The organism is Thalassolituus sp., from assembly GCF_984348125.1.
The window spans coordinates 1-230,686 of sequence record NZ_CFHJLR010000001.1; the positions used below are offsets into that span (position 1 = coordinate 1).

General features: G+C 51.6%; 200 protein-coding genes, 2 tRNA genes, 2 other RNA genes and 1 pseudogene (1 of these 205 cut by a window edge). 116 read left to right on the forward strand and 89 right to left on the reverse strand.

What is annotated here, in order from left to right; genetic code table 11:
• From AC5E51_RS00005 to AC5E51_RS00040, 8 genes are all read right to left on the reverse strand, one after another.
• On the reverse strand, nucleotides 1–3,444 hold a 3,444-nt coding region (locus tag AC5E51_RS00005; RefSeq protein ID WP_303910774.1), incomplete at its 3' end, for a pilus assembly protein.
• 10 nt (nucleotides 3,445–3,454) lie between these two features.
• Entirely contained in the window at nucleotides 3,455–3,946 is a 492-nt protein-coding gene (locus AC5E51_RS00010; protein WP_301377165.1) for a pilus assembly PilX family protein, read from the reverse strand.
• Between the two features lie 15 nt (nucleotides 3,947–3,961).
• Nucleotides 3,962–4,777, reverse strand: coding sequence for a PilW family protein (locus AC5E51_RS00015; RefSeq protein ID WP_301377164.1), 816 nt, complete (start codon nucleotides 4,775–4,777; stop codon nucleotides 3,962–3,964).
• Nucleotides 4,774–5,358, reverse strand: coding sequence for a type IV pilus modification protein PilV (gene pilV, locus AC5E51_RS00020; RefSeq protein ID WP_301377162.1), 585 nt, complete (start codon nucleotides 5,356–5,358; stop codon nucleotides 4,774–4,776). Before pilV ends, AC5E51_RS00015 begins: the two co-directional genes overlap by 4 nt.
• Complete coding sequence (locus AC5E51_RS00025) at nucleotides 5,346–5,834, reverse strand: GspH/FimT family pseudopilin (RefSeq protein ID WP_301377160.1); 489 nt, start codon at nucleotides 5,832–5,834, stop codon at nucleotides 5,346–5,348. The genes pilV and AC5E51_RS00025 overlap by 13 nt, the downstream gene beginning before the upstream one ends.
• Nucleotides 5,835–6,019: 185 nt before the next feature.
• Nucleotides 6,020–6,649 (reverse strand): GspH/FimT family pseudopilin, encoded by a 630-nt coding sequence (locus AC5E51_RS00030; RefSeq protein WP_301377158.1) that lies wholly within the window; start codon nucleotides 6,647–6,649, stop codon nucleotides 6,020–6,022.
• A gap of 100 nt (nucleotides 6,650–6,749) precedes the next feature.
• The gene (locus tag AC5E51_RS00035) at nucleotides 6,750–8,078 is read right to left on the reverse strand and encodes a sigma-54-dependent transcriptional regulator (RefSeq protein ID WP_301377156.1); all 1,329 of its coding nucleotides are present in this window, start codon (nucleotides 8,076–8,078) and stop codon (nucleotides 6,750–6,752) included.
• 81 nt (nucleotides 8,079–8,159) lie between these two features.
• Nucleotides 8,160–9,671, reverse strand: a complete 1,512-nt coding sequence (locus tag AC5E51_RS00040; RefSeq protein WP_301377154.1) for a sensor histidine kinase — start codon at nucleotides 9,669–9,671, stop codon at nucleotides 8,160–8,162.
• Between the two features lie 73 nt (nucleotides 9,672–9,744).
• On the opposite strand from AC5E51_RS00040, the gene AC5E51_RS00045 reads away from it, so the two are divergent.
• Nucleotides 9,745–11,379 carry an NAD+ synthase gene (locus tag AC5E51_RS00045; protein WP_491777891.1) on the forward strand — a complete coding sequence of 545 codons (1,635 nt, stop codon included), beginning with the start codon at nucleotides 9,745–9,747 and terminating at the stop codon, nucleotides 11,377–11,379.
• A gap of 115 nt (nucleotides 11,380–11,494) precedes the next feature.
• Here the strand turns inward: AC5E51_RS00045 and AC5E51_RS00050 are convergent, their stop codons facing one another.
• Nucleotides 11,495–12,580 carry a fatty acid desaturase gene (locus AC5E51_RS00050; protein WP_488046789.1) on the reverse strand — a complete coding sequence of 362 codons (1,086 nt, stop codon included), beginning with the start codon at nucleotides 12,578–12,580 and terminating at the stop codon, nucleotides 11,495–11,497.
• 115 nt (nucleotides 12,581–12,695) lie between these two features.
• On the opposite strand from AC5E51_RS00050, the gene AC5E51_RS00055 reads away from it, so the two are divergent.
• The 6 genes from AC5E51_RS00055 to AC5E51_RS00080 all read left to right on the forward strand — a co-directional run bounded on the left by AC5E51_RS00055 (nucleotide 12,696) and on the right by AC5E51_RS00080 (nucleotide 19,752).
• A complete protein-coding gene (locus tag AC5E51_RS00055; protein WP_491777892.1) occupies nucleotides 12,696–13,709 on the forward strand; it encodes a helix-turn-helix domain-containing protein in 1,014 nt (337 codons plus the stop codon).
• Between the two features lie 171 nt (nucleotides 13,710–13,880).
• Nucleotides 13,881–16,238 carry a TonB-dependent receptor domain-containing protein gene (locus tag AC5E51_RS00060; protein ID WP_491777893.1) on the forward strand — a complete coding sequence of 786 codons (2,358 nt, stop codon included), beginning with the start codon at nucleotides 13,881–13,883 and terminating at the stop codon, nucleotides 16,236–16,238.
• Between the two features lie 170 nt (nucleotides 16,239–16,408).
• On the forward strand, nucleotides 16,409–17,005 hold the full coding sequence (locus AC5E51_RS00065) for a PepSY-associated TM helix domain-containing protein (protein ID WP_301179255.1): 597 nt from the start codon (nucleotides 16,409–16,411) through the stop codon (nucleotides 17,003–17,005).
• 10 nt (nucleotides 17,006–17,015) lie between these two features.
• The gene (locus AC5E51_RS00070; RefSeq protein ID WP_491777894.1) at nucleotides 17,016–17,537 is read left to right on the forward strand and encodes a DUF2271 domain-containing protein; all 522 of its coding nucleotides are present in this window, start codon (nucleotides 17,016–17,018) and stop codon (nucleotides 17,535–17,537) included.
• Between the two features lie 10 nt (nucleotides 17,538–17,547).
• Nucleotides 17,548–18,372, forward strand: coding sequence for a DUF4198 domain-containing protein (locus AC5E51_RS00075; protein ID WP_491777895.1), 825 nt, complete (start codon nucleotides 17,548–17,550; stop codon nucleotides 18,370–18,372).
• Between the two features lie 3 nt (nucleotides 18,373–18,375).
• A complete protein-coding gene (locus tag AC5E51_RS00080; protein WP_491777896.1) occupies nucleotides 18,376–19,752 on the forward strand; it encodes a sulfite reductase subunit alpha in 1,377 nt (458 codons plus the stop codon).
• Nucleotides 19,753–19,761: 9 nt separating this feature from the next.
• On the opposite strand, the gene AC5E51_RS00085 is transcribed toward AC5E51_RS00080, so the two are convergent.
• The 6 genes from AC5E51_RS00085 to AC5E51_RS00110 all read right to left on the reverse strand — a co-directional run bounded on the left by AC5E51_RS00085 (nucleotide 19,762) and on the right by AC5E51_RS00110 (nucleotide 27,937).
• Nucleotides 19,762–21,636 (reverse strand): sensor domain-containing diguanylate cyclase, encoded by a 1,875-nt coding sequence (locus AC5E51_RS00085; protein WP_491777897.1) that lies wholly within the window; start codon nucleotides 21,634–21,636, stop codon nucleotides 19,762–19,764.
• A 67-nt stretch (nucleotides 21,637–21,703) separates the two neighbouring features.
• Complete coding sequence (locus AC5E51_RS00090) at nucleotides 21,704–23,530, reverse strand: sensor domain-containing diguanylate cyclase (RefSeq protein WP_491777898.1); 1,827 nt, start codon at nucleotides 23,528–23,530, stop codon at nucleotides 21,704–21,706.
• A gap of 402 nt (nucleotides 23,531–23,932) precedes the next feature.
• Nucleotides 23,933–24,763, reverse strand: coding sequence for a sulfite exporter TauE/SafE family protein (locus AC5E51_RS00095; RefSeq protein WP_491777899.1), 831 nt, complete (start codon nucleotides 24,761–24,763; stop codon nucleotides 23,933–23,935).
• Nucleotides 24,764–24,765: 2 nt separating this feature from the next.
• On the reverse strand, nucleotides 24,766–25,794 hold the full coding sequence (locus AC5E51_RS00100) for a methionine synthase (protein ID WP_491777900.1): 1,029 nt from the start codon (nucleotides 25,792–25,794) through the stop codon (nucleotides 24,766–24,768).
• A 30-nt stretch (nucleotides 25,795–25,824) separates the two neighbouring features.
• Nucleotides 25,825–26,799, reverse strand: coding sequence for a DUF1852 domain-containing protein (locus AC5E51_RS00105; protein WP_301377133.1), 975 nt, complete (start codon nucleotides 26,797–26,799; stop codon nucleotides 25,825–25,827).
• Between the two features lie 238 nt (nucleotides 26,800–27,037).
• On the reverse strand, nucleotides 27,038–27,937 hold the full coding sequence (locus tag AC5E51_RS00110; RefSeq protein ID WP_491777901.1) for a LysR family transcriptional regulator: 900 nt from the start codon (nucleotides 27,935–27,937) through the stop codon (nucleotides 27,038–27,040).
• A 172-nt stretch (nucleotides 27,938–28,109) separates the two neighbouring features.
• Between AC5E51_RS00110 and AC5E51_RS00115 the strand changes: the two genes are divergently transcribed.
• Nucleotides 28,110–28,892, forward strand: a complete 783-nt coding sequence (locus AC5E51_RS00115) for a ferredoxin reductase domain-containing protein (protein ID WP_297530444.1) — start codon at nucleotides 28,110–28,112, stop codon at nucleotides 28,890–28,892.
• 380 nt (nucleotides 28,893–29,272) lie between these two features.
• Nucleotides 29,273–30,607, forward strand: a complete 1,335-nt coding sequence (locus AC5E51_RS00120) for a tyrosine-type recombinase/integrase (RefSeq protein WP_491777902.1) — start codon at nucleotides 29,273–29,275, stop codon at nucleotides 30,605–30,607.
• Nucleotides 30,608–31,036: 429 nt separating this feature from the next.
• Here AC5E51_RS00120 and AC5E51_RS00125 read toward each other — a convergent pair whose 3' ends face one another.
• Both AC5E51_RS00125 and AC5E51_RS00130 read right to left on the reverse strand, forming a co-directional pair.
• Nucleotides 31,037–31,426 carry a hypothetical protein gene (locus tag AC5E51_RS00125; protein WP_491777903.1) on the reverse strand — a complete coding sequence of 130 codons (390 nt, stop codon included), beginning with the start codon at nucleotides 31,424–31,426 and terminating at the stop codon, nucleotides 31,037–31,039.
• A 41-nt stretch (nucleotides 31,427–31,467) separates the two neighbouring features.
• A complete protein-coding gene (locus AC5E51_RS00130) occupies nucleotides 31,468–32,130 on the reverse strand; it encodes a hypothetical protein (protein ID WP_491777904.1) in 663 nt (220 codons plus the stop codon).
• A 254-nt stretch (nucleotides 32,131–32,384) separates the two neighbouring features.
• Here AC5E51_RS00130 and AC5E51_RS00135 point away from each other — a divergent pair, with 254 nt between their 5' ends.
• Nucleotides 32,385–32,945 (forward strand): recombinase family protein, encoded by a 561-nt coding sequence (locus AC5E51_RS00135; RefSeq protein WP_491226220.1) that lies wholly within the window; start codon nucleotides 32,385–32,387, stop codon nucleotides 32,943–32,945.
• A 1,397-nt stretch (nucleotides 32,946–34,342) separates the two neighbouring features.
• On the opposite strand, the gene ssrA is transcribed toward AC5E51_RS00135, so the two are convergent.
• Together ssrA and smpB are read right to left on the reverse strand one after the other, a co-directional pair.
• Nucleotides 34,343–34,701, reverse strand: a transfer-messenger RNA (tmRNA) gene (ssrA, locus tag AC5E51_RS00140).
• Between the two features lie 122 nt (nucleotides 34,702–34,823).
• Complete coding sequence (gene smpB / locus AC5E51_RS00145) at nucleotides 34,824–35,306, reverse strand: SsrA-binding protein SmpB (protein ID WP_068435346.1); 483 nt, start codon at nucleotides 35,304–35,306, stop codon at nucleotides 34,824–34,826.
• A 104-nt stretch (nucleotides 35,307–35,410) separates the two neighbouring features.
• Here smpB and AC5E51_RS00150 point away from each other — a divergent pair, with 104 nt between their 5' ends.
• The 3 genes from AC5E51_RS00150 to AC5E51_RS00160 are packed head-to-tail and all read left to right on the forward strand — an operon-like array spanning nucleotide 35,411 to nucleotide 37,661.
• Entirely contained in the window at nucleotides 35,411–36,886 is a 1,476-nt protein-coding gene (locus AC5E51_RS00150) for a sodium-dependent transporter (protein ID WP_068435348.1), read from the forward strand.
• Nucleotides 36,887–36,931: 45 nt separating this feature from the next.
• Nucleotides 36,932–37,363, forward strand: coding sequence for a type II toxin-antitoxin system RatA family toxin (locus AC5E51_RS00155; protein WP_068435363.1), 432 nt, complete (start codon nucleotides 36,932–36,934; stop codon nucleotides 37,361–37,363).
• Nucleotides 37,356–37,661 carry an RnfH family protein gene (locus AC5E51_RS00160; RefSeq protein ID WP_068435350.1) on the forward strand — a complete coding sequence of 102 codons (306 nt, stop codon included), beginning with the start codon at nucleotides 37,356–37,358 and terminating at the stop codon, nucleotides 37,659–37,661. Before AC5E51_RS00155 ends, AC5E51_RS00160 begins: the two co-directional genes overlap by 8 nt.
• Here AC5E51_RS00160 and AC5E51_RS00165 read toward each other — a convergent pair whose 3' ends face one another.
• On the reverse strand, nucleotides 37,662–38,060 hold the full coding sequence (locus AC5E51_RS00165; RefSeq protein WP_068435352.1) for an outer membrane protein assembly factor BamE: 399 nt from the start codon (nucleotides 38,058–38,060) through the stop codon (nucleotides 37,662–37,664).
• 89 nt (nucleotides 38,061–38,149) lie between these two features.
• Here AC5E51_RS00165 and fur point away from each other — a divergent pair, with 89 nt between their 5' ends.
• The gene (gene fur, locus AC5E51_RS00170; protein ID WP_297530436.1) at nucleotides 38,150–38,554 is read left to right on the forward strand and encodes a ferric iron uptake transcriptional regulator; all 405 of its coding nucleotides are present in this window, start codon (nucleotides 38,150–38,152) and stop codon (nucleotides 38,552–38,554) included.
• Between the two features lie 98 nt (nucleotides 38,555–38,652).
• Here the strand turns inward: fur and recN are convergent, their stop codons facing one another.
• Complete coding sequence (gene recN / locus AC5E51_RS00175; protein WP_068435356.1) at nucleotides 38,653–40,329, reverse strand: DNA repair protein RecN; 1,677 nt, start codon at nucleotides 40,327–40,329, stop codon at nucleotides 38,653–38,655.
• A gap of 166 nt (nucleotides 40,330–40,495) precedes the next feature.
• Here recN and grpE point away from each other — a divergent pair, with 166 nt between their 5' ends.
• The 4 genes from grpE (at nucleotide 40,496) to dapB (ending at nucleotide 45,751) form a co-directional block, all read left to right on the forward strand.
• Complete coding sequence (grpE, locus tag AC5E51_RS00180) at nucleotides 40,496–41,068, forward strand: nucleotide exchange factor GrpE (protein WP_068435357.1); 573 nt, start codon at nucleotides 40,496–40,498, stop codon at nucleotides 41,066–41,068.
• 124 nt (nucleotides 41,069–41,192) lie between these two features.
• Nucleotides 41,193–43,109: a molecular chaperone DnaK gene (gene dnaK / locus AC5E51_RS00185; RefSeq protein ID WP_068435358.1), complete on the forward strand. Its 1,917-nt coding sequence runs from the start codon at nucleotides 41,193–41,195 to the stop codon at nucleotides 43,107–43,109.
• Nucleotides 43,110–43,355: 246 nt separating this feature from the next.
• Nucleotides 43,356–44,480 (forward strand): molecular chaperone DnaJ, encoded by a 1,125-nt coding sequence (gene dnaJ, locus AC5E51_RS00190; RefSeq protein WP_076513440.1) that lies wholly within the window; start codon nucleotides 43,356–43,358, stop codon nucleotides 44,478–44,480.
• Nucleotides 44,481–44,947: 467 nt separating this feature from the next.
• The gene (gene dapB, locus AC5E51_RS00195) at nucleotides 44,948–45,751 is read left to right on the forward strand and encodes a 4-hydroxy-tetrahydrodipicolinate reductase (RefSeq protein WP_491777905.1); all 804 of its coding nucleotides are present in this window, start codon (nucleotides 44,948–44,950) and stop codon (nucleotides 45,749–45,751) included.
• 252 nt (nucleotides 45,752–46,003) lie between these two features.
• On the opposite strand, the gene AC5E51_RS00200 is transcribed toward dapB, so the two are convergent.
• Nucleotides 46,004–46,768: an SRPBCC family protein gene (locus AC5E51_RS00200; protein WP_139325707.1), complete on the reverse strand. Its 765-nt coding sequence runs from the start codon at nucleotides 46,766–46,768 to the stop codon at nucleotides 46,004–46,006.
• 123 nt (nucleotides 46,769–46,891) lie between these two features.
• The gene (locus tag AC5E51_RS00205) at nucleotides 46,892–47,506 is read right to left on the reverse strand and encodes a TetR/AcrR family transcriptional regulator (RefSeq protein ID WP_491777906.1); all 615 of its coding nucleotides are present in this window, start codon (nucleotides 47,504–47,506) and stop codon (nucleotides 46,892–46,894) included.
• A gap of 364 nt (nucleotides 47,507–47,870) precedes the next feature.
• Between AC5E51_RS00205 and carA the strand changes: the two genes are divergently transcribed.
• The 3 genes from carA (at nucleotide 47,871) to greA (ending at nucleotide 52,851) form a co-directional block, all read left to right on the forward strand.
• Nucleotides 47,871–49,019, forward strand: coding sequence for a glutamine-hydrolyzing carbamoyl-phosphate synthase small subunit (carA, locus tag AC5E51_RS00210; RefSeq protein WP_301387704.1), 1,149 nt, complete (start codon nucleotides 47,871–47,873; stop codon nucleotides 49,017–49,019).
• 22 nt (nucleotides 49,020–49,041) lie between these two features.
• Entirely contained in the window at nucleotides 49,042–52,257 is a 3,216-nt protein-coding gene (gene carB / locus AC5E51_RS00215; RefSeq protein WP_491222432.1) for a carbamoyl-phosphate synthase large subunit, read from the forward strand.
• A gap of 117 nt (nucleotides 52,258–52,374) precedes the next feature.
• Nucleotides 52,375–52,851 carry a transcription elongation factor GreA gene (greA, locus tag AC5E51_RS00220; protein WP_068437926.1) on the forward strand — a complete coding sequence of 159 codons (477 nt, stop codon included), beginning with the start codon at nucleotides 52,375–52,377 and terminating at the stop codon, nucleotides 52,849–52,851.
• 112 nt (nucleotides 52,852–52,963) lie between these two features.
• Here the strand turns inward: greA and AC5E51_RS00225 are convergent, their stop codons facing one another.
• Entirely contained in the window at nucleotides 52,964–53,983 is a 1,020-nt protein-coding gene (locus tag AC5E51_RS00225; protein WP_491777907.1) for a fatty acid desaturase family protein, read from the reverse strand.
• Nucleotides 53,984–54,108: 125 nt separating this feature from the next.
• On the opposite strand from AC5E51_RS00225, the gene AC5E51_RS00230 reads away from it, so the two are divergent.
• A complete protein-coding gene (locus AC5E51_RS00230; protein ID WP_491777908.1) occupies nucleotides 54,109–54,918 on the forward strand; it encodes a PaaX family transcriptional regulator in 810 nt (269 codons plus the stop codon).
• 34 nt (nucleotides 54,919–54,952) lie between these two features.
• Here the strand turns inward: AC5E51_RS00230 and AC5E51_RS00235 are convergent, their stop codons facing one another.
• The 3 genes from AC5E51_RS00235 to AC5E51_RS00245 all read right to left on the reverse strand — a co-directional run bounded on the left by AC5E51_RS00235 (nucleotide 54,953) and on the right by AC5E51_RS00245 (nucleotide 57,150).
• Nucleotides 54,953–55,471, reverse strand: a complete 519-nt coding sequence (locus AC5E51_RS00235; protein WP_068437929.1) for an acyl-CoA thioesterase — start codon at nucleotides 55,469–55,471, stop codon at nucleotides 54,953–54,955.
• Between the two features lie 153 nt (nucleotides 55,472–55,624).
• A complete protein-coding gene (locus AC5E51_RS00240) occupies nucleotides 55,625–56,749 on the reverse strand; it encodes a beta-ketoacyl-ACP synthase III (RefSeq protein ID WP_491777909.1) in 1,125 nt (374 codons plus the stop codon).
• A 98-nt stretch (nucleotides 56,750–56,847) separates the two neighbouring features.
• Nucleotides 56,848–57,150 (reverse strand): YhbY family RNA-binding protein, encoded by a 303-nt coding sequence (locus AC5E51_RS00245; protein WP_297530411.1) that lies wholly within the window; start codon nucleotides 57,148–57,150, stop codon nucleotides 56,848–56,850.
• 116 nt (nucleotides 57,151–57,266) lie between these two features.
• Between AC5E51_RS00245 and rlmE the strand changes: the two genes are divergently transcribed.
• The 14 genes from rlmE (at nucleotide 57,267) to pnp (ending at nucleotide 72,507) form a co-directional block, all read left to right on the forward strand.
• The gene (rlmE, locus tag AC5E51_RS00250) at nucleotides 57,267–57,887 is read left to right on the forward strand and encodes a 23S rRNA (uridine(2552)-2'-O)-methyltransferase RlmE (RefSeq protein WP_491777910.1); all 621 of its coding nucleotides are present in this window, start codon (nucleotides 57,267–57,269) and stop codon (nucleotides 57,885–57,887) included.
• 71 nt (nucleotides 57,888–57,958) lie between these two features.
• The gene (gene ftsH, locus AC5E51_RS00255; RefSeq protein WP_491777911.1) at nucleotides 57,959–59,896 is read left to right on the forward strand and encodes an ATP-dependent zinc metalloprotease FtsH; all 1,938 of its coding nucleotides are present in this window, start codon (nucleotides 57,959–57,961) and stop codon (nucleotides 59,894–59,896) included.
• A 93-nt stretch (nucleotides 59,897–59,989) separates the two neighbouring features.
• Nucleotides 59,990–60,832: a dihydropteroate synthase gene (gene folP, locus AC5E51_RS00260; RefSeq protein ID WP_491777912.1), complete on the forward strand. Its 843-nt coding sequence runs from the start codon at nucleotides 59,990–59,992 to the stop codon at nucleotides 60,830–60,832.
• Nucleotides 60,825–62,159 carry a phosphoglucosamine mutase gene (glmM, locus tag AC5E51_RS00265; protein ID WP_491777913.1) on the forward strand — a complete coding sequence of 445 codons (1,335 nt, stop codon included), beginning with the start codon at nucleotides 60,825–60,827 and terminating at the stop codon, nucleotides 62,157–62,159. The genes folP and glmM overlap by 8 nt, the downstream gene beginning before the upstream one ends.
• Before the next feature lie 82 nt (nucleotides 62,160–62,241).
• Nucleotides 62,242–62,982, forward strand: a complete 741-nt coding sequence (gene tpiA, locus AC5E51_RS00270; RefSeq protein WP_068443174.1) for a triose-phosphate isomerase — start codon at nucleotides 62,242–62,244, stop codon at nucleotides 62,980–62,982.
• Nucleotides 62,983–62,996: 14 nt separating this feature from the next.
• A complete protein-coding gene (secG, locus tag AC5E51_RS00275; protein ID WP_068438055.1) occupies nucleotides 62,997–63,401 on the forward strand; it encodes a preprotein translocase subunit SecG in 405 nt (134 codons plus the stop codon).
• Nucleotides 63,402–63,416: 15 nt separating this feature from the next.
• Nucleotides 63,417–63,502, forward strand: a tRNA-Leu gene (locus AC5E51_RS00280).
• Nucleotides 63,503–63,778: 276 nt separating this feature from the next.
• Nucleotides 63,779–64,237 (forward strand): ribosome maturation factor RimP, encoded by a 459-nt coding sequence (gene rimP, locus AC5E51_RS00285; RefSeq protein ID WP_297530396.1) that lies wholly within the window; start codon nucleotides 63,779–63,781, stop codon nucleotides 64,235–64,237.
• Nucleotides 64,238–64,259: 22 nt separating this feature from the next.
• On the forward strand, nucleotides 64,260–65,756 hold the full coding sequence (nusA, locus tag AC5E51_RS00290) for a transcription termination factor NusA (RefSeq protein WP_068443176.1): 1,497 nt from the start codon (nucleotides 64,260–64,262) through the stop codon (nucleotides 65,754–65,756).
• 26 nt (nucleotides 65,757–65,782) lie between these two features.
• Nucleotides 65,783–68,311 carry a translation initiation factor IF-2 gene (gene infB / locus AC5E51_RS00295; protein ID WP_491777914.1) on the forward strand — a complete coding sequence of 843 codons (2,529 nt, stop codon included), beginning with the start codon at nucleotides 65,783–65,785 and terminating at the stop codon, nucleotides 68,309–68,311.
• 114 nt (nucleotides 68,312–68,425) lie between these two features.
• Entirely contained in the window at nucleotides 68,426–68,845 is a 420-nt protein-coding gene (rbfA, locus tag AC5E51_RS00300; RefSeq protein ID WP_068443181.1) for a 30S ribosome-binding factor RbfA, read from the forward strand.
• A 1-nt stretch (nucleotide 68,846) separates the two neighbouring features.
• Nucleotides 68,847–69,812, forward strand: coding sequence for a tRNA pseudouridine(55) synthase TruB (truB, locus tag AC5E51_RS00305; protein ID WP_301377099.1), 966 nt, complete (start codon nucleotides 68,847–68,849; stop codon nucleotides 69,810–69,812).
• A gap of 93 nt (nucleotides 69,813–69,905) precedes the next feature.
• Nucleotides 69,906–70,175, forward strand: coding sequence for a 30S ribosomal protein S15 (gene rpsO, locus AC5E51_RS00310; protein ID WP_076513482.1), 270 nt, complete (start codon nucleotides 69,906–69,908; stop codon nucleotides 70,173–70,175).
• 229 nt (nucleotides 70,176–70,404) lie between these two features.
• Nucleotides 70,405–72,507 (forward strand): polyribonucleotide nucleotidyltransferase, encoded by a 2,103-nt coding sequence (gene pnp, locus AC5E51_RS00315; protein WP_297530386.1) that lies wholly within the window; start codon nucleotides 70,405–70,407, stop codon nucleotides 72,505–72,507.
• 65 nt (nucleotides 72,508–72,572) lie between these two features.
• Here the strand turns inward: pnp and AC5E51_RS00320 are convergent, their stop codons facing one another.
• A complete protein-coding gene (locus tag AC5E51_RS00320) occupies nucleotides 72,573–74,279 on the reverse strand; it encodes a S8 family serine peptidase (RefSeq protein WP_297530384.1) in 1,707 nt (568 codons plus the stop codon).
• Between the two features lie 285 nt (nucleotides 74,280–74,564).
• Here AC5E51_RS00320 and AC5E51_RS00325 point away from each other — a divergent pair, with 285 nt between their 5' ends.
• Nucleotides 74,565–75,473 (forward strand): hypothetical protein, encoded by a 909-nt coding sequence (locus tag AC5E51_RS00325; RefSeq protein ID WP_297530382.1) that lies wholly within the window; start codon nucleotides 74,565–74,567, stop codon nucleotides 75,471–75,473.
• A gap of 333 nt (nucleotides 75,474–75,806) precedes the next feature.
• On the opposite strand, the gene AC5E51_RS00330 is transcribed toward AC5E51_RS00325, so the two are convergent.
• From AC5E51_RS00330 to AC5E51_RS00345, 4 genes are all read right to left on the reverse strand, one after another.
• Nucleotides 75,807–76,631, reverse strand: a complete 825-nt coding sequence (locus AC5E51_RS00330; protein ID WP_491777915.1) for a PhzF family phenazine biosynthesis protein — start codon at nucleotides 76,629–76,631, stop codon at nucleotides 75,807–75,809.
• A 118-nt stretch (nucleotides 76,632–76,749) separates the two neighbouring features.
• The gene (locus AC5E51_RS00335; RefSeq protein WP_297530378.1) at nucleotides 76,750–77,487 is read right to left on the reverse strand and encodes an oxygen-binding di-iron domain-containing protein; all 738 of its coding nucleotides are present in this window, start codon (nucleotides 77,485–77,487) and stop codon (nucleotides 76,750–76,752) included.
• Nucleotides 77,481–78,089, reverse strand: coding sequence for a hypothetical protein (locus AC5E51_RS00340; RefSeq protein WP_297530376.1), 609 nt, complete (start codon nucleotides 78,087–78,089; stop codon nucleotides 77,481–77,483). Before AC5E51_RS00340 ends, AC5E51_RS00335 begins: the two co-directional genes overlap by 7 nt.
• Nucleotides 78,090–78,141: 52 nt before the next feature.
• Complete coding sequence (locus AC5E51_RS00345) at nucleotides 78,142–79,260, reverse strand: DUF3530 family protein (RefSeq protein ID WP_297530374.1); 1,119 nt, start codon at nucleotides 79,258–79,260, stop codon at nucleotides 78,142–78,144.
• Nucleotides 79,261–79,401: 141 nt separating this feature from the next.
• Here AC5E51_RS00345 and rpe point away from each other — a divergent pair, with 141 nt between their 5' ends.
• Genes rpe through cmoB form a run of 5 tightly spaced genes read left to right on the forward strand, consistent with a single transcriptional unit; the run spans nucleotide 79,402 to nucleotide 84,164 of the window.
• On the forward strand, nucleotides 79,402–80,076 hold the full coding sequence (gene rpe, locus AC5E51_RS00350; RefSeq protein WP_297530372.1) for a ribulose-phosphate 3-epimerase: 675 nt from the start codon (nucleotides 79,402–79,404) through the stop codon (nucleotides 80,074–80,076).
• A gap of 3 nt (nucleotides 80,077–80,079) precedes the next feature.
• Entirely contained in the window at nucleotides 80,080–80,769 is a 690-nt protein-coding gene (locus tag AC5E51_RS00355; RefSeq protein ID WP_297530370.1) for a phosphoglycolate phosphatase, read from the forward strand.
• Between the two features lie 7 nt (nucleotides 80,770–80,776).
• Nucleotides 80,777–82,414 carry a DNA recombination protein RmuC gene (locus AC5E51_RS00360; protein ID WP_491777916.1) on the forward strand — a complete coding sequence of 546 codons (1,638 nt, stop codon included), beginning with the start codon at nucleotides 80,777–80,779 and terminating at the stop codon, nucleotides 82,412–82,414.
• A complete protein-coding gene (gene cmoA, locus AC5E51_RS00365; RefSeq protein ID WP_491777917.1) occupies nucleotides 82,411–83,136 on the forward strand; it encodes a carboxy-S-adenosyl-L-methionine synthase CmoA in 726 nt (241 codons plus the stop codon). Before AC5E51_RS00360 ends, cmoA begins: the two co-directional genes overlap by 4 nt.
• A 23-nt stretch (nucleotides 83,137–83,159) precedes the next feature.
• Nucleotides 83,160–84,164, forward strand: a complete 1,005-nt coding sequence (gene cmoB / locus AC5E51_RS00370; protein WP_491777918.1) for a tRNA 5-methoxyuridine(34)/uridine 5-oxyacetic acid(34) synthase CmoB — start codon at nucleotides 83,160–83,162, stop codon at nucleotides 84,162–84,164.
• 15 nt (nucleotides 84,165–84,179) lie between these two features.
• Here cmoB and AC5E51_RS00375 read toward each other — a convergent pair whose 3' ends face one another.
• Complete coding sequence (locus AC5E51_RS00375; protein WP_491777919.1) at nucleotides 84,180–84,662, reverse strand: LabA-like NYN domain-containing protein; 483 nt, start codon at nucleotides 84,660–84,662, stop codon at nucleotides 84,180–84,182.
• A 38-nt stretch (nucleotides 84,663–84,700) separates the two neighbouring features.
• Nucleotides 84,701–84,985, reverse strand: a complete 285-nt coding sequence (locus AC5E51_RS00380; RefSeq protein WP_491777920.1) for a DUF2061 domain-containing protein — start codon at nucleotides 84,983–84,985, stop codon at nucleotides 84,701–84,703.
• A 118-nt stretch (nucleotides 84,986–85,103) separates the two neighbouring features.
• On the opposite strand from AC5E51_RS00380, the gene AC5E51_RS00385 reads away from it, so the two are divergent.
• Genes AC5E51_RS00385 through AC5E51_RS00400 form a run of 4 tightly spaced genes read left to right on the forward strand, consistent with a single transcriptional unit; the run spans nucleotide 85,104 to nucleotide 88,620 of the window.
• Nucleotides 85,104–85,568: a hypothetical protein gene (locus AC5E51_RS00385; protein WP_301388848.1), complete on the forward strand. Its 465-nt coding sequence runs from the start codon at nucleotides 85,104–85,106 to the stop codon at nucleotides 85,566–85,568.
• Between the two features lie 26 nt (nucleotides 85,569–85,594).
• Nucleotides 85,595–86,248 carry a PspA/IM30 family protein gene (locus AC5E51_RS00390; RefSeq protein ID WP_301388847.1) on the forward strand — a complete coding sequence of 218 codons (654 nt, stop codon included), beginning with the start codon at nucleotides 85,595–85,597 and terminating at the stop codon, nucleotides 86,246–86,248.
• Nucleotides 86,249–86,902 carry a YqiJ family protein gene (locus AC5E51_RS00395; RefSeq protein ID WP_301377078.1) on the forward strand — a complete coding sequence of 218 codons (654 nt, stop codon included), beginning with the start codon at nucleotides 86,249–86,251 and terminating at the stop codon, nucleotides 86,900–86,902.
• Nucleotides 86,903–86,937: 35 nt separating this feature from the next.
• A complete protein-coding gene (locus AC5E51_RS00400) occupies nucleotides 86,938–88,620 on the forward strand; it encodes a flotillin family protein (protein WP_491777921.1) in 1,683 nt (560 codons plus the stop codon).
• A 103-nt stretch (nucleotides 88,621–88,723) separates the two neighbouring features.
• Here AC5E51_RS00400 and AC5E51_RS00405 read toward each other — a convergent pair whose 3' ends face one another.
• Nucleotides 88,724–89,707 (reverse strand): tRNA dihydrouridine synthase, encoded by a 984-nt coding sequence (locus AC5E51_RS00405; protein ID WP_488046569.1) that lies wholly within the window; start codon nucleotides 89,705–89,707, stop codon nucleotides 88,724–88,726.
• Between the two features lie 230 nt (nucleotides 89,708–89,937).
• Between AC5E51_RS00405 and AC5E51_RS00410 the strand changes: the two genes are divergently transcribed.
• From AC5E51_RS00410 to AC5E51_RS00425, 4 genes are all read left to right on the forward strand, one after another.
• Entirely contained in the window at nucleotides 89,938–90,186 is a 249-nt protein-coding gene (locus tag AC5E51_RS00410) for an OadG family protein (protein ID WP_076513536.1), read from the forward strand.
• Nucleotides 90,187–90,249: 63 nt separating this feature from the next.
• Nucleotides 90,250–92,031, forward strand: coding sequence for a sodium-extruding oxaloacetate decarboxylase subunit alpha (oadA, locus tag AC5E51_RS00415; RefSeq protein ID WP_068443227.1), 1,782 nt, complete (start codon nucleotides 90,250–90,252; stop codon nucleotides 92,029–92,031).
• 13 nt (nucleotides 92,032–92,044) lie between these two features.
• The gene (locus tag AC5E51_RS00420) at nucleotides 92,045–93,346 is read left to right on the forward strand and encodes a sodium ion-translocating decarboxylase subunit beta (protein ID WP_491777922.1); all 1,302 of its coding nucleotides are present in this window, start codon (nucleotides 92,045–92,047) and stop codon (nucleotides 93,344–93,346) included.
• A 151-nt stretch (nucleotides 93,347–93,497) separates the two neighbouring features.
• Complete coding sequence (locus AC5E51_RS00425) at nucleotides 93,498–93,989, forward strand: MgtC/SapB family protein (protein WP_491777923.1); 492 nt, start codon at nucleotides 93,498–93,500, stop codon at nucleotides 93,987–93,989.
• Nucleotides 93,990–94,085: 96 nt separating this feature from the next.
• Here the strand turns inward: AC5E51_RS00425 and mqo are convergent, their stop codons facing one another.
• Nucleotides 94,086–95,567, reverse strand: coding sequence for a malate dehydrogenase (quinone) (mqo, locus tag AC5E51_RS00430; protein ID WP_488046567.1), 1,482 nt, complete (start codon nucleotides 95,565–95,567; stop codon nucleotides 94,086–94,088).
• Between the two features lie 451 nt (nucleotides 95,568–96,018).
• Here mqo and gtfA point away from each other — a divergent pair, with 451 nt between their 5' ends.
• From gtfA to ggpS, 3 genes are all read left to right on the forward strand, one after another.
• The gene (gtfA, locus tag AC5E51_RS00435; protein ID WP_301377068.1) at nucleotides 96,019–97,461 is read left to right on the forward strand and encodes a sucrose phosphorylase; all 1,443 of its coding nucleotides are present in this window, start codon (nucleotides 96,019–96,021) and stop codon (nucleotides 97,459–97,461) included.
• A gap of 36 nt (nucleotides 97,462–97,497) precedes the next feature.
• Complete coding sequence (locus tag AC5E51_RS00440; RefSeq protein WP_491777924.1) at nucleotides 97,498–98,829, forward strand: MFS transporter; 1,332 nt, start codon at nucleotides 97,498–97,500, stop codon at nucleotides 98,827–98,829.
• A 181-nt stretch (nucleotides 98,830–99,010) separates the two neighbouring features.
• Nucleotides 99,011–101,290 carry a glucosylglycerol-phosphate synthase gene (ggpS, locus tag AC5E51_RS00445; RefSeq protein WP_491777925.1) on the forward strand — a complete coding sequence of 760 codons (2,280 nt, stop codon included), beginning with the start codon at nucleotides 99,011–99,013 and terminating at the stop codon, nucleotides 101,288–101,290.
• 314 nt (nucleotides 101,291–101,604) lie between these two features.
• On the opposite strand, the gene AC5E51_RS00450 is transcribed toward ggpS, so the two are convergent.
• The 5 genes from AC5E51_RS00450 to doeB2 all read right to left on the reverse strand — a co-directional run bounded on the left by AC5E51_RS00450 (nucleotide 101,605) and on the right by doeB2 (nucleotide 107,091).
• Nucleotides 101,605–101,766, reverse strand: coding sequence for a hypothetical protein (locus AC5E51_RS00450; RefSeq protein ID WP_301377063.1), 162 nt, complete (start codon nucleotides 101,764–101,766; stop codon nucleotides 101,605–101,607).
• A 183-nt stretch (nucleotides 101,767–101,949) separates the two neighbouring features.
• Nucleotides 101,950–103,308, reverse strand: a complete 1,359-nt coding sequence (locus AC5E51_RS00455) for an NAD-dependent succinate-semialdehyde dehydrogenase (protein WP_491777926.1) — start codon at nucleotides 103,306–103,308, stop codon at nucleotides 101,950–101,952.
• A 16-nt stretch (nucleotides 103,309–103,324) separates the two neighbouring features.
• Nucleotides 103,325–104,611 (reverse strand): ectoine hydrolase, encoded by a 1,287-nt coding sequence (doeA, locus tag AC5E51_RS00460; protein WP_491777927.1) that lies wholly within the window; start codon nucleotides 104,609–104,611, stop codon nucleotides 103,325–103,327.
• Nucleotides 104,608–105,882, reverse strand: a complete 1,275-nt coding sequence (locus AC5E51_RS00465; RefSeq protein WP_491777928.1) for an aspartate aminotransferase family protein — start codon at nucleotides 105,880–105,882, stop codon at nucleotides 104,608–104,610. Before AC5E51_RS00465 ends, doeA begins: the two co-directional genes overlap by 4 nt.
• Nucleotides 105,883–105,930: 48 nt before the next feature.
• Complete coding sequence (gene doeB2, locus AC5E51_RS00470) at nucleotides 105,931–107,091, reverse strand: N(2)-acetyl-L-2,4-diaminobutanoate deacetylase DoeB2 (protein ID WP_491777929.1); 1,161 nt, start codon at nucleotides 107,089–107,091, stop codon at nucleotides 105,931–105,933.
• A gap of 487 nt (nucleotides 107,092–107,578) precedes the next feature.
• Between doeB2 and AC5E51_RS00475 the strand changes: the two genes are divergently transcribed.
• Complete coding sequence (locus AC5E51_RS00475; RefSeq protein ID WP_491777930.1) at nucleotides 107,579–108,877, forward strand: YncE family protein; 1,299 nt, start codon at nucleotides 107,579–107,581, stop codon at nucleotides 108,875–108,877.
• Nucleotides 108,878–108,971: 94 nt separating this feature from the next.
• Here the strand turns inward: AC5E51_RS00475 and bfr are convergent, their stop codons facing one another.
• Together bfr and AC5E51_RS00485 are read right to left on the reverse strand one after the other, a co-directional pair.
• Complete coding sequence (bfr, locus tag AC5E51_RS00480) at nucleotides 108,972–109,448, reverse strand: bacterioferritin (RefSeq protein ID WP_491777931.1); 477 nt, start codon at nucleotides 109,446–109,448, stop codon at nucleotides 108,972–108,974.
• 215 nt (nucleotides 109,449–109,663) lie between these two features.
• Nucleotides 109,664–109,864 carry a (2Fe-2S)-binding protein gene (locus AC5E51_RS00485; RefSeq protein ID WP_068435260.1) on the reverse strand — a complete coding sequence of 67 codons (201 nt, stop codon included), beginning with the start codon at nucleotides 109,862–109,864 and terminating at the stop codon, nucleotides 109,664–109,666.
• 430 nt (nucleotides 109,865–110,294) lie between these two features.
• On the opposite strand from AC5E51_RS00485, the gene AC5E51_RS00490 reads away from it, so the two are divergent.
• The gene (locus AC5E51_RS00490; protein ID WP_491777932.1) at nucleotides 110,295–112,889 is read left to right on the forward strand and encodes a putative bifunctional diguanylate cyclase/phosphodiesterase; all 2,595 of its coding nucleotides are present in this window, start codon (nucleotides 110,295–110,297) and stop codon (nucleotides 112,887–112,889) included.
• 52 nt (nucleotides 112,890–112,941) lie between these two features.
• On the opposite strand, the gene gcvP is transcribed toward AC5E51_RS00490, so the two are convergent.
• From gcvP to bioF, 11 genes are all read right to left on the reverse strand, one after another.
• A complete protein-coding gene (gcvP, locus tag AC5E51_RS00495) occupies nucleotides 112,942–115,857 on the reverse strand; it encodes an aminomethyl-transferring glycine dehydrogenase (protein ID WP_491777933.1) in 2,916 nt (971 codons plus the stop codon).
• Between the two features lie 119 nt (nucleotides 115,858–115,976).
• Nucleotides 115,977–116,360 carry a glycine cleavage system protein GcvH gene (gene gcvH / locus AC5E51_RS00500; protein WP_068435266.1) on the reverse strand — a complete coding sequence of 128 codons (384 nt, stop codon included), beginning with the start codon at nucleotides 116,358–116,360 and terminating at the stop codon, nucleotides 115,977–115,979.
• A 33-nt stretch (nucleotides 116,361–116,393) separates the two neighbouring features.
• On the reverse strand, nucleotides 116,394–117,473 hold the full coding sequence (gene gcvT, locus AC5E51_RS00505; RefSeq protein ID WP_068435268.1) for a glycine cleavage system aminomethyltransferase GcvT: 1,080 nt from the start codon (nucleotides 117,471–117,473) through the stop codon (nucleotides 116,394–116,396).
• Between the two features lie 148 nt (nucleotides 117,474–117,621).
• Nucleotides 117,622–118,686, reverse strand: coding sequence for a helix-turn-helix transcriptional regulator (locus AC5E51_RS00510; RefSeq protein WP_491777934.1), 1,065 nt, complete (start codon nucleotides 118,684–118,686; stop codon nucleotides 117,622–117,624).
• A gap of 195 nt (nucleotides 118,687–118,881) precedes the next feature.
• Entirely contained in the window at nucleotides 118,882–120,714 is a 1,833-nt protein-coding gene (locus AC5E51_RS00515; RefSeq protein ID WP_491777935.1) for a cation:proton antiporter, read from the reverse strand.
• A gap of 82 nt (nucleotides 120,715–120,796) precedes the next feature.
• Nucleotides 120,797–121,645: an energy transducer TonB family protein gene (locus AC5E51_RS00520; protein ID WP_491777936.1), complete on the reverse strand. Its 849-nt coding sequence runs from the start codon at nucleotides 121,643–121,645 to the stop codon at nucleotides 120,797–120,799.
• Nucleotides 121,642–122,646, reverse strand: a complete 1,005-nt coding sequence (locus tag AC5E51_RS00525) for a cyclic nucleotide-binding domain-containing protein (protein WP_491777937.1) — start codon at nucleotides 122,644–122,646, stop codon at nucleotides 121,642–121,644. The genes AC5E51_RS00520 and AC5E51_RS00525 overlap by 4 nt, the downstream gene beginning before the upstream one ends.
• A 73-nt stretch (nucleotides 122,647–122,719) precedes the next feature.
• Nucleotides 122,720–123,418 (reverse strand): dethiobiotin synthase, encoded by a 699-nt coding sequence (gene bioD, locus AC5E51_RS00530; protein WP_491777938.1) that lies wholly within the window; start codon nucleotides 123,416–123,418, stop codon nucleotides 122,720–122,722.
• Entirely contained in the window at nucleotides 123,415–124,221 is an 807-nt protein-coding gene (locus AC5E51_RS00535; RefSeq protein WP_491777939.1) for a methyltransferase domain-containing protein, read from the reverse strand. The genes bioD and AC5E51_RS00535 overlap by 4 nt, the downstream gene beginning before the upstream one ends.
• Nucleotides 124,218–124,973 carry an alpha/beta fold hydrolase gene (locus AC5E51_RS00540; RefSeq protein WP_491777940.1) on the reverse strand — a complete coding sequence of 252 codons (756 nt, stop codon included), beginning with the start codon at nucleotides 124,971–124,973 and terminating at the stop codon, nucleotides 124,218–124,220. The genes AC5E51_RS00535 and AC5E51_RS00540 overlap by 4 nt, the downstream gene beginning before the upstream one ends.
• A complete protein-coding gene (gene bioF / locus AC5E51_RS00545; protein WP_491777941.1) occupies nucleotides 124,970–126,130 on the reverse strand; it encodes an 8-amino-7-oxononanoate synthase in 1,161 nt (386 codons plus the stop codon). Before bioF ends, AC5E51_RS00540 begins: the two co-directional genes overlap by 4 nt.
• Nucleotides 126,131–126,273: 143 nt before the next feature.
• On the opposite strand from bioF, the gene bioA reads away from it, so the two are divergent.
• The gene (gene bioA / locus AC5E51_RS00550) at nucleotides 126,274–127,572 is read left to right on the forward strand and encodes an adenosylmethionine--8-amino-7-oxononanoate transaminase (RefSeq protein ID WP_491777942.1); all 1,299 of its coding nucleotides are present in this window, start codon (nucleotides 126,274–126,276) and stop codon (nucleotides 127,570–127,572) included.
• Between the two features lie 54 nt (nucleotides 127,573–127,626).
• Here the strand turns inward: bioA and AC5E51_RS00555 are convergent, their stop codons facing one another.
• A complete protein-coding gene (locus AC5E51_RS00555; protein WP_491777943.1) occupies nucleotides 127,627–128,319 on the reverse strand; it encodes a DUF502 domain-containing protein in 693 nt (230 codons plus the stop codon).
• Between the two features lie 466 nt (nucleotides 128,320–128,785).
• On the opposite strand from AC5E51_RS00555, the gene mraZ reads away from it, so the two are divergent.
• From mraZ to AC5E51_RS00680, 25 genes are all read left to right on the forward strand, one after another.
• Entirely contained in the window at nucleotides 128,786–129,241 is a 456-nt protein-coding gene (mraZ, locus tag AC5E51_RS00560) for a division/cell wall cluster transcriptional repressor MraZ (RefSeq protein ID WP_076513608.1), read from the forward strand.
• Between the two features lie 2 nt (nucleotides 129,242–129,243).
• Nucleotides 129,244–130,176 carry a 16S rRNA (cytosine(1402)-N(4))-methyltransferase RsmH gene (gene rsmH, locus AC5E51_RS00565; protein WP_488072825.1) on the forward strand — a complete coding sequence of 311 codons (933 nt, stop codon included), beginning with the start codon at nucleotides 129,244–129,246 and terminating at the stop codon, nucleotides 130,174–130,176.
• A complete protein-coding gene (ftsL, locus tag AC5E51_RS00570) occupies nucleotides 130,173–130,424 on the forward strand; it encodes a cell division protein FtsL (RefSeq protein WP_297532456.1) in 252 nt (83 codons plus the stop codon). Before rsmH ends, ftsL begins: the two co-directional genes overlap by 4 nt.
• Nucleotides 130,424–132,142: a peptidoglycan D,D-transpeptidase FtsI family protein gene (locus AC5E51_RS00575; protein ID WP_491777944.1), complete on the forward strand. Its 1,719-nt coding sequence runs from the start codon at nucleotides 130,424–130,426 to the stop codon at nucleotides 132,140–132,142. The genes ftsL and AC5E51_RS00575 overlap by 1 nt, the downstream gene beginning before the upstream one ends.
• Nucleotides 132,139–133,611 (forward strand): UDP-N-acetylmuramoyl-L-alanyl-D-glutamate--2,6-diaminopimelate ligase, encoded by a 1,473-nt coding sequence (locus AC5E51_RS00580; RefSeq protein ID WP_491777945.1) that lies wholly within the window; start codon nucleotides 132,139–132,141, stop codon nucleotides 133,609–133,611. Before AC5E51_RS00575 ends, AC5E51_RS00580 begins: the two co-directional genes overlap by 4 nt.
• Complete coding sequence (locus AC5E51_RS00585; protein WP_297532450.1) at nucleotides 133,601–134,962, forward strand: UDP-N-acetylmuramoyl-tripeptide--D-alanyl-D-alanine ligase; 1,362 nt, start codon at nucleotides 133,601–133,603, stop codon at nucleotides 134,960–134,962. Before AC5E51_RS00580 ends, AC5E51_RS00585 begins: the two co-directional genes overlap by 11 nt.
• Nucleotides 134,963–134,964: 2 nt before the next feature.
• On the forward strand, nucleotides 134,965–136,047 hold the full coding sequence (gene mraY, locus AC5E51_RS00590) for a phospho-N-acetylmuramoyl-pentapeptide-transferase (protein ID WP_297532448.1): 1,083 nt from the start codon (nucleotides 134,965–134,967) through the stop codon (nucleotides 136,045–136,047).
• Nucleotides 136,048–136,067: 20 nt separating this feature from the next.
• Nucleotides 136,068–137,435 carry a UDP-N-acetylmuramoyl-L-alanine--D-glutamate ligase gene (gene murD, locus AC5E51_RS00595; protein WP_491777946.1) on the forward strand — a complete coding sequence of 456 codons (1,368 nt, stop codon included), beginning with the start codon at nucleotides 136,068–136,070 and terminating at the stop codon, nucleotides 137,433–137,435.
• Nucleotides 137,432–138,595, forward strand: a complete 1,164-nt coding sequence (gene ftsW, locus AC5E51_RS00600) for a putative lipid II flippase FtsW (protein WP_068439673.1) — start codon at nucleotides 137,432–137,434, stop codon at nucleotides 138,593–138,595. Before murD ends, ftsW begins: the two co-directional genes overlap by 4 nt.
• Nucleotides 138,588–139,658, forward strand: a complete 1,071-nt coding sequence (gene murG, locus AC5E51_RS00605) for an undecaprenyldiphospho-muramoylpentapeptide beta-N-acetylglucosaminyltransferase (protein ID WP_301377037.1) — start codon at nucleotides 138,588–138,590, stop codon at nucleotides 139,656–139,658. Before ftsW ends, murG begins: the two co-directional genes overlap by 8 nt.
• 22 nt (nucleotides 139,659–139,680) lie before the next feature.
• On the forward strand, nucleotides 139,681–141,102 hold the full coding sequence (gene murC, locus AC5E51_RS00610; RefSeq protein WP_273092257.1) for a UDP-N-acetylmuramate--L-alanine ligase: 1,422 nt from the start codon (nucleotides 139,681–139,683) through the stop codon (nucleotides 141,100–141,102).
• On the forward strand, nucleotides 141,099–142,025 hold the full coding sequence (locus AC5E51_RS00615) for a D-alanine--D-alanine ligase (protein WP_076513636.1): 927 nt from the start codon (nucleotides 141,099–141,101) through the stop codon (nucleotides 142,023–142,025). Before murC ends, AC5E51_RS00615 begins: the two co-directional genes overlap by 4 nt.
• Nucleotides 142,026–142,107: 82 nt before the next feature.
• Nucleotides 142,108–142,794, forward strand: a complete 687-nt coding sequence (locus tag AC5E51_RS00620) for a cell division protein FtsQ/DivIB (RefSeq protein WP_301377036.1) — start codon at nucleotides 142,108–142,110, stop codon at nucleotides 142,792–142,794.
• A complete protein-coding gene (gene ftsA, locus AC5E51_RS00625; RefSeq protein WP_068439464.1) occupies nucleotides 142,794–144,029 on the forward strand; it encodes a cell division protein FtsA in 1,236 nt (411 codons plus the stop codon). Before AC5E51_RS00620 ends, ftsA begins: the two co-directional genes overlap by 1 nt.
• A 62-nt stretch (nucleotides 144,030–144,091) precedes the next feature.
• Nucleotides 144,092–145,255, forward strand: coding sequence for a cell division protein FtsZ (gene ftsZ, locus AC5E51_RS00630; RefSeq protein ID WP_068439466.1), 1,164 nt, complete (start codon nucleotides 144,092–144,094; stop codon nucleotides 145,253–145,255).
• An 85-nt stretch (nucleotides 145,256–145,340) separates the two neighbouring features.
• Nucleotides 145,341–146,249 carry a UDP-3-O-acyl-N-acetylglucosamine deacetylase gene (lpxC, locus tag AC5E51_RS00635; RefSeq protein ID WP_491777947.1) on the forward strand — a complete coding sequence of 303 codons (909 nt, stop codon included), beginning with the start codon at nucleotides 145,341–145,343 and terminating at the stop codon, nucleotides 146,247–146,249.
• A gap of 173 nt (nucleotides 146,250–146,422) precedes the next feature.
• Nucleotides 146,423–147,352: a peptidoglycan DD-metalloendopeptidase family protein gene (locus tag AC5E51_RS00640; RefSeq protein WP_273091612.1), complete on the forward strand. Its 930-nt coding sequence runs from the start codon at nucleotides 146,423–146,425 to the stop codon at nucleotides 147,350–147,352.
• 116 nt (nucleotides 147,353–147,468) lie between these two features.
• Nucleotides 147,469–150,207 carry a preprotein translocase subunit SecA gene (secA, locus tag AC5E51_RS00645; protein ID WP_491777948.1) on the forward strand — a complete coding sequence of 913 codons (2,739 nt, stop codon included), beginning with the start codon at nucleotides 147,469–147,471 and terminating at the stop codon, nucleotides 150,205–150,207.
• 17 nt (nucleotides 150,208–150,224) lie between these two features.
• Nucleotides 150,225–151,448: a bifunctional glutamate N-acetyltransferase/amino-acid acetyltransferase ArgJ gene (gene argJ / locus AC5E51_RS00650; RefSeq protein WP_491777949.1), complete on the forward strand. Its 1,224-nt coding sequence runs from the start codon at nucleotides 150,225–150,227 to the stop codon at nucleotides 151,446–151,448.
• Between the two features lie 16 nt (nucleotides 151,449–151,464).
• Complete coding sequence (mutT, locus tag AC5E51_RS00655; RefSeq protein ID WP_491777950.1) at nucleotides 151,465–151,872, forward strand: 8-oxo-dGTP diphosphatase MutT; 408 nt, start codon at nucleotides 151,465–151,467, stop codon at nucleotides 151,870–151,872.
• 141 nt (nucleotides 151,873–152,013) lie between these two features.
• Nucleotides 152,014–153,159 carry a hypothetical protein gene (locus tag AC5E51_RS00660; RefSeq protein WP_301377027.1) on the forward strand — a complete coding sequence of 382 codons (1,146 nt, stop codon included), beginning with the start codon at nucleotides 152,014–152,016 and terminating at the stop codon, nucleotides 153,157–153,159.
• Nucleotides 153,156–154,082 (forward strand): hypothetical protein, encoded by a 927-nt coding sequence (locus tag AC5E51_RS00665; RefSeq protein ID WP_297532435.1) that lies wholly within the window; start codon nucleotides 153,156–153,158, stop codon nucleotides 154,080–154,082. The genes AC5E51_RS00660 and AC5E51_RS00665 overlap by 4 nt, the downstream gene beginning before the upstream one ends.
• 58 nt (nucleotides 154,083–154,140) lie before the next feature.
• Nucleotides 154,141–154,479 carry a DUF2834 domain-containing protein gene (locus tag AC5E51_RS00670; RefSeq protein ID WP_068436523.1) on the forward strand — a complete coding sequence of 113 codons (339 nt, stop codon included), beginning with the start codon at nucleotides 154,141–154,143 and terminating at the stop codon, nucleotides 154,477–154,479.
• A 25-nt stretch (nucleotides 154,480–154,504) separates the two neighbouring features.
• Nucleotides 154,505–154,903 (forward strand): GNAT family N-acetyltransferase, encoded by a 399-nt coding sequence (locus AC5E51_RS00675; RefSeq protein WP_068436525.1) that lies wholly within the window; start codon nucleotides 154,505–154,507, stop codon nucleotides 154,901–154,903.
• 109 nt (nucleotides 154,904–155,012) lie between these two features.
• Nucleotides 155,013–156,635, forward strand: coding sequence for an acetolactate synthase large subunit (locus tag AC5E51_RS00680; protein ID WP_068436527.1), 1,623 nt, complete (start codon nucleotides 155,013–155,015; stop codon nucleotides 156,633–156,635).
• 16 nt (nucleotides 156,636–156,651) lie between these two features.
• Here the strand turns inward: AC5E51_RS00680 and AC5E51_RS00685 are convergent, their stop codons facing one another.
• The 7 genes from AC5E51_RS00685 to AC5E51_RS00715 all read right to left on the reverse strand — a co-directional run bounded on the left by AC5E51_RS00685 (nucleotide 156,652) and on the right by AC5E51_RS00715 (nucleotide 163,411).
• Nucleotides 156,652–156,996 carry a DUF6164 family protein gene (locus AC5E51_RS00685; protein WP_301377025.1) on the reverse strand — a complete coding sequence of 115 codons (345 nt, stop codon included), beginning with the start codon at nucleotides 156,994–156,996 and terminating at the stop codon, nucleotides 156,652–156,654.
• Entirely contained in the window at nucleotides 156,977–158,494 is a 1,518-nt protein-coding gene (gene lnt, locus AC5E51_RS00690) for an apolipoprotein N-acyltransferase (RefSeq protein WP_491777951.1), read from the reverse strand. Before lnt ends, AC5E51_RS00685 begins: the two co-directional genes overlap by 20 nt.
• An 8-nt stretch (nucleotides 158,495–158,502) precedes the next feature.
• On the reverse strand, nucleotides 158,503–159,339 hold the full coding sequence (locus AC5E51_RS00695; RefSeq protein WP_068436533.1) for a CorC family transporter: 837 nt from the start codon (nucleotides 159,337–159,339) through the stop codon (nucleotides 158,503–158,505).
• Between the two features lie 62 nt (nucleotides 159,340–159,401).
• Nucleotides 159,402–159,878 carry an rRNA maturation RNase YbeY gene (gene ybeY / locus AC5E51_RS00700; protein ID WP_491226286.1) on the reverse strand — a complete coding sequence of 159 codons (477 nt, stop codon included), beginning with the start codon at nucleotides 159,876–159,878 and terminating at the stop codon, nucleotides 159,402–159,404.
• Entirely contained in the window at nucleotides 159,875–160,975 is a 1,101-nt protein-coding gene (locus AC5E51_RS00705) for a PhoH family protein (RefSeq protein WP_491226287.1), read from the reverse strand. The genes ybeY and AC5E51_RS00705 overlap by 4 nt, the downstream gene beginning before the upstream one ends.
• A 23-nt stretch (nucleotides 160,976–160,998) precedes the next feature.
• A complete protein-coding gene (miaB, locus tag AC5E51_RS00710; protein WP_491777952.1) occupies nucleotides 160,999–162,357 on the reverse strand; it encodes a tRNA (N6-isopentenyl adenosine(37)-C2)-methylthiotransferase MiaB in 1,359 nt (452 codons plus the stop codon).
• A gap of 112 nt (nucleotides 162,358–162,469) precedes the next feature.
• Nucleotides 162,470–163,411 (reverse strand): hypothetical protein, encoded by a 942-nt coding sequence (locus AC5E51_RS00715; protein ID WP_068436542.1) that lies wholly within the window; start codon nucleotides 163,409–163,411, stop codon nucleotides 162,470–162,472.
• Between the two features lie 307 nt (nucleotides 163,412–163,718).
• On the opposite strand from AC5E51_RS00715, the gene AC5E51_RS00720 reads away from it, so the two are divergent.
• Nucleotides 163,719–164,321, forward strand: coding sequence for a hypothetical protein (locus AC5E51_RS00720; RefSeq protein ID WP_068436544.1), 603 nt, complete (start codon nucleotides 163,719–163,721; stop codon nucleotides 164,319–164,321).
• Nucleotides 164,322–164,358: 37 nt separating this feature from the next.
• Here the strand turns inward: AC5E51_RS00720 and AC5E51_RS00725 are convergent, their stop codons facing one another.
• The 11 genes and pseudogenes from AC5E51_RS00725 to AC5E51_RS00775 form a co-directional block, all read right to left on the reverse strand.
• On the reverse strand, nucleotides 164,359–164,535 hold the full coding sequence (locus AC5E51_RS00725) for a hypothetical protein (protein WP_301388049.1): 177 nt from the start codon (nucleotides 164,533–164,535) through the stop codon (nucleotides 164,359–164,361).
• Nucleotides 164,536–164,551: 16 nt separating this feature from the next.
• Nucleotides 164,552–165,121, reverse strand: coding sequence for a TetR/AcrR family transcriptional regulator (locus AC5E51_RS00730; RefSeq protein WP_301377019.1), 570 nt, complete (start codon nucleotides 165,119–165,121; stop codon nucleotides 164,552–164,554).
• A 79-nt stretch (nucleotides 165,122–165,200) separates the two neighbouring features.
• Nucleotides 165,201–166,421 (reverse strand): annotated as a pseudogene (locus AC5E51_RS00735) (multidrug effflux MFS transporter).
• 143 nt (nucleotides 166,422–166,564) lie between these two features.
• On the reverse strand, nucleotides 166,565–167,656 hold the full coding sequence (gene ychF / locus AC5E51_RS00740; RefSeq protein WP_297532411.1) for a redox-regulated ATPase YchF: 1,092 nt from the start codon (nucleotides 167,654–167,656) through the stop codon (nucleotides 166,565–166,567).
• A 56-nt stretch (nucleotides 167,657–167,712) separates the two neighbouring features.
• Nucleotides 167,713–168,300, reverse strand: a complete 588-nt coding sequence (gene pth / locus AC5E51_RS00745; RefSeq protein WP_297532408.1) for an aminoacyl-tRNA hydrolase — start codon at nucleotides 168,298–168,300, stop codon at nucleotides 167,713–167,715.
• Between the two features lie 83 nt (nucleotides 168,301–168,383).
• Nucleotides 168,384–169,028, reverse strand: a complete 645-nt coding sequence (locus AC5E51_RS00750; protein WP_297532407.1) for a 50S ribosomal protein L25/general stress protein Ctc — start codon at nucleotides 169,026–169,028, stop codon at nucleotides 168,384–168,386.
• Between the two features lie 119 nt (nucleotides 169,029–169,147).
• The gene (locus AC5E51_RS00755; protein ID WP_068442327.1) at nucleotides 169,148–170,089 is read right to left on the reverse strand and encodes a ribose-phosphate pyrophosphokinase; all 942 of its coding nucleotides are present in this window, start codon (nucleotides 170,087–170,089) and stop codon (nucleotides 169,148–169,150) included.
• A gap of 46 nt (nucleotides 170,090–170,135) precedes the next feature.
• Nucleotides 170,136–170,210 (reverse strand) — tRNA-Gln (locus tag AC5E51_RS00760).
• 4 nt (nucleotides 170,211–170,214) lie between these two features.
• Nucleotides 170,215–171,084 (reverse strand): 4-(cytidine 5'-diphospho)-2-C-methyl-D-erythritol kinase, encoded by an 870-nt coding sequence (ispE, locus tag AC5E51_RS00765; RefSeq protein WP_297532405.1) that lies wholly within the window; start codon nucleotides 171,082–171,084, stop codon nucleotides 170,215–170,217.
• Nucleotides 171,077–171,667, reverse strand: a complete 591-nt coding sequence (gene lolB / locus AC5E51_RS00770; RefSeq protein ID WP_076513701.1) for a lipoprotein insertase outer membrane protein LolB — start codon at nucleotides 171,665–171,667, stop codon at nucleotides 171,077–171,079. The genes ispE and lolB overlap by 8 nt, the downstream gene beginning before the upstream one ends.
• Before the next feature lies 1 nt (nucleotide 171,668).
• A complete protein-coding gene (locus AC5E51_RS00775) occupies nucleotides 171,669–173,411 on the reverse strand; it encodes a tetratricopeptide repeat protein (protein ID WP_301377016.1) in 1,743 nt (580 codons plus the stop codon).
• Between the two features lie 141 nt (nucleotides 173,412–173,552).
• Here AC5E51_RS00775 and hemA point away from each other — a divergent pair, with 141 nt between their 5' ends.
• The 5 genes from hemA to AC5E51_RS00800 all read left to right on the forward strand — a co-directional run bounded on the left by hemA (nucleotide 173,553) and on the right by AC5E51_RS00800 (nucleotide 178,925).
• Entirely contained in the window at nucleotides 173,553–174,815 is a 1,263-nt protein-coding gene (hemA, locus tag AC5E51_RS00780) for a glutamyl-tRNA reductase (protein WP_068439434.1), read from the forward strand.
• On the forward strand, nucleotides 174,812–175,897 hold the full coding sequence (gene prfA / locus AC5E51_RS00785; RefSeq protein ID WP_297532400.1) for a peptide chain release factor 1: 1,086 nt from the start codon (nucleotides 174,812–174,814) through the stop codon (nucleotides 175,895–175,897). The genes hemA and prfA overlap by 4 nt, the downstream gene beginning before the upstream one ends.
• Nucleotides 175,894–176,733 carry a peptide chain release factor N(5)-glutamine methyltransferase gene (prmC, locus tag AC5E51_RS00790; RefSeq protein ID WP_301377014.1) on the forward strand — a complete coding sequence of 280 codons (840 nt, stop codon included), beginning with the start codon at nucleotides 175,894–175,896 and terminating at the stop codon, nucleotides 176,731–176,733. Before prfA ends, prmC begins: the two co-directional genes overlap by 4 nt.
• On the forward strand, nucleotides 176,730–177,524 hold the full coding sequence (locus AC5E51_RS00795) for a HesA/MoeB/ThiF family protein (RefSeq protein ID WP_301377012.1): 795 nt from the start codon (nucleotides 176,730–176,732) through the stop codon (nucleotides 177,522–177,524). Before prmC ends, AC5E51_RS00795 begins: the two co-directional genes overlap by 4 nt.
• Nucleotides 177,525–177,650: 126 nt before the next feature.
• On the forward strand, nucleotides 177,651–178,925 hold the full coding sequence (locus AC5E51_RS00800; RefSeq protein ID WP_491221600.1) for an NAD(P)/FAD-dependent oxidoreductase: 1,275 nt from the start codon (nucleotides 177,651–177,653) through the stop codon (nucleotides 178,923–178,925).
• Between the two features lie 134 nt (nucleotides 178,926–179,059).
• Here AC5E51_RS00800 and AC5E51_RS00805 read toward each other — a convergent pair whose 3' ends face one another.
• Together AC5E51_RS00805 and AC5E51_RS00810 are read right to left on the reverse strand one after the other, a co-directional pair.
• On the reverse strand, nucleotides 179,060–180,949 hold the full coding sequence (locus tag AC5E51_RS00805; protein WP_491777953.1) for a phytase: 1,890 nt from the start codon (nucleotides 180,947–180,949) through the stop codon (nucleotides 179,060–179,062).
• A gap of 111 nt (nucleotides 180,950–181,060) precedes the next feature.
• Complete coding sequence (locus tag AC5E51_RS00810; protein ID WP_301377007.1) at nucleotides 181,061–183,568, reverse strand: TonB-dependent receptor; 2,508 nt, start codon at nucleotides 183,566–183,568, stop codon at nucleotides 181,061–181,063.
• Nucleotides 183,569–183,955: 387 nt separating this feature from the next.
• On the opposite strand from AC5E51_RS00810, the gene AC5E51_RS00815 reads away from it, so the two are divergent.
• Nucleotides 183,956–184,870 (forward strand): diguanylate cyclase domain-containing protein, encoded by a 915-nt coding sequence (locus AC5E51_RS00815; protein WP_491777954.1) that lies wholly within the window; start codon nucleotides 183,956–183,958, stop codon nucleotides 184,868–184,870.
• Nucleotides 184,867–186,072, forward strand: a complete 1,206-nt coding sequence (locus AC5E51_RS00820) for a helix-turn-helix domain-containing protein (protein WP_301377005.1) — start codon at nucleotides 184,867–184,869, stop codon at nucleotides 186,070–186,072. The genes AC5E51_RS00815 and AC5E51_RS00820 overlap by 4 nt, the downstream gene beginning before the upstream one ends.
• Here the strand turns inward: AC5E51_RS00820 and AC5E51_RS00825 are convergent.
• The 3 genes from AC5E51_RS00825 to AC5E51_RS00835 are packed head-to-tail and all read right to left on the reverse strand — an operon-like array spanning nucleotide 186,024 to nucleotide 188,898.
• Entirely contained in the window at nucleotides 186,024–186,608 is a 585-nt protein-coding gene (locus AC5E51_RS00825; protein WP_068438731.1) for a phosphoheptose isomerase, read from the reverse strand. The genes AC5E51_RS00820 and AC5E51_RS00825 overlap by 49 nt on opposite strands.
• Nucleotides 186,609–186,658: 50 nt before the next feature.
• The gene (locus AC5E51_RS00830) at nucleotides 186,659–187,030 is read right to left on the reverse strand and encodes a YraN family protein (RefSeq protein ID WP_068438733.1); all 372 of its coding nucleotides are present in this window, start codon (nucleotides 187,028–187,030) and stop codon (nucleotides 186,659–186,661) included.
• A gap of 26 nt (nucleotides 187,031–187,056) precedes the next feature.
• The gene (locus AC5E51_RS00835; RefSeq protein ID WP_491777955.1) at nucleotides 187,057–188,898 is read right to left on the reverse strand and encodes a penicillin-binding protein activator; all 1,842 of its coding nucleotides are present in this window, start codon (nucleotides 188,896–188,898) and stop codon (nucleotides 187,057–187,059) included.
• Between AC5E51_RS00835 and rsmI the strand changes: the two genes are divergently transcribed.
• The 10 genes from rsmI (at nucleotide 188,897) to AC5E51_RS00885 (ending at nucleotide 198,582) form a co-directional block, all read left to right on the forward strand.
• Nucleotides 188,897–189,760: a 16S rRNA (cytidine(1402)-2'-O)-methyltransferase gene (rsmI, locus tag AC5E51_RS00840; RefSeq protein WP_297532387.1), complete on the forward strand. Its 864-nt coding sequence runs from the start codon at nucleotides 188,897–188,899 to the stop codon at nucleotides 189,758–189,760. The genes AC5E51_RS00835 and rsmI overlap by 2 nt on opposite strands.
• 342 nt (nucleotides 189,761–190,102) lie before the next feature.
• Nucleotides 190,103–190,516 (forward strand): MarR family winged helix-turn-helix transcriptional regulator, encoded by a 414-nt coding sequence (locus AC5E51_RS00845; RefSeq protein ID WP_297532385.1) that lies wholly within the window; start codon nucleotides 190,103–190,105, stop codon nucleotides 190,514–190,516.
• An 11-nt stretch (nucleotides 190,517–190,527) separates the two neighbouring features.
• Nucleotides 190,528–191,427, forward strand: a complete 900-nt coding sequence (locus AC5E51_RS00850) for an alpha/beta hydrolase family protein (RefSeq protein ID WP_491777956.1) — start codon at nucleotides 190,528–190,530, stop codon at nucleotides 191,425–191,427.
• Nucleotides 191,428–191,489: 62 nt separating this feature from the next.
• Nucleotides 191,490–191,859: RNase P RNA component class A (rnpB, locus tag AC5E51_RS00855), an RNA gene on the forward strand.
• 78 nt (nucleotides 191,860–191,937) lie between these two features.
• Nucleotides 191,938–192,936 (forward strand): adenosylcobinamide-phosphate synthase CbiB, encoded by a 999-nt coding sequence (gene cbiB / locus AC5E51_RS00860; RefSeq protein WP_491777957.1) that lies wholly within the window; start codon nucleotides 191,938–191,940, stop codon nucleotides 192,934–192,936.
• Nucleotides 192,933–193,967, forward strand: a complete 1,035-nt coding sequence (locus AC5E51_RS00865; protein ID WP_491777958.1) for an aminotransferase class I/II-fold pyridoxal phosphate-dependent enzyme — start codon at nucleotides 192,933–192,935, stop codon at nucleotides 193,965–193,967. Before cbiB ends, AC5E51_RS00865 begins: the two co-directional genes overlap by 4 nt.
• 350 nt (nucleotides 193,968–194,317) lie before the next feature.
• On the forward strand, nucleotides 194,318–194,626 hold the full coding sequence (locus AC5E51_RS00870; protein WP_491777959.1) for a hypothetical protein: 309 nt from the start codon (nucleotides 194,318–194,320) through the stop codon (nucleotides 194,624–194,626).
• 225 nt (nucleotides 194,627–194,851) lie between these two features.
• Nucleotides 194,852–196,561, forward strand: a complete 1,710-nt coding sequence (locus tag AC5E51_RS00875) for a DUF3592 domain-containing protein (protein WP_491777960.1) — start codon at nucleotides 194,852–194,854, stop codon at nucleotides 196,559–196,561.
• A 107-nt stretch (nucleotides 196,562–196,668) separates the two neighbouring features.
• Nucleotides 196,669–197,658 carry a ferrochelatase gene (gene hemH, locus AC5E51_RS00880; protein WP_491777961.1) on the forward strand — a complete coding sequence of 330 codons (990 nt, stop codon included), beginning with the start codon at nucleotides 196,669–196,671 and terminating at the stop codon, nucleotides 197,656–197,658.
• A gap of 105 nt (nucleotides 197,659–197,763) precedes the next feature.
• Entirely contained in the window at nucleotides 197,764–198,582 is an 819-nt protein-coding gene (locus tag AC5E51_RS00885) for a crotonase/enoyl-CoA hydratase family protein (RefSeq protein WP_301388984.1), read from the forward strand.
• A gap of 143 nt (nucleotides 198,583–198,725) precedes the next feature.
• Here the strand turns inward: AC5E51_RS00885 and AC5E51_RS00890 are convergent, their stop codons facing one another.
• Nucleotides 198,726–200,567 carry an ABC transporter ATP-binding protein gene (locus tag AC5E51_RS00890; RefSeq protein ID WP_301388983.1) on the reverse strand — a complete coding sequence of 614 codons (1,842 nt, stop codon included), beginning with the start codon at nucleotides 200,565–200,567 and terminating at the stop codon, nucleotides 198,726–198,728.
• A 246-nt stretch (nucleotides 200,568–200,813) separates the two neighbouring features.
• On the opposite strand from AC5E51_RS00890, the gene AC5E51_RS00895 reads away from it, so the two are divergent.
• Complete coding sequence (locus AC5E51_RS00895) at nucleotides 200,814–201,977, forward strand: type III PLP-dependent enzyme (RefSeq protein WP_076513758.1); 1,164 nt, start codon at nucleotides 200,814–200,816, stop codon at nucleotides 201,975–201,977.
• Nucleotides 201,978–202,325: 348 nt separating this feature from the next.
• On the opposite strand, the gene AC5E51_RS00900 is transcribed toward AC5E51_RS00895, so the two are convergent.
• Nucleotides 202,326–203,636 (reverse strand): RsmB/NOP family class I SAM-dependent RNA methyltransferase, encoded by a 1,311-nt coding sequence (locus tag AC5E51_RS00900; protein WP_301388982.1) that lies wholly within the window; start codon nucleotides 203,634–203,636, stop codon nucleotides 202,326–202,328.
• A 48-nt stretch (nucleotides 203,637–203,684) separates the two neighbouring features.
• Nucleotides 203,685–204,710: an AraC family transcriptional regulator gene (locus tag AC5E51_RS00905; protein ID WP_297533252.1), complete on the reverse strand. Its 1,026-nt coding sequence runs from the start codon at nucleotides 204,708–204,710 to the stop codon at nucleotides 203,685–203,687.
• Nucleotides 204,711–204,868: 158 nt separating this feature from the next.
• Here AC5E51_RS00905 and AC5E51_RS00910 point away from each other — a divergent pair, with 158 nt between their 5' ends.
• Nucleotides 204,869–205,711, forward strand: a complete 843-nt coding sequence (locus AC5E51_RS00910; RefSeq protein WP_068442415.1) for a metal-dependent hydrolase — start codon at nucleotides 204,869–204,871, stop codon at nucleotides 205,709–205,711.
• A gap of 102 nt (nucleotides 205,712–205,813) precedes the next feature.
• Nucleotides 205,814–206,482, forward strand: a complete 669-nt coding sequence (tmpT, locus tag AC5E51_RS00915; protein WP_301388981.1) for a thiopurine S-methyltransferase — start codon at nucleotides 205,814–205,816, stop codon at nucleotides 206,480–206,482.
• Here the strand turns inward: tmpT and tsaA are convergent.
• Nucleotides 206,466–207,158 (reverse strand): tRNA (N6-threonylcarbamoyladenosine(37)-N6)-methyltransferase TrmO, encoded by a 693-nt coding sequence (tsaA, locus tag AC5E51_RS00920; protein WP_301388980.1) that lies wholly within the window; start codon nucleotides 207,156–207,158, stop codon nucleotides 206,466–206,468. The genes tmpT and tsaA overlap by 17 nt on opposite strands.
• A gap of 175 nt (nucleotides 207,159–207,333) precedes the next feature.
• Here tsaA and AC5E51_RS00925 point away from each other — a divergent pair, with 175 nt between their 5' ends.
• The 10 genes from AC5E51_RS00925 to AC5E51_RS00970 all read left to right on the forward strand — a co-directional run bounded on the left by AC5E51_RS00925 (nucleotide 207,334) and on the right by AC5E51_RS00970 (nucleotide 222,249).
• On the forward strand, nucleotides 207,334–208,374 hold the full coding sequence (locus AC5E51_RS00925) for a DUF2333 family protein (protein WP_491777962.1): 1,041 nt from the start codon (nucleotides 207,334–207,336) through the stop codon (nucleotides 208,372–208,374).
• A 212-nt stretch (nucleotides 208,375–208,586) separates the two neighbouring features.
• Complete coding sequence (locus tag AC5E51_RS00930; RefSeq protein ID WP_491777963.1) at nucleotides 208,587–212,375, forward strand: cytochrome c peroxidase; 3,789 nt, start codon at nucleotides 208,587–208,589, stop codon at nucleotides 212,373–212,375.
• Between the two features lie 88 nt (nucleotides 212,376–212,463).
• Nucleotides 212,464–215,454 carry a TonB-dependent receptor gene (locus AC5E51_RS00935; RefSeq protein ID WP_301376992.1) on the forward strand — a complete coding sequence of 997 codons (2,991 nt, stop codon included), beginning with the start codon at nucleotides 212,464–212,466 and terminating at the stop codon, nucleotides 215,452–215,454.
• Between the two features lie 126 nt (nucleotides 215,455–215,580).
• The gene (locus AC5E51_RS00940) at nucleotides 215,581–217,008 is read left to right on the forward strand and encodes a beta-helix domain-containing protein (protein ID WP_076513776.1); all 1,428 of its coding nucleotides are present in this window, start codon (nucleotides 215,581–215,583) and stop codon (nucleotides 217,006–217,008) included.
• A gap of 180 nt (nucleotides 217,009–217,188) precedes the next feature.
• Nucleotides 217,189–217,980 carry a DUF3450 domain-containing protein gene (locus AC5E51_RS00945; protein ID WP_491777964.1) on the forward strand — a complete coding sequence of 264 codons (792 nt, stop codon included), beginning with the start codon at nucleotides 217,189–217,191 and terminating at the stop codon, nucleotides 217,978–217,980.
• Nucleotides 217,980–219,350 (forward strand): MotA/TolQ/ExbB proton channel family protein, encoded by a 1,371-nt coding sequence (locus AC5E51_RS00950; RefSeq protein ID WP_297533247.1) that lies wholly within the window; start codon nucleotides 217,980–217,982, stop codon nucleotides 219,348–219,350. The genes AC5E51_RS00945 and AC5E51_RS00950 overlap by 1 nt, the downstream gene beginning before the upstream one ends.
• Before the next feature lie 2 nt (nucleotides 219,351–219,352).
• Entirely contained in the window at nucleotides 219,353–219,877 is a 525-nt protein-coding gene (locus tag AC5E51_RS00955; RefSeq protein WP_245820019.1) for a MotA/TolQ/ExbB proton channel family protein, read from the forward strand.
• Nucleotides 219,878–219,892: 15 nt separating this feature from the next.
• Entirely contained in the window at nucleotides 219,893–220,303 is a 411-nt protein-coding gene (locus AC5E51_RS00960; RefSeq protein ID WP_068435124.1) for an ExbD/TolR family protein, read from the forward strand.
• 1 nt (nucleotide 220,304) lies between these two features.
• Nucleotides 220,305–220,919 carry an energy transducer TonB gene (locus AC5E51_RS00965; protein WP_068440768.1) on the forward strand — a complete coding sequence of 205 codons (615 nt, stop codon included), beginning with the start codon at nucleotides 220,305–220,307 and terminating at the stop codon, nucleotides 220,917–220,919.
• Nucleotides 220,920–220,944: 25 nt separating this feature from the next.
• Nucleotides 220,945–222,249 carry a tetratricopeptide repeat protein gene (locus AC5E51_RS00970; protein WP_297533246.1) on the forward strand — a complete coding sequence of 435 codons (1,305 nt, stop codon included), beginning with the start codon at nucleotides 220,945–220,947 and terminating at the stop codon, nucleotides 222,247–222,249.
• A 73-nt stretch (nucleotides 222,250–222,322) separates the two neighbouring features.
• Here the strand turns inward: AC5E51_RS00970 and AC5E51_RS00975 are convergent, their stop codons facing one another.
• The 6 genes from AC5E51_RS00975 to ygfZ all read right to left on the reverse strand — a co-directional run bounded on the left by AC5E51_RS00975 (nucleotide 222,323) and on the right by ygfZ (nucleotide 226,711).
• Nucleotides 222,323–222,802: a DUF4442 domain-containing protein gene (locus tag AC5E51_RS00975; protein WP_491777965.1), complete on the reverse strand. Its 480-nt coding sequence runs from the start codon at nucleotides 222,800–222,802 to the stop codon at nucleotides 222,323–222,325.
• The gene (locus tag AC5E51_RS00980) at nucleotides 222,802–223,221 is read right to left on the reverse strand and encodes a GNAT family N-acetyltransferase (RefSeq protein ID WP_491777966.1); all 420 of its coding nucleotides are present in this window, start codon (nucleotides 223,219–223,221) and stop codon (nucleotides 222,802–222,804) included. Before AC5E51_RS00980 ends, AC5E51_RS00975 begins: the two co-directional genes overlap by 1 nt.
• Nucleotides 223,222–223,227: 6 nt before the next feature.
• The gene (locus AC5E51_RS00985) at nucleotides 223,228–224,169 is read right to left on the reverse strand and encodes an alpha/beta fold hydrolase (RefSeq protein ID WP_491777967.1); all 942 of its coding nucleotides are present in this window, start codon (nucleotides 224,167–224,169) and stop codon (nucleotides 223,228–223,230) included.
• 13 nt (nucleotides 224,170–224,182) lie between these two features.
• Nucleotides 224,183–224,821 (reverse strand): hypothetical protein, encoded by a 639-nt coding sequence (locus AC5E51_RS00990; protein WP_068440754.1) that lies wholly within the window; start codon nucleotides 224,819–224,821, stop codon nucleotides 224,183–224,185.
• Between the two features lie 37 nt (nucleotides 224,822–224,858).
• Complete coding sequence (locus tag AC5E51_RS00995; RefSeq protein ID WP_491777968.1) at nucleotides 224,859–225,707, reverse strand: HDOD domain-containing protein; 849 nt, start codon at nucleotides 225,705–225,707, stop codon at nucleotides 224,859–224,861.
• Nucleotides 225,708–225,778: 71 nt separating this feature from the next.
• A complete protein-coding gene (ygfZ, locus tag AC5E51_RS01000) occupies nucleotides 225,779–226,711 on the reverse strand; it encodes a CAF17-like 4Fe-4S cluster assembly/insertion protein YgfZ (RefSeq protein ID WP_488045856.1) in 933 nt (310 codons plus the stop codon).
• Between the two features lie 130 nt (nucleotides 226,712–226,841).
• On the opposite strand from ygfZ, the gene AC5E51_RS01005 reads away from it, so the two are divergent.
• Nucleotides 226,842–227,105, forward strand: a complete 264-nt coding sequence (locus AC5E51_RS01005) for an FAD assembly factor SdhE (RefSeq protein WP_491777969.1) — start codon at nucleotides 226,842–226,844, stop codon at nucleotides 227,103–227,105.
• Nucleotides 227,086–227,505, forward strand: a complete 420-nt coding sequence (locus tag AC5E51_RS01010; protein ID WP_068440740.1) for a hypothetical protein — start codon at nucleotides 227,086–227,088, stop codon at nucleotides 227,503–227,505. The genes AC5E51_RS01005 and AC5E51_RS01010 overlap by 20 nt, the downstream gene beginning before the upstream one ends.
• Before the next feature lie 16 nt (nucleotides 227,506–227,521).
• Here AC5E51_RS01010 and nadB read toward each other — a convergent pair whose 3' ends face one another.
• On the reverse strand, nucleotides 227,522–229,129 hold the full coding sequence (gene nadB / locus AC5E51_RS01015; RefSeq protein WP_068440736.1) for an L-aspartate oxidase: 1,608 nt from the start codon (nucleotides 229,127–229,129) through the stop codon (nucleotides 227,522–227,524).
• 280 nt (nucleotides 229,130–229,409) lie between these two features.
• Between nadB and rpoE the strand changes: the two genes are divergently transcribed.
• Both rpoE and AC5E51_RS01025 read left to right on the forward strand, forming a co-directional pair.
• On the forward strand, nucleotides 229,410–229,997 hold the full coding sequence (rpoE, locus tag AC5E51_RS01020; protein ID WP_068440813.1) for an RNA polymerase sigma factor RpoE: 588 nt from the start codon (nucleotides 229,410–229,412) through the stop codon (nucleotides 229,995–229,997).
• 20 nt (nucleotides 229,998–230,017) lie between these two features.
• Nucleotides 230,018–230,686, forward strand: the 5' portion of a protein-coding gene (locus AC5E51_RS01025; protein ID WP_491777970.1) for a sigma-E factor negative regulatory protein. 33 nt of this gene lie beyond the right edge of the window; the window shows 669 of its 702 coding nt (coding positions 1–669); its start codon is at nucleotides 230,018–230,020; its stop codon lies off the right edge, out of view.

Sequence of the window (230,686 nt, forward strand, 5' to 3'; positions counted from 1 at the left end):
GCCGCCGCCGCCGCCGCCGCCGCCGCCGCCGCCGCCGCCGCCGCCGCCGCCGCCGGGAACTATTGTTGGTGGGGTGGGCGGACGAGAGGGACCCTCAGTTCTCTCAAATACGCTTTCCCCCCCGCAGGATGTGGCTCCCGGTAGACATAGCTTGTAATTAATTGATTTGCCCAGGTTCCCGGTACATTCTGAAATCGCATCGTTACTATTTACTGCGAAGGTACTGAAGCGGACGATACCATCGAGGGTTAGCGAACGAGCAAAAGCTTTTTCTCCTGTGGCGGTGAAATTCACGAACCAGCCGGGAACATTTACAGCAAGATTTGCACTGGTCCATTCTTTCAGGTCGGAAAGATTAACTTCTGGATATACGGGTTTACCTGTGTTCGAGTCGAACTGTGTTGAATCTTTAATCACAAAGAAGCGGTCATCAACAGCAGTCTCAAGCGGATGTGCCCTATAGCCGGAACCTATGCTGATATACACAGTATCTTTAAGTTTAGTGACATCAGGGCTATAGAAGAAGCGTCTATTACCACTACGGCCCTCTACCTCGCTCGTGTTGATATCGAGAATCACCCCCCCGTAGATGTCCGCGGGCGAATTGCCTCTGAGGTCAAAGCGCCAGACCCGTCCTCCTACATCCGCTGCATAGATTCTGTCCACGTTTCCGTCAGTATCCGTGTCTACTAATACGGGGTTTGCTACAAAGCTGCTGGTCATATCTCCGTTAAGCGCTGAGAGGTCTGAATACGCGTCCCAGAGAATGGCCCCTGTTTCGGGGTCAAGGATATAGATTGTGTTACCTACATCGTGAGGAAAGCGTTTTTCAGTCCCCTCGCTGCTCGTACCATCTTCATCGGGGTCGTAACCCCCACTTGCAATCAGGACAACCTTGTTTTCCTCGGTTCCCCAGCGAATCATAGCTGGGCGTAAGGACGACCAGGTCTGACCAAGACGGTCAAAGCCAGATGAAACTGAAGGAGCATTTTTAGTAATGCTGTCGGAGTAGGGACCATTCTTCTGCCACGCGAGTGAGGGCGACGTAGGATTGGATACGTCGAATGCATAGTAACTGTGGCCGCCACGTCTCATGCCTACATACAGATATACTTTTTCGCCGGATTCAATGAGGCCATTTAAATTAGTGTCTTTATGCCAGTACGTGATCGGCCCATCAAAACCGTATGTCTTCTCAGCGTATGCAAAGTTTTCACTATCCAGGTAAAAGAGCGGATTATTTAGCAGCTCATGGGGTATGAGTGAGAAAAGCTCAGCGCCTGTTTCTGTGTTAAATGCATGTAGGTAACCACTGTTTGTGCCCACAAAGACCACTGGTCCACTGGCATAGTTTAAAACCAGGGGGCGGCTGTGAATGGGATCTTCCATTTCCTGGCGCGGGGTGTCGTCGTCATTTTTACCGACAATCCACTTAGCTAAACGCTGTCGCCCCGTGAGGCCAGTCTCCGGGCTGTCTAACAAGTCGTCAACTTGAAGCAAGTCTAATCCAAGAGTCTCATCACTGAGGGTTAATACCCGCGCCTCAGTCAAAGTTTCTACACTACCGTTAAGTACACCCAGAATATTACGCGAGCTGGTGAACAGGCTAGCGGCTCCACCTTTGGTAACGTCAGCGCCATCTGGCGCAGTGCTCCAAAAGCTTTGAGCTGTGTCCTTGAAGTAACCGGATGCAGAATCAACTGCAGATCTTCCATCGGCGCCAACGACACCCTCAGAGGTTACCTTGTACTTCTTCAGATTCCCTTTCCAGCCACCTTCGATCGCAGGTTCGAATACCGCGTAATACAGTTCGTCGCTGAGCTCAAGGCTATTAAATGAACTGACGGCAATAGCTGGAGACGTAAAGGTGGCAGGTTCTTCTAAGGGATTGCCGTTAATTGCTTTGGTGAATGACTCTACCAAAGCATCATAGTTATCGGCTAAATAGAGGTTGCCTCCTCCAGCCTCAGCAATGTTACGAAGTTTTTCTTCAGCGACTGTGGAGCCTGTTAGGAATCCACCGATGGTATCAATTGTGACCAATTGACTGCCCGCAACATCGAGTGGCCTGTGATCGACATTTTTGAGGTAATTGGCCATTTCTTCAGCACATTCACCCCCAATTCCGTCGGATGTTTCACAGTCTCTACTGATATAACTGGCGGAGTCTAGAGGGGCTGTCCGAATGAGGGGTTCAATGTACTCACTCGCATCATCCTGCAGCGAAGGCGCTCCATCACTAAATAAAACAATCTTCGTCGAAGGTTTACACCCGCCGAATTCGGGAGCGTTATATACCCAGCCAGTTCTTGACTCTTCGCTACTTGATTCATTGAATATGGTAAAATTGTTATACGCTTGAATAATACCGTTGCCGGATGTTGAATTATCTCTCCAGGCATCATCGATGGGTTTATCCCATACGCCTCGGTGGCCGTTGCGCCCATAGACTACACCATTGCCACTGAGATACCGGTAGGCCTCGTAGAGTGACTGCTCTATTGGAGTACCACCGAATGCATCGTAAGAGTCGATTTCGTTATTGAAGTTATCCCCTAGCTCTGTCACAGGGGTCATTGGGATATCTACATATCCCCCTTTGCCGAATCGTTCACTACCACCAGAATAGTAGGTGGAATTAAAACGCATTAAAGCAACAGATTTATTGGGGGATGACATTGCACCCACTACGTCTTTTGCTGCTTGTTTTACTATATCAATACGCATTACGGGAGTTGTACTACCGGCATCTGAACCTTTGTAATTAAGATAATTACCCTTCCATAATACGTCGTAGGTATCACGATCCCAATCATAGCTCAGATCAATATATTCCCACGTGAGACATATACCGAAGAATCCAAACAGACAGCGTCCTTGTTTTCTTTGTTCATTAGTATATGGAAAATCGAAGTCATTATACCCTTCTGTATTTACGAGATAACGATAGCTTTGAGAGTTGAATTCGTAACGATAGCTCTCCCGGCACTGGACGATAGAAGCATTGTTTGTACCTACAGTAGAGCCTTCCCAACCTACATTGTTTTCAAAGAAAGCATAGGTGTTTATGCTTAACCCTTGATTCTCAAGGTCGCTATTAATGGCATTCTTATAGGTGCAGTTGAGGTCATTGATGTCGACCTCGTGCTCTTTAATCGCTTGTACTTCATCCGTAGTGAGGTGCTCTATATCTCCGATGCTATCTATATTGAATAAGTAAACGGAATTGGGCTCAAATCCATAACCATCGTATACTTCGCTATTATCATATGGAGGTGTCTCAGTGTCATTTGCCCACTCTGACATACTTCGCGAGGTATCCATGATCAGAAGAATGTTCTCGCTACCTGCACTTCCGCCGCCAGTAAATATTTCAATATCGTCTGCCATCACCGGCTGGGTGAGGAGAGAAGTTGCTGCGATCAGAATACTTAATTTTTTCATTATTCTCTCCTTAGTTACGTTCAGGTGTTGGTACTGAGAACATAAACCCGAGAACCTGCTCAGACTTGAAACGGTCGCTTTTATCTACAGTGGTAGAGTGGATTTCGAATAGTAGGGGGGCAAAGTAACCAACACTGTTTCCTTCGCTCCAATTGTAATTCATTGAAGTCGCAATATCTGACTGAGATGTTACTTGAGATGATATAGACCGATAACTGCTGCTATCTATCACTACACCTGTATCTACTCGGTGGGCTGCCCCAGCAAGGCTCACAGCGGACAGTAGCTCATCCGAGTTGATCGCACTTTTGCGATAACTGTCATACTTTGTGGCTAGTTCCCGCTTAGATGTATGGAAAACATCTTCTTTGATCTGGAGGTTGCTTACGATGCGTATCTGCGTCGTAGAGCTCTGAAGGCTGAGAACGGCGAGAAAAGTTACGGAGGTTAGCATGATCAAACTGACGATCAGTGCGCTGCCTGTTTGTTGCAATTTTTTCATAGGGCTACCTCAAACTTAATTTAAACGCGTGACAGTGGTAGTAAAAACCTGTCTCGCTGTTTGATCATCAAATTGATAGTTCAGTGAATCGAGGACAATGTAATTCTGTTCCCAACTCTGTGCTTCCGTATTCGTTAACGCCTGAGTGAGAAAGCCAATGCGCATGGCGTATACATTTCCCCAGTCGGTTACTTGAGCAGCGTTAAAGTAGGTTGTCACATTTAAGGTGTCGTCAATAGGTGCTGAATTACTTTGACCATACAATACGTGCATTGCTAGAACTCCAGCCGCCAAAGCTTGTGAATTGCCGAAACTATCACCGGGGTTGGCACGAACGGTTCCGTCTTCATCGAAGGTTTGGCACCGTAAATTGCTCAATCCATTATCATCCACGGCTACCCAGTAGACGTCTGTCACCACCACATCGGTCGTAATATTTGCGTCCGCAGCATCCAGAAGTGCACTCCCATAACAAGTAACCGCGTTACTTTCTCCCGCTTCAGCCATACGTCGAACGGCCAATCGGTCGCCAGTGCCATTGGCTGATTCATTAATACAAACTATATCTCCGGCTGCGAGGCATAGATCTCCAAACGCTACGACACCTGCATCGTCCGGGTCGTATCCCGTACGCAGTAATTGGCGGTTGATGTAGTCTACAGCGAATCGTCCTGTTTCCTGCGAGTCGGCTAACGTATCGGAAACGGAGGCCGCCTGGTTGCTACTGATAAGGATACTGCCGACGGCAAAAATCACGATGAGGCTCAATGTCATCGAGATCATCAACTCGATAAGGGTTAAGCCGTGTTGTAATGAGATTCTGTTTTTCATGGTCTGAATACCAAGCTGTAATCTTCCCGTTGATCTTCTGCAAGAGTGCTTTGCTCTAATCGATAGACTTCGTTGCCCCGCGCATCTTTACCTGCAGTTCTTGAATTCCAGCTTACGGTTATGCGGTAGTCTCCGTTACCTTCATCGCTGATCGAAAGGCCGGGTGTATTGATAAACGACGCTGAGCTACTGAACCCATCCTCGCCTGTCAGCGTGTTGATGCCACATAGAGCTTCATACTGATCGAAGAGGGCTAAGTCCTGGTTGCTACAGTCTGCTGCAGGGGCTACCTGAGCACCGTTGGCAGAATAGGCTGCGCACATTTTCACTGCCCCCAGTGGATCATTACAGCTGATTTCCCTGTCAGTCACGTAACTGTCGACTGCAACTGCATTTGCTCTGATGCGATTAATCAAGTCATTTGCGACCCAGATCGCGTGAGTTCTGTTACCGGTATCAGAGACCGTTCTGATTGATTGCATCTGCATGGCACTCAACCCCAGAAGGCCGATGGTGGTAATCACAATGGTGACCAACACCTCAATAAGGCCGATGCCTGACTGATTCTTTATTGGATGCATGCGAGCTCCGTTACTGCAATTTGACCTGATATCAGGAGGGAAAATTGTTTATCTTCATTACCTGTACAGCCTGATGTGCGTACCGTGATCCTATCGGTAGCCTCTATTTGTCCTGTCGGCGTGAACGCGATTGTATTCAGTCCGTTTTCACTGGTAATGGTCACTCCGTCATCCAAAGGACCTCGCTGCCTGAGGATGTCTCCAGACCCTTCTGCAACAATTTGCCACCCGTTGGCTATGTCTCCGTTGCGAGGCGATATGCGAACGGTATCACCACGCGAGATGGCATGGCTCCGGGAGAACTGCAGGTCCAGTTCGAAAAGCTCGGTAATACGTTCGGCACGAGAGTTGTTCACCATGTCACTCATGGATGGAATGGCAATAGCTGCAACGATGCCGACAATAGTCAGTGTGACCATCAGCTCCAGGAGAGTAAAACCGTTCGAAAACGCCGATGCTTTCATATTCTCTGCCATCTTTATAATTGATTACCGTTGATGCTTTTGACGCTATTTTCACACAACTATAGTATTTTGAACGTGCGCTGGTTCCGACTTCCCTCTGACGAGCGGTTATTATCTGTTAGTAAGTGGGCTCTGATGGCGTTATTTGGCACATTTCTGTAGCGAATTTCTCTCTAGTAGCGGATACCTGGATCCGTTCATGAGCATGTGACTGCGTCGCCACTTGAGTCTTCAACGAGTCCATCGTTATTGCTATCTTCGCCCAGCCTGATTCTGCCCGCGCCCGATACTATGATGGTTGCTGACAGGTCTGTGCTTCCATCCATGCAGACTTTCAAGGTGCCGTTGTGGCCGAAGGCGCTGCCATTTGGTCGGAACATGATTGCACTGTCTCGGCTGTGATCTCTTTCTAGACGGTTTTCAGGTTTCTCCACTGCGGAGACAATACTTATTGTCGTCTCATCTGGGTCTAGAGCGCTGTTTTGATTAGAGTCGACAAAGATAGTGAGCCTATCTGCCCAGTCGTTGCCGCACGCATTACTACTGGTAAGGGGACACAGACTCACAGCCTCTCCTCGATACACCGCCATTGACCGACTGAGTGCGACGGCCCGGTGCAATGCTGATACCTCTGCCTTGAACTGGTTGCGCTCGATCAGTGCCCCCATCGCTGGTACCCCGACTCCAAGGAGTATTCCGCTGATCGCCACCACAACTAATAGCTCCAGCAGGGTAAAGCCATTGGCAGGCACAATTGGCGTTTGCTTTCTGATGTTCATCCCTGAACCCTCATTGATTGATAGGTAATCAGCTACGATATCAGGCATATGAGGGAGCGCACTCAGGCGCTTTTCGTATTTTTATACGGTCTTTCAAGGCTTGTTCGGGCAGGGTGACGGAGGGAGTCTAATCGCCAATTGATTTTACTTAGTCGATCGCCAGTTTTTTCAGGCGGTATCGAAGCGCCCGGAAGCTGATGCCGAGACGTTCTGCCGCTGCGGTTTTATTCCAGCGGGTCGCGTTCAAGGCCTCTTCAATTGCTTCCCGTTCCAGTCGTTCGAGGTACCCTTCCAGGTCGCCGACGGCCTCGTTGTTTGAATGGTAGCCACCCTGCGGCGTTTCCGGTTCGAAGCTGAGGTCACTCAGCTGGATTTCTTCGCCTTCCATCAGGGTAAAGGCACGCTGAAGTATGGCATCGAGTTCCCGCGTGTTCCCGGGGAAGTCGTATTCACAGATAGCCCGTAATGCCTCATCAGAGACTGATACTTCAGGCATATCCCATTGGCTGGCATAGGTCTGTAGCAGGTGGGTGGTGAGCTGCGGGATATCTTCACGGTGAGTGCGTAATGGTGGCACGCTCAGGTGTACTACGCGGATACGGAAGAGCAGGTCCTGACGGAAGTGACCCGAGCTTGCCAATGCTGGCAGATCCGCACTGCTGGCGCTGATGATACGGATATCCAGATCATGTTCGTGAGTGTCATGCAGCGCCCGGATCTTCTTATCGGTCAGAAGCTGCAGGAGCTGGGCCTGAAACTCCAGACCAAGGTGCTCGATATTGTTGAGAAACAATGTGCCCTGGTGAGCATTCTGGACGAGGCCATCATGAAGGGTGCCGTGATCGTCCATATAGCCGAACAGGGTCTCCGCTGCGTTCTCGTCCTGAAGCGCGTCACAGTTAACAGTAATAAAAGGGTGGGTAGTTCGTGAGCTAAGCAGGTGAATAGCGCGTGCAATACCTTCTTTGCCTGTGCCGTATTCGCCCTGAATAAATACCGGTGCCTGAGTGCGTCCGACTTTGCGCAGCGTGGTGCGCAGTTCCTGCATCGGGGGGGAGTCGCCAATAATAAGATTGGTGCATTGCTCCGGGAGTGTTCCCGTTACTTTCGACAGTCTTAGTGCAGCTGTTGCCAGATTTCGTAGTTGCTGAATATCAAGCGGTTTAGCAACAACATCGAAAGCGCCTGCTTTAAGGGCATTCACGCCGACTTCCATATTGCCAAACGCAGTGATCATAGCCACCGGCATGTCCGGGTAGTTGCGATTGCAGTGATGGATTAACTGAATGCCATCACCGTCGGGCAGTTTCATGTCGGTGATACAGAAATGGAAATTTCCCGACTCAAGTAATGCCATGGCTTCAGTGACATTGGCAGCCTGTTCGCATTTTATATCGATGCGTTCCAGGGCCATGCCTATCAGCTCGCGAATGTCCTGCTCGTCATCAACGATCAGTGCGCATAAGTCGGGCAGCATTGCCGGGGAGTTCCTGTTTGTCATCATGGCCTTATATTATTACTGAGTTGAGTTGACGCTGGTGTGACATATCCCGCAGTTTCATGCGCGTTTCATCCTGACAAGAAAACGTGCGCCCGGGTCGTTACCAGCAAACTCGATGCTTGCCTGGTTGGCCTGACACAGTTCGCGACATAAATAGAGTCCTAATCCTGTACCGTCGTGTTCGGTAGTATTGAAGGGCTCAAAGAGCCGCGATACCTGGTTATCAGCAATGCCAAAGCCGTTGTCTGTGATTTCAAGGGATGCACTACTATCGGATTCTGAAAGAATACGTAAGACGACTTCAGCCTCCTGTTTCCGTGCTTTCCGGGCATGCCGCAGACCATTCTGACACAGGTTGGTCAGGACCTGATTCAGATGATCCGGATCGAATAGTACGGTTAACTCGCTATCAGCATCATAGGAAAATATCAGACAATTCTCACCACTGACCTGACGGAAGTTCTGACAAAAGTTGTCGACGTAGCTATGGAGTTTCAGAGGTGTAGCTGTTGGCCGCTTGCCTCGTGAGAGCTGCAGGATGTCCCCAATAATACGATTAATTCGTTGGCTGTTGTTTTCAATAATGGCGGTCAGCTTTTTATCTTCAGCGGGCAGGTGCTCAGATTCGTCCAGCAGTTGTGCGGCCTGATTAAGAGCTGAAAGTGGATTACGGATTTCATGGGCAATACTGGCGGTGAGGCGACCTAACGATGCCAGCTTGGCTTGCTGAACTTCTGCTGAGAGACGCGCTTCGTCTTCAATAAGCAGTAGACAATCCTCATCGGGGCCTTCTGCCTCCAGACGGGTGACTGTCAGCCCCTGCAGTTTTCCCGCAAGGCTTTCCTGAGCCGGTGCCGTTATCAGCCACTCAGGTACCGCGGCGCCGGGTTCCAGCTTAAACCAGGATGCCGCAGTGTCATTAATAAACAGAATCCGTTTTTCTTTCGAACAGGCAATGATGCCATCCGGCAGTTTCATCAACGCCTGCTGGCTCAGGCGCTGTAAGCGCTGAACATCACGGGCGGTATCCTGAGCGAGATTCAGTGCGGCATCGATACGATGCGACAGCAGCTGAGTTAACCAGGCGAGAGCAAAGCAGATGCCCCCATACACACCGGTATTGGCCGTATCCCTGATGCCAAACTCGCCCGGTGCGATATGTTCGGTATAGATGACCGCAAGACTGAGCCAGGCAGCAACGCTGTACCCCAGTATGCCTGGGGCGAGTAGATTGGCCATGACGACCGGTATCAGCAACAGGCTAGAGAAACCGGCGGTGAGTCCGCCCGAAGCGAACATCATGCCGGTCAGCAGCGCTGTTTCCAGGAACAGGTAGGTGGTAGCTCCCTGCGAATCGGTTGTCCGGGTTATTAGCGCGACGAAGACCGCGGCTGCAAGTACATAAAGCGATGAAAGTACGAGAAAGAGGTGGGGAGCCTCTTTGCCAACGATGACGTCCATTGAATCGAGACCGTCGACGACGACGATCGACAGCGCAAGAATCAGCGAATAGTAGCTGTAGAGCGACAGCAGGCGGCTGCCCCGTCCGATGGAAATTGGATGATTCATTAGTCTTCCGGTTTGCGTCCTGATGCGTATTTCCAGACAATACGCGCATTACTGAAGAGAGTACCCCCAGACCATGTCCAAGTCACTGACTGCCACCCTGAAAATTGCGTTGGCGCAATGTAACTTTCACGTCGGCGATATCCCCGGCAATACGGCGAAAATTATAGAAGCAGCCAAGAAAGCTGCCGACGATGGTGCTCAGCTGATTGTATTCAGTGAACTCGCTCTGACGGGCTATCCGCCCGAAGACCTGCTGATGCGTCCAAGTCTTGAGCCCCGTATCAACGAGGCGTTGAGAGAAGTCGCGGCGGTCAGTCATGATATTGCCATCGCGATAGGTTACCCAGTTGCCAGGGATAATCGTCTCTATAACTGCGCAGGGGTCTGGTCTGAGGGTGTTTGTCTTGGAGAGTACGCCAAACAGGAGCTACCGAATTATCAGGTCTTCGATGAAAAACGCTACTTCTCAGCCGGTAAAGACGCGAAGGTGATAGAGCTACATGGCGTTAAACTGGGGCTTACCGTGTGCGAAGACGTCTGGTTTGATGCGCCGATAGCCATGGCTGCCGACGCCGGAGCCGATGTTATCCTGAACCTCAATGCCTCTCCGTTCCATAGCGGGAAGCAGCAGGAGCGTATAGACCTCATTAAGAAGCATACATCCCAGCACAAATTGCCGGTTCTTTATGTGAATCAGTCGGGTGGACAGGACGAGCTGGTGTTTGATGGCAGTTCATTTGCTGTGAATGCTGCGTCCGAATGCGTGTTGCAGATGGCCTCCTGGCGGGAAGATCAGGCGTATGTGGTGTTCGGGCAAGGCGAGTTACGTGCTGAGTCTGAATCGCGGGAAGCGCGGGAAGATGGTCTTGCCAGCCTGTATAACGCCCTGGTCGTTGGCGTTCGCGACTATGTGAATAAAAACCGCTTTCCGGGGGTTGTACTAGGCCTTTCTGGCGGAATCGATTCAGCTCTGACGTTGGCCGTTGCCGTTGATGCTCTGGGGCCAGAACGTGTGCGTGCTGTGATGATGCCATTTACCTATACCTCTGGTATGAGCAAAGAGGATGCAGCGTTGCAGGCTGAGGCCATGGGAGTTAAGTATCAATCCATTTCGATTGAACCTATGTATCGTGAATTTATGTCTGCACTTGCCCCCGACTTCGAGGGACTGAAGGTCGACACCACTGAAGAAAACCTGCAATCCCGTTGTCGCGGTGTGTTGTTAATGGCGCTATCGAATAAGACGGGCTACATGGTCCTGACAACCGGCAATAAAAGTGAAATGGCTGTCGGTTATGCGACGCTTTATGGTGATATGGCCGGTGGCTATGGTGCATTAAAAGACGTGTATAAAACCAAAGTCTTTGCCCTTGCCGAGTATCGGAATTCTATATCACCTGTTATCCCTCAGCGTGTGATTGACCGGCCCCCTTCCGCGGAGCTTGCTCCTGATCAGGTCGATGAAGACAGCCTGCCAGCGTACCCTGTGCTGGACGATATTCTGGAGCGTTACATCGAACACGATGAAAGTGCAGAGCAGATCATCACGGCCGGACATAATCGAGAAGACGTGATGCGGGTAGTGCGGCTGGTGGATATTAATGAATACAAGCGTCGTCAGGCGCCGATCGGGGTCAGGGTGACTCGCCGTGGCTTTGGTCGTGACCGTCGTTATCCTGTGACAAACGGCTGGAAGGCGGGCATCTGAATTTTTTCCGGCTGTCAGGATAACGCTACAGTCATTGGCTGCGTGTTAGGGGCGAGAAGAGCTGCATGTGCGCCATCTCTGGCGCACATGCAGCACTCACTGAGCTAATAACTCACTAAGCAGCACGCTCATTCAAACGATTCGCGCGCTTAAAGGTTCCCATATCGTTAAAGCGGATGCCATGACGGCGAAGCACTTCATGGGATTCTTTCTCGCTTAAATGGCGAATATAGAAGGGGTCACGCACTACAAAATGGTGGATCGCGTGAGTGCTGCCAAAGTTAAAGCAGAACAGTTGCAGTGGAATTAGATACCACTTATTCATCACCTGACATTGCTCATGAATAATCCCCGGCGTGTTGTCACCAAAGTAATGCATATTCGATGAAATAAAGTGCAGACAGAAAGTACGCAGCACGTTAGGTGCAATCAGGATAACAACGGTCGCAGTTACCCAGGCTTCCTGTGCCAGCAGCCATTGGGGCCAGTCAATTGTCGCTCCCAATGCCCAGGCAATGCCATTAGCCAGGTGAAATAGCACGAAGCCATGCCAGATGGTGTAACAGATATAACCGACAGGGTTAAAACTGAGTGCACCGATAATCCTTAAGTTTTTAATGTCTGTTTTATTGATTTTACCTTGCTTCAGTAACTTTTTCGGCACGACGAAGTATTTCCCAGCGCGCAGATAAAAAGCCAGCATGTTGTCGCCGACCATCAGGAAACGCTTCCAGTCCCATTTTTCGCCGTTGGTAATACCGCGTTCTTCCAGATCTGTTTCTGTGCCCGACACTTTGTGGTGATGCAGGTGTAGGTAGCGACGAATCCAGGGATTCTGGGTAAGGGGACGTGCGAGGTAGACACCTGCCATCATCAAGTGATGCCAGACAGGCTGCTTACGGAAGTACATGTAATGGATCAGGTCGTGCTCCAGCTCATGCAGCAGTGATGTCCAGAACGCACTTAATACGATGACCATCCAGGCTGGCATGATGCCTTCCATCCAGAGTACGCCGTTCAGAATCATCCCGGCAATACTGACCAGAAAAATGCCCATGCCGACGGCATTCTGGTGCTTAACCAGAAACGGGTGACGAGCTCGAACCTGGTCGCTCACCTGCATCAGTTCTTTCTGAATCTGACGATCCTTAGCGCGTAGTGCCTGAAAGCGTTCGCTGTTTTTATCCGTGGTATCAGTCATACTTGTACTCCAAACTCGTGGCCCGGCAGACGTACACAGGCCTTTAATTACATACTGGAGAGAAACCTGTTTCCATGCTTTGCACTCACCGCCAACCAGTTGACAGGAGACGCCAATGACTGAGCAACCCAAAGCGGTGGCCATGTTTCTGCGCCCGTTGGCGAACCTGTTGCAACAGCATGGTGATGAGCCCGCAGCCTTGTTTGCGGAGTATGGTGTCTCGGTAGAAGATACGTTTAACCCGGAGGTCTGGATCAGTGTGGATGCGACCTCTGCCTTATTGACCGCTGCTGAAAATCGTCTTCAGGACCCTTCTCTGGGCATCAATATGGCTCGTCGAAGCGAGTACTCTGCATTTGGTGGACTGGGGTTGGCACTGTCTGCCGGTGGCAGCATGCTGAGTGTCCTTCAGCGCCTCGCTCGCTACCAGAGGCTGATCAGTGACGCGGTTCGGGCTGAACTAGTGGTTGAAGATACGACCGTGTGCGTGCAGTTTCGCCCTTCAAGCGGGCACGTGCCTCACCCGCAGGGAATACAGTATGTGATGTCCAGTCTGATGCGATTAGTCAGACTCAGGGTAGATCCGGCGCTGAACCCTCTCGAAGTTCATGTGGCACATCATGACGACGATTATTGCGCCTCGATGGCCCGCTACTTTCGTGTGGCGCCAACCAGAAGCGATTACTACGGTCTGACCTTCGACCGGAAGCAGGCAGCTGCCGAGCTTCACTCCAGCGACAACCAGATGGTTGCCATGCTCGAAGCAACACTGAATGAGCGACTCGCTGAGCAGGAAAAAGGCTCACTCGTGATTCAGCTATCGTTATGGCTCGAAGGACAGCTTCCCGAAGGCGAGCCCAGCTTGTCCGATGCTGCTGAACGCTTTCACATGAGTGTACGTAGTTTGCAGCGGCGTCTGACTGACGAAGATTTGAGTTGGAAAGCCCTGCTCGAGAAAACGCGGCGGACGCTGGTGGAGAGACACCTGGCACTGCCCGGTACTACCATCACACAGCTGGCGTTTATGCTCGGCTTTTCAGACGTCAGTGCATTTTCCCGCGCTTTCAAAAAATGGTACGGCGTATCTCCGACTCAATTTCGCGCCAGCGAAACCTCTCAAAACCAGTAAGACTCCTGCAATACGCATCGGCCTCCGGTCCAGAGGCCTTTGTCCATACACGGTTTTATTAAAATTAATAAGTGTATTGTGAGTGAAGTTACAAATGAAAAACATTTGCATTTGCATTTGCAATTGAGTGAAAATAGTATACGCGCAAATTCCCCCGTATGGACCTTAAACATGAAGTTTCGAAATCAGCTTTTTCCTTTGAGTGCACTCGCTGCAGCGGTTGTTGCTTCTTTCTCTGCAACAGCAGAAGAGCAGCCGATCGAATTGGATAAGTTCGTTGTTACGGCGGCCGGTTATGAGCAGAAAGTGGTTGATGCTCCAGCCAGTATCTCTGTAATCACTCAGGAAGATCTCCGTTCACGCCCTTATGTCACGCTTCTGGATGCCGTCCGCGAACTGGAAGGTGTCGATATCGGTGAGACCCGAGATAAAACCGGGCAGGGTACTATCTCAATCCGTGGTATGGGGGCAGATTACACCCTGATCCTGATTGATGGTCGTCGCCAGAATAACCACGGTGACATCTACCCGAATAATTTCGGTGGTAATCAGTTTAACCACATTCCACCGATTGATGCGATTGAACGTATTGAGGTTATTCGCGGGCCAGCATCTACCCTTTACGGAGCGGATGCTCTGGGTGGCGTAATCAATATTATCACCAAGAAAGTGACCGATGACTGGACTGGTTCTGCAAGTATCAGTCGCACCTTTCAGGAGTACGATGAGTACGGTGCAGATACCACGGCTGATTTCAGTGTGGCAGGTCCGTTAATTGAAAACGTACTGGGTATGGAGCTGCGCGGCAGTATCTATAAGCGCGATGCATCAGAGCCAGAGTACGACTCAGTCATAGACCCGAACGGTGTTGAACAGACACGCTCTCTCGGTTTCGGCAGTGGCGGTAAAACCACAGATAATACCAATCACAATATGGGCGTAGGCCTGAACTGGAAGCTGGCCGATAACCAGAGTCTGACTTTCGACTACGATACATCCAAGCAGGTATACGATAACGAGCCACTGGAAGATGGCAGCTTCCCTCTCGGGACGGTCGACAGTATTGATACACTCTGGCAAGCAAGGGGCGGTGTGGTTAATCCTCGTGCAGGTTATGCACAGGATCAGGAGTTCACCCGCGACCAGTGGGCAATCGCTCACGAGGGCAGCTGGAGTTTTGGTAAGAGCCTGGTGTCTTTGCAGAATATCGAGACTAATAACAACGGCCGTACCGTACCTTTGTCAGTGTCTGAACGACAATTGCTGCAGGAAATGTACGACGGCACTGGCGACTACGCTGGCCTGAGTGAAGACGAGCGCCGTGCGATTGCTGAAGAGACGTTTCTGCCACGCCCAGACCGTACTATGGAAAGCAGCCAGTACACGCTGGATGCCAAGCTTGAAATTCCAGTCGAAGACCTGGCCGGTGATCACCTGTTTATCGTCGGTGGTCAGTACATTGATGCGGAGCTGACCGACGGTGTATTTGGACGCGAAGATGGTGAGTCGGGAGAGGTATCAGACTTTACGACATACGCGTTGTTCGCTGAAGACAGCTGGACCATGGTACCAGACTTTACGCTGACTGCGGGTCTGCGTTACGACGATCACGATGCTTTCGGTAGCAATGTCAGCCCTCGCTTGTACGCGGTATACAGCCTGACGCCAGAGTGGACGGTGAAAGGTGGTGTGAGCAGTGGTTATAAAACTCCAAAAACAACTGATCTTTACGACGGTGTAACCGGCTTTGGAGGCCAGGGTACCGTTCCTTTTGCGGGGAACCCGGATCTTGAGCCGGAGAAAAGCCGCAATACCGAAGCCGCGATCTATTGGGAGTCGATGGAGAATCGCCACAGCTTTAACGCGACCATTTTCCACAATCGCTTCGAAGATAAGATTGCCCGTGGTGACTCAGTACAGACTTGTACTCAGACGGGTGGCGAACGTCCTTGTGTGAATCTTGGTGAATATGAAGATCTGGGCTATGACTCCTGGGCGCAGGTGATTAATATCGATGATGCTCTGATTCGCGGCGCTGAAGTCGCTGGTCGTTTCCAGATCATTGATGCACTGGCAGTACGTGGTAACTACACCTACACCGACAGCCGTCAGCTCTCTGGTTCACAGGAAGGACAGCCTCTGACGAACACAGCTGAACACATGAGTAATATCACTCTCGACTGGGATGTGAATACTAAATTGAATGTGCAACTGACCAGTGAGACACGCTCGGCTCGCTTCCGTGGTGTAGATGATGACAACGATCCTCTCTACTACAAGGACTATCGCGTACTGCATCTCGGAGCAACCTATGCGGTAAATAGTTACTTCAGTGTATACGGCCGGATTAACAATCTGCTGGATCAGGATTTCACCACTTATAGCGTTGAGTACGACGATATTGATGGGGATGGAGAGTACGAATATGCCTCTGGTCGGGGTGCTGTCAGCGAGGTTGTATTCGAAGACGATTACAACAACAAAGACAAGCGTCGCAACCTCTGGGTTGGTCTGAACGTACGCTTCTGATTCAGGAAAGTGCGAATAAAGAAAGGGCCGCAAGGCCCTTTTTTACGGGCGTCTTTTACCTTTGCTAATGCATAGAAGTGTCATTATCAAATAAAAATACTTCTCATTAAGTTGTTGTTTGTTAGTATTCTGACCGATCGCTCAGCGGCTTCTTTTCTTTGGATGTAGTCATGTTTTCTCGATTTATCCCGGGCACATTACGTCAGTGGCACTGGGTCAGTTCGGCAGTATGCCTGGTAGGTATGATTCTGTTTGCATTCACCGGTATTACCCTAAATCACGCCGCCGATATCCCCGCAGATCCTGAACGCACAACAGTAGAATCAGAGCTACCACCGGGAGTGCTCAGTGCGGTTCAGAATCGCTCAGAAGGGCCGTTGCCTATGGCTGTTCGTCGTTGGTTGAACGATCAGCATGGTATCTCCACCCGAGATGTTGATGCTGAGTGGGATGAGTATGAAGTCTACCTCGGCATGCCCAAGCCCGGCGGTGATGCCTGGCTGAGTATTGATCTGGAAACCGGCAGTTTTATTTATGAAGACACAGATCGCGGAGTAATTTCCTACCTTAATGATCTTCACAAAGGTCGGAATACCAATACCGCATGGTCGTGGTTTATCGATATTTTTTCGGTGCTTTGTCTGGTTTTTTCCCTGAGCGGATTATGGCTTCTCGCCCGATATGCCAGACAACGTCCAAGTACCTGGCCACTGGTGGCATTCGGCGTTATTGCACCCATTATTTTACTTGTTCTCGCTGCGCACTAAGGAGTCGCTGATGAAATTAATTAAATCCGGACTGATGACTGCGGTCGCACTCGTTTCCTTTACACAGGTGCTGGCGGCTGATCTTTCGGTCTCTGTAGAGATTCCAGAGTTGGATGTCGCTGAATATCACAAGCCTTATGTTGCTATCTGGATTGAAGATGATCGCAATCAGGTCGTTAGTAATCTGGCCGTCTGGTACGACGTGGATATGCGTAATGCCGAAGGTGAAAAGTGGCTGAAAGACATGCGCCAGTGGTGGCGTCGCAGTGGCCGCTCACTGGATATGCCTGTCGATGGCGTCAGCGGTGCTACTTATGGTCCGGGCGCTTATGAGCTGGAGTTTACGTCTGGTAAGGCACCTCTCGCAGACCTCAAGCCTGGCGAATATCGCCTGCGTGTTGAAGCGGCGCGGGAAGTTGGTGGCCGCGAACTGATCAACATTCCTTTCAGCTGGCCTCAAAGCGGTGAGAAGACACTTGAAGAACAGGGTAGCTCTGAACTGGGCGCTATCGAACTGACCATCAAACCTTAAGGAAATGCAGATGAAAATGAACGTATTAAAGCCTATTTTATTGGGCGCTCTTGTTGCTGGCACTCTGTCCGCGGAAGCTCATCGCGCTTGGATTCTTCCACAGGAAACTCAGCTCTCGGGCGAAGATCGTTGGGGCGGTTTCGAAGCAGCAGTATCTAACGATATTTTTGTCGCCAACTATCACGCCGTTCGTTTTAATGATCTGATCGTCCTCCAGCCAGACGGCGATAAAAGCGAAGCAGAGAACCTGCATACCGGTAAGTACCGCACTGTCTTCGACGTAAAACTTGAAGACGAAGGTACCTACAAAATCTTTACGGCAAGTAATGGCATGCGTGCCATGTGGGAAGAAGACGGTAAGCGTCGTATGTATCCTGGCCGTGGCGAGCAATATACCGCAGAAGGTTTTGCTGAAAACGTACCTGAAAAAGCAGACAAGCTGCGTGTAATGCAGTCATCGCGTCGTATGGAAACCTTTGTCACACTCGGTGCGCCAACAAGCGACACACTTAAGCCAACGAACAAAGGACTCGAGCTGGTGCCAGTGACGCACCCGAATGATCTCTATTCCGGTGAGCAGGCGACTTTTAAGTTTCTGATTGATGGTGAACCTGCTGAAGGCGCTGAACTGACCGCCATTCGTGAAGGAACCCGCTATCGCAACAGTCAGGATGAAATTACTGCCGTTGCCAACAAAAAAGGCGAGGTTAAACTTAATTGGAAAGGCGCTGGCCGCTACTTTATTGAAGTTGAATATAAAGACGACAAAGCGAAGAAGCCGGCCACTGAGCGCACGGGCTCTTACGTGACTGTGCTTGAGGTCTTACCGGACTGATTTATGTTAACGGTGGCTCCTTATATTCAGGCTGGAGTGCTTTTTCTGGCCTGGGTCGCTTTCACATTCTGGTGCTATCGACGAGTGATAGCGAGAAGCATTGAGGTAAGGCAGCATACCGATGCCGATACTGTTGTCGCTTTTGCCAGTGAGAGTGGCTCCGCTGAGTCACTTTCGCGGCAACTGGTTGAAATGCTGAGAAGTCAGGGAGCTACAGTACTTCATCAGCCGCTTAATCAGGTGACGCCAGATCGCCTGAGTCAATGTCGCTCTCTTTTTGTAATTGCGAGTACCTACGGGGAAGGGGATGCGCCGGACAATGGTCGCTTCTTTATTCCTTCGTTGAAAAAAACACTGGCGAGATACCCTGAGCTTGGTTTCTCAATTCTCGGCTTGGGAGATACAAGCTATGAACACTTCTGTGGCTTCTCCTACGATATAAATACGGTTTTGCTTGAGAGTGACGCTCAGGTGCTGGCGCCTCTGGTGGCAGTAGATCGCAATGATCCCGAAACGATTGCATTCTGGTTTACTCAGCTCGCAGACGCTGGCGTGATTCATCCTGATCAACTTAATTCGATTGAATTTTCGGATAAAGCGCCAGTCAATCCTCAATATCCTTTGCGTTTTAAGGGACGTCGTCACCTTAACTCCGGAAGTCCCGGTGCGCCGATATACGAAGTCACACTGGATGTCAGAAATCAGTTCAGCTGGCAGGCGGGTGATATCATTCAGCTTCATTTGCAGGGGCAAATTCGCGAATACAGTATAGCCAGTATTCCGGAGGAATCTGAACTGACACTCTTGATCCGGGAGCAGAACCATCCTGATGGCTCGCCTGGGCTAGGGTCTGGCTGGTTGTGTCATCAGGCGATGGTGAATGACACTGTTGGCGCTTCTGTGCGTTGTAATCCGTCTTTTCACTGCTCGGCGGATGCAGAGAAACTGATATTAATTGGCAATGGTTCCGGGCTTGCCGGACTCAGGGCTCACTTGAAAGTCAGAGATATGTCTGGGCAGCATGATAACTGGTTAATCTTCGGAGAGCGCTCTCCACTGTTCGACCGCCACTGGGATAAACAACTGACAGAATGGTATGACTCAGAGCACCTGACGTATCTGAATCGCAGTTACTCCCGCGCTGACTCGCTGGAACTGGCCTCAGTAACCGGTGAAGCGAGCAGAGGATATGTTCAGGATGTTGTTTCCGAACACAGTGATCGCCTCAAACGTTGGATTAATGCCGGGGCGACGATCCTTGTATGCGGCAGTCGTGATGGCATGGCTCAGGATCTGGAGCACCAGCTTGGAAGTATTCTGGGTAGCGAAAAACTAGAAGCTTTGACGGCAGAGGGACGCTACCGTCGGGATGTCTATTAATATTGAGTGTCAGCCCGCCTCGTTCAGCTGCTCTGAGCGGGTGACCTGATTCCGACCGTTCTCTTTAGACTGATACAGACAGCTGTCCGCGACGCTCAACAATTTTTCTTCCAGTCCGGGTTGCGATGGAATCGTGCATGCAACGCCGATACTGATCGTCATATTCTTACTCTGATTACCTTGCGTCACGGTTGTTTTTTCAAATGCTGACCTGAGCATCTCGCCAACCTGTGCAGCGCGCTCTTCGGTTGTCTTAGGCAGGACGACAACGAACTCTTCACCGCCGTAGCGGGCTGCAAATGCTCCCGGCATAGTGACCACCTTGCGGATAAGTTGGGCCGCACGCACCAGACACAGGTCACCAAACGCGTGACCGTAGTTATCGTTCAGTTTTTTGAAGAAATCGATGTCGACCATCATGACACTGATCGGATGTTGATCTTTGTATGATTGCTCATAGTGGTCGCGGAAAACCTGATCGAAGTATCTGCGGTTAAAGAGTTTGGTCAGGCCATCGGTGACGCTCAACTCTTCAAGGCGGCGGTTGGCCTTTTCAAGGGCAGATGTTCTCTCTTTTACCTTGTTGTCTAACTCCTGATTCATCGCGACCTGCATATCGAGTAGCTTGGTCTGAGAGTTAATCCTCAGCTCTTTCTCCTGATTCATCTTATCGGCAAAGGCGATTGAGAGGAGTGACAGTTCCGCAATAAAGCCGATCGCAAAGGCATGGTTACCCAGCTCTGTTGCTGGAATCTTCCCGGTCATATCCAACAGGTACCAACCAATAAAGACCAGGTGTGCAAACCAGGCGATTGTGAACAGACGGGCCGACTTCATACCCATGATCCAACCTTTGATACCGATGTAGAATGCACAGACAACACCGAACAAGGCGATTGAGTGACCCAGCTTCACAATCAGGCTGTAGGGCACGGTGAAGCTCGCAATCGACATAACGATCAGAGTGAATAACATCAGGTAGGCGACGGAGCGATCCAGAACGGAACCGAAGTTCTTCAGATCAATAAACTTAAGAACAAAGGCCATCGCAGTAAGTTGAACAAACGGCGCGAGGAACGCGATCACTTGGTTATTGACGCCGGGTCTGTCCCCCCAGAAATACTGCTCACCAAAGCCAAACATGGTGGCCTGCATAACGCCGGCACTGAGGAGGTAAAGTACATAGAGGATGTACGAGCTTTCCGTCAGCGAGAAGTACAGAAACAGGTTATAGAGCGCCATGATGGCGATAATTCCGAGGAAGGCGCCTGCCCATAGGTACAGCAGTTTTTCTTCTTCAGCGGCTTCCTTGTAGTTCATCAGATCCAATGGCATCAGTAGTGGTCCGGGGGTTGAAATCCGGATATATATTTCCTGCTCATCGGCGCTGGCATCATCGAGTGGAAACCAGAAGGTTCGCTGGTCAATCGGTCGACTGTTAAAGGGGAGTTGGTCACCCGCAGAGAAGTGACGGATCATTTTCCCACGTTCGAAAAGATAGAAGTCGACATAGTCGTGGTGAGGGTAATTAAGACGGATAATCGGTTGTCCGAACGCTTCTGATACGCCCGCAAGACGCACACGTGCCCATACAGGCTGGCTGGTTTGCCCAAGGTTATTATTGATGCTCTGGCGGTGGTGCCAGTCCCCCTCAGGCCGGACGAGAATCTCGTCGAGACTCTCGCCGTCGCGTTCTGAAACAAACTCAAGCAGCGGCAGAAGACTGACCTTATCGCCTGTAAAGTGGACGGTCTTAATAGCATGAGCCCGGTGGGCGAGGAGAGCAGCGATCAGAATCGACAGAGAAAGCAATGCCTGGAGGCAGTGAATCAAAAGGCTGTGTCGCTGACCGTGCGACTCTGGATGTGTTTTTGGAATTGGCATTCCGGACCCTGTGCTTCCCCGAATATTATCTATTAAAGCTAGTTCAGATTGGGGCGGAGTCAACGACTCAGGAGCCAGTGTTTCGCAGGAATGCGACCTGGTTCCGACCGTTGCGTTTTGCCGTGTAAAGCAGGCTGTCTGCGGCTTGAAGAAGCTTTTCCCAGGCCGAGCGATCGACGGGTTGCTCGACAGTCAGGCCAACACTGATCGTCATCACTTTCTCATTGGCGCCATCTGTAACTTTATGGCGTGCAAAAGCCAGACGTAAGGCCTCAGCTTTCTCCTGAGCTTCCTCAGGACTGGCATCCGGCAGAATCACAACAAACTCTTCTCCGCCGTAGCGGGCACAGATAGCTTCCTGACCTGCGACTACATTACGGATGAGGCGACCGGCATCAATCAGGCAGAGGTCGCCGAATCGGTGGCCGAAGTTGTCGTTCAGCTGCTTGAAGTGATCAATATCGATCATCAGAACGGCAAGCGGCTTACCATCCCGGCAAGCTTGCAGATACGCTCTTTCGTAGAGTTCGTCGAAGTGGCGCCGGTTGAACAGACCCGTTAATCCGTCGGTGGTACTGAGGATCTCCAGACGTCGATTGGCCTCTTCCAGTTCACTGGTACGTAAACGTACTTTCTCTTCCAGCTCTGCATTCATGGCCACCTGAACATCCATCAGCTTACTCTGACTGCTCAGTCGTAACTCACGCTCGTAGTTAATACGGTCTGCGAATGCGATCGATAAGAGCGCCAGCTCTATGACAGAACCAAAGGCCAGAATATGCTCGCCAAACGGACTGGTCGGCAGAATTGAAGCCAGCTCGAGCAGGTACCAGGCGATAAATATCAGGTAGATAAACCAGGCCATGGCGAACAGGCGTGCATAAGGGACTTTCTTCTGCCAGCCGATAATGCCGATGTAGAGACCGCAGCAGACACTGACGGCACCGGTAATGTTCACCACTGTCAGGAAGCTTGCGTACTCCATAAACGGAGCACCGGTTACCAGCAACCAGGAATAGATAAGAAGCACCGTTCCGGCAACCCGTTCAAACCGTCCGAAGTTCTCGTACAGGCGTATGAAGCGAATAACAAAGGCAACAGCGGTGCCTTGCATCAGGGCACTGGTCAGGGCTACCGCAAAGTTATTGTCGAACAGAGAACTCTCAGGCCAGAAGTATTGATATCCGAGGCCCTGGAGCGTGAGTTGGTGCAAACCGACGCTAGCCATGTAGACCAGGTAGTAAATATAAGCCGTGTCGCGCAGCGAGCCTGAGATAAAGGCATTGTAGGCAAACATGATAAGCAGGATGCCAAAGTAAATACCAAGGGCCATCGATGTATTACGATCCTGGAGTCTGCTCTCAGCACCGGTCACCAGACTGAAAGGGATCAGTAGTGGACCTGGAGTGCTGATGCGGAAATACACCTTAGCGTCTGTCGACTGATTCAGCTTTTCAAGAGGAAACAGAAACGTTCGTTGGTCGACAGGGCGGGAGTGAAAGCCACGTTGGTCGCCGGTATAAAAGCTCTGTACCACACCCGATTCAGATACCAGAAAGACATCGATGAAATCATAGTGAGGGTAATCGAGTAGTAAGTAAGCGCTGTCTGCCTTCAGATTATTCGTGCCCGTAAGATCAACGCGGAACCAGGTGGTACCATAGTCGCGTCCCAGGCTTCGGCTGGTTTGAGGAACACCAGACCAGCGGTTGTCGGGTAAGGCCATGATGTCCGACAGGCTGTCTTCGCCAGCACCAGGCTGGACCTGAACGACATAACGGGAGAGCGAGATCTCATCGACCAGCTGCTGCAGGTCGAGGGTACGTATTTCACTGGCGTGCAACTGAACGCTGGACATCAGTATTAAGCAGGCGAAAACAAACCCAGCACTCATTTGCACTGCGCAGCGTAATCCCCTGATGATGTCCGGAAATGGCACTTAATCGTGCTCCTTATTGTTAGGTTCTGAACTGCTCTACAAGGTAAACAACTCAGCTGGAAGCCCAGAATAGCCCCAAGTGCCAGCAAAGTAGTGCATACAAGTCACAAACTATCTTATTGACCGGGAAATTTACCTTTCATTGACGGGTGTCTATCTGGTCGGGTGTTGATCATTGAAAAAAGTTTAGAGGATATATTGAATACAGGTGGGGCTGAATTGGAGGATTAAGAAGCGGTCATGAATATGCGAAGTGAGACGACTCTGAGTGGAGAGAAAGCCTGACCGCTCATACAGTCTCCTACAGAGAGTGTCCGCTAGAGTCTGGCCAGGCAGTCAGGCGATTTATGACGTGAACTACAGCGATAGCTGTAACAACATACGTAACCCGGTAAACAGCAGAACAATGGCAAAGATTTTTTTGAGCAATCCCGCATCAAGTGATGAGGCAAGCCGGGCGCCCACGGGTGCGAACAGTACCGTCAACGGCACTATGCAGATAAAGCCGATCAGGTTGACTAAACCAAAGGTGCCAACGGGTGCATCCTCTGGGGGCACACCTAATAAAAGCATCACCAGTGCGCCTGGCAGAGCAATAATAAGCCCGATTGCCGCTGCTGTTCCCACGGCTTTATGCGCAGGATAGTTAAACAGGGTAAGCAGTGGTACAGAAAGTGTTCCCCCGCCGATACCGACCATCGCACTGAGAAAACCGATCGAGGATCCCATGACGGCCTGGCCACCTGAGTGGGGTAATTTCGAAAACATTGCGGGCTTTCCAGTTCTGAATAGCATGTTCAGTGCCGCAAGTGTTGCAATGATACCGAACAGGAGGGTCAACCAGTCTCCGTCTGCGCGAGTCACCAGCCAGCTTCCCACCAGAACACCCGAGAAAATAAACAGGCTCCATCGTTTGAATAGCGCTATGTCCACATTTCCAAGCCGGTGATGTGAGCGGATTGAACTGATGGAGGTCGGAATGATCGTTGCGAGTGAAGTGGCTGTCGCGACTAACATAGCTGAATCGGCTGATACGCCAAAACCCTGAAACAGGAAATACAGCACAGGCACAATTACAATACCGCCGCCCACACCCAATAGCCCAGCAAGAATTCCAGCGAATACCCCTGTCACTACCAATGCCAGAATGGTCATCAGATGACCCGACATAAATTCAATAATATCCATGTTTAACCCGCCAGTTCTTTGCGAATGATCTCTGCGCCAGCCGCCAGAGCCTGCAACTTCTGACGCGCAACCTCCCGTGAAAGAGGGGCCATACCACAGTTAGTGCAAGGGTAGATCTTATCGGCGTCTGCGTATTTCAGTGCTTCACGAAGAGTCGACGCGACTTCTTCTGGCGTTTCAATCGTATCGGTTGCTACGTCAATGGCGCCCACCATAATCTTCTTACCCTTAAGTAGAGTCAGAACTTCCATCGGGACGCGGCCGTTGTGGCATTCAAGTGAAACAATATTAATGCTGGACTTCTGAATCGCAGGAAACGTTGCTTCGTAATGACGCCACTCAGCCCCGAGAGTCTTTTTCCAGTCGGTATTTGCTTTAATGCCGTAGCCATAACAGATATGCACAGCGGTCTCACAGGTCAGGCCTTGCGTCGCTCTTTCCAGAGCTTCGATACCCCAGTCATTAACCTCATCGAGGAATACATTGAAGGCCGGCTCGTCAAACTGAATAATATCAACGCCGGCCGCCTGTAACTCGCGAGCTTCCTCATTCAGAGCCTTGGCGAACTCGAATGCGAGTGTCTTACGATCCTGATAGTAATCATCGTAGAGGGTATCAACCATAGTCATAGGCCCGGGTAGAGCCCACTTAATCGGCTGGCTTGTCTGACCGCGCAGAAACTTAGCATCTTCAACAAACACCGATTTCTGACGACTCACCGGACCAATCACCCCAGGTACATTGGCGTCGTAACGGTCGCGGATACGCACGGTTTTCTTATTCTCAAAATCGACGCCGCTCAGATTTTCGATAAAGGTGGTCACAAAGTGTTGGCGGGTCTGTTCACCATCACTGACGATATCGATGCCTGCGGCCAGTTGTTCCTGAAGCGAGACGCGTAGGGCATCCTGCTTCCCATCGAGCAGCGCTTTACCTTCGAGTTTCCATGGCGACCAGAGTTTCTCGGGTTCTGCTAGCCATGTGGGTTTAGGCAGGCTGCCTGCCGTTGACGTTGGAAGTAGCTTTTTCATTGTTAGCTCTATCTGAATACAGTTAATAGTTCAGGCGAAATCGGCTGACCATTTTTCAAGAATTTTCTGGTACGGCTTAATGAAGTGTTCTTCGGCGAACTTGCCCTGTTTAACTGCCAGCTGGCTGCGTTCGTCGCGGTCATACACAACCTGAGTAAGTGAGTGATCACTGTGTGTCAGATCAGGTTGATACTCGTACCCGGCGGCGGAATTAGCATTGTAAATTTCAGGCCGATAAATCTTCTGAAAGGTTTCCATGGTGCTGATGGTGCTGATCAGTTCCAGATTCGTGTAGTCCGTAAGCAGGTCACCGATAAAGTAAAATGCCAGTGGAGCGACACTGTCTGGCGGCATAAAATAGCGGACGTCGAAGCCCATTTTTCGGAAGTACTGTTCTGTCAGCGAGGTCTCATTCGGAGTGTATTCCACCCCAAGAACCGGGTGCTGGTTTTCAGTGCGGTGATACGTTTTGGTGTCTGAAACACTGAGGCAGACAACGGGTAATTTGCTGAAGTTCTCTTTGTACGTGTCGGACTTAAGAAAGTCTTTAAATAGCTTGCCGTGCAGTTCGCCAAAGTCTTCGGGAATACTGAATTTTTTCTGGCCAGCATTGTATTCACGAAGCAGTACGCTGAAGTCATAGTCGCGCACGTACGACGAAAAGTTATTACCTACGATCCCTTCGATACGCTTATTGGTCTTATGATCGATAATATTGGTTTTGAGTATCTCAATAGAGGGGAAGCCGTGGCCATTGCCCTCGACATCAATATCGACAGAAATAATTTCAAGCTCAAGCGAGTAACGGTCGCCACGTGAGTTATCCCACGGAGCCAGAGCATTAAAGCGGCGGTCAATCATTCGCAAGGCGCTGCGCAGATTTGCTTCGCGTTGCTCACCCCGGGCAAGGTTGGCGAAGTTAGTGGTGACGCGCGTGGCATCGGAGGGCGTGTAATCTTCATCAAAGATCACACGCTTGATCGTGTATGAAAAACCGTTACTCATGACTGCGTATCTCCCGTTTCCCAGGTTCAGTGTTCGATGTCGTCGTTCCGAAACTGACTGATAACCGTCTCGGATACGATCTGAGAGCACGTTTTACGCTTTTTTATATATGAGTAAAATTGATTTTATATAATCAATGCATGAGGGATTGTAATGGGTTGGTGGGCGACGAGGGCTCCCCACCCAGCATGGCTCTGAAAATGGCCGTACACCTAAGTAGGGTAAATCCTCCACTGGCTCAGGCAGAAAAGGGGTGCTCGTAGTCTTTCGCGAGATCAATAAAGGCCTTCAGATAACCGATCTCCTCGTCGCCTTCCCGCGTCCCCAGGAAGATCTGCTTCGCAATACCCTGTTCTCCCAGGCGAACAACATCGAGTGGTAGTCGCTGGCAATATTCTTCTGCTAACCAGCGAGGCAAGGCAGCAACACCGCGCTGACAAGCGACCATTTGCAGCATGATCTCAGTGGTCTCACTGGTCTTATGTTGCTTGGGGACTACTCCCGCAGGTGTCAGAAACTGTGAGTAGATATCCAGACGGTCGGTGGCGACGGGGTAGGTCAGCAAGACCTCATTGCGCAAGTCTTCTGGCTCCGCGAATGGCTGATTCGTGAGAGCATGATCTTTGGGCACCACAAGTACCTGCTCGTAATCAAACACCGGAGTAAAGCTCAGGTTACTTTTGTAGAAGGGGTCAGGGGTGACCAGCAGATCAATTTCATAGTCGAGCAGGGCACCGACGCCGCCGAACTGGAATTTCTGTTTAACATCGACATCCACATCCGGCCATGCATCCAGAAACGGAGACACTACCTTCAGGAGCCACTGGTAGCATGGGTGACATTCCATCCCGATACGCAGAGTGCCACGCTCCCCCATAGCCATCTGCTTCAGTTTATCTTCGGCGTGAAAGAGCAGAGGCAGCACCCGGTTGGCGATGTTGAGCAAGTACCGGCCTGCCTGAGTGAGTCTGAGGCTGCGACCCTCGCGAAGCCAGACAGGCGTTCCCAGGTTGTCTTCGAGTTTGCGCACCGTATGACTGAGTGCGGACTGAGTGACGCACAGCTCTCTGGCAGCGGCCGTCAGTGAGCCATGCTCTTCGACGGCCTGAATGATTCTGAGATGACTACGTTCGATCATGGCTTATCCATCTAATAATGAGGAAAAGTAATTGAATGGTGAAAATATACCATTTTCATTCATCAAACGAGTTTTCTAAGCTTATCCCTATCAGAAGTCATAGCCCGGAAGTGGGCACCGAGGACCTGCTTAATTAGTGCTAACAGGCCCTAACAACGTGAGTGGATGAATAATGAGTGAAGTGGCCGCAGTAGACGTACCAGAACGATATTCCCTTGAGTGCCGGGTAGCGAGTGTACGCTTCCTTAACCGGGGGACATTCCAGGTGGAGCTGGAATCGTCGACAGGCGCTGCCCTACGCTATGTCGCTGGCCACTATTTAGAGTTGAATATCGATATTGATGGACAGGCTCACTCTTTGTGTTACTCAGTGGCTAACCGACCTGACAGTAAAGAGCCGGGGAGGCTGCAACTCTTCATACAGAACGGCAGTCTGTTCACCGAGAAGCTGTTGCGCCGCCTTGTGCAACTATGTGGCCGTCAGGAACATCTATCAGTGACATTGCCAATGGGGCGCGCTTTTTTACAAAGCAACCTGAAACAACCCCATCTGCTGGTTGCGGCAGGTTCAGGGGTATCAAAAATAAAATGTCTGGCCGAAGAAATAGTAGCAAGAGATCCGAGTGCAGACGTCAGACTGTATTGGTCAAATAAAAATATCGATGACTTCTACCTGCTCGAGGAATTCCGGGACTGGGAAATTCAGGGCGAAAAGCTCAGTTTTACACCCATACTCGAATCTGAACATCCAGAGTGGAACGGGCGCACGGGATTTATTTTCGAAGTCATCCAGGAAGATCAATACGTCTCAGATAATACAGTCGCTTACCTCTGTGGGTCGCCTCGAATGGTGTATGGCACTATTGATCAGCTGGCACCGTATGGGCTAACTGAAGCGAACTGCTACTCTGATGTTTTTGAGTATGCGCCGCGGGATAAGCGGGTTGCGGTGTGATTGCTTCGAGCAATTATGCGAGAAGAAATTGGGAATAGGATGAGTTTAGAATTGTGATCCTCAGACAAATAAAAAGGCCCGGCCGGAGACAGAGGCGGGATTGTACTCTGGGCCATCAATGGCCCAGCCCCTTCGGGCGCCTGCGGCGGTACTGATTGCTCCAGGCAATCAGAAGAACCCGGAACTATGATCGATTCAGAATCACAATCGTCAGACAAATAAAAAGGCCCCACCTGAAAAACAGGTGGGGCCTTTTTATTTGTTTGGTGGAGATGGCGGGACTCTCTGACTGTAGGGTGTAAGCCTTTGAAAGTATTGATTTATATAGGTTTTTATCAATAATGTGTGGTAAAGACGTGTGGTAAATCAGGTTTCAAGTTATGGCAAAACCTCCATACATGGAGCGTCGGAGAAACGTCTGGTACGCTCTTTTGACTATTCCCAGCGATGTTCGCCAACACTTCAACGGCAAACTCCGGTTCGTTCAAAGTACCAAACACTCTGACCAACATAAGGCTCAGGTCGTAGCCCTTGAGTTGGTTACGCAGTGGAAACGGCAGATAGCTGCTGCTCGGAATATTAAGATTGACTCTGGCGTGGAATTAGCTCTGGACTTCAAAAGACAGATCGAGCGGGACAGAGCTTCCTCTGATCCTGTTATTGAGGACGGTTATATCGAATATCCAGCGATTGAAGACGCTGTGTCAGACCATATCGACAAGCTCAGGGAAAAAGGCGAAGAGGAGCGAGCGGCTAAGATTGCCTCTATCGTTTATCAGAATCAGGTGGTTCTTCAGTTAGAGTTACCCGGTTGGGAAGCGACGGTAAAAGGTACTACCAGGTCTATCAGTCAGAAGATCAAAGCCGGTCGCGAAGTGGCAGAGAGATTCCCGACACTTACAGACATTACCCCCCAATCGGTGAAAGACTGGGCCAGACACCTTATAGCTCCAAAGTCTCAAGGGGGAATGGGGTTCGCAAAGCCAACCATTGAGAGGAGATTCAACGCTGGGCGCAGTATCTGGAGATACCTTCAGGACCACGGAAAGGCTCCTGATGATGTACAGCCCTTTACCCTGCCTTCGTTCGTGTCTGAAGCTGACAAAGCCAAGCGTAGACAGAGACAAAGAGAGACAGGATCACCAAAGGCAAGAGTTGGCTTCATGCCTTCTGACATCGTCCGCCTGAGAAGCATAGCGTCTAAGACGAAGTATAACCCCCACCAGTTAACGACGTTAATTACACTGGGTATGTATACCGGTGCCAGAATTGAAGAGATTTGCTCTCTGAAGTGTAGTGAGTGTTCAGAGACTGTATTCAATATCACCAAGAGTAAAACGGAGGCGGGCTACCGGGAGGTTCCAGTGCATCCTGAAATAGTTCCGTTTGTGAGAGAGCTACTTTCCAACTCCAAGGACGGTTACTTAATCTCTGGTTTGAAAATAAACCCAAGCACAGGTGAAAGGTCTGGTGCTATTGGAAAACGCTTCGGACGATTGAAGGAAAAAGAAGGGTTCTCGAAGTCAACAGGTTTCCACAGTATCCGACACACAGTCATAACCATGCTTGAAAATGCAGGAGTCGGGGAGAATACTACCGCTGATATTGTTGGTCAGGATAAGCCCCGTATTACCTATGGCCTTTACTCTGGTGGTTCAAGCTATGAGACAAAACTAGAGGCAATTAAGCTGCTGAAATATCCAGAGCCAGAATAAAAATTTGGAAGAAATCTGAGAGGGTATATACGATACGCCTCTGGGTTTATTCCCCCGTGGCCTCCCCCTTTAGTTCCGATGTATCAGGCCGGTGGGCGGGGGCCTACGCTTTTGCTTACGAAGGCAGCTCCAGATGCTCCAGCCCACATCATAATAACTTCCCAACTATATTCGCTGATCAAATCTAGGGGGAATACTCGTCCGGTAATGCTCTCATAGATTGCCATAGGGATTAAAACCAAGGGGAAGTAGAGGAGGAGTCCTCCCCACATTCCAAGCAATGCGTTTATTTGTACTGACTGTTGTTCCTTCAAGAACTCTTTGAGTTTGTTCATGTACCCTAGCTCCCTATGTCTATACGTTTATACATGAGTCAAAAGAGACTCAAGAAAGCATAGTGTCGTTGCTTAACGTAGTGAAGATTGTCTGTTAAATGTGTGATGCTAATGCTGCGATTCCAGCACCAATGGCTGCATTTAGGGCTTCCTTGGAACCTGATGATAACCCCTTTTTTATCTTTTCAATCACAGATTCTTTTCCACCCAGAGATGCCGGTGTTTCATTCAGGGCGGCCAATCCTTTAGCTGTAAGAAAGCACTGATGATAAGTACCTAGGTTGCCACCACTCGCGTTTATAAACTTTTCTCTGACTAACCAATCCACAACGTCACAAGCAAACTGTGATTTAGCACACATGGTTAATTCGTATTCGTCAACTGATCCACCCACTAGTAGGTGTGTATGAATTGCGGACGGGGTTGGAAATCTTTCGTATAAATACTGAAATATTTGAGCCGCTACTTCGTTAAATTGTTCCATCTTGCTTGTCATTCTATATCTGTATTAAATTTGTAGATGTTTTAAATGGGCCGATAATGACCTGTGAGTCTTCCCCATATTTGCTCAAATTCTGAGTACCCAAAGTCATTTGATATCGCGGGGAATAGGCTGATAATCTTATTCCAATCATCCATTTCACAGTACTCTGGAGTGTACCTCTTCACCTTCGGTGCTTTCACCGTGGATATTATACTAGGGTTCAGGAAGGCTACTATGTCGGCTAGTCGGAGGGCGGAGTAAAGCAGCTTATTCGTAGCGTTTTCGCTTTGAATCAAGAGCGCGTGAGTCTCCGGTCTAGTCTCCCATTCTTGCCATGCACACAGACTGATATTGAGTTCATCGCACAAATCAATGAGCTGAGGTAAATGTTCTCGGATGCGTTCAAGGTACTCCTCTGCCTCTATCCGTTTGAACTCATTACAAAACTCTTCAGGTTCTTGTTCTAGTTCATGAACGAAGTACTCTAAAGAATCATGTGCCCAGCTACGGTGTAGCTTCCTACTTATTCGCATTAGCTCTTTAGTTAGGCGTTCACTAACTTTCCAGTTTTCAAGAAGTAGTTTGTATCTCTCTTCTTCCTGCCATCTATTTGCAATCTGGGATGATGATCTTGCGGAAATAGCAGCAGCTATAGCAGCAGCCAATGTCCCCAGAGCTGAGAACGCTGTGAAGATCGCAATCATTGTGTCTGTCTTCAGGATAGACGACGCTAGTATGAGTCCGAAGCCCAGTAACATGAGCAGGGTGATTAGCAGTAACTGCCAGTTGAGTCGGGGTGAGTTCACAGGTTCCTTCCTATATTTGCCTAGATCAGAAAGTACACCCTATGAGCCACGTTGGGAAGACCTCTATTGAGTGGATCAAAAGTGTTGAATTTTAATGATCCACCAGCTACATTGTGAGCCATACTTTATGATCCATGTGGTTAGAGGTAAATATGTCAGTAGTCGCATATGTCCGGGTAAGCTCTGATGGTCAGACCACAGAAGCCCAGAGACACAATATTGGGGAGCGGTACGTTGTTGATAAGTGGTTCAGCGATGAGGCTGTCTCAGGGGCGGTTAAGGCCCGTGAGAGAAAGGGACTATCTGCCTTGCTGGATTACGTCAGGGAGGGCGATACGGTCATTGTGGCGGCGATAGATCGTTTGGGCAGGGATACCATAGATGTCCTTGAGACAGTCCGTCAGATCGAAGCTGAGGGGGCCACAGTGGTATCCATGAGAGAAGGCTTCGAACTTTCCACCCCAATCGGGAAAGCAATGCTGACGATGTTGGCAGCTGTGGCTGAACTGGAGAGATCAAACATCAAAGCCCGACAGATGGCTGGCATTCAGAGAGCTAAGGCTGAGGGGAAAGCTCTCGGTAGAGAAAAGGTCATCGACGATACGGAGGTTGCCCTCTGGAGGAAATCGCAGGGAGCAAGCATACAGGCTACAGCTGACCATTTCGGTATCTCCACGGCGTCAGTTAAGAGAGCCTGTCGGAATGCTGGGTAGGCCGATAAGGAGCCTTTCTAATGTTACCTATCCACTGTCGATTTATATGCGATAGTGAATTGTAAGTTATTGATATTTAAGGGTTTATTTGTTTTTGCCTCTGAGGTATACCTATAGGACACCATAAGGAAAACCAAGGAGGTAACTCATATGCTACAAGTTGAAATCGGTGTATTTGGGCTGGGTCTGTCAGTGGGACGTTGTAAGTTCCAGTTCTTCATTGGAGATATATATGTCTGTATCCCCGGTATTGTTGAGTTCGCTAAGAATCCAATAGGAAAATTCTGGGATTTTGGGAAGGATGCCACAGGATAAGTCCCTGAAAGGCTCTGTATGGCTTTCTGAGGGGCTTTAGGTTGGTTGTCGGTATGATGTCAGCCTTTTAAAGGAAAGACTCTCAGAGGTTGGTATAGGAGGCTTGAGGGAGTGGTATTACGCTAAGACCTTTTCTGCGCCTGCCTGAGTGGTGATCGCTTGTAAGCCTTGTGCGTTGTTGGGTTTGTGGAGAAAATGGCTGAGAGAGCCTCTGAGAAGATCCTAGAGCAGGAGCTGAAGAAGTTCACAGCTAAGTGCTTCGGACAACAAGTAAAGAGTAAACGATGGACTGATTACTGACCTTGAGGGTGGGGTGGTGGTGTTGTTGCCACCCCTCCTTCAGACATCCCTATGAACCCCCCATGAATACTGGGCTGACAATTAAGTGCCACTTATGGAGGAAAGAGAATCCCTCCCCCGGTGAAATATCTATAGGATTACTCTATAGGAGTATCTCTTAGACTCTCTTTAAGACCCTCTCTTAGTCTCTCTACTGACACTCCCTCTCTTAGTACCCCCTCTCTTCTGTTATCTATAGGTATGTCTATGGGTGTATCTCATAGTCTTCTGTCCGACATCCCCTCTGATTCCTTCCTCTGGTGTATGACCACCACCACCGATACCTATACCCCCAGTCCTCTCCTTATGATCCCTCCACAGGTGATTCTGGAGGAGCATTACCTACACCATTCTTGTCCCCAATATGCACTTTCATAGTCCCTCCATACGATCACCCAAAGGTGATTCTAAGGGGTTACACCACCACCACCGATACCATCCCAGTAAAGATACCGCTCTGTGAGAAACCACCAGCACGCCAACCTCAAGAATTCACAGATAGATTCAAACCGGAGTTCCTGACATGCTGACGATCCAATGGTTTTACTACTGGATGCTCTCTCAGGGAGCTGTGCAAGATTGACCCGTAAGAGTTCTGAATGAAGTGTGTCGGGAATAGGCCTAGTTATAGGGCCTTATTTTTTTTCGTTAGGGAAACGTGTGGTAAAGATGTGTGGTAAAAGAAAAAACGGGTGATCCTCTAAGTTATTGATTCTTAAAGGAAATCACCCGTCTTTTTTATATGGTGGAGATGGCGGGATTTGAACCCGCGTCCGCCAATCCTCCACTAGAGGATCTACATGCTTAGTCTTCTCTATTGATTTAGTTCGTCACGGGCCGAGAGACAGGCCGTTCGGAACGAGCTGGATTACGTTTAGTCCTTTGGCTCCCAGCAAAGCCTCCGGACGATCCTGTAGGGCTGCGCCCTCGTCCCCCGGTTACAGGAACCCGGGTTCGGAGGTAAGCGGGGCTATTAGGCCGCTAGTGCGTAAGATTCGTCGTTTGCGAATATTTAAATGTACAACGTTTATTTACGAGATCGTCGTACGCTCTCGGCATGCACCCATAGCTTTGTAATCAACGTCGAATCCAGATCATCCCCGAATTCTGGTCGCTCTCAGCCAGGAGCTGGATCATTTCTGATCCTTGTTCTTTAGATAGGGTTAATTAGTGGAAGTTCAACCCCAGAACAGTCGCTAATATAGCACAGGTTGCAGTGAGCTGTCAGCGCACTGAGTGCTTCATAATGCGTTCTTTCTGCTTCGCCCAGTCACGGTCTTTGGCCGTGTTGCGCTTGTCATGGCTCTGCTTACCTTTGGCGAGGGCAATCTCGGCTTTGACGTGATGCCCCTTCCAGTAGAGTGCAGTGCAGACACAGGTATAACCTTTCGCCTGTACCTTCTGTGAGTAACGCTCAATCTCACGACGATGCAGCAGCAACTTGCGCTGGCGGCGAGGTTCAGCAACAACGTGCGTTGATGCCTGAGTCATCGGTGTAATCTGGGCATTATGCAGCCAGGCTTCACCACGATGAAACTCGATAAAGGAATCCAGCAGCTGAACTTTGCCTTCACGAATCGATTTCACTTCCCAGCCGACCAGCTCAAGACCTGCTTCGAGCTTATCTTCCAGAAAGAAATCGTGTTTGGCCTTTTTGTTCAGCGCGATTGTTGAGGAGCCGCTATTGGCTTTTTTCTTTTTACTCATCGCGTCAGTATAACTGACAGTGAGTCTGAAGGGCAGAGGGGTGCGCTTGAGGCAAACGTTTAAATTTCGGACAATAGCCCCTTCGCAGAATAAGGATAATGGTAATGACGTCAGATAAGCGCGGTATGCATGGTATCTGGGCTAGTCGCTGGACATTCATTCTTGCGGCCGTGGGTTCGGCTGTAGGATTAGGTAATATCTGGAAGTTCCCTTACATCACCGGTGAATACGGGGGTGGGGCATTCGTGATGGTGTATCTGCTGTGCATTCTGTCGGTAGGTATTCCGGTCATGATGGCCGAGGTGTTGTTGGGGCGTAAGGCCCGGATGAGCCCGATTAATACGATGCATCGCCTGACTACCAAGTACAAAGCGCCAGAGTTTTTCTCGGGCATCGGCTGGATGGGCGCGGTCGCAGGTTTCTTTATTCTGTCGTTTTATAGTGTCATCGCTGGCTGGACGCTTTATTACTCTCAGGCGATGGTGACTGGCACCTTTGTAGATATCAGCGCCGAAGATGCAGGCGCCTTGTTTGGTGGTTTGCTGGCAGATCCGGCGACTCTGATTGGTTATCACACACTGTTTCTTTTTCTCGTAGGATTTGTCATTTCACGAGGCGTTCACCGTGGGCTGGAAACGTCTCTACGTTTGTTGATGCCGCTTCTGTTTGTGATGTTGCTGGTGCTGCTGGGATACAGCCTGACTACCCCAGGGTTCAGTCAGGGGTGGGATTTCCTGTTTCGTTTTGAGCCTGAAAAGCTGACTCAGGAAGCGATTATCACTGCCCTTGGACACTCATTCTTTACGCTGTCGCTGGGTATGGGCGCGATTATGGCTTACGGAGCCTATATGCCAGCGAACTCCAGACTGGGTAAAACCATTCTTACCGTAGGCGCACTGGATACACTGGTGGCTCTGGTCGCGGGGCTGGTGATCTTCCCGATCGTTTTTTCAAATGGTCTGGAGCCTGGTGCGGGTCCGGGACTGATGTTCCAGACATTACCTATTGCGTTTGGTCAGTTGCCTGGCGGCATTGTAATTGGCACGGTGTTCTTCGTATTGGTAGCGATTGCAGCCTGGAGCTCGGCTATTTCATTGGCTGAGCCTGCTGTTGCCTGGGCGGTAGAGAAAGGGTTCAGCCGTGGTCGTGCCACGATCGCCGTGTGCGCGTTGGCCTGGGTGATGGGGTTGGGTACTGTGATGTCATTCAATCACTGGGAGAACCATCAGTATTTCGTTACTGTGTCAGGAGTCGATGCTGAAGGTGACGTGCAGCAGGATGACTTTTTACTGTACGCGGATGTCGCCGTTTTAAAGGAAACATTGGGCTCAACAGGTGGGCTTGAGTACGAAGTGAAAGGTAAAACCTTCTTCGATGTACTCGACTTCCTGACGACGAACATCCTCCTGCCAGTGGGCGGTGTGCTGATATCTCTGTTTGTCGGGTGGTTTATGACCCGCAGAGCCATTGCGGATGAAGCACGTATGAAAAGTGAGCGGCTGCTTACTCTCTGGCGCTTTATGATTCGAGTTGTATCGCCGCTCGCGGTATTATTCGTGTTTTATCATGGCCTTCTGTGAGGCCTTAATGATGTGCCCTATTGAATTAACAGTTGGTTGAGTCAGATGACCCGAATATCGCGAAGCGCGCTTGTTTTACATACCGCAGAGCAAATGTTTGACCTGGTGAATGACGTGCGTCGGTACCCTGAATTCCTTCAGGGCTGCGAATCGACGCATGTGATCGATGAGTCTGAGGATTTTATCGAGGCCAGGCTAACGCTCGCCAAAGCCGGTTTTGAGCAGAGCTTTACGACGCGTAATGAACTCAATCGCCCGGAAACGATGAAAATCAGTCTGGTTGAAGGGCCATTCAGCAAATTTACCGGTACCTGGCACTTTCAGAAGCTGTCTGATGAGGCCTGCAAAGTAACGCTTGAACTTGAGTTTGAAATGGCCAGCCGAATTGCCGGAGCCGCCATGGGAGCGCTATTTAAGCAGGTAGCCGGAATGATGGTCGACGCGTTTGTTAAGCGCGCGAAGGAAATATATGAGTGACGAAAAAATTCAGGTTGAGGTGGCGTACGCCTTGCCTGATAAGCAAAAAATTATCGCGATTGATGTCGTGCCGGGCACAACCATGATTCAGGCTGTTGAGGCATCCTGCATCGTGGACGAGTTTCCAGAACTGGATCTGAGTGCCGCCAAGTTTGGAATTTTCGGTAAGGCAGTGCGTTCGCCTGACACTGAAGTACTGAAAGCAGGGGATCGGGTAGAGATATACCGTCCCCTGATTATTGATCCTAAGCAGGCGCGTGCCAATCGCGCTGCCAAGGCAAAGAAAGCCGAAGGGTAATTACTCTTCGACGGTCGGGATCGTCGGGTTGCGCTCTTCAGGCGGCACTTCGCTGGTCTGGTTTTCTTCGCTGAACTCTTCGGGCGGAATCTCACCACTGTAGTGGCTGTAAAGCGCAGCGTCGTCGAAATGCAACGTAACCTGATAGCGTTTGGCGATTTTATCTCTCACTTCGAGGGTGTAGATGTAATTCCAGCGCTGATCTGAGAATGGGTTTCTGGCGACAGGGTTGCCCATCAGGTAAATGACCTGACGTTCAGTCATGCCGGGCTCCAGCTGATCCAACATGTCCTGGGTAACGATATTGCCCTGTTGAACGTTGAGTTTGTAGACACCTGGGAAGGTACAGCCGGAAAGGGTTGCAAAACCCAGTAATCCGGTCAGAATTAAAGCTCGCATAGTCAGGGTTAAATCCGGGCATTAGTTATTAAGAATGGACGGGATGATACCTGATCACCCCATCCACTGTGAAATGATAGAGGAATACCGTGTCAGAACAGAACATGGAACTTCGTAAAGCGGGCCTGAAGGTCACGCTGCCCCGAGTCAAAATTCTCAGTATTCTTGAGAGTAACCCAGAAGCGCACATGAGTGCTGAAGACGTGTATCGTTCATTGATCGACGCGGGTGAAGACGTGGGTCTTGCCACTGTTTATCGTGTACTGACTCAGTTTGAAAGTGCGGGTCTGGTTGAACGTCACAACTTCGATGGCGGCCATTCTGTATTCGAACTTGCACGTGGAGAGCACCACGATCACATGGTGAACGTCGAAGATGGCACCGTGATTGAGTTCTCTAACGAACAGATTGAGCGTCTGCAGCACGAAATTGCTGAAGAACATGGCTTTGATCTGGTTGATCACAGCCTGGTACTGTACGTTCGTAAGAAGTGACGTCAGGCTATTATTAGCAAGTACAATCAAAAAGAGCCGCAATTGCGGCTCTTTTTTATATCTGTTTATACCTACTGATACGTTATGAGCCAGACGCTTTAAGAACCTGCCATGGCCAGCATTTCACCCGCATGAGCCAGTGTCTGTTGAGTGATTTCAACGCCGCCCAGCATGCGCGCCAGCTCTTCTTTACGCTGAGAGGTGCTTAGCGTGCGGATGCTGGTATGGGTCGCAGTGTCGCCACTTACTTTACTCACCTGAAAGTGATTGTGCGCCTGTGCCGCCACCTGAGGCTGGTGGGTCACACACATAATCTGGGCTTGTCCGCCAAGTTCGCGCATCAGGCGCCCGACACGTTCAGCAGTGCCACCGCCCACACCCACATCGACTTCATCGAAGATCAGGCATGGGGTATGAGACGTTGCTGCAGTGACGACCTGAAGCGCCAGGCTGATTCGTGAAAGTTCGCCACCGGAAGCCACTTTAGCCAGGGGACCTGCGGGCATGCCTGGGTTGGTCTGCACTTCAAAGCCAACAAAGTTCAACCCGTGTGGACTCAGATCAGCCTCAGACAACTCATCACAGCGGGTTGTGAAAATGGCCTTACCAAGGCCAAGAGAGTCGAAGTGACTGCTTACTGCGCTGCTCAGTTTGCTGGCCGCTTTCTGACGCTTAGCAGACAGCTGCTGAGCGCCTTTCAGGCAGATCGCTCTGAGATTGGCCACTTCTTCTTCCAATGCTTCGAGGTCATCGTCTGACAGGCTCATGGCTTCTAAGGCCGCTTCCTGTTCCTGCCAGTGTGCATAAAGCGACTCGGGCCGGATCTGATGTTTACGCGCCATGCCGTACAGTTCACTCAGGCGAGCATCGATCTGCTGCAGGCGATGTGGGTTCATGTCGATGTTATCAAGATACCGCTGCAGGGAGCTGGCCGCTTCGTCCAGCTGAATCTGTGCCTGATTCAGCATGTCCCGGACTTCGTCGAGCAGGGGGTGTGTATCATTGATGTTATCGACCTCCTGCAGGGCCCGGTGAATCATCTGGCTGGCGGCATCGTCGCCGGAGTCTCCGCCGTTACAGACGATCATGGCCGACTGGCCACAGATCAAGGTATTCTCTGCACCGGATAACCGTTTCTGTTCGAGCTCGAGATCGCTGAGTTCGTCTTCTTTCAGGTCTAGTTCCCGCAATTCACTGACCTGATACTCCAGCAGTTGTCTTTGCGCCAGAAGTTCGCTGCTGGATTCACGGAGTGTGTGTAAACGCTTCTCTTCTTTCTTCCAGGCTGAAAACCCACGGCGAACGGTCTCTGCGAGGGGGTTTAGCCCTGCATAGGCGTCGAGAATGTCACGTGCGGCGTCTTTTTCCAGCAACCGTTGATGCGCGTGTTGTGAATGAATGCCGATAAGGTGCTGCCCAAGATCACGAAGGTCGGCTGCAGACACCGGACGGCCGTTCACATAACCACGTGAACGGCCTTCTGCAGAAATGACCCGACGAAGTATAACGTTATCGTCGTCGGCAGGGAGTTCATGCTGCCTGAGCCATTCCAGAGCGGCGGCATTGGTAGAGAAAGTTGCCGCGACATCGGCTTTATCCTGCCCCTGTCGCACAGCTCCGGCTTCTGCACGTTGCCCCAGTGTCAGCCCCAGTGCGCCCAGCAGAATAGACTTACCGGCGCCGGTCTCACCGGTGATAACCGTCATGCCTTGAGAGAAATCGAGCTCCATATGCTCGATCAGGGCGAACTGATGAATCGACAGTGAGGTCAGCATACGACATCCTCTGGTCTGAATGTATATACAGTGTTTTTATATACAGTATCGGTTTCTGTCAAGGTGTTTTCCATGAACCGGGATTGAAAACAGGGGTTGAACTGCCAACGGCTGGCCCCATATAGCCGACAGCGATATGAATTAAGACCGATGACAGAGGTGACTGATGTCTGAAGAACAGAAACCCCAGGAAGAAATTCTGGAAGAAACTGCCGAACAGGAAGCGGTTGAAAACGCTGATGTAGAGGCAGAAGCCCCGGCTGATGCTGAGTTGGAAGCTGCCCGTGCGGAAGTGGCAGAAGCCAAAGATCAGGTCCTGCGTGTGCAGGCTGAAATGCAGAATGTTCGCCGTCGTGCAGAGCAGGACGTCGAAAAGGCGCACAAGTTCGCTGTCGAAAAGTTCGCCAACGAAATGTTGACCGTTGTCGATAATCTGGAGCGCGGTCTGGCTGCAGCGCCGGAAGAAGAAGCGACCAAAGCGATCCGTGAAGGTATGGAAATGACCCTTTCCGGCTTAATCAGTTCGCTTGAACGCTTCAAAGTTGAGCAGGTAAACCCGGAAGGCGAGCCTTTCAACCCAGAGCTACATCAGGCAATGAGCATGGTTGAAAATGCAGAACTGGCGCCAAACACAGTCATGGCCGTGATGCAGAAGGGCTACACCCTGAATGGCCGTCTGCTGCGCCCAGCAATGGTGATGGTCAGCAAAGGCGCCGCTCAGATCGACGAGAATGCCTGATAAAAAGTATGGAATAAGGTCTTGAAAGCAAAAAACGTGACCTTATATAGCTAACAACGACAGATAACGCTGTTTTTACAAAGTTTCAGATAGCCGCAGCAGGCGGCAAATTGGAGATTCAATTATGGGTAAAATTATTGGTATCGACCTCGGCACCACTAACTCATGTGTTGCGATTATGGACGGTGACAAGGCGCGTGTTATTGAGAACGCCGAAGGTGATCGTACAACCCCTTCTATCATCGCTTACACCGACGACGAGACTCTGGTTGGTCAGTCTGCAAAACGTCAGGCTGTTACTAATCCACAGAACACGCTGTTCGCAGTTAAGCGTCTGATCGGTCGTCGCTTCAAAGACGACGTCGTTCAGAAAGACATCAAAATGGTGCCTTACAAAATCATCGAAGCGGGCAATGGTGACGCTTGGGTTGAAGTGAAAGGCGATAAGTTTGCACCGCCACAGGTGTCTGCAGAAGTTCTGAAGAAAATGAAGAAAACTGCAGAAGACTACCTGGGTGAAGAAGTGACTGAAGCAGTAATTACTGTTCCGGCTTACTTCAACGATTCACAGCGTCAGGCAACAAAAGACGCCGGTAAAATCGCGGGCCTCGAAGTCAAGCGTATTATCAACGAGCCAACTGCAGCGGCGCTGGCGTACGGTATCGACAAGCAGTCGGGTGACCGTACTATCGCGGTATACGACCTGGGTGGTGGTACATTCGATATCTCTATCATCGAAGTTGCGGACGTAGACGGCGAGAAGCAGTTTGAAGTTCTGGCGACCAACGGTGACACCTTCCTTGGTGGTGAAGACTTTGACCTGCGTCTGATCGAATACCTGGCGGACGAATTCAAGAAAGAAAGCGGTATCGATCTGCACAACGACCCGCTGGCCCTGCAGCGTCTGAAAGAAGCCGCAGAAAAAGCGAAAGTTGAGTTGTCTTCAAGCCAGCAGACTGACGTAAACCTGCCGTACATCACTGCTGATGCGTCTGGTCCTAAGCACCTTAACGTCAAAGTGACCCGCGCTAAGCTGGAGTCGCTGGTAGAAGAGCTGGTTAAGCGTTCACTCGAGCCATGCCGCACTGCACTTGCGGATGCTGATCTGAGTGCGTCAGAAATTGACGAAGTCATTCTGGTGGGTGGTCAGACCCGTATGCCAATGGTTCAGAAGGCGGTTTCTGAGTTCTTCGGCAAAGAGCCACGTAAGGATGTTAACCCGGATGAGGCAGTTGCTGTCGGTGCATCGATTCAGGGTGCGGTACTGTCAGGCGATGTTAAAGACGTTCTGCTGCTCGACGTGACTCCGCTGACCCTCGGTATCGAAACCATGGGTGGCGTAGCAACCCCAGTGATTGAGAAAAACACCACGATTCCTACTAAGAAATCGCAGGTATTCTCAACCGCAGAAGACAATCAGACCGCGGTAACCATTCACGTGGTACAGGGTGAGCGTAAGCAGGCTGCGCAGAACAAGTCACTGGGTCGTTTCGACCTGGCAGACATTCCGCCAGCAGCACGTGGTATGCCACAGATTGAAGTGACCTTCGACATCGATGCCAACGGTATTCTGAACGTTAGCGCGAAAGACAAGGCGACTGGCAAAGAGCAGTCCATCGTGATTAAAGCGAACTCGGGTCTGAGCGACGAAGAGATCGAGAAGATGGTGTCTGACGCGGAAGCAAACGCTGAAGCGGATAAGAAGTTCGAAGAAATGGTTCAGGTTCGCAACACAGCGGATGGTCTGATCCACGCGACTCGTAAGACACTGGAAGAAGCCGGCGACAAAGCGACCGATGATGAGAAATCAGCCATCGAAGCAGCCATCGCTGACCTGGAAGAAGCACTGAAAGGCGACGACAAAGACAACATCGAAGCCAAAACCAATGCTCTGACAGAAGCGTCTTCATCTCTGGCGCAGAAGCTTTACGCAGAGCAGGCAGCACAGGCTGAAGCCGCAGGTGGTGCAGAGCAGGCGGACAGCGCTTCTCAAGACGACGATGTAGTTGACGCTGAGTTCGAAGAAGTTAAAGACAAGTAATATTTGGACCTGGCTGCGTTGCTATCGCGGTGTTGGAAAAGAGTTCGGAATGCTCATGTATGGCTTATACACTGCGCTTCCTTACTCTTTTCCGCCTTGCGCTAGCGGCCTCGCCGACGGTCCGGAGACTGCGTGACGAGTTTTTGTTACGCCTTTGTCATAGTAAGAACAGTGGACGCGGCAACCAGTTTGCCGCGTTTTACTTCGTAGCGGAGCTGCGAAGCGGTTTTAATTAACAGGTGAATCATGTCCAAGCGGGATTATTACGAAGTTCTCGGTGTTAGCCGGGATGTCGACGCGAAGGAGCTGAAGAAGGCTTACCGTAAACTGGCGATGAAGTACCATCCGGACCGTAACCCGGATGATAAAGATGCAGACGCTAAGTTTAAGGAAGCGACTGAAGCCTACGAAATTCTGGGTGACCAACAGAAGCGTGCCGCGTACGACCAGTATGGTCACGCAGGTGTCGACCCGAACGCCGGTGGCGGTGGTTTCGGTGGCGGCGGTGCTAACTTCAGCGACATCTTTGGCGATGTGTTCGGTGATATCTTTGGTGGCGGCGGTGGCCGGGGCGGTCGCGGTGGACCACAGCGTGGTTCAGATCTGCGTTACACCATGGAGCTTTCTCTCGAAGAAGCCGTACGCGGTATCGAGAAGAAAATCCGTGTACCCACCCTGACAAGTTGTGAAACCTGTGATGGCTCAGGTGCCAAGCCAGGTACGTCACCTAAGACCTGTGGTACCTGCGGTGGCGCGGGTCAGGTGCGTATGCAGCAGGGCTTCTTCTCTGTGCAGCAGACCTGTCCGACCTGTCGTGGTCAGGGCACCATGATCGAAGATCCGTGCAACAGCTGTCACGGTCGCGGTGTGAAAGAAGAAACCAAAACGCTTTCAGTGAAAATTCCACCGGGCGTCGATACAGGTGATCGTATTCGTCTGTCAGGCGAAGGTGAAGCAGGCGCTATGGGTGGCCCAGCAGGCGACCTCTACGTTCAGGTGTCGGTGAAAGAGCATGAGTTGTTCCACCGGGATGGTCGCAACCTGTATTGCGATGTGCCGATCAGCATTGTTGATGCAGCACTGGGTGGCGAACTTGAAGTGCCAACCCTCGATGGTCGTGTGAAACTGAAGATCCCAGCGGAAACACAGTCAGGCAAACTCTTTCGCTTGCGTGGGAAAGGCGTAACGCCAGTGCGTGGTGGTACCGCCGGTGATCTCTTGTGTCGCGTGCAGGTAGAAACGCCAGTGAACCTGACGAATGAGCAGAAAGATCTGCTGATGAAGTTTCAGGAGTCGCTGACAGGAGAAAAGCATTCGCCACAAAAAAAATCCTGGTTTGAGGGGGTTAAACGCTTCTTCGAGGACATTTGACCAGACCTGTCTGCATCGTCATTACGGCGTTAAAAGAGGCCCGGAAATGCTCATGTATGACTTATACACTGCGCGTTTCCGGGCCTCTTTTGCCTTGTACTGACTTCTTCGCCGACGGTTTGGTGTATCGATGAGATTGTCGTTACCTACGAAATTGCTCACGTACTAAAGTACGCTCCGCGCTCTCGATCGAATTTGCCTTGCTCCGGCGGCCTCGTTAACGCTATCAATTCATAAGCGGCTACCTCAGATAGTTATAATTCCCTGAATGCTCATGTATGACTTATACACTGCGCGTACCCGGGCCTCTTTTGCCTTGTACTGACTTCTTCGTCAACGGTCTGGCGTCGTAATTTGTAGTAGCGCACCCCATGCGCGACACTCTGGCCTTTCCCGCGCTTTTCCTTACCCCATGCCTTCGGTATCCTTAGGCCGTCTATTTATCCTATCTACAAAGCAGAAGAATAATGACCCGAATTGCTATCACCGGTGCTGCCGGTCGTATGGGGCGCGTGCTGATCGAAGCCGTCCACAATGATGAAGCCGCTGAAGTCGCAGGTGCGATCGTTCTTGAGAATGACCCTATGGTTGGTGTTGATGCCGGTGCCATTGCTGGTCTGGCCACGACCCTGGACGTGAAGGCTGTCACTTCGGTCGAAGAAGCAATCCCTCACTTCGATGTACTGATCGACTTCACTTCGCCTGAATCGACCATGGCGAATGTCGAACTGTGCCAGAAGCATGGCAAAGGCATTGTGATTGGCACGACAGGACTGACAGATGAACAGAAGTCGAAGTTGAAAGCGGCTGCGGCAGATACCCGTATCGTATTTGCGCCTAACTACTCAGTGGGTGTGAACCTGTGTCTGAACCTGCTGCGCATGGCAGCCAAGGTGATGGGTGAAGACAGTGATATCGAAGTGATCGAGATGCACCACCGTCATAAAGTCGATGCGCCATCCGGTACTGCACTGCGCATGGGCGAAGTCGTTGCAGAAACCATGGGCTGGAATCTGAACGAAGTGGCTTGCTACGGCCGCGAGGGCCAGACGGGTGCTCGCCCGCACAAGCAGATTGGTTTTGAGACCATTCGTGGTGGAGACGTTGTCGGTGACCACACTGTGATGTTCGCCACCGAAGGCGAGCGTGTTGAGGTGACTCATAAAGCACAGAGCCGTATGACCTTTGCGAAGGGCGCTGTGCGTGCGGCGAAGTGGCTGACTGAGCAGCCAGCAGGGCTATACGATATGCAGGACGTTCTGGGGTTCTGATCTCTGCGTGCTGAGCTCGCTGATACTGCCTTAAAAACTCCTTCGGAATGCTCATGTACTACTCGTACACTCCGCTTCCTCATCAGTTTTTGCCTTGTCGCAGCGTCGCTCAGCAACCCAGAGTTAATCATCAGTTTTCTCTAGTCAGCGCGGAATGCTCATGTATTACCTATACATTCCGCTTCCTTGCTGACTTTTGCCAGACACAAAAAAGGCCGCGATTGCGGCCTTTCTTATATCTGGTGATCAGGATCAGTCATCGTTTGGATCGAGCGGATCACTGTCGTCCAGTTCGTCGATCTTGGCGAGCAGCGCTTTCAGACCTTCTTTATCTTTGGCTACACTCGACAGGTCGTCTGGAGTTGCGTCACTGAAATCACGGTCGCCTTCTTCCAGCAGGTCACGCATACCGCTGAGTGTAACGTATGGGGCTCGGCTGGATACGGCGTTTGCCAACCATGAGGGTAGTCGTCCAGCGAGATCAACGAATGTGGTGAAGCGCACCTTAGTCATGTCTTCACTGAGTGGTGTGATTTCGAACAGGTTCGAGAATTCGCGAATCTTGACCATGTTGTCATGCTCAGGGCCGATATCGTCAATGTTACGGCTGCTGATGTAAATCACGTCGTTCTCGATCCACGATTTGCTTTTGATCGTTACGTAGCGGGCAGCGACGGGCCATACGCCCTTGTATTCCATGTAGCTGTATTCCGGCGGGACGGCCGCGCTGTCACGACAGAAGTAGACCCACTTGTGCAGGTCTTCCGGTGTATCGATGGTCAGCAGAATATTCAGCGCGGGCTCGTTAAGAATCACTTCACCGCGAAACTGTTTTACGTCTGCTCCGGGGATTGCCCGGCGCCAGGTCGAAACTTCGCCCACCTCATCGCCTGAGGACGTGACTTCCCATGGGATGGAATCATCGATTTCTGTGACTTGTGGTTCAGCGTGTGCACTGAAAGGTATGGCCAGTAGCAATGCAGCGGCCGCCGCACAGGAAAACATTGCGCGTTTCACGGTATGAGTCTCTTGTTGTGATAATTTTTAATAGGTTAACCCCGAGAGGCCATGCTATGTAAGGTTGTTCTGGGCCGCAAGCGGAGAACACGCCACGTGTGTGGCGCGTTATAACCCGAAGGGTCAGGCGGGGCTAACCCCCAGAGTGTGACTGAAGCCTCTTGATATGAGCTCTCGGATGGCAGACTCGTCTTCTGCGTCAGGGCTGAAAACCATCATTACCAGCATATGGGCATTGCCCAAGGCCCATCGGGCCCGGTCATGAGCGGGCAGACCCGGAGCCAGCCGACCGTCATTAACGGCATTTTGTATCTGTGTTTCTATCAGAGACATCATCTGGTTCTGGAATGTGAGATAGCGTGGCCATGTATCTTCACGAACCGAAGAACTCCATTCCAGCCATATCTTAAAATAGTCTGGATAGGTCTTACACGCCTGAATGATAGTGGTGATGCAGTGGTCAAGAACCTCTGCAGCACTGCCTGGTTTCTCGACGGCACTGACGGAGAGATTGATCAGATAGTTTTCGACTTCGTCCAGTACTTCATCTACCAGAGCTTCACGGGTATTGAAGTAGTTGAAAACTGTAGCAACTGAGACTCCGGCCCGTTGAGCGATTTCAGTGTGCCCGGCCCGGCCGATACCGCGAAGAGCAAACACTGAAATAGCGTCTTTCATCAATAGTTGTTTGCGCTTGGAAGGATTCATTCTGCGGCGGACGTGCGCTTCTCCATGCATGGTCTGGCCCCGTGTTTAGTTATTTTCCTGATGGGACACAAGTATGGGGCAAGGCTGATAAAAAAGGGAATACGTTAATAACAAAACTTATACAATAGTATTAGTTTGTATCAGGGCTGTAACTCTTCGCGGAAACGTCTGGTGGGATTAGCTCACGTGGACAATCAGTCAATATTTCTGTATCATCCCGCGCAATTTACGTATGTACAGCGGACGCCAGTCACGCACTGTCAGAATTGATCCGGAAGCGGGATGGAGTCAGAAAAGTCACCATCCCGCTTTTTTACGGCTCACGCAAGGACGGTCGGGCGTCAGCGGGGCGCATACGCTACCAGTTTTATCGTAAAATTTCGGGGAACGAGTCTTGTCTACGCCAGCAATTCTAGCTCTTGAAGACGGCAGCATCTTTAAAGGTACCAGTATTGGTGCAGAAGGTCTGTCTGTCGGAGAAGTGGTATTCAACACCTCTATGACCGGTTATCAGGAGATCCTCACCGATCCTTCTTATGCCCGCCAGATGGTTACTCTGACATACCCTCACATTGGTAACTACGGCACCAATGATGAAGATGAGGAGTCAAACGACGTCCATGCTACCGGTCTGATCATCCGTGATCTGCCACTGATTGCGTCTAGTTTCCGTAATCAGAAAGCATTGGATGTGTACCTGAAAGAACACAATGTTCTCGGTATCGCTGACATTGATACCCGTCGCCTGACCCGAATCCTGCGTGAAAAGGGCTCGCTCAACGGCTGCATGATTGCACGTGAAGACGCGCATTCTGACGCTGCGGTTGCTGAAGCGCTGGAAGCGGCTAAAGGCTTCCCGGGTCTGAAGGGCATGGACCTCGCTAAAGAAGTCACTGTTTCAGAGTCGTATAAGTGGACTGAATCAGACTGGACGCTGGGTCAGGGTTACGGCCAGGTCAGTGATCCTAAGTTCAAAGTCGTGGCATACGACTACGGTGTGAAACGCAACATTCTGCGCTTATTAGCAGAGCGTGGTTGTGATCTGACCGTCGTACCGGCGCAGACGCCCGCGTCTGAAGTGCTGGCAATGAATCCGGACGGTATCTTCCTGTCCAATGGCCCGGGCGACCCTGAGCCGTGTGATTACGCCATCAGTGCGATCAAAGAAATTCTTGAAACTAAGATCCCTGTGTTCGGCATTTGCCTCGGGCATCAGTTGCTGGCTCTGGCGTCCGGCGCCCAGACTGAAAAAATGCCTCACGGTCACCACGGTGGTAACCACCCGGTTCAGGACATCGAGACGGGTCGCGTGATGATCACTGCTCAGAACCACGGTTTTGCTGTGACTGAAGCGTCACTTCCTGCGAACGTGAAGGCGACGCACAAGTCGCTGTTCGACGGTACTCTGCAGGGTATCGCGTTGACGGATCGTCCGGCATTCAGCTTCCAGGGTCACCCTGAGGCGAGCCCAGGTCCAAAAGACGTTGCGCCACTGTTCGACCACTTTATTGAATTGATTGAAGCTGCCCAGGCCGCGAAGTAACAGAAACAGGAAATACCGAGACATGCCAAAACGTACAGACATACAAAGTATTCTGATTATCGGTGCTGGTCCGATCGTTATCGGTCAGGCCTGTGAGTTCGACTACTCAGGTGCACAGGCTTGTAAAGCACTGCGTGAAGAAGGTTACCGGGTTATTCTGGTGAACTCTAACCCAGCGACCATCATGACTGACCCGTCGATGGCCGACGCGACCTATATCGAGCCTATTACTGTCGAAGCCGTCGCTAAGATCATTGAAAAAGAACGTCCTGACGTACTGCTGCCAACCATGGGTGGTCAGACTGCACTGAACTGCGCTCTGGGTCTGGAATCTGCGGGCGTACTGGAAAAGTTCGGCGTAGAAATGATCGGTGCGAACGCTGACACCATCGATAAAGCGGAAGACCGTGACCGCTTCGATAAAGCCATGAAGGCAATTGGCCTTGAGTGTCCACGTGCCGGTATCGCGCACAGCATCGAAGAGGCACGTGAAGTTCAGAAAACTCTGGGTTTCCCCTGCATCATCCGCCCATCCTTCACCATGGGTGGCACCGGTGGTGGTATCGCGTACAACAAAGAAGAGTTCGAAGAAATCTGTACCCGTGGTCTGGACCTGTCTCCGACGAACGAGCTGCTGATTGATGAATCTCTGATTGGTTGGAAAGAATACGAGATGGAAGTGGTTCGTGACAAAAACGACAACTGCATCATCATCTGTTCTATCGAAAACTTCGACGCGATGGGTGTCCACACCGGTGATTCCATCACGGTTGCGCCGGCACAGACGCTGAGCGATAAAGAATACCAGATCATGCGTGACGCCTCTCTGGCAGTACTGCGTGAGATCGGTGTAGAAACCGGTGGTTCTAACGTTCAGTTCGGTATCAACCCGAAAGACGGCCGTATGGTCGTGATCGAGATGAACCCACGTGTGTCCCGTTCTTCGGCATTGGCATCGAAAGCGACCGGTTTCCCGATTGCTAAAGTGGCTGCCAAGCTGGCTGTTGGTTACACCCTGGATGAGCTTCAGAACGATATCACTGGTGGTGCAACTCCGGCATCGTTCGAACCGTCGATCGACTACGTAGTTACTAAAATTCCTCGCTTCACCTTCGAAAAATTCCCTCAGGCGGATGGTCGTCTGACGACTCAGATGAAGTCTGTGGGTGAGGTGATGGCGATCGGCCGTACTCAGCAGGAGTCTCTGCAGAAAGCCCTGCGTGGTCTGGAAGTGGGCTCTGTTGGTTTCGACCCAATGGTGGATCTGAAAGACCCAATGTCCCGCGACAAGGTTATTTCTGAACTGCGTACGCCAGCGTCTGAGCGTATATGGTACGTGGGTGATGCTTTCCGTCTGGGTATGTCGGTTGAAGAAGTGTACGAGCACTCTGCCATTGACCCTTGGTTCCTGGTGCAGATTGAAGATCTGATTAAAGAAGAAGAAGCTGTGGCTCAGAGCAGCCTGCAGGCGCTGAATGGCGACCGCATGTTCCGCCTGAAGCGTAAAGGTTTCTCCGATGCGCGTCTGGCACAGTTGCTGGGCGTGACCGAAAAGACAGTCCGTAAGCACCGTCACAAGCTGAATATTCACCCGGTATACAAACGTGTGGATACCTGTGCGGCAGAATTCGCGACAGACACCGCGTACATGTACTCCACGTACGAAGAAGAGTGTGAAGCGAATCCGTCAGATCGTGAAAAAATCATCGTTCTGGGTGGTGGCCCTAACCGTATTGGTCAGGGTATTGAGTTTGACTACTGCTGTGTACATGCGGCGCTGGCATCGAAAGAAGAAGGTTTCGAAGCCATCATGGTCAACTGTAACCCTGAGACAGTATCGACCGACTATGACACGTCAGATCGCCTCTACTTCGAGCCGGTGACTCTGGAGGATGTTCTGGAAATCGTTGCTAAAGAGAAGCCTAAAGGCGTTATCGTTCAGTACGGTGGCCAGACACCACTGAAACTGGCTGACGAGCTGGAAGCATCCGGTGTACCGATTATCGGTACGTCACCAGAGGCGATTGACCGCGCTGAAGACCGTGAGCGTTTCCAGCAGATGATCCAGCGTCTGGGCCTGAAACAGCCAGTGAACGCGACCGTGACTTCCACGGAAGAAGCGATCGCTAAAGCGACTGAGATCGGCTATCCGCTGGTGGTGCGTCCATCCTATGTACTGGGTGGTCGTGCGATGGAAATCGTTAACAACGAGAAAGCGCTGCGTCGCTACATGACCGAAGCCGTTAAAGTCTCTAACGACTCTCCGGTACTGCTGGATCACTTCCTCGATCGCGCGATCGAAGTCGACATCGATGCAGTATGCGATGGCGAGCAGGTGGTTATCGGCGGCATCATGCAGCACATCGAGCAGGCGGGTATTCACTCCGGTGACTCTGCGTGTTCACTGCCTCCATACAGCCTCGCCAAAGACGTGCAGGACAAAATGCGCGAACAGGTTGCGGCAATGGCGATGGAGCTGGGCGTTATCGGTCTGATGAACACTCAGCTGGCGTATCAGGATGGCGAAATCTACGTGATTGAGGTGAATCCTCGTGCCTCCCGTACGGTTCCATTCGTGTCTAAGTGTATTGGCACTTCACTGGCAGCGATTGCTGCGAAAGTGATGACGGGTAAAACTCTGGCGGAACTTGGTTTCACCACGGAAGTCGTACCGTCTTACTTCTCAGTAAAAGAAGCGGTCTTCCCGTTCAATAAATTCCAGGGTGTCGATCCGATTCTTGGCCCTGAAATGAAATCGACCGGTGAAGTGATGGGTGCAGGCAGCACCTTCGGTGAAGCCTTCTTCAAAGCTCAGTTGGGCGCAGGCGCATTCCTGCCGAATGAAGGTCTGGCGTTCCTGTCAGTCCGTGATGCAGATAAAGAAGGCGTTGTCGAAGTGGCAAAAGGCCTGATCGCTTGTGGCTTTAAGGTAATTTCTACTGATGGTACCTGTCGAGTTCTTCGTGAAGCGGGTGTCGAAAGCGCTCGCGTTAACAAGGTGAATGAAGGTCGTCCACACATTGTAGATATGATTAAGAACGACGAGATCGCTCTGATCGTGAATACGACAGATGGCCCTCAAGCGATTGTTGATTCTGCTGACATTCGTCGCAGCGCGTTGCAGCACAAAGTTTACTACACCACCACACTGGCAGGTGCAGAAGCTGTTGTTGAAGCATTGCGTTCAGAAGGTCTGAAAGAAGTTCGTCGTCTGCAGGAGTTGCACGCTTCGATTTAATTCAGTCGAAGTGCGCTATTCCGATATCGCGAATGACATAACGACATTAAAAATAATATCCAGATGCCCGAAGTAACGGACTTCGGGCATCTTCTATAGCAAGGGAGTCAAAATACGATGCAAAAGTATCCTATGACTGTCGAAGGTGAAAAAGCACTGCGTGAAGAACTGCAGCAGCTAAAAACGGTTGAGCGCCCTCGGGTAATTCAGGACATTGCAGATGCGCGTGAGCACGGCGACCTGAAAGAAAATGCAGAATATCATGCAGCGCGAGAGCAGCAGGGCTTTATTGAAGGCCGTATTCAGGACATTGAGGGTAAGCTGTCGAATGCTCAGGTGATTGATATCAAATCAATCCCGCACAGTGGTAAAGTTCTGTTTGGTACGACGGTAACCATCATCAATGTCGAGACCGACGAGGAAGTGGAATATCGGATCGTGGGTGATGACGAAGCGGACATTAAAAATAACCGTATTTCTGTATCCTCGCCGATTGCTCGTGCACTGATTGGTAAGGAAGAAGGGGACACTGTCGTGGTGAATATCCCTAGTGGTACGGTTGAATATGAAATTGACGAAGTGAAGCACGTGTAATCTCAGTGTTAACTTCGTGAGTGAAACAAAGAAGCCCGCATCCAGCGGGCTTTTTTGTTGGGGTGGCTCAAAGAGCCGATAGGGTACTGCTAGTAGGGTGCTACTATTGAGATTACTGGATTGAAGAGGCTGTTTTCAGAACCTGCCAGTAACTCGGAGGGGACGGGGTGATTTTATGTTTTTGCATCAACTTATGAAGCTCCGGAAGTTGCCAGAAAGGCACAGAGACCAGGGCGTGATGCTCAATGTGATAGTTAACATGACACGGCGCGAACAGGGCTCGTGCCATGATGCCAGCACGTGTCGTGCGGGTGTTTTTTAACATATCGCCAGTACGCTCTGTTACCGCGTGTTCGGCAATCGCTCGCACCCGGATACAGAAAGGGTAAGTAAAAAGATACGCTGCCCACCAGAGTGCAAAAAGTTCTGTCAGGTTAAGGCTGAATGTGATGGCGAAGAATGCCGCATGGAATATCAGAGTGCGTCGGCTGTTGATGAAAAACGCGCGGAAGTGATCGCACTTTTGCCAGCCCGGACGCTCCAGGCGGTCGACGACACCCGTAACGTTCCAACGAATCAGCTCGGCATTCATCATGGCCAGGCCAATCAGTGACTTCAGCCCCGTCTGGCCGGTGAAATCCCGAATGAACTTGCGCATCAGGGATTTCTGGGTAGTGGGAAATCCTTCAATCAATGGTAGGTCAACATCCTTGTCGGTCCCGGTATGAATATGATGCTGAGCGTGGTGGTGGCGGTATTTTATAAGGTCGAGATAGACAGGGGCAGCACATAGCCAATGAGTTACTGTGTCATTCAGCTTGCTGCTGGCAAAGAGTGTGCGGTGAGCACCTTCGTGGGTCAGGATGGCCAGGGCCAGGATGCGTCCGCCAAGGAATAGCACACAGAGGGCAACCACAGGGACAGACCAGTCGCCCAGTTGATCCATAGCGAGCCAGGCCGTGCCAAGCAATAAGGATATCGCCAGCCAGCAATTGGCTACTCCGATGGCGCCCTGGAGATCAGAACGCTGCTGTAGTCGCCGGATGGTGTCTTCGCCGAGAATATCGTTTAGCCGCTGTCGGGCAGATTCTCTAAGCAGGCCGGTTTCGAATAAATCTCTGTCATCTTTCATATGTCACACCAGACCTGGTTTTTTATTATAAATATTACGGTATATGGCATTTTGAGATAAGTCTAGTAATTATTCCTTTCAGGCTGATATGTTAGTATGTGATCACAACAAGATAAGAACCCCCTATGCCTGACTCCGATAGTCCGTACCCCGCAAAGAAACTAATTCTGAACCTTGTTAAAGAGGCGCAGCAGCCCATCTCTGCGCAGGTGATGGTACGTATGGCAGAGCTTTTTTCTGTTGAAGCAAACAATGTCAGGGTCACTCTGAATCGCCTTGCGCGACAGGATCTGTTGGATCTGACTGAGCGTGGTGTGTATGTGCTCGGCCCTGCAGCGCGGCATCTGGCTGAGCGTCAGAGTGCCTGGCGGCGTACAGAAGACAAAGTACGGCCGTGGGAAGGACAATGGATCACTATCTACACGGCGCACTTGGGGCGGCGTGACCGGAAGATGCTGCGCCAGCGCCAGAGGGCAACACAAATGCTGGGCTTCAGTGAGTTCTATCAGGGGTTGCTCATCCGGCCTGATAACCTGCAGGCTTCTTTAGCTGATCTTACTCAACAGCTGTTCCATCTCGGGCTGGAATCTGAGGCGTGTGTGTTTCGCGCAGACGGTTTTAATGAGGAGTCTGAACCTTCACCGGAAGCACTCTGGCCGGTTACAGAGATTAATGCCCGTTATCGAGAAAATACGGAAGAGATGCTCAGCTGGCGGTCTTCATTTGAGAATAAGCCGCTGGATGTAGCTGCGCGGGAATGCTTTTTGATTGGTGATCGGGTGCTTCGTGATATTGCTTACGACCCGCTTCTTCCAGAGCAGATTGTTGACCAGCAGGCGCGCAGTGAGATGGTGGCAACCATGGCCGATTTTGACGACCTGGGTAAGTCTATCTGGCGCGAGCTGATCAGCCGCTTTATGGCAGACCAGACCTGATTGGTCTGGCTGTCGTTCTTGTGTGGCGCTGGAGTTACGGGCAGCTGACGAGATCTACGCCCAGCTCATCCGAACCATCATCCGCTTCAATGGCTTTCATCATTTTCTGCAGGCGCTTGCCGGCCTCGCGACGCTTCATTGCTTTGTTGTAGCGTCGAACCTGAACATCGTCTTTCAGTTCCAGCGGTGGCAGTGGCGTTGGTTTGTTGTTCTCGTCCATGGCTACCATATTGAAGTAGCAGGTATGAGTATGGCGGACGGTTTTCAGTTTAATGTCTTCGGCGATGACTTTGATGCCGATCTCCATCGAGGTGCGGCCAACGTAGTTGACCGTCGCGAGACAGGTGACCAGCTCACCAATGTGAATGGGCTGCTTAAACAGTACGTTATCTACAGAAAGGGTGACGGCATAGTGGCCGCTGTATCTCATTGCGCAGGTGTATGCGACTTTATCGAGAAGTTTAAGTAATTCTCCGCCGTGCATGTTGCCGGAGAAGTTGGCCATGCCGGGGGTAACCAGCTCGGTCATTTCGGTCTGGATAATCTGACCCATGAATCTTACCTTGGTTTAGACAAGCGCTCATTTTGTCAGATTATCCGATATTTATCAGCGGCTTAGTGCTAACGTCGCCTTTGTCGTACAAGAAAAAGATCAGGCAAATAAAAAGCCGCACATGTGCGGCTTTAAGGATCGGGCTGTCAGGCGTTATATTTTCTCGACTAACAGGCTGCCGACTGAGTAACCCGCACCGAATGAGCAGATCAGACCTTTCTCTCCACTTTCGAAGCCGTCTTTGTGGCGGTGGAAAGCGATCAGAGAGCCAGCAGACGCTGTGTTTGCGAACTCATCAAGAACGATCGGTGTCTCGTTCGCTTCAGGTTCACGTCCAAGTAGCTTCTTGGCGGCAAACATGTTCATCGTCAGGTTAGCCTGATGCAGCCACATGCGCTTGAGGTCGCTGGCCTCAAGGTGGTTCTCACCTAACTGTTCTGTAATGAAGCCGGTGACCAGAGGCAGTAACTCTTTGAAGACTTTACGTCCATTCTGGCGGAAGTAAGGACGGTCTTCTGGTAGCTGGTCGTCACTGAAGTTGTGATCGGTGTAGTTCCCATCACAGCGAATGTTGTCAGAGAAGGTAGTCATCTGCTTTGTGTCGAGTACGCGGAATGCGTAATCTGCTGTACAGGTATCTTCGAGTTCCATGACAACTGCGGTCGCGACGTCACCGAAAATAAAGTGGCTGTCACGTGATTTGAGATTGACCTGAGGAGAGGCGAACTCAGGATTTACCACCAGAACACACTTTGCTGTCCCAGCCTTGAGGGCTGTGAAGGCGTTAATCATTGCAAAGGTCATGGTCGAGCAGGCAATCCCCATATCGTACGCGAACCCTTTGATGCCCAGTTTCTGCTGAACTTCAACCGCGGCAGACGGATAGGGACGCTGATGATTGGTGGTGCCCATGATCACCAGATCGATGTCTTCCGGCTTTTTATTGGCTTGCTCCATCGCTTCCCGACCCGCCGCAATAGCCATAGTGACTGTTTCTGGCTCGTCACCGGCCAGGGCTGGCTTGAAAGTGGGTGCCATACGCTCAGGGTCCAGCATCCCTTCTTTATACATCACATAACGCGATTTGATGCCCGAAGCTTTCTCAACGAACTCGCTGCTTGATGTAGGTAATGCTTCAACATCTCCCGCTTCAATCGCGGCGGCATTTTCAGCATTAAACTTTTCAACGTAGGCGTTGTACGCCTGGATGAGTTCATCGTTGGAGACAGTGTGTGGCGGAATAAAGAGGCCTGAGCCTGAAATAACAATGTTCGACATCGCTGCTTAACCTTTTTTATTTTGCATTATCCCCGCTGCGGGCTCGGTATCCAACCTCTGCACGGGTCCGGTGGTTAATTTGTCCTGATTTGCGGCGCTCAGCGCTGCAGGTTTGATAAAGCCGGTTTTGCTTTCGGGTTCCGTCGCAGAAGCAGGGCGGTGTTGCCGATCTGCTGGACCAATTCTACTCCGGTACGTTTGACCAGCTCAGTGATGACCGCTTTTTTAACCTCACGATCACCGACTGATACTTTGATTTTTATCAGTTCGTGATCATCGAGAGCACGGTTCAGCTCTTCCATGACGCCATCAGTGAGGCCGTTGCCTGCCACTGTGACAATAGGGTTCAGGGTATGGCCAATAGATCTGTAGGCCTTCTTCTGTTCGTTGCTTAACGCCATAGGGTTCGGTCGCTCGACTTTAAGGTGTAAAATATGGCCAAAGTATACCTCAGGTGCATGAGAATAACTGCACTCTGAGTGCCTCGCAGACGTAAAATTACGGAGTACATGGCCTTATGGCGCGCTCGAAATCCAGTGCTGACTGGTTGAAAGAACACGTTGATGATATCTGGGTCCAGAGAGCGCAGCAGGACGGTTATCGTACGCGTGCCAGCTACAAGCTGATTGAACTGGATGACAAAGACAAGTTGATACGTCCGGGGTCCGTTGTGGTTGACCTGGGTTCTGCGCCGGGAGGTTGGTCTCAGGTAGTTGCTCAACGGGTTGGTGAGAAGGGTCTGGTGATCGCTTCAGACATCCTGGAAATGGATGCCATCGCTGATGTGACCTTTATTCAGGGGGACTTCACCACAGAAGAAATCTACGACCAGCTTGTCGATGTGATCGATGGTCGTCCGGTAGACCTTGTAATCTCGGATATGGCCCCCAATATGAGTGGTATGTCGTCTATTGACCAGCCTGGCGCTATGTATCTTGTAGAGCTGGCGCTGGACATGGCGCGTCAAGTGTTGAAACCAAACGGCAGTTTCGTAGCCAAAGTGTTTCAGGGCGAAGGCTTCGATGCTTACCTGGCTGATATGAAACAGTCGTTTGCGAAAGTAATGATTCGTAAACCTAAAGCATCACGAGCGCGGTCACGCGAGGTGTATATCGTCGCTAAAGGTTTCCGTCCCTGAGCATTGGCTGCTAAGCTAAGCATAGTGATTCCGGCCGCATAGCGGTCTGTACGAGTAAGGTGGTGCCTCACATGGCAAAGAATTTCGTTTTATGGGCTGTTATCGCCGCTGTGCTGATGATGGTGTTTCAAGGGCTTAACCCGGTAGACCGCAGTAACAGTTGGTCCTACTCGGAGTTCATGAAGGCTGTCGAAAGCGGTCAGGTGGAATCAGTAACTATCTCCGGACAATCCATCAAGGGTACATCCCGTGGTGGCCAGGCGTTCGAGTCTGTATTACCGGCGTTTGATGACAAACTGATGGATACTCTGTTGGTTAATGACGTCGAGGTGATCGGCGAAAAACCAGAGAAGCAGAGCTTCCTGTCTCAGTTACTATTGGCCTCCTTGCCGATACTTATCATTATCGCGGTGTTCATGCTGTTTATGCGCCAGATGCAGGGTGGCGGTTCTGGTCGTGGCGGCCCGATGGCCTTCGGCAAGAGCAAAGCCAAGCTGCTGAGTGAGGACCAGATTAAGACGACATTTGGTGACGTTGCTGGTTGTGATGAAGCCAAAGAAGATGTGAAAGAGCTGGTTGAGTTCCTGCGTGAGCCAGGCAAGTACCAGAAGCTGGGCGGTAAGATCCCTCGCGGCGTTCTGATGGTTGGTCAGCCTGGTACTGGTAAAACACTGCTGGCGAAAGCGATTGCTGGTGAGGCTCGTGTACCTTTCTTTTCAATTTCCGGTTCTGACTTCGTCGAAATGTTCGTTGGTGTCGGTGCCTCTCGTGTACGTGACATGTTCGAGCAGGCTAAGAAGCAGGCTCCTTGTATTATTTTCATCGATGAGATCGATGCAGTGGGTCGCTCCCGTGGCGTAGGTATCGGCGGTGGTAACGACGAACGCGAACAGACCCTGAACCAACTGCTGGTTGAGATGGATGGCTTCGAGGTTAATGACGGCATCATCGTGATTGCTGCGACTAACCGTCCGGACGTGCTCGACCCAGCGCTGCTTCGCCCGGGCCGTTTTGACCGTCAGGTTGTGGTCGGTCTGCCGGATATTCGCGGTCGTGAACAGATTCTGCAGGTGCACATGAAGAAAGCACCTGTGTCTGACGATGTGAACGCATCTCTTATTGCTCGCGGTACTCCAGGCTTCTCGGGGGCAGATCTGGCTAACCTTGTGAACGAAGCTGCTCTCTTTGCAGCCCGTGCGAATCGCTCTGAAGTGACGATGGAAGAGTTCGAGAAGGCAAAAGACAAGATCCTCATGGGTGCCGAGCGCAAGACCATGGTCATGTCTGAGAAAGAGAAAGAAAATACGGCGTACCACGAGGCTGGTCACGCGATTGTTGGCCGACTCGTGCCCGAGCACGATCCAGTCTACAAGGTATCTATCATTCCGCGTGGCCGTGCCCTTGGTGTGACTATGTTCCTGCCTGAAGAAGATCGTCACTCAATCAGTAAGCGTGGTATTGAGAGCAACATCTGCTCGCTCTACGGTGGACGTATCGCTGAAGAGCTGACCTTGGGTAAAGAAGGCGTGACCACGGGTGCGTCCAATGATATCGAGCGTGCAACCAAGTATGCGCGTAACTATGTCACCAAGTGGGGCCTTTCTGACAAGTTGGGTGCTCAGTTGTACTCGGAAGATGAGCAGAACGGTTATCTGGGTAGCTCAGGTGGTGGTCAGATGGCCCATCTTTCTGATGATACTGCGCGTTCTATCGACTCTGAAGTTAAAGAACTGCTGGATCGTTGTTATCAGCGTGCGACTCAGATTCTGGTCGATAACCGCGATAAACTTGAAATGATGAAAGATGCTCTGATGGAATACGAAACAATCGATTCTGATCAGATCGACGACATCATGTCGGGCACCAAGCCGCGTCCGCCGAAAGGCTGGGGCGATGGTTCAGGTGGCTCTCCGGCAGTGTCTGCGGATGATTCGGTTGAAAAAGAGTCTCGTGACATGGCCAGTGATGACGATGATGTGGCAGGTGAGCCTGCTGGCGAACGTCAGTAGTCACTTAAGGCTCTGATGTCTCATACAGGCACCGGTTTCCGGTGCCTGTTTTGTTATAAATCCCCTCGTATGATCTGATCCGGACCTCTTCCTGTGAAACTTTCTTGTGGTAATCGCACTCTTGATCTGAGTACCGCCCACGTAATGGGTATCCTCAATGTTACGCCTGATTCCTTTTCCGATGGTGGCCAGTTTAACCAGCTGGATAAAGCCATTGCTCATGCCGAGAGTATGGTCGCTGATGGGGCTACCATTCTGGATGTGGGCGGTGAATCCACCCGTCCGGGCGCAGCCTCAGTATCCTTCACCGAAGAGCTTGAGCGAGTAGTGCCGGTTGTTGAGCGCATCGCGACCAGACTGGATGTTGCGATATCTGTGGACACGAGCACCGCAGAGGTCATCAGAGAGTCTGCTAAAGCCGGCGCACACCTAATCAACGATGTGCGCGCGTTGCGAAGAGAAGGTGCTCTAAAGGCCGCTACAGAGACAGGCCTGCCTGTATGCCTGATGCATATGCAGGGCGAACCTGACACTATGCAGAAGAACCCGAGGTACGATGACGTTGTCCAGGATGTCAGAAATTTTCTCAAAGAGCGCATCGAAGCCGCTCAGGCCGCAGGCATAGCCTCTGAACAGATTCTGCTTGATCCGGGATTCGGATTTGGTAAAACGCGTATACACAATTACACGCTGTTGAATCGCCTTGAGCAGATCACAGCGCTGGGATACCCATTGCTGACGGGGTTATCCCGTAAACGTATGATCGCTGATGTGCTTAACGCCAGCAACGACGCTACCGAGCGTGATGATGCCAGTGCGGCAGCGGCAACAGTTTGCGCGATGAAGGGCGCACGCATCATCCGGGCGCACAATGTTAAAAAGACCTGGGAAGCGCTGCAGGTCGTGAATGCAACCCTGAGGGAAGGGCATGAGTAGAAAGTATTTTGGCACCGATGGTATCCGTGGTCGGGTCGGTGAAGGGGCGATTACCCCTGAGTTTGTTATGCGTCTTGGTTGGGCTGCCGGTAAGGTGTTTGCCAAACGTGGAGTGAGCCGTATTCTGATTGGTAAAGACACGCGTATTTCCGGCTATATGTTTGAATCAGCCCTGGAAGCCGGGCTGTCTGCTGCCGGTGTTGATATCGGGTTATTGGGGCCTATTCCTACGCCAGGCATTGCTTATCTCACACGTACTTTCCGTGCCGATGCCGGCATCGTCATCAGTGCCTCGCACAACCCTTACTATGACAATGGCATCAAGTTCTTCTCAGCTGACGGTACCAAGCTGCCCGACGAGGTGGAGCTTGAGATTGAGAGCTATCTGGATCAGCCGATTGAGTGTGTTGAGTCAGATAAACTGGGTAAGGCCGTCCGCATCAACGATGCGGCCGGGCGGTATATCGAGTTCTGCAAAGGTACGGCAAATTCTCTGAATCTGCGTGGCCTGAAGTTGGTGCTGGACTGCAGCAACGGAGCAACCTATCAGATTGCTCCGTCAGTATTCAGTGAACTGGGCGCTACGGTGACCACCATTGGCAATACCCCAGACGGTCTGAATATTAATAAGGACTGCGGCTCTACCTCGCCAGAAAAACTTCGTGCTGCGGTTCTGGAACAGAAAGCCGACCTTGGTATCGCTTTTGACGGTGACGGCGATCGCGTCATGATGGTCGATCACACTGGTGAACTGGTCGACGGCGACCAGTTACTCTACATCGTTGCCAGCCATGCTGCCGAACAAGGCCGGTTAAATGGTGGTGTTGTTGGTACTCAGATGAGTAACCTCGGTCTGGAGCTGGCGCTCAAAGAACAGGGTATTGATTTCGTGCGCGCAAAAGTGGGCGACCGCTACGTGATGCAAAAACTGGTTGAGCACAACTGGCGCTTCGGTGGTGAATCGTCCGGCCACCTCCTTTGTCTGGATGCCAATACTACAGGCGATGGAATTGTTTCAGCGCTGCAGGTGCTGGTTGCTCTTCGCGATACTGGCGTCGGTTTACGAGAGTGGACTGAACGCATGAGTAAAATGCCACAGACCATGATTAATGTTCGTCGTCAGCGTGATCTGGATGTTATGGCTAACGAGCGTGTTCAGCAGGCGCTGTCTGCCACTGAGAAAAAACTGGGTGATCGTGGACGCGTGCTGTTGCGCCCATCGGGCACTGAGCCACTCGTTCGGGTCATGGTAGAAGCAGATGACCCGGCAGTAACCCAGTTACTGGCTCAGGAGCTGGCAGAAGAAGTCAGTAAAGCGCTGGCTTAGACTGTGGTCACCGGCCTTGACTATCTTGTTTCAGAGGAGCTTCTCAGATAGTATCTGCGCTCTTTGAATTTTGGGGTGACACATGCGTCGCATATTAGTAGCCGGAAACTGGAAGATGAACGCATCACGCGCTCAGACTGACACTTTGATTACGGGGCTCCGTAATGCCGGTGAACTCACATGTGATCTGGCTGTGTTTCCTCCGTTTCCGTATCTGAGCCAGGCGATCTCACTCGCGGATGGCAGTCAGGTCAGTGTGGGTGCGCAGAATTGCGCCGAGGCTGACAGTGGTGCTTACACTGGTGAGGTGTCTGCAGAAATGCTGACGGATCTCGGTGCCTCTATGGTCATTATTGGTCATTCAGAGCGCCGGACTCTCTACGGTGAAACGGATGACGTTGTTCTGCGCAAGACACGCCAAGCACTCGATAACGGTCTTATTGCTGTTGTCTGTGTTGGTGAAACACTGGAAGAACGTCAGAGCGGAAAAGCTGAAGAAGTTGTTGGGAGCCAGATGTCTCTGCTGATTTCAGAGCTTTCCGATACGGACTGGAAAAACGTAGTCATTGCTTACGAGCCCGTCTGGGCGATTGGTACTGGTGAAACAGCAACACCAGAGCAGGCGCAGGCAATTCATGCGTTTATTCGTGGATTGTTGAATCAACGGAATACAGATCTCGGTGCGTCCACACGTTTGCTTTACGGCGGAAGCGTAAAAGCTGCAAATGCGGCTGAATTATTTTCACAACAGGATATCGATGGTGGTCTGGTCGGCGGGGCTTCCCTCGATGTAGATGAATTTCTCGGTATTTGTCGGGCATAAGGGCTCAGGATTTTATGGAACAGATTATTCTCATCGGTCACATCGTCATTGCTATCGCGATTATCGCTTTTGTTCTGATGCAGCAAGGTAAGGGTGCTGACGCTGGCGCTTCATTTGGTTCGGGTGCGTCCCAGACTGTGTTCGGTTCTGCGGGTTCTGCTAACTTCCTGAGCCGTACCACTGCAATTCTTGCTACCTCGTTTTTCATTACCAGCCTTGGTTTGGCCATTTATGCCAAGCAAAAGGCCTCTGGTGCAGATGAAGCAGGAATTCCTACTCTGGAAGTGCAAGAAGTACTTGAGCAAGACACCCCAGTTGTGGAAGAATACGCGCCGTCTGAAGATGACGCTCCAGAACTGGACGCTTCTGCTGAAGTAGATGCACCAGTTGTGGAAACGACGGAAGAAACGACTAAGTAATTTCTTCCCCTGTGTGCGGATGTGGTGGAATTGGTAGACACGCCATCTTGAGGGGGTGGTGAGCAACGCTCGTGCGAGTTCGAGTCTCGCCATCCGCACCAACTTATTCCGATGATCGTGACTCAACGGTCATCTGAGAAAGCGGACCAGGGTTCGCTTTTTTTATTGGCAGCGCGTATAATGCGGCTGCTTATTTGAAAAGCCCCTCACGTCAGGGGCTTTTTAGTAGCTGGCATTCTGAAATTGTTTGTTTATGGATGCTCAGTATCACAGGAATCTGCTCTGCAGGTTCCGGTCTGCAAAAGGCAGTAGCGGACTGGGCACATGTTGCCCAGTTTTTGTTTGTGGCGAGAGCCAAATCCCCGGGAGAATTTGTCGTGGCAAAAGAGAGTCTGTTAAACGAACTGCTCGGTCCGGTCGTTGAGTCCATGGGATATACCTTCTGGGGGCTTGAATATCTCTCCCAGGGTAAAGACACAGTATTGCGTGTGTTTATTGATCACGAAAACGGTATCACCGTTGATGACTGCGCTGCAGTCAGCCGTCAGATCAGTAGTGTGATGGACGTAGAAGATCCGATCTCTCAGGTTTACAACCTGGAAGTGTCATCCCCAGGTATGGATCGTCCTGTGTTCACACTCGAGCAGTACGCGTCATTAGCAGGAAATATTATCGACGTACGTTTACGCATGGCGTTTGACGGGCGGCGGAAATTCAAGGGCCAATTAATTGGTGTGGAGCAGGAAGACATCGTTCTTCGCGTTGACGATAACGAATACCTGTTGCCTATCGAGCTGATTGAAAAGGCTAACGTTGTTCCACAATTCAAGGATTAAGGTTGCAAAGCGAGGCTAGAAGATGAGCAAAGAAATTCTCCTGGTCGCGGAAGCGGTTTCCAATGAGAAAGGCGTTTCCAGGGAAATTATTTTTCAGGCGATCGAATCGGCGTTGGCCGCAGCAGCGAAAAAACGTTACGAAGATGAAGAGGCCGTTATCCGTGTGGATATCGACCGTAAAACTGGCGACTACGAAACTTTCCGTAGCTGGCTGGTTGTAAGCAATGATGTGGTACCGGGTCTTGGTGATGAGCTGACCCTGGAAGAAGCACACGAAATTGATACCAACCTGCAGCCGGGTGATACCTACGAAATTCAGGTAGAAAACCCTGACTTCGGTCGTATTGCCGCACAGGCCGCAAAACAGATCATCGTACAGAAAGTTCGTGAAGCTGAGCGTGCTCAGGTCGTTGAACAGTACGAACACCGTGTCGGCGAGCTGATCGGCGGCACTGTAAAGAAAGTTACTCGTGACAACGTTATTGTCGATCTTGGTAATAACGCTGAAGCATTGATGCCTAAAGATCAGTTGATTGGTCGTGAAATCATGCGTATGGGCGATCGTATTCGCGCCATTCTGTTTGATATTCGTCCGGAAAACCGTGGTCCGCAGCTGATGCTGAGCCGTACTGTGCCAGCCATGCTGATTGAGCTGTTCCGTATCGAAGTGCCGGAAATTTCAGAAGAAGTTATTGAAATTAAAGGGGCTGCACGTGATCCGGGTTCGCGCGCTAAAATCGCGGTTAAATCCAACGATAAGCGTATCGATCCAGTAGGTGCTTGTGTGGGTATGCGCGGTGCGCGTGTTCAGGCGGTCACTAACGAACTGGGTGGTAACGAGCGTATCGACATCGTGCTCTGGGACGACAACCCAGCACAGTTGGTCATTAATGCGATGGCTCCGGCTGAAGTTGCATCAATTGTTGTTGATGAAGAAACCAACTCAATGGATGTTGCGGTCGCAGAAGACAATCTCGCTCAGGCCATTGGCCGGGGTGGTCAGAATGTTCGTCTGGCTTCTGAATTGACGGGTTGGGAAATCAACGTCATGACCGAAGAAGACGCCATTGAGAAGCAGAACGAAGAAGCGTCCGGCTTTATTGAAGGCTTTATGAACAGCCTCGATATCGACGAAGACTTCGCAACACTTCTGGTGGAAGAGGGCTTTACTACCCTCGAAGAAATCGCCTACGTACCTATGGAAGAAATGCTCCAGATTGATGGCCTTGACGAGGACATCGTGACTGAGCTGCGTAATCGCGCTAAAGACGTGTTGCTGACCCAGGCGATTGCGTCTGAAGAAGTGCTCGAATCAGCACAGCCGGCGGAAGACCTTCTGAACATGGAAGGCATGGACAAGCATCTGGCATTGGTTCTCGCCAGCAAAGGTATCTGCACGATGGAAGACCTTGCTGAGCAAGCAATTGATGATCTGCTGGATGTTGAAGGGATGACCGAAGAAAAAGCGGGCGAGCTGATCATGACTGCCCGTAAGCCTTGGTTTGAAGGCACTGAATAATCACTCGCCCGGTATAGGAGAAACGTATGGCAGATGTAACAGTTAAAGAGCTAGCCGACGTGGTAGGGACGAGCACAGACCGCCTGCTCTCCCAAATGAAAGAAGCGGGCCTGCCTCAGAGCGCTGAGACTGACACCGTGAATGACGAGCAGAAGCAAAGTCTGCTCGCATTTCTGAAAAAAAGTCACGGCGAAGCTGACGCTGAGCCAAAAAAAATCACTCTGAAGCGTAAAGTCACTACGACTTTAAAAACAGGTCAGGGTGGTAAGAAAGCGGTCAATATCGAAGTACGTAAAAAGCGTACTTATGTGAAACGCGAAGAAGTTGATGTCGCGGCTGAAAAAGCCCGTCAGGAAGAAGAAGCGCGTATCGCTGCTGAAAAAGAAGCGGCCCTGAAAGCCCAGGCTGAAGCTGAGAAAGCGGCAGCTGAAGAAGCTGAACGAGTGAAAGCGGCTGCAGGCAAAACAGAATCTGCGCCAGCAGCAAGTGAGCCTGCACCTAAAGTTGAAGCGAAAGAAGCGCCTAAGAAAAAGGCGGAAGCGAAACCAGCTCCAACGCCTGAAGAAGATGCCGCGCAGAAACGTGCAGCAGCAGAAGCAGCACAGCAGCGTGACGATCATCGTAAGAAGGCTAAAACGCCAGAGCGTAAGCGTACTGACAAAGATAGCCGCTTCGATAACGAAGACAATAATGGTGGGCGTAATCAGCGTCGACCAAAAGCTAAGCTGAAGACTAAAGGTCGCAGCAGTAATCGTAATGCGAATAACGAGCATGCGTTTACTAAACCGACTGCGCCAGTGGTCCGTGAAGTTGAGCTGCCTGAAACCATTACGGTTGGTGACCTGGCATCCAAGATGTCTGTGAAAGCCGGTGAAGTGATCAAAGAGCTGATGAAAATGGGTGTTATGGCAACCATTAACCAGCCTCTGGATCAGGACACTGCGACTCTGGTCGTCGAAGAAATGGGTCATAAAGTATCTAAGCTGATCGCAGACAACCAGCTTGAGCAGGATGTCACTGAAGCCGTCAACTATGACGGTGACCAGACGACCCGTGCACCGGTTGTTACCGTGATGGGTCACGTTGACCACGGTAAAACGTCACTGCTGGATTACATCCGTAGCTCACGCGTAGCGTCAGGCGAAGCGGGCGGTATTACCCAGCACATTGGTGCATACCACGTTGAAACAGATCACGGCATGGTGTCTTTCCTGGATACACCGGGACACGCAGCGTTTACCTCAATGCGTGCCCGTGGTGCTCAGGCAACAGACGTCGTAATTCTGGTGGTTGCAGCCGATGATGGCGTGATGCCGCAGACCGAAGAAGCCGTTCAGCACGCTAAGTCAGCGGGTGTACCTCTGGTTGTTGCTGTTAACAAGATGGATAAAGAAGGTGTTGATCCGGATCGTGTTAAAAACGAACTGTCAGCACGCGATGTTATTCCGGAAGACTGGGGCGGTGACGTGCCGTTTATCCCTGTCTCTGCAAAAACGGGTATGGGCATCGAGACACTCCTCGAAGCGGTACTTCTACAAGCTGAACTGCTTGAGCTGAAAGCGCACTTCGATGGCCCGGGTCAGGGTGTAGTGGTTGAGTCACGTCTGGATAAAGGTCGTGGTCCGGTTGCAACTCTGCTCGTTCAGAACGGTACTCTGAAGAAGGGCGACGTTGTTCTGGCTGGTACCTGTTACGGTCGCGCTCGTGCGCTGCTGGATGAAAACGGTAAGCAGACTGACTCTGCAGGTCCGTCTATTCCAGTAGAGATCCTCGGCTTGAATGGCACCCCGGATGCTGGTGACAACTTCATGGTTGTCGAGAACGAGAAGAAAGCGCGTGAAGTTGCTGAGTTCCGTGAAACCAAGCTGAAAGAACAGCTTCAGCAGCGTCAGCAGGCCGCGAAACTGGATGCACTGTTTGCCGGTATGGCAGAGGGTGAAGTCGCTGCTCTGAACGTGGTTGTTAAGACTGATGTACGTGGTTCGCTCGAAGCTATCGTGTCTTCACTGCAGAAACTCGCAACTGACGAAGTGAAAGTAAACGTTGTTGCCTCAGGTGTTGGTGGTATCACCGAAACTGACGCCACCCTGGCCGTTGCGGCGGGTGCGGTACTGTTCGGCTTCAACGTCCGTGCCGATAACGCAGCGAAGAAAGTTGTCGAGAACAACGATGTGGATATGCGCTACTACAGCGTTATTTACGATCTGATTGATGACGTGAAACAGGCAATGGCTGGTCTGCTGGCGCCTGAGCTGCGTGAAGAGATCGTCGGTATTGCTGAAGTACGTGACGTATTCAAGTCGCCTAAGTTTGGTCAAATTGCTGGCTGTATGGTGACCGAAGGTACGATTTACCGTAACAAGAAGATCCGCGTACTGCGTGAAAACGTGGTGATCTATGAAGGTGAACTTGAATCCCTGCGTCGCTTCAAAGACGACGTTCAGGAAGTTCGCCAGAGCACAGAGTGCGGTATCGGTGTGAAGAACTATCAGGACGTTCGCCCAGGCGATCAGATCGAAGTCTTCGATGTGAAAGAGGTTGCACGTACTCTGTAATCACGAGTGTGTGAGCCATAGACCAGAGCCCGGCCATGCCGGGCTTTGGTGTCTCTGGGCGATGCCCGGAACCCGCATTTACCAGGCCGGAAAGCTGGCCTCAGAGAGATAAAAATGCCTAAAGATTTCAGCCGTACTTCCCGCCTTGGGGAGCAGATCCAGCGCGAAGTTGCGCAGATGATCCAGTTTGAAATGAAAAACCCGAAGCTGGGTATGGTGACCCTGAATTCGGTCAAGGTCGCGAAAGACCTCGGTTATGCCGACATCTACTTCACCGTGATGGGTGCAAAGGGCGAAACCGACGCCGAGATTCGTGCCAACACCAGCAAGATTCTGAACGAAGCCGCAGGCTATCTGCGTTCACAGCTGGCAAGAATCCTGACTACACGGGTGACGCCCCAACTGCGTTTTCACTACGATGAAACGCTTGAGCGCGGCCACCACCTGACGGGCCTGATTAAACAGGCACGTGCAGCAGATGACGCGCGTCATCCAGACGATGCTGCGAATGACGGGGACGACCGTCAGGACTGATATGGCGCGTAGAAAGAAAGGCCGGGATATTTCCGGCATCCTGGTGGTGAATAAACCGCTTGGGCTCAGTTCCAATCAGGTTCTGCAACGCGTAAAGCGCCTGTATAACGCCAACAAAGCAGGGCACACGGGGGCGCTGGACCCTGAGGCCACCGGTGTCCTACCCATCTGCTTAGGTGAAGCCACCAAGTTCTCACAGTTACTGCTCGATTCAGATAAAGGCTACGACACTCGCGGAGTGCTGGGGCAGGTGCGCAGTACCGGGGATAAAGAAGGCGAGATTCTGCAGGAGCGTCCGGTCCCCGAGCTGAATACTGAAACAATCGAAACTGTGCTCAGCCGGTTTCGTGGTGACGTCGAACAGGTGCCGCCGATGTTTTCCGCGCTCAAGATGGATGGTAAGCCGCTCTATGAGCTGGCACGTCAGGGGATGTCGCAGGAAGAAATGCGCGCTGTCGCTGAAAAGAAGCGTCGCGTTATCCGTATCCACGAATTGACCCTCAGCAGCTACACTCCGGATTCACTTAGCTTGAGTGTGCGTTGTTCCAAGGGCACCTATATCCGCACTTTAGTGGAAGATATCGGCGAAGCTCTGGGTTGTGGTGCCTTCGTTCAGGACCTTCACCGCACGCATTCCGGGCCATACGACGAAGCCATGTCTCATACGCTTGAAGAGCTGGAGCAGATCGTTGAGCAGGGTGGCGAAGACAAAGGTGCCCTGGACGCACTGTTAATGCCTCCTGAAACCGCCTTGCCAGAGACCTGGCCGGAAGTGTCACTAACCCTCGCCGAAGCCGCACGGTTACTGCAAGGACAGGCGATTAAGACTGGCTTAACGGATAACCCTTCTGTACAATTATGGGCCGTTGAATCTGGGGTTCGTATTCTGCTTGGCATTGGCCGGGTTGAGAACGGCGCCATCCGGTCACAGAGACTGATGCAGGTGAGCCTGCCAGATCTGGCCTGAAAAGATTTAACCGTCACATAAGTGACACCGCATACCACTGTAAATGTGCACGGTGGTGATGTGATTTTTTGCACATTAGACGGAGTAAAGAACATGGCACTGTCTGCTGAAAAGAAAGCCGAAATCGTAAAAGAATTCCAGACCGCTGAAGGCGACACTGGTTCTCCTGAAGTTCAGGTTGCACTGCTGACTTACAACATTAATGGTCTGCAGGGTCACTTCAAATCGAACAAGAAGGATCACCATTCACGTCGCGGCCTGATTCGCATGGTTAACCAGCGTCGTAAGCTGCTGGACTACCTGAAAGGCAAAGATGCAAACCGCTACCTTGAGCTGATCAAGAAGCTGGGTCTGCGTCGCTAAGACAGCAAGATAAGGGTCGCCAAGTGCGGCTCTTATTTTTTGTGCTTCTCTGACTCTGTAAATTAAGACCATCCTGCGCAAGCTGTGGTGCCAACCCCGTGTATCAAGTAATCCACGGTGGTGCTTCTAACCATTTATCTTCTTTCGGGTTGTATCGATCGAAGGTCAATGCTTAGAAGCACCGGCAGTGACGTAGGGAATTTACTGTATACATTTAAGGAAAGACTGAATGAGCAATATCCCTGTTGCTAAGACAAAAACCTTCGAATTCGGCGGCCAGACCGTCACTCTCGAAACTGGTCGTATCGCCCGTCAGGCAGACGGCGCTGTGCTGGCCACCATTGGCAAGACTCAGGTGTTGGCGACTGTTGTAGCCGCCAAAACTACTAAGCCGGGCCAGGATTTCTTCCCGCTGTCTGTTCACTACCAGGAAAAAATGTACGCCGCTGGCCGTATCCCTGGTGGTTACCTGAAGCGTGAAGGTCGTCCTTCTGAGAAAGAAACACTGACTTCTCGTCTGATTGACCGTCCTATTCGTCCTCTGTTTCCGGAAGGCTTCCTGAACGAAGTTCAGGTAATTCCAACCGTAATGGCCTCTGAAAAGGGTGTTGATCCGGATATCTGTGCAATGATCGCTGTATCTGCGGCGCTGGCCGTGTCTGGTGTACCTTTCAACGGTCCTATCGGTGCAGCCCGCGTTGGTTTCACTGACGAAGACGGTTACATGCTGAACCCAACTGATGCGCAGCTCGAAGAGTCTCTGCTGGACATGGTTGTGGCGGGTACTAAAGACGCCGTTCTGATGGTTGAATCAGAAGCTGACGAGCTGACCGAAGACGAAATGTTGGGTGCGGTACTGTTCGCACACTCATCTTTCCAGAGCGCGATCACTGCGATCAGCGAGTGGACTGCTGAGCTGGGTGTTGAGCGTTGGGACTGGACTGCGGAAGCCCGTAACGAAGCGCTGTACAACGCTGTTAAAGAAGAAGCTGCGGCTGGCATTGGTGAGGCTTACACCATCTCTGACAAGATGGCTCGTTACGCTAAGCTGGATGAAGTTAAAAAGGCAGCCGTTGAAAAACTGGCAGCGGCTGAAGGCGAAGAAGGCTTCACCGCTGACGAGATCGCCGAGATGGTTGGCGAACTGAAGTACGAAGTGGTTCGTAACCGCGTTATCGAAGGCCAGCCACGTATCGACGGTCGTGACAACGACACCGTACGTCCGCTGACCATCGAAACAGGCGTTCTGAAAACGACTCACGGTTCTGCGATCTTCACCCGTGGTGAAACTCAGGCGATTGTTGCGACTACACTGGGTTCTGCCCGTGACGCACAGATGATCGACTTCCTGCACGGTCTGACAACCGATCCGTTCCTGTTCCACTATAACTTCCCTCCATTCTCTGTGGGTGAAGCGGGTCGTATGGGTTCTCCAGGTCGTCGTGAGATTGGTCACGGTCGTCTGGCCCGCCGCGGTGTTCAGGCAATGATGCCGACTCAGGACGAATTCCCATACACCATCCGTGTTGTATCTGAGATCACTGAATCTAACGGTTCGTCTTCTATGGCGTCTGTGTGTGGCGCATCTCTGGCGCTGATGGATGCAGGTGTGCCGATCAAAGCCCCTGTTGCCGGTATCGCTATGGGTCTGGTTAAAGAAGGCGAGCAGTTCGCTGTACTGACCGACATTCTGGGTGACGAAGATCATCTCGGCGACATGGACTTCAAAGTTGCTGGTACTGACGAAGGTATCACTGCGCTGCAGATGGATATCAAGATCGAAGGTATCACTGAGCAGATCATGGAAATCGCTCTGGAAAAAGCCAAGGCTGCACGTCTGAGCATCCTGAACGACATGAACAAAGTGATCGCAGAGCCTCGTAAAGAGCTGTCTGAGAACGCTCCGACCATGTCTACTATGAAGATCGCCTCTGACAAGATCCGCGACGTGATTGGTAAGGGTGGCGCGACTATTCGTGACATCACCGAGAAGACTGGTGCTTCTGTTGATATCAACGACGACGGTGAGATCAAGATCTTCGCGACTGACAAAGCCAGCGCAGATGCAGCGGTTAACATGATTGAAGGCATCACTGCGGATATCGAAGTTGGCGTTACCTACGAAGGTAAAGTCAGCAAGATCGTTGATTTCGGTGCCTTCATTACCGTACTGCCAGGCAAAGACGGCCTGTTGCACATCTCTCAGATCAGCGAAGAGCGTGTTGAGAACGTCTCTGACTACCTGAGCGAAGGCCAGACCGTTAAGGTTCACGTCATGGACGTTGATCCGAAAGGTCGTGTGAAGCTGACCATGAAAGGTGTTGAGCAGTAAGTTCTGCTGAACGTCTGAAAAAAGCCGCTCAATCGAGCGGCTTTTTTTATGAGAAGATTATGTGATTACTGCACTTCATCCTGAGAAGCAGCGAAGTAATTCAGGCTGCCCCGGTTACCCGGAGTGCGGTCGACGACGGTCAGAGTATAAGTGCCGCTGATACCGTTAGTGGTCGTAGCATACTGCCCGGCAGTGCCAGCCACCGAGGTACGGCTCATGGCTGTTTGCGTACCATCCGGCGCTGTCAGCGTTACACTCAGCTCGTTGTGGTTACTGTGATTGATTACAACGTTTACCTGCCCGTTTTCACCACTATTGCCAACATTCAGGGAGATCCTTGAAACCCCTTCGCGGGTGAAGAACCACCAGTAACGACTTGCGTCATTGAGCGTGACATTGGTAGCACCGCCATAGGTGATTGTTTCAATAATGGGGTCTGGATCTACCGGGTCCGTTGGGTCGGTCGGATCCGTCGGATCGGTAGGTTCACCATCGGTCACGGCCAGTAAGGCCGCATAAGCATCTACCAGACCCGTGCCGCAGCCATCACAGTTTCCAATGAAAGGACGAGCCGTATCCTTCAGAACATCTTCAATGGCCTGAGGCGTGAGGGATGGATTGGCTGAGCGAAGCAGGGCAACAACCCCCGCCACCTGAGGCGCTGCCATTGATGTGCCCTGATATTTTGCGTAAGCCGCGCCTGCACGTCCCTGCGATCCACTATCAACAGTACTGAGGATGCCATCACCGTTGCCACCACCAGGTGCTGCGATATCAACAACATTGCCATAGTTAGAGTAGCTCGCCCGGCTACCGTCGACGCCAACGGAGGCGACGGTGATAACATTATTACAGTTCGCAGGAACTGAACCTGACGCGTCGGTGTTTTCATTACCGGCTGCCACGACCACCACGGCTCCTGCCGCAGTGGCTGCATTAATGGCATCCTGCATAAAGCCCGGGCAGCTGCCCGCACCGCCTAGAGACATATTGATAACATCTGCCGGGTTGTTGTTTGTTGGCAAGCCAGCAACAGGCAGGCCAGCCGCCCACTGCACACCATCGGCGATATCAGAGAGTGATCCGCCACAGGTGCCCAGAACGCGTACCGGAACATGTTTAGCCTGAGGCGCTACGCCAGTGATTCCTAGACCATCATCAGCAGAAGCGTTGGCAATACCGGCGACATGAGATCCATGCCATGATGAGTTGCTGGAATAACCACAGGTCCAGAAAGTGGTGTAGTCTCCTTCGTCAATCGCATTGCTATCACGACCATTGCCATCCCGTGCGCTGCTTGAGCTACTGATCATGTCGTAGCCGGGGAGAAGGTTGTCGTTCAGATCGGGGTGAGGGACATAACCTGTGTCTGCGACCGCGATCACTGCACCGGCACCCAGAGTGATATCCCAGGCGTCCTGGGCATTAATACCTGCCGCAGCACTGAATAGTCCCCATTGCTGACTGAGGTACGGGTCGTTCGGTACCAGGTTGGCCTGAACCTGTATATCCGGCTCTACGGCTTCAATCAGGTTGTAGCGCTGCAGCGCTTCGATCAGGCGGGTGTTGTGGTCAGGAAGATTAATTACCCAGCGGCGACGGTCTGCCATGCGGCGTTTAACGGCCATCTCAGGGAACCACTTCTGAAAGCGTTCCCCGGCATCGTCTTGCGCGACTCTGGTGGTTACGACGTATTGCCCAGCCTGTGCAGGGTTAGCCCCCAGTGCCACTAATGCAGCCAGAGCTGCAGGCACATACTTTTTCATTGTCATTATCGTGTCCTGTTTTTCTTCGTTTTAATTCCATTGCTCAACCCAATATTCCACGCTATTCGAATGCGCCTGGCAATGGCATGACGTGCCACGGTTAAGGTGTTAGTGTGTACGCGTGGCGTTCTGGTTTATCCGATGCTGAATGCGAACACAGTGCGACAAGCTTTATAATTGCGTTCGTGATTTTTGCGTTAAGGCCAGATGTGCTACTACACTTATATAGCTGTCTATCATGTCTCTTCGATTGTTCGAAGGCACAACAATAACAATCTGGTTCGTACCGGCATGAAAAACTCGTCAAAACCCTGGTTACTTGGTGGCATCCTGTTGCTACCGGGGGCGCTGATTGCGCTCACTATGCAGTTCCTTTCACCTGAGCTGTTGTCCTCAGATCAACATCAGTCTATTCGTGTCCTGTCTGCATTGCCTCCCTCGGCAGCGGGTGAGGCTGACCTGACGGATATTGGTGGAGATATCTGGTCCAGGGCCTTGAAACCTGTAACGTATACAGAGCGGATTCGTACCGATGAAATGACTGGCAGCCTGACCTTGCAGGTGCTCAAGTACAGGTTCCGCCGGAATCAGCAGATCGCTGCACGGATGCAGTTCGCCCCTGAGTCTGGTGAGCCGCCAAGGGGCTCACACATGTCTTTGGCAGTGACAACCCGTCAGGGAAATTACATCGCTGAGGCAACGCCTGAATGGATCACCACGGGTAACGGCACCGTTGGCAGTGCAATGATTACCCCTGAAGCAGGCTGGCCGGATCAGTTGACCCTCGTTCTGACTCTCAAGGCACCAGAACGTTTACCGATTGAGTCCACGGTCGACATTGAACTCTTCAATCCCAAAGTGCTGATCAAGGGCGTCGGTAATATCTCAAGCGAGGGGGACGAGTGGTTGATCCCTATTATGGCTGAGGTATTCGAGCCTGGGGTGGTTGTCGTATCGGCTCGTTTGCTCGATAAGACAGGTAATCTGGTGACTCATATCCATAGTCGGGGACATTTTGACGAAAGTGGAACTCTTGAGGTCCGGTTGCGCAAAAAGCTTATCGAAGCATCGATGCTGGACGAAGGACTACTGATGACGGATATTTCAGTACGTCATATCGCAGATTCACTTAATGCGGACATGGGCTGGGGAGATTCTGCTCAGGGCAGTTACAGGATTGATCCTGTGTCAGCGCAGTAGTACCGCATCAGATGTACAGGTCGAGCAGTCGGCCTCGATTGTCTTCTACTGACATAGCCGCGACCTCGCCATAGGCTGAGGTTGGTCCAGCTGGTTTTTCACGCTGAAGGCTGTTTGCCATGGCCTCAAGATCGGCTTCATCCGGTATTGCCGGGATATATTCTACCTTTCTGCTATTTTCTCGCTCGTCAATAGTCTGCGTGCTTTGTCTGCGCGCAGAAGTCTCCCCCCGTTCATTATCCTGAACGGGAGGAACAAAGACGGGAGGTAGAATCGTATTTGAAACCATAGCTCAGAGTTTAGCTGGTTTTGACGAGCTGGTGCACTGACTTGTCAGTCGGGTATGCGAATAACGCCCTGCATGTAGTGATAGGTGGTTCCCGTGATCCTGACCCGGCTATCTTTCAGGTCGAGGCTGAGTTGGCCGCCTCGCTGAGATATCTGTCGGGCCTGCAGGCGGTTCTTTCCGAGTTTTTCGGCCCAAAGTGGGGCCAGCGAGCAAAAAGAAGAGCCGGTTACAGGATCTTCGTTAATCCCCTGCCGCGGTGCAAAGAAGCGGCTGACGAAATCAATGCGACCGTGCTGGGCTGGTGCGGTGATGGCCAGAGCAAAGCAATCCAGCTCGGCGAGAGCAGCGAAGTCGGGTGTGCAGTCCTGCACTGCTTTTTCATCCTTCAGAACGGCGATGAGGTCGCGGGACTGCAGGAGCTCAATGACTTCCGCGTTGAGTATTTTACTGACCTTGTTCAGTAATCGTTTGCCCGTGACCGCCTCCGGCGCACGCTCTGGAAACTCAAGACAATAGCGGACAGGAGACTTTTTACTCAGCACGGTGACCGATATATCACCCGCCTGGCAGGTCATGGGAAGTTGTTCTCGTGTATCCCCCAGAATCTGATGGATCACATGGGCTGTCGCCAGCGTTGCGTGCCCACATAAATCGACTTCGCTGGTCGGCGTGAACCAGCGTAAGTGATAGGTGCCGTCTTCCTGTTTAACAAAGAATGTCGTTTCGGAGAGGTTGTTCTCGGTAGCAACTTCCTGCATCTGGCGATCGTCCAGCCAGTCATCAAGCGGAACAACAGCTGCCGGATTGCCACTCAGGGCACTTGAGTTTTTCAGAGTAAAAGCGTCGATCTGAAATATAGGGAGATCCATGCGCGGTGTTCCAGAGAAAATTCGCAGGCATGCTATCACGGCGACTCGTTTAACGGGAGCAGTAACAGAAGAGGTAACGGGAGCGAGTCAGGCTCCCGGGAGTATTATTAATCAGGGATTAGCCTTTGATGGCGACACCGACGGGCAGTTGCTCGAACCAGCGCAGGAAGTCAGCAACGTGTGGTGGCTTGAACAAGCGGCCATGCTGGGGCGCCATGATCTTAATATCGAGTGCACTTACCCGACGGATCCAGTCGTGTTTAGCGGCATCGGAGGGCATCCAGCGCTGGTGAAATTTTTTCATTTTCGGACCGTGCCGCTCCATGCTGTCTACCCACAGCGGGGCTCCGGGTTCTTCGAGGGCGGCACCGACGTCACCGCTCATCAGAATGCCGGCTTTAGCATCCCATACATGAAAATTACCTGAGGAATGCAGGTAGTGCGCGGGAATGAATTGCAGCTGAATACGCCCGAGCGTAATTGTCATGCCTTCATCCGGAATCGCTTTATACGTGATGTTGTTCATACCAAAGTGGCGAATAAAACTTTCCCATAACCATGGAGAATAGAGTTCCGCATTCGGTAGCGCCTGATCCCAGAGTCCGAGAGACGAAATAATATCCGGGTCCTGATGAGAGGCGAACAATTTAGTGATTCCCTCGGCCGGGACGTACTTCAGCACAGAGGACAGCATAGGGGCGAACAGCTCAATACCACCGGGATCAAGGAGAATGGCCTCCTTCCCGCTTTGAATCAGGTATTGGTTGGTATCAATGATGCCATCTGGCTTACCTGGGTCACGCGCGAACATAATCCAGCGGTGATCGCCATCTTCATACAAAACGGTGGCTAGCATGCTATTTTCGTTCCCCTGTGGTTCTGGCTGAGCAGTCTGTTAGCGCGATTAAGATGGGCTGCAATCCGGTCCGCTGTTTTGCGGATGTTGTCGGCAATTACTTCAAGCTGTTCACGGAAGTCGCCCGCGGTAGCTGCCTCTACATGGCTGGAAGTTGCGATCAGGTTTGCAGTCCGAATGTGTTTGTAACTCTCATCGATCTGGTCAATCAGGTCTCTTAGACCGATCTGGAGTTCGTGATTCAGTGCGTCGAGCTGCTTATCGCAGTGGTTAATATGTGGGAGGATAGAAGCAAGGTGCTCCGGCTTCTGGGCTTCAACCCAGCGAAAATGCGCCATGGCGTTATCCGAATGCCAAGCTGTTACAGCCTGAGTCGATAGTTTCTCAGCGTGATGATTGATCACCCTCGATTGCGAGATAATGGCACTGGCGAGCTCTTCAATAAAATCCGTGATCGCACGGAAGCCAACGGTCTTACTCCCGGCACGAACCGCGAGCGCCCTGGCATTCTTTGCTGTCAGGGCCAGACCTCTGGCTTCTATCATTGCCTGGTGTAACTCGGCGGATACGCTGGCTGCAATAATGAATACTGGCGCGGCCACAATCTCTCTCCATCAGGTGGATATTCCCACTAAGCTTAGAATAGATTCTGAATTAGGGTAGTTCTGTGCCTGCAGCATTCGTTCGCAGCCAGCCTCTTATCCTGCGTAGTACGGTATTGCTGTCGGCAGAGGCACTGCTGAGATGAATTTGTTGATATTGGTCGCGGTGACGACGCTTCATAGCGCCCATTCGCTGTTTGTCCTGCCATGAAGAGGTTCTCGCTTCTGCGGTAATAATATCGAGCACGGGGACTTCCAGCGTTTCCAGAACCTGAGACAGACGAAGTGGGCTTAATGGATGTTCCCTCGGGTCCACGAGAACTAATACAAGGCCATTCGAGTTTTCGGTCTCCCGCTGTCGTGCCTGTACGGTATTCGCAGCCCACACGGCACTGTCACCATGAGCGATAACGACGTTGTTCAGCTGGCCGCGGCTGGCCAGATAACCCAGGCCGGAGCGGATACGTTCGCTGATTCCCTCACTGTAGGCTTTGCGCTTCTCTTCAGCAGTCAGCCCTGAGGTGGTTTCAGCGGCAGGCGTATTGTCTTGGGTAGCAAGGCTTTCGGCCGGCTCCTGATCTGGCTCAGCATCGGGTTCTTGTGCAGTTTCTTCTGTGTTTTCTTCAGTGCTGTCCTCTTCAGAGGGCGGAGCCTCGGGCTCTGTGGATTTCCGCATAGGCAGCCGTTCAACCGGAGCGCTCGGTAACTCAATCGCTAGGGTGGTCCAGCCATAGTCGGTCAGTGTCTCCCGCAGGGGGGCTACCAGTTCAGGCCAGTGAGCGTGTTGTTCGATGTCGTGAAGTATCAGCGCTCCGCCCTGGGGGCTACCGCTTTGTTCCCGTAGGAATAGTCCATGAAAAGAGTCGGGGCCGGCGACAAGGGTCACAACTTCATCTGATCGTTGAAACAGTGCCAGATGCTCTATGATGCTCTGATGTCGCTCTGAATCGGGGTAAGGGAGCGCCCGGACAGGTGCCACGGGGGCGGGGCTCCCGGACTCCTCCATTGCTTGTTCTTCAGTCTCCTCTGACTGAGTACTTTCATTCTCGTCTTCTTCACTGAGTGCCGGCAACGAGACGGCAATCACGAGCAGTAAGGGGGCAAACCAGGTGGCAAAAAATGTAGCAAACATTGGTTTCATAGCGTCAGAAATATCGCGAATCAGGGACATAGGTGAACAGCAGCAAGAACCGTTCCCCAATACAGAATGGCACAGGGAGCAGAATGGCACAGGAAATGGCCTGGTAAATGGCATAGGAGAGGGAGAGCACGTACAATACCGCCAAACTCACTGCCCCCGGAATCCAAGCCCATGAAGGAATGTCTGATTGCCCCGTCTATCCTGTCCGCCGACTTTGCCCGCTTAGGCGAAGAAGTCGACAACGTACTGGCAGCCGGTGCCGATGTCGTTCATTTCGATGTGATGGATAACCACTACGTGCCGAATCTTACGATTGGCCCTATGGTGTGTAAGGCTCTGCGAAATCACGGCGTGACCGCGCCCATTGATGTTCACCTGATGGTCAGCCCGGTTGATCGCATGATCGCGGATTTCGCCGAAGCGGGAGCGACCTACATCACCTTCCACCCTGAAGCCTCTGATCATATTGACCGCAGCCTGCAGCTGATTAAATCAGCCGGCTGTAAAGCGGGTCTGGTATTTAACCCGGCAACGCCGTTGCATTATATGGACTACGTCATGGACAAGCTCGATGTTGTCTTGCTGATGTCAGTTAACCCAGGGTTTGGTGGTCAGTCTTTTATTCCAGCGACGCTGGACAAGTTGCGCGAAGCACGTAAAAAGATTGACGAGTCAGGCTATGACATCCGCCTCGAGATCGACGGTGGTGTGAAGGTCGACAATATTGGTGAGATATACGCTGCTGGGGCGGATATGTTCGTTGCGGGTTCTGCGATCTTTAATGCACGAGATTATAAAACCGTCATTGACGACATGCGTGCGGAAATCGCCAAAGCGGGCAGCTGATCCATGTTCAATGCAGACGTCTGCGCACTGACAGGTGATGGTCAGCCGCAGCTGGTACTGCTCGATCTGGATGGCACGCTGATCGACAGCGTACCTGATCTGGCAGCAGCAACCGACAAGATGCTGGTGGCACTGGGTCGTAAGGCAGCGGGCCCACAACAGGTTGCGCATTGGGTAGGTAACGGTGCTGATATGTTGGTGCGCCGTGCGCTCGCAGAAGGAAACGAAGACGCCGCATTAGCGCTTGATGCTGATGAGGTGTCGTTGGCGCGGCAGCATTTCGATGACGCGTATCTGGCGTGTCTTCATCACGCGACCGGCGCGTTTGCCGGTGTGGATACGTTTCTGCAGACCATCGAAGCCAGAAAAGTATTGGTGACGAATAAACCGCGTCTGTTTACTGAGCCCCTGATTCGTTCTCTGGGTTGGCAAACTTACTTTGCTTTTCTGCTTTGCGGCGATGACCTCGCTGAAAAGAAACCATCGCCTGTTCCGGTTCTGCATGCCTGTAAAGAAACGGGAATTAAGCCTTCTCAAACCATCATGATTGGTGACTCCCGCCATGATATTGCCGCAGCGAAAGCGGCAGGCGTTGCGACGGTCGCGGTGACCTACGGGTACAATCATGGCGACGATATCCGTAACAGCGCTCCGGATCTGGTGGTCGACTCATTGAGCGAATTACTTGTTTAGGTAAATCATGACCGAATCTCTCCAATTTCTTTCAGATTCACCGTTACTCGCTGCATTAATAGCGGCTTTTGTTCCTGCTACATTTGCTTTGGGCTGGTTGTTGCGTGAGCGTAAAGCAGCGTCAGACAAAGAAGCGTCAGCGCTGCAGGTTCAGCAACTGACGGCGGACGCAGAGCGCCTGCGCGAAGAAAAGTCCGTGCTGGCTGATCAGCTCAATGCTGAACGGTCGGCGCGTCAGGAAGCAGAAGCCCGTGCCAGTGATTCCGGGCTGGCGCTGGCCAGAGAGCAGGAAAAGCTGTCTGCACTATCGCGTCAGGAACAGCTACTTGAGAAACGACTGGCAGAGCTGGATTCAAAATCGGCACAGCTGCAAGTTCAGCTAAGTGATGTTCAGTCGCGGCTGGCGACCGAACAGGAGGCCCGACAGCAGGAGCAGCGCAGCGCCGATGAAAAGCTTGCGGTTATTAATGAGTCACGTGAGCAGCTGCTTAAAGAGTTTGAAAACCTGTCACAAAAAATCTTTGAGCAGAAAACCAAGCAGTTCAGTGAGCAGAGCCAGCAGGGCATTAATGCCTTGTTGAATCCTTTCCGCGAACAGCTCGACGGACTGAAGAAAAAAGTAGAAGACGTGTATGTATCCGATGCCAAAGACCGTGCGTCCTTGCAGGCCCAGATCGGTGAGCTGCATAAATTGAATCAACAGATGAGTGCAGAGGCGCACGCTCTGACAACCGCTTTGCGCGGTGAAAAGAAAAAGCAGGGTAACTGGGGCGAGCTTGTACTGGAAACGGTTCTGGAAAAATCCGGATTACGTGAAGGCGAAGAGTTTGTTCGTGAGCAGTCACTCAATGACGACCAGGGTAAGCGCTATCGCCCGGATGTCATTATTAATCTACCGGACGACAAACACATTATTGTCGATTCTAAAGTCTCGCTGAATGCCTATACCGATATGGTCAATGCCGAAACGGACGCCGAGCGTTCGCAGTATGCGCGCCAACATGTTGAAGCCATCCGACAGCATATTCGTACTCTGAGCGACAAAGCCTATCAACAGCTCGAAGGCCTGAACTCACCGGATTTTGTGTTTCTCTTTATGCCGGTAGAGCCTGCGTTTATGGCTGCGTTCGAGCAGGACGACACTCTGTTTAACGAAGCGTTTGAGCGTCGGATTGTTGTGGTGACACCAACGACTTTGCTGGCAACTTTGCGTACAGTAGCCAGTATCTGGGCCATTGAGCGACGTAACAAAAGCACCGAAAAACTCGCCGACCAGGCCGGTAAGATTTATGACAAGCTGGTGATTGTTGCTGAGCGGATGGAAACCATGGGACGTCAGATCAACACGGTTCAGAGCACCTACGACGACACCTGGAAAGCACTCAAAGGCGGACGCGGAAACCTGATTAATCAGGCGGACCAGTTCCGTAAGCTGGGCGTCCGGGCTAAGAAGGAAATGGCAAAATCACTGGTAGAAGAAGCAAATGCTGAACATGAGTTGCATGAGGCTCAGGCTTTAGAGTCGACTAAATCAGAGTTTAAAGAGTCAGGTCGTCAGTCTGGTTCTGGTTCTGGTTCTGGTTCTGGAGAGGAGAACTTCTCCCTGACTTCGGCACCTTCAGAGAAGGAGACGTCAGACTCATGAGCGAAAGAGACGATATTTATACCCGGCCGCATGAAGCGGTAGCCGACTTTGAGTTTAACAGCGCTGTCGCCCGCGTGTTCCCGGATATGATCAAACGCTCGGTGCCCGGATACGCTGAGACCGTAGCGATGTCGGGCATTATTGCAGCGCGCTATGCACAGCCGGGGACGAACTTATATGACCTGGGCTGTTCTCTCGGTGCGGTGACTCTGGCCATGCGCCATGCACTTAAGAACGGTGATTGCAGAATCATCGGTATTGATAACTCACAGTCTATGCTGGAACGCGCTGGGCACTACCTCGCTCTGGACGATGATGGTCCAGAGGTTGATCTGGTCTGCGCCGATATTTGTGATTATCCGATAGAAAATGCTTCCGTCACTGCACTCAATTTTGTTCTTCAATTTATAGAACCTGAGAAGCGTCTGAGTCTTCTCTCGCGTATTGCAGAGGCTACCTGTGACGGTGGCGCACTTATTCTTTCTGAAAAAATAGCATTTTCAGACAGTGAGCAGAGCATTCAGGATACTCTGCACCATGACTTTAAGCGTGCTAACGGCTATTCGGATCTTGAGATAGCACAGAAGCGCAGTGCTATCGAAAACGTACTGATTCCTGAAACTGAAGACGTGCACCGTGACCGTCTTAAAGCAGCTGGTTTCTCTCAGGTGATCCGCTGGTATCAGTGTTTTAATTTTGTTTCTTACCTTGCTGTTAAATAAATAGCTAAATAAATTGATAAAAAATGACTGCTCCCAACAACTCTTTGCTGCCATGGTTTGATGATGTTCACGCGTTTCTCTGCGAAGGGAAATTCAGCCCATGGGGCAATATTCTGCGGGAACAGTTACAGACGTTTCTTCATGATAAAGAACACGGCGACCAGGCAAGATGGCTGGAGGCGCTTGATAGCCTCCCAGCGATTACACCAGACGCGTGTGACCTCACATCCTATGATCTTGCGTTGACCAAAACACAGCTTGATGATGCACAGCGCGATGCTGTGGAGCAGGGGTTGCGCGGCCTGATGCCGTGGCGCAAAGGCCCGTTCCGATTTTTCGATACCTATGTTGATACGGAGTGGCGTTCTGACTGGAAATGGGATCGTGTTGCTCCGCACCTTGCACCTTTAAAAGGGCGCAATATTCTCGATGTCGGTTGTGGTTCTGGCTACCACATGTGGCGCATGCTGGGTGGCGGTGCCGCGCGGGTGGTTGGTATTGATCCATCACGCCTGTTTTTAATGCAGTTTCAGGCGTACAAACGCTACGCAGAACGTACCCATGGGGCGTTAAACATCGATCTTCTGCCGTTGCGCATGGAAGACGTTCCACCGCGTTTACGCGCCTTTGATACCACCTTCTCTATGGGGGTGCTGTATCACCGGAAATCCCCGATTGATCACTTGCAGGAATTACGGGATACATTGCGCCCGGGTGGCCAACTGGTACTCGAAACTCTGGTGATAGATGGTGAGCTGGGTGAAGTTCTGATGCCCGAAGATCGGTATGCCATGATGCGTAATGTCTGGTTTTTGCCTTCAGTGGAAACACTGCTTTTATGGTGTCGTCGCGCGGGCTTAAAGAACCCCAGAGTGGTTGATTTGAATCAGACGTCTCTGGAAGAGCAACGTAGCACTGACTGGATGCGCTTTAATTCGCTGCCTGATTTTCTTGATCCGGAAGATCGTAATAAAACTGCGGAAGGCTACCCGGCCCCACTGAGAGTGGTCGTTCTGGCTGAGAGTTAAACCCGGTTTTACTCATTACCTTGAAGGTAACAGGTGCGCCTCTGTAATGGGGATAAACCGGTCTGCGGCGTCGATCAGAGACTTTGCCGTCAGAGCCTCCACTCCGACAACCCAGCATTGCGCACCGTCTCTTCGGGCACGTTCCAGCGCCAGATCAAAATCTCCGTCACCAGATAACAGCACGATGATATCCGATGACGGAGCGGCATCCACCAGGTCGATGGTGATGCCGACGTCCCAGTCGCCTTTGGCTGAGCCGTCGCGTCGTTGAATATAAGGCTTCAATCTGACATGAAAGCCCATGTCTTTCAGGATGCGCTGGAAGTTCATCTGCCCGGCATCGCCACGATCAATCGCATACGCGACGGCGGTATGTAGTTCACGTTCCTTGGTCAGCTCATCCCACAAGGCCCGGTAATTAAAGTGACGCCCGAATTCCTGCCGGCAGGTGTAATAAATGTTCTGTACGTCTGCAAACAAGGAAATGCTGGGTGTCATCTGAAGGCCATGGTTAACGATTACGGATAGTCAGGGTATCAGGCTTTGACCATAGCAGCCGCATTACGGTCGACATCAAAGGCCTGAGCCGCGATGTGACGGCGAGCCCATATCTTCTCGTGGAAGTAATATCCGACCGTGTTAATGGCGGGCTCCACGATAGCGATTGCCCCACCAACAATAAAGCTACCACTCAAGGCGTAGGCCACAGAAAAGGCAATGGCGAAGTGCATAATGGCAAAGCTGATAGTCTTAGTCATGAGGCTGATCTCGCTGTAGGTTGCTTTAAGAACTTTAGAATAGCACTTGAGAATCATTATCATATTTGATCTTATCCATTATCCCGATAGGTGTTCGCTATCACGAAAGTGCTTGACCGATACCTCTAAGGGTGTATACATTTGTATGCAAACAAGGAAAGCCAACCTCAAGGAGAGTAGGGTGCTCAATAAATCCCAATCCATCAGCGTCAGACTGTCTCCGGAAGATTACGCGTATCTTATGCGTATTGAGCAAAATGGTGCTGTCACCCAGAGTGAAAAAGTACGCGAGCTTATTCGTATGGCTCGGGAGCAGGTCGGCTCCGAAAGTTTTACCCGAGCCTATTTGTCGTCTTCAGAAGTAGCAGCGCCCATCCTTGCAGAATGTAAATCTGACCCTGAATCACGCAGTGATGTTTGTGAAGCCCTGCTCGCTGGGGTAGCAGAGACCGCAGCTTGCGTACAGGCCACGATGCGTGATGATGCCTTTCTGAGAAACCTGGAGCAGAGATTACTCCCTGTAGCTGAGCAATTGGTTAAGCAACTGCTACCTGCTCTGATATCTGAACATGCTAATCGTCTTGAAGACGTCGATGTCGACCGTAAACAGCGGCTTCTTCATTTGATTGAAACTCTGACTGAATAGATTAACGACACACTGAGGAATACATTATGCCGGAAGGATACATCGCAAGAATCGGGCGCCTGGTAGCAGCATCCGCGAATACCCTGATCGATTCGTTGGAGAATGTCGCACCCGTTATGGTAATGGAGCAGACGATCCGCGAAATTGACGAAGCCATTGAAGAAGTCAGGCAGCAGCTAGGCAAGACAGAAGCGGCCCGTTATCTCAGCAGCCAGTCTCTGAATAAAGATAACGCCCGCCATGTTGAGCTTCAGGAGCAGATTGAAATTGCCGTCAACGAAGGTCGCGATGACCTTGCAGAAGCAGCGATCGCTCGTCAGATGGACATAGAGGCCATGCTTCCGGTGGTTGAGAAATCAATTACTGATGCCGATGCTGAAATTGTTGAACTGAATTCTTACATTCAGGCTCTGCAGGCGAAAAAGCGTGAAATGGAAGAAGCGAAGGAAGAGTACCGGAAAGCAGAAGCGCAGGCTTCTGGTGAACCCGGTGTTCCAGGTAGTAGCGAACCCTCCCGCCGTGTAGAGAAAGCTACGGCAGCGTTTAACCGTGTGATGAATAATGCCGGTGCACCGGGCGTCAGTGGAAATCAGGATGCTGCTAAGTTAGCCGAGCTGGAATCACTGTCGCGCAGTAACCGTATTAAAGAACGTCTAGCACGTATTAAGTCGGAATCGTAAATGGAATTTCTGCTCGCCGATAATAATTTCCCGTTCAGTGTCGCTTTGATGCTGATGCTGATTATTGCTCTGACTGAAGGCGTGTTGACGGTCATCGGTGCGGGTATGTCCGAAGCGATAGACAGTCTGCTTCCCGATGTTGAGTTTGATATTGACGGGAATATCAGTTCGGGAGGGGTACTGACCAGTTTTCTTGGCTGGATTCGTTTCGGGCAGGTCCCTGCGTTAGTACTTCTGGTTATCTTTCTCGCTACTTTTGGGCTTGCCGGGTTGGTTCTTCAGTCAGTTCTCGAAAGTATCCTGGGCTTTACGTTACCCGCATTAATTGCTTCGCCCCTGGCAGTCGTTGCTGCGCTGCCAATGGTGCGTGGATGTAATGGAGTATTAGCGAAAGTCGTTTTCAAAGACGAGACGGAATCTATTTCCTCCAGCACCTTTGTGGGTCGCGTTGCGGTCATCACCATAGGTGAAGCTCGTCAGAATTCCCCGGCGGAAGCCCGTTTTAAGGATCGTCACGGCACTACGCATTACGTCATGGTCGAGCCAATGGAAGACGTTGTTTTTAAACAGGGCGACAAGGTACTCCTGGTCGAGTCTGCTGGGGCGACGTTTAAAGTGATAGAACCTGCTAACCCGAATCTGGGGCAGGTATAAATATTAGTGAATCCCTCATAAGGAATTGAAGAAAAATGAGTAATCTTGGTTCAATTATTTTTATTTCAGTCGTGCTGTTTGTTGCGCTGCTGGTGGTCGGTATTATTTTTTCCCGGTTATATACCCGAGCGTCTAAAGAACGGTCTTTTGTTCGTACCGGTATGGGCGGGCAGAAAGTAATTCTCAATGGTGGGGCAATGGTATTACCGGTACTTCATGAAGTGATTCCGGTAAATATGAATACCTTGCGCCTGGCTGTATCCCGCAAGGAACAGCAGGCACTGATTACTAAAGATCGTATGCGTGTTGATGTTCTGGCTGAATTCTATCTGCGTGTAAAGCCAGAGAATGATGCGATCGCAAACGCCGCTCAGACACTGGGTGCGCGCACGCTTGACCCTGAAGCTCTGAAAGAAATGATCGAGGGTAAATTTGTTGATGCTCTACGCTCCGTAGCAGCTGAAATGGAAATGGCAGAGCTGCACGAACAGCGCAGCCAGTTCGTTCAGAAAGTGCAGCAGGTCGTGAGTGAAGACCTGTTAAAGAATGGTCTGGAGCTCGAGTCTGTATCGCTCACAGGGCTGGACCAGACTCCGCGTGAATTCTTCCAGCAGGACAACGTGTTCGATGCCGAAGGTCTTTCGAGAATGACCCGCTCCATTGAAGCACGTCGTAAAGAGGTGAACGATGTAGAGCAGGAGACCAGAGTTCAGATTGAAACCAAGAACCTGGAAGCCGAACGCCAGCGTCTCGAAATTCAGCGTGAAGTCCGTTATGCACAGATGGATCAACAGCGCGAAATTGAGAATCGCGAAGCACAGCAGCAAGCGGATATCGCAAAAGAAAGAGCAGACAAAGAACGTACCGCAATGCAGGCTGAGATCATTGCAAAGCGTGAAGTCGATGAATCCCGTATTGAAGCGGATCAAACCACTCGTCTGCTGGAAATTGAGAAAGAGCGTCGCCTCCGTGAGCAGGAAATTGAGCGTGAACGCCAACTGGAAGAGCGCGAAATTGAGAAACAGAAATCTCTGGAAATTGCTCAGCAGGAACGTGCGATCGCCGTTGCTCAGAAATCGAAAGAGCAGTCGTTGGCTGATCAGGAAGCTAACGTAGCGCGCTCAGAAGCAGTAAAAGCGGAAGAGAAAGTAATGACTGCGAAGCAGGTAGAAATTGCAGAGCGTGAAAAAGAGATCGAACTGATCGAAGCTAAGAAAGAAGCTGAACGCCAGGCGACGGGTGTGAAAGTATCAGCCGAAGCTGAGAAGTTTGCAGCCGAAGACAAAGCTGAGGCGCTGCGCTTGCAGGCACAGGCTGAAGCAGATGCGATTCGCGTCCGGGTTGAAGCTGACCGTGAGAAATACATTGTAGATGCAGAAGGTCAGCGTGCAATGAATGAGGCTTTGAACAGCCTCAGCGAAGCACAGATTGCACTTAAGCGCGTATTGAGCCTGCACGAGAGTCTGCCAATGATTATCCGTGAGAGCGTCAAGCCTCTGGAGAATATCGACGGTATGAAGATCGTATCAATCGATGGGCTCAGTGGTTTGGGCGAGGGGGGCCACAAAGGTATTCTGAGCGCAGACAAAGAAGCCGGACAAAGCTTGCCTGAGGCTTTGGTCGATAGTGCCCTGAAGCATCGCGCCATGGCACCTTTGGTTGATTCACTGTTAAAAGAAGCTGGCGTGAATGATCTGACGGCAGATCTGAATTCCTGATTTTTATCCTGTTAATTGACCTGCCAACTGGCCTGCGTTGGCAGGTCAGTTGGCTGGATAGTCGGCATGGTCATTGAGCGTGCCGTTAAGTGGATACTGCCCTCTACAAGCCTGACTCGGATGCCTGTTTTATCTTACTGAAAAATGCTTCTCTCGAGCGTTCGCGCTTTACTGTATCGAAGACGGATTTAATCGTCTCTGAATGCATCGAAAAATAGTGCAGCCATTGCTTCAGCCTGTCCGTGAGCTGCTTATCGGTTAAGTGTTCCAGGGATTCTGCTAGTTTCTCCAGCAATCCAAGGTGTTGCTGCCATGTCATGGGCTCATAGCCGGGTTCTTTAATCACCCGCGCCAGATCAGGCGTGGCGACCAGACCCCGTCCAATCATCAGGAGATCAGATTTACTTTCCTGTTGGCATTGTTGTGCCTGCTCAGGCGTCCAGATTTCACCATTGGCGAGTACCGGAATATCAACCACTTGCTTGATGTCGGCAATCCATTTCCAGTAAGCCGGTGGCTTATACCCTTCTGTTTTCGTCCGGGCGTGCACCGTTAACCATTGAATTCCTCCCGAGGCGAGTGCAGATGCATTCTCAAGTGCGAGGCTCTTATCTTTAAAACCGAGGCGCATTTTAGCGCTGACAGGGATGTGCGCTGGTACCGCATCGCGAACTGCACTGGCGATACGGTTGAGAAGGTCTGGATACTGCAGTAACACAGCGCCACCCTGGCTGCGGTTCACAGTCTTTGCCGGGCAACCAAAATTCAGGTCAATGGCAAGGGCACCCAGCTCAGCAGCTTTTGCAGCATTGCCTGCCATGAGTTCAGGGTCGCTGCCGAGCAGCTGCACGTGGACTGGTGTGCCTGCGAGGGTGCGCCCGCCGTTGTGTAATTCGGGGCAGAGACGATAGAACACTTTCGATGGAAACACCTGTTGCGTCACCCGGATGAACTCTGTGACGCAGTGATCAATGCCGCCTACGGCGGTCAGCAGCTCCCGGAATGTTCCATCCATCAGGCCTTCCATCGGCGCCAGAGCAATATAAGGGCGATGAGTATCTGTGAAAGGCAGGGTTCCGGTAAACATTGATCTGTCTCGGGGAAAGTGTTGTTGAGTGGCGCGCGAGTATACGCGAGCTGTCAGCGCATATGCTACCGCCGACCAGTGCATGAGCGGCCTGTGGCCGTTTTAGGCGGTTGCTTTGGCTGGTCAAGTTAAGTACTCTAGCGCAGCTTGCCGGACTCCGTGGCAGGACGTTTTGTGTCTGCCAGACGGATACGGAGAGATCCACAGAGACCAATTTGAGGAGCGCCTGCATGGCTGAGCCAAGCATCGTATCACAAGGTCTGGAGCTGATGATTTTCGGTATGGGCGTCGTATTTGTCTTTCTGACAATGCTGGTGTTCGTTACTGGAGCCATGTCCAGAATTGTGAACAAAATTGCTCCTGAGGTAGAAGTGCCAGCGGCTAAACCAGCCCCAGCGCCACAGACCACAGGGGTGGATCCGCAGTTGTTAAAAGTATTATCTGCGGCAGTAAAAGAGCATCGTGCCCGCCAAAAGTAAGGCGCGATATAAGAAGAACTCAACGTTAATTAACAACGTTTACGGAAGAAAAGGCCATCATCCATGACCGATTCTAAGAAACCATTAGGTATTACCGACGTCGTCCTGCGTGATGCTCACCAGTCTATTCTGGCGACCCGCATGCGTATCGATGACATGCTCCCTATTGCTGAAAAACTCGACCAGGTTGGTTATTGGTCACTTGAGTCCTGGGGCGGCGCAACATTTGACTCCTGCATCCGCTTCCTCGGTGAAGATCCATGGGATCGTATCCGCGAATTCAAGAAAGCAATGCCAAAGACCAAGCATCAGATGCTGCTGCGTGGTCAGAACCTGCTTGGCTACCGTCATTACGCTGACGACGTGGTTGAAAAGTTTGTAGAGCGTGCGGCTACCAATGGCGTAGACGTTTTCCGTGTGTTCGACGCAATGAACGACCCGCGCAACCTTGAGACAGCATTGAAAGCTGTTAAGAAACAAGGCAAGCATGCGCAGGGTACGCTGTCTTACACCACCAGTCCGGTGCACACTCTGGATTCCTGGATTGATCTGGCAAAACAGATCGAAGATATGGGTGCTGATTCCATCGCCATTAAAGATATGGCCGGCATCCTGACGCCGTACCAGGCTTACGAGCTGGTATCTCGTCTGAAGTCACAGACTGACCTTGAAGTTCAGCTGCACGCACACGCGACAGCGGGTATGTCTGACATGACCATTCTGAAAGCGATCGAAGCGGGTATTGACCGCGTTGATACTGCGATCTCTTCTATGTCGATGACCTACGGCCACACGGCAACAGAATCTGTTGTTGCTGCATTGGCGGGTACGGATCGCGACACAGGGCTGGATCTGTTGCTGATCGAAGAAATTGCTGCTTACTTCCGCGACGTTCGTAAGAAGTACGCTAAGTTTGAAGGCGCACTGCGCGGCACTGACAGCCGTATCCTCGTTGCTCAGGTGCCAGGTGGCATGCTGACCAACATGGAGAACCAGCTGCGCGAGCAGGGTGCGTCTGACAAGTTCGACGACGTTCTGAAAGAAATTCCACGCGTTCGTGAAGACCTGGGGCATATCCCTCTGGTTACTCCAACGTCTCAGATTGTTGGTACTCAGGCAGTACTCAACGTTCTGACAGGCGAGCGTTATAAGTCTATCTCGAAAGAGACTCAGGGTATCCTGAAAGGCGAATACGGTGCGGCTCCTGCGGCAATGAACGCTGAGCTTCAGGCTCGTGTTCTGGATGGCAAAGAAGCCATCACCTGTCGTCCGGCTGATCTGATCGAAAACGAACTCGATAAAGTGATCGCTGATGTCGATAAGCTTGCAGCAGAGAAAGGTATCGAGCTGTCTGCCGACAAGATCGACGATGCACTGACCTACGCTATGTTCCCTCAGATTGCGCCTAAGTTCCTTGAGAACCGCAATAACCCAGACGCGTTTGAGCCAGCTCCAAAAGGCGCTGATGAAGACACCTTCACTGTGACTGTTGATGGCAACGAGTACGTTGTTAAAGTTGACGACGGCGGTGACGTGACCGACCTGGCTCCAGTGAATGGAGCGCCGATGTCGTTCGGTGGTGACTCAGGTAACGCTGGTGCTGCGACGTCTTCTCCAGTTGCTGCGGGCGGTGGTGACCCTATCTCTGCTCCACTGGCTGGTAACGTCTGGAAAGTACTGGTTCAGCCAGGCCAGGCTGTGAATGAAGGTGATGTCGTTATCATCCTTGAAGCCATGAAGATGGAAACTGAAGTGCGAGCACCTCGCGCGGGTACCGTCGGCAGTGTGACAGCCACCGAAGGTGCTGCTGTGAAAGTGGGTGACACCCTCTACACACTGGGTTAATGGGAGCTGACTGATGGAAAGTTTACTCCGCCTCTGGAATGACACTGGTATCGCCCACATTGAGGGTGGTCAGGCGTTCATGATGCTGGTTGGCTTCGGTATGCTGTACCTGGCCATCAAGAAAGGTTTTGAACCGCTTCTGCTGCTGCCAATCGCAGTTGGTACTCTGATGGTAAACATCCCGAGTGCTGGCCTGGGTTGGTCTGCGGCTGAAGGTGCAATCCGTTCTGCTGATCCTGCATTGCTTGCTCAGTTCCGCGACCTGTTCGGTCTGGCGGCTGATGCGACTGTGCACAATATACTGGATGCGTATCACAGCGCAGAATCAGCGCTGTACAAGAAGGCGCTCCTGTTGGGTAAAGAAGCTGGTTTTGAAAATGGTATGCTCTACACCTTCTACAGTGTGTCAATCGCCAGCGGCGTTGCGCCTCTGTTGATTTTCATGGGTGTTGGCGCAATGACTGACTTTGGTCCGCTTCTGGCTAACCCGAAAACACTGCTGCTCGGTGCTGCTGCTCAGTTTGGTATCTTTGGTACCGTTGCTGGGGCGGTGCTCCTGACCGACGCTGGTCTGATGGACTTTACCGTTCAGCAGGCCGCTGCGATCGGTATTATCGGTGGTGCAGATGGCCCAACCTCGATCTTTATTGCATCTAAGCTGGCTCCTGAGCTGCTCGGTGCGATTGCGGTTGCTGCGTACTCATACATGGCGCTGGTTCCTCTGATTCAGCCTCCGATTATGAAGGCTCTGACCACAGAAGCTGAGCGTAAGATCCAGATGGAACAGCTGCGTACGGTGACAAAAGGCGAGAAAATCGTCTTCCCGATCGCGGTACTGATTCTGGTTGCACTGTTGCTGCCTTCAGCAGCACCGCTGCTGGGGATGTTCTGCTTCGGTAACCTGATGAAAGAATCTGGTGTTGTTGAGCGTCTGAGCGATACCGCACAGAACGCACTGATCAACATCGTGACCATCTTCCTGGGTCTGTCAGTAGGCTACAAAATGAGCTCTGACGCCTTCCTGAATGGCAGCACTCTGGCGATTATCGTTCTGGGTCTGGTTGCGTTCATGGTAGGTACTGCGGCAGGTGTTCTGATGGCTAAGATCATGAATGCTTTGTCCAAAGATCCAATCAACCCACTCATCGGTTCTGCAGGTGTTTCTGCTGTACCTATGGCGGCACGAGTGTCGAACAAAGTGGGTCTGGAAGCCAATGGCCAGAACTTCCTGCTGATGCATGCGATGGGCCCGAACGTTGCGGGTGTTATCGGTTCAGCAGTTGCGGCAGGTGTGATGATCTCGTTCTTCGGATAAGACTCACAACCCTGCAGTTTAAAAAACGGCACCTTTTAAGGTGCCGTTTTTTTTGCCTGTTGTTTGTACTCAGTACGGTCCAGTAGCTACTCAGAGGAACCTCGTAGTGTGCTTTGCGCTCTCAATGGTGAGAGATTAATGGAGTAGTTACATGACAGAGCTTGAATGGACACAAATGTTAAATCACTTTGTGCACCTTGGGATTGCCTTCTTACTGGCCGTACCGGTCGCTGTAAACCGTGAACTCAGAAGCAAAGGTGTTGGCCTGCGCACGTTTCCTCTGGTGTCTGTGGCGTCCTGTGGGTATATGTTGCTGGCGATGCAGGTTTACAGCGGTTCCGATGCTGAGGCGCGGGTCATGTACGGGCTGATTACAGGGATAGGTTTTATTGGTGGTGGTGCAATACTGAAGAATGGCAGTAATGTTTCAGGCACAGCAACGGCTGCGAGTATCTGGAACACTGGAGCGATTGGCGTATCCGTGGCGTACAGCTATTACGAAATTGCGATTACCCTGTCGCTGATTAACTTTCTTGTTCTGCAGTTTGGTGGTGTGATCAAGCAGGAGACCAGAGCAGTATCCCGAAAGGGTGACGACAGTGGCGCTGAAGAGTCCCAGCGTGCCGCGAAAGAAGGCGAGTAAGGGCGTCGACCTATATCAGAACCGATCAGTTATTTCGACGGGGTGGCGGAAACAAAAAAGCCAGGCAGGCGCCTGGCTTTTTCAGTTACGGGGTGCTTAGTCGCCGATCTTCAGAGTGCTCAGCACTTCTGAACGGATACGACCGAGGAGTTCTGCATCGTTTTTAAGAGACTCGCCGTAAGAAGGAATCATTTCCTTCAGACGCTTATCCCAGCCTGATGCCATCTTCTCAGGGAAGCAACGCTCCAGTACTTCGATCATTGCCTGAACTGCGACGGATGCACCCGGAGATGCGCCAAGAAGAGCGGCCAGAGAGCCGTCTTTGGCTGCAACAAGTTCGGTACCGAACTCAAGCTTACCGCGACCGCTGGCGTCTTTCTTGATGATCTGAACGCGTTGACCGGCACGGGCCAGTGTCCAGTCGCCAGCTTTACAGGCCGGATAGTAACCGCGCAGAGTACCAACGCGCTCTTTATGTGACTGGCGAACTTCGCTGATCAGGTATTTGGTCAGGTCCATATTGTTGAAACCCACATCCATCATCGGCATCAGGTTGCTGACGCTGACCGATTTAAGCAGGTCAAACTTAGAGCCAGACTTCAGGAACTTCATTGTGAAGCCTGCGAATGGGCCGAACAACAGGGCGGGTTCGCCGTTGATAATACGTGTATCCAGGTGGGGTACTGACATAGGTGGCGCACCAATCGCGGCCTTGCCGTATACCTTAGCGCTGTGCTGAGCAACAATTTCAGGATCTTTGCAGACCAGCCACTGGCCAGAGACTGGGAAACCACCATAGCCATCAGCCTCGTCGATACCTGAAGCCTGCAGGAGTGGCAGAGCACCACCACCGGCGCCGAGGAAGACGAAGTTAGCCTGAATGGTTTTCGATTTGCCTGACTTGCGGTCTTTCACGCGAACGTGCCAGCTTCCGTCTTTAGAATGGTCAAAATCGTTGACTTCATGATTCAGGCAAAGAGTGAAGTTGTCGTCGTTCTGGAGGTTCTTGACCATGTTACGGGCCAGTGAACCGAAGTCGACATCCGTGCCGTGAGCAATGCGGGTCGCTGCAACTTTTTCCGAAGGATCGCGATCCTTCATAACGAGCGGCATCCATTGTTCCAGTACAGCTGGATCTTCGGAGTACTCCATCTCTTTGAACAGATGGTGAGCGCTCAGCTTCTCATGACGGCGACGCAGGAACTCAACGTTGTCCTCTCCCCAGACAAAGCTGAGGTGTGGCGTTGTATTGATAAAGTTCTTTGGCTCGGGCAGGCCGCCTTCGCGTACCAGATAGCTCCAGAGCTGAAGTGAAATTTCAAAGTTTGCGTTGATCGACAGTGCCCGGTCGATTTCGACATCGCCATCGGCGGTTTGTGGCGTGTAGTTGAGTTCACAGTACCCAGCGTGTCCGGTGCCAGCGTTGTTCCAGCCGTCTGTACTTTCGTGTGCTACGTGGTCGAGGCGTTCAACCAGGGTAATTTGAAGGGATGGGTCCAGTCTGCGTAGCAGTGTGCCCAGGGTTGCGCTCATTGCACCGCCGCCAACCAGCAGTACGTCGACCTTTTCTGTCGTCATTCGGGAATCGCCTTTAATTCAGATACTCTTTCAATGCAGGCAGAAGACCGGGAGCAAGGGGTGTCCTTTTAAGCCAGCTTCTGATCCGATACAGAACGGGATATCCGTCTGAACCTGCTCGTCTGTATGAAGAGAATAGACCTGAAAATCAGGCCTGGGCCAGTATCGTGTCTGCACTGGCTCTACATAACATATGTCTTTTCATTCGCTCGCGAAAATACCCGAAAACCCTATACGGGTCAATTGGATAGAGACTTTGTCAGGCTTTGACGAGTGGCCCTGAGGCACGCTTCTGAGGCGGGTTTCCGCACCCATTGTCATGCGTTGGAGAGTGTAAGGAACCTTGATCAGCTCCCCCCATCTTAAGAATGACCAGAACGTCGGGCGTAATCGGCCATAGAGGGGTGAATACTCTGTGTCATGCGTTAGGGTGAAATGAGAGGAGGACACTATGTCGTTGAAAAATGCCGTACAACTAATTGCCTATCCAGACCGCATAGGTAAAGACCTGAAAGACCTCGCGGGCTTCATGGAGCAATACCTGAGCACTGCGGTGGGTGGCGTCCACATACTGCCGTTTTACCCGTCGAATGCCGATGCTGGCTTTTCACCGTTAACGCACAAAGAGGTTGATCCGGCGTATGGCGGCTGGGCAGACATTGAGCGGATCGCAGCACAGTTCGATATCTGCGCAGACCTGACAGTGAATCACATCTCTGACGAATCGGAAGAATTTAAAGACTTTCTGCAGAAGAAAGACGAGTCGAAGTACTCTGAGCTATTTGTCCGCGTCGATAAAATGGGCGAATTTTCACCGGATGACATGGCGAAAATTCATATTCGCAAAGAGAAAGAACCCTTCCGTGAGGTCACCTTTGCGGACGGCTCAACAGAGCGTGTCTGGTGTACTTTCACCGAGCAACAGATCGATCTTAATTATGAGGCGGATGCTACTTATGAACTGATGGAAGATTACATCGGTTTTCTCGCTTCAAAAGGTGTAAAACTCTTTCGTCTCGATGCCTTTGGCTACACGACTAAACGCGTGGGTAGTACCTGCTTTCTGGTAGAGCCTGATGTTTACCGTAATCTCGATTGGGTGAACTCCGTTGCGCAGAAACACGGAGCGCGCTGTTTACCCGAAGTTCATGACCACAGCAGCTATCAATACGCTATCAGTCGCCGCGATATGCATCCTTACGGCTTTGCTCTGCCTCCTCTGGTGCTCTTCTCGCTGCTTGATGCCAACAGCGTCTATCTCAAGCACTGGCTACGTATGTGTCCGCGCAATATGGTGACCGTGCTGGATACCCACGATGGTATCTGTATTCCGGATGTTGAAGGTGTGCTGCCGGAAGAGAAAATTGCTGCTTTGATCGATAACCTGCAGCAGCGCAGTGCCGATCCGATTATGCGTAAGTCAGCCGCGAATATTCACAGTGTTGGGGCGATTTACCAGATTACCTGTACTTTCTATGACGCACTGATGCAGAACGACGACGCCTACATTGCAGCGCGGGCGATTCAGTTCTTTACGCCGGGTATTCCCCAGGTCTACTACGTTGGCTTGCTGGCCGGTGTTAATGATGAAGAGCTGATGGAAGAAACTGGCGAGCTACGTGATATTAATCGTCATTATTACAGTCTCGAAGAAGCGAAAGAATCACTCACCAGCCCGGTCGTTAAACGCTTACTGAAGCTGATGGAATTCCGCTCTAACTACCCGGCATTTGATGGCCGATTTGAGCTGCATTCAAGTAATGACAGCAGCGTTCATATGGCGTGGCGTCACGGTGAATACTACTGTGAGGTTTTTGTAGATCTTAACTTTAATACTGCAGTATTAAGCTATCTTGATACGGAGACACTGGAAGAAGTGTCTGTCACCTGCTGATCTCTCTGGATCAGAAATTATTCGTTAAGGTATCGCATGCTTAAACAACTCCGACCGGTTCTTTCATTGCTGGCTGGAGTAAGCCTGTTGCTTCTCGGCAGCGGCCTGCTCAACACCTTGCTGGCAGTGCGGGGCAGCGAAGAATCCTTCAGTGATCAGGCCATGGGTTTGATCATGTCGGGTTACTTCGTCGGCTTTTTTGTGGGCACCTTTCTCGCGCTGCCACTGATCCGGCGAGTGGGGCATATCCGTACCTTTGCGATGTGTGCAGCCGTGGGTTCTGTATCTGTACTTCTCCATGATGCGTTTGCCACACCCTGGGCCTGGGGTGGGCTGAGAATCCTGACCGGGACAGCGCTAGTGATTCTCTACACCGTGATTGAGAGCTGGCTGAATGCAACCACACCGCCGCAGAATCGCGGACAGGTGTTTGCCGTTTATATGGTGGTGAACCTCGGGGCATTAGCTGTTTCTCAGCAGTTTATGTCGCTGGCGCCGGCGTCCAGTTATCTGCTTTTCGCACTGGCATCGGTATTGGTGACGCTGTCTCTGGTGCCTGTCACAGGTACACGTTTTGGCCCTCCAGAAGTCCAGCAGGTTAAACGCCTGGGCATACGTTTTCTTTGGCGCATTGCACCTCTGGCGATCAGTGCCGCGTTTCTCTCGGGGCTGGCGATGGGGGCATTCTGGGGGATGAGTGCGCTCTATGCCTCACGGATTGGGTTGCCCACGTCAGAGGTAGCGACCTTCGTTACAGCGGGCATCATCGGTGGTGCTCTACTGCAGTATCCCGTTGGACGTTTATCCGACAGGTTTGATCGTCGCCGGGTTCTTGCAGGTATCGTTGGTGTAGCTGCTGTGTCTGCGTTGCTGATTATCCCGGCGTCGTTTGCCTCGGTGGAATTTCTTTATGGCGCTATCGCTTTGTACGGCGGGTTGGCTTTTGCAGTGTACCCCGTGGCCGTTGCTCATTTGATTGACCATCTGGAAAGCGGGGACATTCTTCCGGGGGGCAGTGCGTTACTCTTGGTGCACGGTATTGGTGCAGCTATTGGACCAGCACTGAGTGGGCAATTGATGTCCATGGCCGGCGCAAGTGCACTGCCTGTGTACTTTGCCGCAGTTCAGGGCACTCTGTTCCTGGTGGCGGTATGGAAAATGCATCAACGACAGAAGGACGAGACGACAGGTGAACCAGCTCAGTTCGTACCTATGGTAAGAACGACGCCTACTGCTCTGGAAATGCATCCGGATGAAAGTGAGCAATCGCCAGATCTGACTCCAGATGTAACACAGGGAACAAGTGAGGAATCAGACATTCATGAGGAGGATAGGGAACCACCTCCGTCTCAGGCAGCTCAAAGCTGAAAAGCTCCGGCTGTTACTGATTGTACTTCTACAATCGCCCGGTGATACCAGCCGCCCTGACCCGGCGGTACTCCGGAGCATCTCACAATCGCGGTCGCATACTGGTTATTAATTAACCCGCACTGCAGTCGGCAGATCATCGCTGATTGAAATGAGAGCGGTGCGGACAGCGGAGATAATTATGCTACTTGCAACAGATCTTGATGGAACCTTTCTTGGTGGCTCGCAGGAGCAACGTCAGCAGCTGTACCAACTTATTGCTGCGCATCCCGATATTGACCTTATTTTTGTGACTGGCCGGGGGCTGGAATCGGTGATGCCATTGTTGGCAGACCCGACTATTCCACAACCGGCATACATTATCTGTGACGTGGGCTGTACCGTCGTTGATGGCGAGAACCTTCATCCGGTGGTGGAAGTTCAGGGCCGCATTGATGATAAGTGGCCGGGCGAATACACCATTCATGCGGCCGTTGAGCATATTGAAGGTCTGGTGCGTCAGGATGTACCTCAAGAACGTCGTTGCTCTTATTTTGTCGCGCCAGACGTAATGGAAAAGCATCGAGAAGAACTGGAGAAGATCGGCGAATCACTGAATTGCGATGTGCTTTATTCCGCAGATTTGTATCTCGACTTTTTACCGCGCAATGTGAATAAAGGCTCGACGCTGACGGCACTGGTCGAGCACCTGAAGCTGGATAAAGCCGATGTCATGGTCGCAGGTGATACCCTGAATGATCTGTCGATGTATGAATACGATTTCATTGGTGTATGTGTCGGCGAGTCTGAAAAAGGTTTGCTGGAAGCTACCGAAGGCCGTGCTCGTGTTTATCATGCCTCTGCACCGGGAGCTGGCGGTATCCTTGAGGCTATCAGTCATTTTGGCTTCTTAGGTGTTGAGGGGATTGATGCCGAAGGGCGCGATGACATAGAGCCAGGTGCCTCAGATCTGGTGATTGTTTACCACCGCCTACCCTACGAAGAATATATCGAAGATGGCGAAATGAAACGCCGTAATCACCGCTCACCGAATGGCATTATCCCGACGCTTGCCAGTTTCTTTAAAGACGGAAGAAAAGGCGCCTGGGTCGCCTGGTCTATTACTGACCCGTCTTTGAAAGAGTTTGAAGTTCATACTGAAGTCGATAAAGAGCAATATCCCAACCTGGTAGCGGCGCGTGTTGCATTGACGAAAGAAGAAGTCGATATTTTTTATAAGCGCTTTTCGAAAGAAGCTTTCTGGCCAACCTTGCATACCTTCTGGGAGCGTGCGAGCTTTGTTGAAGATCACTGGAATGTATTCTGTGAGGTGAACCGTAAGTTCGCTGAGCAGACGGCAAAAGAAGCCGCAGAGGGTGCTACTGTCTGGTTACATGACTACAACCTCTGGATGGTACCAGCGTATCTGCGCGAAATTCGCCCGGATTTAAATATCGCCTTTTTCCACCATACATACTTCCCCTCGGCTGACGTCTTTAACGTACTGCCATGGAGAAAGGAAATTGTCGGTAGTCTGTTGCAGTGCGATTACATTGGCTTCCACATTCCACGTCAGTCAGAAAACTTTATTGATGTGGCAAAAGGTGTCATGCCGTTTGAAGTGACGGAAAAATCAGGCTGTGCTCCACGTTTCCTGACTTATGGTTGTGCCGTAGGTCTGGATGAAATGACCACAGAAATTAAAGTCAATGATCGTACGATTCGTCTGGGGGCGCATCCCGTTGGGCTGGATCTGAAACGCGTGGATAGCGCGTTAGAAAAACCTGAAATTCAGAATCGCATGAAAGAACTGCGTGAAGAACTACACGGAATTAAATTGGTTCTCTCTGTCGAACGCCTGGATTACACCAAGGGCATACCGGCGAAGCTTGAAGCGTTTGAGCGCTTACTCGAAGATCACCCAGAGCTTCACGGTAAAGTCACTCTGGTGACCGTTTGCGTACCGGCAGCGAAAGAAATGACCGTGTATAACGAATTACAGAATGAGATTGAACAGGCAGTGGGTCGAATTAATGGCCGCTATGCGCATGTCGGTTGGACGCCCGTTCAGTTCTTCTTCCGTGCTGTTCCGTTCGAAGAGCTGGTGGCCTACTACGCAATGGCCGATGTAATGTGGATTACGCCACTTCGTGATGGTCTGAATCTGGTCGCGAAAGAATATGTGGCGACCCAGGGTAAAACTGAAGGCAAGGGCGTGTTGGTGCTGTCTGAATTTGCCGGTGCCGCTGCCGAAGTTAAAGGTGCGGTATTGTGTAACCCGCATGATCCGGCGGAAATGGCAGATACCTGCTACTTTGCATTATCGATGCATCCAGACGATGCGGCGGCACGCATGAATGAAGCCTATGACGTTGTCAGTTACTACGATATTGCTCACTGGGGTCAGGACTTCCTCGACGAGGTAGCCGACAGTGCCCGTAAGAATGGGCGTGGCAGTGCTGACCTGACGGTTGTCGCATGACAACTGTTTTCCGTCACTGCTTCGCAACTCGCCGTGAACACATCCATGTAGGCTCGGTTATGGCATCCATGCCATAAACGGTTGCTCAGCAGAAATGGAAAATAAGATAACCCTGCGCGGATGTCGCGGTGTACCAGAGATCTCTGGAAGGCGTCTCGTGACCGTATGCAGCAGGGATGCTGCATTCGAGACTACAGGGAAGTACTCGTGTCGTGTCATGAGACACATTTCAGTGATCTGGCTTGATTGCGATGTTTATATTGTTTCCCATCACTGCTTTATAACTCGCCGTAAATACATCCATGTAGGCTCGGTTATGGCATCCGTGCCATAAACGGTTGCTCAGCAGCGACGGAAAACAACATACCTTTATGCGGATGTCGCGGTGTATAAAAGATCGCAGGGAAGCGTCGCGTGACCGTATGCAGCAGGGATGCTGCATTCGAGACTACATGGAAGTACTTGTGTCGTGTCACGGGATGCAATCCAGTGATCTGTCTACAATGTGATTTATAACTTGTTTCCCATCACTGCTTCACAACTCGCCGTGAATACATCCCTGTAGGCTCAGTTATGGTATCCACGCCATAAATGGCTGCTCAGCAGTGACGGAAAACAACACATCGATGTCAATGAGCTGAATCTGGTGGGAGCAGCGCTCAGGCTGCCCATATCTGTTTGATATTCACGAACTCGCGAATACCGTGTGGCCCCAGTTCACGCCCGTAACCGGATTTACCTATACCTCCACTAGGAAGTCGAGGATCGGTTTTGACGATCCCATTGATGGCTACCTGGCCTGCGTTTAATTCGCGAGCGGCTCTTTGTGCGCTGGTATCACTGCCGGTCCAGATACTGGACCCAAGGCCATATTCGGTATCGTTGGCAATGACCAGTGCTTCATCGAGGTCCGCTGCTTTGCAGACGGCCAGGACAGGGCCGAAAGTTTCTTCCCGGAAGACTGCCATCTCAGAAGTGACGCCAGCCAATAGAGTAGGTGGATAGAAGAAGCCCGGCATATCCGGTTTCTCGCCTCCTGTTAAGCATTCAGCACCATCCTGAATGGAGCGCATCACCTGGCTGTGTAATTGGTCGCGTAAATCCTCCCGCGCTATAGGGCCGATACATTGGTTTTCCTGCGAGGGATCGCCAAGTTCGAGCGCTTTAAAGCGCTGGGTTAATTCGCGGCAGACGTCGTTGTAAACGCCAGCTTCAACGATGACACGTTTAGCAGCGATGCACGACTGACCCGCATTAATCATGCGTGACAGTGTGATGACGTCACAGGCCTTCTGAACATCAGCATCGTTGAGAACAATGCAGGGATCTGACCCACCCAGTTCAAGAACTGCGGGTTTCAGCCCGGCAGCAGCGCGTGCTGCGACTTTCTGACCGGCGCCACTTGAGCCAGTAAATGAAACGGCTTTAATGCCCGGATGGTCGATGGCATCACCCACGAGTTCGGTTGTGATGGGTAAATTCTGCATAACGCCATCGGGCAGGTTTTTCTGGAAAATTCGCGTTAAACAGGCGGCAGATTCAGGAACGTTTGGGTCGGGTTTCATCACGCAGGTGTTGCCCGCCATTAACGCCGGCGCCAGAAAACGCAGGGCCAGCCAGACTGGTGCGTTCCATGGAAGAATCCCTAATACGGTGCCCAGTGGCTGGTGGCAGACGTAACTGTCGGTGGCGTCGGATGCCAGTGTCTCCGGCTCCAGAAAGGCTTCTCCATTATCAGCGTAATATTCCGCGCAGAAAGCAGATTTTTCCACTTCGCCCAGACCTTCGCGCAACGGCTTGCCCATTTCTTTTGCCATCAGTTGCGCCAGCTCTTCTTTTGACTCGCGCATCTCGGCGGCAATATTGATCAGGCACTTTGCTCGCTCGCTGTAGCTCATAGCGGCCCAGGCTGGTGCCGCTGCAACAGCTTGTCCGATCGTGTCTTCTGCGTCTGCCAGAGTCAGTGATTCAACTTCAGGCAGCGCAGTGCCGGTCGTAGGATTTACTGGAGTAAGCATGGTCATACCTCCTTACTTACGCTGTTGCGTCGCTTTTGTTACCTGCTTCTTTGTCACTTTCAGCAGTGGGTGGCTTACTTTTTGCGCCTTTTTTAGACCGGGCGGAGCCCAGGTCAATCGCGCCGTTCTTTTTGGCTTCTTCGGGTTTTACAGTGAAATCACGGTCCAGTGAGAAGAAAGATTCACAACCATCTTCTGTGACGTGAATTGTGTCTGAAATACCGCAGGTTTTATCGCCATCAACGCCCCACATCCAAGGGATCAGGTGGAAGGTCATACCCTCTTTAAGGACGGTGCCGTCACCTTGCTTCAGGCTGACGATATAGCCTTCATCCCAGCTTGGTGGGAAGGCGATACCAATCGAGTAACCTGAGCGGGTTATCAGGCGAGCCCCCACGGTGTTATCTGAAATAATATTGCGCACCAGGTTATCAACATCTGACACAGTCATTCCTGGCTGCACGATATTATGGACAGCGTCCAGCGCCTTTTTCATAGTCTCCTGAGCCTGGTACATAGAGTCCGGCATATTGCCCAGCATGACGGTACGCATCATGGCTGTGTGGTAACGTCGGTAGCAGCCACCCACTTCAAGAAATACATGCTCATCGGGCTGAATAACACGGCCTTCCCACGTGGCGTGACCAATCATGGTACGGGGGCCGGACGTCACGTAAGGCATGACTGAAGGAAATTCACCACCGGCACGGAACATGGCGGCGCTGATGGCAGCACCAACTTCGTTCTCAGTAGCGCCGGCATGACAGGCATCAATACCAGCAACCATGCCGGCTTCAGTGGCGATAGCCGCTCGCTTCATGATTTCTATTTCGGCGCGTGATTTACATACACGACCTTCTTCGACAATGCCAAAGCAGTCGAGCAGCTTTCCATCTTTAAGTGATGTGTGAATCACATCCTGATGGTAAGCCGGGAAGAAGTAACTATTACGCTCGTAACCGATGCGTTTATTAGCCAGCCCAAATTCGCGCAATGCATCGACCAGCATCTGAATGGCATCACCAGTATCGGGGTAGGGGCGTGTGACCTCTACCCAGGTCCGGGCGATAACATTCGATTCCTCGAGCGCGCGCGTAATCATGAAAGGCTCTTTTTCGAGCGGTACGACTAAGGCCTGAAAAAAGCTGTACCCTGTGGTCTGGTAGTCCGTCAGATACATGATGTTTTCAGGATCAGAAATTACGACGGCATCGAGGTGTCGTTCCTGAATCCGCTGGCGCAGTTCTTCAATTCGTCGCACATACTCTTCGTGCGGAAAAGTCATATCATCACGTTCAATCATGCGGCTTTCTCCATAACGCTGCGGACAGATTCAGTCAGAATCTCCAGGCCTGCGATTAAGTCAGACTTAGGAATGGTCAGCGGTGGGATAATTTTCAGGACTTTGCCTCCCGTTCCGCAGGCCGCAATGATTAATCCTTTTTTAAAGCATTCCTGAACCACGGCAGCACTGCGCTCACCGGAACCCATGTCCAACCCGAAGATCATGCCTTTGCCACGTAATTGCAGACTTTTATCCGCGTGGAGCAGTGGCTGCAGGTATTGATCAACCAATACTGATTTATCTTTTACTTCCTTCATGAAGTCGTCATTCCGGAAATAATCGAGGGCAACCTTACCCGCAACGAAGGATAGGTTCTGGCCTCGGAAAGTCCCTGTGTGCTCACCCGGCGACCAGTGCTTATCCAGTTCAGGGTGGACAAGGTTCATCGCCATCGGTGTACCGATACCACCGACCCCTTTTGCCATGCAGACGATGTCCGGCATCACGCCCAGATCATCGAAGCTGAAGTAATTGCCCGTGCGGCCGCAGCCGACCTGAATATCATCAATGATCAGAACGGCGCCCAGTTCTTCAGCGAGTGCAGCAACGCCCTTCATCCACTCTTTTCCGGCGACATTCACACCGCCCTCGGCCTGAATGGTTTCGAGTAAAATAGCTGCAGGTTTTGCCATACCGCTTGATGTATTGAGATAACGCGCGCGCAGGTGGTCCAGAGCGCCAAGTCCACAGCCCTGATTACAGCCATTACACGGCACTTCGCAGCCAAATGCTTCGTGTCGAACGTGGTTAAGTGGTACGCCCGAGGCATTACGGAAGTATTCGTTGGCAGTAGCGGCCAGCGAACCCAGCGTCATGCCGTGGAAGCCCTGACTGAAGGCCAGAATCTCTGTTCTGCCGGTGGCTCGGCGGGCGATTTTCATTGCAGCTTCTACCGCATTGGTACCTGTAGGCCCCATGAATTGTATGCGGTGAGGCATATTGCGTGGCTCAAGAATCAGATTCGTGAAGGTCTGCATAAATTCAGCTTTTGCACTGGTCTGCATATCCAGACTATGAAGCACGCCGTCGTTTTTCATGTAATCGATCATGGCGTTAATCATGGCTTCGTTATTGTGGCCAAAATTCAGCACACCTGCGCCAGCAAAGAAGTCGATATATTCCTTGCCAGTATCATCGGTTTGACGCGCATTTTTAGCGGTCGTAAAAGTAACAGGGTAAACGCGGCTGTAGCCGCGCACATTTGATTCGCGCTGCTCAAAAATAGTCATGAGTCTGATCCTCTCGTTAATAGGTATTTTTTCGGAGTGGATCAGGTCTCAGGGGGGAGTACGCATCCCGGTTAAACGACAGAACCAACGACAGACATCTTCAATTAGTCGATCGTTGAAGTCGTAGTGTGGGCTGTGACATGGATGCGGATTACGGCGTCCGTCATCGCTTCCGATCAGTGCGAAGGCACCGGGAATTTTTCGTAAGTAATAACTGAAATCTTCTGATGCCATGACAGGCATCGGACGGCCATGTTCGAGGGCTTTGTCGCCGTAAAGCTCAGTCCAGGCGGCTCTCGCAGATCTGGCTTGTTCGGGATGATTAATGGTCGCCTGGTAGCGGCCGTGATGTGTTACCTGACATTTAACACCATACGCTGCTGCCGTATTTTCGACGGTTGTAGTAATGGAGTGATTGACCAGTTCGCGGGTTGCTTCGTCAGGCACACGGATGCTGCCAGCGATGGTCGCACTGTCAGCCATGACCGTAGGGGCGTTACCCGCATTGAACTGAGTCACGCTGACCACCGCATTTGCCTGAGGTGGTAACCGGCGGCTGACCACCTGCTGTAAGGCGACCACGATAGCAGAGCCTGCTAATACAACATCGTTGCAGACTTCTGGTTGACTGGCGTGCCCACCTTTACCCGACAAGCGGATATCGAACGTTCCGTTACCACACATAACCAGCTCATCAGGGCAGGCCATTGTGCCGTAAGGCAGTGCCGGCCAGTTGTGCCAGCCGTAGATTTCGCTGACGCCTTCCAGTGCACCTTCGCGAATCATTTCACGGGCGCCATGGCCGCCTTCTTCAGCAGGTTGGAACAGCAGAATAACCTGACGGGAAAGTTCGTTTTCGTGGAGCTTCAGCCAACGTGCAGTGGCAAGCAGAACCGCTGTGTGACCATCGTGGCCACAGGCGTGCATGCAGCCTGATGTCGTGGATGACCACTCGGCGTCGGTGTCTTCATTAATAGGCAGTGCATCGATATCGGCGCGCAATGCGATGGCTGGCGTAGTGCCCTGTTCATTAATAACAGCAACCGTGCCGGTATCAGCGCAGGCTTTCCAGCGTATTTTAAGATCAGTCAGGAGCGAACGGATTTTCTTTGCCGTACCGTGTTCCTCCCAGCTTAACTCCGGGCGCTGATGTAACTCGCGACGAATATTTTTTGCGAAGCTTAATGTCTCTTGCCAGTCGTCAGACATAACGTCTCCTGCCTGTCATGAGAGAGCAGTGTTTTGCTCTTTCAGAGAATTGTTTGCTGTTTACTCTCCGTGCCCTGAAATAGTTATTGCAACGTGCAGGCCAGTTTTTTAACTGTTTAGGGGGCTAAGTTTTCAATCTTTTGAAATATGAATTTAAAAAAATATTAGTTTTCAATTGCTTGTAGTTCAGAAGTTAAAGAAGAAATGAATCAAAGAAGCTGAATCTGTTTAGGCTCTAAAACAGTTCAGGCGTCTATCCACGGCTACGAATGTAACCTTGTGGTGCACCTGCGCAATATCGGGGCAATGTTTGAGGTGACGGGTAACAAGTATGATTTACACTAGCAAACGCCTCTATTCACGCCAGAGTAGACAAGGGGTGCGTCATATCTGGCCAACCGGTTGAAGGTCTGCAAGCGAAGGAAGTAGCATCATTGATCTGTGTGAAAACACACCATAAAAATAATGATAAATATCTGGGGTTACTATGAACTTCCGTAAAACAGGCCTGACACTGGCGTTTGCGTCAGCGGCGGCCGTATTCTCTGCACCAGCGTCGGCTGGTTGGTTCGACTGGCTCTTTCCTTCGCCTCCTGCTGAAGAGGAAGAAGAGGTCGTTGTTGATCAGCCTGACTACTCTGATGGTTTACGTCCGGCTATTTTCGTAGGTAACAACTGGGACGGTACTATCGACGTTATCGATGGTGATAACTACGAAATTCTGGGCCGCGTTAACGGTATTCCTGATTACGAAGAGCGCATGGAGGAAATCAAAGCTGATTTCTGGCGTTACACTGTATTCCTGGGTATACGTCAGCTTATTGGTGAAGGGAACGACCAATACGTAGATGACATGTACAGCACCAACGACGGTGAGCTGCTGATCGTTTCCCGCCCAAGTTTCGCGGACGTAGTAGCACTGGATCTCGATAACGGTGAAATCGTCTGGCGTTTCGAAGTTGATGGCGTTCGTTCCGACCATATGGCGCTGTCTCCGGACGGTACTCAGGTCGCGGTATCGGCGTCTACCGGCAGTGTTGTTCATCTGCTGAATGTTTACACAGGTGAAGAGGAAGGGCGGTTCCCAACCGGTAACTCACCGCATGAAAACCTCTACTCTGACGATGGTAAGTATATTTATCACTCCAGTATCGGTTTCGTATTCATGCCATTTGATGGTCGGGTTCTGCGTGATACCACACGCGGTGAGCGTAAGTTCATTGTCTATGACACAGAAGCCGGCGAGATCGTTAAAGACATCGACATTAAGGCAAAACTGGAAGAGGCTGGTCTCGGTGATCTGAGTCCGTCGATTCGTCCGATGGCACATACCAGCGACTACCGCTTCTTCTACTTCCAGCTGTCGTTCCTGCACGGTCTGGTTGAGTTTGATATGGAAACGGAAACCATTACCCGACTGGCGGAACTGCCGAACATGGTTCCGTATCTGCCTAAGGTGTATTACGTAAATGACTCTGCGCATCATGGACTTGCCATGAGTGCTGATGATTCCGCGTTGTGTGTCGCCGGCACCATGGATGACTACGCTGCCATTGTTGATCGTGAAACGTTTGAGTACACCATCCTTGAAGGGCTGGGTAAGAAAGCCTACTGGGCGGTATCTGACCGCAGTGGTGAGAACTGTCTGATCTCATGGAGTGAGACGGATCAGGTATCTGTCATTAACTACGCGACCCGCGAAGAGGTTAAGCGTATAGATGTGGGTAACCATCCTCAGCGTATCCGCGAAGGTATGCTGAAAACGGATTGGATGTCTCTCTACTGATTTGTCGGTCTGGGCTCCCTAGGCGAGCCCTTCAGACGCAAAAAAGCCCCGCCAGGCGAGCCTGACGGGGCTTTTTTATCAGGGGAGGGCAGTATCAGTCGTCGTCTTCCAGCTGGGACTGCTGGTAACGCTCAATGCCGATCTTATCAATCAGGCTCAGTTGAGTTTCAAGCCAGTCGACGTGTTCCTCTTCTGATTCAAGGATGTCGTTGAGCATGTCACGACTGACGTAGTCTTTTACTTCTTCACAGTAGGCAATAGCTTCACGCAAGTCTGGGATGGCCTTCATCTCGAGCTTGAGGTCGCACTCGATCATTTCTTTGGTGTTCTCACCGATCATGAGGCGGCCCAGATCCTGAAGATTGGGTAAGCCTTCCAGAAAGAGGATACGCTCGATCAGGACATCTGCGTGTTTCATTTCATCAATTGACTCGTGGTACTCGTGATCCGCAATTTTCTTGAGCCCCCAGTCTTTGTACATGCGCGCATGCAGGAAGTACTGATTAATGGCCACCAGTTCATTGGCCAGAATTGTATTGAGGTGCTCGATAACCTTAGCGTCGCCTTTCATTGCCAGCGTCTCCCTGTGAGTGAATATGACTCTATTCTGGATACTGATTTGGTCTTGAGTCAAACGATTAGGGAGCTTTGGGGTGAAAAAAATAAGGGACTGAAAACGATTTAGTTTTCAGTCCCTTATTTGGGGGATATTTGGCCATAAATGATAGGCATTGATGGCTTAATGTAGGTCGAAATAGTAACGAATCTGGTTACTCAGGCTGACTCTCAGGCAGCCGAGAAAAGGTGACTCATCTGAGCGGCAGTCTGCTTGGCTTCGTTAAAGATGGCCTTGGCATCACGAGCACATTTGCCGCACTGACTTCCGAGACCTGTGCACTCTTTCAATTGGCTCATGCGGGTAGCACCTTGCTCAGCAGCAGCAACGATGTCGCGGTCAGTCACTCCTTTGCAGATACATACGTACATTTAAGCTCACCTGAGTTGTTGTTAAGAAACTGATGCCAGTATAAATACGAATTACTATCAAACGCAAGTTTTTTAGGAGTAAAAGTGCGAATGATTTGTAACAACGAAGCTTCGATTGAAAATTTCAGATCAGGATTCGGAGAGAAGGAGAGATTTACTGACAGCAATGTCAGCCAGACGCCGCTTGCTGAGTAAAGATCAATTAAAAAACGAACAAACGTTAATAGGGTCACATTTTCTGGTGTACACTTGTTTAGAATAAGTGTTGTCAGATGTGGCTCTGATTCATTGGGCTCGCATCCGCGCTCAGGGAAGGCACTGCAAATAATAAAAATACGTTTTGGTGCGCAACAGCATGTTGATGTCGAACTTTTTCCCAAAGAATTTGCGGGCTACTGAAGAGTACGCAGACGAGAGAACTCTTTCGCTGATGAAGAGAGCGATTGCAGGAGCTTTTGTTGCATTGGGCTTCAGCATAGCCGCTTTGGCCATGGTTGCTCTCCGTACGGGTTGGCCCCACTGGGATATAGTATCTGCCTTACTGACTTTCTACCTGGTGCCTGCAACCTACGCCTACCGTTATATTCGTACGCCAGAAGAGAAGAGGCGCCCAACAACTGCGAGGCGCAACCTGCTCTACATGTCCATCGCTATGGTTACGCTCTGGAGTATCGTGGGCATGGTCATCCTGCCTGAGCTGGATGCTGATACCCGCCTTATTGCCGTCTCTATTTTTATTGTCGTTGTGTATGCGCATTGCCTGCCGTTCGCCCTGTTTCCCATAATCGGCATGGGGCTGCTCGCTCTCAACCTGTTGCCTTTGGCTATCCAGCTGACCTTACTGAATGATGACTCTGTCATAGCCTTCGGCCTGTGTGGTGTAATGTTGTTGTTCATGGATGTGGGGACTTTCTGCTGGCTTCATCGTAAGGACATGCTCGCACTCAAGAAAAACGAAGTCGATGGCGCTCCTGATCAGGAGCCCGACATGTCAGAGGAGGGCTTTCGCAAGCGCCTCGTATTTTCTCTCCATGCTAACAGCACCCCTGCGGTAATGATGCAGTCGGTTGCCGCCTTCTTCATGGTCATTACCCTAAGGGCTGAAGCATACGAAAGCCTGCTCTGGTGCTGGTTACTGGGCTATCTGTCGGTACAGACGTTGCGGACTGCCGGATTCCTGGCGCATGTTGAAAACCCGGAAAGGCTGCGTATCCGGGACTGGCGTTTGCTCTTTGGTGCCGGCGTAGTTCTGAATCAACTCGCCTGGTACAGCCTGCTGATTCTGTTCCACGATATTATGAGCGGCTTCAGCCTTGGTGTAGTCAGTGGCATGTTCATCGTTATTGCCGTGGTAAGCACGATCGGCATTACCAGCGACCGTCTGCTACTGTACCTCAACAGCGCTATGTGTATGGTACCGCCGGTATTAATCCTGTTCTCAGGTGAAGAAGTCTGGTCCATGGTGTCGCTGGGGATGCTGGCATCTACCAGCTTACTGATCATTGTTGAAAACATTCACAGATCCGCTCTTCATTCACAGAAAGGCCGTCTGCTTCAGCGCCTGACGGAATTCCGCTCTCGCGAAATGGCAGAGCTGAATAACGATCTGACGGATGCCCGGGAACGCCTGACGGCAGCCAATGTAAACCTCGAGCAACAGATTGAAGAGCGAACTCAAGAGCTGAATTATCAGGCCACGCATGACATGCTGACAGGCTTGGGGAACCGCTATTACTTCTCGCGTAAAGCGAGTGAAGCGCTGAAAGAACAGAGCGATGAACAAGCCGGTTTTGCTGTCTACCTGCTCGACCTCGACCGTTTTAAAGAAGTGAATGACGGCCTTGGCCATTTAGCGGGGGATCACGTACTGCGTGTGATTGCTGCCCGTATTGCGAATGCGTGTGGTGACCAGGTGATCTGCGCACGCTGGGGAGGCGATGAATTCGTGATTCTAGAGCGTCGTGATGTCTCTGAAGTTCAGGTTGAAGAGTTCGCTACTCAGCTGGTCGCTGAACTTCGTAAGCCTATAGATCTTGATAGTGGCCCGGTGTCTCTCGGAGCCAGTGTCGGTATTGCGCTTTGCCCTGAGCACGGAACCAGTGCAGAGCAGCTCCTTGAACACGCCGATATTGCTGTCTACCGTGCGAAATCACGTAAAACGGGCGTATCAGTTTACGATGACAAGTGGGGCCATGAAGCATCCGAGCGATTGCAGCTGGTGCAGGCCCTTGGCTACGCCATTGATAACGATGAGATCGAAATTGCTATGCAGCCCTTCGTATCCGTAGAAAATGGCAGCCTGACCGGTTTCGAAGCTCTGGCGCGTTGGCACGATAATGTCCGTAACGTTGCCATCAGTCCTGGCACCTTTATTCCTCTCGCGGAAGAATCCGGACTGATGCCAGCGATGGGGCGTATGATCCTGCGTAAAGCCTGCCAGACGCTTATGAAAGAGGTGCCTGAGTCGGATTTACGCGTAGCTGTGAATATCTCTGTCATGCAGCTGCGTCAGCCCGACTTTGTGGATGACGTTGTCTCTACGCTTGCGGCCGTCAGTATGCCTGCCAGTCGACTGGAGCTGGAGTTGACCGAGTCTGTGTTCGCGGGCGATGTACTGCAGATTCGTCAGGTACTGAGTACGCTGCGTAATCTGGGGGTGCGTATATCAATCGATGATTTCGGCACGGGTTACTCGTCCATCAGCTACCTGCGCGATTTCCCGCTGGATACTCTGAAGATTGATCAGTCCTTCGTGGCTGATCTTAGCAACGGTGGTGAAGGGCTCTTTTCGAGTATTGTCTCGCTGGCGCATGGTTTGAAACTGTCGGTTATTGTCGAGGGTGTTGAGAATCGCCATGACCTCGATAAAGTTCTGTCACTGGGTGGCGAAGAGATACAGGGGTATTTCTTTGCTCATCCTATTGAATCAGACAAGTTGGGTGATTGGTTGGAGAAGCACAGTTCCCGCCCGTTCTCTATGAAACGGCGCCATCTGTCGGTTGCTGTAGATAATCACTCTGGATAATAAAAAAGCCCGCGTACGCGGGCTTTTTTATGTCAGGACGGGTCACCGGAACTCAGTCTTCGTAGTTCTCAATCGCAGGGCAAGAGCAGATCAGGTTACGGTCACCGTAGACATCATCGATACGGCCTACCGTTGGCCAGAACTTATGAGCACCGAGCTCCTTCACAGGGAAAGCAGCGAGCTCGCGTGAATAAGGGCGCTCCCACTCTCCGGTCACGACTGCCGCGGTATGTGGTGCGTTCTTCAGCGGGTTGTTCTCGGCATCCAGAACGCCGTTCTGCACGGCATCAATTTCAGCTTTGATTGCGATCATAGCGTCAGCGAAGCGATCGATTTCGGCTTTGCTTTCAGACTCGGTCGGTTCGATCATAAAGGTACCCGCTACCGGGAACGACATGGTCGGTGCGTGGAAGCCGTAATCCATCAGACGCTTGGCGATATCCACTTCAGTGATGCCGGTTTCTGCCTTAATCGGGCGCAGGTCAACGATACACTCGTGGGCAACACGACCGTTCAGGCCTGAGTACAGGATCGGGTAGTGCGCAGAAAGGCGCTTCGCCAGATAGTTGGCCTTGAGCAAAGCATTCTGGGTGGCAGTACGCAGACCGGCACTGCCCATCAGAGTGATGTACATCCAGCTGATGGTGAGAATACTGGCAGAGCCATACGGTGCTGCAGAGACTGCACCGTTGCCTTTAGATGCGTCGTCAATAGGGCGTACAGTGTGGTTGGCAACGAAAGGTGCCAGGTGCGCAGCGACACCAATCGGGCCCATGCCCGGACCGCCACCACCGTGTGGAATCGCGAAGGTTTTGTGCAGGTTCATATGAGATACGTCCGCACCAATAAAGGCCGGCTGAGTCACACCCACCTGAGCATTCAGGTTAGCGCCGTCCATATACACCTGACCGCCGTGCTGGTGGATCAGGTCGCAGATTTCTTTCACGCCTTTCTCGTACACGCCATGTGTCGAAGGGTAGGTCAGCATCAGACACGACAGCTGATCAGACAGCTCTTCTGCCTTCTTCTTCAGATCGTCGAAATCTACGTTACCCTGCTCATCACACTCAGTGACGACAACCCGCATCGACGCCATCTGTGCCGATGCCGGGTTAGTACCGTGTGCCGAACGTGGGATCAAACACACATTACGGTGACCTTCGCCACGACTCTCGTGGTACTTCTTAATCGCCAGCAGGCCCGCGTATTCGCCCTGTGCACCTGAGTTAGGCTGCATACAGATAGCATCGAAGCCGGTGATATCACGCAGATAGCCATCCAGTTCAGAAACCAGTTGCTCGTAACCCGGAGTCTGGTCTTTCGGTGCGAAGGGGTGGATATTCGAGAACTCAGGCCAGGTCACCGGGATCATCTCGGTGGTGGCATTCAGCTTCATGGTGCAGGAGCCGAGCGTAATCATGGAATGATTCATCGCCAGGTCTTTGCTTTCGAGACGCTTCATATAACGCAGCATCTCGTGCTCGGTGTGGTACTTATTGAAGGTCGGGTGTTCCAGGAAGGCGGTCAGACGCTGCAGACCTGCGGGTACGCTGTCTGAGCCAGCCTTGACTACGACCTCGTCCAGGTCGTACACATCAAGTCCGTGGTCAGCGCCGAGGAAAATATCAAAGAGTTCGGCGACATCGCTTGCCGTGGTCTTTTCTCCCAGTGTCACACCCAGGGTGTCCTTACCCAAACCGAGTGCTTTATCATCACGGAGATTAACTTCCCGGTCCGCTGCGCGCTTCAGAACGTCTTCTCGGTTGCCGACCTTGATCGTCAGGGTATCGAACCAGGTAGTGTTGAGAAGTTCGACGTTTTTGCTCTTCAGGCCTGCGGCCAGAATATCGGTCAGACGGTGGATGCGATTGGCGATGGTTTTGAGGCCTGTCGGGCCGTGATACACCGCATAAAATGAGCTGAGGTTTGCGAGCAGCACCTGTGCAGTACAGATGTTGGAGTTCGCCTTTTCACGGCGGATGTGCTGCTCACGGGTTTGCAGCGCCATGCGCAGCGCCTGATTGCCCTGAGCGTCGATAGATACACCGATAATACGGCCTGGAATAGAGCGCTTGTAGGCATCGCGGGTTGCAAAGAAAGCCGCATGTGGGCCACCAAAGCCCATAGGAACACCAAAGTGCTGAGCGTTGCCCAGGACGATGTCTGCACCCATTTCACCCGGCGCTTTGATCTTGATGAGCGCCATCAGGTCGCTGGCAACCGCGGCCAGAGCGTTCTTTTCATGCAGGGCACTGATGACATTCGTGAAATCAGTGATTTCCCCCTGACGCCCCGGGTACTGGAACAGAGCACCGAAGACGTCATGGTCTGCCGCTTTCTCTGCAGGGCCGACGATGATGTCCCAACCGAAGGCTTCTGCGCGAGTACGGACAACGTCGATGGTTTGTGGCAGACACAGCTCATCAACATAGAAGGTGTTTGATTTGTTCTTGCGAACCGAGCGCTTTGCCATCGCCATGGCTTCAGCGGCGGCGGTGCCCTCGTCAAGAAGAGAGGCGTTTGCCAGTTCCATGCCGGTGAAGTCGATGATCATCTGCTGGAAGTTAAGCAGTGCTTCCAGGCGACCTTGAGCGATTTCTGGCTGATACGGAGTGTAAGCCGTGTACCAGCCCGGGTTTTCCAGGACATTGCGCAGGATGACCGGAGGCATGATCACATCGTGATAACCAAGTCCGATATAGCTTTTGAATACTTTATTCTGTGCAGCGACAGACTTCAGGCGGGCCAGAGCCTCGGCTTCGGGGGTGGCTTCTCCGAAGGACAGGAATGCATCGCGCAGAATGTCAGCGGGGACAATTTCGCTGGTTAGTGACTCAAGAGAGTCGGCACCAACGGCAGCCAGCATGTCTGCCTCTTCACGCAGGTCATAGCCTGCACCGTCCGAGGCAATATGGCGACTGACAAAATTATCGCGCTGTTCCAGTTGTCTGAGAGAAGGAGTACTCATGATTGAACCTGAATGTAAAAGTATCGGCTATATGGGCTAGTGCCCACGCTATATAAGAAGGTAAAACGACAACGCAGAGGAGGCCTCTGCGTTGTTTTAAGCGGGGTCAGAGTAACGTATTACTCACACGCTGCAGCGTAACCGTCCGCATCAAGAAGCTTGTCCAGATCTGCAGCATCCGCCAGCTCCATTTTGAAGAACCAGGCGTCGCCGTATGGGTCTTCGTTTACTTTTTCCGGAGCGTCAGCAAGATCGTCGTTCACAGCGATGATTTTACCGGCCAGAGGAGCGTAGATGTCCGACGCAGCCTTTACTGACTCAACCACGGCAATGTCCTGATCTGCGGTAACTTCGCTGTCTACTTCAGGCAGCTCTACGAAGACGACATCGCCCAGCTGATCCTGAGCAAAGTCGGTGATACCAACAGTGACTGTGCCATCGCTCTCAAGGCGGATCCATTCGTGGGAGGCAACGTATTTCAGATCTGCAGGGATGTTGCTCATGGGGTTTCTCCAGTTAAAAATTTACGATTTATCTCAAAATTGTTTTTGGCCGTTGCGCACGAACGGGAGCTTGATCACACGAACGTCCGTCAATTTGCCACGCAGGTCTACCTGAGCGGTGTCGCCGGTTGCTGCCGGTACCCGCGCAATTGCAATGGAATACTGTAAGGTTGGCGAAAAAGTGCCGGAAGTAACTTCACCTTCACCGGCGCCTTCCACGACGACTTTCTGGTGAGAACGCATCACGCCACGGGTTTCCAGAACCAGACCCACCTGTTTCATGGCAATACCGGCTGCTTTTTCAGCTTCCAGTGCAGCCCGACCAATAAAGTCGCGACCGGCAGGTTCCCAGGCAACGGTCCAGCCCATACCGGCAATCAGTGGGCTCACAGATTCATCCATATCGTTGCCGTACAGGTTCATCCCCGCTTCAAGGCGGAGGGTGTCGCGGGCACCCAGGCCGCAGGGTTGGACGCCAGCTTCACTCAACTGCTGCCAGAAATCGGCGGCGTCTTCTTTCGGGATCATAATCTCAAGGCCGTCTTCGCCGGTGTAACCTGTGCGGGCATAAAACCAGCCGTGCTGTGGCAGACCCTGGAAGATCTTGAGACCATCGATAAGCTCGGCGGCTTCCGGACGTACCTTCTGAACCATGCCCAGTGCCTCAGGCCCCTGAACAGCGACCATCGCCATTTCAGGGCGTTCGGTGAGGCTGATATCAAAGCCTTTGGTATGGGCCGTCATCCACTCGAGATCTTTCTCACGGGTGGCACAATTGACGACGGTGCGAAACCATCCGTCCATGCGATATACGATCAGGTCGTCGATCACACCGCCGTCGTTGTTCAGCATGCCGGTATAGAGTGCTTTGCCGGTTTCTTTCAGTTTGTCGACATCGTTGGCGAGCAGCTTCTGCAGATAGGCTTTGGCGTCGGGCCCGCGAACGTCGACGATTGTCATGTGCGAAACGTCGAACATGCCAGCGGCTTCGCGCACTGCGTTGTGCTCCTGAATCTGGGAGCCGTAGTGGATGGGCATATCCCAGCCGCCGAAGTCTACGATTTTGCCGCCAGCCTCTAGATGGCAATCATACAAAGGGGTTTTTTTACCCATGTCAGATCCTGATACGTTTGGACGCTCAACGTCCTGAGTTCGGTTGACGACAGAGGTCAACGAAAAGGCGGCAATTATAGCGCTTTAAGAGGCGTGGTTCACACAAAAATGCGATTACGGCACGGGAGCGCCGTAATCCGGGGAGGTATCAGCTGGCGTTGGTGCGATTATCCGGAACAGGCATACCCTGCTTGGCATGGGTAGGCGAGAAGCCGCACCACTTTTTGTAGGCCTTAGAGAAGTTGGCAACGCTTGAATAGCCCAGCAATTCAGCAACCTGGCTGACGTTGTACATGCGACGGCTGAGCCAGAAACTGGCCTGCACCAGGCGCATGTCAGCAAGGAGCTGCTGATAATGGGTTCCTGCCTCCTGGAGGCGACGTTTGCAGGTTCGTTCAGTCAGTCCGAGTTTCTGTGACAACTCATTCAGCGTCGGCGGGTTGGCAAGATCACTGCGAAGCAGGTTGGATGCTTTCTGAGCGATCAGGTGCGCCGGACGCAATACGCCCTGTGGTTGAAAATTAGCTGTACGGATAATCAACGCCTGGGTCAGAAACTGTGAAGGTAAGCGAACAGCAAAGTACGGCGCGCCAAAGGTAACCTTCATTGGTGCATATTTGGCGTACTCTTCGATATGTTCCGGCTCTGAGTACGGCAGAAATACGGAAAGCTGATCCGTGAGCCCCTGGAGCAGGTTGCTACCAACCGTATAACCGAAGGCAAGCAACAGCTCTGAAAGTTCAGGAGAAGGAACCCGAGTTGGGTCCTGCTTCCAGAAGAACTCGCAGTGACTGACCTGGCCATCATCAAGAATGTGGAGGTCGAACGGTCGCTCTGTAGTACTGATCTGAGCACACATTGACTGGAACAGTTCTAACAGGTTGCCGGCGGTGACCTGGTTCTGCATCGCCATGATCTGACCGTACTCAAGGTAAACTTCGGGCAGCTTTGATGAGAGCTCGCTGTCACTCAGAGTCTTGAGAACCTGAAGAAGGGCGGGTGTACTGCTCTGGAGTCCTTCTCCAGCAGCAGAGAGTTTTGGGGCTGACTTACGCAATTCCTTCTGAGGCATCAACCTGCGCAGGGTCTGTAGAGTCTCTGCGTGCGGTTTTAACGAATACATCTGGAGATTATCTACTACTTTGTTATTAGTGGTGAGTAGCGCCAGAGTGCGCGCAGGTGCCTCAAGGCACAATGTCATTTTACGCAACATAGGCGTGCAAAAGTGGCGTAATATAACTTCTCATGGCGTTGAGGTCAGAAAGGACGCGGCTTACCAATATCCTTGTCAGTAAGCATTTAGATTTATAATTGATGGTAAAAATGCGCCAATGTTGATATTGGGCCCATAATGGCTGTGCTTGGCATTTCAGGCCGGGGCATGATGTGGCCCCTCTGGCAAGAGTGATTAAGTCGTGCGTGAAGCCCCTTGATCATTGGCAGCAACCAGTGCCGGTGTGAAGAGACTGATCACTTTCCAGCCATTTTTAGGCTCAAAATTACTACCAATTTTGCTTGTTAAAACCTTGCCTTCTGGTGTGATTGCGAATAGAGGAATGGCATCTTTGCCGTTTTGCTGTTGAAAATCATTCCAGGTAAATTCGCTGCTCAGTCGGGTGGAATGCAGCTCGGCCCCCTGCGCCAACATGCTGGAAAATTTGCTGTACGTCAGGTCTTTGCTGAACAGATACTGGCCACGGTGCTCTTCACCATCGATATGCATTTCGGACAGTCGCGCATCGACCGATGTGCGCAGTGCATAAATGTTGTGCTGGCCGAACTCATTGCCAAACCGCATCCCTGCGACTGTGTTAATACTGCGCTCCGGGGATAGCCCCAGAAGCTTACCTAAACCGACCAGATCGAGGCGCTGCTCCGCGTATTCAGAGACTGGGTTACCGTAAAAAGTACGCAACCCATCCATGCGTGCCGCACGGATGTTGTCCCAATTTGAATCTGTTAGAAGTACATCCACTTGATTCTTTCTAAGCTCAAGTGCGATGGTGCGTGCGATGGTATTTGCGCCGACAATCAGGAAGCCATTTGGCGGTGGTTCCGCCACACCCAGCCAGCGCGCCATCATGCGTGAAGTAGCACTCTGGAGCACGACGGTGCCAAAAATAACAGAGAAAGTAAGTGGGACGAGTACCGCGGCTTCTGCCTCCCCGGACTGCTCAAGCTTGATGGCGAAGAGAGCGGAAACGGCAGCAGCAACAATACCTCGTGGAGCAATCCAGGACAGCAGAGATTTCTCTTGCCAGCTGAGTGTACTGCCGATGGCTGAAACCCACACAGACAAAGGTCTCGCGACGAACTGCATAACGGCGAGGAGTGCGAAGGGCATCCAGCCCAGCGCGATCAGGTCATCCAGCGTCAGGCGTGCGGCCAGAATAATGAAAAGCCCGGAAATAAGCAGAACCGTCAGGTGCTCCTTAAAGTTCAGAATCTCACTGATGCGGATGTCCTTCTGGTTTGCCAGCCACATCCCCATCAACGTGACCGCAAGCAGGCCCGACTCGTGTGCAAGCATATTGGCGACGCTGAAACTCACAAATACCATAGAGAGGGTGGCCATGTTCTCGAGGTATTCAGGAACCCAGCGGCGTTTCAGGATAAAGCCGAGAATCCAACCCGCGGCGAGACCGAGCACCGTGCCGGACGCGATGATTTCAACAAAGGCGAGCATGCCGCTTAAAGCCCCCTGAGCCTGACCCTGAGCCACGATGAATTCGTATACGACGACCACAAGCAGTGCACCAAGCGGGTCGATCAGGATGCCTTCCCAGCGCAGAATGTTACCAACGTCTGCGTTTGGGCGAACGGTGCGAAGCATAGGCACGATGACGGTCGGGCCGGTGACTACGGTGAGGGCACCAAAGAGGATACTGAGCTCCCAGCTCAGTCCGAACAGGTAATGGGTCGCGATGGCGACGACCGCCCAGGTGATCCCCGCACCTACGGTAATCAACCGCTGTACGACGCCTTTTTGTGAGCGTATTTCTTTCAGGTCGAGGGTGAGACTGCCTTCAAAGAGAATGATCGCGACCGCCAGAGATATCAGCGGAAACAGCAGGTCCCCGAAGAGTGCGTCTGGATTGAACTGTTGAGTCACAGGCCCAATCAGTAAACCGGAGGCCAGTAGAAACAGAATCGCTGGTAACTTTACGCGCCAGGCTAACCACTGACTGGCGAACGAAATCAGACCAATAAACGCAAACGCAATGATGCCACTATCGAACACGGTGTTTCCTTTATATGAAGCGGTGAGAGCGCTTGATTGTAGCGGCGCGCTCTAATCCTGTACAACGCTTATACGTCGTGGTTCAGTCGGTCAGACGCAGGGTGGGGCGGAACAGGTAAGGCTGTGGCAGGTCTGAAGGCACGGCGGGAACTGGGCTGGTGGCCAGAATTGCGCGGCGGGCCCACTCATCGGTTGTTGGATCACCACTGCTGACAATGACATCAACGGCGGTGATAACGGCTCCATACTTAATAGTGACCTGTAAGCGGACGTCTCCCTGGATACCTGCTGGGTGTGCTGGCAATTTCTGGTTCAGGTGGGCCATAAGGCGTTCATAGTACTTCTGCTCGACCGGATCGCTGAAGCGTTGGTCGTCGCCGGCGAACCGGGCTTCAGTAGAGGCTGTTGATGGGGCGATGTTGTCAGTAGGTTGTTTTATGATCTGCGTTTGAGAGCCCGTTTCTGTTGAGTCAGGTTCTGCTAAGTCTGGCTCTTTTGTGTCTGGTGCTGGCGAAGACTCCACCGAGGGGATCTGTGCCGGAGTATCAGGCCGTTGAGTAATTGCAGATCTGGCCGTTGTGGTGATTGTGTCTGGTCTAGCGGGTGTCTGAGCCTTCACAGGCTTTTGGGTGGCCAGAGGCTCTGTGGCAGTTTCTGGTTCTCTGGCAGGTTCTGGCGTTTCGGCAGGCGCAGGTTCTGGAGGTGTCGATATGGGCTGACTGGGCGTCGATAGCTCACCACGTTGCTCATTTTTGTTTGCGCGTTCAGGGACTTCCGTTCTCAAGGTAGCGAGTATAACCCGGGTGGTTTTTTCGTCTGTTTCCAATCCAAGGTCTGGTAGAAGGATAAGGTGCAGCCCCAGCGACAAAGTGAGCGCCAGCCAGAATCGACGTCGCGCCCAGAGTGACTTCGCTGAGTGTCGGCCCCTCATGCCAGTACGCGAGCGTCGAATCCAGCTTCTGAGAGTATGTACGCTGCTGCTTCAGCGCGCCCACCACCTGTTGTTACGTAGATAAAATCACGCTCCAGCGACTTCAGTGTTTCCCGAAGCTTAGACAGAGGGACATTCCGAGCACGCAACACAGGTGCTGCGGTTGCTTCCTGTGTATGCCTTACATCGAGGATGATGACACCGGTATCGGCCTCGTCAATTAAGGTCTCGAGTTCACTCTCACGGATATAACTCAGTACGGGCTTTTTGAGCAGTGGATCGAAATCTTCTTTCGACAGCCGCGCCAGCGTTCCGGACGACGTCATGGTCACGCAGGCGTTGCGCGGTAATTCACTGACCAGTGCATCCTCGCCGAACAGATCGCCGGGGCCCAGTGCGGCAAGAGTCTCTTCATCCTGTTCTGCTTGTCGCGTGACCAGTGCTCCCCCCGTTTTGATGACATAGCAATGCTCGCCGATTTCACCTTCGCGAATAACGACATCACCGAGAGAGGCGGGCAACTCTTCGAAGCGCGATAGCAGTTTCTGGATATTCGCCGGTGGAATCCGGGTAAAAAGATCTGAGGTGATCAGTCTTTCCAGCCAGTCACTTTCTTCGTCGTGCTGGCTAAGACTTTCGGATTGCCGAAACTCTGACCAGGTTGAGATCAGCTCAAGATACGTGCGTTTTACGGATACCAGCTGGCATGGCGTTCGGGTAATGCCGGTGTAGCGATGCACGACGTGTGTGTTGTCCAATGCCATGAAGTTTTCATCGCTGTCGGCATCTATGCCATTGATATTGAAATCATCGTCGGCCAGGTCGATACCGCCGCTGAGCAGGAAGTGACATTCGTCGTCAGACTGGCCGCGTTTAAACAGGATTTTTCTCGCGGGAAGCGTGTGCTCGCGAAAGTAAGGTGTCAGTTCTTCGATGATGTCTTCGGACCATTCGTCGAACGGGATGAAATGCTGCAGTCTTTTACTGAGCGGCGTTTCCATGAAATCTCTGTCGATTGTCTCTTTGATATCCTGAAACTATAGCAAGCTGCCGTAACTTCGTCACTGTAACTGGTCAATCCGGCCAGTGCAGACGGTCCGAGACCTGTTTCAGTGAGTTTGCATCGAAAGGATCAACGTCTCGGATGTGGGGCACGGTTCCCAGGTGCTGTATACCGCGCTGGTGGAACCACTGTGTCAGATAGCGCAGATTTTCCTGCTGGGCTTCCATATCAGGATCTATGGAATTAGCGACCCATCCTGCAATCGTTAATCCGCACTGGCGAATCGCCTCAACGGTCAGGCAGGCGTGATTGATGCAGCCTAGCTTAAGACCAATGACCAGTATCACCGGCAGGTTCTGGCTGGCAGCAAAGTCGGCCAATGTCTCGGTGTCATTAAGAGGAACTAGCCAGCCTCCTGCGCCTTCAATCAGTTGCAGTTCGGCGGTCTGTGTTAAGCCGTTCTCGCACGCTGCGATCAGTGAGCGGCAAGTCAGGCTCAGGCCCGCTTCTTTTGCAGCAATATGAGGCGCAATGGCTGGCTCCAGCGTGATCGGGTTGTGGACCTCATACGCGAGGTTACCTGACGAGTATTTCTGATGAAGAAGCGCATCCCGATTTCTGAGCCCGTTGTCTGTCTGGTCGGAGCCTGAAGCAATTGGCTTCAGCCCGAAGCTGGTGTGCCCGTCGAGAACAGCTCGCTGCAGGAGTGCTGCGCTGATCAGTGTTTTACCTGCGTCTGTATCGGTACCTGTCAGGAAGTAGCGCTTCATGGTTTCGGCTCTGTAGGGTGTTCTGGGTGGGCCACTGCATAGATCCAGAGCACTTCGTAGCTCAGTGGATAAGCGGTTTGCCCCATGTGTTGCGTAGTCGGATAGTGCCTGCTCAGTGCCTCAATGGCTGCGCGGCCGCCCAGGCCAGCCCGGCGGCCTGCGTTCACATTGGTGGCGCCAATGGCTTTCAGGCTGCGTAGCAGGTCAGGCACGGAATCGTAGTACTCGGTCAGGCAGTCCTGCTTAAACACAATATCTGTGAAACCAGCTTGCATTAACGCATGGTTCAGACGTTTGTGTGCTTCGAATTCATTCACATGAGGGCGATCATCAATTGCTCTCCAGGCCTGCTGTAGCTCTTTCTGAGTGCCCGGGAGCAAGGTCGCTATGGCAATACGGCTCCCCGGTTTCAGTACTCGCCGCCATTCTTTAAGTGTTTTTTCCGGAACTTCGCTCCATTGCAGCATCAGGCTGGAGATCAGGCCGTCTGCCGAGCAGTCGGGTAGAGGAAGTTCGTCTGCATCGGCGAGCAACAGGTCAGTCTGAGGATCTGCGTGATTGGCGGCGGCTTCTAGCATGCCTTCGGCGAGATCGATTCCAGTAACCCGATTGGCACCTTTTAAGCGCAGGTGCGGCAGGGCGACGCCGGTACCACAACCGATATCGAGCCAGTGTCCTGACAGTGTGGGCAGTTGATTGAGCAACGCCGTGACAGCGCGCTGCTGAATGCTGGCGGCGTGATCATAACTCTGAGCGGCACGACTGAAATGCTGCGCGACCTGACGTTTATCGCGGCGCGTCATGGCATTTCCTCTGGTTTGGCTGATTCATGCTGTAGCTGCTCTGCCAGCTGATGCAGCCTTTCCAGTAAGTGATGCTTGCCTTCTGTTGTAAGAAAGAAGGCATGGCTCTCTCCCGGGCTGAGTTCAACAGGGGGCATCTGAGAAGGCTTCAGCGCGTCTGCGTGACCGTACAAATGCAGGCTGCGGGGTGAGGGGGGAAGAACTTCGTACCTTAGCCATTCAAGTGTGCGGTTAAGCTCGCTCTGTGCGAGGTGTTGGCTGCTCTTTAACTGCTTGATCAGGGAACGTGCTTCAGAGCTGCCCTGCGCACACAAGCCGGTGAAGCGTTTCAGTGTTGTCTCTGCGTTCGATGTTAAAGACTGAGAAAATGCTTCAAAGCCCTCTCTCGGCATACCACTGCCTGTCTTATCGGAAAGAAAGCGCTGGCCTGTTGCCAGAGTGACAAGGAACTGACTTCTGGTATCTGCTGTGCCAGCGCAGGCTGCGGCAGCAAGTGCGCCGCCCAATGACCAGCCAATCCAGATGGCAGATGAGCCTTCGGGGCTGTCTGTATCGGGTGCGGTCGCCGCAAGTTGTGTTGCTGCAGCTTCGAAGCTGCAATCATTACTGAGGTAGTCGGCTCCCCAGTGATGCCCGGGCAGTGAGTCAAAGAAGGGCGCGAAAACATCGGCGCGGAAGCTCCAGCCGGGGAGCCACAGCCAGTTCAGGTCGCTGCCTTGAGTAGACTGGAGCTTTTGCCAGAGCGGTGTCATGACTCATCACCTGCAAATGCTGATTCAAGGGCCGTGAGCAGAGTCTCGATATCCTCGGCTGTATGCGCGGCGGTCAGGGTAACACGCAGGCGGGCTTCTCCCTGCGGAACGGTAGGTGGCCGTATGGCGGAGATCCAGATGCCCTGATTTTCAAGTCGGTCACTGATGCGCAGAGCCCTGTCGCTGGCACCAGTCAGCATTGGCTGCACCGGACTTTCTGAGGCCATCAATGGCAGTCCCCTTGCTTTGGCGCCACTGCGGAACTGCTCGATACGGTTGGTCAGCGCCTCGCGCAGCTTGTTGTCTTTCGCCCGCTCAAGATTCCCGAGCATGGCCTGAGCAACGGCTGGTGGCATTGCTGTGGTGTAAATATAGGAGCGCGAGAACTGAATCAGATACTCAATGAGCTCTTCACTGCCGGCGACAAAGGCTCCGTATCCTCCTAACGCCTTACCCAGAGTGCCAATGTACACTGGCAGGGCATCCTGTGAGAGGTTGAAGTGCTCTCTGACTCCCTGACCATGCTGCCCAAGAACACCAATACCGTGCGCATCATCAATCATCAATAACGCATTGTGCTGTTGGCTGAGTGCCGCAAGTCTGGCAACGTCTGCGAGATCACCATCCATGCTGAAAATACTGTCACTGACGACCAGACAATCACCGGTAGCGTCTTCAAGTAGCTCGTTAAGTTGTTGATAGTCGCAGTGGCGGTAGCGGGTCATTTTAGCGCGACTGAGCTGAGCGCCGTCGAGCAGCGAGGCGTGGTTCAGTTTGTCCTGCAGTATCAGGTCACCCCGCTGAGCCAGCGCACTGATGACACCAACGTTGGCCATATAACCTGTGGAGAAGAGTAAGGCTCTTGGGTAACCAGAAAACTCCGCAAGTGCGTCTTCGAGATCATGATGAGCACGCGTGTGGCCGCAAACGAGGTGGGACGCGCCACTGCCAAATTGCCATTCCTGAGCAGCGCGGGCGAGGTCTTCGCCGCCAGTATTGGCCAGGCCAAGATAGTCGTTGCTGCAGAAGTTCAGCAATTGAGAACTTCCACATGTCACGTGTGTGCTTTGCGGAGATTGCAGCGTCTGCCGTTGGCGCAACAGGTGTGTCTCTTTTCTTTGCTGAAGAGCAGACGCAAAACGGTCTTGCCAACTCATAGATAACTCCGCCAGTAAGTGCCCGTATCTTATTCCGTCGTGATCAGTGGTCAACTGCGGATCAGTAGTCTGGTTTACAGGTGGCATAAAACTGCGTCATCCTAAGGCCTGACGGGAGTACAGCCAGAATCTCAGGAGAACACATGACCTCTCATTTCATACAACCCGACCTTAATTATGACCGTGAGCATGTCTGGCATCCGTACAGTTCAATGACTGATCCTGGGTATACCTGGCCGGTGGTCAGTGCTTCAGGGGTGCGACTGAAACTTCAGGACGGTCGGGAATTGATTGATGGCATGTCGAGCTGGTGGTGCACGGTTCATGGCTACAATCATCCGGTATTAAATGCGGCGCTGAACGAACAGGCTGAACGGATGAGTCATGTTATGTTCGGCGGTCTTACGCATGGACCGGCGATTGAGCTGGCACGGCGCCTTGTCGCTCTGACGCCCGACGGACTGGAAAAAGTGTTTATTGCGGACTCCGGCTCGGTGTCGGTCGAGGTCGCGATTAAAATGGCCATTCAGTACCAGCATGCACGGGGTGAAACGACAAGAACCCGCTTGCTGGCACTGGAGCGCGGTTACCATGGCGACACGCTCGGAGCCATGTCTGTCTGTGATCCCAAGCGGGGAATGCATCACCTCTTCAGCGGTATTCTGCCCGAGCAGTTTTTCGTTCCTGCGCCTCAGACGCGGTTTGAAGAAGAATGGAACCCTGATGACATTGCGCCTTTGAGAGAATCTCTCGAAAAGACTCATAAGAGCATTGCGGCCCTGATTCTTGAACCCGTTGTTCAGGGGGCAGGGGGCATGCGCTTCTATCACCCAGAGTATCTGCGTCAGGCACGCGCCCTATGTGATGAGTTTGGTGTTCTGCTGATCGCTGATGAGATCGCAACGGGCTTTGGACGATCCGGTAAGCTGTTTGCCTGTGAATATGCAGGTATCAGCCCTGACATTATGTGCGTCGGCAAGGCCATTACCGGTGGGTACATGACGCTCGCGGCGACACTGGCGACTACCGAAGTCGCAGAGACCATCAGTCGTGGTGAGGCCGGCTGCTTTATGCATGGGCCAACCTTCATGGCTAATCCGTTGGCGTGCCGTGTTGCCTGTGCCAGTCTTGATCTGCTGATGGAGAACAACTGGAAAGAGCAGGTATCAGGAATTGAGCAGGGACTTAAGACGGGTCTGAGTCGAGCCTCTGAGCTGAATGGTGTCGCGGACGTGCGGGTATTGGGCGCCATCGGCGTAATTGAACTGAAAGATCCGGTCGATGTGAAGCGACTTCAGCCTGCCTGTGTCGATCGTGGTATCTGGGTGCGGCCCTTCGCACACAACTTCTATGTTATGCCGCCATACATCATGCGTGACGGCGATCTTGCTTTCCTGACCAGTAACATGGTTGGCGCACTGGCCCAGACTCTGGGCGAATAACTGGACCAGGGCCAGAAGGGAAGCCGTAGATTTGATTATCCTGGCGCCCCTGGTTCAGACATTGCCTGTCTGGGGGTGTTCTTTTTGTGGTTCAGCTTGATCGTCGGCAGCTGGGGCGTTTTCAGGTGCACTGTTGTGGTCGTCGTGATGACGATGACGAGCCTGGCTTTGTGAAATACCCGCCGTTACCGCGAAGCGCATTGCATCCTCAACTGACCAGTCGACGAAGGTCAGGCGATCCTGAGGTAAGAACAGGGTGTATCCACCTACCATATAGCTCATCGGCAGATAGACCGGCAAAAGGTTGTCCGCGTGTGCACTTTCTGCAACCTGCTCCGGTACGTGATCTGCGGTCACGAAGCCCACAAGCTGACCGATACCCGGCATCTCGACCAGAACCACCTTTTGTGCCTTTGGTTTGTCTCCGTCAAACATGGCCGCGAAGTCTTTCACTGCGCCATACAGGGTTTTGACCAGAGGCAGTCGCAGGAAGGCATCCTCAACATACTGATAGACCCAGTTGATTGGATTCAGCTGAAACGCCAGACCAACCGTAAGCAAGGTCACCAGCATGACAATCACGCCCATGCCAGGAAACAGTACCAGGTCAGGATGTACGAGTTGCAGTGCCCTCACTCCAAGATCATTGAGGGAGGTTAAGGCTGACCATAGCAACCACACAGTGACCAGCAGGGGAAGTAAGACCATTGACCCTTTGATGAACGGCTTGAGCAACAAATGTTTCATTCTGTGCAGTGTTTCCTTAGAAAGTCCGCCGAGTGTAAAACGTCTGCCCCCGCATTGTCCTTATGTTTCCGATGACTCTGGCCAGTTTTTTCTGCGATGACTCCTACCGGGTAGGGCGTTGGTAATCGCTGTCTCAAAAGGTGCTAAGAACTTAAGTTTGTTAGTGGTCACTCTCATATAATAAAATTGTCTAAAACCGTGTAAGTGGCCACTAACTTAATAAGTTACTTTAACTATCAATCGCAGGTGGGGTGCTTCGTTTGGGTTTTACCCCCCACTTCTTCCCACCATTTCCCCCACCTTGGCTAAGTCCTTGTGTTTATTAAAAAAAATAGGTGATTTCACACCCTCCAAACGCTTGCAAAGGGGCAGTCTGATTCCTATAGTGTCTAATTGTGGAGAATAGTGGGTAATTGTGGGAAGTTGTTGATGTTAGTACTTACCCACATGGATTAAGGACGGACGCATGTTTCGCGGTTTAAACACGATCAATCTGGACGCCAAAGGGCGCCTGGCGATCCCGGCTAAGTTCCGGGAACGCCTGGCGGTGCTTTGTGGTGGCCATATGGTTGTGACGATCGATACCGAAGAGCGTTCTCTACTTATCTATCCCGTTAATGAATGGGAAGAAATTGAAGCGAAAATCACCTCCCTACCTACGTTTGACCCTCGTGCGCGTCGCATCCAGCGCTTGCTCGTAGGTCATGCTACGGATGTCGAAATTGACGGCAGTGGCCGGATTCTGCTCCCGGCAGCATTGCGCGAATACGCGGGCCTTGAAAAAGAAACGGTTCTGATCGGTCAGGGTAAGAAGCTGGAGTTGTGGAGTAAGGCCTCCTGGGAAGGTACCCGGGATGAATATCTGGAACAGGTGAACGACGAGAGTCAGCTGTCTGAACAAATAATGAGTATTTCCCTGTGACCATTTCTCCTGAGTTAGCACATACCACTGTTTTACTGAATGAGACTGTGGACGGCTGCGTTACTGATCCTGATGGGGTTTACGTAGACGGTACATTTGGCCGGGGAGGTCATAGTCGTCAGTTGCTAAGCAAACTGAGCGCAGAAGGACGCCTTATCGGTTTCGATAAAGATCCTCGCGCTATTGAAAGTGGTAACGAACTGGCGGCTGAAGATGGGCGTTTTCAGATCGTGCAGTCCAGCTTTGCTGATATGAGGTCTGCACTCGCTGAACTGGGTATTGAGAAAGTGAGCGGCATCCTTCTGGATCTGGGTGTTTCGTCCCCACAGTTAGATGATGCTGAACGCGGTTTTAGTTTTATGAAAGATGGCCCACTCGATATGCGCATGAATCCTGATGCTGGAATGAGCGCCGCAGAGTGGGTGGCTACAATGCCCGAGTCTGAAATTGCCCGAGTACTGAAAGAGTACGGTGAAGAGCGCTTTGCGAAACGTATGGCAAGAGTGCTCGTTGAAAAGCGTAAAAACGAAGAGATTAATCGCACGCTTCAGCTTGCCGAAATTATTAAGCACGCAAACCCAGCATGGGAAAAGCACAAGCATCCAGCGACTCGTGCTTTTCAGGCAATACGAATTGCGGTGAATAACGAGCTGGGTGATCTGGAGACTGTGCTGGCCGATAGTGTCGATCTTCTTTTGCCGGAAGGGCGTTTGTCTGTCATTAGTTTTCACTCTCTAGAAGATCGCATGGTGAAACGCTTTATCCGTGCGCAGGAAAAGGGAAAAGATTTACCACCGGGCCTGCCTGTGATGGAAGATCAGCTTGGCAAAACGATGAAAAAAATCGGTAAAGCGATTATGCCAACCAAAGCCGAAATTGACCGTAATCCTCGCGCTCGTAGTGCAGTATTGAGAATTGCTGAGCGCCTGACATGACATGGGGAAGTGTAGTGCTCTGGAGCGCAGTGCTTATATCTGCAATATCGCAATTAAGTGTTGTGACCTGGAATCGGGATTTACTGCAGGTTTGGCAGAAAGCTGATGCCGAGCGTCAGACCCTGGCAGAGGAATATAGTCGCCTTGTGCTTGAGAAAAGTACGCTGACAGCACACGGACGGATTGACACACTGGCGCGCAAGCGTCTCGGAATGAAAGAACCAGAAAATACACGGGTTTTCCGCTGATGGCACTTGAAGAAAACGAGTTGAAAGAAGGTATTCAACGCTGGCGCTTTGCGCTGGTGCTGGGTGCGTTTGCTCTGCTACTTTTCGCTGTCGCTGCGCGCCTGGTAATGCTGCACACCGTTGAGCAGCCATTCCTGTTTGAGCAAGGCGAAAAAAGAACCGTACGCAGTGAAGTCCAGCCAGCATCTCGTGGCATGATTGTGGATCGTCATGGTGAGCCTTTGGCGGTCAGTACCCCGGTTACTACGCTGTGGGTAAACCCTCAGCAAGTAAATACTTCGGAATTATCTCAGGTTGCCCCTCTTCTTGAGCTTAATGCCGCAGAGCTGAAACGTCGTGTCGAACGTGCACAACGTCAGGGACGTAGTTTTTATTTTGTAAAGCGTCAGGTTGAGCCTGAGGTTGCTTCTCGTGTTCTCGGTAAAAAAATTGCCGGATTATATGGCGATACTGATTACCGTCGTTACTATCCTGCCGCTGAAGTTACTTCTCATACGCTGGGTCTGGTCAATATTGACGGTAAAGGTCAGGAAGGTCTCGAGCTTGCTTTTGATGACTACCTGTCAGGGAAAGAAGGATCACGCCAGGTTGTAAAAGATCTGTATGGCAATGTAATTAAACAGCTTGGTGTAAAGGCAGTTGCTGAGCCAGGTCATGACCTGCAACTGACCATCGATCTGCGTCTGCAGTACATTGCGTATCGTGAATTAAAAGCGGTGGTACAGTCACATAAAGCGACAGCTGGCAGTGCAGTGATGCTGGATGCTAAAACAGGAGAGATACTGGCACTGGTCAGTCAGCCATCATATAACCCAAATAATCGTGCAGATCTCAAACCAGGCAATATGCGCAACCGTGCAGTGGCCGATCTGGTTGAGCCGGGTTCAACGATGAAGCCTTTCACCGTGGCCGCCGCCATCGAAAGTGGCCGCTATTCACCAGGTACCATAGTAGATACCTCTCCGGGCTGGATCAGAGTTAAGCGAAAAGCGATTCGTGATCATCGTAATTATGGTGAACTGGATCTGACAGGAATTATTACTAAATCAAGTAACGTTGGTGTATCGAAATTAGCTCAGGATCTTGGCGCCGATTCTATGTGGCAGTTCTTCGATCACGCTGGATTAGGGCGCCCGGGAACATTGGGCTTTCCGGGGGAAGCTGTCGGGAGTATGCCCTATCCAGAGCAAATGGATGACCTCCGCCTTTCGACCGTATCTTATGGATACGGTCTTTCTGTATCTCCGCTGCAGCTCGCTGAATCCTACACCAGTTTTACCGACGGCTGTCGCGAGCATGTCTCGCTGTTGATGTCGCAAGTGGGTCAGCAGTCTTGTGAACGCGTTATGTCAGAAAAAACTGCACGCCAGATACTCGATATGCTGGGCACAGTTGTTGGTCCTAAAGGAACTGGCAAACGTGCTGCTGTTGAGGGTTACCTTGTCGGAGGAAAAACCGGTACCGCTCATAAAGTGGGTCGTGGAGGCTACGAAGATTCAGAATATACCGCGGTGTTTGCTGGTATTGCCCCGATCTCGGATCCTGAGCTGGTTCTGGTAGTCATCGTCGATGAGCCTCAGGGTAAAGAATACTATGGCGGTGAAGTCGCAGCTCCGGTTTTCTCACGCGTTATGGAGCAGGCTTTGCGCTTACGCCAGGTAATACCTGATGCGCCGGTTGAAGATGAATGGCTGCAGGTTGCTGGGGGTTCGCGATGAAACTCTCAGAATTAACCGCTGGCAGCATGTTTATGCCACCTGAGTGGGATCGGGAATTTAATCATATTCATACTGATAGTCGTGATATTCAACCCGGTGACCTGTTTATTGCGCGCAAGGGGCACACGTCACACGGACAGGCGTTTATTTCTGCTGCAATTGAAGCTGGCGCAGTCGCTGTTTTTTCTGAAAATGCAGAAATGTTCCGTTGTGAAGCTGGAACCGTACCGGTTTTCCCGGTATCTGAGTTAGAGAAGCAATTGCCAGACTGGCTCAAGAAGCGTTATCCAGGTTACGAATCACTGACTCTTTACGGCGTGACGGGCACAAATGGAAAATCATCCGTTACTCAGTTTATCGCTCAGCTGGCTGCTGCTAGCGGTAAATGCTGTGGCGTAATCGGTACGCTGGGTAATGGCTTTTTTCCTGATTTCGAAGAAACGAAAAATACGACACCTGATATATGTGTTGTGTACCGTTTGCTCGATCAGTTTGCACAATCTGGTGCTGATTCAGCAGCGCTAGAAGTGTCATCGCATGGTCTGCATCAGGGACGTGTTGCTGGGTTAATTTTCGACGTTGCGGTGTTGACTAACATTACCCAGGACCATCTCGATTATCACGGTGATATGGCAAACTATTTTGCCGCAAAGGCAGCACTTTTTGATAAAGATAAAGCGAGATCGGCCGTTATAAATATTGATGATGAGTATGGTGCTCGTCTGATCAGTATGCCGACTCTCTGTGATCACTATCTGACACTTTCTTCTAAGAAAAACATCAGTGCGGATGTGGTTTTTCATAGGGTAGGTGCTACAGCGGATGGCATGAAAGCGGAACTTCAGACTCCTTGGGGAACGGAAGATGTTTACGTACCACTTCTCGGCGAGTTTAACGTTGCGAATCTGGCTGCTGCTGTTACTGCGTTGGCTGTGACTGGTGAAGATTTCGGTAATTTGTTGATTAAAGCTGAAACTCTACAACCCGTAGCCGGTCGAATGGCGCTTTACACGAAACCGGGTGCTTGCAAAGCGGTTATCGATTTTGCCCATACGCCGGATGCTATTGGCGTTGCGATAAAAAGTCTCGCTCCATTGAGTAAAACGTTATCCCTTGTCTTTGGTTGCGGTGGTGATCGCGACAGATCTAAACGGGCGCCTATGGCTAGTGCCGCATCTTTGGCTGATAACGTTTGGTTGACAGATGACAATCCCCGTACTGAATCTGCAGAACAAATTTTTAACGACGTTTCTGATTCTCCAGACGCGTCGGATTTTACGTATATACATGACCGAGCTGCGGCGATTACTGCGGCTATCGAAGCCACACCAGAAGATGGTGTTCTGTTGATTACGGGTAAAGGTCATGAAAACTATCAGGACATCATGGGCGTTAAGTATAATTACAGTGATGAAGCAGTGTTGCTGTCACTAGGTTACCAGCGCGCTGGAGGTGGATATGCTTCGTAATCCTTCTCTGGCAGAAATTGTAGAAATTACCAATGGAGAACTGCTCTCAGAAGGTGCTCACGGACAATGTCTGGCGGTCTCTACTGACACTCGTACCATTCAGAAAGGCAGCCTGTATATTCCTCTGAAGGGTGATCGTTTCGACGGCCATAACTTTGCGGAAAATGCTCGTGAAGCCGGTGCTCTGGCAATGCTTACTGAACGCGAGCTGGCCGTTGATCTGCCTCAGATAAAAGTAAAAGACACTCTGCTTGCATTGGCGGATATCGCAGCCTGGCATCGTGATCAGTTTAACGGGCGAGTCGTTGCAGTAACCGGAAGCGCTGGCAAGACAACCGTTAAGCAATTGATGGGGGCAGTATTAAATCAACGTTATAAGACCCTGATTACACAGGGCAACCTGAATAATCATATCGGAGCCCCACTGACTTTATTGTCCCTACAGCCTGAGCATGAGGCTGCAATGATTGAACTGGGTGCCAGTGCTGTGGGAGAAATTGCCTATACCGCACGCCTTACCCGCCCTGAAGTTGGCATTCTGACCAACGTGGTGCCTGCACATCTCGAAGGGTTTGGCTCGATTGACAATATTGCGTTGACGAAAGGTGAGTTGATTGATGCCGTGACGCCGTCGGGCACCATGGTGCTTAATGCCGACGATCATTATTTCACTCAATGGCTGAATCGTGCGACTGCTCTCAACGTTATCTCTTTTGGTTTCAGCGATAGAGCTGATGTTACTGCTAAAGATATCTGTGAGTCGCTGACCGGAAGTGAGTTTACCCTGGTGCTTCCAGACGAGTCGGTTTCTGTTTCTCTTTCGCTGTCTGGTTTGCATAACGTTCGTAACGCATTGGCTGTCGCTGCCGCAGCATCCAGCCTTGGCTTTTCATCAGTCGAAATTAAAGCAGGACTTGAGCAGTCTTCTGCTGTTGCAGGGCGTCTTGAGTGCTGCGAGGGTCAGCGAGGTCAGGTTATTTTTAATGATGCGTATAACGCAAATCCTGAGTCTTTCTGTGCTGCGATCGACGTTCTTAAGCTGGCAGAGGGCCGGCGAATACTGGTCATGGGAGACATGGGTGAACTGGGCGATACTGCGACTGAAATGCACGTCCGGGTAGGGAACTATGCGAAGGATCAGAATATTGAATGCCTGGTAGCGACTGGCCCCTTAAGCAAGTCGGCGGTAGAGGCATTTGGAGATAACGGACACTGGTTTGAAAACCGCGAGGCCGTTACTGAATTTCTAACAAAAACAACTAAAAGCGGCGACACCTTGTTGGTCAAAGGGTCCCGCAGTGCAGGAATGGATCAGGTGGTTCATTCGCTGGCAGATAAAGAGGAAGACTGACTATGTTGCTATGGCTGGGTGAATGGCTTGCACAGTACCACTCCGGGTTCGGCGTGGTAACTTATCTGACGCTGAGAGCAATATTTTCAGTAGGTACAGCACTTGCGGTTGCGCTGATTTTAGGTCCGGTAGTTATCCGAAAGTTACGCGAATACCAGATTGGTCAGGCGATCCGTGAGGTTGGTCCTAAATCTCATCTGAGTAAGGCGGGCACGCCAACCATGGGCGGTGCATTAATTCTGTTATCTATTGCCTTGAGTACATTGCTCTGGGGGGATCTCGAGAACCGTTACGTCTGGTTAGTACTGCTTGTTACGCTGGCCTTTGGTGCGATTGGCTGGGTGGATGACTACCGCAAAGTCGTGGAAAAGAATTCCCGAGGTCTGCCTGGTCGCTGGAAGTATTTCTGGCAGTCGGTTCTGGCACTGATTGCCGGCGCATATCTCTTCTACAGTGCACAGTCTCCCCAGGAGACTCAGCTTGTTGTTCCGTTCTTTAAAGACGTTATGCCACAGCTGGGACTGATGTTTGTAGTGCTCACTTATTTTGTGGTGGTCGGCTCCAGTAACGCGGTAAACCTGACGGATGGTCTTGATGGATTGGCCATTATGCCGACTGTGATGGTGGCTGCAGCATTGGGTGTATGTGCCTATCTGGCAGGGAACGTGAACTTTGCAGACTACCTGCATATTCCTTACATCGCTGACTCCGGTGAGCTGGCAGTTTTCTGCGCGGCGATTGTCGGTGCGGGTATCGGCTTCCTTTGGTTTAACACCTATCCGGCTCAGGTATTTATGGGGGATGTAGGTTCGTTGGCGCTCGGAGCGGCACTGGGCATTGTTGCAGTGGTTATCCGACAGGAAATCGTTCTTTTCATCATGGGCGGTATTTTTGTGGCAGAAACAGTTTCGGTCATTCTACAGGTAGCTTCATTCAAGCTTACCGGCCGTCGTATTTTCCGTATGGCGCCATTGCATCATCACTTTGAACTAAAAGGCTGGCCTGAGCCGCGCGTTATTGTGCGCTTCTGGATCATTACCATCATTCTGGTATTGATTGGCCTGGCAACGTTAAAAATTCGCTGATTGCGAAGGTATCAACTGAAATGACGACAGCAACCGTGAACACTAAACACTACCTCATTGTTGGCCTTGGGCTGACTGGGTTGTCGTGTGCGCGTTTCTGTCAGTCGCGCGGCTATAAATTCAGTCTCTGTGATACACGAACTGAGTTGCCAACCATTGATAGCATCCGTGGCGAGTTTCCAGGCGTTGAGATTGCTTTGGGTCTCCCGGATGTAGAAACACTTTCACAGTATGATGAATTGGTGGTCAGCCCCGGCATTAATGTAAATACCCCGGTTTTTATTGCTGCGGCTGAGCGCGGAGTTACTATTTCTGGAGATGTTCAGTTATTTGCGGAGCATCGTACCCAGCCAGTGATTGCGATTACTGGCTCTAACGGTAAAAGCACAGTCACCACTCTCGTAGCGGATATGCTGAATGCGGCAGGAGTAAAAGCAGCGGCTTGTGGAAATATTGGCGTCCCTGTGCTGGATCTGCTGACGCAACCCGCCAATATTGATGTTTATGTCGCGGAGCTTTCGAGTTTTCAGTTAGAAACTACGCGGAATCTGGGGGCGGAAGTCGCGGGTATCCTGAATATCTCACCAGATCACATGGATCGTTATGCTGGTATGGCTGATTATGAAAGAGCCAAACAGCGTATTTTTCAGAATGCTAAGTGTGCAGTAATTAACGGCGATGATGACCATACATTACCGGCGCTGTCTGTACCTCAGTCTTCCACAAAGTTTTCTCTGCATAGTCCGGCCAGCAACGACTTCGGTATTACTTACGAAGGCGATGAATTGTGGTTGGCCCATGGTAGTGAGCGTCTGATTCGAGCGTCGGAGCTTTCCGTTCGTGGTATGCACAACGTCGCTAATGCGCTGGCTGCTCTGGCGTTTATCAACGCATTGAAGGCAGACCTGAATATTGATCTGAAAAAATGCCTCGATGGCTTGAAGAACTTCAAAGGCCTCGACCACCGTTGCCAGCATGTGGCCTTACTGAAGGGCGTTGAATACATCAACGATTCAAAAGGTACTAATGAAGGCTCTACCGTTGCTGCGATTCAGGGCCTTGAGCCAGTTACCTCGGGTGACCTTTGGTTAATTGCCGGTGGCGAAAGCAAAGGTCAGACGTTTGCGGAATTGGCAGCTGCCTGCGAGAAGCAGGTGGCCGGTGTTTATCTTTACGGTGCCGACCGGGCGATTATGCAATCTGCGCTGCCAGCGACAGTGGTAAACGGTGTATTCAATACTCTGGCCGAGGCATTGGCTGCAGCGAGTGAGAATGCCGCTGCAGGGGATACCGTGCTCTTTTCGCCCGCATGCGCAAGCTTTGATCAATTCCGCAATTACGTTCATCGCGGTGAATTTTTCCGCAGCTGTGTGGAGGCATTGTCATGAATATGGATGCACTCCGTTGGCAACAGAACAGTTCATTATTTTACCCATGGCTAGCCTTGTTGGTACTTGGCTGGTTGATGGTCGCCTCGGCATCGACAGGTATTGCTGAGGACTACACGGGTAATCCTGCATATTTCGCAATTCGACATGCTGTCTATCTTGCTGCTGGAATCGCAGTCGCGTTCGCAACTTCTCAGATTTCTATGGCACGTTGGGCTAAGTTCGATGGCTTGCTGCTTCTTGCCGGCATACTCGGATTGATACTGGTCTTTGTGCCGGGTATTGGCCACGAGGTAAACGGCAGTCAGCGTTGGTTGAATCTGGGCATTATTAAAATTCAGGCCTCAGAGCTGGCGAAGGTCGGCGCAGTTTTTTATGTCGCCGGGTACCTGGTGCGTCGGGAAGATGAAGTGAAAAGTCAGTGGTCGGGCTTCCTGAAACCACTGGGTATTTTAGGTGCGATGGTTGGCCTTTTACTTATGGAGCCTGACTTCGGTGCCGTCGTAGTTTTGCTTGGAGCAGCCATGATCATGCTGTTCCTTGGAGGCGTTAAGGCCGGGCAATTTTTCCTGCTGACGTTTGCCACCATTGTGATTGGTGTACTGGTTGTGGGAAGTGAAGATTATCGGGTTAATCGTCTGCTTGCGTATCTCAACCCATGGGCGCCTGAACATGTCTACGGTACGGGCTATCAGTTGACACAATCATTGATCGCGTTTGGTCGTGGCGAGTTATTTGGGGTTGGTTTTGGTGAAAGTGTTCAAAAACTATTTTATCTCCCCGAGGCACATACCGATTTTGTTTTTGCGATCTGGGCTGAAGAAACGGGTCTGATTGGCGGACTGGTTGCGCTTGGTTTGCTGGGCTATCTGGTTGCGTGTATCTGGAATATCGCCTGGGAAGCACAGAAGCAGGGGCTGATGTATGCCTCGTACGTGGCTACCGGTCTTGCTGCGCTTCTTGGGCTGCAGATTGTTATTAATCTCGGCGTAAATACAGGCCTCCTTCCGACCAAGGGCCTTACTCTGCCTTTCTTCAGCTACGGCGGTAGTAGCTTAATGATGTGCTGCGCCATGGTGGGTATTGTCATGCGTGTCACCTATGAAACTCAATTGGCACGTCAGGGGAATCAATCAGAACAGGAGGACGAAAGTGAGTAAAGTGGTCCTCATGATGGCAGGGGGAACCGGTGGTCATGTTTTTCCGGCACTTGCTGTTGCCCATGCGCTAAAAGAGCAGGGATATGAAATCCATTGGTTAGGAACATCCGCCGGCATCGAAGCGGACCTCGTGCCTGCTAATGGATTTCCTTTACATACGATTAATATTGCGGGGCTTCGCGGTAAAGGGAAGCTCGGTTTGATCGGTGCTCCACTTAAAATAATGAAAGCGGTCGCTCAGGCGCTTTCGGTTATTCGTAAAATAAAGCCGCTTGTGGTTGTCGGACTGGGTGGTTATGCGACAGGGCCTGGTGGAATTGCGGCCTGGCTGAAGGGAATTCCTCTCCTGATCCATGAACAGAATGCATATGCGGGTATGACTAATAAGCTGTTGCAACGTTTTTCGGCCGTCACGATGCAGGCATTTCCCGGAGCCCTTGATGGTGCACTTGTCACTGGAAATCCGGTTCGCAAAGAAGTCGCTCAGATTCCTGCACCCGATGTGCGTGAATTCCATGAAGGCAGATTACGTGTGTTAGTGGTCGGTGGCAGTCTTGGTGCCGTTGCTCTGAATAATGCGGTTTTCGAAGCCATGAGCATGCTTTCTCCGGAGCAGCGCCCGGATTTACGACACCAGGTTGGCAAAAGAAATATCGATGAAGTACAGGCTATGTATGCCGAGTCAGGTGTTGAAGCGGAAGTCACGGCTTTTATTGACGATATGGCCGCTGCGTATTCCTGGGCTGATCTTGTTGTGTGTCGTTCTGGCGCACTCACTGTTTCAGAAGTCGCAGCGGCGGGTTGCGCTGCCATCTTCGTTCCATTTCCGTATGCCGTTGATGATCACCAGACAGTTAATGCTCAGTACCTGCAAAAAGAAGGTGCTGCGATTATTCGTCAACAGAACGAATTGACGCCTGGCTGGTTGTCGCAGCAATGGTTACAGCTCGAACAGGATCGTGCTTTGTTGCGCGATATGTCGATTAAAGCTCGTGGGTTAGCTATGACCGATGCCACAGAGAAAGTTGTTGAGCAGGTCAGGAGGTTTGCACGTGAGCAATAAACACCCCTCAGATTTAGTGAATATGATTCCAGAAATGCGCCGGATTCGAGTAATCCATTTTGTGGGCATTGGCGGTGCTGGTATGTGCGGTATTGCTGAAGTGCTGCTGAACCAGGGTTACCGGATTACAGGGTCTGACCTGAAAGACTCTGTCGTAACTCAGCGTCTCCAGACTCTTGGTGCAGAAGTTTTTATTGGTCACAAAGAAGAGAATATCAGCGAAGCAGATGTACTCGTAGTATCTACCGCGATTGACGAGTCAAACCCCGAAGTAAGCGCTGCACTTGCGCGCCGGGTACCGATTGTTCGTCGTGCAGAAATGCTGGCTGAGCTGATGCGTTTCCGTCATGGAATTGCAGTTGCCGGAACACACGGTAAGACCACAACAACCAGCCTTGTGACCTCTGTACTCGCTGAAGCAAAACTTGATCCTACGTTCGTTATTGGTGGCAAGTTGAATAGCGCTGGTGCGAATGCCCGTCTTGGATTAAGCCGTTATCTGGTTGCCGAAGCAGACGAAAGTGATGCGAGCTTCCTTCATCTGCAACCTATGGTTTCTATAGTCACTAATATTGATGCCGACCACATGAGCACGTACGGCGGTGACTTTGAGAAACTAAAAAATACCTTTGTTGAGTTTCTGCACAACTTACCTTTCTATGGTCTCGCTGTTGTTTGCATTGATGACGACAATGTCAGAAGTATTCTGCCAGGCCTGAGCCGTCAGGTAACAACCTATGGTTTCTCCGATGATGCAGACTATCGTGCTACAGATCTCAAGCAGGACGGTATATTCACCAGTTTTAATGTTCATCGCTCGGGTAAAGAAGAACCTCTTTCAGTTCGTATGCGGATGCCGGGAAAACACAATGTTCTGAATGCGCTTGCAGCGATTGCTGTTGCCGAAGATGAAGGTGTTGATGAGCAGTCAATTGTACGTGCGCTGGAACAATTCGAAGGCGTTGGTCGCCGCTTCCAGATAAACGGTACTGTGCCGCTGGGAGATGGCGATGTCATGCTGGTAGATGATTACGGTCATCATCCTCGTGAACTTGAGGTCACTCTTGATGCTATTCGCAAAGGGTTCCCGGATCGCCGTCTGGTTATGGTATTTCAGCCCCATCGTTACTCACGTACCCGTGATCTCTATGAAGATTTCGTTCGTGTTCTCAGTGATGCCGATGCGCTTCTGTTGATGGAAGTGTATCCGGCCGGCGAAAAACCGATCGCAGGCGCTGATGGCCGCTCAATGTGCGGCACTATCCGTCAGCGCGGTCCTGTTGATCCGGTATTTATTGAGCGCGATGAATCGCTCAAAACACCTCTGCAGACAATACTTCGCCCCGGCGATCTCTTGTTAACTCAGGGCGCCGGCGACATTGGCGGTATCGCGGTAAATATCGCTGAAAACCTGAGTGACTGGTTAAAGGAGGTTGACGCGTGAGCATCGAATCTCTGGGAAAAATTGCCGTATTAATGGGCGGCACCTCTGCGGAGCGGAAGGTTTCATTACGTAGCGGGAATGCCGTTGCTGATGCACTTGAGAGTGTGGGGGGCAACGTTGTTCGTGTCGATATTCAAGGGCATGCCATCAGTCAGCTGACTGAACTGGATTTTGATGTTGCCTTTATCGCTTTGCATGGCCGTGGCGGAGAAGACGGAACTATTCAGGGTGTGCTTGAGTGGCTTGATAAACCATACACAGGCAGTGGCGTCATGGCGTCTGCTCTCGCAATGGATAAGTGGCGCACAAAAATGATCTGGATGGCGGCTCAGTTACCGACGCCAAATGCCTATTTATTAGATGCGAGCTCAGACTGGGTAGCGATCAATGAAGCTCTTGATGCTAACGCTATTGTTAAGCCCGCCCGCGAAGGTTCAAGTATTGGTATGCGGCGCGTGCACAATGCAGAAGATCTGAAATCAAGTTATGAATTTGCCAGTGAATACGATGGTCTTGTGCTGGCGGAGCGCTGGGTTGAAGGGCGCGAATTCACAGTGGCTATTGTCGATGGTGAAGCATTGCCCGTGATTCAGTTGCGTACTTCCCACGAGTTCTACGACTACGACGCTAAATATCAGTCGAACGATACTGAATACTTATTGCCATGTGGCTTGAGTGAAAGCGAAGAGAAAGCGCTTCAGTCCCTCGCACTCAAAGCGTTTGATGTGCTTGGCGCAGCCGGGTGGGGACGTATTGACGTAATGCAGGATGCTGATGGTGCTTTCTGGTTACTTGAGGCCAATACAAGCCCGGGTATGACAGATCACAGCCTGGTTCCCATGGCAGCAAAGGCATCAGGTATGGACTTTTCTGAGTTGGTAACTCGCCTGCTGGCGGAAGCGGTGGAGCGTCATGGCCACTAAGAAGGCAGCAGCACGACGCGGCGCTACGAAAAAGGTCGAAAAACAGCCTAAGCGGAAAATTCAGCTCAGGTTGCCGGCCTGGATGTCGGTGAATACGCTTGGCTGGGCGGTGCTACCCGTTGTTCTACTTGGTTTGTTCTTTGGTGGACGCCAGATGATGGATCAGTGGCTGATTGAAAGGATCGAAGTAAAGGGAAATCTGGTTGTCTGGTCACCTGATGATATTAAAAATCAGGTCAGTTGGGTGCTTGGAGATGGCTTTTATTCTGCGGATCTTAATTCGGTATATGACAGTATTTTAAATATGCCTTTGATACACAATGTACAGGTCAGAAAACGCTGGCCAGATCGTATTGAAATTAATGTATCTGAGGATATTCCCATGGCGGTTTGGAATGGGAGTCAAATAATTGGAATTAATGGCGATTTAATGTCGATACCTGAGCATTTTAACGTCGATAAACTGGCGGCTATAGATGGAAATGACGAATATCTCGACGAATCCATTAAGAGCTTCCGTTTAGTACAGCAGGTAATGGGTGGCAGTAATATTAAAATTCAACGCCTTGATATCTCTGATACAGGGTCGATGAGTCTTCACTTAAGCAATGAGTGGGATGTTTTTATTGGCAGCGCTCATCTTGAGAAGAGAGCCTTGAGGCTGAAGAAATTACTAACAGGGCTGCCTGCTGACGAAGTCAGTGCAGTTGATTTGAGATACGGAAAAGGCGCTGCGATTCAGTGGCGTACTGAGCAGGAGAAAGGTTGATGAGCACAACGCAGCAGAAGCGAATGCTGGTCGGGCTGGACATAGGAACTTCGAAAGTCGTCGCGATCGTTGGTGAAGTAGACGTCGACGGCAATATTGAAGTTGTTGGTCTTGGCAGCTGCCCAAGTCGCGGTCTGAAAAAAGGCGTCGTAGTGAACATCGAATCTACGGTTCATTCGATTCAGCGTGCGATTGAAGAAGCCGAACTGATGGCTGGTTGTACTATCCATTCTGTCTATGTAGGCATCGCTGGAAGTCACATTCACTCAATGAACTCTAACGGGATTGTTGCAGTAAAAGATCGGGAAGTAACACCGATGGATATCGAGCGAGTTATTGATGCCGCGCAAGCTGTAGCGATACCGCAGGACCAGTCGATCCTGCATGTCCTGCCCCAGGAATATGTCGTCGACAGCCAGGAAGGAATTAAAGAACCTGTTGGTATGGCAGGTGTCCGCCTTGAGGCCAAGGTGCACCTCGTGACAGGGTCAGTCAACGCTATTCAGAATATTGAGCGCTGCGTACAGCGCTGCAACCTCGAAACAGACGACATCATTCTGGAGCAGTTGGCATCGAGTTATTCGGTACTGACTGACGATGAGCGTGAGCTTGGTGTCTGCATGGTCGACATCGGTGGTGGCACAACGGATATCGCAATTTTTACTGAAGGTGCAATACGTCACACTGCTGTTATTCCAATCGCCGGTGATCAGGTAACGAATGACATTGCCATGGCATTGCGCACGCCTACTCAGCATGCCGAAAAAATTAAAATGAAGTATGCGTGTGCGCTTACACAATTAGCCAAAGCGGACGAAACTGTAAAAGTGCCCAGTGTGGGAGACAGACCGCCACGGGATCTTTCCCGTCAGGCTTTAGCTGAAGTTGTTGAGCCTCGTTACGACGAACTCTTTACCCTGATTCAGGCGGAATTAAGACGCAGTGGTTTTGAGGATCTTATTGCTGCTGGGATTGTCCTTACAGGTGGCACTTCGAAAATGGAAGGTGTCGTAGAACTGGCCGAAGAAATCTTTCATATGCCAGTTCGTCTTGCTCGTCCTGTGGGTGTTTCCGGCCTGTCAGGAGAGATAGATAATCCGATTTATTCCACCTCGGTTGGGTTGCTTTTATATGCTGCCGGACAGGAATATAAAAAATCCCGAAATAAAGTGGTTCAGGAAGATAAAAAAAATCCATTTGGCCGCATAAAAGAATGGATTAAAGATAATTTTTAATATTAAATATACTCGCGCGGAAAATAGGAGATAATGCTATGTCTCATACAAGAGAAGGTGATATGTTCGAGCTTGCAGATGATGTGCAGCAGAATGCAGTAATAAAAGTAATCGGTGTTGGTGGTGGCGGCGGTAACGCTGTTCAGCATATGGTCGAAAGCCAGATTGATGGTGTCGATTTTATTTGCGCTAACACAGATGCTCAGGCGCTGCGTAATGTTGATTCTCGTTCAGTAATTCAATTGGGCAACGGCCTGACCAAAGGTCTGGGCGCGGGTGCGAATCCGAACGTTGGCCGTGAAGCGGCAATGGAAGACCGTGAGCGTATCGCAGAAGCTCTGCGTGGAGCAGACATGGTATTCATTACTGCAGGTATGGGAGGCGGCACCGGAACTGGTGGTGCTCCAGTAGTTGCAGAAGTTGCAAAAGAACTCGGTATTCTTACCGTAGCGGTGGTAACCAAGCCATTCCCGTTTGAAGGGAAAAAGCGCATGGCAATCGCTGGTCAGGGCCTCGAACAGCTTTCTGAGCATGTAGACTCCCTGATTACTATTCCAAATGAGAAACTCCTTTCCGTTCTGGGCAAAGGTACTTCTCTTCTTGATGCCTTTAAAGCGGCGAACGATGTCCTTCAGGGCGCGGTTCAGGGCATCGCCGATCTGATTACCCGTCCAGGTATGATCAACGTCGACTTTGCAGACGTACGCACTGTTATGTCTGAAATGGGACAAGCGATGATGGGCACCGGTAGTGCGACTGGTGAGAACCGTGCACGCGAAGCCGCTGAAAAAGCCATCGGCAGCCCACTGTTAGAAGATGTCGATCTTCGTGGCGCCAAAGGTATTCTGGTAAACGTAACTGCTGGCTTTGATCTGTCACTGGGTGAGTTCAGTGAAGTGGGTGAGACGGTTGAAGAGTTTGCCTCTGAAAACGCGACTGTTGTTGTCGGTACAGTGATTGATCCTGACCTGACTGACGAGCTGCGTGTGACTGTAGTTGCAACTGGTTTGGGGGAATCTCAGGTAGTTGAGGAACCAAAGCCGACAAAGGTTGTCGATAATACGGCTCAGAGCCGTGCACCTGAAACCTCTTCAGACTATCGTGAGCTTGATCGTCCGACGGTTAGCCGTCAGGCGGGCAACGCAGCTCGGAAGCTGGACTCAGGCGAGAACCCGGATATGGACTACCTCGATATCCCAGCATTCTTGCGTCGCCAGGCTGATTAACAAACACACACTGGCGTGTTAGTAATCTGCTGGTATAATACACGGCAATTGTACGATAAATGTTCAATAATGTCAGGAATGTCCGATGATAAGACAACGCACTCTTAATAACACCATCCGCGCGACCGGCGTGGGGCTGCACTCAGGTGAGAAAGTTTACCTGACGCTGAAGCCTGCCCCGGTGGATAGTGGCATTATCTTCCGCCGCGTTGATCTTGATCCGATCATCGACATTCCAGCGACTGCCTTGCAGGTAGGTGAAACCACCTTGTCTACAACGCTGGTCAAAGACAACGCGAAAGTCGATACAGTTGAGCACTTGCTTTCAGCAATGGCTGGCTTGGGTATTGATAATGCGATTGTTGAACTGAGCGCGCAGGAAGTACCTATTATGGATGGTAGTTCTGGCCCGTTCGTGTTCCTGCTGCAATCTGCGGGTATTGCTGAGCAGGAAGCACCGAAGAAGTTCATTCGTATCAAGCGCAAAGTTGAGGTGCGTGAAGGCGATAAAGTCGCTTCATTTGTGCCTTATGAAGGTTTCAAAGTGAGTTTCGAGATTGATTTTGATCACCCTGTTTTCCGCCAGAGTGTTCAGACTGCCAGTCTTGATTTCTCATCGACTTCTTACGTCAAAGAAGTTAGCCGCGCTCGCACATTTGGCTTTACCAAAGACCTGGAGTACATGCGTTCTAAGAACCTGGCTCTGGGAGGTAGCGTTAAAAATGCGATCGTTGTAGACGATTATCGTGTACTCAATGAAGATGGTCTGCGCTACGACGACGAGTTCGTTAAGCACAAGATCCTGGATGCGGTTGGTGACCTTTACCTTCTTGGTCACAGCCTGATCGGTGAGTTCGTTGGCCATAAATCTGGTCACGGTCTCAACAACCGACTGCTGCGTGAGCTGCTTCAGCAGGAAGATGCCTGGGAATTTGTTGAGTTTACAGATACAGAGACCTCGCCAATCACTTACATGAGACCTGCTGCTGGTTAACGTAAGTACACAAATCTGGCTTGTTTCATTGTTTATCGAGGCCATACTCATGTAATCATCGCTAACAGGATGGTTTATGATATGGCCTTACTTGTATTTGCAGCTTTAAGATTTGCAAATCCAGAAGGTGGCAAAAGCCAGAGTAAGGTACAGATTCAGTAGTCATTGTATCCATGAACATTATTATTGTCGGCCGTCGCCACGGTGAATCGAGAAATATCAAACTGACCAGTACGGTGAAACACCTGTTACTGGGTCTTTTGTTTGCCCTGCCTATGGCAATGGGTGCTGCGGGCTATTGGCTTGCTGAGCGCCTGAGTGGTGATATGGCTTTGGCCCCAGATGCCGCTAAAGCCTGGGAGCGCGATCTCGTAGAGCAGCGTGAAGAGCTGCAGGCTTTAAGGCATTCTGCAGAGCAGGAAATGGCTGCGCTTACTGTGCGGCTGGCTGAAATTCAGAGCCGTGTCATGCGTCTTGATGCAGTAGGCGAACGCCTTGTTGATTCTGCTGGCCTGCCAAGCGACGAATTTGATTTTGGTGTTGCCCCATCGGTAGGTGGTCCTATTGCTGCACCAGAGAGCAATTATCAGGTTCCTGAAATCTCTAACGCGATTCAGCAACTCGCGGATCGTATTACCAGCCGCGAGCAGCAGCTCGATATTCTTGATGATCTCTTCGCAGCTCAGAAACTGAGCGAAGATACCTTCGTCGCAGGGCGACCGATCACTAAAGGCTGGATGTCATCGCGTTATGGTTACCGCGCGGACCCATTCACAGGTCGCTCCGCGTGGCATGCAGGCGTCGACTTTGCCGGTAAAGACGGTTCTGACATCGTCGCCGTTGCGGCAGGTGTTGTCACATATTCAGGTCCACGCTACGGCTACGGCAATCTGGTCGAAGTGAACCACGGTAACGGCTACAAAACCCGTTATGCGCATTGTAAAGAGATCAAAGTCAGTGTCGGTGATATCGTTCGCAAGAGCGACGTGATTGCACTGATGGGCAGTACCGGCCGCTCAACTGGCCCGCATGTACACTTCGAAGTCTTCAAAAACGGACGCAGCGTCGACCCTGCTGCCTACATTCATCGACGTCCTCGCTGAATAAAACCCTCTCCCATCTTGTCAACACCCCGGCAACTCAGTAGCCTTTAGCACTTTGCTTTACGCTATGCCCGGGCATCGTCGTACCAGAATATTTTACGGACAGACACAACCTCATGATTGGTAACATTTTCCGCAAAGTTTTCGGCAGTAAGAATAGCCGTGAACTCAAACGTATGGGCAAGATCGTCGCCCGCATCAACGCGCTCGAAGAAGACATGAAAGCACTCAGCGATGAGCAGCTGGGTGCAAAAACAGGCGAATTCCGCGAGGCTATACAGAAAGGTAAGTCTCTGGATGATCTTCTTCCAGAAGCATTTGCTGTTTGTCGCGAAGCCAGTCGCCGCGTAATGGGGATGCGCCATTTCGACGTCCAGTTGATTGGTGGTATCTCGCTGCATGAAGGGCGTATCGCCGAGATGCGTACCGGTGAGGGTAAGACCCTGGTAGCGACACTGCCTTCTTATCTGAACGCGCTGACGGGTAAGAGTGTTCACGTTGTGACCGTGAACGACTATCTGGCTCGCCGTGATGGAGACTGGAACCGTCCACTGTTTGAATTCCTTGGTATGACCGTAGGCACGGTCGTTCCGGGCATGGCGCCACAGGACAAGAAACCACAATACGAGTGTGACGTTGTTTACGGTACCAACAACGAGTTCGGTTTCGATTACCTGCGCGACAATATGGCGTTCTCCAAAGAGCAGAAAGTTCAGCGTGACCTCGCCTTTGCCATTGTGGATGAGGTCGACTCGATCCTGATTGATGAAGCGCGTACGCCACTGATTATCTCTGGTCCGGCGGATGACCATTCAGAACTGTATCGCCAGATCAACGAGCTGATTCCTCAATTACGTCAGGGTGAAGCATCCGAAGACGACAGCCAGCCAGTTGACGGTCATTTCTTTGTCGATGAGAAAAGCCGTTCTATTGAACTGACTGAAGAAGGTCATGAATTCGTAGAAGAAATGCTGACGAATGCCGGTGTTCTGCAGGAAGGTGACAGTCTTTATTCTGCGGGTAACCTGAGTCTGCTGCACCACGTGCATTCGGCCCTGAAAGCACACGCCGTGTTCCAGAAAAACGTCGACTACATCGTTCAGAACGGGCAAGTGGTCATCGTTGATGAGCACACAGGGCGTACCATGCCAGGCCGTCGCTGGAGTGAAGGTCTGCACCAGGCCGTAGAAGCGAAAGAAGGTCTGAAGATTCAGGCAGAAAGCCAGACGCTGGCTTCAACGACGTTCCAGAATTTTTTCCGTCTGTATGACAAGCTTTCTGGTATGACGGGGACAGCGGACACCGAAGCGTTCGAATTTAATCAGATTTACGGTCTGGATGTTGTTGTTATTCCGACCAACCGCCCGGTTCAGCGTATTGACTATAACGATGTGATTTATGCTTCTCAGCGTGAGAAGCATGACGCCGTGGTTGAAGAAATTCGCGAGATTACCGCTCAGGGCCGACCTGTACTGGTCGGTACCGCCTCGATCGAGTCGTCAGAATACATCTCTGGTGTACTCAAGAAAGCTAAGGTTGAGCACAACGTTCTTAACGCGAAAGAAAATGAGCGTGAGGCTCAGATCATCGCTGATGCCGGTCGTCCGGGAGCGGTAACCATTGCAACCAACATGGCCGGTCGTGGTACCGACATTATGCTTGGTGGTAACTGGGAATCTGAGGTTGATGCTCTCGATAACCCTGACCCTGCAACGATTGAGCGTATTAAAGCGGAATGGCAGGAGCGCCATGATGCGGTGCTTGAAGCCGGTGGTCTGCACATCATTGGTACTGAGCGCCATGAATCCCGTCGTATCGACAATCAGCTGCGTGGTCGTGCTGGTCGTCAGGGTGATAAAGGTTCAACGCGTTTCTTCCTGTCTCTTGAAGATAGCCTGATGCGCATCTTTATGTCTGACCGCATGCGTAACATGATGCAGGCACTGGGCATGAAAGACGGTGAATCTATCGAACACCGTATGGTGACCAATGCCGTAGAAAAGGCGCAGCGTAAAGTTGAAGGACGCAACTTCGATATTCGTAAACAGCTGCTTGAATACGATGACGTCGCCAATGATCAGCGCCGTGTTGTCTATGGTCAGCGTAACGACCTGATGGAAATGGGCGATATTTCTGATGTCATCAGCAATATCCGTGAAGATGTAGTCAATGAGGCCATCAGCGATTATATACCACCTCAGAGCTTGTCAGAGCAGTGGGATATTGAAGGTCTCGAGCGTCACTTGATCGCACAGTTTGCTATCGAACTGCCGGTTCAGAAGTGGCTGGACGAAGATACCAAGTTATACGAAGAAAATCTTCGTGAGCGTATTCTCGATGAGATCAATAAAGCGTATCAGGAAAAAGAAGCCGTCATCGGTGCCGAAACCATGCGCCAGGTTGAGCGTCAGATGATGCTTCAGGTGCTTGACAATCTCTGGAAAGAACACCTCGCAACTATGGATCATCTGCGTCAGGGGATTCACCTGCGCAGTTACGGGCAGAAAAACCCGAAACAGGAATACAAGCGTGAAGCCTTTGGTTTATTCGAAGAGCTGCTGCGGAACATTAAGCACGACACCATTCGTGTTCTGAGCCACATTCGCATCCGCCGCGAAGAAGAGATCAAAGAAGAAGAAGAACGTCGCCGTCTCGAAGCTGAAGCCCAGCTCGCACGCGCTCAATTCCAGCACGAAGATGCAGACTCAGCATTGGGCAACGATGATGCGCCAGCTGCAGAAAGTGAAGACCAGGCTAAACCTTTTGTTCGCGAAGGTGACAAGGTTGGTCGCAACGACCCATGCCCTTGTGGTTCGGGTAAAAAATACAAACATTGCCACGGCAAAATTGCCTGAGGATAGATTGATCGAAAATGGCCGTTAATTTCACTGTTTTTGAAGACTTTGCAGTTGTAAAAGGTGTTCGTCTGGGCGTTGCCCAAGCGGGAGTTCGTAAGAAAGACCGCGACGACATGGTGATTTTCGAACTGGCAGAAGGCACGGAAGTCGCGGGGGTATTCACGACCAACGCATTCTGTGCGGCGCCTGTGCATATCTGCCGACGCAATCTTGAAAAGGCGAGCCCACGTTACCTGTTGATCAATACCGGTAACGCGAACGCAGGTACTGGCCCTAAGGGCTTTAGAAATGCTGAGTTGTCTTGCGAGATGCTGGCGAGAGCCACAGGCGTTACCCCTGAACAGGTTCTGCCATTTTCGACCGGTGTGATCGGTGAGCCATTGAATATGGAAGCGTTCGAACGCGGTATTCCATCAGCGCTGGAGAATCTCACTGAAGCCAACTGGGCACGCGCGGGCCGTGGCATCATGACCACAGACACACTGCCTAAAGGCTACAGCAAGCAGATTGAAATTGACGGCAAAACCGTGACCATTACTGGCCTGTCAAAAGGCGCGGGTATGATCATGCCGAACATGGCGACCATGCTTGGTTTTATTGCGACTGACGCAAAAATTCCGGCTGCGGTAATGCAAGGCTGGGCACGTAAATTGGCAGATAAGTCCTTTAACCGCATCACTATCGACGGTGATACCTCCACCAACGACTCCTGTATGCTGATGGCAACCGGGCAGTCGGGCGTTGTGGTAGATGACAGCGACGAAGGCAGTAAAGCGGGGGAAGCCGTATTTGCTGCACTGGAAGAAGTCTTCCGCGTATTGGCGAAAGCTATTGTGCGTGATGGCGAGGGCGCGACCAAGTTCGTCACTATCGACGTAGAGAGCGCTGCGAGCCAGAAAGAAGCCTTGGATGTCGCTTACACGGTTGCGCATTCTCCCCTGGTAAAAACCGCGTTATACGCCTCTGACGCAAACTGGGGACGTATCCTGGCCGCCGTCGGGCGCTCGGGTGTTCAGAACTTTGATCTCGATAAAGTACAGATTTATCTGGATGATGTTCAGATCGTGGAAGACGGTGGACGTTGCGACAGCTACACCGAAGAAAAAGGTGCAGCTGTATTGGCACAGTCTGAATTCACCATCAGAATTCAACTCGGGCGCGGCGACGTCAATGAGCGTCTCTGGACCTGTGACCTGTCGCACGAATACGTTTCAATTAACGCCGACTATCGTTCCTGATTAAGCGGTTTAACTTATGAAACAAGTACATGTTGCTGTTGCCGTAGCGGTCGTCAATGAGGACATCCTCATTGCACGCCGCCCGGACGACAAACATCAGGGTGGCCTCTGGGAGTTTCCCGGAGGCAAAGTTGAAGCCGGTGAAACGACCGCTGATGCTCTGGTGCGTGAACTTGATGAGGAAGTCGCACTTCCCGTCACAACAGAACACATGTCTCCTCTGATGGAAATTCCTTTCAACTACTCGGATAAATCCGTTCTCCTTGAAGTGCTATGGGTCGACGTGCCTATGAATAATGCACTGCTTGCCCATGGTGCAGAAGGGCAGGAAGTCCGCTGGGTGCATTACTCTAAGCTCGCAGATTTCCAATTTCCTGAGGCCAATGGACCGATTCTTGATGCGGTTTTAGCTCGGCTGGGCTAAGCCCGTTGATGTTATTCCAGAAGCTTTTCAAAGTGATGTCAGTTGGGTATGCTCCCGCAGTATATATTTCGTGAATTTTGCAAAGGGTCTGTCACTTATCCTCGATAGACAGGCTCATGACATCGACAAGGGACTGATAACATGGCTTTGGTAAAAACTACTAAGGGATTAGAGCTTGGTACTCCAGGCATAGGAAAAACGCTCATTTTGGCCCCAAAATACGAGGCCGCAGGTCAGATTTTGGACAAGGCTGCCGAGGATGGCCACTACTATCCTATGATGGCAATGAAGCAGCTCCGCGCATTATCAACCGGGTTGAGCGGCAAAGATAATGTTTTTATCCCCAATATTAATGACTTCAAAACTAATAGCTTTCAGAAAGTAATGGTATTTGTGCCTGGCATCGTGGCCATGGTGGAACGCCGCTCAGATGATAAGCTAGTCATATCGCGGCTGGACTTGAGTGAAGATTACGACCGTATTGCGAGAGAAATCAAGAATAAGCCCGGTGTCTACAGCGTTAAGAAAGATCAAAGCAAGCTCAGTGTAGAGTATCGAGAAAGCAACTCTATTACTGATAAAGAAAACAGATGCGTGGTGATATCGAGTGATTCGTACAGTGATCCTCTTAAGGCGGCAAGTGAAGCACAACAAAGGTTGAAACCTTTGTTCGGAGATCAGGTCGCAAAGTGGTGTGATTTCGATCTGTTTTATTCCCCGGCTGGTGCTAAGCACAAAGGCATGCGCAATTACAATGCGGCATTGAATACCCAAACGTACGCTTATGCAGGATTGCTGGCGGATGCGATGGAGAGAGCTAAAAACCAACAGGGGGTGGCATGGGCTTCTGAGCGTTACGGATCTATCGTGCTTACTCAGGCACTCATGACCTTAGCCGCAAAGAACCTTTCCTTCAAAGAGCAAGGGCATAGCGTAAAAATGAGGTGGTCAAAATCAGATCCGCAAGATGCCTATAGTGCAGCGATGAAATTAGGTATGGATCCAGATAAAAGTCTGATGAATAGCGGGCTGCGCGCTAGTTTAAGTGCTGCACAGGCGAACTACGCACGAGTGATGGATAAAAATGATGACTATTCATGGCAGGATTATGGCGCGGAACTAGTTAATGGCACCATGACGGCCAATGGTTTAGTGAGTGCCGGATTGCTTCTCGGGGGAGTTGTTGTGAGTTCCCCAACGTTGACTACAGCCGGTACCGTGACTGGAGCTGTGGGAGCAATAAAGTTTTTCTATGATAAAGCGAGTCAGAGCTGGGGGCGCGGATGAAGAAGATGCTGGATTGGCTAAGATTCTTCCCCTTTGCTAGCTATAATCAGTTTGCTCGACCAAATATCGAAGAGATTCAGGGGCCTTATTTTTCTAAACTCAGGGATAACTCGTGGCGTTTTGGAGATACTTCTTTTCATTTTAGAGCGCCGTGGGCTAACCCCATATTGGGTTTCGATGGTCTGGGCCGTAGTGTAAAGTCTATGACTCCGGGCCGTCGGAATATATTCACAGGACGCTGGCAGCGTGTATATGGAAGCTCTGGAACATCTCCCAGGATTAAGGATCAATGGTGGTTTTATGCGAAGGATTGGTACTTTGTTGGCCCTTGGTTTACTGGAGAAGAGGGACGTTTAACAGCGACTGCAGTATTGATTGATACCCATCAAGATGATGACTTAAGTGTTTTTCACTCTAAGGTATTTGAATCGACGGTGTGTGATTTGTTTGATTATGCATACGGCTATCGACGATCAGGTCAAAAGCCGCACTATCGGGCCCCGCTAAACTGGCACCTAAAGGCACTCTCTACAAGCATTCAGGCCATCGTATGTGATCTTCACGAGATTCATAATGGCGGCATAGATAATCCTGAAGTAATACGTTCTGTGTATTTTCCTGTGTCTGCACACCAATTTGTTGAGATTAGCTTTTCTTTCATCGGGCTGGATATACACGATGAAGTCAGAGCTAAGCCGATTTTTGCTTTGTGTGACTCAATTATCGATTCAATGCGGTTAGAGGTTGGTCAATCGACTCAAGCCGAGTGGGATAAGGTACAGGAAACCTGCCCTGATATGACTCTGTCTGACAGTATGGGCGAGTTCAAGTGGCCTCTGTTTGAGAATGAAGCGGATAATGAGCCTGATGAGAAGGATATTACTCCAAGTGGCGAACCAAATAGGGTGACCTTTAAGTCATAATAGTCCAATAGATTATGTTGCTAAAAATCGTATAGCGCCATACTTTCTTAGGAATTTTATGTCTGAAGCTATATTCAGAAGTTTACTGATCGCCGCTGCTGTCTTCTTTTCGGTATTCTTTGCTGTCGTCGTGATTCCCCCTCTGGTTGCCAACCCGGATATTTGGGGGGCATTTGCAGCGGGCTTCGTGAATCCGTATTCCAGTGGATACTCCACAGATGTTCTTGTGTGCTGGTTTGTACTTGCCGTTTGGGTTGTATATGAAGCTAAGGCGTATTCAATTCGTCACGGATGGATTTGCCTGCTTATTGGTATTGTTCCCGGTGTTGCGGTTGGTTTCGCTCTTTATCTTTTGCTTCGGAGCAAACAGCTTAAGCAAACAATCAAAAATGAATAGATGCTAGCCAGAGTAGCCCATAGATATGACTATTGAATATAAGATCAATGCCCCCGTTACCACAGAGCAGTTCCTGAGGGTACTTGAAACGTCTACGCTCGGGGAGCGCCGCCCTGTTCAGGATAGAGCCCGCATCGAAGGCATGATTACCAACAGCAACCTTGTGGTTACTGCGTGGGTTGGGGACGAGTTAGTCGGTATTGCCCGAAGCATGACGGATTTTTATTATGCCTGCTATTTGTCAGACTTGGCGGTGAGCAGAGATTATCAGGCGGCAGGGATAGGTAAGGAGCTTCAGGCTCTGACAAAAAAGCAGTTACAACCTGGCTGTAAGATTATATTGATTGCCGCCCCCGCAGCGAATACTTATTACGAACACATAGGTTATCAGAGCAATTCACGTTGTTGGGTGTTGGACTCATAGTTTATTCAGCGGCCGCCCTCTAAATTAAAAGAAACTATTTCCTTCTTAGCCTCTCCTATATTCGTTAACCTATACAAAACCAGTACAAGTGACATCGGAGATAGGGCAGATGAATACAGCGCAGGCGTTGATCAAGAGTCTTGAAGCAGAAGGTGTTAAGTACGTTTTCGGTGTGCCCGGAGAGGAAAATCTGGCCGTTCTTGAGGCGATCCGCGATTCTTCCCTTGAATATATCGTCACCCGACACGAGCAGGGTGCTGCATTTGCAGCAGCAACCATTGGACGCCTGACCGGAAACCCTGCAGTTTGTCTTACCACGCTTGGCCCGGGTGCAACCAATGCCGTGACAGGTGTTGCCTATGCCCAGCTGGGCGCGATGCCGTTTATCCTGCTTACCGGTCAGAAGCCCATCCGCCATAGTAAACAGGGCGCTTTTCAGATTATCGACGTGGTTGATCTGATGGGGCCGATCACTAAGTTTTCTAAGCAGCTCGTTGAAGGTTCCATGGCGGCGGCAACGGTCAGAGAGGCCGTGAGGCTGGCGACGGAAGAGCGTCCTGGTGCTGTGATGCTGGAAGTGCCAGAAGACATTGCCAGCGAGAAAATTAAATACCGCCCCCTTCCAATTTCTAAACCACGACGCCCGGTGGCGGAAGAAAAAGCAATTGAGCATGTGGTGTCTTTGCTTGAGAAGGCGACCCGCCCTATCCTGATTGTCGGCGCAGGCAGTAATCGAAAACGTACTTCACGAATTCTTACTGAGCTGGTTCAGACCTACGATATCCCTTTTGTACCGACGCAGATGGGTAAGGGAGTTATTTCAGAATCCTTGCCACAATACGCCGGCACGGCAGCATTAAGTAGCGATGATTACGTGCACAGCACCATCGAGAAAGCTGATCTGGTTATTAATATTGGCCACGATGTTGTAGAAAAACCGCCGTTTATTATGACGGGGGAGCGCCCGGTGGTTCACATTAACTTCGAGTCGGCGGAAGTGAACGATATTTACTATCCGCAGTGTGAAGTCATTGGCGATATCGCCAATGCCATCTGGCAGATTACTCAGGCTTTAAAAACGAAAGATCTGAGTCATTGGGATACGCAATTCCACAAAGAAGCAAAACAGAAACTCGATGATTGGTTCGAACAGAGTGTAGCTTCCGCTGAAACTATCACCCCTCAGGTGCTCGTTAACGCGACCCGTACGGGTATCGATAACGACGGCATCCTCACGCTCGATAACGGCATGTACAAAATCTGGTTTGCCCGTCACTACGAAACCTATATGGAAAATACTCTACTGCTCGATAACGCGCTAGCGACGATGGGCGCGGGGTTACCATCAGCCATTGGTGCGAAAACCATATACCCGGATAAGCAGGTCGTCACCGTGGTTGGCGATGGCGGTTTTATGATGAACTCGCAGGAACTCGAGACTGCCGTACGCATGAACCTTGATTTGGTTGTGGTTATTCTGAATGACGAGTCTTTGCAGATGATTCGTTGGAAACAGGGTAAAGAGGGGCTGCAGGATTACGGACTCGAATTTAATAACCCGGATTTTATAAAGTACGCTGAAAGTTACGGAGCCAAAGGTCACCGAGTAGCTACGGTGATGGAGTACAAAGAGACCCTGGATCTGGCGTTGAAGAAAGGCGGTGTACACGTGCTGGATGTCGCGATCGACTACAGCAAAAACTCGGATGATCTGGTGATAAATCAGTCCTGAGAAATGTAGCTGGCGATCAGTCAGTAAAGGCCCCAAGAAATGGCAGTACCGATAAACCTATGATCGCTGCAATGGCGATCAGGGTTAAGATAAAACTGGTCGGGCGCTCATAGAAGCGCTGACTCATGGTTGGTATCGGGTGCTGCCGTACTTCTTCCAGCCAGTCTTCCTGAATTTTATCGAGAAGAACTCGGGCGCCGGTGTAGTCGTCTTCGTTTTTTAACCAGATGGCTGCAAGTGAAATACCCCAGCGGCCTTGATTGGTTTCGTAGTAATCAATGTTGGCTTCATCCAGACGCTCGCGAACAAAGTTTGCTTCTTCTTCGGTTACGCCGTTGAGCTTAAAGAGCAGTTTCGCCACGACCTTTCCTTTGAATAAGGATTGCAAGTGCAATCAGGGTGAATGCGAAACACAGCAGTGGCAATACACCGATTTTCATATACAGGGTTTCGCCCGTGCGACGCTCTGCAACCGAGCTGAAACTGGTGCGTTCACTGACTGGGATACGGTCTGTGATTTCACCTTTGTGGTTCACCAGTGCTGAAATACCTGTGTTAGTCGAGCGCAGAATCCAGCGGCCGGTTTCAAGTGCCCGCATCTGTGCCAGCGCCATATGTTGCTTAGGTCCGAGTGAATCCCCAAACCAGGCATCGTTGCTGATGGTTACCAGCAGGTCGGCATTCTTTGCGGTTTCCAGCACCAGGTCTGGGTAAGCAATTTCGTAGCAGATATAGGGAGCGACTATGGCCAGTTCGGTTGAGTCACCTTGATGCACGGTGACTTTCAGCAGGTCCTGATCGATTTCACCGGCGCGGAAGCTGGACATAGGCAGATCAAAAAACGGAATGAGGCCACGGATCGCACTTTCAAGCGGAATATATTCGCCAAACGGTACCAGTCGTTGCTTGTGGTAAACGCCTTCGCCATCACCAAAAGCGATGATGCTGTTGTGGTATTCGCCTTCTAACTCGGTACCGCGTGGCCAGCGAAACGGAATACCAGTAATGACAGTGCTGTTATTTTCCTGCAGCTCTTCGGCAAATAATTCCATGTAAGGCTGATAGCGTTGATAGAGCAGAGTGATTGCAGTCTCTGGCCACAGAATCAGATCATTACCCAGCAGTGGTCGGGTATCTGCCTGATAGCGATCGATGGTCGGGAAGATTTCTTCGTTTAGCCATTTGCGGTTCTGTTCCACATTCCCCTGAACGACACCTACGGACATAGTGCCGGTCGCGTGGGTCCAGTTAACCTGCTTCAGTGCGTCGCCCGCTGGCCACAGTAAAAGGGGCATTAAATACACCCAGTTGCGGGTCTGCACGACAATGACCAGTGAGGCCGCTGTCAGAGCCAGAATAAACGAAATAACGTAAGCACCTGACACTGGCGCCCAGCCGGACAGCCAGGTAAAGAGGTGAGCGTCGCCGGCGTACAACCAGGGGAAGCCGGTTAAGAACCAGCTTCGACACCATTCCTGTAAGAGCCAGTAGCTCGCGAAACTGAAAGCCGCCAACGAGTGCCCACTGAGCTTCTGACGTAACAAAAACCAGAACCCGGGGATGAGTGCGAGAAAGCCTGCAAAGAGCGCTACAGCGGGTACAGCTAACCAGGCGGGTGTGCCACCGTGGTCATGCATGCTGACGTAAATCCACGAGACCCCTAAGCCGAACTGCCCAAGGCCGAATAACCAGGCGCGCATAAAGGCTGTTTTGCCCGTGTCGCTTTTCTGCAGCGCATAAAATAGGGCGCCAAGGCTGACGAGGCCCAAAGGCCAGAGGAAGTGAGGGGCGAGCGCAAACGGAAAAAGCGCGCCTCCCACTAGGGCGGTCCATGATGGCAGGGCGGCGCGTGAGAACATAATCGGGCTCAGTCGTCGGTATGAACTTCAAGCAGGTTAATCTGACGGCTGGTGCCGTTGATAACACGGAATTTCATACCCTCAATGCGGATGCTTTCATTACATTCAGGCACCCGGCCGAAATGATGTGTGACGATGCCGCCAATGGTGTCGAAGTCAGCGTTAGGGAGCTTCGCATCCAGCGCTTCGTTGAAGTCGCTCAGTGGCGTCAGGGCTTTCACGGTGTAGACACCCGGATCGACTTCTTTGATGTTGTTTTCTTCGTCGTCGAAGTCATGCTCGTCTTCGATGTCGCCAACGATCTGCTCCAGAACGTCTTCGATGGTTACCAGACCGGCTACGCCGCCGAATTCGTCGACCACAATGGCCATGTGATTACGGTTCGAGCGGAATTCGCGCAGCAGCACGTTAAGGCGTTTGCTCTCAGGAACAAAGATGGCCGGCCGCAGAATATCGCGCACGCGGAAATCATCAGCGTTGTCTTTAACCACCAACGGCAGCAGGTCTTTAGCGAGCAGAATACCGCTGACTTCGTTCGGGTTTTCGCTGATTACAGGAAAGCGCGAGTGCGCTGAGTCGATAATACGTGGCAGATACTCTTTCAGGCTTTCGTTTTCCTGAATGGAGGTCATCTGCGAGCGAGGAATCATGATGTCGCGAACCTGCATGTCTGAGACTTGCAGCGCGCCTTCAATAATAGTGAGCGTTTCGGTGTCGACGATGCTGCGGTCAGCCGCTTCTCGTACGATGTCTTTCAGGTCCTGCCGGGTGCGTGGTTCGTCCGTAAACAGGTCGCTTATTTTTTCCAGCCAACTTCGGGGTTGGCCCGATCGGTCTTCGCTCATGATGCCTCTTTTCTCCGGATGGGATACGTCAGACCGGAGGTAATTTCCTATGTGTAAACTGCTTACTCAGTATCCGCAGCGTATGGGTCGGGATAGCCGAGCGAAGCCAGCAGGTCGCGCTCCAGCGCTTCCATTTCTTCGGCTTCGTCGTCCTTTATATGGTCGTACCCCAGTAAATGCAAGCAACCGTGGATTACCATATGCGCCCAGTGGGCCTCGGTAGTCTTTGCCTGCTCCTGCGCTTCCTGTTCAACTACGCTGACACAGATGATGAGATCACCCAGTAACTCAAGCGGTATGCCCGGAGGCATTTCAAAAGGAAACGACAGTACGTTGGTAGGTTTATCTTTGCCGCGATACTCACTGTTCAGGGCCTGACTTTCTTCTTCGTCGGTCAGGCGAATGGTCAGCTCGGGTTCCTCAAACTCAGTACGGCCCTTAAGCGCAGTGCTCGCCCATAGGGTGAGCTGCTCTTCGGTCGGCAAGGTGTCGAGGTGTTCGATACTTTCAGCAAGCTGAACATCTAACAGCAGATTCATTCGCCGTGATCTTCATTCGTATTACTTGCCTGAGCGGTGAGCGCATCGGCTTTGGCCTGCGCTTTTTCGGCAGCGCGGCGCGCGTCTTCTTTCTCGTCGTGTTTGTCGTACGCATCAACGATCCGCTGAACCAGTGGGTGGCGTACTACGTCACGGTTACTGAAGCGGGTGATGCCAATGCCTTCGACGCCGTCGAGTACTTCCAGACCGTGTTTCAGGCCCGAATACACACCTCGCGGCAGGTCGACCTGGGTAATGTCGCCGGTAATCACGGCCTTAGAGCCAAAGCCAACCCGGGTCAGGAACATTTTCATCTGTTCTTTCGTGGTGTTCTGACTTTCATCGAGAATCACAAACGAATGGCTCAGAGTCCGACCACGCATGTAAGCCAGTGGGGCGATCTCAATCTGATTGCGTTCAATCATCTTGGTAACGGCTTCAAAACCCAGCATCTCGTACAGAGCGTCGTATAACGGGCGCAGGTACGGATCAATTTTCTGAGCCAGGTCACCGGGCAGGAAGCCGAGCTTTTCACCGGCCTCAACCGCAGGGCGCACCAGCAGAATACGTTTCACATCATCGCGCATCAGGGCTTCAACAGCGGTGGCAACGGCAAGGAAGGTTTTACCCGTACCGGCCGGGCCTATACCGAAGTTGATGTCGTATTTGCGTACCTGATCCAGATACTCAAGCTGGTTATCTCCTCTGGGCTTAATAACGGCCAGTGGAGTCTTGATGATGCCTTTGTCGGCGTCGTAGGTGCGCTTACCGCGCTGCGACGGCCGGGCACTGTCTTCCTGTAGAAACAGGTGAATCAGGTCGGGGCTGATTTCAGTGCCTTTGCCGGTTTCTTTGTAGAGGCGCTGCAGTAAGTCGGCGGCACGTTTGGCCGGGCCGACTTTGCCCTCGATCTGAAAGCGGTTGCCGCGATTAAAAATGTCCAGCTCGTAATGATCAGCAATCTGCTTGATATGTCCGTCCAGATTGCCGCACAGGTTTGCGAGACGACTGGCGTCATCCGGCTCCAGAGTAAAACTCACGGCATGTTGTTTAGCGGTCGGTTCAGGGCTTGTGCTGCTTTGCTGCTCGTCGGACAAATTGACCTCGATATGATGGTTGATCAGTACGCTTGCGACGCGTCAATGATGACGCCACGCAGGCTGTTCGGATAAGCATCTTCAATGCTGACCCGGACGAATTTTCCGATCATAGACTGATCGTCACACTTAAAGTTTACCACCCGGTTGTTTTCGGTGCGGCCTTGAAGCTCGCCTGGGTCTTTCTTAGACACGCCAGTCACCAGAATGACTTCTTCACGTCCGACCATGCGGCGGCTGATCTGCTGTGCATTCTGCACAATACGGTCCTGCAGTATCTTCAGACGTTGCTTCTTCAGTGATTCGGGGGTGTCATCATCCAGCTGCGCTGCTGGCGTGCCAGGGCGAGCGCTGTAGACAAAGCTGAATGAGGTGTCGAAACCGATCTCGTCGATCAGCTTCATGGTGTCGAGGAAGTCTTCTTCCGTCTCACCCGGGAAGCCAATGATAAAATCGGATGAAATTGAGATGTCAGGACGCAGTTCGCGCAAACGGCGGATCTTATCGATATAAAGATCAATCTCGTGGCCACGTTTCATAGCCGCGAGAATGCGGTTAGAGCCGCTCTGAACCGGCAGGTGAATATGACTCACCAGCTCTGGGACTTCCGCGTATACATCGATCAGGCTGTCGCTGAATTCGACCGGATGAGACGTCGTAAAGCGGATGCGGTCAATGCCATCGATTTCGGCTACCTGAGTAATCAGTTCGGCTAGGTCTGCTGTATCTGTGTAGTCGCCATCGCCCGTGTCACCCTGGTAGGCGTTCACGTTCTGCCCAAGCAGGTTAATTTCACGCACGCCCTGGGCGGCCAGCACTTCACATTCTTTCAGCACGTCAGCCAATGGGCGGCTGACTTCTTCGCCGCGGGTGTAGGGTACGACGCAGAAGGTGCAGTATTTTGAGCAGCCTTCCATCACAGAAACAAACGCCGAGCTGCCTTCAGACTTAGGGGCAGGCAGGTGATCAAACTTTTCGATTTCCGGGAAGGTCACGTCTACAACCTGAATCGCATTACTGGCCTTGTTCACCATCTCTGGCAGGCGGTGCAGCGTCTGTGGGCCAAAAACCATATCCACAAAAGGCGCGCGTTTCATGATGGCGTCGCCTTCCTGGGAGGCAACACAGCCACCGACACCAATCTTCAGGTCTGGATTGGTCGTTTTCAGGTTCTTCCAGCGGCCCAGCTCGTGGAAGACTTTCTCCTGTGCCTTCTCACGGATAGAGCAGGTATTCAGCAGAATGACGTCAGCCTCTTCAGGGTTGTCCGTGACCACCATTTTATGGCTTTCACCCAGCATGTCGGCCATACGTGACGAATCGTATTCGTTCATCTGGCAACCGTGGGTTTTGATGTAAAGCTTTTTCGCCTGTTCAGTCATACTGCTGTGTCTGGTCGTTCAAAAAAAGGGGCGACAGTATACAGCCTCTGCTCACTTATTCGCCAGTGCTGAGACAGAGAAAGCCGGGTTGTCGACCCAGCTGTATCGTGGGTCAGCGCTGAATTACATCTTCAATTTCTTCAGCCAGCTGACGTGATTGCTCATCCATGGGCAGGTGGCGGATGTCTGGGTATTTCAAAGCGACAGCGATGTTGTACAACCAGCGTTCGATACGCAGAACTAACGCTTCAGCGTTGTCTTTATCTGCGTCCAGAACCTCATTGCTCATTGCCAGAATGATCTGGGCATGGTCGGCGGCGGTTTTTGCTGCTTCCCGCTGCGCAGCGATCTCTGCGTCAGCCCGGGGGGCTTTGCTGATGAGGTCTTCTGCGGAAGCCAGCGCTGTTGTTGCTGTGCTGAAACTGCGCGGAATTAACTTTTCGGCGCCAGCTTCTCGCATAGCGTCAATCCGGTTCCGGATCTGCTGCAGCTGGATGAAGCCAATGGTCCGGACCTCAAGGTCGTGCATATCCAGCAGAAGCTGGCGTTGCGTCTGGCTGGCGCTTGCTGGTGCGCCCGTAGTCTCTAAGGTCCGGATAATGCTGTCGAGATCTTCATTGACCGCGCGATAATCACTTGGGTAATAGGTGTCTGAGCGGATACTGTTCAGAACCTCCAGATGCGCCAGAGAGGGCGCCAGGGTTTCCCGAGCAATTAAGGTGTGATACTGCGCTTTTTCAAACGTAGCCAGAGCTGTTAAGGCCAGTTCTCTGACTTCGTTGTCAGCTTTGCCTTTGTCACGGGCCTGCTTCGCATCGTTGAGATAGTCGTTGGCAGAGTCAGTCATGGCCGGTGCAAAGCGGTAAGTTTCCTGAGCTTTGGCCTGGCTTTTCTGCTGTTCGGCCTCTTTGATCAAGGTCGCCCCGGAGCGCACCGTACTGACAGCCTCCCGGCTGGCACGGTCCTGAATTCTATCGAGCCCCTGTGGCGTTGAGGCACAACCCGCCAGAACCGTTGTGGCGAACAGAATTCCAATGAGCGGATAACGGGTCATAAGAACAATCTCCTTCGGCAGACCTTGATTACGCTAGAAACGGACGCAGTTTATCATGGAGCACAGAGCGGCTCTGCTTTAATCAGAGTTGCCCCGGCAGAACAGGAATATGCAGGGAGTTCCCGACGGCCTGTTATGACCGCTTTGACGCCTCTCTGTGTGAACTGCAGCAGCTTTACACAATATGGGGCTTGTGTCGGAAGGTGACGGTTGCTATACATTCAGACAGGTGTTGCAGAAAGGGGGACACGGCTCAGACTGCCTGTTACAGGCCAAACCCGATCCAGGTGAATAAGGAGTTGACCTTATGAACGCAGAAATGCAACCGCTTTACTGGCGTATTCAGAATAACGATAACTCAGGCTTTGACGCGGTCAGTCTGCTGATGCCAGCGGGAGAAGGCGAACCTGCCACTCTCGTACCCACCGAAGTTAGTTTTTGTTCCCGACGCACTGGTACACAGGCGGTAGACGTGCGCTGGACGGACGAAGATTCAGATCTGTTTATGCATCTTCTTGAGCGTGTATCCGATGATCATGCTGATGAAACCGATGAGGGCATGGTGTTGGACATTAACGATGGTGTCGTTCAGGGGATTGTTCAACTTGTTGCCCTGGCACGCTTTAAGACGCCTTGGCCGAGTGATGATCTGGTTGCCGGAGACATTAACACTGTCCGCGAAGACATCGAAATCGGAGATCTGGTTGCTATTCACACCCAGTATGGATGCCCGATGGCAATCGTGGTCGGTATGGATTCTATTGATCTGACGTGTATCTTACTTGAAGACATCGAAGCAGAGGGCGTTTCGATCGTCCCTGAACACAGTGTCTTTGTGATTAACCGGGACAGTGCATTGCCGCCAGCCTTTGCTGAAAGCGATACAGGGGAAGACGCCGTTTTCCATTAACGGTGTTCTGGTCAACAGATTACGGCGTGGGGGCTGCTTACTCGGCAGTCGCCTCGGCGCTGTTACGCACACGGCGGCGCTCAAGTGCGATAGTGCCAATCAGGTCGTAGTAGTCAGTACTGGCCGTCGCCTTAGCAGCACGTCCCATGGACTCATTCGCTGCCGTTCCGCTTGCTGTCGCCTGCTTTTCTGCATCAATCAGTGCTGTAGCCATCTTACTCTCCTGAATATCAGTCGCGTTTCTCTATTGCTCCCCAGCAGATGCTGAGCAGCATTTCATCGGTCACTTCCGTGGGTACGGCACAGGGCGCGTTACGATCGGTACGTAACAGCGTCGAAATCCCACCGTACACGAACACCCCCAGTACATCGTCGGGGATATCTTTAATCAGTCCTTCTTCCCTACCGCGCTCGAACAGAGGATCAATCTTCTCTTTCAGGCGACGCTTTCCTTGTTCCTGCAGCTCACCACGTATTGCAGGGGCAACGCTTAACTGATCAAGGAGCAGGGCGTCTCGGGGAACTTCACGCATGTAGTGATATAGATTGAGCCACACGCTGTTCAATTGTTCCCTTACGCTTGCGTTTTCATCGACATCCTTCAGGCAAGCGTCTGAAAAACGCTCCATCAGGGTCAGGTAGACATCTTCTATCAGCTCTTCCTTGGTTTCGAAGTAACGGTAGATAGTTCCCGCGCCACAACAGGCTTCTTTGGCAACCATTGAAATTGGCGTTGCCTGAAGGCCGTTCTCTGCAATCAGATCGCAGGTGGCGGTGATGATAAGTTCGCGTTTATCCATTTTCTTCATAAAGCGGAATGAACGTTCATTCTGATACTCCTGAGCAATTTACTCAAGTATTGATTGTTGCTTGTATGCATCAGTCTGTTGCGGATGCGTGAATGCCGCTCTGACTTGCCTCTGATTGGCTGGCTTTGCGAGCGAAGAGCAGAAATACCAGTGCGAGAGAGGCGGTCAGCAGGGACACCTCCATCATCGGTACTGGCGTATGGTCGTGGAGTTTTCCCCATAGGAGTCCCGCGAGAGCGCCGCCACTGAACTGTATGACGCCCATCAGTGCCGTGGCTGACCCTGCAACCTCACGGAAATACTGCATGACGGTGCCCATGGTATTGGCTGTGATCAGGCCCAGAGAGCCGACATAGATCATCAGTAGCGGCAGAACCACAGGGAGCTTGAAGTGAGGCGACAGAGCAAGTAGCAGTAGCGCCAGTGCTGACGCGAACTGCAACAGAATTCCTGCGGTCAGCAGCCGCTGCGGAGACCAGTAACGGAGCCAGAATATATTCAGCCGGTTCATCAGCATGATGACAATGACATTCGCACCGAATAACCAGGGGAATGTCTGCTCGTTCTGTTCAAAGTGTTCCAGATACAGGTACGGCGATGCGGTGATAAATACAAACATGCCACTGTATGCACTTGCCAGCATCAGAATATACCGACGTGCGACGCGGTGCTTCAGGACAGTCGCATACCCCGCCCACGGCGAACGCTTAATCCTCCGGTGAGGAGGGTGGCTCTCAGGAAGTTGCCAGACCAGAATTCAGATAAGAATGGCGGCGTAGGCACTGAGAATACCGAAGATACTTCTCCAGCCGCTGAAGGTCAGTACCAGAGATCCTAACAAAGGCGCAGCGAGTGGAGCGGCCATCATGATCATGGCTACCATAGACAGTACTCTGGCAATGTCAGTGCCATCGAAATGGTCACGGACAATGGCGGTCGAGTTCACGACGGCAAGTCCACCGCCTATTGCCTGCAAGCCGCGGAGCAGTAACAGACCATCAAGAGAACTTACGTGGGTCAGAGCAACGCTGGCGATGCCAAATAAGGTTAAGCCCAGAAAAATGACTGGTCGGCGGCCAACGCGGTCAGAGAGTGGGCCACCCGTAATCTGACCGAGCGCAAACCCAAGCAGGAAGGTGCTGACAGAGAGCTCGACATGATGAATGTCACTGCTTAACGACCCAGCCATGGCTGCCATCGCGGGCAGGTACATATCGATGGAGAGCGGACCAATGGCGGTCAGCATGGCCAGCAGAAGTGGCAGTGGTAGTCGGAATGCAGGAGTCGTCATAAATCACCGGGCAGTTTACAGCCTCTAGTCTAGTTGTTTCGCTGGTGAATTAAGAGAGTGGGAAAATGAATTGATTGTTCCAATAAGTTTGGCTTCCGGGAGAACCCCTGAAGCCAAACCTTGATAAACGACTTTTGCGTTGATCAGACGTTGAAGCGGAAGTGGATAACGTCGCCGTCTTTGACGATGTACTCTTTACCCTCTAAGCGCCACTTACCGGCTTCCTTCGCACCGTTTTCGCCGTTGTACTCAATGAAGTCGTCGTAGCCAACCACCTCGGCACGGATGAAGCCGCGCTCAAAGTCAGTGTGAATCGCAGCGGCCGCACGCGGTGCCGTTGAGCCTACTTTGATGGTCCAGGCGCGTACTTCTTTAACACCTGCGGTAAAGTAGGTCTGTAGGCCCAGAAGTTGATAACCAGCGCGGATAACGCGGTCCAGCCCCGGTTCTTCCATGCCCATCATTTCCAGGAAGTCGGCCTTTTCGTCGTCTTCCAGTTCTGAAATTTCGGCTTCAATCTTGTTGCATACCACGACCACTGAAGCACCTTCTGATGCAGCGACTTCGCGTACTGTATCCAGATAAGGATTATCCTCAAAGCCTTCTTCTGAAACGTTGGCGATGTACATGGTTGGTTTGGTGGTCAGAAGATGGAATTGACGTGCAACACGTTTCTCATCGTCGTCCATATCCAGCATGCGCGCGGTTTTGCCTTCTTCAAAATGAGGAATCAGCTTCTCAAGCAGGGCCTTCTGAGCGATGGCGTCTTTATCACCACCTTTCGCGGTGCGGGTGACTCGCTGCAGCTGTTTCTCACATGAATCAAGGTCAGCCAGCACCAGCTCAGTATTGATGATGTCGATATCGGCCGCAGGGTCTACCTGATTCGCTACGTGAATAACGTTGTCGTCTTCGAAGCAGCGTACAACGTGCGCAATCGCGTCTGTTTCGCGGATGTTGGCCAGAAACTGGTTACCCAGACCTTCACCTTTTGATGCACCAGCGACCAGGCCTGCGATATCGACGAATTCCATGGCGGTTGGAATGACTTTCTCAGGGTTAACGATCGCTGCCAGTGCATCAAGGCGTGGATCGGGCATGTTCACCATGCCAGTGTTAGGCTCAATGGTACAGAAGGGGAAGTTCTCTGCCGCGATGCCTGATTTGGTCAGAGCGTTGAAGAGTGTTGATTTACCGACGTTGGGCAGACCAACGATTCCGCATTTAAAGCCCATTTCTGTATCCCGATCGTATGTTTGGTTGGTGTATCTGATTACTTGTGGCGGGTATTTTACCCTTTAAAGCTGTGAAGTCGATTCATAGCTTTCGGCAAGTCACCGGCGATCGCATCTGGCAGTACACGTATTGCCTCATCGATGACACTGTCGATGGCTTGTTGTTCTGCTTTGCTGGCGCGTCCCAGTACATGACCGGTGACCAGATTTTTATCACCCGGGTGACCAATACCGACCCGCAGGCGATGGAAATCTTTCTGATTGCTCATACGAGCGATGATATCGCGAAGACCGTTCTGTCCACCGTGACCGCCTCCGGTTTTGAACTTGGCAACGCCAGGGGGCATGTCCAGTTCGTCATGGACGACCAGAATTTCGCTGGTTTTGATTTTGTAGAAGTTCGCTAATGCGGCTACCGCCTGACCACTGCGATTCATAAAGGTCGTTGGCATAAGGAGATAGCATTCCTGACCGCCAATGCGCCCTTTGCCAGAGAGTCCGAAGAATTTTTTGTCTGGTGAAAGCGTGATGCCTTCCTGTCGGGCGAGGCGTTCAACCAGCCAGAAACCGGCATTGTGGCGGGTGTTTTCGTATTCTGCGCCTGGGTTGCCAAGGCCTACGATTAAGCGAATTGGATCAGCCATACAATGTCCATTCGATATCAGTGTGATAAATAGCAGACAATAAAAAAGCGGGGACAAGCCCCGCTTTTCTCTGAGCGCAACGATTACTCGTCGCCGCCTTCAGCTTCAGCGTCTTCAGCTTCGTCTTCTTTCGAACCTTTAGGCTCGATTACAGAAACAACTGAAGTATCGTGTTCTTCACCGTGTGACAGTGCCAGAGACTCAACGCCTTTAGGCAGTTTCAGGTCAGACAGGTGGATTACACCGCCAACTTCAACGTCAGCCATGTCGATTTCGATGTACTCTGGCAGGTCGCCAGCGGCACATACGATTTCAAGGGTGTTCATCTGGTGCATAATCTTACCGCCGCCGAGCTTAACGCCTTTACAGGTGTCTTCGTTCAGGAAGTGCAGTGGAACGGTAGTAGTGATCTTAGAAGACTTGCTTACGCGCTGGAAGTCAGCGTGCCAGATCAGGTTCTTCGCAGGGTGACGCTGCAGATCCTTCAGGATTACAGTTTCGTCTTTTCCATCAACAGACAGAGTGATCATTGAGCTGTAGAAAGCTTCTGATTCCAGAGCTTTGTTCAGTTCATTCGCCTTCAGAGTGATAGGCGTAGGCTTACGGTCGTTACCACCGGCTTTACCGCCGTAGATGATTGCTGGAACGCCGTTCTCGCGACGCAGGCGGCGGCTCGCACCTTTCCCCGCATCTTCGCGAGTTACAGCAGACAAAGTGAAGTCTGACATAGTGATTTCCTCATTTCAGGATGTAAAAACCGCCGGAGTTTGCGACCAACGCCGGCGGTCGTTATAGCAACACCTTGTGGTGTTGCCGATAATCAGTTCGTTGTTCTTAAGCTCGCGGCTTAACGGAACATCGCACTGATGGATTCTTCGTTGTTTACGCGACGGATCGACTCTGCCAGCAGACCTGCAATGGTCAGTTGGCGGATCGTGCCGGTTGCGCGGGCGGCTTCAGACAGAGGGATAGTGTCAGTCACTACCAGCTCGTCGAGCTCTGCACTGGCAAGGCGTTCAATCGCGGGCCCGGATAGTACAGGATGCGTACAGTAGGCGACAACCTTTTTCGCACCAAATTCTTTCAATGCTTTCGCTGCCTGACACAGGGTACCGGCGGTATCGACCATGTCATCGACCAGAACACAGGTACGGTCTTTCACATCACCGATGATGTGCATGACTTCAGATACGTTCGCTTTAGGGCGGCGTTTGTCGATAATCGCGAGGTCAACGTTAAGCTGCTTAGCGATCGCCCGTGCACGAACAACACCACCGATGTCTGGTGATACAACGATCAGATCTTCAAAGTTCTGACGTTCCATATCGTCCAGCAGGATAGGGGAGCCATACACGTTATCCACAGGGATATCGAAGAAGCCCTGAATCTGGTCAGCGTGCAGGTCAACAGTCAGAACACGGTCAATACCAGAACCTGACATCATGTCAGCTACGGCGCGCGCAGAAATAGGCACACGAGCACTGCGTGGACGACGATCCTGACGGGCGTAGCCAAAATATGGAACAACGGCTGTGATACGGCTTGCGGATGCACGACGCAGACCGTCGGCCATCAGCAGCATTTCCATCAGGTTGTCATTGGTTGGTGCGCAGGTAGGCTGCAGGATAAAAACGTCTTTACCGCGAACGTTTTCATTAATTTCGACGGTTATCTCACCATCACTGAATTTGCCCACGGTGGCTTCGCCAAGGGAAAGATCGAGACGCTCGACGACGAGCTTAGCCAGTTCCGGATTTGCATTACCGGTAAATACCATCAACTTAGACACAGTCGTCCCCTTGATGCAGTGATTTCAAAGATGGAGGAGATAGAATTGGCTGAGGTGGCAGGACTCGAACCTGCGAATGACGGGATCAAAACCCGTTGCCTTACCACTTGGCGACACCCCAGCATTTAAGACGGTCTGAATAATACCTTATGCGTCGTTGAAAGGTTAGTTCCTTTCGCAACAAAGGCCACATACTCAGCCGGTAACTGGTCAGAAACCTGTCTGGCTTCTGTCTCAGAACCGAAGCTTGAAAATATGCAAGCTCCAGTGCCCGTCATCTTAGCAAAGGAAAATTTATTTAGCAAATTCAATGCTTTACCTATTTCTGGGTAGAGCATCGTGACGACTTGCTGGCAGTCATTTCTGCCCCCTTGCCTCAACGCGGTGCGAATATTAATGACCTCTGTATCCCGGGTCAAGCCCTCGTGTGAGAAAATTTTTGCAGTATTTACATGTACTTGCGGACAGACCACCAGAAACCAGGGTTCGTCGAGCTCTGGCACCGGGGTCAGGACTTCACCAACGCCTTCGGCAAAGGCCGCTTCGCCGCGGATAAATACGGGCACATCGGCGCCAAGCGCCAGCCCCATATCTGCCAGCTCATCAAGGCTCAGGTTGAGCTGCCATAGGTGGTTGAGCGCGAGCAATGTGGTCGCAGCGTCTGAGCTTCCGCCACCCAGCCCGCCTCCCATGGGCAGAATCTTCTTAAGCTGAATGTCTGCTCCGGATGTTTCGCCGGTCGCACGGGACTGCAGCAGTCTTGCCGCTTTGATTATCAGATTGTTTTCGAAAGGAACGTCATCGATGGCGGGGCTGAGAGTTAACTCGCTATCGTCGCGCACCCGGAACGACAGCTCGTCGCCATAGTCCAGAAATTGAAACAGGGTCTGCAGATTGTGGTAGCCGTCCGCCCGACGTCCGGTGATATGCAGAAACAGATTGAGCTTGGCAGGCGCAGGGAGAGTCAGCCACTTGTCGTCGTTTCGCTCAGTCATGCAGAGTCCACTCACGGATAGAAAAGGTAAAACGGAAATCGTGGCCACTCACTTTGACCAGACCCGGCAGCCAGTAGCCATTCTGATTTGAGTAGCGCTTGTAGGTGATGGTCCAGCCGTACTGTTCCATGCGTGACAGAAGGCCACTCTCGTCGTACTCAGTGTTGGCATTGCCGTTCGGACTGGCCTGGCCTTTTACCCAATAGCGGATATCAGACACCGGAAAATTCCAGCCGAGATAGAGCAACATCAGTTCTTCCGGTGATTCGGCATGACGAGGTTCGTCCCAGCCGGGAAGAGTGAGTGCAGCGGAGCGTTTATCGCCGGTCAGTCGTGTTGCTCCCTGCCCGAGTGGGCCGGCGATATACAGATCAAACTCGCGTTGATTCTGTTTCCAGTCCATGTAGCCAGTCGCGCTGTCATCGGGTGTGATAACCGACATTTTGCCGCGGACCTGCCAGTGCTGAACGTCATTAAGACTGTCTTGTAGAGCATCACTGCCTCCCTGGGGAAGAAACGAAGCACAGGCTGACATCAGCAGAATTGCGGCCGCAAGAGGCAGCCGGGTAAGAAAACGAAGCATGTTATAAATCCGACGGGTCGACACCAAGGCGTTGTAAAGTCTCATTAATGACCTCGCTCTCTGGTTCGAGTTCAAGCCCCTTTGCCCAGATGTCATAAGCAGATTCTTTATCGCCGGTAGCCCAGTACCATTCGCCCAGATGCGCCGCGATCTCGTGGTCGTTCATACGGTTCCAGGCATCAAGTAGAAGAGGGCCAGCCTCGTTCAGCTTACCCTCACGAAAGTACAGCCAACCGAGGCTATCTATGATGGCCGGATTGTCGGGCTGGAGCGCAATGGCACGTTCAATCAGAGGCTCGGCTTCATCAAACCGGTCGGTTTTATTGGCAAGGCTGTAGCCCAGTGCGTTAAGTGCTTCGGCATGATCCGGGTTCTGTTCAATGATCTGGCGCAGATCACTTTCCAGCAACGCCATATTCCCGAGTCGCTCGGCCAGCATGGCACGCGTATAGCGCAGGTTGGTGTCTTCTGGTTCGGCTTTCAGGGCGATGGAGACACTCTCGAACGCCTCCTGTTGGCGTCCGGCTTTGATTAAAATATCCGTTTCAAGGCGACGGAGCTGCCCCGCGTATTGAGGGAATTCGGCACTGCGTTCCTGCAGGTAGCTGGTGGCCGCATCAGGTCCCTGCTCCTGATTGAGAAGCTGCGCAGCAGCCAGTTGCGCAGGCAGGAACTCGCGACTGTCGCCAATCTGGCGGTAGTAACTGATCGCCAGATCTGGATCATTCTCACTGGCAGCAATGCGCCCCAGGTAATAACTGGCTTCTGATTGTTTATCACTGCTATTGAGCAATTCACGCAAAAGCGGTTTTGCTTCACTGTAGTTTTCGAGTTCTTCCTCGAGCAGTGCCAGCGAGAGAATGATCTGGTCGTCGTTAGGATATTGTCGGTTGATGGCAGCAAAGGCATTGCGTGCCTCACGAACGTCACCTGACTGCAGGAGCATGCGAGCGCGTAACACCGCGATCTGTTTGTTGTCGGGGTGATCATCCAGCAGCTTATCCAGCCAGTCGATGGCTTCATCAACGCGCTGATTACGAGCCAGAATACGTGCCTTCTGAACAGCCGCCGGCAGTAGCCCCGGCTCAAGTTTCAGGGCCTGATCAATGCGTTGGATAGCAGCATCATCCTGCCCCAGAGACTGGAGTAACAATGCCTGACCGTACACGAGATTACCGCTTTCGGGATAGGTCGGCGTCAGTGCGTCGAGGGCATCCAGCCGCTCACTGCGTATAACTTCATCATTGGATAGTAAGGCAGCTGCATAGAAATCAAACTGCGCCACGCCAGTCATTTCGTAAAAGCGGGCATAAAGGTCGAGGCTTTGATCAAATTCTTTGCGGCCCAGAGCAACCTGAGCGGCGGCCTGCACCGCGCCTGGGTCATCGGGCTCTACTTCCAGCCATATCTCAGAGGCTTCAGCGGCAAACCCTGCGGCGCCAATGTACTGAGCGATACGCAGAGCACGTTCCGCGACATTAGGATCGCGGGTTTTGCGGGCCTGATCGAGATAATGAAAGAGCGCAACGTCGTAGCGTTGACGTTGTCCGGCCATCTCAGCAACCAGCAGTGAATACATGGTATTTGCCGGAATGGCTTTGTACTCGACAATTTTTTCCGGGGGCGCAGTAGCAGGCTCCTCGGGAGACTTTGAATTCAGTGAGGCGCAGGCCGCGGTAACAGCGGTCAGGCCCAGTGTGAGGAGCGTCCGTCCGACGCGCCAGAACTGTTCAGCGTTGGCCATGGTGTGGTTTATCAGCAGATCCGGTATGCAACTATGTCGTTATTTAGGGTTACTTGGACAGGTAAGTCAAAGATTTAGCGGGAAAATTCCCGTATGGCTGTTTATAATCGCGGCTTTTAGGCGAGGAACTCTGGCGGCAGAATGAGTATCTGGGCATTGGGCATTAACCACAAAACCGCTCCTGTTGCTGTACGCGAACGGGTGGCGTTTGATCCTGCCGGTATGCCTGATGTATTGAAAAACCTTCGCGCCCTGGATTGTGTCTCTGAAGTCGTTGTTCTATCGACCTGTAACCGCACTGAAATTTACTGCACCGCAGACGATCGCTGTCCTGATCTGATCGGCCACTGGCTTGAACAGAATCAGGAGATCGGCCGCACGGACCTTGAAGCCTCTCTTTATTCTCTCGAAAACGACGACGCGGTATCGCACACCATGCGCGTGGCCAGTGGTCTGGATTCGCTGGTACTTGGCGAACCACAGATTCTGGGCCAGATGAAATCGGCATTTGCAGTGGCTCAGGAGGCCGGCACGGTCGGGTCTGAGCTAGGCCGTCTTTTCCGTCAGACATTCTCAATCGCTAAGCGTGTCCGTACTGATACTGCTATCGGCCAGAACCCTGTTTCAGTCGCTTTTGCGGCTGTGCGTATGGCGCAGCATATCTTTGCGGATATGAAAAATAGCCGCGCCTTACTGATTGGTGCAGGTGAAACCATAGAGTTAGTTGCCCGACATCTTCGCCAGGCGGGTGTTGAGCACCTGACTCTGGCAAATCGTACGCTGGCGCGCGCACAGACGCTGGCGCAAGAGTTTCATGCAGAAGCGGTGTTGCTGGAAGATATCCCCGTGGTGCTGCCGGATGCTGACATCGTGATTTCATCGACGGCCAGCCCACTGCCGATCCTTGGCAAAGGGATGGTTGAGAAGGCGCTGAAAAAGCGCCGTCACAAGCCCATGTTTATGGTCGATATTGCAGTACCACGCGATATTGAAGCAGAAGTGGGTGAGCTCTCTGACGTTTACCTCTACAGCGTTGATGATCTCAGGGACATCATTGAAGAAAATGTCCGTTCGAGAGAGGATGCTGCTCAGCAGGCGGAAGAGCTGATTGAAGCTGGCGTTGAGCATTACATGCGCGAGCTGAAAGCGCTCGATGCCGTCAGCACTCTCACTGACGTGCGTAGCTACGTTGAAACATTACGGGATGAGCAGCTTGAGAAAGCTCTGAAGCAGATTCAGAATGGCGGAGACCCCGAAAAAGTTCTGCGTACGTTTGCTCATACGTTCGGCAATAAAATGCTGCATAAACCCATGACGGCTCTGCGCCGTGCTGGCGCCGAAGGGCGTCGTGAAGTTCTCGACTGGAGTCGCGAACTGTTCGATCTGGATAACTCAAACGAATGAAACCTTCGATACTGCAAAAACTGGAAAGCCTCAGAGACCGCTACGAAGAGGTTGGACACCTGTTGTCTGACCCTGACGTGATTAGCGATCAGGATAAATTCCGTAATCTTTCCAAGGAATATGCAGAGCTGGAAGAAGTCGCCAAAGCGTATTCAGATTATGAACAGGCAGTCTCTGATCAGGAAGAAGCGGAAGTACTGGCCAGTGATGATGACCCCGATATGCGGGCCATGGGCCAGGAAGAGCTTGATTCCGCCAAGGTCGCGATTGCAGATCTGGAATCCAGAATTGAAATTCTGTTGTTGCCAAAAGACCCGGATGACGGCCGCAATGTGATTGTCGAAATCCGCGCGGGTACCGGCGGCGATGAAGCCGCAATTTTCTCCGGTGACCTCTACCGTATGTACACCCGCTTTGCTGAAACCCAGGGGTGGCGTACAGAAATGATGAGCGCCAACGAAGGCGAGCACGGTGGTTTTAAAGAGGTGATCGTGCGTATCAGTGGTACCGATGTGTATTCACGTCTGAAGTTCGAATCCGGCGCTCATCGTGTCCAGCGTGTTCCAGAAACCGAAAGCCAGGGGCGCATTCATACCTCGGCCTGTACCGTTGCTGTGATGCCTGAAGTCGAAAGCGAAGATGAAGTCGACATCAACAAAAACGACCTGCGTATTGATACCTTCCGCGCTTCCGGCGCGGGTGGTCAGCACGTAAACAAAACAGATTCGGCGATTCGTATTACTCACTTGCCCACGGGCGTTGTGGTTGAATGTCAGGATGAGCGCTCGCAGCATAAGAATAAGGCCAAAGCCATGGCTATGCTGGCGACCCGCCTACGCGACGCCCAGCGCATTGCCGCTCAGGCAGAGCAGGCCGCCACCCGTAAATCCCTGGTCGGCTCGGGCGATCGCTCGGAGCGTATCCGTACCTACAACTATCCTCAGGGCCGGGTTACCGACCACCGCATTAATCTGACCCTCTACAAGCTGGATGAAATCGTACAGGGCGATCTGTCACCAGTGATTGAACCTCTGATTCACGAGCATCAGGCCAATCTGCTGGCTGAAATGGCGGGGCAGTGAGCAGCGTTAGCGACTGGCTGGCTCGGGCTCAGACTTCATTGACCGACAGTGAGTCCCCTCGTGCGGATGCAGAACTGCTGCTGATGCATGTGTTGGATGTGAATCGCGCCTGGCTTTATACATGGCCAGAAAAGTCGCTGACAGAGTCGCAGCAAGACTCGCTCAACAAATTATTAGCCCGCCGTATTGAGGGGCATCCCATAGCGCATCTTACGGGTGTCAGAGAGTTCTGGTCCTTACCGCTCAGAGTTGCACCTTCGACACTTATCCCAAGGCCGGATACAGAAACTCTGATTGAATGGGTGCTGGATCTTGATCTGCCAGATGCCGCAAGGGCTATTGATCTTGGTACCGGCACAGGCGCGATTGCGCTGGCCATTAAAAGTGAATATCCCGCCTGGTCTGTTGAAGCCGTGGAGTTCGATGTCGACGCCTATGCGCTGGCGCAGAGCAACGCCTCGCGTCTGGAGCTTGATGTTCATCTGATTCATGGCAGCTGGTTTGAGCGCGTCAACGGCCACTTCGATCTGATTGTCTCAAACCCGCCTTATATTGATCCTGATGATAACCATCTCGCTGAGGGCGACGTGCGTTTTGAGCCTGCCTCGGCACTGGTGGCTGAGCAGTCAGGGCTGGCGGATCTGTTTCATATTATTGATCACGCTCCTGACTATCTGAAACCTGACGGCTGGTTGTTGCTGGAACATGGGTACGATCAGGCTGAGGCGGTGTGTGACTACTTACGTCAAAGAGGCTTCGTGAATGTACAGAACCGCTGTGATCTGGGCGGCAATCCAAGGATCAGCGGTGGGCGAATGCCGGGAGTGCCTGAATGAAGGATGATCAACTGCTTCGTTATAGCCGCCATATTCTGCTCCCTGAGGTAGATATAGAGGGGCAGGAAGCCATTTCCAGAGCGACGGTTGTAGTCATAGGGCTGGGTGGTCTCGGATCACCGGTGGCGCTGTATCTGGCTGCATCCGGAGTTGGACATCTGATTCTGGTAGACGACGATCAGGTTGAGGTTTCAAACCTGCAGCGGCAGGTGATTCATGACACGGCCTCAGTGGGGATGAGCAAGGTAGCGTCTGCGGCACAGCGCTGTCAGGCGGTTAATCCGGACGTAAAGATATCCTGCTATGTTCAGCGTGCCGACTCTGAGTGGTTGAGCCAGCAGGATTGGTTGAGCTCAGAGGACGGGTTAAACGGACAGGGCAGTTCACATGACGGGCTGACGGTCATCGTCGACTGTTCAGATAACGCCGCGATCCGTTACGCGATCAACGAAGTCTGCTTGCAGAAGTGCATCCCCTGGGTATCCGGTGCCGCCGTTGCCCTGAATGGCCAGGTCGCTGTGTTTGACCCGCGCCAGCAAGGTTCGCCCTGTTACCGGTGCCTGTATCCATCGTTGAAAGATGACACTCTAACCTGCTCGGAAAACGGAATTCTCTCTCCAGTAGTGGGAGTCATAGGGACGACTCAGGTGGTTGAGGCGTTGCGCCTGATCGTCGGCTTTGGTTCTCCACAGCACGGTTATCTCCGAACATATGATGCCGGCACAGGGGACTGGCAGCGCTGGAAAGTGCCAGCTCGTCAGACCTGTTCGTGCCACAGCGATAACCTCTAACTTCCGTTCCCACCACAGAACTTCTGTCGCCTGGCTTCTCTGCCTGTTCTTATACTTTATTACTATATGGTTATTTTAGAAAATAGGAGTAATCTAAAAGGAAGTACTGAATCCGGAGGGACTCTCATGGCACGTGTAGTAATTCTTGGCGCAGGCACCGGCGGAATGGCTGGTTCTTATGAAATTCGTGAGTTGTTGGGCAAAGAGCATCAGGTCACCGTCATCAACGAGCGCGAGGATTTCTGGTTCGTCCCGTCTAATCCTTGGATCGCTGTGGGTTGGCGCAAGCGCCCGGATACCAGTTTTCCCATCCGACCTTATCTGGAAAAGAAAGGCATCGAATTCATTGCCCAGGCGGTGACGGCAATTAATCCGGATGAAAACCAGCTGACCCTGGCCGACGGATCAACTGAAGCCTACGATTATCTGGTCATTGCTACTGGACCTAAGCTGAACTTCGCTGCGGTTGAAGGTGCTGGCCCTCACGGGGGATTTACACAGTCTATCTGCGCGCTCGACCACGCAGAAACCTGCCTTGATGATGTTGATAAATTATCGAATGACCCGGGTCATGTGATCGTTGGCGCGATGCCCGGCGCTTCTTGCTTTGGCCCTGCGTATGAGTACGCCTTTATCCTCGATAAAGAACTCAGAAACCGTAAGGTACGGGATCGGGTTCCAATGACTTATGTAACCAGTGAACCCTACATCGGTCATTTGGGGCTTGGCGGTGTTGGTGACTCGAAGTCGATGCTTGAGAGTGAACTGCGTAATCGTCACATTAAGTGGATTACCAACGCCAAGGTAACCAAAGTCGGTGATGGCGTTATGTATGTCGAAGAACTGAACGATGACGGCTCGCTGAAAAAAGAGCACGAACTGCCATTTAATCACTCCATGATGTTGCCTTCATTTGCAGGCGTTGATCCCGTTGCTGCCGTCGAAGGGCTGTGCAATCCGAAAGGGTTTGTTCTGATTGATGAGCATCAGCGCAATACGAAATGGAGCAATATTTATTCGGCGGGTGTATGCGTCGCAATTCCTCCGGTTGAGGAAACCCCTGTGCCGACGGGTACTCCAAAAACAGGGTACATGATTGAATCCATGATGACGGCCATTGCGCATAATTTAAAAGCTGACATCGAAGGGGGAGTGGCAGATGCCAAGGGCACGTGGAGTGCGATCTGTCTTGCGGACATGGGTGATACCGGCGCAGCGTTTGTCGCGATTCCTCAGATTCCACCAAGAAATGTCACCTGGTTCAAAAAAGGGAAGTGGGTGCACCTTGCCAAGGTCGCGTTTGAAAAATACTTCATGCATAAAATGAAAACAGGTTCATCTGAGCCCGTCTTCGAGAAATATACCTTGAAGGCGCTCGGGATTAATCGATTAAAAGATTAGCGCCAGCGCGCCTTACTGGTAAAAAGAAAAAGCCCGGAAATCAACGATGGTAATTAGCTAGGGTTATCAACTAGGGTAATTAACCAAGTTGGCAACCGGGCTTTCTTTTTTCTGTTTACACCTATCTGCGGTGCTCAGAGGTTGAGTTCACGCGCAATGTCTGACCAGCTCACCAGCTTGTAATTCTGGTTTTCCGTGGGCATTACATTCCGACCATCCTGAACGACCAGCAAACCATCCGGATAGGCACTGCCGAGGGCTGCTGAGGTTACGTCGAGTCCGTCGGTTTCCGATGCTCCATCAATTCCCGTAGCGGCGTTCATTGCGATGTTAAACCGGCCAACATACTCATAAGGAGCTTCACTTGAGTAAAGTACGTAGCTGTCATCGCCCTGACTACTGACCACCAGATAACTTGTTTCGGTACCGTGATAAATCGACATGCCTTCGACATCGGCAACGAGGTTGTCATCTACTTCAATGATTAACTTCGGGTCCGGTGCAGTATCTGCAGAAATGGACGTCAGCCAGACGCCGGCCGCCTCTTCGCCGACAAAAAGGCGATTGTTTTTATCATCGGCAACGCAGCCTTCTGGTTGAGAAGGAAGGACGAACTCCCGTACCCGCTTCGCTGACCAGGTATCGTTTTCAGAAATGACTTTATACTGCTCGTAGCGGCCGTCCTGATCATTAATAAAGACGTAAGTGCCCTGGTTGGTCTGAGCCATGCACAGGCCGTAGACATCATCGAGTTGGGTTTTTATATCGTTCACCCAGGAAACGTGTCCTGAAGTCTGATCGATGGCAAACAGGCTGATGGCGCTCAGATCCCGGTGACTGGCGGCGGCGATATCAACGACCTTGCCGGCAAGTTTCTGATTGTAGCGGACATCAACGTTGTTCAGACGTCCATTGTCCAGCCTCTGTTTCAGCTTACCCGTTAAGTCGTAGACATCCAGACCATACTGTTTATCGGTGCCCAGAATCAGGCTGGCTTCTGCATTATTGCTGTTTACCCAGATCGCCGGATCATCTGCGGCGTCACCGGCAGAAATAACGCGCGTAGTTTCAGCGGTTGGTGTGACCGAGTGCGTTACCGGGACGTCAATAGGTGAAATGTCAGTCAGTGGAAGAATGCCTTGAAAAAGCTCACCTGATGCATCGTCAAACGCTGAAAAACGCACCTCTTCACCGGAAGTCCAGGCGCGGAAAGTTTCAATTTCGAAACCATCATTCAGCACCCACTGCTGTGGTTCTGCGGCGCTGGTGGGCCCGATTGTGTAGCTACTGATATAGCGTTCGCCCGTGCTGGCAACGATCAACTGATTTCCAACGATGGATAACGCGCCTGCATTTTCCGGAAGGTTTCCATAGGGCGCGACCAGGTCGACTGCCGTTCGCGAATACGGCGCCTCGGCAGAAGCGGCATAAGCCCAGACTCCCATGCTCTCTTCACTGACGTAAAGCGTATTAAGGTCATCACTGACGACGCAATTTTCTGTCTCTGGTGGTAGTGGTAGCGTGCGGATTTCTGTCAGTACATTTTTCTTGTCGATATCCAATAAGTACTGGCGTGCCAGGTGGTCGTCGCCGAGAATAAAAAGCTGTGTGGTCTGATTATCGGGCTGGTAAAGACACAGTCCCTCAACTGCAAAAGATAATGGCTGGGATGAAACGGTCTGCTGTTTACCGAGATGATGAGCGACCAGGGTTTTAGCACTGTCGTTGACAGTGACTATCAGGTCACCACGCTGGTCGCCATACTCTGCGCGAAAGTTGCCTGTGAGGCTTCTATTATCGAGCGTCAGGCCGTTGTTGGTGGTGAGAATCCAGCTCTGCGAGTGTAACTGCCAACCGGTTTCCGCTGTGATACCTGTTGCGTGAACGTTCAGGTTGGCAGGAGTCGAATCAAGGTTGAAACTATGATCAGGTGACTCTGAGTGACTCGCACATCCGCTTATAAACGCAGAGCTTATTGCGGTGGCTGTAAAAAGCATTTTCAGCTTAGTTTGGTGTGCTTTCATGGTGTATCCGTATCAGGTATTCGGGAGGCAGGTACCGGCCTGTATCGGCTTGGGCCGGCACCTGCTTTTGCGTCATTGATGACGCAGTGATAAACGATCGGTGATCAAGAATCAGAAATTAGTGAAGCGAACACCCAGACGATAGGTCGGGCCGTAGTCTTCGTACTGAGCGTTGTAGCGCTCTTTGTTCTGATAGCTGTAGTAAGGCTCGTCAGTCAGGTTGGCGATCTCAAAGGTCACTTTGAGGTTGTCGGTTGCGCTGTATGCTGCGTTCAGATCCATCTGGGTCTGACTGCTCTGATAAACGTCCGACAGGTCGTTCTCCAGGCTATTCACTTCGGCCAGATATTCTGACTTGTAGTTGGTCGCCAGGCGTACGCTATAAACATCGTTCTCGTAACCCACGATGAAGTTACCGGTAACGTCAGACTGGTTCGGCAGTTGAATATCACGCTCGGTCAGTTCGCCGTCAACAAAGCCACTGACAGTGGCATCACTGGAGGTGAAGGTTGCGTTCGCGCTCATCAGCAGACCGTTAAACGGTGCAGGCAGGCTGCTGAACTGATGGGAAAATGCCAGCTCGAGGCCTTTCAGTTCAGCGTCGTCACCGTTCTGGAAAGTGATGACTTCATCGTAGTCTTCGTAACCGGTAGAGCCCGCGATGTCTGATTCATAGATAAAGTTACTGATGTCTTTATAGAACAGGGCTGCAGAAACGACGCTGGTTGATCCCATGTAGTGAGAAATGCCCAGATCAAAGTTGGCTGATTCAAGCGCATCCAGTTCTGGGTTTCCCATTTCAGCTTCTTCGCCGTCGTCCGTGAAATTAGGACTCATCTGTTCAAAGGTCGGACGTACGACAGCATTGGTCCACGCGGCACGCATCTGGGTTGAACGGTTGATATTCCAGCGCGTCAGGAGTGCCGGTAGCGTGTGGCTGTAGTCGTTGTCCGTTTCGGTGCGGATCAGCTCATCGTCTGTGGTCAGAGCATTGCCTGCCAGTTCGGTGTCAGTCATTTCATGGCGGACACCTGCGATCACATGCAGATCATTGGTCACATCCATGCTGCCCATCAGGTACGCGGCCGTGATGTTCTCGTTGATGCTGTAATCTGCGAGAGTGGACTCTTCTTCGTCGTAGGCTGCATCGCGATCAAGGCCTGACATCAGGTTACGAACAGAGTCTTTGTTGATACCCGGTCCAAACTGGCCCAGAGAGTAATCCCGATCGCCCTCTGCATAATCGGCCATGCTGGTGGATACAGCGCCGAAGTCCTCGTAAACCCAGACGTCACCGTCCTGAGTTTTACGACGTTTGACTGCTTTTGCACCGCCCTTAAGAGTAGCGAAACGTTCGTTGATCAGCAGGTCGCGGCTGATGTCGAGTTGAGCCTGACGCTGAATGTCTTCAGTCAGGTTACTTTCAGATTCAATTTCAGTGAGCTCGAACTGCGCCGGGTCATAGAAAGCGGCGGGGCCACTGACAACAGGGCGTCGACTGTTACCGAATGACAGGCCAGTAATGTCATCGCTGCTCTCAAATACGGCGCCAGCAATGCCGTCTGGCTCGTCTTCAGAGGCCTTACTGGCCCCCAGCTTATATTCAACAATCCAGTCACCGAGGAAATGCTCGCCGCCTACAACGGAAGACATAATGGTCTGTGTTTCTTCCCGGTCTTTAAGCTCACGGGCAACGGCACCATCAATTTCTGTACCTGCAGTTACGCCTTCGGAAAATTCACTGACAATCGCCAGACGTTGTTCTTCATCGGAAAAACGGCTGTAGAGATTGTTCATATAAAAGCGGTGATCTTTATTCAGTTCCAGCTCAAGGTTCAGTGCGGCACCGACACGTTCGCGATTAATGCTGTACTCGCGCATCTCGATTTCATCCAGTACCGCAGGGTCTTCTTCAAGATCCCAGCCGCCGCCGGTTTCAACGTTATCCGAGCCGAACTTTCGGTCATCCCAGCTCAGGGCCAGGGCAACGCCCAAGCGCTTTTCACCGTCCAGCTCAAAGGCATTACCTGCCGAGACGGCCAGAGACGGGTTGGTATTTTCGCTTTGCTCATCGTAAGCCGCTTCCGCTTTTGCTGTGGCAAAGGCGCCTTCTTTATCGAGGGCAGAAATACTTTTAATGTCGACGGTACCGCCAATGGCATTGGCATCCATGTCTGGAGTCAGCGTTTTAGTCACAGTAAGCGAGCTGAGCAGAGTCGATGGAATAACATCCAGTGCAACTGCACGGCTGCCAGCTTCTGGTGCTGGTACCTGAACACCGTTGACTGTTACCGCATTCAGTTCAGCGCCGACACCGCGGATGCGGACGAAGCGGCCTTCGCCCTGGTCACGTTCAATAGAAAGGCCAGGAATACGTTGCAATGCTTCAGCGGCGTTGGCGTCAGGGAGTTCACCAATGGCATCGGCATCGACAGCACTGATGGTGTTATCGGCAAAGCGCTCGCGCTCCAGTGCACGCTGCATACGTGCTGCCTGACCAACAACGACAATTTCGTCATCAGCATTTTTTTCTGTCATTGATGGATTCTGATCAGCCAATGCCTGGCCAGAACTGAGAAGTGCGATTGCTGCTACCAGCGGCACCGTGCGAAATGTCATGAGATTGCTCCATTCATGATTTTTTTGAGATAGGCATGAGTTGGGCAGACCCTAAAAATGAAATGTGACAGTGGCGTGACGGAATACATCCCGCGCTTGATGTATGCCTCGGAAATGGGCCGTTTAAGTATGCAATTGAGCTGTTATGACCAGCGCGAATAATGATCCAGTGAGCTGCAATGGCTGGATTTGAGTGGGTATGTCGCTATTACCTGCTGCTCAGAAATACTATTTTTCGATTCAGGCGCATTCTGAGTGAGCTGATCCGACCCCCGACGTTTTGTCATATTGTTCTGGCAAACTAGTCCGTCTGTTTTAGCGTCTTTTCTAGCGTTTTTAAAAGATCTTTCTAGCGTCTTTAGTGGCGGGCTATTCCGGGAGCTATTAATGAATTCACTGCTGCGATTACATACACGAAAATTATTTCTTGTCGGTTCTATGGCATTGCTTCTGACCGGTTTATCGGCGGGCCTGGGGGCGCCCAAAGGCATGGCTGCGATTGACTGGGTAGATGTTGTGGGCGAGGGGTCGACCGCGCTGGCATTGGTTATCTGGTTACTTATGGTACTACGCAGTCGCCCGGCTGGGCGCGTGACGAATCTTCTGACGCTCGGGCTGGGGTTTATGTTTCTGGCGATGTGGCAGGATACGTTGGATGAGTTCTTCGCGTTGGCCGGCACTCAGGCATGGGAGAGTGCAGTGGAATCCGTACTCATGCCGATAGGGTTAGGGCTACTGACGTACGGTTTGTGGCATTGGCATAAAGAACAATTAAGTATTCGTACACAGTTACTGAAACGTGAGCAGGTTTTCCGGGATCATCTCTGGTTAGATGGTCTTAGCCAGGTTGCTCGTTTCGAGCAGATTGAAGCGACACTGGCATCCGACTGGGCAGATGAGCAGGCACATCAGGTCGCTCTGATCGTCGAGTTGCATGACTTTAACCAGTTTGAGCGACGTTATGGTTATCGTGAGGCGGACCGCCTGTTGCGTGAGACCGGTGAGTATCTGATCCTGAACCTGCGCCAGAAGGATCTTATCTGCCGGGTTGCAAGAGATCGCCTCGTTATTCTGATGCCCCATACCCGCCCCTCTGAAGCCCGCGATCTGGCGGTTAACCTGCGCACAGCCGTGGAGCATTTCTGTTTTCACTTATCCGATTCAGACCATAGGGTCGAGCAGGTGTTAGATGTCGGTATCGGTGTCCGACAGCCAATGGATGATCCGCAGGCCTTGGTTAAACGCGCAACAGACGCATTGCAGAGTGCGGTATCAGGAACCGGTATGAGCCTGGTGTCATGAGGCCTACGATTATTCATAAGAACAACGAATCCGGCGCTCATACACGCAGAGGCGGTTGGCTTACGGCTGAAGATAAGTATCTTCAGGCCTGCTACCCCATGGCTCAGCTTCTGGATCTGGCGCTGGCATCGGATGTGCCTCAGCACAAGTTGCTTCGTGGTACTGGCATCTTCGTGGAAGACCTTGCCTCACAAGCGCATATGAATGGTGGTGTCCGGTTCAATGTACGGCAACTGGCGGTTCTTGCGGACAACATTGCCCACTACCTGCCTCAGGATGAAATAGCATCGCGCTGGGGAGCTCGACTTTGGCCGGGTTACGCGGGCCCTTTCAGTCAGGCGCTTGCGACGGCAACGGATCTGGGCGATTTTCTGCAGATACTTTGTGAGTTCAGGCACTGGCTGGCTCCCGGGCTTGTGCCATGCATGAGTCAATTTAACGGTTATCGGGTACTTCATTGGCAGAATGTTTTTGGGTTGAGTCCACGCGCGGAGAAGTTGCTAAGCGAAGCTTATATGACAGCTCTGGTTTCTGTGACCCGCGAGCAGTGTCAGGAAAACAATTCTGGGTGGATCTGTTGCCCCGGGCAGTGTGATGCAGCACAACTGCGACGTATGCGTGTCTACTGTGGGGAGGAGACCACTGCAGGAGCAGGGGGCTGCTTTATGGCGATCCCGGAGGCTTTCTTATCGCGTCCCTGGGCCACTGGATCTCCACGGATTCGTGATATGGCGATCGCCCAGGCGAAAACACTGATGACGGGTATTCCGGCAGAGTCGTTTGCGGAGCAGGTTGCAAGCTATCTCTCACATAGGTTTCCTGAGCTTCCATCGTTGTCGGACACGGCCAGTTACTTCGGAATCAGCAGCGCGACTCTTAAGCGTTATCTGGCGGTCGATGGGATGCGATATCAGCAAGTCGGGGATCAGATCCGTCTGAGATACAGCCTCGAGCTGATGCACTTTGAGTGCGGGAGTAACGAAGATATTGCAGACGCGCTGCGGCTGGGAGATGGTGCCAATTTTCGCCGTAGTTTTCGTCGCTGGACGGGGATTTTACCGAGTGAAGCAAGGGAGGCACTGAGCGGCAGATTACCCCCGCTCAATGTTGAACGTGACTCTAGCTATTCTTCACCCAGTTATTCTTCAGCCAGTTATTCTTCACCGAAGAGCGCGCAATCGATCAGATCGCACAGGCAGTGAATCACGACCAGGTGAACTTCCTGAATGCGGGCTGTGACATCACTCGGTACCCGGATCTCTACATCTTCAGCGGTCAGCAGTGACGTCATATGACCGCCATCTTTCCCTGAGAGAGCAACGACCACCATATCGCGTTCATGCGCAGCCTGAATGGCCTGAACAACGTTACTTGAGTTACCACTGGTTGAGATAGCCAGCAGTACATCGCCGGGATTGCCCAGAGCACGAATCTGTTTGCTGAAGACTTCGTTGTAGCTGTAGTCGTTAGCGATTGAGGTAATCGTGGATGGATCAGTCGTCAGCGCAATGGCCGGAAGGCTGGGACGTTCACGCTCGAACCGGTTCAGAAGTTCAGAAGAGAAGTGCTGTGCGTCACCCGCAGAACCACCATTACCGCAGGTAAGAATTTTTCCGCCACTGATCAGTGCATTAACCATCATCTGTGATGCATGCTCGATATAGGGTGGCAGCTCTTCAGCGGCGAGTGTTTTGGTTTCGATGCTGGCGCCGAAGTGGCCGATAATACGATCTTGCACAGACTAACTCCCGAATAAACCTGTCGCCATCATAAAGAAAAAGACGCATTTCAGAAAGCGTCAGATATCCACTCAAATATTACGGGGTTACCGCTGGCGGAGATAACATCAAAGCGGCAGTCAGGCTCGCGATTTCCGTAATGCTTCTGGAGGTAATGCAATGCAGCCCGGCGCAGGCGCCGTTGTTTCTGGTAGGTGACTGTCTCAGCACCTGAGCCATGCTCTTCGGACTGGCGATAGCGCACTTCAATAAAAACCAGAACCTCGCCATCCCGCATGATCAGGTCGATTTCACCACCTTTAATCAGGTAGTTACGGGTAACCTTCCGAAGTCCTTTCTTTTGCAGAAATTTCTCTGCTTCGAGTTCCACCGCAGTGCCTTTGCCCCGCGTTGTGGCTCGCGTTTCTGAGTTAAACCACATAAGCCCTCCATGGCGTATGATCAGAATCAGTCGTCGGTGGTTTCCGGACCTCTGCTCTCAGACAGTTTTACCGGCTTACCGCTACGGAAACGAGTGCAGTCAGTACTACGATGAATGTGTCGTGCATTATCCAGCGTCAGAGCACCTGTGTTGCCATAAATACGGCTTTCAGGGAAAGCCTCAAGCTGTTTAACACGGGCGACCAAGCGGAAGGCATCGGCACCCATCGCATACAGCCGGGTGAATCCGCCCTGACCGCCGGTGACATCGTCGACTTCAGCTTTCAGTGAGGTGTCGTGCAGTAACCAGGGAACATCGCAGAAATAGATGCCATTGAGGTCCCGGTCTTTACGTACATCAACTTCGCCTGAGAATACATGGGACGTTGCGTAGACAGGCAGGTCTCCGGCGAAATTAAAGGCCAGTGTTGGTTTAATCTGACGCGCCTGTTCTGGCAGCGCGACAAGGAACAGCCAGTCGGCGTCCTGACGGCGGCGGGGTTCAAACTCTACTGGTTCACGCATCAGACTGCGTACCGTGCGGTAACGATTCTTACTGCTGTCGACATTCAACAGGCGGCTGATCGCTGGGTTGTAGTCCTGCGCGCGGCGAGGGTACTGAAGTGTTTCTTCGATTTCTCCACCGAGCTCCAACCAGCGCGCTTCAAACGCGGCATAAATACGTTCGCCCCAACCGCCCTCAGGAATCATCACCAGAGCGCGGCGATGACCGTCCTGCCAGGCTTTTTCAGCAATCTGAATAGCCTCATCTTCGGCAGCAAGACCAAACTGAAACAGCTCAGGTGGCAGAGTCGAGAATGGTGTTGCCTGTTTGCTGCCGTAGTTCAGGGCCAGTGTGGGCAGGGGCAGAGTAGTGCGTTCTTCAAGTTGCTGCACATCCTGCTTATCAAGCGGGCCAACCAACCATTGGCTACCTGATTGAATCGCCTGCGCGTAGGCCTGATCGACAGACTCCATACTAGTTGCGTCGATGATAGTGACCGCAGGGGCAGGGTAACCTTTACCCAGGGTTTCGTAGTATGCGGCCATAAAGCCGTCGCGGATGGCTTTGCCCGAGCTGGCGAGTGCGCCACTCAAGGGTAATAACAGGGCAACACGCTGTGGACGTGATGCCGCCATATCTTCGAGAAGTGCCAGAGCGCCGGGAAGCTGGAATGAGGCCGGATGATCCGGGTTCATGAATTGCCACTCTTTTACACCAGCAAGTTGCTCATCAAGAGTCAGCTGGTGGTCACGGCTAATGGCTGCCAGAGTCAACCAGGCTCCGAAGCGTGTGTCTGGGGCATTGTCAGCACGTTGCTGAAGTTCTTCAGGCGCCAGGCGCTGGAGGTCGTCCCAGAGCTGGTTGTAGTTGTCTGTCTGCTTTTCGCCTTCGAGCACGGCAGAGATAAAGTCGCGTTCGCGGGCTGCGGCCAGGAACTCACCGTCGGCCTCAAGGATCTGGGCAGATATCAGAGTCGCGCGGTATTCCTGTTGTTGGCTGGCGTAATTCTGCAACATTTCGAACTGCTGCAATTGATAGGCCGCGGCCTCAATGTTCATTGCGCCAATCTGACTTTCTGCCATCAGCAGGTGCCACTCTGCGCGAGCGGCTGGCGACAAGCTGCTGACATCCAGTTGTTGCAATTGCTGGCTGGCGTTGCCAAACTCGCCCGATTCGGCCATCTGGCGCACAGCCCGCAGTTGTTGCTCTACCTCCGGGCGGATTTCTGCGCCGGGGGTAGTCGTTTCATCCGGGGTCGTTGCACACCCCGACAGGCCCGATGCCAGAGTGGCAACAGTCAAAGCTGGAAGCAGGAATTGCGACCAGGTTTTCAGCAAGCGTTTTTCAGATACGGTGTCCCGCATGATTTCTCATCCGACCAAAGCTCAGAGTGGCGTTCTGTACGTCGTCGCCACCCCGATTGGTAATCTGGCAGACCTCAGCGAGCGCGCTGTCAGCGTGCTGACTGATGTCGATGTAGTAGCCTGCGAGGATACCAGACATACGCAGAAATTACTGCAACACCTGGGGCTGCGCAAAGTGATGATGTCGGTCCATGATCACAATGAGCGGGACCGTATTTCTCAGATCGCCCAGCACCTTACCGATGGTCGTTCGATGGCATTGGTATCGGATGCAGGAACGCCACTTATCTCTGACCCGGGTTACCCTCTTGTTCAGGCACTGCGCGAACAGGGCTTCAGCGTGACGCCTGTTCCGGGCCCCAGTGCTCTGATTACCGCCTTGAGTGCAGCGGGGCTACCAACCGACCGTTTTCTTTTCGAGGGCTTTCTGCCGCACAAGGCAGGCGGTCGTCGTGAACGTCTGGAACCTCTGGTGAATGAGACGGCCACTCTGGTGTTTTACGAGTCCAAGCACCGTATTCTCGAAACTCTGACCCTGATGGTTGAAGCGTTTGGCGAAGACCGTGCGGCCTGTGTCGCACGCGAACTCACCAAAACCTACGAGAGTTTTTATCACGGCACCCTCCAAACCGTTCGGGAGCAACTGCTGGCCGATGACGATCAGACCAAGGGAGAGTTTGTTGTCATGGTGGCAGGAAACCCAGAGCCTGCGACGGCAACGGCGTTCGACACCGATAAACTATTCCGTCTGCTACTTGCAGAGTTACCACCCAAAAAAGCCGCTGCCGTTATCGCGGAGCTGACGGGCGAGAATAAAAAAGCGCTTTACCAGCGGGCTCTTGAGATTCAGGGCAAGGCCTGAGCCTGCCGGTACTGGGGGTATCTGCTGCTGGGATATCTTTTGATCACCGGTCTTTACACAATCAGGATAACGACTGTTCAGGGTTTGTGGGTACCATCACAAACAGGGTCATGAATTGCTCACGCTCGCCCCTGCTGAAAGAGGAAGCCAGTTGTCCGGTCGTTAACTTTACGACGACGGTGTCTCGTTGAGTATCAGTAGCAGAGATTCTGCTCTCATCATTTAGTCAAAGGGCCTGCGGGCCCTTTTTTTATGGCTGTACTTTGCCTTTGTGCGATTGTTTACATGTAAACCAAGTGATGTTTATATGTGAACTAGTTTTCTGGTTTGAGATAAATGATCATGGATAAACGACTCTTTTTCCTGATGAATATGGCGCAGAAGAAGTTGTTCCGCTTTATGGATCAGGCGTGCGAGAAAGAACTTGAGGCGTCTATGACTCAGATGGCGGCGTTGATGGTGATTGCCAGCAAGCATGACTGTCAGCAGAAAGACGTCGCGCAAACACTGGAACTGAATAAATCTGCGATTACGGGTCTGGTTTCCCGTATGGAAAAAAACGGTCTTCTGGCGCGAGCCTCGTCGACAGAGGATGCGCGTGCCGTGGTGCTCAGAGTCACCCCTGATGGCCAGGACAAGTTAAAGCGGCTCCAGCCGATGATCGCGACGATGAACGATATTTTTTCGGATGAGTTCAGTGAAGAAGAGATGCTGACCATTCTTCGTTTCTTAAATTTTATTATGGCCAGGTTCTGATGGAGGCAACAGTGATTGATCAGGTGAAAGAAAAGAGCGCGGAAAAGCAGGCTGGCAGCGATCCAGAAATCGTGAAAGTACCGACTCCCGCTGGTCACAGCATTACCGCCCGTGTTTTCAGGGCGGCTGCGAGTGATGTGAAAGGCGTATGTGTTATTGCTCCTGCAACAGGGGTGGCGCAGTACCTGTACGATGACTTTGCTCATTGGCTGACTCTTCAGGGGTTTGAGGTCGTGACCTACGATTACGATGGAATCGGGCTCTCAATCCAGTCTCATGTGAAGCACAGCCGCAGTGACAAATTGAGCTGGGCAAACAATGACAGTGTCGCTTTACTGGAGTTTGTTAAGGCGAGATTTCCGGAGCTGCCATTGACCTGGATCGGTCACAGCGTTGGCACGCATATTCTTGGTATGATGCCGTCAACAAAAGGCATTGATCGTGCGATCTCTGTCGGCGCGGGTACAGGCACATGGTGGATGAATGCAGCGCCTACTAAGCGTGTTGCCTGGTTTCTCTGGTATGGGCTGGTGCCCGCGACCGTACCGTTATTGGGTTACTTCCCCGGCAACCGACTTAAGGTCATGTGTGACCTGCCGAAGGGCGTCATTATGCAATGGCGACGTTGGTGCCTGAATGGCGATTATTGTGTTGGCGTCGAAGGCGACTGGTTACGACAGCGATTTGCCAGGGTTACCTGTCCAATCAGCTGCGTCGCCTTTACCGATGACGACATGATGTCGATGGCGAACGTCGATAAGCTGCACAGTTTCTTCACCGGTGCTGACATTACCAAGGTGGTGGTCAGCCCAGAGGAGATTGGTCAGAAACGTATTGGCCACATCGGCTGGCATAAGCAGAAGTACCAGACTCTCTGGGAGAAGGTTTTTACGCCTCTGTTGAACAACTGAGATAAGAGCGAATAGCGGAAATAAGAGTGCGACAGCAATCGCTTTCCGTTAAACTCCGCGCCGGAGTCGGCCAGACAGTCGCTGCCTGCGCAAGCAGGGGGAGGAAAGTCCGGGCTTCATAGGGCAAGGTGCCAGGTAACGCCTGGGGGGCGTGAGCCCACGACCAGTGCAGCAGAGAGTAAACCGCCGATGGCCGCTTTTGCGGATCAGGTAAGGGTGAAAGGGTGCGGTAAGAGCGCACCGCGCGTCTGGTAACAGTTCGTGGCACGGTAAACTCCACCCGAAGCAAGACCAAATAGGTTCCCTGTTACCCTTGAGGTACAAGGCGTGGCCCACGCTGGGAACGGGTAGGTCGCTTGAGCCTGCGAGTGATTGCAGGCCTAGACGAATGACTGTTTAACACAGAACCCGGCTTATAGACCGACTCCACTCTTTAAAAGACCCCGCTTGTTCACGCAAGCGGGGTTTTTCTTTTACAGTATGCCCACTTTTTGAAGACACAGGCCGCTTATGCTGTTTTTCTGGTTTCAACAGGACGCACTTTCACTGCACTGGGGGGCACTCTTGCTCGCCGCCATTCTGGTTAGCGGTGTGTACCTTGACGCCCGGCTGGGAGAGCCATCGAAGTTTCACCCGCTCGTGGGTTTCGGTCGCTGGAGTGGAGTGCTGGAGCGAGCGTTAAACAGGCTCCCGGGAGCACCGGGTTATATCCTTGGTGCAATCGCAGTCGTCGTTGCGCTTTCGCCTTTGGTTCTGATTATTGGTTTGTTGCAGGCCTCTGCGTCGCTGTCGCTGGTGAGCGCTTGTTTGTTGCAGCTGGTGATTCTTTACTTGTGTATTGGCTGGCACAGTTTGCAGGAGCATGTGTCTGATGTCTGGCGCAGTCTGGCGACGGACGATCTGCCAGCGGCCCGCGAAGAGTTGGGCAAAATCGTCAGCCGTAATACGCAGGTACTGGATGCCGATGAAGTGGCTCAAGCCAGTATCGAGAGCACGCTGGAAAACTCCTCGGATGCGTTATTTGCGACTTTATTCTGGTTTCTTATTGGTGGCGCCGAAGCCGCCTTACTGCACCGCTGGGTGAATACGCTGGATGCCATGTGGGGTTACCGGACAGAGCGCCACTTTTATTTCGGCTGGGCTGCGGCCAGGCTGGACGATACCATGGCGTGGTTACCCGCTCGGCTGACTGCGTTTTCATTTGTACTGGCCGCAGGCGAACATCGCCAGAAGGCATTGGATTGCTGGAAAACTCAGGCTAAATATTGTGACAGTCCAAACGGCGGCGTGGTGATGACCGCTGGCGCAGGGGCGCTCAACCGCAAATTAAGTCAGCGCGCAGACTATCAGGGCACCATAAAACAGAAGCCCGTGATGGGCAGTGGTATGCCTGCCGGCGTGGATGATATTCCACGCGCGATTCGTCTGGTCAAACAGGCTCTGCTCATTCAGTTGTCGTTGATGGTGTTCTGCTGCCTGTCATTGCATTACGTCACTGGTGTAATGTGAAGAAGCTGAAAACAGCGATCAAACCGGCTGCCCACGGATCTGACCTTACGCGTGCAATAGCGCGGTATGGTGACAAAGACTGGCTCGATCTTTCGTCCGCGGTCAGTCCTTATAGCTGGTGGACTGACAACCCGGACGATGCTCTGGTGTCGGCTGTAGAGGGCCAGGCACTGCCTGAGGTAAAGGAGGGCCTCCGCGAAGCAATCGTAGCTTACTATGGTGAGCCGGGTCTTCCGACTGCGGGAAGTCAGGCGGCTATTCGCAGCTTGCCTTTATGCTTCGATGAATGTGCTGTGTGGGTTGTTCGTGGCAGTTATGGGGAGCATGCATTGAGCTGGGCTATGCATGGCCATCATGTTCAGCAGAAAAGTATTGAGGATATCCGCCACTCGTTAAAAGCGGGTGATGCGCCTGATGTCCTTATAGTGGTGAATCCGGATAACCCCACTGGCTATTACTTCCCTAAACCTGAGCTACTTGAATGGGCTTTTGTTCTTGAAAAGCGGGGAGGCGCGTTGATCTGCGACGAGGCCTTTATGGACGCCACTCAACACCTCAGCTTGCTCGGAGAACACCGGCCAGAGAATACTATCGTTCTGCGCTCTTTGGGTAAGTTTTTCGGACTGGCGGGTATCCGGTTCGGTACGGTATTCGCAGAACCTGACATGTTGGCCACGCTCTCATCGTACCTTGGGCCCTGGGGGCTATCGTCGTTAACACTCCGGCTAGCAGAGCAAGCTTTGATCGACAGAGCCTGGCAGTCCATGCAGTCTGATCGTTTAAAGGATTTACAGGCACAGATGTCCCATGCGCTCAGCCGCAGCGATGCCTTCGCTGGTTGTACGCCATTATTCCTGACGTTACGTTCAGAATGTCCGCTGATTTGGCAGGATTGCCTGGCCAATGAAGGGATCTGGACGCGTGCTTTCCCAGATGAAGGGCTGTTACGACTCGGGTATCCCTTGTCGGATCAGGTCAGTCGTACATTGGACGGAGTCTTGGCGCTGCCTGGGCTCAAAGCATTCCAGTAAGCCCGATATACATAACTCTCCAGGCAAGATACTAAATTACGTCAGTCGAAGGGTTAATAATTCCCGATCATCTCTCAAATTATTTCTCATAATAAAACGGTCTTAACGCTTTTATTCTGTCTCTTATACTTTTTACAGGGTCGCCGAAAAGTGGAGCAGAATCATGAATAATCACATCGTTGTAATTAACTCTCCGAAGTAGAATCGGGATATCTATTTCCGGCGGTTTGTTGAGCAGATACGCCAGAATAAAATGCACCGTAAGACACCGGTCGTACTACTCAATACTGACTATCCGGATGGGCTACCATCTTCTTTAACCGGCTTAGGTATCCACTTTGTGCTATCGCATGAAAGAACACGGCTTGGCTTACCGTGTGATTGTTGAGTGTGTTGAGGATGAAAATCGCATCCGTATGACGAAGTTGGGCGTAAAGTCGGTGATTCGTCCAATCCGTTCATATCCGGAGATTCTGGGTCGTGCTATGGAGTCTCCTGGATCAGAATTGATCATCGAAGATATGTTCACTCACGATAAAGATCATTTCTTCCGCTATCCACTTTGGTTAGAAGGTGACTGCTGGCGAGATGTGGTGGCAGCGATGATGATGTCTAACATTGGAACGCCACTGGCCTGTATCGGTAAGGGGGCGAAGTGAATATTCACCCAGCGGCAGATGAACGGGTATTCGGACAAAGCCTTATCATTCTGGTCAAAAAAGAATACATACCGAGCGAAAAAGAGGTGCAGGAAGCGTTCCGGAAATTCAACAGCAGTGATATGAGCGCATAACTGGTTGGACGGATGATCTGACGAGGTGGATTGGCTAGACTACGAATAACAGTCATCAGTCATCATTCAACCGAAAGTCAGGGAGCCAGGGATGTCCATATCAAAAACAGGCGAAGCCGGTACTACGTCTAAGCGTAGTATCGGTGCATTCATTTTTGGTCTGATGTTTCTTGGCCCGGCAATCGGAATATTGCTCTCTGGTCCTCTGGATACACTCCGTCTTCACGTTATGACTTCTGGCTGGACACAGATTTCAGCCACGCTTCAACGTATTGATATCGAATACCATCATGGTGATACAACGACGTATTCGTTAGAGGGGCTCTACAGCTATCGCTTCAATCACCGTGATTATTCAAGCAACCGCATCAGTTACTACGAATCTCCGGACAATATTGGTGACTGGCATGCAAAGACTGAGAATAAGATTCGCAGAGCCTCTGCCAGTCAGGTCCTTACCGCCTGGGTGAATCCGGATAATCCATCGGAAAGTTATCTGGTCAGGGATATCCGATGGGAAAAAATTGGTTTTATGATGATTTTTGTTCTTGTCTTTGGTGGCGCTGGGGCGGGGATTATGTTGTTTGGGCGCTATTCCGCGCGTCAGGCAGATGTCGCATCAGGTGTAGTTTATTCAGGGCAGAACCTGATGCACTGGGTGCTTGGATTTATGTCGATGGTTTTCCTGTTGATCTCATTGCCTGCCGTTCTGAGCTTGCCTTCTGAATTCAGATCTGGAAATCATGCCATTCTTCTCGTCCTCTTATTTCCTTTGGTCGCTGCTGGCCTGGGTATAGCTGCGTACAGGTCGCGGAAAAACTGGTTGTTTTACGGACGCACGCCTTTGTATCTGAACCCTGTACCCGGGCAGGTACAGGGACAGGTCGGCGGGACTCTGAAAATCAACAAAACCGGTTTGGGGGAGCGTTGGAATGTCAGATTGAAATGCGTCCGTCAGACGCGCTCCAGCGGTAAAAACAGTTCAACGCGTGAAACCTTGTTATGGCAATCCAGCACGCTGCCTGAAGTCACAGAGAGCGACGGTGAAACATGCCTTAATTTTGTGTTTAACCCTGACCCGGAACTTCCTCAGAGTTATCGCAAAGGTCGTAAAGCCGTTATCTGGCGGGTAGAAGTCGAAGGCCCTACTGAGCCAGTGAAATTCCAGCGCCAGTTTGTAGTGCCCGTTGTAGAGGGCGCCGCCAATAGTACTCTCGACATTTCCACCGAGCATCAAAGTAAAGCATCGCGCAGCCAGGTCGCCGCCGCCGAGGCCGCGCTCAGTCAGAACCTTGATATGACGCTGAGCGGTGATGACTTTATTATTCATAGTGCCGCAGGGCGACATCTGTCTTTTTTCCTCATTTTTATGTTTGCCGGAATCGCCTTTGCAGGGGCAGGGCTCTTTATGTTGAATCAGGCGGCCACCGAGGGCGTTACCCTGTACTTTATGGGCGGCGTATTCTTTCTTGTGGGGACGCCGATGGCCCTGGGTGGTTTGTTTGGGCTTGGCCGGTCACTGGAGAGCCGATGTGAGGATGGCAAGATTGAAACCGTGCGCTACTGGATGGGAAGGGCGCTCTGGCGCCGCAGTACCGAATTCAGAAGTGCTCAGCAACTCGAACTTAAAGCTGCGGGTAGTTCGAGCACAGGCAACAGCACAAAAGAGTATTTCCATATCCGGATTCGTGATGGTCAGCGTAAGGTCCGTATCGCAGAAATGATTGAAGGGCGCGAAGCAGCAGAGTTACTGATGGACAGGCTTCGGGCCAGTCTCATCTCTGATGAATTGATCGGTTGAGCCTTGTCGGTTGAGTTTGATTGGTGACCCGATCTCCGGCTTCCGCTAAACTATACAAAACTGATACAGACAACCATCGTTACGACCTGTCTTTGTGGAGAATCATTTTGGATAAGCCCCCATTCGGCGTTCTTATTGCCAACCTCGGCACCCCGGAAGCACCGACTGCAAAAGCAGTGCGTTCTTACCTCAGAGAGTTTCTCAGTGACCGACGTGTCGTCGATGTACCGCGTCTGCTGTGGTGGTTGATTCTTAATTTAGTCATTCTTGTTATCCGCCCACCGCGGGTAGCGAAAGCGTATGCCAAAGTTTGGGGCCCTGAAGGTTCACCCCTGATGACGATTTCGCGTGCACAACAGCGTGCATTAGCAGCGGCCTTAAAAGAAGAGTACGGTCAGGACATTCCTGTGTCGTTGGCCATGACGTACGGTAAGCCCACCATGGAAGAGGCTGGCCGGGAACTGCGTAAGGCCGGTGCCGAGCGTCTGATTATATTGCCGTTGTATCCGCAGAATTCCTCGTCGACCACGGCGGCGGTACATGATCGATACTCGAATGCGATGGCGCCTTGTCCGCACGTGCCCGCTGCTCGTTGGATCACTGACTATCACGTCCATCCGGGTTACATAGGCGCTCTGGCAGATTCGGTTCGTGAGTATTGGGCTGAGCACGGCCAGGGCGATCGACTGATGATGTCGTTTCACGGCATTCCGCAGCGATATGAAGATCGTGGTGATCCGTACCCAAGCCAGTGTCGGGCGACGGCTGCGGCACTTGCCAGCGAATTGGGTCTTAGCGACGAACAATGGATATGCAGCTTTCAGTCACGCTTCGGTCGTGAAGAGTGGGTTAAGCCGTATACCGATCACACGTTAGAGGACTGGGGAAAGGACGGCGTCGGGCGTGTCGACGTCATCAGCCCGGCGTTTGCGGCAGACTGTCTCGAGACGCTTGAAGAACTGGATATGGAAAACCGCGAAACCTTTATCGAAGCTGGCGGCAAGGACTATCACTATATTCCCTGCCTGAATGATCGCCCGGATCATATCGGTATGATGGTCTCTCTGGTCAAAGAAAATGCGGGTGGCTGGTCCTGAATTCTGTTCAGAGCTGTCTCTTTCGGTAAGCCGATCGTGTGTTTTGATCATGGTTGTCCTTGCTTCTTTATGCAAAGATGCGGCAATCATAAAAGGTAAACAGCGATGAGTGATCACAATAAAGTCTTAGTTGAAGTGCAGGACCACATTGCCTGGGTGTACCTCAACCGCCCGGAAAAACTGAATGGTCTGGATCTGGATATGTTCCATGGTCTGGTCGCGGCAGCGAAAAAGATACGCAAGGATCGTAGCGTTCGTGCGGTAATTCTTGCTGCGAAAGGTGAGTCGTTTTCTGCGGGGCTCGATTTTAAGGCGGTGAGTAAAAATCCGTCGATGATCCCTAAGCTGTTCCTGAAACTCCCCTGGACCAAAATGAATCTGGCGCAGCGAATTGCGCATATCTGGCGGGACCTGCCAGTGCCGGTTATCTGTGCGATTCATGGCAATTGCTTTGGTGGCGGAATGCAGATTGCCCTTGCCGCGGATTACCGCATTGCGACGCCGGACGCCAACCTCTGCATTATGGAAATGAAATGGGGCCTGATTCCTGACATGAGCGGCATGGTGACGCTATCTCGCCTGACCCGTGTCGATATCGCCCAGGAACTGACTATGACGGGCCGTCAGTTCAGTGCCGAAGAAGGCTTCAGTTACGGTCTGATTTCTAAGCTGGCGGATGACCCTCAGGCAGAGGCGCTTGCGTTGGCGCAGACCATTGCGACGAAATCTCCGGATGCGATTGCAGCCACTAAATATCTGTTCAAGAAAACCTGGAAAGCGGATACCTGGAAAGCGCTGCGTTGGGAACGTTGGGTTCAGACTCGTCTGTTGGGTCGCAAGAATCAGCAGATCGCAATGAAGAATGGTCTGGCGGGTAAGGGCGCAGAGCCGAAGCCATTCAGAGATCGCAGCAGCTTTAAGTAAGTCCTTCAGACAGATAGACAGAGTTGGTTCCCCGGAGCGGATCAGGTTTCTTCCTGAACGCCTCATCATCAGGCCATCGCGTCTCCGGGGCTGCGTCATAAAACCTTATTTCTGTTAAGGGATTATGACGAGCTCTGTTTGCTTTAATCTTCCCCTAAGAAGCCACCGGTCTGGTGGGCCCACAGTTGCGCATAGATGCCGCCCTGTGCAAGCAGTTCTTCATGCGTTCCCTGTTCGGCGATTTTGCCGTCATCCAGTACGATCAGCCGGTCCATTGCCGCGATGGTCGACAGACGGTGAGCAATGGCGATTACAGTTTTATTTTCCATCAGGCGGTAGAGGCTTTGCTGAATAGCCGCCTCTACTTCTGAATCGAGCGCTGATGTTGCTTCGTCCAGAATCAGAATCGGAGCGTCTTTTAAGAGCACTCGGGCGATAGCGATGCGCTGGCGCTGACCGCCGGAGAGTTTGACCCCACGTTCGCCGACCTGAGCATCATAGCCCGTGTTACCTTCCGGATCGTGGAGGTCACGGATGAAGGCATCCGCTTCAGCTTTGCGGGCAGCGTCCAGGACGTCTTCGTCACTGGCATCGGGCCGACCGTAGAGAATGTTGTCGCGTACGCTTCGGTGCAGCAGGGAAGTATCCTGCGTCACCATGCCAATTTTTGATCGCAGACTCTCCTGCGACACCTGGCTGATGTCCTGTCCGTCGATCTTAATCTGCCCACTGTCAATGTCGTAGAAGCGCAGCAGCAGATTAACGAGTGTGGATTTACCTGCACCCGAGCGTCCAACCAGTCCGATCTTTTCACCGGGTTTGATAGTCAGGTTCAACGCTTCAAAAACCGGGTAGCTCTTGTCGTCAGCGCCTTCGTATGAGAAGTGCACATCATCCAGAGCGATCTCCCCGTGTTCTGCATTCAGCTTTGGCGCATTCACTGGGTCGGTAATGGTCTGTGGTTTCGCCAGTGTGTTCATGCCGTCAGCCACTGTGCCCAGATTTTCAAAGAGAGAACTGATCTCCCACATTATCCATTGCGCCATACCATTCACGCGTAGGGCCAGACTGACTGCAATCGCAATGGCGCCAACAGTGATGGCGCTGTCCATCCACAGCCAGATAGACAGGGCTGCGACGGTAAAGGCCAGCAGGTAGTTGATCATATTCACTGAAAAGTTCAGACCGGTGGCCAGGCGCATCTGGTGATATACCGTACCGAGGAAGCCATCCATGCTGTCACGGGCGTAAGACGTTTCCCGCTCTGTGTGTGAGAACAGTTTTACCGTCTGAATATTGGTGTAGCTGTCGACAACACGCCCTGTCATAACACTGCGGGCATCCGCCTGCTCTGTCGCAATTTTTTTCATGCGCGGCACAAAATAAAACTGAATACCTATGTAGGCCGCCAGCCAGACGACCATGGGCAGCATCAGTCGCCAGTCTGCTGTGCCAATCATCACCAGGGCTGAAATAAAGTAGACGAGGATATAGACCAGCACATCCAGCAGCTTCATTACAGTTTCCCGGACTCCCAGCGCCGTTTGCATCACTTTGGTGGCAAGGCGTCCGGCGAAGTCGTTTTCATAAAAGTTCAGACTTTGCTTGAGCAGATAGCGGTGCGCCTGCCAGCGAATGCGCATTGGGTAATTGCCGAGCAATGACTGATACGTGATCAGGGCATGCAGTAATACGACGACAGGCATGGCGACCAGCACCACCAGGCTCATGAGCAGCAGTTTGGTGCCTTCGCTGGCAAATAAGGTGTCTGGGCTTTGCGTGGATAGCCAGTCGACCAGGTCACCCATAAAGCTGAAGAGGGTGACTTCAAGTATGGCGAGCATGGCGGTCAGACACGACATGGCCAGCAATGAGCCTTCCAGTCCTCGGGTGTAATGGCGGCAGAATGCATAGAGTCCCTGAGGAGGTTGCTCCGGATGTTCGGGAGGAAAGGGATTGATGCGTTTTTCAAAAAAGCTGAGCATAGATGTCCAGAGCCGGAGTGGAAGAGTAGTGCGAAGCAGGAACCTTAACGGTTTCTGGGAGTCATTTTAACCTGAATTGTGCTTGCAGGCTCTGGCAGAGTCTGTTGCACTGGAACGGACAATCCGCCCTACGTGATTTTCTCATCGTAAGGGTAAGAAAATTTCACTGTACTGTTATTATAAATCCTCTATCTTTGCGCGACTTCAAACGCACAGCAGTCTGACCCTAAGGAGGTAGCGAGCCTGATGTTGACCCAACCGGAAGCCTATTACGACGCCGATACTTTTGCCCGCATTAAAGCGGCTGCAGATCAGCAGGAAACGCCTGTTCTGATCGTGGATACCAAAACCTTCGGCGAGCAACTGGATCACCTGATGGCTTGCTTCCCTTATGCAAACACCTACTACGCGGTGAAAGCGAATCCTGAGGTAGCAGTGCTTGAAATCCTTCGTGACCGCGGCTGTAACTTTGACATTGCCAGCCGTTACGAGCTCGACAAGGTGTTGTCGCTGGGTGTGGGTGGTGACCGAGTCAGTTTCGGTAACACCATCAAGAAGATAAAAGACATTCGCTACGCCTATGAGAAGGGGGTTCGTCTGTTCGCATCGGACTCAGAAGCCGATCTTCGCAATATTGCAGAAGCTGCTCCAGGGTCGAAAGTGTTTGTACGCATTCTGACCGAAGGCTCTCAGACCGCAGACTGGCCACTGTCGCGTAAGTTTGGTTGTCATGTGGACATGGCCATTGAGCTTTGCATTATGGCGCGTGACCTGGGACTGAAACCTTATGGTATTTCGTTTCATGTTGGCTCTCAGCAACGTGACATTGGTGCCTGGGACTCTGCGATCGCTAAGGTTAAGTGGATCTTCGAGCGCCTGAAGGAAGAAGAAAATATTGAGATGAAAATGGTCAACCTCGGGGGCGGGTTCCCGGCGAACTACATCAGCCGCACCAACCCTCTGGAGACCTACGCAGAAGAGATTACCCGATTCCTGAAAGAGGATTTCGGCGACGAGCTGCCTGACGTTATTCTCGAGCCGGGTCGATCACTGGCTGCGAACGCAGGTATTCTGGTCAGCGAAGTGGTGCTGGTCAGCCGCAAGAACCGTACCGGTCTGGACCGCTGGGTCTACACCGATATCGGCAAATTTGGTGGCTTCGTAGAAACAATGGACGAGGCGATCAAGTATCCACTCTATGTGGAAAAAGACGGTGACACTGAAGAGGTAATTATTGCAGGCCCGACCTGTGATTCGGCTGACATCCTATACGAACAGTACAAGTATGAACTGCCACTCTCTCTCGAAGCCGGTGATCGTATGTACTGGTTCTCCACCGGCGCGTACACCACCACCTACAGTGCGATTGAATTTAACGGTTTCCCTCCGTTAAAAACGATCTGCATCTGATCTCTCCTGTAAAAAAAGAAGCCAGGCGCACAGCGTCTGGCTTTTTTTTATCACTCCGCTGACCCATATTCCGTTGTACTTCAGGGATTCGCAGAGAGTTGATCTTCGTTGACTGCGCTCCGCAGCACAGCCGGCTTATTTCCAGCCAATCTCAGTTACCGCGGCGACACGCAAAATAAATCGCCCTGAAAACATATCAGTTACGTGACGGTAGGTAGATTTCAGGGCTCGATTTTGCTCTGACGGTCGCGCGGCGCCTTTATTGTCTGGCGCCGCCTGAATGTCTGCTGAGCCCAGCAAACGAAGCTCTTATGCAGAAACGGATATGAGAGTCAGCTGGGCTATAAATCAGTTTTGACGACTCATTACAGCAACAAACATGGTATCGGAATCGACATCCGGTGCACCGAGCAGTCGCGAACTTTCCAGAGCAAAGTCAGCGTGATTTTTCAGAAAGGCTTCCACCGCATCTTCGTTTTCTTCGGTCAGCCAACTGCACGTCGCATAAATCAGCTTACCGCCATGTCGAACGGCCTCACTCGCATTGTTCAGTAGCTGTTGCTGTAAGCCAGTCAATTCCTTGAGGTAGGCTTCGCTCAGACGATTGCGCGCATCCGGGTTACGGCGCCAGGTACCGGTTGCCGTGCAGGGGGCATCAATCAGAACTTTATCGAAGCCTCTCTGACGGGCAATTTCTTTGGGCAGGCGTAACGGCGCTTCGCCATCCCAGACAAAGGTACGGATATTGGCAATGCCAGCGCGCTTCGCGCGTTTCTTCAGTTCGGTGAGTTTAAATTCTTTCAGGTCGGTTGCGACTACGGCGCCTTTACCACTCATGCCGTCGCCAATAGCCAGAGTCTTTCCACCGGCGCCTGCGCAAGCATCCCAGATCTTCTCGCCGGCTTGTGCATCAACGGCGGCAGCGATCTGTTGACTGGCAAAGTCCTGCACTTCAACACGACCTTCTTTATAGGCTTCGGTCTGTTGCACACCGAAACCGCCGGTGGCACACAGCCCGTGTTTGTTCAGGTTAACTTCTACGCCTGCTGCTTTGAGTTCATCGCGTAGGGTTTTCGCATCCTGCTCGGCTGCCGGGCGCAACCAGAGTGGTGGGCGGCTCTGCTGCATACGGATAAATTCCTGTCGCTGCTTGTCATTCCAGCCAGACAGTTCAGTGCGGTGTTCTATCGCACTGGCGAGCGAAGCGTCGATACCAAACCAGATGTAAGCCAGCGGCGAATCCGGATTCTTACGAACCCAGGCGGCGGTATCGTCGACGGTGGTTTTGCGGCTGCCAGCCTGCCAGTCTTTCGGGATGTACCACTGAGAATAGCTACGGCGCTGAATCCAGAACCAGAAGTTATTGCGGCTGAGGTTTTCGGCCTGTTCTGGATTCCATTGTTCAGTCCAGGCCTGCCAGTCCTGATCAAGGCCTCTTTCATGGATTAACTCCAGGGCGCAGGCGAGTTGCCGGAAACGCAGTGCATGCTGCATGGCACTGCCGAGTTCCAGAGGCATGGTTTCGCGGAAGCGCTTACGCCAGCCGGCTGCTTCATGCTTGAGCCAGCGATCAAAGTGCGCGTTAGCGGGTTGGCTTAACCATTTCAGCCAGAGCGTATGAAGCTGGTTGTAGTTGATCAGTAAGGGCTTGTCGATCATAGGTGTCTCCGGCCGGTGAGAATGGCGGCGCAGTATACCCGAAAGTGATCAGCCCGTACTGCCTTGTCTGTATTGGCTCGGGCTGGCGCCGGACCAGTTTTTAAATGCTTTGGCGAAGTTACTTGCGTCGCTATAGCCTAGCTGGTCTGCAATCTGATCCACCGACAGCGTAGTATCCTTCAGCAGGCGTTGCGCTTTGCTATAGCGCAGCTCATCTTTGATCTGCTGAAAACTGCGCTCTTCGGCTTTGAGTTTTCGGTTCAGGGTCGCGGCCGACATAAACAGCATATTCGCGACATCCTCCACGGTTGGCATCTCTGCCAGGTGATCGTTAAGTATCTCTCTGACTTTACCCGCCATGGTATTGGTCTCGGTCACCTGTGTCATCGCCTGGGTTAGTTCCTGCTGGGCAAGATCGGCCAGTTTTGGATCAAAGAAGGGCAGCATGCCGTCGAGTGCCTTGCGGGGCCAGGTCAGGCAATTAATAGGGGCGCCAGTGTATACGGCGCAATTGGGCAAGATATCCTGGCTGGATAGGTCACCACGGCAGGCAATCTGAATCATGCTGCGCGCGTTACGTGACTCGGCAGGTACAAGAGTACGGCAGATGGTCTCGACGCTGGCCAGAAACGCCAGAACCATAAAAAATCCGGCCCGGCTGTCGGGAATACGGGTGGTGATGTAAAGGTGACGACTACTTTTGTCGGTTTCGCGACGCAGTTCAAACAGCTGCACGCGGGTTTCGATGAACTGTTCTACTTTACCCGCTGCATCTTCCATGGTGGCACTGTATTGGGCCGCGTAGCCCAGTGCGCCATGCTTGGAGAGGGTCATACGCTTGCCGAACTCCAGAGCAGCGGACAGGTCCACGTGCTCGAGGAAGTTGTCGATCAGTAGCAAAGCGGACTCATGTCCGATCTGCACGCTGGGCATGAACATCAGGTTTTCAGGTAGTCCGGTGCCCTCCAGGAGCGCAGACATGGGGATGCCACGCTCAAAGGCCATCTCGCCAAGCAGTATAAGGTAATCAGACGAGAGTCTGTGCTCACCCGATCCGATGGTTTTAGTCGTCATAGATACCAGATGCCAGTTTTGAACCACAGGGTGAAAGCATTGCACCCCAAAATATCCGGATCAGTATGTCATAGTGATTGCATGTCAGGTATGTGAATTCTGGCCAACGATACAGAAATTAACAATTCGTGGACGGGCTTCCCTAAGAGGGGGATCGTATGACTAATATTAAGAATAAATCTGCACAGGTTGAGATCAAACCGCGTCGCATGGCGTTCGATACTGAATCGCCGATGAATAAATACGCTTTTAAAAATAATTCACTGATCAGCACCTTTTTCTATGCGCTATCGGCGCTTTTCCCTGATGGTGAACGGTTCTTTATTCACTCCGTGCGTAACTACCGCGACGACATCAAAGACGAGACTCTGAAGGAGCAGATCCGTGGTTTTATTGGTCAGGAAGCTCACCATGGCGTATCACATGAAGCGTTAAACCAGGCAATTACCGACATGGGCTTTCCCATGGATCGTATCGTCGGCCGCTTGCACAAGCGCGTTGATTTTCTGAAGAAATTCAGCCGCGAACGTCAGCTTGCTTTGACGGTTGCCATGGAGCACTTCACAGCGTCATTGGCGGAATTTTTGCTCAAGAATCCCGAAATACTCGAAGATGCAGATCCGACGGTTCGTAAGATGCTGCTGTGGCATGCTGTAGAAGAAATTGAACACAAGGCTGTCGCGTTTGATGTGTATCGTGAGCACGTAAATGATGAGTTTATGCGTAAGCGGGTGATGGTGATTTCTATGATCAGTCTGTTTTCTCGTTTGGCTATGTATCAGGTCTGGCTACTGCGTTCGCAGCGTCATTTTCCAAGCTGGAGAGAGTGGAAAGAAGCCGCGGTATTTTTCTGGGGTAAGAAGGGCGTTCTTCGCGATAACATGAAAGGATTAGCGAAGTTCTTCAAAACCGGTTTCCATCCATGGGATATTGATCAGAACTACCTGATTGAGAACTGGGAAGAGAGATACCCCGATATTGCTGCACTGCAGGTGAATTAATCTGCTGAACGATATTGTTTGACGACGCCCGGCAATGCCGGGCGTTTTCGTCTGTGAGCAGCTCAGGCATAATGCCGCCAGATTTAATTCTGTGGAGCCCTTATGAAGCACGATTTCTGGCACGAACGTTGGGAAAAACAGGAGATTGGTTTTCACTTGAGCGATACCAATCCCGCCCTTACCAGTCACTGGCATACCATTCCTGTCGATCTAGGCGAGCGTGTTCTGGTACCACTCTGTGGGAAGTCGGTAGATATCCTATGGCTGCTGCGTGAAGGCTATCAGGTAGTAGGCGTAGAGTTGAGTGAAATTGCGCTGGATGCACTGGCTGAGTCGATCGAAGAGACCTTCAGTCTGGCGGTCGATAAGCAGCAGGTGGGTAACCTCATCCTCTACCGGGCTGCAGGTATTCTGCTGATTTGCGGTGATTGGTTCAGTCTGACTTCTTTTGATACTGGGCCAATCGATGCGGTTTATGATCGTGCAGCACTGGTCGCAATGCCTGAAGAGATGAGGGCCGACTATGCCAGCCAGCTGCTGAAGGTGTCAGAAAATGCACCTCAGTTGCTGGTTACGTTTGAGTACGACCAGAACGAGATGTCGGGACCGCCGTTTGCTGTGGATCAGGCACAGGTTGAGTCGTTTTACGTAGATACGATGAACATTGATGTGATGGCTGATAAAGACTGCCTGGTTGATGAGCCCAAGTTTCGCGAGCGTGGCCTCTCTGCGTTGCGTGAAAAAGTGCTTCGCCTCACGCCAAAGGGCTGACCTCGGTAATTACAATGCTCTGGTCGGAGGGATAGCGCCAGCGGATGTTCAGATCCCATAGACGCACGCCGTATTCCCGTTCAGGATCATGCGACTGGTAGGCTGGGCGTGGGTCCTGAGCCAGGCACTCCTCAATAACAGCAATAACATTCTCGTTGAGTCTGGCGGCTTCTGTAGTCGCCTGTCGATGGGCTTCTTCGGACCAGCTCACAGTGAGCGGTTCTGGTGCTGAAGGCGCTATCGTATTCGTCGCATCAACCACAGAGTCGGTGTAGGGCACGTAAGGTTTTATATCGACAATGGGGGTGCCGTCGAGAAGGTCTGCGCCCGAAACCAACAACGTGGTGCCTTCTATTTTCTCAATTTTGACCAGTGACTGGCCCAGTCCGTTGGGGCGGTGCGTACTGCGTGTCGCGAATACCCCAATGCGCTGATTACCACCTAACCGTGGCGGACGGACACGCAGTGATTCCGGGCGGCTTCCAACACCATGAAAACAGAATATCAGCCAGATGTGCGACACCCGCTCCAACCCCTGTAGTGCTCCGGGGTCGTCAAACGGTGCCTGTAACTCTATCCGGGTGAGTACCGAAGGTGCCAGGCCGGGTTGACGAGGGATGGCAAACTTCTCTTTGTAAGGGGATCGGGCTAACGCCAGAATGTCTAAAGTGGGCATACAGGTCTCCGTTGGCGACTGGCAGTATACCGCTTTGGCGTGAGTGACGGGACTTCCCCCGGTAGCTGGCTCTTGTGGATACTCCTTTAATCGGTGAATTGCGTTATCATCAAGCCCGGACAGTAGTTTGTCCCTCTGAAATTTTTGTTGATTGAATAGTTAAGGATCAGAACCTATGAGTGGTTTGCAGGATCGAGTACAGGATACGAAAGAGCGCTTTCAGGACTGGATGGCAGATCGAAAGGACGCCAAAGGTGGTTCCGGACGTCTGATCGTCTGGCTGGTGGTGTTATATCTTCTGGTTGCGCTGGTAATAGGTATGTTCTGGTCGCAGGAGCCGGAGACATTTAACGTACAGGCGTCAGCGAATACGCGGGCAGAAGAAATGGGTGTTCAGCCAGTTCGTGGCTTCACCACTACCGCTACCCTGATGAAGATCACCGAAACCATGCTTTACAAGCCGGGTGGCTATCTTTCGAACGATATTTTCCCGCCGGGGGTGTGGCTGGATAACATTCCTAGCTGGGAGTTTGGTGTACTGGTTCAGGTACGTGACTTCTCCCGTGCACTGCGCAAAGACTTCAGCCGCTCGCAGAGTCAGTCGACGGAAGATAAAGATCTGGAAATTGCTGAGCCGCAGCTGCATTTTGACGGTAACAGCTGGTTGGTCCCTGATTCCGAGGGTGAATACAAGCGTGGCCTCGAAGCTCTGCAGTCTTACCTGACCCGCTTGTCTGATCCAAATGAGCCGACGGCGCAGTTCTACGCACGTGCGGACAATCTGCGTCAGTGGTTGCTGGATGTTGAAACCCGCCTGGGTAGCCTCTCTCAGCGTCTGAGCGCATCGGTAGGCCAGCGTCGTCTCAATGAAGATACAGGCGCGACTCCTCTCCCTTCAGAGGAAGAGGTAAGAACTCCGTGGACTGAGGTTGACGATGTGTTCTACGAAGCGCGCGGCACTTCATGGGCGCTTCTGCACCTTATGCGTGCTATCGAGGTAGATTTCCAGGAGGTTCTGGAGAAGAAGAACGCGTTGGTTGGTCTACGTCAGACCATCCGCGAACTGGAGGCTACTCAGGAAGCACTCTGGTCTCCAGTGGTACTGAATGGCAGTGGGTTCGGTGTTTTCGCTAACCACTCGCTGGTACTCGCGTCTTATATCTCCCGAGCTAATGCGGCGATTCTTGACCTTCGTGAGCTGCTCGCTCAGGGTTAATTGCTGACCTCTACAGATGCCGCACGCCTTGCGGCATCTGTTCTTTACCCTCCCAAAAAGTAAGAACTCTTCTACATTTCAATAAGACACATGGCGCATTTACGTTTTGTTGTCTGGTTTTGTTGGCCTGTTTGTGCATAACTATGTGCTAGGTGGCCCTTTCTGTCTTGACGGAAGGGAATCACGATTGTCCCGGATTTGGACCTTCAACATTGAAAGCACTCATAACAATAATTACGAGCGCGTGTTTACTGGTTGCCTGTGGTGGTGGCTCTGGAACGTCAGACGATACTCCAGCTCCCCCGGATACCGCACCAGCTACGCCAGAAGAAACCGTAGATACCGACGATGATGGTATTCCTGATTCTCAGGATGACGACATCGATGGGGATGGCGTGCGCAACGCCGAAGACGCTTTTGTATTTGACGCCGGTGAATGGGCGGATAGCGACTTTGATGGCATAGGTAACAATGCCGACGCAGACGATGATAATGACGGTTACTCCGATAGTGATGAAGTCGCGGCTGGCTCTGCCCCCTTGGATGCGATCGATACGCCGGCAGATCTCGACGGCGACTTTATCCCTGACCTTCTTGATGACGATATAGACGGCGACGGTGTTCTGAATGATTTAGACGCCTACCCTTACGATCCAGAAAGGAGTGAGCCTGATGTTGTTACTGAGCCTACCGAACTGGACACTGAACTTCTGGCGCTTATCGCTGACATTGGGTTTGATCCTTCCGAGCTGACAGATCGTATAGTCCCTCAGCCGGGAGATGCGTTGGTCGAGCTGGGTAAGGAGCTGTTTTTCTCCAGATCTCTCAGCTTTGGTGATGATGTTGCCTGTGCGAGTTGCCACGACCCGAGACTTGCTGGAACCGATAATCTCAGTTTGCCCGTCGGCGTTGGCGCTCATAATCCGCTGATTGTCGGGCCTGGGCGCCGACATGATGGGAACTACTACATCGACCCTAAAGCTGACTTTGGTCCGAACGTACCTCGCAATAGTCCGACGACCTTTAATATTGCTTTCTATGACCGAGCTATGTTCTGGGATGGGCGTATTGAAACCATCGAGTACGATCCGGGAGACCTTTACTACGTAGGTGTCGATACTGGTGCCCCGAATGGTGAAGGTCAGTTGATGCGAACACCGGACAGCCAGTTCCGTGGACCAGATAACAAGGCTGGTCCCAACCTGACTGCTGCTCAGGCACGCTTTCCGGTAACTTCTGTGGTTGAAATGCGCGGCTTTGATCCTGCCGCAGGTCTTACCTCATACGATACTCGTGATCTGATTGCAGAAAAATTGCTTGATCGTGGTTGGGAAGGATACTTCCGCGATGCCTTCAACGATTACATTAGTCTTGATAGAAAGCTGATCACTTATGACCGCATAGCGATGGCACTTGGCGAGTATCAGCGCTCGCAGGTTGCACTGGATTATCCGTTCTCGCGTTATGTTGACGGTGACATTAATGCGATTTCTGAAGAGGCAAAAGAAGGTGCGCTACTCTTCTTTGGCGAGGGTAAATGTTTCGGCTGTCATGCAGGTGCTAAGTTTTCCGATGAGCAATTTTATCCCTTGGCAACGCCACAGATAGGGCGTGGTAAAAATGTCTTTTCTCAGGACTTTGGTCGCTATAACACGGTACCGGATGTATCAGATAAATTCGCTTTCCGTACTCCCAGTTTGATTAATGCCGAGCTCACATTCCCCTATATGCATGCCGGCTCTATCGCGACACTGGAAGAGGCCATACGTTGGCATTTCGATCCGGTAGCACAACTTGAAGGGTATGATTATAGCCTTGATCATCTTGCCCAGTTTGCTGGCCTCAATATTAATACAAGCGGCCACCAGGCTCAGGTTCCGGCAATTTCTGCGGCTTATCAGCAATGGCGCTCCAATAAGTCACGTAGATACAATCGTGTACCCAGTGTCGTCTCGAGCGAGAAAGTCTCACAGTATGCGGCCTTTATTCGGAGCTTGACTGCCGATTGTCTGAAAAGCAGCGTTTGCGTCGAACAATGGATGCCAGATTACACATCGGTCGACCCCGATGGGTTCCGGCTTGAACCAGAGTTCTCCTTCTTCGATAACACTGCTGTTTTTGACGTATTTCCTCCTGCTCCAGGAGAATCAGTTGCCCCAGTCTTTCCTGATCTTTCTGAGATAGAGCCAGCTAATATATCGTCCTGTGTGGCAATGGATGTGGATAGTCGCCCGGAAATTGATCTTTCTGTTGGCTTCAGAAAAGTAGTCCTTTCCGGGTTGAATGAGTCACACAGAGTTGGGCCAGAAATACTCGACGATATTGTCAGTACTGCGGAAGTTGCCCTGGTGATAGGTTCTATCGCTTCCGCAGATATTGATGGTGATTGTGATTTTGATCTCGCCATTGGACTTGGTAAAGAGAAAGGTATTCAGATATATCTCAATGAGAACGGACGTTTTGAAAAAGCACCGGATAATATGGGTATCGATAGTAGAGGTGATATTGCTGCTTTCTCTATGGCTGATATCAATGGTGATGGTTGGCCGGATATTCTGGTTGGGCACGCATACGAGCCTGACAGCAAACTTTGGCTGAATAATGGGGGCACGGGGTTTATTCGAGTTACTCAGTTTGGTTACGACACAGTGCGCACTACCCATAATGCATCATTCGCGGACATAGATAATGATGGCGACCTGGATATATTCAGTCACAACTGGGATTTCATGAGAACGGCAGAGGAAATACATCTCTGGAAAAATGATGGGCGAGGGCTTTTTGAGCCATGGCAGGATGACGTGGTTTATGGTGCCTTTGGTGATCGCGATTACACATTCGCAGCGAATTTTGCAGATGTGAATAAAGACGGAAATCTCGATATCCTTGTTGCGGCTGATTTTCAGCGTTCACAAGTGTTTCAAGGTACCGAGTCGGGCGAATATATCAACGCAACCCGAGCCAGTCGTATTACCGACTATAACGCAATGGGAGCAGCGGTGGGTGATATAGACAATGACATGGATGTGGATTGGTTCGTAACAAACATTCAGATTCCTTTGCCAGGATATGATCCACTGACGAACCGATTGTATCTGAATCAATCGGTCGAAGGAGAGGATATTGCCATGGAAGAAATATCTGATTCTGCAGGTGTGGCAAACGGTCTATGGGCTTGGGGCACTTGCATGAAAGACTTCGACAACGATGGCTGGCTCGATATCTTTCACGTTAACGGCTACGGATATTCAAATACGACATTCGATCACCCTCTGTTCAATGTTTTGTCCTGGGTTGGTTTTAATGGCGTCTACGACTTGTTGGGAGCCAATGCTCAGGAGTTGATCAGTACTCTTTATGGGTATTTCGGAGACTTTTCTGGTGTTAACACGAATCTGGGGGGAAGTTACCTGGATGAAGGCCAGTTTGTTGAAGAGCTCGAAGCACTTATCGCTGCCTCAGAAGAATTAAGCGAGCGCGTTGGCGTTGATTCAATCATTCTTGAGAACTTCTACGGTACACCGGCCAGACTGTTTATGAATAATCAGGATGGCACCTTCCGTGAGGAAGCTGCATTGCGTCATATTGATGATACTGGTGAAGGCCGGGGAATTGTCTGTAATGACTTTGATCGAGATGGCGATATCGACATCGTAATTATGAACCACAGTGGATTTCCATCGTATTATGAAAATCATTTCCGTCGTTTAATTACTGCGGACGACAACTTCCTGAATGTAAGACTGCGTGGGGTAGGCGGTAATCAATTCGCTTACGGTGCCAAGGTATATGCGACCAGTGAAACACTCAACCAGTACCGGGAAATGCGTTTTGAGAATAATTACATGTCCAATAATGCACCAGAGCTACACTTCGGCTTAGCAGGCGATGACGCTGTCAGCGAACTGCGAGTTGAGTGGCCAGGCGGGGAAGTTACCATTCTGAGTGATGTTCCGGTTAACCAATTCATGGTTATTGAGCATCCATCCTATAATGACTGATATGTAACAAATCCGTCATGAAGCTGTAGTAAATTCGCCTCCGTTTCATTCTCGGGGGCGTGCGCCCCCAGTAATTACCGGGGGAATCATGAGTTTTAAGCGCCTCATCAGTACGGCCGCGATCACCAGTAGTTTCTGCTTCGCGACAGCGCATGCAGCAGAAGTTGTCTTTTACATCTCTGAAGATGGCGGCGCGGCTGACGCCGTATCCGTTTCTGTTAATGGCCAGCGCCGGATAGTCAATCCTCAGGGCTTTGTTACCTTTGAACTGCCTGCTGACAGTTACACCGCTGAATTGTCGCAATACGGTGCCTGGGTAGGAGAGGCTGATTTCACCCTCGAAAATGACGACTCTTCAAAAGATGTATTTGTCGAGATTTTAGGTGGCGAAGCCATTGCTGAAACCAGTTCGTCTGACGCCGCTGGCGGTGTAATCAAAGGTCAGTTGATATCCAACGAAACAGGTGGCCCCGTTTCAGGTGCACGGGTATCTGCGGCAGGTACAGAACTTGGTGTGATTACTGACGACGATGGCAATTTCTCACTCGAATTACCGCGCGGTAACTACACCCTGACTGTTGCTCATCCAAGCTATCAGAGAGCTGAACTTAACGTTAATAGCATGCCTGGCGTACCGGTTGACCTGAATGTTGAGGTCGGAATGTCCGGGAATGGCGTCATCGAAGAGGTTGTTGCGGTTGGTACTTATGTCGCAGACTCTGCAACCAGTCAGGAACGTGATGCCAGCGCGGTCCTGGATTCGATTGGCGGCGAACAGATGTCTCGCTTTGGTGATTCTAACGCGGCTTCTGCGTTGAAGCGTGTGGCGGGCGTGACCATTGCAGATGGTAAATACGTCGTCGCTCGTGGCCTGAATGAACGTCATACATCGATTCTACTGAATGGTGCCTCATTGCCGAGTCCTGACCCATCCCGTCGGGTCGTACCTCTCGATCTATTTCCGTCCAGTGTGATTGATGGAATCGACGTTCAGAAAACGGCCACTCCGGATGTATATGCAGATTCAACGGGTAGCACAGTCTCTTTGAGTACTAAAAAGTTCCCTCTGGAATTTGAAGGGAAGCTGTCTCTGTCTTTGGGGTATAACGATAGTGCTACCTTTACTGAGCAGGAATTTATGCAGGAAGAAGGTGGAGACTTTTTCGGCTTCGGTGCAGATGGCGATAGAGCGCTGAATCAGGATGCTAAAGAGTTCAGTAGTGAGAGCCTGCTTTTTAATCCTGAACTTGGTAAGAACCTGGTTGCAGAGTTGCCTGACAATCTGAATACAGAAGAACGAAACGTCCTACCTGATATTTCTGCAGAGCTATCTATGGGGGATACATTTTACGACAACGGTAATACTGCATACGGTTACCAGGCATCTGTCAAATTCTCTAACGAATGGCAAGTTCAGGAAAGAGAGTCCGATACCAACCTGCTTGGAGAGGATGGCGAGCTCAACGTTGATGACTCATACGATGAAACACGGACAACTAACGACGTGAATCTTGGGTTTGGACTGAGTTTAGGAATGCTCTCGGGCATACATGAAGTCACCAGTAATACCTTATTGCTTCGTCAGACCCACTCGGAAACCAGTGTTAAACGTGGGACAGGTGGAGACCAGGATCGTGAGGGAATTCTATACAATATGGACTGGTTGGAGCGCCAGCTGTTCATGCAGCAGTTCACAGGCGAACACTATTTTGATCGTTTCCTAAAAACGACAGCGCAATGGCAGATAAGTTTTTCTGAGGCTGAATTGGATAACCCGGATCGGCGTCGGTATACCTATGAAATTCCTGCTTTTGATGAGGGGCTGGATGACTATTACCTTTATTGGAGTGAGGTAAAGCGAGAGTACAATACGCTTTCTGATTCGATCACAGATTATAGTGTCAGTTTCGACTCTTCTCTTTTCGAGTCGTCCACAAATTACCTGACAGCAGACTATGGCTTCTCAGCTTTTACCCGTGAGCGTGAAGCTGATGGCACGACGCTTGGCTACGATGCAAACAGTGGTCTGGCGGGTGACTATATTAACAATTTCGATATCGATCAGATCGTAACCGAAACCATCGCCGCCGATGAGCTTAGCCTTCTCAATCAGACCGCAGGTTCGGCAGACTATAATGCCTCATGGGATATGACGGCTCTGTTTGGTGGTATCGAGTATGAACGCCTTGAAGTCTTCCGGGTCAATGCGGGACTTCGTAGCGAGTCCTCTGATATTTCAGTACAAACGTACGAGTCTAGTGCTCAGGATCAAAGTAACCCCATTTATGCAGAAATCTCTGACTCTAATGTGTATCCATCAGCTGGTTTAACAGTTTTTCTTGGCGAGAGTGTTCAGCTTAGAGGTGCCTGGTATCAGACTATTAACCGTCCAGATTTTCGTGAACTCGCTAATGCGCAGTACGTCGACCCCGATACTGGCGACAATATACGAGGCTACCCTCTGCTTGAAAGTGCGGAGATTACCAATATCGATGTTCGTGCTGAATGGTACATGAGTGAAAATGAAAGCATTAGCCTCGCTTATTTTACCAAGAACTTTGACAAGCCAATCGAAAAGACATTACTGACCGGTGGATCGGTATTCTCATACCGTAATGGGGATACTGGTACCATCAATGGTGTCGAAATCGACTTCAGGTCGGAATTTGATCTCAGCAGTTACTTAATGTTTGTTTCGGGAAATCTATCTTTAATTGATTCTGAAGTAGATATTGCATTTCGCTCACGAGCTATGCAAGGGCAGCCCGATAGTCTGGCGAATGTTCAGATAGGGCTTGATGATTACGACAGTCAACAGAAATTCACACTGGTGTATAACTATCATGGTGAGCTACTGTACTCAGCAACTCAGGCCAATAGCAATTCACCGGATATTATGGAAGATCCGAGAGGCGAGTTAAGTGCGAACTATTCAACAGAAATTGTACCGGATCTTACGTTTAAAGTGGCTTTGAAGAACATTACAGATGAGCCCGTCAGTCTCACACAAAAAGGTGAAAACTATCGCTCCTATCGTAAAGGGCGTGAGGTCTCTGCCGGTATTTCGTTGGTTTTCTGATAAAGCGTTTTATAAAAAATCCCGCATTCGGCGGGATTTTTTTTATCTTTCATAAAAGTGTCACACAGTGGCCATAGCATGTGTCTCGTCAAGTTCTTAACCAGATTAACTAACCAAGGAATTACCATGGAACTTAAAAAACTTCTTGTTGCTATGACTGCTGTTTCTGCAGCTATGCTGACAGCGTGTGGCGGCGACAGCTCTTCATCAAATAATACAACTACACCAACTACGCCTACTGTTACTGATAACACTTGTAGCGTTGGTGTTGGTAAAGAACTGGATACTACTTACTCCGTTGATGGTGTGGATATGCCAGTATGTCTGCTCAGTGGCAGCATTCTGACTGACGCAACACTGACTACCGACTATGTGTACAGCATGACTGACTACGTTACTGTTGGTGATGGTGCAGGCGAACTGACTTCCTACGATGCTCCAAGTGAAGTAACTCTGACTATTGACCCAGGTGTTGCTTTCCGCTCGACCTCTAAGGGTACTCTGATCATCTCTCGTGGCTCTAAGATCAATGCCAACGGTACTGCAGAAGCGCCAATCGTTATGTCTTCTATTGATGACAACTACGAAGGCAATAAAGAGTGGGGCGGTCTGGTAGTTCAGGGTTTCGCTAAGAATAACCAGTGTGCGAATGAATATGCAGCGACTCCAGAAGAAATCTGTAATACAGCTGACGAAGCTGATACCGGTTTCCATGGCGGTAACGACGATGCTGACAACAGCGGTTCTATTTCTTACCTGATCGTTGCTGAAGGAGGTTACGAAGTTGTTGCTGATAGTGAAATTAACGGTATCACTATGCACTCAGTGGGCTACGGCACAACTGTAGAAAACGTTATGGTTTATAACAATTACGATGATGGCATCGAGTTCTTCGGTGGTTCAGTAAATGTTAAACACCTGATTCTGGTCGACAATGGTGATGAGTCAATCGACTGGGATGACGGCTATCGCGGTAACATTCAGTTCTCTCTTGTTCGCCAGGGCGTAACCAATGCGGGTGACAATGGTATCGAAGCGGATAATGCTGGTCTGAGCAACACAGCTGAGCCAGTTTCTAATCCTACTCTTTCAAACATCACTTTCCAGACTGCTTCTGAAGGTTCTGCATACCTGATGCGTGCGAAGGTAGGTACCTACGGCACTCTGACTAAGATTGCTGCCGATAACTATGCCAAAGCATTCCGTATCGCTGATACAGAGACAACTGTTGTATTGACCGACTCTCTGGTTGAATATACAGGTATGGATGCAGAAGATACTCTGCGTCTGGAAAATAGCGCTACAGAAGGTCAGATCACTGGTTGGGGAGCAAGCTCAACTTCCGACAACGTTGCTCTGGGTAATGCTTTTGAAGTAACCGGTGGCAATGGTTCAGTAACTGCAAGCACAGCGACTAGCGCAAATGCTTCTACAGGCTTCTTTGAAGAAACTGACTACATCGGTGCGGTTGACCCGACTGTTACTGCTGCAGAAAGCGCTTGGTGGGCATGGGCAGCTGACGTAATCCCAGCAGCCTTCGAAACTGAAGAATAAGTCACTTATTCTTGCGAGATAAACGGCACCTTCGGGTGCCGTTTTTCGTTATACGACAGCGATATGTAATTTTCTTGTAGCAATTCTGCAATGTCACAGAATTGTCATCTTTTCTTCGTATTCTTCTCGCGAATTCAGAAACGCCGGTTTCCGGCCATTCTTTTTAATTGGGTATTTAACATGGCAACAACCAAACGCCAGGCGTCGCGCCTTCTGAGCGCTATCGCTATTGCTGGTATGAGTTTTACAGGCGTCGCCTCCGCTGCAACGCTGGATGACGCAGTTGAGCAGGGTGTCGAGCGTGTAGAGCAGGCACAGGCTTCTCAGCAGACCATCGATTCTATCGACAAAGACATTCGTGCTACCGAGCGTGATTACCGTGCACTGATGAAAGAAATCGAAGGCCTGAATGTCTATATCTCTCAGCTGGATCGTCAGCTGGACGCTCAGGCAAAAGACCTGGCAAGTATCGATAAAAGCATGAGTCAGGCAGCGCTGGTTGAACGCCAGATCACTCCTCTGATGCTACGCATGATTGATGCTGTTAATCAGTTTGTGGCAGCAGATGTACCTTTCCTGAAAGAAGAGCGCATGGCGCGTGTTTCCAAACTGAATGACCTGATGGGGCGTTCTGACGTTACCGCGGCTGAGAAGTATCGCAAGGTGATGGAGGCCTATCAGGCAGAGATCGAATACGGCCGTACTATCGAGTCATACCGTGGTGAGCTGGAAGGCGAAACCCCACGTGAAGTCGACTTCCTGCGTATTGGTCGTATCGCTCTGGTGTACCAGTCTCTGGACGGACAGGAGTTGGGTATCTGGAATACGAATACCAACAGCTGGCAGCCTCTGGCGCCAGAGTATAAGAGCAAAGTGATGGCGGGCATCCGTATTGCTCGTGAACAGGCTGCGCCAGACCTGATTAAAGTTCCGGTGGCTGCTCCTATGATGGCTCAACAGGAGGCGAACTGATGAAACTCCGTAATGTAATTTTAAGCGGTGTGTTTGCACTGGCGATGCCGATGGTATCTGTTGCTGAGACAGCAAACCTTGATCAGCTCCTGAACCTGGTAAAAGAAGGTCAGGCGCGTGATAACGCAGCTTTCGAACAGCGTATTGCTGAATTTCAGGGCTCAAAAGCGAAGCAGGAACAGCTGGTTCGTGATGCGATGGCTGAGCGCGATCGTCTTGAAGCACTGAGTGCTGATAAAGAAGAGCAGTTCCGTGATAACGAACTGATCGTTGCCGAAAAGCAAGCGCAGTTAAATGATCGTCTGGGTAGCCTGAAAGAACTCTTCGGTGTGCTGCAGCAGGTTGCTGGCGATACCAAGAGTGTTTTCGAAGGCTCTGTTATCAGCTCTGAACTGCCAGGTCGTGAAGCATTTTTGACCGACCTTATCCGTGTTGCAGGCGCCACCTCTGAACTGCCATCCATTGAGCAGCTTGAGCGCCTCTGGTTTGAGATGCAGCGTGAAGCGACTTATAGCGGCCGCATTGCAAGCTACAGCGCGGATGTTGTGACGCCAAGTGGTGAAACCACTCAGCAGCAGGTTGTTCGTATCGGTGGATTCAACGCGGTTTCTGACGGTAAGTACCTGAACTGGGACATTGAATCAGCGCGACTGATTGAGATGGATAAGCAGCCGGGTGCACGTTACACCGATGGAATTACAGCTCTCGAATCTGCGAGTGGAAGTGAATTGACCGGTTTCTGGATTGACCCTTCACGTGGTCAGTTACTGAAAATTATGGGCCAGTCCCCAGAACTGGGTGACCGTGTCGATCAGGGTGGTGTGGTTGGTTACATCATTCTTGCACTGGGTGCCGTAGGTATTCTGCTGGCTATCTGGCGCATGATTGTTCTTAACATCGAAGCGGGTCGTATCAACAAGCAGATGAAAACTGAAACTGTTGATGAAAAGAATGCGCTTGGTCGTGTGATGGCTGTATTTAATGCAAATAAGAAGAGCGACACCGAAACCCTCGAGTTGCATTTGGGTGAAGCCATTGCCGCAGAAATTCCACGTCTGACACGCGGTATCGGCTGGATCAAAATCATCTCTGTGGTTGCTCCGCTGCTCGGTCTTCTGGGTACGGTGACCGGCATGATCGATGTGTTCGAAACCATGTCGCTGTTCGGTACAGGTGACCCGAAGCTGATGGCCGGTGGTATTTCTCAGGCGCTGGTGACTACGGTATTGGGTCTCGTTGCAGCGATTCCATGTGTCTTCCTGCACACCCTGACCAACAACCGTAGCCGTGCACTGATCATGATTCTGGAAGAGCGCGCCACCGGTATTCTGGCTCGCCAGTCTGAACAGCAACAAGCGAAAGCAGCCTGATCATGATGTTTGGTGAAGTATACGAACCGGTATATCTGTTCATGGAGCGTGGAGGCGACGTCCTCTACGCCATCTTCGGACTGATTCTGCTGCTCTGGTTGTTTGTACTGGAGCGTGCCGGGTACTTCGCATTTTCTCACCGCAACGCGATGCAGCGTGCGGTGAATGAATGGGAAGCTCGTACCGAGCGTAAATCCTGGGCAGCACATCAGATTCGTGAAGACCTGATTGCCTCTCTACGCTCAGACCTCGAAGCGAACATGACCACGATCAAAATGCTGATCGGCATGGCGCCTCTGTTTGGTCTGCTCGGTACGGTTACCGGCATGATTGAAGTATTTGACGTTATGGCATTTTTTGGCAACGGCAGCCCTAAAGCAATGGCTTCCGGTATTTCTAAAGCCACGATTCCAACCATGGCTGGAATGGTAGGTGCCCTGACGGGAGTGTTCGCTCAGTCGATGCTTGAGCGATACATCAAACGAGAAAAAATCCGTATCGAAGATCGTCTGACCTTTGATCATTAATTCGGGAAAAAGATTATGAGACGCAGTTTTTCTGCCAGTCAGCAAGTAGAAGCCGAGGGCGAGATTGATATCACCCCGATGCTGGACGTTGTATTTATTATGCTGATCTTCTTTATCGTGACCGCGTCGTTCGTTAAAGAATCAGGTATTGAAGTTAATCGTCCTGATGCGAGTACCGCGCAGGCGAAGCCACGCGCAAACATTCTGATCGCCATTAATGAAAATGACGAGATCTGGATTAATAAACGCCGCGTTGATGAGAGTCAGGTTCGCGCAAATATCGAGCGTCTGCATGCTGAAAATCCGCAGGGAACCGTTGTGATCCAGGCGGATGAAGAAGCGAAGACCCGTAAGCTGGTGGCAGTGATGGATGCTGCACGTCAGGCCGGAGTCTATGACGTCTCACTGGCTACAGAGGCGATGTAAGATGCCGGTTGTTGTCCGTTTTGGTGGCGCCCTTGCTGTCGCATTCGTCGCCACCATCGCTGTCTTCTGGATGATGCAGAGCCTCATCAGTACTGGTGGCTCAGTCACCATGCCGACTGATTATGGCCGTATTCAGAGCTTTGTAATGAATGAGCCAGACGATGAAGTACAGACGAAAGATCGTCAGCCTGAAAAGCCACCTGCACCGCCGCAGGAGCCGCCACAGCCAGACATGGTGAAGCCTGAGTTTAATTCTCAGAATGCGGCTGATTTAGCACTTGGGGCGCTGGATATCTCTGCAGATCTTGCTCTGGATGCAGGTTTGAGTGGCGCAGGCAGTGACGGTGAGTTTATGCCGATTGTTAAGGTGGCCCCGACTTACCCTCGCCGTGCTGCCCAGCGCGGAATAGAAGGCTATGTTGTTGTCGAGTTTACCGTGACCTCACTGGGTACAGTGACCAATCCGGTAGTGCTCGAAGCTGAGCCTCCAGGTGTATTCGATAAGGCTGCGTTGGATGCAGTTAAGAAATTTAAATATAAACCCCAGGTAGTTGAGGGAAGTGCAGTAGATGTACCCGGGGTTCGTAACATTATCCGCTTCGAGCTGGATAAGTAACGTATAAAACTGGAGTGAGTGTTTTATGAGAAAGTTACCGATAGCATTAGTAATGAGTGCATTGTTAGGGGGCGTCCCCCTCCTGGCCGTGCAGTCTGTATCCGCCGCTGAAGAAAGCGCAGAAAATTCGCAGGAAGAAGCCTCAGCAGGCCCTCGCGTGCGCAGAACTATGACGCTGCGTGAGATCGTATTTGAGAAGCTCGAAGAAGCGCAGCAGGCCGCTGATGCCGGTAACTTTGACGAAGCCTTGCAGACACTCGAACGATTAGAAAAGCGGAAGCGTAATTCATACGAGCGTGCGATGACGCACAATATGTATGCCTACGTTTACTCGACTCAGGAAAATTACGCTGCGGCCATCCCTGAGTACGCAAAAGTAATTGAAATCGACAACGCGCCAGACAGTCTGAAGCAGACGACCCGTTACACGCTGGCAAAACTGTACATGTTGCAGGAGCGTTATGCAGAATCTCTGGCGACCATTAATGAGTGGATGTCACAGTCAGACAAAGTGAATGCAGACGCTTACATGTTCCGCGCACAGGTCCAGTACCAGCAGGAGAATTATGAACTGGCCGGTGATGATATTGCGACTGCGATTTCAATGCGCGAAGAAGCAGGGTCTCGCGTCACCGAAAGCTGGTTGCTGTTGCAACGTGCGGTGATGTTCCAGCTGAAAGACTATAAAGGCCTGGCAGTCACTCTTGAGAAACTGGTTGCGACCTATTCGAAGTCTGAATACTGGATGCAACTGGCTGCGGTCTATAATGAGCTGGGTCGCGAAGACGAGGAGCTGGCGACGTTGGAAACGGCTTATGATCAGAAGCTTTTTACTAAAGAGTCCGAATATCTGAATTTTGCTCAGGCACTGCTGAGCCGAGAAATTCCGTATAAAGCTGCGCATGTGCTGGAAGCCGGCATGGAGGCTGATGTCGTCGAGAAAAGCGCGCGAAACCTGTCGTTGTTGGGCGATGCCTGGATGCTGGCTAAAGAATACGACAATGCGATTGTTGTGATGACACAGGCAGCGGATGCATCTGGTGAAGGACGCGATTATTTCAAGCTCGCGCAGATCTATACTGAGCGTCAGGAATGGAGTAAGTCACTTGAATTCAGTAATAAAGCGCTGAACGCGGGTGATCTGAAGGCACCTTATCAGGCATTAATTATCAAAGGGCTTGCTCAGTACAATCTGGATGAACTGGAGTCTGCATCTATTACTTTCTTTAAAGCTGCATCGTATCCGGCGGCAGAGAAAGTCGCTCATCAGTGGCAGGAATATATTGAGAGCGAGCAGCAGCGTCGGGAGTACATTGCCAACGCTGGTTAATACTGAATAACGAGCTTAAAAAAGGGGAGCCGCTTGGCTCCCCTTTTTAATGCGCGATAAGCGTCAATTGCTTTTAACGCTTGGGTGTCCACGCCCAGATCATTTCTGCTGTAACGCTTTCAGTGCCCTCGCTGTCTTTGATCACAACCGGAACGCTGATATCACCTTTCTCTTCAGTTTTTAAACGTTCCAGGTCTGCATCACTCAGGGTTGCTGTCGCAGTCAGATCGCCTTTAGTGCGCTTCAGATAGGTAAGATTCATGTTACGGATGACCAGAACGCGGCTGTCAGGTACGTTCATGGCGGTCACGAAACCGGTCGCTGATTCAGCAGCCAGTGCCATCGCTGCTGCGTGTAAGGTTCCGATATGGTTGCCAACCTTGCGGCGTTTTTTGATTTTTACTATGCACTCATTGTTGGTCAGTGTTTCAACGCGACAGCCAGCCGTTCCTGCAAATGGGATAATTTTACCAATAATAAAAGAGCGTGCCCCAGCTCTCCATCCAGCAGGAAGCCGTTCCAGATTACTCATTAGTCGGTTGAGGCGGTTCATTATTTATCTCCTGTTGGTTCAGCCACCATCGCTTGTGACTGAGGGTATTTTTTCTTGGTGGCTAACCAGACTTTTTGCAGGGCTTCAGGAACCTGATTATCAGGCACCGCTCGGAAGCCTGCCTGCTCGTACAGGGCATGTAACCCCGGCAATGGGAATAGCCATACCGTTTTTTCTACATCGATCAGAATAGACCGGCACAATGTCCTCGCCAGCCCTTGCCGACGTTCAGATGGCAGGGTGCACAGATTCCGCAGTAACCACTGATCGCTATATTCCTGCAGTCGCGTCACTGACACACACTGATCGCCGCGATAGGCGCCATACAGTAAGTCGGTGGGGGTTGCGCGACCACTGTAGCCAGCTTGTTTATACAGAGAGTTGGCATCCGCTACAGTGGCCCGTTTGACGCTATTCAAATGATGTTAATCAATACGGCTAACGAATTGGGTGATGGTCTCTGCACTGGCAGATGGATCTTCGAGCATGGGTACATGCCCAAGATCCGGATAGATTTTCACTTCTGCCTGTGGAATTACTTTTTTGAATTCCGCCACTGATGATACATCCAGCACTCGATCTTTTTCACCCCACATAATCAGAGCGGGCATGGTGACGTTCTCGGAAATGATACGGCTCATTTCGCCTTGATCCATCCTTTCACGCGTTGCCAGCATGTCTGCGAAAATGACTTTATTCAATTCTGCTCGCTCAACGGTTTCGCGAATCAGAGCCGGTCGGATTGGCCAGGGTAGCGGCGGCTGCTTTTCCAGAATAAGGTCCATACGGTACTCGAATGACGCTTCATCTGTCGCGATGAGAGGGTTGTGGCCTTCTTCCAGCTCGGCAAAAAACTGGCTCTGATTCTCTCCGTCGAGGCCAGCAGAATCTATCAGGATCAGGCTGGCAACATCTTCAGGGAAGCGCGCCGCATAGATAGCACTGATTGCACCCCCCATGGAGTTTCCGACGATGTGGAATGGCTCGAGGTTGAGGTGTTCGGCCAGCGCCTTCAGGCGTTCGGCCTGACGTTCCAGGTCATAACTTTCTGCCTCGCTCGATTTACCATGACCTGCGAGGTCTGGTGCGATCAGGTAATAGTTATCCGGTAACTTATCCGCAAATTGTAACCAGGTACTGTTGTTGGCAGAAAAGCCATGCACCAGCATCAGGATAGGGCCATCGCCCTTGCGGATCAGATAATTCATCTCGATGTCTGCAATGTCAGACTTTTGCTCATCCAGCCCGGCTTTCCATTCGCCCAGGTCCAGAGCTTTCTGATAGAGCGAGTCCTGCTGTGTTGCGGTACACGCGATTAATACGTAAGCGGCAGCAACAAGCGTTGTTGCTCGAAGAATATTGAACAAAGGAGTACTCCGGTCAGTGTGATGCTAAAGCGTTTGCCAGTGAACGAACGTCGTCGATGACGTCCTCCAGTTCGTCGCCAGCGATCTGATAGCCAGGCTGGCAGACAAGGAGCATGCCAGCTGCCCATTCGATGTGAAGGTGCGGATGGGCCAAAAGCCAGTTTTGGACATTTTCGGTCAGAAGCGGCCGTATTTTGTGAACAGGAAGTCCGTAGATTGGCTGCTCGGCAAGAGTGTTGGGTAGGTCCTCATGCTCAAGCCGGCTAATGGGCTTACCCTTGTCAAAGCAGTGGGTGCTTTCCCGGGCCAAGGGGCTGACCATGAGTCGGGCGTCTGTACTGATAGGACAGGGCATAATGATCAGTGTTTGGACGGTGGGTGCTCGTCCGGTCAGACGAGTGAAATCAAACAGTAGGACAGTTTCGTCTTCGATATAGTTGGGGACGTAGCGGGGGTCGCCGGTAGACAGAATCTGAAATCCGGCTTGCCGAATGCCTGTGCTCAGCATGCGCCAGGGCTCGAAGCTCATATTCAGTCGGTCTGCGGCTCCTGCGAGTTCGGCCCGTCGACCGGGCTTGGCGAGACTGAACAGCCAGATCAGAATCCCGGCAAATGAAAGCAGAAGAACGAGCGCAGCAAATATCGTAGTCATGGGGGCAGTGTACCCCAATGTCAGCCTGAGTTCGTGATCAAAAACCGGAGGATAGGGCTGCCTGCGTCTCTGACTGTTCAGTCGCGATGTCGTCCAGCTCGAGAGTTTCAGTGTCTGCTGCAAGACCAAGTCGCACAAAAGCGCCCACCTGGCTGGTATCTGTATTGGCCAGAGGGTGATTGGTGCCCGCGTAGCTTTGCAGGGTAGCGACCTGAATCAGGTCAATCAGGTCAGGCTCGTCACGTTCGCGTTCGAAGTTGAGGTAGTCGGTAGTCACTGCGATCAGTTCGGGTGGAAAGTCCCAGGATTGAAGTACTTTCTGACCCAGCTCCTGATGCAGTTCTGCAATGGCGTGATCCATTGAAGGGCCATCCTGAAGGAGGGTGCCGGATTGTTCTGCGTAGGATAGTAAAGGCAGTGTACCAATCTGATGAACCAGTCCTGCGAGGAGCGCCTGATCGGGAGGCAATTTAGTGAAGTGGCGCGCCAATACCTGAGCCGAAGCAGCAATTTCTGTTGCGTGTGACCAGCATGCGCGCATGCGGCGGTCGATGGCATCATTGGTTGCCTGGAACATCTGCTCCATGGCGATACCGACGACCAGGTTGCTGGTAAAGTCGATCCCCAGGCGTGAGATCGCCGTTGTAACATCCGTGATGGGCACCATAGTTCTCACCATGGGGCTGTTGGTAACCCGCAGCAGTCTTGCACTTAATGCAGGGTCTTTTGTCAGGGCTCGGGCCATGTCCTGAATGCTGGCATTTTCATCTTCAGCGATGTCCCGCACCTTCAGAGCAATTTCTGGCAGTGTTGGGAGAATCAGCTCGTCTCTGGCAATCATTCCCTCGATATCTTCTCGGGTCTGCTGGATCAGTTGGCCAGTCATGCGGGTACCTCTGCGTATGTTAAATGGTGAAACGCAGAGGACGCCGGTGCACCTGTTTGTCTGGGGCTCGCTTATCCGCGTTCGTCTTCAGTATAGAAGACTCTGCGCAGAGTGATTTTCCGGTCCCCACATTCGCCCTCGAGTGTTTCCTCGTCACTGCTTACCACGGCCAAACCGATGAATTTGCCATCACGGCATACGCGGGTGGCCAGCTCACCTTTGGCTTTACCATTGATGAGAACATCCGCCATGATGTCAGGAAGATCAGTGGCTGGTTCCACCCGATACAGGTGACGCTTACTCTTCCCTAAGTATTGCAGGCGAGCGACCACTTCCTGCCCGGTATAGCACCCCTTACTGAAGCTGATGCCGTCGTGGGCCTGCCAGTCGCAGTACTGTGGTATCCAGGCTGCGGATGATAAAGGTTGTACCCAGAGCCAGCCTGAGCTTACGTCTGCCGCGTGCCAGGCCGATTCAGAGACAAGCGGATAATTGCTGAGGTAATCGTCGGTCAGTGCATCGGGCACCCAATATTCGCAACGACCGTCTGGCCAGTTCAGTTGGCGTACATCCCCCTGACGCACCGATTTGTCGCCTGAAGTGGTGTTCAATTCGCCAATGATTCTGAGATTCTCTGTGACACTCATAGTTGCTTTGAAAAAGACGGCGTACTTTTTCAGGTGATTCACCAGAACCTCTGCCTGAAACGAAGGAAGCCGTAAAATAAATCCGGTGTCGGATCGCGCAGCGATGAAGTTAGCGATCATGCGCCCTTTTGCGTCGCAACAGGCGCCTGCCTGCCACTGCTCGCTGGTGACACTTTGCATGTCGCAGGTGAGTTGCCCCTGTAGGAATTTTTCACTGTCTGGCCCGTCTATCTGTAGCAGCGTAAACTGGCTGAGCACGGTTCTCGCCTCGCCCTGATCACTTAGGGTAGGGCTTCCGTTAGCAGGAATAAATCCCTGATCGGTGATCTGGCCGAATGTGGCGATGGTCTGAGACATGATGACTCCTTGCGGGTGGGGTAGGGACTACTGCATATGGAGGCAGAGTGTATGTGATTTCAAGGGCTGGTGTGAGACTTCGTACTGACCTTTGTTATAATGCGTCCCCCTGACAGAGGTGAATCAGAAGATGACTGAAGAAAAAGAAATTCAGGCAAAGCGGGCTATCTGGCATAGTCGCCGTGGCATGCTGGAGCTTGATGTATTGCTCTTACCTTTTGCTCAGCAACAATATGCGCAGCTGAGTGACGATGATCAGTTGCGGTACCGCAACCTTCTCGACAAGGAAGATCCGGATCTCTTCACCTGGTTTATGGAACATGTCGAGCCTGAAGATCCAGACATGAAACGTATCGTTGATCTGGTACTGGCGTTTGCACGCCAACCGCGCTGAGTGGATCATACGGCCGTCCGGGCTTCAGCAGCGTGTTGAAGTCCTGACCTGGCTGTCAGCAACGTTATTGCTGGTCTTTGCTCTTTTGGGAACGGCTTTCTGGGGCTCGACAATCTATACCTTGGGGTTGCTGGCCGTTGTTCCCCTGGCGCTCGCGGTCCGGGCGTTGCTGGCGAAGCGTGAGCCTGTCCTGATTGGTAAAAACACCGACGGCTGGTGGCTGTTACGGGACAATACGAAAGTCCCTGTCAGTTTTCATTCAGGCAGTATTCGTCGACGAAAATTGATTGTACTGGTTTGGGGGTTCTGGCCCTGGCAGGTGCTTATCATAAGGCCGGACTGTTTTCTGAGTCGCGAGCCATTCAACCACCTTAAATACGAGTTGTATGGCAGTATCTGAACGCCCAGGGTTCAGATTACAGGCTACCCAGTTCGCTGATGTATTTGGACATCAGTACGGTATCAAATGCTCTCGGCAGTGCCTCAGGGTAGTCCCGGCTGTAATGCAGTCCACGGCTTTCTTTACGCATCAGTGCTGAGCGGATAATTACGTCGGCCACGTCAACCAGGTTACGCAGCTCCAACAGATCGTTGGTCACTTTGTGGTTGGAGTAAAACTCCTGAATTTCCTGACGCAGAAGTTTTACGCGGTGCTTGGCTCTGACCAGCCGTTTGGTCGTACGGACAATGCCTACGTAGTCCCACATAAAGCGGCGCAGCTCATCCCAGTTGTGCGAGATCACAACGTCTTCGTCAGAATCTGTGACCTGGCTTGAATCCCAGTGAGGAACAGGGTCGGGGGCAGGGATCTGAGCAATCTGAGCTTCAATATCTGCCGCAGCAGCCCGGGCGTACACGAGACATTCCAGCAAAGAGTTGCTGGCCAGACGGTTTGCACCATGCAGACCGGTACAGGCGGTTTCACCGATGGCGTAAAGGCGATCAATGTCAGTCCGCCCAGCATTGTCAGAAACTACGCCGCCACAGGTATAGTGAGCTGCGGGAACAACCGGAATAGGGTCTTTCGTGATATCAATACCCAGTTGCAGGCAGCGATCATAGATAGTCGGGAAGTGCTCGCGGATAAACTCAGCGGGCTTATGCGAGATATCCAGAAACAGGCAATCGGCGCCCAGGCGTTTCATTTCATGGTCGATAGCGCGTGCGACGATATCCCGGGGAGCCAGCTCGGCCCGTTCATCGAATTTATCCATAAAACGCTTACCGTTTGGCAGCAGTAGTTTGCCGCCTTCGCCGCGCACGGCTTCGGTGATCAGGAATGAACCTGCCTGGGGGTGATAGAGGCAGGTGGGATGGAACTGATTGAACTCCATATTGGCAACACGGCAGCCCGCTCGCCATGCCATGGCAATGCCGTCGCCTGAGGCACCGTCGGGGTTGCTGGTGTAGAGATAGACTTTGCTGGCACCGCCCGTAGCCAGCGCGGTTGCTTTGGCGGTGACTGCATCGACTTCGCCGGTTTTCTTATTCAGAAAGTAGCCGCCGATACAGGCGTGATGTTCAAGCCCTAGTTTGTCCCCGGTTATCAGATCAACCGCGATGTAATCATGCAACAGAGTAAGGTTCTTTCTCTCTTCTGCCTTCTGCAGAAGCGTATCAGAGATTGCATGGCCGGTAGCATCGGCAGCGTGGATAATCCGGCGCGCACTGTGCCCACCTTCCCGGGTCAGATGAAACTGATCCTCGCCATCCTTGGTAAACGGAACCCCGAGGTCGATTAACCATTGTATAGCTTCTGTAGAATTACCGACGGTGAAGCGCACGGCGGCTTCGTTACACAATCCTGCGCCAGCTGTGAGCGTGTCAGCAACGTGCGCGTCGACACTGTCCTCTTCGTCGAGTACGGCAGCGACGCCGCCCTGCGCCCAACGTGTTGAACCGGCATCCATGGAGTCTTTACTGATGATCGCGACTTTCAGGTGCTCGGGCAGCGACAAGCCCAGTGTCAGGCCCGCGGCGCCGCTACCTATAATCAAAACATCAAAAGTCAGTGTCTGGCTCATGCACACAGGCTCCAGTGGTGGTAATCTCAGCTAAGCCTTCTCTCAGGCGCTGGCAAACAGGCCGCACTATAAATCGCCGGAGGCCCGTTGACAAAGAAACTCGCTCGTCACGGAACTCGTCGAATTCTGGGTGGTCTATCGGTGTGTATGTCACGAAGTGTCAAGATAATGAACTATCTGCTCTGAGACACACCGAACTTATACAGCCACTAACGGAGGGCAAGGTGTGACTCGTTCAACTAATGTTGCAGAGAAGCAACCTACAGATGCAGGTAACCAGATGACCGACCAACCAGCTTCAGACCAACAATTGGTCGCGCGGGTTCAGAAGGGTGACCGGCGGGCATTCGACCTGCTGGTGGTGAAGTACCAGCATCGTATCCTTTCTTTGGTAGGTCGGTTTGTTTCCGATCATGCTGAAGCTCAGGATGTGACGCAGGAAGCATTTATCAAAGCGTATCGGGCGCTACCCTCTTTCCGCGGAGATAGCCAGTTCTATACCTGGATGTACCGGATTGCGGTGAATACCGCTAAGAATCACCTGATCAGTCGTGGTCGTAAGACGCCGACTCAGGACATTGACCTCGACGACGCTGCTTATTTCGCAGACGAGGCCAATATGAAAGACGTAGAGACGCCGGATGGTCTCCTTCAGAGAGATCAGCTGCGCAAGGTCGTATTTGATGCGATCGAAGATCTGCCAGACGAATTACGTCGTGCAGTGACCCTACGTGAGCTCGAAGGGCTCAGTTACGAAGAGATTGCAGAGGCAATGAATTGCCCGATAGGGACAGTAAGATCCCGAATTTTCCGAGCGCGGGAAGCAATTGAAAAGAAAATGCGGCCGTTGCTCAGCGCGACTGCATAAATGCTGGATGGGTGTAGTTTATGAAGAACCGGATAAGGGAGTCTCTGTCAGCTCTCTGTGATGGCGAGTGTGACGAGCTTGAACTGAGACGTGTATTGAATCACGTCGAAAATGATGCTGAATTCCGAGAGCAGTGGGCAAACTTCCACCTGATCGGGGCAGCTATGCGCGGTGAATCCGTTGACACCGTTGATCTCTCAAAAGGGATTTTGCAGGCCATAGAAGGTGAGCCAATGGACGAAGTTCCGGGGGCTGATCAGGTGAGTGCTTCAACAAGTGCAGCGGCGCCTGAGGTTGAAACCTCTGACGCCACGCAGCCCAAAGCGTCCGTTTTGCCGGGCTGGATGGTATCAGGTGGGGTTGCTGCTTCGGTGACCATGGCGGTTCTGTTGGGTGCGCGAGTGCTTTCCGTGTCTGACGTTACGGTTGGTTCTGCTGATATGACGCTTGCCAAGGCGGAAGCTGTTCAGTCAGCGCCTGCGGTGATGCCTCAGTCTTCTGTTGCGGCTGCTTCAGTGACTGCTGACACTCAGATGTCTGCTGCAGAACTGGCAGAAGCTCAGGAACGCCTGAAGCAATATGTGCTCGAGCACGAAGACCAGACCTTTGGTATGGAAACGCATCAGGCTGTGCCCTATGCACGTGTTGCAAATTTTGGTCAGGACAGCGGCATCCGCGAGCGCGTCCGG

Excerpts from the sequence above, each read along its gene's own strand:
- AC5E51_RS00010 (WP_301377165.1), bottom strand. The coding sequence starts at position 3,946 with ATGAAAAAATTGCAACAAACAGGCAGCGCACTGATCGTCAGTTTGATC.
- AC5E51_RS00015 (WP_301377164.1), bottom strand. The coding sequence starts at position 4,777 with ATGAAAAACAGAATCTCATTACAACACGGCTTAACCCTTATCGAGTTG.
- pilV (WP_301377162.1), bottom strand. The coding sequence starts at position 5,358 with ATGCATCCAATAAAGAATCAGTCAGGCATCGGCCTTATTGAGGTGTTG.
- AC5E51_RS00025 (WP_301377160.1), bottom strand. The coding sequence starts at position 5,834 with ATGGCAGAGAATATGAAAGCATCGGCGTTTTCGAACGGTTTTACTCTC.
- AC5E51_RS00030 (WP_301377158.1), bottom strand. The coding sequence starts at position 6,649 with ATGCCTGATATCGTAGCTGATTACCTATCAATCAATGAGGGTTCAGGG.
- AC5E51_RS00035 (WP_301377156.1), bottom strand. The coding sequence starts at position 8,078 with ATGCTGCCCGACTTATGCGCACTGATCGTTGATGACGAGCAGGACATT.
- AC5E51_RS00040 (WP_301377154.1), bottom strand. The coding sequence starts at position 9,671 with ATGAATCATCCAATTTCCATCGGACGGGGCAGCCGCCTGCTGTCGCTC.
- AC5E51_RS00045 (WP_491777891.1), top strand. The coding sequence starts at position 9,745 with ATGTCCAAGTCACTGACTGCCACCCTGAAAATTGCGTTGGCGCAATGT.
- AC5E51_RS00050 (WP_488046789.1), bottom strand. The coding sequence starts at position 12,580 with ATGACTGATACCACGGATAAAAACAGCGAACGCTTTCAGGCACTACGC.
- AC5E51_RS00055 (WP_491777892.1), top strand. The coding sequence starts at position 12,696 with ATGACTGAGCAACCCAAAGCGGTGGCCATGTTTCTGCGCCCGTTGGCG.
- AC5E51_RS00060 (WP_491777893.1), top strand. The coding sequence starts at position 13,881 with ATGAAGTTTCGAAATCAGCTTTTTCCTTTGAGTGCACTCGCTGCAGCG.
- AC5E51_RS00065 (WP_301179255.1), top strand. The coding sequence starts at position 16,409 with ATGTTTTCTCGATTTATCCCGGGCACATTACGTCAGTGGCACTGGGTC.
- AC5E51_RS00070 (WP_491777894.1), top strand. The coding sequence starts at position 17,016 with ATGAAATTAATTAAATCCGGACTGATGACTGCGGTCGCACTCGTTTCC.
- AC5E51_RS00075 (WP_491777895.1), top strand. The coding sequence starts at position 17,548 with ATGAAAATGAACGTATTAAAGCCTATTTTATTGGGCGCTCTTGTTGCT.
- AC5E51_RS00080 (WP_491777896.1), top strand. The coding sequence starts at position 18,376 with ATGTTAACGGTGGCTCCTTATATTCAGGCTGGAGTGCTTTTTCTGGCC.
- AC5E51_RS00085 (WP_491777897.1), bottom strand. The coding sequence starts at position 21,636 with ATGCCAATTCCAAAAACACATCCAGAGTCGCACGGTCAGCGACACAGC.
- AC5E51_RS00090 (WP_491777898.1), bottom strand. The coding sequence starts at position 23,530 with ATGAGTGCTGGGTTTGTTTTCGCCTGCTTAATACTGATGTCCAGCGTT.
- AC5E51_RS00095 (WP_491777899.1), bottom strand. The coding sequence starts at position 24,763 with ATGGATATTATTGAATTTATGTCGGGTCATCTGATGACCATTCTGGCA.
- AC5E51_RS00100 (WP_491777900.1), bottom strand. The coding sequence starts at position 25,794 with ATGAAAAAGCTACTTCCAACGTCAACGGCAGGCAGCCTGCCTAAACCC.
- AC5E51_RS00105 (WP_301377133.1), bottom strand. The coding sequence starts at position 26,799 with ATGAGTAACGGTTTTTCATACACGATCAAGCGTGTGATCTTTGATGAA.
- AC5E51_RS00110 (WP_491777901.1), bottom strand. The coding sequence starts at position 27,937 with ATGATCGAACGTAGTCATCTCAGAATCATTCAGGCCGTCGAAGAGCAT.
- AC5E51_RS00115 (WP_297530444.1), top strand. The coding sequence starts at position 28,110 with ATGAGTGAAGTGGCCGCAGTAGACGTACCAGAACGATATTCCCTTGAG.
- AC5E51_RS00120 (WP_491777902.1), top strand. The coding sequence starts at position 29,273 with ATGGCAAAACCTCCATACATGGAGCGTCGGAGAAACGTCTGGTACGCT.
- AC5E51_RS00125 (WP_491777903.1), bottom strand. The coding sequence starts at position 31,426 with ATGGAACAATTTAACGAAGTAGCGGCTCAAATATTTCAGTATTTATAC.
- AC5E51_RS00130 (WP_491777904.1), bottom strand. The coding sequence starts at position 32,130 with ATGATTGCGATCTTCACAGCGTTCTCAGCTCTGGGGACATTGGCTGCT.
- AC5E51_RS00135 (WP_491226220.1), top strand. The coding sequence starts at position 32,385 with ATGTCAGTAGTCGCATATGTCCGGGTAAGCTCTGATGGTCAGACCACA.
- smpB (WP_068435346.1), bottom strand. The coding sequence starts at position 35,306 with ATGAGTAAAAAGAAAAAAGCCAATAGCGGCTCCTCAACAATCGCGCTG.
- AC5E51_RS00150 (WP_068435348.1), top strand. The coding sequence starts at position 35,411 with ATGACGTCAGATAAGCGCGGTATGCATGGTATCTGGGCTAGTCGCTGG.
- AC5E51_RS00155 (WP_068435363.1), top strand. The coding sequence starts at position 36,932 with ATGACCCGAATATCGCGAAGCGCGCTTGTTTTACATACCGCAGAGCAA.
- AC5E51_RS00160 (WP_068435350.1), top strand. The coding sequence starts at position 37,356 with ATGAGTGACGAAAAAATTCAGGTTGAGGTGGCGTACGCCTTGCCTGAT.
- AC5E51_RS00165 (WP_068435352.1), bottom strand. The coding sequence starts at position 38,060 with ATGCGAGCTTTAATTCTGACCGGATTACTGGGTTTTGCAACCCTTTCC.
- recN (WP_068435356.1), bottom strand. The coding sequence starts at position 40,329 with ATGCTGACCTCACTGTCGATTCATCAGTTCGCCCTGATCGAGCATATG.
- grpE (WP_068435357.1), top strand. The coding sequence starts at position 40,496 with ATGTCTGAAGAACAGAAACCCCAGGAAGAAATTCTGGAAGAAACTGCC.
- dnaK (WP_068435358.1), top strand. The coding sequence starts at position 41,193 with ATGGGTAAAATTATTGGTATCGACCTCGGCACCACTAACTCATGTGTT.
- dnaJ (WP_076513440.1), top strand. The coding sequence starts at position 43,356 with ATGTCCAAGCGGGATTATTACGAAGTTCTCGGTGTTAGCCGGGATGTC.
- dapB (WP_491777905.1), top strand. The coding sequence starts at position 44,948 with ATGACCCGAATTGCTATCACCGGTGCTGCCGGTCGTATGGGGCGCGTG.
- AC5E51_RS00205 (WP_491777906.1), bottom strand. The coding sequence starts at position 47,506 with ATGCATGGAGAAGCGCACGTCCGCCGCAGAATGAATCCTTCCAAGCGC.
- carB (WP_491222432.1), top strand. The coding sequence starts at position 49,042 with ATGCCAAAACGTACAGACATACAAAGTATTCTGATTATCGGTGCTGGT.
- greA (WP_068437926.1), top strand. The coding sequence starts at position 52,375 with ATGCAAAAGTATCCTATGACTGTCGAAGGTGAAAAAGCACTGCGTGAA.
- AC5E51_RS00225 (WP_491777907.1), bottom strand. The coding sequence starts at position 53,983 with ATGAAAGATGACAGAGATTTATTCGAAACCGGCCTGCTTAGAGAATCT.
- AC5E51_RS00230 (WP_491777908.1), top strand. The coding sequence starts at position 54,109 with ATGCCTGACTCCGATAGTCCGTACCCCGCAAAGAAACTAATTCTGAAC.
- AC5E51_RS00235 (WP_068437929.1), bottom strand. The coding sequence starts at position 55,471 with ATGGGTCAGATTATCCAGACCGAAATGACCGAGCTGGTTACCCCCGGC.
- AC5E51_RS00240 (WP_491777909.1), bottom strand. The coding sequence starts at position 56,749 with ATGTCGAACATTGTTATTTCAGGCTCAGGCCTCTTTATTCCGCCACAC.
- AC5E51_RS00245 (WP_297530411.1), bottom strand. The coding sequence starts at position 57,150 with ATGGCGTTAAGCAACGAACAGAAGAAGGCCTACAGATCTATTGGCCAT.
- rlmE (WP_491777910.1), top strand. The coding sequence starts at position 57,267 with ATGGCGCGCTCGAAATCCAGTGCTGACTGGTTGAAAGAACACGTTGAT.
- ftsH (WP_491777911.1), top strand. The coding sequence starts at position 57,959 with ATGGCAAAGAATTTCGTTTTATGGGCTGTTATCGCCGCTGTGCTGATG.
- glmM (WP_491777913.1), top strand. The coding sequence starts at position 60,825 with ATGAGTAGAAAGTATTTTGGCACCGATGGTATCCGTGGTCGGGTCGGT.
- tpiA (WP_068443174.1), top strand. The coding sequence starts at position 62,242 with ATGCGTCGCATATTAGTAGCCGGAAACTGGAAGATGAACGCATCACGC.
- secG (WP_068438055.1), top strand. The coding sequence starts at position 62,997 with ATGGAACAGATTATTCTCATCGGTCACATCGTCATTGCTATCGCGATT.
- nusA (WP_068443176.1), top strand. The coding sequence starts at position 64,260 with ATGAGCAAAGAAATTCTCCTGGTCGCGGAAGCGGTTTCCAATGAGAAA.
- infB (WP_491777914.1), top strand. The coding sequence starts at position 65,783 with ATGGCAGATGTAACAGTTAAAGAGCTAGCCGACGTGGTAGGGACGAGC.
- rbfA (WP_068443181.1), top strand. The coding sequence starts at position 68,426 with ATGCCTAAAGATTTCAGCCGTACTTCCCGCCTTGGGGAGCAGATCCAG.
- truB (WP_301377099.1), top strand. The coding sequence starts at position 68,847 with ATGGCGCGTAGAAAGAAAGGCCGGGATATTTCCGGCATCCTGGTGGTG.
- rpsO (WP_076513482.1), top strand. The coding sequence starts at position 69,906 with ATGGCACTGTCTGCTGAAAAGAAAGCCGAAATCGTAAAAGAATTCCAG.
- pnp (WP_297530386.1), top strand. The coding sequence starts at position 70,405 with ATGAGCAATATCCCTGTTGCTAAGACAAAAACCTTCGAATTCGGCGGC.
- AC5E51_RS00320 (WP_297530384.1), bottom strand. The coding sequence starts at position 74,279 with ATGACAATGAAAAAGTATGTGCCTGCAGCTCTGGCTGCATTAGTGGCA.
- AC5E51_RS00325 (WP_297530382.1), top strand. The coding sequence starts at position 74,565 with ATGAAAAACTCGTCAAAACCCTGGTTACTTGGTGGCATCCTGTTGCTA.
- AC5E51_RS00330 (WP_491777915.1), bottom strand. The coding sequence starts at position 76,631 with ATGGATCTCCCTATATTTCAGATCGACGCTTTTACTCTGAAAAACTCA.
- AC5E51_RS00335 (WP_297530378.1), bottom strand. The coding sequence starts at position 77,487 with ATGCTAGCCACCGTTTTGTATGAAGATGGCGATCACCGCTGGATTATG.
- AC5E51_RS00345 (WP_297530374.1), bottom strand. The coding sequence starts at position 79,260 with ATGTCCCTGATTCGCGATATTTCTGACGCTATGAAACCAATGTTTGCT.
- rpe (WP_297530372.1), top strand. The coding sequence starts at position 79,402 with ATGAAGGAATGTCTGATTGCCCCGTCTATCCTGTCCGCCGACTTTGCC.
- AC5E51_RS00355 (WP_297530370.1), top strand. The coding sequence starts at position 80,080 with ATGTTCAATGCAGACGTCTGCGCACTGACAGGTGATGGTCAGCCGCAG.
- AC5E51_RS00360 (WP_491777916.1), top strand. The coding sequence starts at position 80,777 with ATGACCGAATCTCTCCAATTTCTTTCAGATTCACCGTTACTCGCTGCA.
- cmoA (WP_491777917.1), top strand. The coding sequence starts at position 82,411 with ATGAGCGAAAGAGACGATATTTATACCCGGCCGCATGAAGCGGTAGCC.
- cmoB (WP_491777918.1), top strand. The coding sequence starts at position 83,160 with ATGACTGCTCCCAACAACTCTTTGCTGCCATGGTTTGATGATGTTCAC.
- AC5E51_RS00375 (WP_491777919.1), bottom strand. The coding sequence starts at position 84,662 with ATGACACCCAGCATTTCCTTGTTTGCAGACGTACAGAACATTTATTAC.
- AC5E51_RS00380 (WP_491777920.1), bottom strand. The coding sequence starts at position 84,985 with ATGATAATGATTCTCAAGTGCTATTCTAAAGTTCTTAAAGCAACCTAC.
- AC5E51_RS00390 (WP_301388847.1), top strand. The coding sequence starts at position 85,595 with ATGCCGGAAGGATACATCGCAAGAATCGGGCGCCTGGTAGCAGCATCC.
- AC5E51_RS00395 (WP_301377078.1), top strand. The coding sequence starts at position 86,249 with ATGGAATTTCTGCTCGCCGATAATAATTTCCCGTTCAGTGTCGCTTTG.
- AC5E51_RS00400 (WP_491777921.1), top strand. The coding sequence starts at position 86,938 with ATGAGTAATCTTGGTTCAATTATTTTTATTTCAGTCGTGCTGTTTGTT.
- AC5E51_RS00405 (WP_488046569.1), bottom strand. The coding sequence starts at position 89,707 with ATGTTTACCGGAACCCTGCCTTTCACAGATACTCATCGCCCTTATATT.
- AC5E51_RS00410 (WP_076513536.1), top strand. The coding sequence starts at position 89,938 with ATGGCTGAGCCAAGCATCGTATCACAAGGTCTGGAGCTGATGATTTTC.
- oadA (WP_068443227.1), top strand. The coding sequence starts at position 90,250 with ATGACCGATTCTAAGAAACCATTAGGTATTACCGACGTCGTCCTGCGT.
- AC5E51_RS00420 (WP_491777922.1), top strand. The coding sequence starts at position 92,045 with ATGGAAAGTTTACTCCGCCTCTGGAATGACACTGGTATCGCCCACATT.
- AC5E51_RS00425 (WP_491777923.1), top strand. The coding sequence starts at position 93,498 with ATGACAGAGCTTGAATGGACACAAATGTTAAATCACTTTGTGCACCTT.
- mqo (WP_488046567.1), bottom strand. The coding sequence starts at position 95,567 with ATGACGACAGAAAAGGTCGACGTACTGCTGGTTGGCGGCGGTGCAATG.
- gtfA (WP_301377068.1), top strand. The coding sequence starts at position 96,019 with ATGTCGTTGAAAAATGCCGTACAACTAATTGCCTATCCAGACCGCATA.
- AC5E51_RS00440 (WP_491777924.1), top strand. The coding sequence starts at position 97,498 with ATGCTTAAACAACTCCGACCGGTTCTTTCATTGCTGGCTGGAGTAAGC.
- ggpS (WP_491777925.1), top strand. The coding sequence starts at position 99,011 with ATGCTACTTGCAACAGATCTTGATGGAACCTTTCTTGGTGGCTCGCAG.
- AC5E51_RS00455 (WP_491777926.1), bottom strand. The coding sequence starts at position 103,308 with ATGCTTACTCCAGTAAATCCTACGACCGGCACTGCGCTGCCTGAAGTT.
- doeA (WP_491777927.1), bottom strand. The coding sequence starts at position 104,611 with ATGATTGAACGTGATGATATGACTTTTCCGCACGAAGAGTATGTGCGA.
- AC5E51_RS00465 (WP_491777928.1), bottom strand. The coding sequence starts at position 105,882 with ATGACTATTTTTGAGCAGCGCGAATCAAATGTGCGCGGCTACAGCCGC.
- doeB2 (WP_491777929.1), bottom strand. The coding sequence starts at position 107,091 with ATGTCTGACGACTGGCAAGAGACATTAAGCTTCGCAAAAAATATTCGT.
- AC5E51_RS00475 (WP_491777930.1), top strand. The coding sequence starts at position 107,579 with ATGAACTTCCGTAAAACAGGCCTGACACTGGCGTTTGCGTCAGCGGCG.
- bfr (WP_491777931.1), bottom strand. The coding sequence starts at position 109,448 with ATGAAAGGCGACGCTAAGGTTATCGAGCACCTCAATACAATTCTGGCC.
- AC5E51_RS00485 (WP_068435260.1), bottom strand. The coding sequence starts at position 109,864 with ATGTACGTATGTATCTGCAAAGGAGTGACTGACCGCGACATCGTTGCT.
- AC5E51_RS00490 (WP_491777932.1), top strand. The coding sequence starts at position 110,295 with ATGAAGAGAGCGATTGCAGGAGCTTTTGTTGCATTGGGCTTCAGCATA.
- gcvP (WP_491777933.1), bottom strand. The coding sequence starts at position 115,857 with ATGAGTACTCCTTCTCTCAGACAACTGGAACAGCGCGATAATTTTGTC.
- gcvH (WP_068435266.1), bottom strand. The coding sequence starts at position 116,360 with ATGAGCAACATCCCTGCAGATCTGAAATACGTTGCCTCCCACGAATGG.
- gcvT (WP_068435268.1), bottom strand. The coding sequence starts at position 117,473 with ATGGGTAAAAAAACCCCTTTGTATGATTGCCATCTAGAGGCTGGCGGC.
- AC5E51_RS00510 (WP_491777934.1), bottom strand. The coding sequence starts at position 118,686 with ATGTTGCGTAAAATGACATTGTGCCTTGAGGCACCTGCGCGCACTCTG.
- AC5E51_RS00520 (WP_491777936.1), bottom strand. The coding sequence starts at position 121,645 with ATGAGGGGCCGACACTCAGCGAAGTCACTCTGGGCGCGACGTCGATTC.
- AC5E51_RS00525 (WP_491777937.1), bottom strand. The coding sequence starts at position 122,646 with ATGGAAACGCCGCTCAGTAAAAGACTGCAGCATTTCATCCCGTTCGAC.
- bioD (WP_491777938.1), bottom strand. The coding sequence starts at position 123,418 with ATGAAGCGCTACTTCCTGACAGGTACCGATACAGACGCAGGTAAAACA.
- AC5E51_RS00535 (WP_491777939.1), bottom strand. The coding sequence starts at position 124,221 with ATGACGCGCCGCGATAAACGTCAGGTCGCGCAGCATTTCAGTCGTGCC.
- AC5E51_RS00540 (WP_491777940.1), bottom strand. The coding sequence starts at position 124,973 with ATGACACCGCTCTGGCAAAAGCTCCAGTCTACTCAAGGCAGCGACCTG.
- bioF (WP_491777941.1), bottom strand. The coding sequence starts at position 126,130 with ATGAGTTGGCAAGACCGTTTTGCGTCTGCTCTTCAGCAAAGAAAAGAG.
- bioA (WP_491777942.1), top strand. The coding sequence starts at position 126,274 with ATGACCTCTCATTTCATACAACCCGACCTTAATTATGACCGTGAGCAT.
- AC5E51_RS00555 (WP_491777943.1), bottom strand. The coding sequence starts at position 128,319 with ATGAAACATTTGTTGCTCAAGCCGTTCATCAAAGGGTCAATGGTCTTA.
- mraZ (WP_076513608.1), top strand. The coding sequence starts at position 128,786 with ATGTTTCGCGGTTTAAACACGATCAATCTGGACGCCAAAGGGCGCCTG.
- ftsL (WP_297532456.1), top strand. The coding sequence starts at position 130,173 with ATGACATGGGGAAGTGTAGTGCTCTGGAGCGCAGTGCTTATATCTGCA.
- AC5E51_RS00575 (WP_491777944.1), top strand. The coding sequence starts at position 130,424 with ATGGCACTTGAAGAAAACGAGTTGAAAGAAGGTATTCAACGCTGGCGC.
- AC5E51_RS00580 (WP_491777945.1), top strand. The coding sequence starts at position 132,139 with ATGAAACTCTCAGAATTAACCGCTGGCAGCATGTTTATGCCACCTGAG.
- AC5E51_RS00585 (WP_297532450.1), top strand. The coding sequence starts at position 133,601 with ATGCTTCGTAATCCTTCTCTGGCAGAAATTGTAGAAATTACCAATGGA.
- mraY (WP_297532448.1), top strand. The coding sequence starts at position 134,965 with ATGTTGCTATGGCTGGGTGAATGGCTTGCACAGTACCACTCCGGGTTC.
- murD (WP_491777946.1), top strand. The coding sequence starts at position 136,068 with ATGACGACAGCAACCGTGAACACTAAACACTACCTCATTGTTGGCCTT.
- ftsW (WP_068439673.1), top strand. The coding sequence starts at position 137,432 with ATGAATATGGATGCACTCCGTTGGCAACAGAACAGTTCATTATTTTAC.
- murC (WP_273092257.1), top strand. The coding sequence starts at position 139,681 with ATGATTCCAGAAATGCGCCGGATTCGAGTAATCCATTTTGTGGGCATT.
- AC5E51_RS00620 (WP_301377036.1), top strand. The coding sequence starts at position 142,108 with ATGTCGGTGAATACGCTTGGCTGGGCGGTGCTACCCGTTGTTCTACTT.
- ftsA (WP_068439464.1), top strand. The coding sequence starts at position 142,794 with ATGAGCACAACGCAGCAGAAGCGAATGCTGGTCGGGCTGGACATAGGA.
- ftsZ (WP_068439466.1), top strand. The coding sequence starts at position 144,092 with ATGTTCGAGCTTGCAGATGATGTGCAGCAGAATGCAGTAATAAAAGTA.
- lpxC (WP_491777947.1), top strand. The coding sequence starts at position 145,341 with ATGATAAGACAACGCACTCTTAATAACACCATCCGCGCGACCGGCGTG.
- AC5E51_RS00640 (WP_273091612.1), top strand. The coding sequence starts at position 146,423 with ATGAACATTATTATTGTCGGCCGTCGCCACGGTGAATCGAGAAATATC.
- secA (WP_491777948.1), top strand. The coding sequence starts at position 147,469 with ATGATTGGTAACATTTTCCGCAAAGTTTTCGGCAGTAAGAATAGCCGT.
- argJ (WP_491777949.1), top strand. The coding sequence starts at position 150,225 with ATGGCCGTTAATTTCACTGTTTTTGAAGACTTTGCAGTTGTAAAAGGT.
- mutT (WP_491777950.1), top strand. The coding sequence starts at position 151,465 with ATGAAACAAGTACATGTTGCTGTTGCCGTAGCGGTCGTCAATGAGGAC.
- AC5E51_RS00660 (WP_301377027.1), top strand. The coding sequence starts at position 152,014 with ATGGCTTTGGTAAAAACTACTAAGGGATTAGAGCTTGGTACTCCAGGC.
- AC5E51_RS00665 (WP_297532435.1), top strand. The coding sequence starts at position 153,156 with ATGAAGAAGATGCTGGATTGGCTAAGATTCTTCCCCTTTGCTAGCTAT.
- AC5E51_RS00670 (WP_068436523.1), top strand. The coding sequence starts at position 154,141 with ATGTCTGAAGCTATATTCAGAAGTTTACTGATCGCCGCTGCTGTCTTC.
- AC5E51_RS00675 (WP_068436525.1), top strand. The coding sequence starts at position 154,505 with ATGACTATTGAATATAAGATCAATGCCCCCGTTACCACAGAGCAGTTC.
- AC5E51_RS00680 (WP_068436527.1), top strand. The coding sequence starts at position 155,013 with ATGAATACAGCGCAGGCGTTGATCAAGAGTCTTGAAGCAGAAGGTGTT.
- lnt (WP_491777951.1), bottom strand. The coding sequence starts at position 158,494 with ATGTTCTCACGCGCCGCCCTGCCATCATGGACCGCCCTAGTGGGAGGC.
- AC5E51_RS00695 (WP_068436533.1), bottom strand. The coding sequence starts at position 159,339 with ATGAGCGAAGACCGATCGGGCCAACCCCGAAGTTGGCTGGAAAAAATA.
- ybeY (WP_491226286.1), bottom strand. The coding sequence starts at position 159,878 with ATGAATCTGCTGTTAGATGTTCAGCTTGCTGAAAGTATCGAACACCTC.
- miaB (WP_491777952.1), bottom strand. The coding sequence starts at position 162,357 with ATGACTGAACAGGCGAAAAAGCTTTACATCAAAACCCACGGTTGCCAG.
- AC5E51_RS00715 (WP_068436542.1), bottom strand. The coding sequence starts at position 163,411 with ATGACCCGTTATCCGCTCATTGGAATTCTGTTCGCCACAACGGTTCTG.
- AC5E51_RS00720 (WP_068436544.1), top strand. The coding sequence starts at position 163,719 with ATGAACGCAGAAATGCAACCGCTTTACTGGCGTATTCAGAATAACGAT.
- AC5E51_RS00725 (WP_301388049.1), bottom strand. The coding sequence starts at position 164,535 with ATGGCTACAGCACTGATTGATGCAGAAAAGCAGGCGACAGCAAGCGGA.
- AC5E51_RS00730 (WP_301377019.1), bottom strand. The coding sequence starts at position 165,121 with ATGGATAAACGCGAACTTATCATCACCGCCACCTGCGATCTGATTGCA.
- ychF (WP_297532411.1), bottom strand. The coding sequence starts at position 167,656 with ATGGGCTTTAAATGCGGAATCGTTGGTCTGCCCAACGTCGGTAAATCA.
- pth (WP_297532408.1), bottom strand. The coding sequence starts at position 168,300 with ATGGCTGATCCAATTCGCTTAATCGTAGGCCTTGGCAACCCAGGCGCA.
- AC5E51_RS00750 (WP_297532407.1), bottom strand. The coding sequence starts at position 169,028 with ATGTCAGACTTCACTTTGTCTGCTGTAACTCGCGAAGATGCGGGGAAA.
- ispE (WP_297532405.1), bottom strand. The coding sequence starts at position 171,084 with ATGACTGAGCGAAACGACGACAAGTGGCTGACTCTCCCTGCGCCTGCC.
- lolB (WP_076513701.1), bottom strand. The coding sequence starts at position 171,667 with ATGCTTCGTTTTCTTACCCGGCTGCCTCTTGCGGCCGCAATTCTGCTG.
- AC5E51_RS00775 (WP_301377016.1), bottom strand. The coding sequence starts at position 173,411 with ATGGCCAACGCTGAACAGTTCTGGCGCGTCGGACGGACGCTCCTCACA.
- hemA (WP_068439434.1), top strand. The coding sequence starts at position 173,553 with ATGAGTATCTGGGCATTGGGCATTAACCACAAAACCGCTCCTGTTGCT.
- prfA (WP_297532400.1), top strand. The coding sequence starts at position 174,812 with ATGAAACCTTCGATACTGCAAAAACTGGAAAGCCTCAGAGACCGCTAC.
- AC5E51_RS00795 (WP_301377012.1), top strand. The coding sequence starts at position 176,730 with ATGAAGGATGATCAACTGCTTCGTTATAGCCGCCATATTCTGCTCCCT.
- AC5E51_RS00800 (WP_491221600.1), top strand. The coding sequence starts at position 177,651 with ATGGCACGTGTAGTAATTCTTGGCGCAGGCACCGGCGGAATGGCTGGT.
- AC5E51_RS00805 (WP_491777953.1), bottom strand. The coding sequence starts at position 180,949 with ATGAAAGCACACCAAACTAAGCTGAAAATGCTTTTTACAGCCACCGCA.
- AC5E51_RS00810 (WP_301377007.1), bottom strand. The coding sequence starts at position 183,568 with ATGACATTTCGCACGGTGCCGCTGGTAGCAGCAATCGCACTTCTCAGT.
- AC5E51_RS00815 (WP_491777954.1), top strand. The coding sequence starts at position 183,956 with ATGAATTCACTGCTGCGATTACATACACGAAAATTATTTCTTGTCGGT.
- AC5E51_RS00820 (WP_301377005.1), top strand. The coding sequence starts at position 184,867 with ATGAGGCCTACGATTATTCATAAGAACAACGAATCCGGCGCTCATACA.
- AC5E51_RS00830 (WP_068438733.1), bottom strand. The coding sequence starts at position 187,030 with ATGTGGTTTAACTCAGAAACGCGAGCCACAACGCGGGGCAAAGGCACT.
- rsmI (WP_297532387.1), top strand. The coding sequence starts at position 188,897 with ATGATTTCTCATCCGACCAAAGCTCAGAGTGGCGTTCTGTACGTCGTC.
- AC5E51_RS00835 (WP_491777955.1), bottom strand. The coding sequence starts at position 188,898 with ATGCGGGACACCGTATCTGAAAAACGCTTGCTGAAAACCTGGTCGCAA.
- AC5E51_RS00845 (WP_297532385.1), top strand. The coding sequence starts at position 190,103 with ATGGATAAACGACTCTTTTTCCTGATGAATATGGCGCAGAAGAAGTTG.
- cbiB (WP_491777957.1), top strand. The coding sequence starts at position 191,938 with ATGCTGTTTTTCTGGTTTCAACAGGACGCACTTTCACTGCACTGGGGG.
- AC5E51_RS00870 (WP_491777959.1), top strand. The coding sequence starts at position 194,318 with ATGAAAGAACACGGCTTGGCTTACCGTGTGATTGTTGAGTGTGTTGAG.
- AC5E51_RS00875 (WP_491777960.1), top strand. The coding sequence starts at position 194,852 with ATGTCCATATCAAAAACAGGCGAAGCCGGTACTACGTCTAAGCGTAGT.
- AC5E51_RS00885 (WP_301388984.1), top strand. The coding sequence starts at position 197,764 with ATGAGTGATCACAATAAAGTCTTAGTTGAAGTGCAGGACCACATTGCC.
- AC5E51_RS00890 (WP_301388983.1), bottom strand. The coding sequence starts at position 200,567 with ATGCTCAGCTTTTTTGAAAAACGCATCAATCCCTTTCCTCCCGAACAT.
- AC5E51_RS00895 (WP_076513758.1), top strand. The coding sequence starts at position 200,814 with ATGTTGACCCAACCGGAAGCCTATTACGACGCCGATACTTTTGCCCGC.
- AC5E51_RS00900 (WP_301388982.1), bottom strand. The coding sequence starts at position 203,636 with ATGATCGACAAGCCCTTACTGATCAACTACAACCAGCTTCATACGCTC.
- AC5E51_RS00905 (WP_297533252.1), bottom strand. The coding sequence starts at position 204,710 with ATGACGACTAAAACCATCGGATCGGGTGAGCACAGACTCTCGTCTGAT.
- AC5E51_RS00910 (WP_068442415.1), top strand. The coding sequence starts at position 204,869 with ATGACTAATATTAAGAATAAATCTGCACAGGTTGAGATCAAACCGCGT.
- tmpT (WP_301388981.1), top strand. The coding sequence starts at position 205,814 with ATGAAGCACGATTTCTGGCACGAACGTTGGGAAAAACAGGAGATTGGT.
- tsaA (WP_301388980.1), bottom strand. The coding sequence starts at position 207,158 with ATGCCCACTTTAGACATTCTGGCGTTAGCCCGATCCCCTTACAAAGAG.
- AC5E51_RS00925 (WP_491777962.1), top strand. The coding sequence starts at position 207,334 with ATGAGTGGTTTGCAGGATCGAGTACAGGATACGAAAGAGCGCTTTCAG.
- AC5E51_RS00935 (WP_301376992.1), top strand. The coding sequence starts at position 212,464 with ATGAGTTTTAAGCGCCTCATCAGTACGGCCGCGATCACCAGTAGTTTC.
- AC5E51_RS00940 (WP_076513776.1), top strand. The coding sequence starts at position 215,581 with ATGGAACTTAAAAAACTTCTTGTTGCTATGACTGCTGTTTCTGCAGCT.
- AC5E51_RS00945 (WP_491777964.1), top strand. The coding sequence starts at position 217,189 with ATGGCAACAACCAAACGCCAGGCGTCGCGCCTTCTGAGCGCTATCGCT.
- AC5E51_RS00950 (WP_297533247.1), top strand. The coding sequence starts at position 217,980 with ATGAAACTCCGTAATGTAATTTTAAGCGGTGTGTTTGCACTGGCGATG.
- AC5E51_RS00955 (WP_245820019.1), top strand. The coding sequence starts at position 219,353 with ATGATGTTTGGTGAAGTATACGAACCGGTATATCTGTTCATGGAGCGT.
- AC5E51_RS00960 (WP_068435124.1), top strand. The coding sequence starts at position 219,893 with ATGAGACGCAGTTTTTCTGCCAGTCAGCAAGTAGAAGCCGAGGGCGAG.
- AC5E51_RS00965 (WP_068440768.1), top strand. The coding sequence starts at position 220,305 with ATGCCGGTTGTTGTCCGTTTTGGTGGCGCCCTTGCTGTCGCATTCGTC.
- AC5E51_RS00970 (WP_297533246.1), top strand. The coding sequence starts at position 220,945 with ATGAGAAAGTTACCGATAGCATTAGTAATGAGTGCATTGTTAGGGGGC.
- AC5E51_RS00975 (WP_491777965.1), bottom strand. The coding sequence starts at position 222,802 with ATGAACCGCCTCAACCGACTAATGAGTAATCTGGAACGGCTTCCTGCT.
- AC5E51_RS00990 (WP_068440754.1), bottom strand. The coding sequence starts at position 224,821 with ATGACTACGATATTTGCTGCGCTCGTTCTTCTGCTTTCATTTGCCGGG.
- AC5E51_RS00995 (WP_491777968.1), bottom strand. The coding sequence starts at position 225,707 with ATGACTGGCCAACTGATCCAGCAGACCCGAGAAGATATCGAGGGAATG.
- ygfZ (WP_488045856.1), bottom strand. The coding sequence starts at position 226,711 with ATGTCTCAGACCATCGCCACATTCGGCCAGATCACCGATCAGGGATTT.
- AC5E51_RS01005 (WP_491777969.1), top strand. The coding sequence starts at position 226,842 with ATGACTGAAGAAAAAGAAATTCAGGCAAAGCGGGCTATCTGGCATAGT.
- nadB (WP_068440736.1), bottom strand. The coding sequence starts at position 229,129 with ATGAGCCAGACACTGACTTTTGATGTTTTGATTATAGGTAGCGGCGCC.
- rpoE (WP_068440813.1), top strand. The coding sequence starts at position 229,410 with ATGACCGACCAACCAGCTTCAGACCAACAATTGGTCGCGCGGGTTCAG.